At 67.5% G+C, this 222,568-nt stretch carries 220 protein-coding genes, 2 tRNA genes and 1 pseudogene (2 of these 223 cut by a window edge); 103 read left to right on the top strand and 120 right to left on the bottom strand.

From position 1 onward, the window contains the following. A protein-coding gene (locus BLO63_RS00720; RefSeq protein WP_091435905.1) for a sugar ABC transporter permease crosses the window boundary here: on the bottom strand, positions 1–510 show its start. Its footprint begins 837 nt before the window's first position; 510 of the gene's 1,347 nt are visible here — the first part of the coding sequence; the start codon lies at positions 508–510; its stop codon lies off the left edge, out of view. Positions 511–614: 104 nt separating this feature from the next. Next, on the bottom strand, positions 615–1,655 hold the full coding sequence (gene xylF / locus BLO63_RS00725) for a D-xylose ABC transporter substrate-binding protein (RefSeq protein WP_091435907.1): 1,041 nt from the start codon (positions 1,653–1,655) through the stop codon (positions 615–617). A gap of 290 nt (positions 1,656–1,945) precedes the next feature. Here xylF and BLO63_RS00730 point away from each other — a divergent pair, with 290 nt between their 5' ends. From BLO63_RS00730 to BLO63_RS00750, 5 genes are all read left to right on the top strand, one after another. Further along, complete coding sequence (locus BLO63_RS00730) at positions 1,946–2,983, top strand: LacI family DNA-binding transcriptional regulator (protein WP_205409235.1); 1,038 nt, start codon at positions 1,946–1,948, stop codon at positions 2,981–2,983. 35 nt (positions 2,984–3,018) lie between these two features. Continuing rightward, positions 3,019–4,476, top strand: coding sequence for a xylulokinase (gene xylB, locus BLO63_RS00735; protein WP_091435909.1), 1,458 nt, complete (start codon positions 3,019–3,021; stop codon positions 4,474–4,476). Then, positions 4,473–5,792: a xylose isomerase gene (xylA, locus tag BLO63_RS00740; RefSeq protein ID WP_091435911.1), complete on the top strand. Its 1,320-nt coding sequence runs from the start codon at positions 4,473–4,475 to the stop codon at positions 5,790–5,792. The genes xylB and xylA overlap by 4 nt, the downstream gene beginning before the upstream one ends. 169 nt (positions 5,793–5,961) lie before the next feature. Continuing rightward, positions 5,962–6,594 (top strand): L,D-transpeptidase, encoded by a 633-nt coding sequence (locus BLO63_RS00745; protein ID WP_091435913.1) that lies wholly within the window; start codon positions 5,962–5,964, stop codon positions 6,592–6,594. 47 nt (positions 6,595–6,641) lie between these two features. Further along, on the top strand, positions 6,642–7,655 hold the full coding sequence (locus BLO63_RS00750; RefSeq protein ID WP_091435915.1) for an amino acid ABC transporter substrate-binding protein: 1,014 nt from the start codon (positions 6,642–6,644) through the stop codon (positions 7,653–7,655). A 113-nt stretch (positions 7,656–7,768) separates the two neighbouring features. Here the strand turns inward: BLO63_RS00750 and BLO63_RS00755 are convergent, their stop codons facing one another. From BLO63_RS00755 to BLO63_RS00770, 4 genes are all read right to left on the bottom strand, one after another. After that, positions 7,769–8,575 carry an enoyl-CoA hydratase gene (locus BLO63_RS00755; protein WP_091435917.1) on the bottom strand — a complete coding sequence of 269 codons (807 nt, stop codon included), beginning with the start codon at positions 8,573–8,575 and terminating at the stop codon, positions 7,769–7,771. Then, positions 8,572–9,828, bottom strand: a complete 1,257-nt coding sequence (locus BLO63_RS00760) for a CaiB/BaiF CoA transferase family protein (protein WP_091435918.1) — start codon at positions 9,826–9,828, stop codon at positions 8,572–8,574. The genes BLO63_RS00755 and BLO63_RS00760 overlap by 4 nt, the downstream gene beginning before the upstream one ends. 86 nt (positions 9,829–9,914) lie before the next feature. Continuing rightward, positions 9,915–10,670 carry a GntR family transcriptional regulator gene (locus tag BLO63_RS00765; protein WP_091435920.1) on the bottom strand — a complete coding sequence of 252 codons (756 nt, stop codon included), beginning with the start codon at positions 10,668–10,670 and terminating at the stop codon, positions 9,915–9,917. Between the two features lie 180 nt (positions 10,671–10,850). Beyond that, positions 10,851–11,261 (bottom strand): winged helix-turn-helix transcriptional regulator, encoded by a 411-nt coding sequence (locus BLO63_RS00770; protein ID WP_091435922.1) that lies wholly within the window; start codon positions 11,259–11,261, stop codon positions 10,851–10,853. 105 nt (positions 11,262–11,366) lie between these two features. Here BLO63_RS00770 and BLO63_RS00775 point away from each other — a divergent pair, with 105 nt between their 5' ends. Further along, positions 11,367–11,966 (top strand): FMN-dependent NADH-azoreductase, encoded by a 600-nt coding sequence (locus BLO63_RS00775; RefSeq protein ID WP_091435923.1) that lies wholly within the window; start codon positions 11,367–11,369, stop codon positions 11,964–11,966. 134 nt (positions 11,967–12,100) lie between these two features. On the opposite strand, the gene BLO63_RS00780 is transcribed toward BLO63_RS00775, so the two are convergent. Beyond that, a complete protein-coding gene (locus BLO63_RS00780; protein ID WP_091435925.1) occupies positions 12,101–12,784 on the bottom strand; it encodes a GntR family transcriptional regulator in 684 nt (227 codons plus the stop codon). 125 nt (positions 12,785–12,909) lie between these two features. Next, positions 12,910–14,115, bottom strand: a complete 1,206-nt coding sequence (locus tag BLO63_RS00785) for a pyridoxal-phosphate-dependent aminotransferase family protein (RefSeq protein WP_091435927.1) — start codon at positions 14,113–14,115, stop codon at positions 12,910–12,912. A gap of 178 nt (positions 14,116–14,293) precedes the next feature. Here BLO63_RS00785 and BLO63_RS00790 point away from each other — a divergent pair, with 178 nt between their 5' ends. Then, positions 14,294–17,269, top strand: coding sequence for an FAD-binding and (Fe-S)-binding domain-containing protein (locus BLO63_RS00790; RefSeq protein ID WP_091435928.1), 2,976 nt, complete (start codon positions 14,294–14,296; stop codon positions 17,267–17,269). Between the two features lie 152 nt (positions 17,270–17,421). Here the strand turns inward: BLO63_RS00790 and BLO63_RS00795 are convergent, their stop codons facing one another. From BLO63_RS00795 to BLO63_RS00805, 3 genes are all read right to left on the bottom strand, one after another. Then, positions 17,422–18,741: a TRAP transporter large permease gene (locus BLO63_RS00795; protein ID WP_244517542.1), complete on the bottom strand. Its 1,320-nt coding sequence runs from the start codon at positions 18,739–18,741 to the stop codon at positions 17,422–17,424. Beyond that, positions 18,738–19,286 (bottom strand): TRAP transporter small permease, encoded by a 549-nt coding sequence (locus tag BLO63_RS00800; protein ID WP_091435931.1) that lies wholly within the window; start codon positions 19,284–19,286, stop codon positions 18,738–18,740. Before BLO63_RS00800 ends, BLO63_RS00795 begins: the two co-directional genes overlap by 4 nt. A 110-nt stretch (positions 19,287–19,396) precedes the next feature. After that, positions 19,397–20,380, bottom strand: a complete 984-nt coding sequence (locus tag BLO63_RS00805; protein WP_091435933.1) for a TRAP transporter substrate-binding protein — start codon at positions 20,378–20,380, stop codon at positions 19,397–19,399. Positions 20,381–20,601: 221 nt separating this feature from the next. On the opposite strand from BLO63_RS00805, the gene BLO63_RS00810 reads away from it, so the two are divergent. Further along, a complete protein-coding gene (locus BLO63_RS00810; RefSeq protein ID WP_091435935.1) occupies positions 20,602–21,039 on the top strand; it encodes a GlcG/HbpS family heme-binding protein in 438 nt (145 codons plus the stop codon). Between the two features lie 208 nt (positions 21,040–21,247). Further along, positions 21,248–21,760, top strand: a complete 513-nt coding sequence (locus BLO63_RS00815; RefSeq protein WP_205409236.1) for a BA14K family protein — start codon at positions 21,248–21,250, stop codon at positions 21,758–21,760. Between the two features lie 86 nt (positions 21,761–21,846). Here BLO63_RS00815 and BLO63_RS00820 read toward each other — a convergent pair. Beyond that, positions 21,847–21,923 (bottom strand) — tRNA-Met (locus BLO63_RS00820). A 122-nt stretch (positions 21,924–22,045) separates the two neighbouring features. Then, entirely contained in the window at positions 22,046–22,510 is a 465-nt protein-coding gene (locus BLO63_RS00825) for an NUDIX domain-containing protein (protein WP_091435938.1), read from the bottom strand. An 87-nt stretch (positions 22,511–22,597) separates the two neighbouring features. Between BLO63_RS00825 and BLO63_RS00830 the strand changes: the two genes are divergently transcribed. Continuing rightward, positions 22,598–23,527, top strand: a complete 930-nt coding sequence (locus BLO63_RS00830; protein ID WP_091435940.1) for a metallophosphoesterase family protein — start codon at positions 22,598–22,600, stop codon at positions 23,525–23,527. Here BLO63_RS00830 and BLO63_RS00835 read toward each other — a convergent pair. Beyond that, positions 23,502–24,113 carry a hypothetical protein gene (locus tag BLO63_RS00835; protein ID WP_091435941.1) on the bottom strand — a complete coding sequence of 204 codons (612 nt, stop codon included), beginning with the start codon at positions 24,111–24,113 and terminating at the stop codon, positions 23,502–23,504. The two genes, BLO63_RS00830 and BLO63_RS00835, sit on opposite strands and share 26 nt — an antisense overlap. A 148-nt stretch (positions 24,114–24,261) precedes the next feature. Between BLO63_RS00835 and BLO63_RS00840 the strand changes: the two genes are divergently transcribed. Beyond that, entirely contained in the window at positions 24,262–25,374 is a 1,113-nt protein-coding gene (locus BLO63_RS00840) for an alpha-hydroxy acid oxidase (protein WP_091435943.1), read from the top strand. Here BLO63_RS00840 and BLO63_RS00845 read toward each other — a convergent pair. Both BLO63_RS00845 and phnF read right to left on the bottom strand, forming a co-directional pair. Continuing rightward, positions 25,368–25,976, bottom strand: coding sequence for a pyridoxamine 5'-phosphate oxidase family protein (locus BLO63_RS00845; RefSeq protein WP_091435945.1), 609 nt, complete (start codon positions 25,974–25,976; stop codon positions 25,368–25,370). The genes BLO63_RS00840 and BLO63_RS00845 overlap by 7 nt on opposite strands. A gap of 11 nt (positions 25,977–25,987) precedes the next feature. Next, positions 25,988–26,758, bottom strand: coding sequence for a phosphonate metabolism transcriptional regulator PhnF (phnF, locus tag BLO63_RS00850; protein ID WP_091435947.1), 771 nt, complete (start codon positions 26,756–26,758; stop codon positions 25,988–25,990). A gap of 105 nt (positions 26,759–26,863) precedes the next feature. Between phnF and phnG the strand changes: the two genes are divergently transcribed. The 8 genes from phnG (at position 26,864) to phnN (ending at position 33,642) form a co-directional block, all read left to right on the top strand. Next, the gene (phnG, locus tag BLO63_RS00855; RefSeq protein ID WP_091437214.1) at positions 26,864–27,340 is read left to right on the top strand and encodes a phosphonate C-P lyase system protein PhnG; all 477 of its coding nucleotides are present in this window, start codon (positions 26,864–26,866) and stop codon (positions 27,338–27,340) included. A gap of 1 nt (position 27,341) precedes the next feature. Next, complete coding sequence (gene phnH / locus BLO63_RS00860) at positions 27,342–27,959, top strand: phosphonate C-P lyase system protein PhnH (protein ID WP_091435949.1); 618 nt, start codon at positions 27,342–27,344, stop codon at positions 27,957–27,959. A 3-nt stretch (positions 27,960–27,962) separates the two neighbouring features. Next, positions 27,963–29,090 carry a carbon-phosphorus lyase complex subunit gene (locus tag BLO63_RS00865; RefSeq protein WP_091435951.1) on the top strand — a complete coding sequence of 376 codons (1,128 nt, stop codon included), beginning with the start codon at positions 27,963–27,965 and terminating at the stop codon, positions 29,088–29,090. Next, entirely contained in the window at positions 29,087–30,169 is a 1,083-nt protein-coding gene (locus BLO63_RS00870) for an alpha-D-ribose 1-methylphosphonate 5-phosphate C-P-lyase PhnJ (protein ID WP_425284310.1), read from the top strand. Before BLO63_RS00865 ends, BLO63_RS00870 begins: the two co-directional genes overlap by 4 nt. Then, positions 30,166–30,942 carry a phosphonate C-P lyase system protein PhnK gene (phnK, locus tag BLO63_RS00875; protein WP_091435952.1) on the top strand — a complete coding sequence of 259 codons (777 nt, stop codon included), beginning with the start codon at positions 30,166–30,168 and terminating at the stop codon, positions 30,940–30,942. Before BLO63_RS00870 ends, phnK begins: the two co-directional genes overlap by 4 nt. Positions 30,943–31,197: 255 nt before the next feature. After that, on the top strand, positions 31,198–31,902 hold the full coding sequence (gene phnL, locus BLO63_RS00880) for a phosphonate C-P lyase system protein PhnL (RefSeq protein ID WP_091437216.1): 705 nt from the start codon (positions 31,198–31,200) through the stop codon (positions 31,900–31,902). 22 nt (positions 31,903–31,924) lie between these two features. Next, positions 31,925–33,064 (top strand): alpha-D-ribose 1-methylphosphonate 5-triphosphate diphosphatase, encoded by a 1,140-nt coding sequence (locus BLO63_RS00885; RefSeq protein ID WP_091437218.1) that lies wholly within the window; start codon positions 31,925–31,927, stop codon positions 33,062–33,064. After that, positions 33,061–33,642, top strand: coding sequence for a phosphonate metabolism protein/1,5-bisphosphokinase (PRPP-forming) PhnN (phnN, locus tag BLO63_RS00890; RefSeq protein WP_091435954.1), 582 nt, complete (start codon positions 33,061–33,063; stop codon positions 33,640–33,642). The genes BLO63_RS00885 and phnN overlap by 4 nt, the downstream gene beginning before the upstream one ends. A gap of 26 nt (positions 33,643–33,668) precedes the next feature. Here the strand turns inward: phnN and BLO63_RS00895 are convergent, their stop codons facing one another. Beyond that, entirely contained in the window at positions 33,669–34,313 is a 645-nt protein-coding gene (locus BLO63_RS00895) for a TrmH family RNA methyltransferase (RefSeq protein ID WP_091435956.1), read from the bottom strand. A gap of 215 nt (positions 34,314–34,528) precedes the next feature. Then, positions 34,529–34,804 (bottom strand): CtrA inhibitor SciP, encoded by a 276-nt coding sequence (sciP, locus tag BLO63_RS00900; RefSeq protein WP_018963919.1) that lies wholly within the window; start codon positions 34,802–34,804, stop codon positions 34,529–34,531. A gap of 311 nt (positions 34,805–35,115) precedes the next feature. Here sciP and mnmA point away from each other — a divergent pair, with 311 nt between their 5' ends. From mnmA to BLO63_RS00915, 3 genes are all read left to right on the top strand, one after another. Beyond that, positions 35,116–36,303, top strand: a complete 1,188-nt coding sequence (gene mnmA, locus BLO63_RS00905; protein WP_091435957.1) for a tRNA 2-thiouridine(34) synthase MnmA — start codon at positions 35,116–35,118, stop codon at positions 36,301–36,303. Between the two features lie 147 nt (positions 36,304–36,450). Beyond that, entirely contained in the window at positions 36,451–37,134 is a 684-nt protein-coding gene (locus tag BLO63_RS00910) for a class I SAM-dependent methyltransferase (RefSeq protein WP_091435959.1), read from the top strand. Positions 37,135–37,207: 73 nt separating this feature from the next. After that, the gene (locus BLO63_RS00915) at positions 37,208–38,425 is read left to right on the top strand and encodes an alpha/beta hydrolase family protein (RefSeq protein WP_091435961.1); all 1,218 of its coding nucleotides are present in this window, start codon (positions 37,208–37,210) and stop codon (positions 38,423–38,425) included. A gap of 11 nt (positions 38,426–38,436) precedes the next feature. On the opposite strand, the gene BLO63_RS00920 is transcribed toward BLO63_RS00915, so the two are convergent. Beyond that, positions 38,437–39,405, bottom strand: coding sequence for a glutathione S-transferase family protein (locus BLO63_RS00920; RefSeq protein WP_091435962.1), 969 nt, complete (start codon positions 39,403–39,405; stop codon positions 38,437–38,439). Positions 39,406–39,503: 98 nt separating this feature from the next. Beyond that, complete coding sequence (locus BLO63_RS00925; protein ID WP_091435964.1) at positions 39,504–40,022, bottom strand: GNAT family N-acetyltransferase; 519 nt, start codon at positions 40,020–40,022, stop codon at positions 39,504–39,506. Between the two features lie 244 nt (positions 40,023–40,266). Here BLO63_RS00925 and BLO63_RS00930 point away from each other — a divergent pair, with 244 nt between their 5' ends. Continuing rightward, positions 40,267–40,809, top strand: a complete 543-nt coding sequence (locus tag BLO63_RS00930; RefSeq protein ID WP_091435965.1) for a GNAT family N-acetyltransferase — start codon at positions 40,267–40,269, stop codon at positions 40,807–40,809. Here the strand turns inward: BLO63_RS00930 and BLO63_RS00935 are convergent. From BLO63_RS00935 to BLO63_RS00955, 5 genes are all read right to left on the bottom strand, one after another. Beyond that, complete coding sequence (locus BLO63_RS00935) at positions 40,794–41,324, bottom strand: dihydrofolate reductase family protein (protein ID WP_091435967.1); 531 nt, start codon at positions 41,322–41,324, stop codon at positions 40,794–40,796. The genes BLO63_RS00930 and BLO63_RS00935 overlap by 16 nt on opposite strands. Before the next feature lie 99 nt (positions 41,325–41,423). Continuing rightward, complete coding sequence (locus BLO63_RS00940) at positions 41,424–43,496, bottom strand: hypothetical protein (protein ID WP_091435968.1); 2,073 nt, start codon at positions 43,494–43,496, stop codon at positions 41,424–41,426. 79 nt (positions 43,497–43,575) lie between these two features. Continuing rightward, positions 43,576–46,482, bottom strand: a complete 2,907-nt coding sequence (locus BLO63_RS00945; protein ID WP_205409237.1) for a DUF4159 domain-containing protein — start codon at positions 46,480–46,482, stop codon at positions 43,576–43,578. After that, positions 46,479–47,426, bottom strand: a complete 948-nt coding sequence (locus tag BLO63_RS00950) for a DUF58 domain-containing protein (RefSeq protein ID WP_091435970.1) — start codon at positions 47,424–47,426, stop codon at positions 46,479–46,481. The genes BLO63_RS00945 and BLO63_RS00950 overlap by 4 nt, the downstream gene beginning before the upstream one ends. Before the next feature lie 78 nt (positions 47,427–47,504). Further along, the gene (locus tag BLO63_RS00955; RefSeq protein ID WP_091435972.1) at positions 47,505–48,515 is read right to left on the bottom strand and encodes an AAA family ATPase; all 1,011 of its coding nucleotides are present in this window, start codon (positions 48,513–48,515) and stop codon (positions 47,505–47,507) included. 259 nt (positions 48,516–48,774) lie between these two features. On the opposite strand from BLO63_RS00955, the gene BLO63_RS00960 reads away from it, so the two are divergent. The 4 genes from BLO63_RS00960 to BLO63_RS00975 are packed head-to-tail and all read left to right on the top strand — an operon-like array spanning position 48,775 to position 51,513. Beyond that, entirely contained in the window at positions 48,775–49,362 is a 588-nt protein-coding gene (locus tag BLO63_RS00960) for a DUF1285 domain-containing protein (protein WP_091435974.1), read from the top strand. Then, complete coding sequence (locus BLO63_RS00965) at positions 49,359–50,033, top strand: CoA pyrophosphatase (protein ID WP_091435976.1); 675 nt, start codon at positions 49,359–49,361, stop codon at positions 50,031–50,033. The genes BLO63_RS00960 and BLO63_RS00965 overlap by 4 nt, the downstream gene beginning before the upstream one ends. Next, positions 50,033–50,293 (top strand): DUF6111 family protein, encoded by a 261-nt coding sequence (locus BLO63_RS00970; RefSeq protein WP_091435978.1) that lies wholly within the window; start codon positions 50,033–50,035, stop codon positions 50,291–50,293. The genes BLO63_RS00965 and BLO63_RS00970 overlap by 1 nt, the downstream gene beginning before the upstream one ends. After that, positions 50,290–51,513: a CCA tRNA nucleotidyltransferase gene (locus BLO63_RS00975; protein WP_091435979.1), complete on the top strand. Its 1,224-nt coding sequence runs from the start codon at positions 50,290–50,292 to the stop codon at positions 51,511–51,513. Before BLO63_RS00970 ends, BLO63_RS00975 begins: the two co-directional genes overlap by 4 nt. A gap of 230 nt (positions 51,514–51,743) precedes the next feature. Here BLO63_RS00975 and hemF read toward each other — a convergent pair whose 3' ends face one another. Together hemF and BLO63_RS00985 are read right to left on the bottom strand one after the other, a co-directional pair. After that, positions 51,744–52,637: an oxygen-dependent coproporphyrinogen oxidase gene (gene hemF / locus BLO63_RS00980; protein ID WP_091435981.1), complete on the bottom strand. Its 894-nt coding sequence runs from the start codon at positions 52,635–52,637 to the stop codon at positions 51,744–51,746. A 68-nt stretch (positions 52,638–52,705) separates the two neighbouring features. Beyond that, entirely contained in the window at positions 52,706–53,401 is a 696-nt protein-coding gene (locus BLO63_RS00985; protein ID WP_091435983.1) for a VIT1/CCC1 transporter family protein, read from the bottom strand. A 143-nt stretch (positions 53,402–53,544) separates the two neighbouring features. Between BLO63_RS00985 and BLO63_RS00990 the strand changes: the two genes are divergently transcribed. Further along, positions 53,545–55,407, top strand: a complete 1,863-nt coding sequence (locus tag BLO63_RS00990; RefSeq protein ID WP_091435985.1) for an ABC transporter ATP-binding protein — start codon at positions 53,545–53,547, stop codon at positions 55,405–55,407. 10 nt (positions 55,408–55,417) lie between these two features. Here the strand turns inward: BLO63_RS00990 and greA (BLO63_RS00995) are convergent, their stop codons facing one another. The 4 genes from greA (BLO63_RS00995) to BLO63_RS01010 form a co-directional block, all read right to left on the bottom strand. Then, a complete protein-coding gene (gene greA / locus BLO63_RS00995) occupies positions 55,418–55,921 on the bottom strand; it encodes a transcription elongation factor GreA (RefSeq protein WP_091435986.1) in 504 nt (167 codons plus the stop codon). A gap of 153 nt (positions 55,922–56,074) precedes the next feature. Beyond that, a complete protein-coding gene (locus BLO63_RS01000) occupies positions 56,075–56,368 on the bottom strand; it encodes a HigA family addiction module antitoxin (protein ID WP_091435988.1) in 294 nt (97 codons plus the stop codon). Positions 56,369–56,378: 10 nt separating this feature from the next. Next, entirely contained in the window at positions 56,379–56,660 is a 282-nt protein-coding gene (locus BLO63_RS01005) for a type II toxin-antitoxin system RelE/ParE family toxin (RefSeq protein WP_091435990.1), read from the bottom strand. A gap of 71 nt (positions 56,661–56,731) precedes the next feature. Further along, complete coding sequence (locus BLO63_RS01010) at positions 56,732–57,196, bottom strand: tRNA (cytidine(34)-2'-O)-methyltransferase (protein WP_091435991.1); 465 nt, start codon at positions 57,194–57,196, stop codon at positions 56,732–56,734. Between the two features lie 290 nt (positions 57,197–57,486). On the opposite strand from BLO63_RS01010, the gene petA reads away from it, so the two are divergent. The 3 genes from petA to BLO63_RS21475 are packed head-to-tail and all read left to right on the top strand — an operon-like array spanning position 57,487 to position 60,208. After that, positions 57,487–58,047, top strand: a complete 561-nt coding sequence (petA, locus tag BLO63_RS01015) for a ubiquinol-cytochrome c reductase iron-sulfur subunit (protein WP_091435993.1) — start codon at positions 57,487–57,489, stop codon at positions 58,045–58,047. Between the two features lie 24 nt (positions 58,048–58,071). Beyond that, entirely contained in the window at positions 58,072–59,346 is a 1,275-nt protein-coding gene (locus BLO63_RS21470) for a cytochrome b (protein WP_091435994.1), read from the top strand. A gap of 10 nt (positions 59,347–59,356) precedes the next feature. Further along, the gene (locus BLO63_RS21475) at positions 59,357–60,208 is read left to right on the top strand and encodes a cytochrome c1 (RefSeq protein WP_091435996.1); all 852 of its coding nucleotides are present in this window, start codon (positions 59,357–59,359) and stop codon (positions 60,206–60,208) included. A gap of 326 nt (positions 60,209–60,534) precedes the next feature. On the opposite strand, the gene BLO63_RS01030 is transcribed toward BLO63_RS21475, so the two are convergent. The 13 genes from BLO63_RS01030 to lgt form a co-directional block, all read right to left on the bottom strand. Further along, positions 60,535–61,011 (bottom strand): MaoC family dehydratase, encoded by a 477-nt coding sequence (locus BLO63_RS01030; protein WP_091435997.1) that lies wholly within the window; start codon positions 61,009–61,011, stop codon positions 60,535–60,537. A 7-nt stretch (positions 61,012–61,018) separates the two neighbouring features. Continuing rightward, a complete protein-coding gene (locus tag BLO63_RS01035) occupies positions 61,019–61,477 on the bottom strand; it encodes a MaoC family dehydratase (protein ID WP_091435999.1) in 459 nt (152 codons plus the stop codon). A 138-nt stretch (positions 61,478–61,615) separates the two neighbouring features. Continuing rightward, positions 61,616–62,089: a GNAT family N-acetyltransferase gene (locus tag BLO63_RS01040; RefSeq protein WP_091436000.1), complete on the bottom strand. Its 474-nt coding sequence runs from the start codon at positions 62,087–62,089 to the stop codon at positions 61,616–61,618. 22 nt (positions 62,090–62,111) lie between these two features. Next, positions 62,112–63,209 (bottom strand): redox-regulated ATPase YchF, encoded by a 1,098-nt coding sequence (ychF, locus tag BLO63_RS01045; RefSeq protein ID WP_091436002.1) that lies wholly within the window; start codon positions 63,207–63,209, stop codon positions 62,112–62,114. Between the two features lie 87 nt (positions 63,210–63,296). Beyond that, positions 63,297–63,908, bottom strand: coding sequence for an aminoacyl-tRNA hydrolase (pth, locus tag BLO63_RS01050; RefSeq protein ID WP_091436003.1), 612 nt, complete (start codon positions 63,906–63,908; stop codon positions 63,297–63,299). A gap of 115 nt (positions 63,909–64,023) precedes the next feature. Then, on the bottom strand, positions 64,024–64,647 hold the full coding sequence (locus tag BLO63_RS01055; RefSeq protein ID WP_091436005.1) for a 50S ribosomal protein L25/general stress protein Ctc: 624 nt from the start codon (positions 64,645–64,647) through the stop codon (positions 64,024–64,026). Between the two features lie 168 nt (positions 64,648–64,815). After that, positions 64,816–65,712, bottom strand: coding sequence for a hypothetical protein (locus tag BLO63_RS01060; RefSeq protein WP_091436007.1), 897 nt, complete (start codon positions 65,710–65,712; stop codon positions 64,816–64,818). 135 nt (positions 65,713–65,847) lie between these two features. Continuing rightward, positions 65,848–66,801: a ribose-phosphate pyrophosphokinase gene (locus BLO63_RS01065; RefSeq protein ID WP_018387143.1), complete on the bottom strand. Its 954-nt coding sequence runs from the start codon at positions 66,799–66,801 to the stop codon at positions 65,848–65,850. Positions 66,802–66,949: 148 nt separating this feature from the next. Further along, positions 66,950–67,624 carry a hypothetical protein gene (locus tag BLO63_RS01070; RefSeq protein WP_091436009.1) on the bottom strand — a complete coding sequence of 225 codons (675 nt, stop codon included), beginning with the start codon at positions 67,622–67,624 and terminating at the stop codon, positions 66,950–66,952. Positions 67,625–67,709: 85 nt separating this feature from the next. Beyond that, the gene (locus BLO63_RS01075; protein ID WP_091436011.1) at positions 67,710–68,861 is read right to left on the bottom strand and encodes a M24 family metallopeptidase; all 1,152 of its coding nucleotides are present in this window, start codon (positions 68,859–68,861) and stop codon (positions 67,710–67,712) included. Positions 68,862–68,868: 7 nt separating this feature from the next. Further along, entirely contained in the window at positions 68,869–69,630 is a 762-nt protein-coding gene (pgeF, locus tag BLO63_RS01080) for a peptidoglycan editing factor PgeF (protein ID WP_091436013.1), read from the bottom strand. After that, positions 69,627–70,736: a class I SAM-dependent methyltransferase gene (locus BLO63_RS01085; RefSeq protein ID WP_091436015.1), complete on the bottom strand. Its 1,110-nt coding sequence runs from the start codon at positions 70,734–70,736 to the stop codon at positions 69,627–69,629. The genes pgeF and BLO63_RS01085 overlap by 4 nt, the downstream gene beginning before the upstream one ends. Then, the gene (gene lgt, locus BLO63_RS01090; RefSeq protein WP_091436017.1) at positions 70,733–71,581 is read right to left on the bottom strand and encodes a prolipoprotein diacylglyceryl transferase; all 849 of its coding nucleotides are present in this window, start codon (positions 71,579–71,581) and stop codon (positions 70,733–70,735) included. The genes BLO63_RS01085 and lgt overlap by 4 nt, the downstream gene beginning before the upstream one ends. Positions 71,582–71,788: 207 nt before the next feature. On the opposite strand from lgt, the gene BLO63_RS01095 reads away from it, so the two are divergent. From BLO63_RS01095 to BLO63_RS01115, 5 genes are all read left to right on the top strand, one after another. Next, entirely contained in the window at positions 71,789–72,055 is a 267-nt protein-coding gene (locus BLO63_RS01095) for an accessory factor UbiK family protein (RefSeq protein ID WP_091436018.1), read from the top strand. Positions 72,056–72,327: 272 nt separating this feature from the next. Next, complete coding sequence (locus BLO63_RS01100; protein ID WP_091436020.1) at positions 72,328–72,828, top strand: type III secretion system chaperone family protein; 501 nt, start codon at positions 72,328–72,330, stop codon at positions 72,826–72,828. Positions 72,829–72,936: 108 nt separating this feature from the next. Beyond that, the gene (gene proC, locus BLO63_RS01105; RefSeq protein WP_091436021.1) at positions 72,937–73,761 is read left to right on the top strand and encodes a pyrroline-5-carboxylate reductase; all 825 of its coding nucleotides are present in this window, start codon (positions 72,937–72,939) and stop codon (positions 73,759–73,761) included. Positions 73,762–73,872: 111 nt separating this feature from the next. After that, positions 73,873–74,571, top strand: coding sequence for a TetR family transcriptional regulator (locus BLO63_RS01110; protein ID WP_091436023.1), 699 nt, complete (start codon positions 73,873–73,875; stop codon positions 74,569–74,571). A 96-nt stretch (positions 74,572–74,667) separates the two neighbouring features. Continuing rightward, positions 74,668–75,021 carry a tRNA-binding protein gene (locus BLO63_RS01115; RefSeq protein ID WP_244517543.1) on the top strand — a complete coding sequence of 118 codons (354 nt, stop codon included), beginning with the start codon at positions 74,668–74,670 and terminating at the stop codon, positions 75,019–75,021. An 11-nt stretch (positions 75,022–75,032) separates the two neighbouring features. On the opposite strand, the gene BLO63_RS01120 is transcribed toward BLO63_RS01115, so the two are convergent. The 3 genes from BLO63_RS01120 to BLO63_RS01130 are packed head-to-tail and all read right to left on the bottom strand — an operon-like array spanning position 75,033 to position 77,770. Next, a complete protein-coding gene (locus BLO63_RS01120; RefSeq protein ID WP_091436027.1) occupies positions 75,033–76,436 on the bottom strand; it encodes an ATP-binding protein in 1,404 nt (467 codons plus the stop codon). Further along, positions 76,433–77,173, bottom strand: coding sequence for a response regulator (locus tag BLO63_RS01125; protein ID WP_091436028.1), 741 nt, complete (start codon positions 77,171–77,173; stop codon positions 76,433–76,435). Before BLO63_RS01125 ends, BLO63_RS01120 begins: the two co-directional genes overlap by 4 nt. A gap of 12 nt (positions 77,174–77,185) precedes the next feature. Continuing rightward, the gene (locus BLO63_RS01130) at positions 77,186–77,770 is read right to left on the bottom strand and encodes a MarR family winged helix-turn-helix transcriptional regulator (RefSeq protein WP_091436030.1); all 585 of its coding nucleotides are present in this window, start codon (positions 77,768–77,770) and stop codon (positions 77,186–77,188) included. 250 nt (positions 77,771–78,020) lie between these two features. Here BLO63_RS01130 and BLO63_RS01135 point away from each other — a divergent pair, with 250 nt between their 5' ends. Then, positions 78,021–78,908: a branched-chain amino acid aminotransferase gene (locus BLO63_RS01135; RefSeq protein ID WP_091436032.1), complete on the top strand. Its 888-nt coding sequence runs from the start codon at positions 78,021–78,023 to the stop codon at positions 78,906–78,908. A gap of 488 nt (positions 78,909–79,396) precedes the next feature. Here BLO63_RS01135 and BLO63_RS01140 read toward each other — a convergent pair whose 3' ends face one another. From BLO63_RS01140 to uvrC, 4 genes are all read right to left on the bottom strand, one after another. Then, positions 79,397–79,855, bottom strand: coding sequence for a molybdenum cofactor biosynthesis protein MoaE (locus BLO63_RS01140; protein WP_091436034.1), 459 nt, complete (start codon positions 79,853–79,855; stop codon positions 79,397–79,399). Between the two features lie 15 nt (positions 79,856–79,870). Further along, positions 79,871–80,122 carry a molybdopterin converting factor subunit 1 gene (gene moaD / locus BLO63_RS01145; protein ID WP_091436035.1) on the bottom strand — a complete coding sequence of 84 codons (252 nt, stop codon included), beginning with the start codon at positions 80,120–80,122 and terminating at the stop codon, positions 79,871–79,873. Next, complete coding sequence (gene pgsA, locus BLO63_RS01150; RefSeq protein WP_425284311.1) at positions 80,119–80,760, bottom strand: CDP-diacylglycerol--glycerol-3-phosphate 3-phosphatidyltransferase; 642 nt, start codon at positions 80,758–80,760, stop codon at positions 80,119–80,121. Before pgsA ends, moaD begins: the two co-directional genes overlap by 4 nt. Before the next feature lie 143 nt (positions 80,761–80,903). After that, on the bottom strand, positions 80,904–82,949 hold the full coding sequence (uvrC, locus tag BLO63_RS01155; protein WP_091437221.1) for an excinuclease ABC subunit UvrC: 2,046 nt from the start codon (positions 82,947–82,949) through the stop codon (positions 80,904–80,906). A gap of 163 nt (positions 82,950–83,112) precedes the next feature. Here uvrC and BLO63_RS01160 point away from each other — a divergent pair, with 163 nt between their 5' ends. After that, entirely contained in the window at positions 83,113–84,048 is a 936-nt protein-coding gene (locus tag BLO63_RS01160; protein WP_091436038.1) for a DMT family transporter, read from the top strand. Between the two features lie 16 nt (positions 84,049–84,064). On the opposite strand, the gene BLO63_RS01165 is transcribed toward BLO63_RS01160, so the two are convergent. Continuing rightward, positions 84,065–84,856, bottom strand: coding sequence for an SDR family oxidoreductase (locus BLO63_RS01165; protein ID WP_091436040.1), 792 nt, complete (start codon positions 84,854–84,856; stop codon positions 84,065–84,067). Between the two features lie 381 nt (positions 84,857–85,237). Here BLO63_RS01165 and BLO63_RS01170 point away from each other — a divergent pair, with 381 nt between their 5' ends. Together BLO63_RS01170 and BLO63_RS01175 are read left to right on the top strand one after the other, a co-directional pair. After that, complete coding sequence (locus tag BLO63_RS01170) at positions 85,238–85,849, top strand: outer membrane protein (protein ID WP_244517544.1); 612 nt, start codon at positions 85,238–85,240, stop codon at positions 85,847–85,849. A 373-nt stretch (positions 85,850–86,222) separates the two neighbouring features. After that, the gene (locus BLO63_RS01175) at positions 86,223–86,873 is read left to right on the top strand and encodes an outer membrane protein (RefSeq protein ID WP_091436042.1); all 651 of its coding nucleotides are present in this window, start codon (positions 86,223–86,225) and stop codon (positions 86,871–86,873) included. 84 nt (positions 86,874–86,957) lie between these two features. Here the strand turns inward: BLO63_RS01175 and BLO63_RS01180 are convergent, their stop codons facing one another. The 8 genes from BLO63_RS01180 to BLO63_RS01215 form a co-directional block, all read right to left on the bottom strand. Next, positions 86,958–87,566, bottom strand: coding sequence for a glutathione S-transferase family protein (locus BLO63_RS01180; RefSeq protein WP_091436044.1), 609 nt, complete (start codon positions 87,564–87,566; stop codon positions 86,958–86,960). A 101-nt stretch (positions 87,567–87,667) separates the two neighbouring features. Beyond that, the gene (locus tag BLO63_RS01185; protein WP_091436046.1) at positions 87,668–87,883 is read right to left on the bottom strand and encodes a cold-shock protein; all 216 of its coding nucleotides are present in this window, start codon (positions 87,881–87,883) and stop codon (positions 87,668–87,670) included. 115 nt (positions 87,884–87,998) lie between these two features. Beyond that, positions 87,999–88,874, bottom strand: a complete 876-nt coding sequence (locus BLO63_RS01190; RefSeq protein WP_091436048.1) for a 23S rRNA (adenine(2030)-N(6))-methyltransferase RlmJ — start codon at positions 88,872–88,874, stop codon at positions 87,999–88,001. 8 nt (positions 88,875–88,882) lie between these two features. After that, positions 88,883–89,560 carry a ribonuclease T2 family protein gene (locus BLO63_RS01195; protein ID WP_091437225.1) on the bottom strand — a complete coding sequence of 226 codons (678 nt, stop codon included), beginning with the start codon at positions 89,558–89,560 and terminating at the stop codon, positions 88,883–88,885. Further along, positions 89,557–90,177 carry a hypothetical protein gene (locus tag BLO63_RS01200; RefSeq protein ID WP_091436049.1) on the bottom strand — a complete coding sequence of 207 codons (621 nt, stop codon included), beginning with the start codon at positions 90,175–90,177 and terminating at the stop codon, positions 89,557–89,559. Before BLO63_RS01200 ends, BLO63_RS01195 begins: the two co-directional genes overlap by 4 nt. A gap of 96 nt (positions 90,178–90,273) precedes the next feature. After that, complete coding sequence (locus BLO63_RS01205) at positions 90,274–90,627, bottom strand: cupin domain-containing protein (RefSeq protein ID WP_091436051.1); 354 nt, start codon at positions 90,625–90,627, stop codon at positions 90,274–90,276. Between the two features lie 135 nt (positions 90,628–90,762). Next, complete coding sequence (locus tag BLO63_RS01210; RefSeq protein WP_091436052.1) at positions 90,763–92,379, bottom strand: regulator; 1,617 nt, start codon at positions 92,377–92,379, stop codon at positions 90,763–90,765. Positions 92,380–92,454: 75 nt separating this feature from the next. Next, positions 92,455–93,174: a cysteine hydrolase family protein gene (locus BLO63_RS01215; protein WP_091436054.1), complete on the bottom strand. Its 720-nt coding sequence runs from the start codon at positions 93,172–93,174 to the stop codon at positions 92,455–92,457. A 285-nt stretch (positions 93,175–93,459) separates the two neighbouring features. On the opposite strand from BLO63_RS01215, the gene uvrB reads away from it, so the two are divergent. Next, positions 93,460–96,066, top strand: coding sequence for an excinuclease ABC subunit UvrB (uvrB, locus tag BLO63_RS01220; RefSeq protein ID WP_091436056.1), 2,607 nt, complete (start codon positions 93,460–93,462; stop codon positions 96,064–96,066). A gap of 10 nt (positions 96,067–96,076) precedes the next feature. Here uvrB and BLO63_RS01225 read toward each other — a convergent pair whose 3' ends face one another. After that, positions 96,077–96,490 (bottom strand): GNAT family N-acetyltransferase, encoded by a 414-nt coding sequence (locus BLO63_RS01225; RefSeq protein ID WP_091436058.1) that lies wholly within the window; start codon positions 96,488–96,490, stop codon positions 96,077–96,079. A gap of 106 nt (positions 96,491–96,596) precedes the next feature. Between BLO63_RS01225 and BLO63_RS01230 the strand changes: the two genes are divergently transcribed. After that, a complete protein-coding gene (locus BLO63_RS01230; protein WP_091436060.1) occupies positions 96,597–96,986 on the top strand; it encodes a DUF805 domain-containing protein in 390 nt (129 codons plus the stop codon). 59 nt (positions 96,987–97,045) lie between these two features. Here BLO63_RS01230 and BLO63_RS01235 read toward each other — a convergent pair whose 3' ends face one another. Continuing rightward, positions 97,046–98,053 (bottom strand): Tim44 domain-containing protein, encoded by a 1,008-nt coding sequence (locus BLO63_RS01235; protein ID WP_091436062.1) that lies wholly within the window; start codon positions 98,051–98,053, stop codon positions 97,046–97,048. 282 nt (positions 98,054–98,335) lie between these two features. Beyond that, complete coding sequence (locus BLO63_RS21035; RefSeq protein ID WP_162841744.1) at positions 98,336–98,509, bottom strand: hypothetical protein; 174 nt, start codon at positions 98,507–98,509, stop codon at positions 98,336–98,338. A gap of 414 nt (positions 98,510–98,923) precedes the next feature. Here BLO63_RS21035 and ppc point away from each other — a divergent pair, with 414 nt between their 5' ends. The 3 genes from ppc to BLO63_RS01250 all read left to right on the top strand — a co-directional run bounded on the left by ppc (position 98,924) and on the right by BLO63_RS01250 (position 102,741). Beyond that, entirely contained in the window at positions 98,924–101,716 is a 2,793-nt protein-coding gene (ppc, locus tag BLO63_RS01240; protein WP_091436064.1) for a phosphoenolpyruvate carboxylase, read from the top strand. 6 nt (positions 101,717–101,722) lie between these two features. Next, the gene (locus BLO63_RS01245) at positions 101,723–102,016 is read left to right on the top strand and encodes a cupin domain-containing protein (protein WP_091436066.1); all 294 of its coding nucleotides are present in this window, start codon (positions 101,723–101,725) and stop codon (positions 102,014–102,016) included. Between the two features lie 92 nt (positions 102,017–102,108). Next, on the top strand, positions 102,109–102,741 hold the full coding sequence (locus BLO63_RS01250) for an FMN-binding negative transcriptional regulator (RefSeq protein ID WP_091436067.1): 633 nt from the start codon (positions 102,109–102,111) through the stop codon (positions 102,739–102,741). 19 nt (positions 102,742–102,760) lie between these two features. On the opposite strand, the gene BLO63_RS01255 is transcribed toward BLO63_RS01250, so the two are convergent. Together BLO63_RS01255 and BLO63_RS01260 are read right to left on the bottom strand one after the other, a co-directional pair. Next, positions 102,761–103,522, bottom strand: coding sequence for a 3-keto-5-aminohexanoate cleavage protein (locus tag BLO63_RS01255; protein ID WP_091436069.1), 762 nt, complete (start codon positions 103,520–103,522; stop codon positions 102,761–102,763). A gap of 26 nt (positions 103,523–103,548) precedes the next feature. Continuing rightward, on the bottom strand, positions 103,549–104,022 hold the full coding sequence (locus BLO63_RS01260) for a YaiI/YqxD family protein (protein WP_091436070.1): 474 nt from the start codon (positions 104,020–104,022) through the stop codon (positions 103,549–103,551). A 353-nt stretch (positions 104,023–104,375) separates the two neighbouring features. On the opposite strand from BLO63_RS01260, the gene ggt reads away from it, so the two are divergent. After that, positions 104,376–106,139 (top strand): gamma-glutamyltransferase, encoded by a 1,764-nt coding sequence (gene ggt / locus BLO63_RS01265; protein WP_091436072.1) that lies wholly within the window; start codon positions 104,376–104,378, stop codon positions 106,137–106,139. 207 nt (positions 106,140–106,346) lie between these two features. Here ggt and BLO63_RS01270 read toward each other — a convergent pair whose 3' ends face one another. The 7 genes from BLO63_RS01270 to urtA form a co-directional block, all read right to left on the bottom strand. After that, the gene (locus BLO63_RS01270) at positions 106,347–106,703 is read right to left on the bottom strand and encodes an FmdB family zinc ribbon protein (RefSeq protein WP_162841745.1); all 357 of its coding nucleotides are present in this window, start codon (positions 106,701–106,703) and stop codon (positions 106,347–106,349) included. 168 nt (positions 106,704–106,871) lie between these two features. After that, entirely contained in the window at positions 106,872–108,101 is a 1,230-nt protein-coding gene (gene fmdA, locus BLO63_RS01275) for a formamidase (RefSeq protein ID WP_091436076.1), read from the bottom strand. 65 nt (positions 108,102–108,166) lie between these two features. Continuing rightward, positions 108,167–108,856 carry an urea ABC transporter ATP-binding subunit UrtE gene (gene urtE / locus BLO63_RS01280; RefSeq protein ID WP_091436077.1) on the bottom strand — a complete coding sequence of 230 codons (690 nt, stop codon included), beginning with the start codon at positions 108,854–108,856 and terminating at the stop codon, positions 108,167–108,169. A gap of 10 nt (positions 108,857–108,866) precedes the next feature. Next, complete coding sequence (gene urtD, locus BLO63_RS01285; protein WP_091436079.1) at positions 108,867–109,634, bottom strand: urea ABC transporter ATP-binding protein UrtD; 768 nt, start codon at positions 109,632–109,634, stop codon at positions 108,867–108,869. 11 nt (positions 109,635–109,645) lie between these two features. Next, a complete protein-coding gene (gene urtC, locus BLO63_RS01290) occupies positions 109,646–110,818 on the bottom strand; it encodes an urea ABC transporter permease subunit UrtC (RefSeq protein ID WP_091436081.1) in 1,173 nt (390 codons plus the stop codon). A 10-nt stretch (positions 110,819–110,828) separates the two neighbouring features. After that, entirely contained in the window at positions 110,829–111,755 is a 927-nt protein-coding gene (urtB, locus tag BLO63_RS01295) for an urea ABC transporter permease subunit UrtB (protein WP_091436083.1), read from the bottom strand. Between the two features lie 101 nt (positions 111,756–111,856). Next, positions 111,857–113,140: an urea ABC transporter substrate-binding protein gene (gene urtA / locus BLO63_RS01300; RefSeq protein ID WP_091436084.1), complete on the bottom strand. Its 1,284-nt coding sequence runs from the start codon at positions 113,138–113,140 to the stop codon at positions 111,857–111,859. Positions 113,141–113,632: 492 nt separating this feature from the next. Here urtA and BLO63_RS01305 point away from each other — a divergent pair, with 492 nt between their 5' ends. Together BLO63_RS01305 and BLO63_RS01310 are read left to right on the top strand one after the other, a co-directional pair. Beyond that, positions 113,633–117,022 carry a hybrid sensor histidine kinase/response regulator gene (locus tag BLO63_RS01305; RefSeq protein WP_091436086.1) on the top strand — a complete coding sequence of 1,130 codons (3,390 nt, stop codon included), beginning with the start codon at positions 113,633–113,635 and terminating at the stop codon, positions 117,020–117,022. Then, positions 117,012–117,944: a response regulator transcription factor gene (locus BLO63_RS01310; protein ID WP_091436088.1), complete on the top strand. Its 933-nt coding sequence runs from the start codon at positions 117,012–117,014 to the stop codon at positions 117,942–117,944. The genes BLO63_RS01305 and BLO63_RS01310 overlap by 11 nt, the downstream gene beginning before the upstream one ends. 18 nt (positions 117,945–117,962) lie before the next feature. Here BLO63_RS01310 and BLO63_RS01315 read toward each other — a convergent pair whose 3' ends face one another. Together BLO63_RS01315 and adh are read right to left on the bottom strand one after the other, a co-directional pair. Beyond that, entirely contained in the window at positions 117,963–118,382 is a 420-nt protein-coding gene (locus BLO63_RS01315; RefSeq protein WP_091436090.1) for a DUF779 domain-containing protein, read from the bottom strand. A 133-nt stretch (positions 118,383–118,515) separates the two neighbouring features. Beyond that, positions 118,516–120,033: an aldehyde dehydrogenase gene (gene adh / locus BLO63_RS01320; RefSeq protein WP_091436091.1), complete on the bottom strand. Its 1,518-nt coding sequence runs from the start codon at positions 120,031–120,033 to the stop codon at positions 118,516–118,518. 238 nt (positions 120,034–120,271) lie between these two features. On the opposite strand from adh, the gene BLO63_RS01325 reads away from it, so the two are divergent. Then, positions 120,272–122,113 (top strand): sigma-54-dependent Fis family transcriptional regulator, encoded by a 1,842-nt coding sequence (locus BLO63_RS01325; RefSeq protein WP_091436093.1) that lies wholly within the window; start codon positions 120,272–120,274, stop codon positions 122,111–122,113. A 67-nt stretch (positions 122,114–122,180) separates the two neighbouring features. After that, positions 122,181–122,438 carry a hypothetical protein gene (locus tag BLO63_RS01330; RefSeq protein WP_091436095.1) on the top strand — a complete coding sequence of 86 codons (258 nt, stop codon included), beginning with the start codon at positions 122,181–122,183 and terminating at the stop codon, positions 122,436–122,438. A 17-nt stretch (positions 122,439–122,455) separates the two neighbouring features. On the opposite strand, the gene mnhG is transcribed toward BLO63_RS01330, so the two are convergent. From mnhG to BLO63_RS01360, 6 genes are read right to left on the bottom strand one after another with little or no spacing between them, the layout of a single operon-like run. After that, positions 122,456–122,815: a monovalent cation/H(+) antiporter subunit G gene (mnhG, locus tag BLO63_RS01335; RefSeq protein ID WP_091436096.1), complete on the bottom strand. Its 360-nt coding sequence runs from the start codon at positions 122,813–122,815 to the stop codon at positions 122,456–122,458. Further along, a complete protein-coding gene (locus tag BLO63_RS01340; protein ID WP_018387084.1) occupies positions 122,812–123,093 on the bottom strand; it encodes a K+/H+ antiporter subunit F in 282 nt (93 codons plus the stop codon). Before BLO63_RS01340 ends, mnhG begins: the two co-directional genes overlap by 4 nt. Beyond that, positions 123,090–123,587 (bottom strand): Na+/H+ antiporter subunit E, encoded by a 498-nt coding sequence (locus tag BLO63_RS01345; RefSeq protein ID WP_091436098.1) that lies wholly within the window; start codon positions 123,585–123,587, stop codon positions 123,090–123,092. The genes BLO63_RS01340 and BLO63_RS01345 overlap by 4 nt, the downstream gene beginning before the upstream one ends. Further along, complete coding sequence (locus tag BLO63_RS01350; protein ID WP_091436099.1) at positions 123,584–125,245, bottom strand: monovalent cation/H+ antiporter subunit D; 1,662 nt, start codon at positions 125,243–125,245, stop codon at positions 123,584–123,586. Before BLO63_RS01350 ends, BLO63_RS01345 begins: the two co-directional genes overlap by 4 nt. Continuing rightward, the gene (locus tag BLO63_RS01355; RefSeq protein WP_091436101.1) at positions 125,242–125,592 is read right to left on the bottom strand and encodes a Na+/H+ antiporter subunit C; all 351 of its coding nucleotides are present in this window, start codon (positions 125,590–125,592) and stop codon (positions 125,242–125,244) included. Before BLO63_RS01355 ends, BLO63_RS01350 begins: the two co-directional genes overlap by 4 nt. Continuing rightward, positions 125,592–128,501 (bottom strand): monovalent cation/H+ antiporter subunit A, encoded by a 2,910-nt coding sequence (locus BLO63_RS01360; protein WP_091436103.1) that lies wholly within the window; start codon positions 128,499–128,501, stop codon positions 125,592–125,594. The genes BLO63_RS01355 and BLO63_RS01360 overlap by 1 nt, the downstream gene beginning before the upstream one ends. 98 nt (positions 128,502–128,599) lie before the next feature. On the opposite strand from BLO63_RS01360, the gene BLO63_RS01365 reads away from it, so the two are divergent. Next, a complete protein-coding gene (locus BLO63_RS01365) occupies positions 128,600–128,827 on the top strand; it encodes a helix-turn-helix domain-containing protein (RefSeq protein ID WP_091436104.1) in 228 nt (75 codons plus the stop codon). Positions 128,828–129,009: 182 nt separating this feature from the next. Here BLO63_RS01365 and BLO63_RS01370 read toward each other — a convergent pair whose 3' ends face one another. The 6 genes from BLO63_RS01370 to BLO63_RS01395 form a co-directional block, all read right to left on the bottom strand. Then, positions 129,010–131,082 (bottom strand): ATP-dependent helicase, encoded by a 2,073-nt coding sequence (locus BLO63_RS01370; RefSeq protein ID WP_091436106.1) that lies wholly within the window; start codon positions 131,080–131,082, stop codon positions 129,010–129,012. Positions 131,083–131,262: 180 nt separating this feature from the next. Continuing rightward, the gene (locus BLO63_RS01375; protein ID WP_091436108.1) at positions 131,263–131,604 is read right to left on the bottom strand and encodes a hypothetical protein; all 342 of its coding nucleotides are present in this window, start codon (positions 131,602–131,604) and stop codon (positions 131,263–131,265) included. Positions 131,605–131,918: 314 nt separating this feature from the next. After that, a complete protein-coding gene (locus BLO63_RS01380) occupies positions 131,919–132,218 on the bottom strand; it encodes an HdeA/HdeB family chaperone (protein WP_091436109.1) in 300 nt (99 codons plus the stop codon). Between the two features lie 80 nt (positions 132,219–132,298). Next, on the bottom strand, positions 132,299–132,604 hold the full coding sequence (locus BLO63_RS01385) for an alkylphosphonate utilization protein (RefSeq protein ID WP_205409238.1): 306 nt from the start codon (positions 132,602–132,604) through the stop codon (positions 132,299–132,301). Between the two features lie 119 nt (positions 132,605–132,723). Next, positions 132,724–134,556 (bottom strand): dihydroxy-acid dehydratase, encoded by a 1,833-nt coding sequence (ilvD, locus tag BLO63_RS01390; RefSeq protein ID WP_091436114.1) that lies wholly within the window; start codon positions 134,554–134,556, stop codon positions 132,724–132,726. 86 nt (positions 134,557–134,642) lie between these two features. After that, on the bottom strand, positions 134,643–135,014 hold the full coding sequence (locus tag BLO63_RS01395) for a hypothetical protein (RefSeq protein WP_244517545.1): 372 nt from the start codon (positions 135,012–135,014) through the stop codon (positions 134,643–134,645). A 453-nt stretch (positions 135,015–135,467) separates the two neighbouring features. On the opposite strand from BLO63_RS01395, the gene BLO63_RS01400 reads away from it, so the two are divergent. The 12 genes from BLO63_RS01400 (at position 135,468) to BLO63_RS01455 (ending at position 145,980) form a co-directional block, all read left to right on the top strand. Beyond that, entirely contained in the window at positions 135,468–136,238 is a 771-nt protein-coding gene (locus BLO63_RS01400) for a hypothetical protein (RefSeq protein ID WP_091436116.1), read from the top strand. 55 nt (positions 136,239–136,293) lie between these two features. Beyond that, positions 136,294–136,623, top strand: a complete 330-nt coding sequence (locus BLO63_RS01405; RefSeq protein WP_091436118.1) for a hypothetical protein — start codon at positions 136,294–136,296, stop codon at positions 136,621–136,623. Positions 136,624–136,782: 159 nt separating this feature from the next. Then, on the top strand, positions 136,783–137,922 hold the full coding sequence (locus BLO63_RS01410) for a phage portal protein (protein WP_091436120.1): 1,140 nt from the start codon (positions 136,783–136,785) through the stop codon (positions 137,920–137,922). Continuing rightward, positions 137,922–138,425 (top strand): HK97 family phage prohead protease, encoded by a 504-nt coding sequence (locus tag BLO63_RS01415; RefSeq protein ID WP_091436122.1) that lies wholly within the window; start codon positions 137,922–137,924, stop codon positions 138,423–138,425. The genes BLO63_RS01410 and BLO63_RS01415 overlap by 1 nt, the downstream gene beginning before the upstream one ends. 2 nt (positions 138,426–138,427) lie before the next feature. Then, positions 138,428–139,630, top strand: coding sequence for a phage major capsid protein (locus BLO63_RS01420; protein WP_091436123.1), 1,203 nt, complete (start codon positions 138,428–138,430; stop codon positions 139,628–139,630). Positions 139,631–139,671: 41 nt separating this feature from the next. After that, on the top strand, positions 139,672–140,103 hold the full coding sequence (locus tag BLO63_RS01425) for a hypothetical protein (RefSeq protein WP_091436125.1): 432 nt from the start codon (positions 139,672–139,674) through the stop codon (positions 140,101–140,103). A 207-nt stretch (positions 140,104–140,310) separates the two neighbouring features. Then, positions 140,311–140,916 carry a head-tail connector protein gene (locus BLO63_RS01430; protein WP_091436126.1) on the top strand — a complete coding sequence of 202 codons (606 nt, stop codon included), beginning with the start codon at positions 140,311–140,313 and terminating at the stop codon, positions 140,914–140,916. A gap of 7 nt (positions 140,917–140,923) precedes the next feature. Continuing rightward, on the top strand, positions 140,924–141,304 hold the full coding sequence (locus tag BLO63_RS01435; RefSeq protein ID WP_091436128.1) for an HNH endonuclease signature motif containing protein: 381 nt from the start codon (positions 140,924–140,926) through the stop codon (positions 141,302–141,304). Between the two features lie 5 nt (positions 141,305–141,309). After that, a complete protein-coding gene (locus BLO63_RS01440) occupies positions 141,310–141,723 on the top strand; it encodes a phage terminase small subunit P27 family (RefSeq protein WP_244517546.1) in 414 nt (137 codons plus the stop codon). Positions 141,724–141,725: 2 nt separating this feature from the next. After that, on the top strand, positions 141,726–143,327 hold the full coding sequence (locus BLO63_RS01445; protein ID WP_091436131.1) for a terminase large subunit: 1,602 nt from the start codon (positions 141,726–141,728) through the stop codon (positions 143,325–143,327). 185 nt (positions 143,328–143,512) lie between these two features. Next, the gene (locus BLO63_RS01450) at positions 143,513–144,847 is read left to right on the top strand and encodes a protein kinase domain-containing protein (protein WP_091436132.1); all 1,335 of its coding nucleotides are present in this window, start codon (positions 143,513–143,515) and stop codon (positions 144,845–144,847) included. Further along, the gene (locus BLO63_RS01455) at positions 144,844–145,980 is read left to right on the top strand and encodes an AAA family ATPase (protein WP_162841746.1); all 1,137 of its coding nucleotides are present in this window, start codon (positions 144,844–144,846) and stop codon (positions 145,978–145,980) included. Before BLO63_RS01450 ends, BLO63_RS01455 begins: the two co-directional genes overlap by 4 nt. A 1,540-nt stretch (positions 145,981–147,520) precedes the next feature. On the opposite strand, the gene BLO63_RS01460 is transcribed toward BLO63_RS01455, so the two are convergent. Then, the gene (locus BLO63_RS01460; RefSeq protein WP_091436136.1) at positions 147,521–148,117 is read right to left on the bottom strand and encodes a hypothetical protein; all 597 of its coding nucleotides are present in this window, start codon (positions 148,115–148,117) and stop codon (positions 147,521–147,523) included. A 692-nt stretch (positions 148,118–148,809) separates the two neighbouring features. Here BLO63_RS01460 and BLO63_RS01470 point away from each other — a divergent pair. From BLO63_RS01470 to BLO63_RS21510, 6 genes and pseudogenes are all read left to right on the top strand, one after another. Next, entirely contained in the window at positions 148,810–149,079 is a 270-nt protein-coding gene (locus BLO63_RS01470) for a hypothetical protein (protein WP_091436139.1), read from the top strand. Further along, the gene (locus BLO63_RS01475) at positions 149,076–149,498 is read left to right on the top strand and encodes a hypothetical protein (protein WP_091436140.1); all 423 of its coding nucleotides are present in this window, start codon (positions 149,076–149,078) and stop codon (positions 149,496–149,498) included. Before BLO63_RS01470 ends, BLO63_RS01475 begins: the two co-directional genes overlap by 4 nt. A gap of 78 nt (positions 149,499–149,576) precedes the next feature. Further along, positions 149,577–150,290: a hypothetical protein gene (locus BLO63_RS01480; RefSeq protein WP_143007041.1), complete on the top strand. Its 714-nt coding sequence runs from the start codon at positions 149,577–149,579 to the stop codon at positions 150,288–150,290. Then, positions 150,287–150,490 (top strand): hypothetical protein, encoded by a 204-nt coding sequence (locus BLO63_RS01485; protein ID WP_091436143.1) that lies wholly within the window; start codon positions 150,287–150,289, stop codon positions 150,488–150,490. Before BLO63_RS01480 ends, BLO63_RS01485 begins: the two co-directional genes overlap by 4 nt. 35 nt (positions 150,491–150,525) lie before the next feature. Next, positions 150,526–150,738 (top strand): XRE family transcriptional regulator, encoded by a 213-nt coding sequence (locus BLO63_RS01490; protein ID WP_205409239.1) that lies wholly within the window; start codon positions 150,526–150,528, stop codon positions 150,736–150,738. Positions 150,739–150,878: 140 nt separating this feature from the next. Then, positions 150,879–151,733: pseudogene (locus BLO63_RS21510) on the top strand (site-specific integrase); the annotation flags it as partial. A 152-nt stretch (positions 151,734–151,885) separates the two neighbouring features. On the opposite strand, the gene BLO63_RS01500 reads toward BLO63_RS21510, so the two are convergent. Next, positions 151,886–151,961: transfer RNA gene (locus BLO63_RS01500), tRNA-Ile, on the bottom strand. Positions 151,962–152,351: 390 nt separating this feature from the next. Here BLO63_RS01500 and BLO63_RS01505 point away from each other — a divergent pair. After that, positions 152,352–153,086 carry an SIMPL domain-containing protein gene (locus BLO63_RS01505; RefSeq protein ID WP_091436145.1) on the top strand — a complete coding sequence of 245 codons (735 nt, stop codon included), beginning with the start codon at positions 152,352–152,354 and terminating at the stop codon, positions 153,084–153,086. 39 nt (positions 153,087–153,125) lie between these two features. Here BLO63_RS01505 and BLO63_RS01510 read toward each other — a convergent pair whose 3' ends face one another. The 3 genes from BLO63_RS01510 to BLO63_RS01520 form a co-directional block, all read right to left on the bottom strand. Then, entirely contained in the window at positions 153,126–154,091 is a 966-nt protein-coding gene (locus BLO63_RS01510; RefSeq protein ID WP_091436147.1) for a diacylglycerol/lipid kinase family protein, read from the bottom strand. 173 nt (positions 154,092–154,264) lie between these two features. Beyond that, positions 154,265–155,455: a hypothetical protein gene (locus BLO63_RS21230; RefSeq protein ID WP_162841747.1), complete on the bottom strand. Its 1,191-nt coding sequence runs from the start codon at positions 155,453–155,455 to the stop codon at positions 154,265–154,267. Positions 155,456–155,647: 192 nt separating this feature from the next. After that, complete coding sequence (locus BLO63_RS01520) at positions 155,648–156,649, bottom strand: tetratricopeptide repeat protein (RefSeq protein ID WP_244517547.1); 1,002 nt, start codon at positions 156,647–156,649, stop codon at positions 155,648–155,650. Between the two features lie 285 nt (positions 156,650–156,934). On the opposite strand from BLO63_RS01520, the gene BLO63_RS01525 reads away from it, so the two are divergent. The 4 genes from BLO63_RS01525 (at position 156,935) to BLO63_RS01540 (ending at position 160,798) form a co-directional block, all read left to right on the top strand. Beyond that, entirely contained in the window at positions 156,935–159,271 is a 2,337-nt protein-coding gene (locus tag BLO63_RS01525) for a TonB-dependent receptor (protein WP_244517548.1), read from the top strand. Positions 159,272–159,354: 83 nt separating this feature from the next. Next, entirely contained in the window at positions 159,355–160,038 is a 684-nt protein-coding gene (locus tag BLO63_RS01530) for a Fe2+-dependent dioxygenase (RefSeq protein WP_091436150.1), read from the top strand. Between the two features lie 49 nt (positions 160,039–160,087). Further along, positions 160,088–160,399 carry a SemiSWEET family sugar transporter gene (locus BLO63_RS01535; RefSeq protein WP_425284312.1) on the top strand — a complete coding sequence of 104 codons (312 nt, stop codon included), beginning with the start codon at positions 160,088–160,090 and terminating at the stop codon, positions 160,397–160,399. 42 nt (positions 160,400–160,441) lie between these two features. Continuing rightward, positions 160,442–160,798 (top strand): DMT family protein, encoded by a 357-nt coding sequence (locus BLO63_RS01540; protein ID WP_091436151.1) that lies wholly within the window; start codon positions 160,442–160,444, stop codon positions 160,796–160,798. 3 nt (positions 160,799–160,801) lie between these two features. On the opposite strand, the gene BLO63_RS01545 is transcribed toward BLO63_RS01540, so the two are convergent. From BLO63_RS01545 to BLO63_RS01555, 3 genes are all read right to left on the bottom strand, one after another. Next, positions 160,802–161,947, bottom strand: a complete 1,146-nt coding sequence (locus BLO63_RS01545; protein WP_091437233.1) for a PQQ-dependent sugar dehydrogenase — start codon at positions 161,945–161,947, stop codon at positions 160,802–160,804. Between the two features lie 195 nt (positions 161,948–162,142). Next, entirely contained in the window at positions 162,143–162,502 is a 360-nt protein-coding gene (locus BLO63_RS01550; RefSeq protein WP_091436153.1) for a hypothetical protein, read from the bottom strand. Between the two features lie 173 nt (positions 162,503–162,675). Beyond that, the gene (locus tag BLO63_RS01555) at positions 162,676–163,317 is read right to left on the bottom strand and encodes a glutathione S-transferase family protein (protein WP_091436155.1); all 642 of its coding nucleotides are present in this window, start codon (positions 163,315–163,317) and stop codon (positions 162,676–162,678) included. A 144-nt stretch (positions 163,318–163,461) separates the two neighbouring features. Here BLO63_RS01555 and BLO63_RS01560 point away from each other — a divergent pair, with 144 nt between their 5' ends. The 4 genes from BLO63_RS01560 (at position 163,462) to BLO63_RS01575 (ending at position 167,288) form a co-directional block, all read left to right on the top strand. Then, on the top strand, positions 163,462–164,664 hold the full coding sequence (locus BLO63_RS01560) for a pyridoxal phosphate-dependent aminotransferase (protein ID WP_091436157.1): 1,203 nt from the start codon (positions 163,462–163,464) through the stop codon (positions 164,662–164,664). 108 nt (positions 164,665–164,772) lie between these two features. After that, complete coding sequence (locus BLO63_RS01565; RefSeq protein WP_091436159.1) at positions 164,773–165,264, top strand: DUF992 domain-containing protein; 492 nt, start codon at positions 164,773–164,775, stop codon at positions 165,262–165,264. Between the two features lie 163 nt (positions 165,265–165,427). Next, positions 165,428–166,426 carry a protein-methionine-sulfoxide reductase catalytic subunit MsrP gene (msrP, locus tag BLO63_RS01570; RefSeq protein WP_091436161.1) on the top strand — a complete coding sequence of 333 codons (999 nt, stop codon included), beginning with the start codon at positions 165,428–165,430 and terminating at the stop codon, positions 166,424–166,426. A gap of 343 nt (positions 166,427–166,769) precedes the next feature. Then, positions 166,770–167,288 (top strand): DUF2380 domain-containing protein, encoded by a 519-nt coding sequence (locus BLO63_RS01575; RefSeq protein ID WP_244517550.1) that lies wholly within the window; start codon positions 166,770–166,772, stop codon positions 167,286–167,288. A 7-nt stretch (positions 167,289–167,295) separates the two neighbouring features. On the opposite strand, the gene BLO63_RS01580 is transcribed toward BLO63_RS01575, so the two are convergent. Then, entirely contained in the window at positions 167,296–168,195 is a 900-nt protein-coding gene (locus tag BLO63_RS01580; protein WP_162841762.1) for a LysR family transcriptional regulator, read from the bottom strand. Between the two features lie 47 nt (positions 168,196–168,242). Then, positions 168,243–169,223, bottom strand: coding sequence for a thioredoxin-disulfide reductase (gene trxB / locus BLO63_RS01585; RefSeq protein WP_091436165.1), 981 nt, complete (start codon positions 169,221–169,223; stop codon positions 168,243–168,245). A 295-nt stretch (positions 169,224–169,518) separates the two neighbouring features. On the opposite strand from trxB, the gene BLO63_RS01590 reads away from it, so the two are divergent. Genes BLO63_RS01590 through BLO63_RS01605 form a run of 4 tightly spaced genes read left to right on the top strand, consistent with a single transcriptional unit; the run spans position 169,519 to position 172,572 of the window. Then, positions 169,519–169,995, top strand: coding sequence for an Lrp/AsnC family transcriptional regulator (locus BLO63_RS01590; protein ID WP_091436166.1), 477 nt, complete (start codon positions 169,519–169,521; stop codon positions 169,993–169,995). Then, positions 169,992–170,888 (top strand): glycosyltransferase family 8 protein, encoded by an 897-nt coding sequence (locus tag BLO63_RS01595; protein ID WP_091436168.1) that lies wholly within the window; start codon positions 169,992–169,994, stop codon positions 170,886–170,888. The genes BLO63_RS01590 and BLO63_RS01595 overlap by 4 nt, the downstream gene beginning before the upstream one ends. A 2-nt stretch (positions 170,889–170,890) precedes the next feature. Next, positions 170,891–171,529, top strand: coding sequence for a methyltransferase domain-containing protein (locus BLO63_RS01600; RefSeq protein ID WP_091436170.1), 639 nt, complete (start codon positions 170,891–170,893; stop codon positions 171,527–171,529). Continuing rightward, positions 171,526–172,572, top strand: a complete 1,047-nt coding sequence (locus BLO63_RS01605) for an ELM1/GtrOC1 family putative glycosyltransferase (protein ID WP_091436171.1) — start codon at positions 171,526–171,528, stop codon at positions 172,570–172,572. The genes BLO63_RS01600 and BLO63_RS01605 overlap by 4 nt, the downstream gene beginning before the upstream one ends. Here BLO63_RS01605 and BLO63_RS01610 read toward each other — a convergent pair. From BLO63_RS01610 to carA, 6 genes are all read right to left on the bottom strand, one after another. Further along, positions 172,569–173,645 (bottom strand): glycosyltransferase family 4 protein, encoded by a 1,077-nt coding sequence (locus BLO63_RS01610; protein WP_091436173.1) that lies wholly within the window; start codon positions 173,643–173,645, stop codon positions 172,569–172,571. The two genes, BLO63_RS01605 and BLO63_RS01610, sit on opposite strands and share 4 nt — an antisense overlap. 19 nt (positions 173,646–173,664) lie before the next feature. Continuing rightward, the gene (gene greA, locus BLO63_RS01615; RefSeq protein WP_018387047.1) at positions 173,665–174,138 is read right to left on the bottom strand and encodes a transcription elongation factor GreA; all 474 of its coding nucleotides are present in this window, start codon (positions 174,136–174,138) and stop codon (positions 173,665–173,667) included. Between the two features lie 141 nt (positions 174,139–174,279). After that, positions 174,280–177,600 carry a carbamoyl-phosphate synthase large subunit gene (carB, locus tag BLO63_RS01620; protein ID WP_091436174.1) on the bottom strand — a complete coding sequence of 1,107 codons (3,321 nt, stop codon included), beginning with the start codon at positions 177,598–177,600 and terminating at the stop codon, positions 174,280–174,282. A 228-nt stretch (positions 177,601–177,828) separates the two neighbouring features. Beyond that, a complete protein-coding gene (locus BLO63_RS01625; protein WP_091436176.1) occupies positions 177,829–179,313 on the bottom strand; it encodes a UdgX family uracil-DNA binding protein in 1,485 nt (494 codons plus the stop codon). After that, positions 179,310–180,524: a putative DNA modification/repair radical SAM protein gene (locus BLO63_RS01630; RefSeq protein ID WP_091436178.1), complete on the bottom strand. Its 1,215-nt coding sequence runs from the start codon at positions 180,522–180,524 to the stop codon at positions 179,310–179,312. Before BLO63_RS01630 ends, BLO63_RS01625 begins: the two co-directional genes overlap by 4 nt. 97 nt (positions 180,525–180,621) lie before the next feature. Then, on the bottom strand, positions 180,622–181,824 hold the full coding sequence (gene carA, locus BLO63_RS01635) for a glutamine-hydrolyzing carbamoyl-phosphate synthase small subunit (RefSeq protein WP_091436179.1): 1,203 nt from the start codon (positions 181,822–181,824) through the stop codon (positions 180,622–180,624). 243 nt (positions 181,825–182,067) lie between these two features. Here carA and BLO63_RS01640 point away from each other — a divergent pair, with 243 nt between their 5' ends. Genes BLO63_RS01640 through BLO63_RS01650 form a run of 3 tightly spaced genes read left to right on the top strand, consistent with a single transcriptional unit; the run spans position 182,068 to position 183,600 of the window. Next, entirely contained in the window at positions 182,068–182,523 is a 456-nt protein-coding gene (locus BLO63_RS01640; RefSeq protein WP_091436181.1) for a GatB/YqeY domain-containing protein, read from the top strand. 46 nt (positions 182,524–182,569) lie between these two features. Further along, positions 182,570–183,295 (top strand): AzlC family ABC transporter permease, encoded by a 726-nt coding sequence (locus tag BLO63_RS01645; RefSeq protein WP_091436182.1) that lies wholly within the window; start codon positions 182,570–182,572, stop codon positions 183,293–183,295. Beyond that, a complete protein-coding gene (locus tag BLO63_RS01650) occupies positions 183,292–183,600 on the top strand; it encodes an AzlD family protein (RefSeq protein WP_091436184.1) in 309 nt (102 codons plus the stop codon). The genes BLO63_RS01645 and BLO63_RS01650 overlap by 4 nt, the downstream gene beginning before the upstream one ends. Positions 183,601–183,660: 60 nt before the next feature. Here the strand turns inward: BLO63_RS01650 and BLO63_RS01655 are convergent, their stop codons facing one another. Together BLO63_RS01655 and BLO63_RS01660 are read right to left on the bottom strand one after the other, a co-directional pair. After that, positions 183,661–184,209 carry an SRPBCC family protein gene (locus BLO63_RS01655; protein ID WP_091436186.1) on the bottom strand — a complete coding sequence of 183 codons (549 nt, stop codon included), beginning with the start codon at positions 184,207–184,209 and terminating at the stop codon, positions 183,661–183,663. Further along, a complete protein-coding gene (locus BLO63_RS01660) occupies positions 184,206–184,586 on the bottom strand; it encodes an ArsR/SmtB family transcription factor (protein WP_091436187.1) in 381 nt (126 codons plus the stop codon). The genes BLO63_RS01655 and BLO63_RS01660 overlap by 4 nt, the downstream gene beginning before the upstream one ends. Positions 184,587–184,774: 188 nt before the next feature. Here BLO63_RS01660 and dnaG point away from each other — a divergent pair, with 188 nt between their 5' ends. The 3 genes from dnaG to BLO63_RS01675 all read left to right on the top strand — a co-directional run bounded on the left by dnaG (position 184,775) and on the right by BLO63_RS01675 (position 190,934). After that, positions 184,775–186,715, top strand: coding sequence for a DNA primase (dnaG, locus tag BLO63_RS01665; RefSeq protein ID WP_091436189.1), 1,941 nt, complete (start codon positions 184,775–184,777; stop codon positions 186,713–186,715). 175 nt (positions 186,716–186,890) lie between these two features. Then, a complete protein-coding gene (gene rpoD / locus BLO63_RS01670) occupies positions 186,891–188,894 on the top strand; it encodes an RNA polymerase sigma factor RpoD (protein WP_018387037.1) in 2,004 nt (667 codons plus the stop codon). Between the two features lie 165 nt (positions 188,895–189,059). Further along, positions 189,060–190,934, top strand: a complete 1,875-nt coding sequence (locus BLO63_RS01675; protein ID WP_162841748.1) for a peroxidase family protein — start codon at positions 189,060–189,062, stop codon at positions 190,932–190,934. A 106-nt stretch (positions 190,935–191,040) separates the two neighbouring features. Here BLO63_RS01675 and BLO63_RS21420 read toward each other — a convergent pair whose 3' ends face one another. The 3 genes from BLO63_RS21420 to BLO63_RS01685 all read right to left on the bottom strand — a co-directional run bounded on the left by BLO63_RS21420 (position 191,041) and on the right by BLO63_RS01685 (position 192,905). Continuing rightward, positions 191,041–191,172 (bottom strand): hypothetical protein, encoded by a 132-nt coding sequence (locus BLO63_RS21420; protein ID WP_280138024.1) that lies wholly within the window; start codon positions 191,170–191,172, stop codon positions 191,041–191,043. Positions 191,173–191,278: 106 nt separating this feature from the next. Next, complete coding sequence (locus BLO63_RS01680; protein WP_091436193.1) at positions 191,279–191,452, bottom strand: DUF1328 family protein; 174 nt, start codon at positions 191,450–191,452, stop codon at positions 191,279–191,281. A 70-nt stretch (positions 191,453–191,522) separates the two neighbouring features. Beyond that, the gene (locus BLO63_RS01685) at positions 191,523–192,905 is read right to left on the bottom strand and encodes an MFS transporter (RefSeq protein ID WP_091436195.1); all 1,383 of its coding nucleotides are present in this window, start codon (positions 192,903–192,905) and stop codon (positions 191,523–191,525) included. 98 nt (positions 192,906–193,003) lie between these two features. On the opposite strand from BLO63_RS01685, the gene BLO63_RS01690 reads away from it, so the two are divergent. From BLO63_RS01690 to BLO63_RS21235, 3 genes are read left to right on the top strand one after another with little or no spacing between them, the layout of a single operon-like run. Continuing rightward, positions 193,004–193,918 (top strand): aldose 1-epimerase family protein, encoded by a 915-nt coding sequence (locus BLO63_RS01690; protein ID WP_091436197.1) that lies wholly within the window; start codon positions 193,004–193,006, stop codon positions 193,916–193,918. A gap of 2 nt (positions 193,919–193,920) precedes the next feature. Further along, positions 193,921–194,406 (top strand): hypothetical protein, encoded by a 486-nt coding sequence (locus BLO63_RS20870; RefSeq protein WP_143007043.1) that lies wholly within the window; start codon positions 193,921–193,923, stop codon positions 194,404–194,406. 40 nt (positions 194,407–194,446) lie between these two features. Beyond that, positions 194,447–194,659: a hypothetical protein gene (locus tag BLO63_RS21235; RefSeq protein ID WP_091436199.1), complete on the top strand. Its 213-nt coding sequence runs from the start codon at positions 194,447–194,449 to the stop codon at positions 194,657–194,659. Between the two features lie 167 nt (positions 194,660–194,826). Here the strand turns inward: BLO63_RS21235 and otsA are convergent, their stop codons facing one another. From otsA to otsB, 3 genes are read right to left on the bottom strand one after another with little or no spacing between them, the layout of a single operon-like run. Then, the gene (gene otsA, locus BLO63_RS01700; RefSeq protein WP_091436201.1) at positions 194,827–196,248 is read right to left on the bottom strand and encodes an alpha,alpha-trehalose-phosphate synthase (UDP-forming); all 1,422 of its coding nucleotides are present in this window, start codon (positions 196,246–196,248) and stop codon (positions 194,827–194,829) included. Then, entirely contained in the window at positions 196,233–198,029 is a 1,797-nt protein-coding gene (locus tag BLO63_RS01705) for a glycoside hydrolase family 15 protein (protein ID WP_091436202.1), read from the bottom strand. Before BLO63_RS01705 ends, otsA begins: the two co-directional genes overlap by 16 nt. Beyond that, positions 198,026–198,796 (bottom strand): trehalose-phosphatase, encoded by a 771-nt coding sequence (gene otsB, locus BLO63_RS01710; RefSeq protein ID WP_091436204.1) that lies wholly within the window; start codon positions 198,794–198,796, stop codon positions 198,026–198,028. The genes BLO63_RS01705 and otsB overlap by 4 nt, the downstream gene beginning before the upstream one ends. 314 nt (positions 198,797–199,110) lie before the next feature. Between otsB and ettA the strand changes: the two genes are divergently transcribed. Next, positions 199,111–200,766, top strand: a complete 1,656-nt coding sequence (ettA, locus tag BLO63_RS01715) for an energy-dependent translational throttle protein EttA (protein WP_091436206.1) — start codon at positions 199,111–199,113, stop codon at positions 200,764–200,766. Positions 200,767–200,940: 174 nt separating this feature from the next. Beyond that, positions 200,941–201,708 carry a trans-aconitate 2-methyltransferase gene (gene tam, locus BLO63_RS01720; RefSeq protein ID WP_091436207.1) on the top strand — a complete coding sequence of 256 codons (768 nt, stop codon included), beginning with the start codon at positions 200,941–200,943 and terminating at the stop codon, positions 201,706–201,708. A 106-nt stretch (positions 201,709–201,814) separates the two neighbouring features. Here the strand turns inward: tam and BLO63_RS01725 are convergent, their stop codons facing one another. After that, positions 201,815–202,687 (bottom strand): patatin-like phospholipase family protein, encoded by an 873-nt coding sequence (locus tag BLO63_RS01725; protein WP_205409240.1) that lies wholly within the window; start codon positions 202,685–202,687, stop codon positions 201,815–201,817. A 404-nt stretch (positions 202,688–203,091) separates the two neighbouring features. Between BLO63_RS01725 and BLO63_RS01730 the strand changes: the two genes are divergently transcribed. Further along, positions 203,092–204,324, top strand: a complete 1,233-nt coding sequence (locus tag BLO63_RS01730; RefSeq protein ID WP_091436211.1) for a lytic murein transglycosylase — start codon at positions 203,092–203,094, stop codon at positions 204,322–204,324. A 57-nt stretch (positions 204,325–204,381) separates the two neighbouring features. Here BLO63_RS01730 and prmB read toward each other — a convergent pair whose 3' ends face one another. After that, positions 204,382–205,323, bottom strand: coding sequence for a 50S ribosomal protein L3 N(5)-glutamine methyltransferase (gene prmB, locus BLO63_RS01735; protein ID WP_091436212.1), 942 nt, complete (start codon positions 205,321–205,323; stop codon positions 204,382–204,384). A gap of 200 nt (positions 205,324–205,523) precedes the next feature. On the opposite strand from prmB, the gene BLO63_RS01740 reads away from it, so the two are divergent. Further along, a complete protein-coding gene (locus BLO63_RS01740; protein ID WP_091436214.1) occupies positions 205,524–205,808 on the top strand; it encodes a hypothetical protein in 285 nt (94 codons plus the stop codon). Positions 205,809–205,842: 34 nt separating this feature from the next. Here the strand turns inward: BLO63_RS01740 and BLO63_RS01745 are convergent, their stop codons facing one another. Genes BLO63_RS01745 through BLO63_RS01760 form a run of 4 tightly spaced genes read right to left on the bottom strand, consistent with a single transcriptional unit; the run spans position 205,843 to position 209,280 of the window. Continuing rightward, a complete protein-coding gene (locus BLO63_RS01745) occupies positions 205,843–206,706 on the bottom strand; it encodes an SGNH/GDSL hydrolase family protein (protein ID WP_091436216.1) in 864 nt (287 codons plus the stop codon). After that, entirely contained in the window at positions 206,707–207,444 is a 738-nt protein-coding gene (locus BLO63_RS01750) for an SGNH/GDSL hydrolase family protein (RefSeq protein ID WP_091436217.1), read from the bottom strand. 56 nt (positions 207,445–207,500) lie between these two features. After that, complete coding sequence (locus BLO63_RS01755) at positions 207,501–208,655, bottom strand: OpgC family protein (protein WP_091436219.1); 1,155 nt, start codon at positions 208,653–208,655, stop codon at positions 207,501–207,503. A 46-nt stretch (positions 208,656–208,701) separates the two neighbouring features. Next, positions 208,702–209,280 (bottom strand): HdeD family acid-resistance protein, encoded by a 579-nt coding sequence (locus BLO63_RS01760; RefSeq protein WP_091436221.1) that lies wholly within the window; start codon positions 209,278–209,280, stop codon positions 208,702–208,704. A gap of 164 nt (positions 209,281–209,444) precedes the next feature. Between BLO63_RS01760 and BLO63_RS01765 the strand changes: the two genes are divergently transcribed. After that, entirely contained in the window at positions 209,445–210,077 is a 633-nt protein-coding gene (locus BLO63_RS01765; RefSeq protein WP_091436222.1) for an MOSC domain-containing protein, read from the top strand. Positions 210,078–210,149: 72 nt separating this feature from the next. Here BLO63_RS01765 and BLO63_RS01770 read toward each other — a convergent pair whose 3' ends face one another. Together BLO63_RS01770 and tsaA are read right to left on the bottom strand one after the other, a co-directional pair. Next, a complete protein-coding gene (locus BLO63_RS01770; protein WP_091436224.1) occupies positions 210,150–211,301 on the bottom strand; it encodes a L,D-transpeptidase family protein in 1,152 nt (383 codons plus the stop codon). A gap of 162 nt (positions 211,302–211,463) precedes the next feature. Further along, entirely contained in the window at positions 211,464–212,051 is a 588-nt protein-coding gene (tsaA, locus tag BLO63_RS01775; RefSeq protein ID WP_091436226.1) for a tRNA (N6-threonylcarbamoyladenosine(37)-N6)-methyltransferase TrmO, read from the bottom strand. A 72-nt stretch (positions 212,052–212,123) separates the two neighbouring features. Between tsaA and BLO63_RS01780 the strand changes: the two genes are divergently transcribed. The 5 genes from BLO63_RS01780 (at position 212,124) to BLO63_RS01800 (ending at position 219,035) form a co-directional block, all read left to right on the top strand. After that, the gene (locus BLO63_RS01780) at positions 212,124–213,137 is read left to right on the top strand and encodes an ArsR/SmtB family transcription factor (protein ID WP_091436227.1); all 1,014 of its coding nucleotides are present in this window, start codon (positions 212,124–212,126) and stop codon (positions 213,135–213,137) included. Next, complete coding sequence (gene metF / locus BLO63_RS01785; RefSeq protein WP_091436229.1) at positions 213,137–214,069, top strand: methylenetetrahydrofolate reductase [NAD(P)H]; 933 nt, start codon at positions 213,137–213,139, stop codon at positions 214,067–214,069. Before BLO63_RS01780 ends, metF begins: the two co-directional genes overlap by 1 nt. Before the next feature lie 51 nt (positions 214,070–214,120). Then, positions 214,121–214,372 (top strand): hypothetical protein, encoded by a 252-nt coding sequence (locus BLO63_RS01790; protein WP_091436231.1) that lies wholly within the window; start codon positions 214,121–214,123, stop codon positions 214,370–214,372. Between the two features lie 104 nt (positions 214,373–214,476). Beyond that, positions 214,477–218,220: a methionine synthase gene (gene metH / locus BLO63_RS01795; RefSeq protein WP_091436232.1), complete on the top strand. Its 3,744-nt coding sequence runs from the start codon at positions 214,477–214,479 to the stop codon at positions 218,218–218,220. Positions 218,221–218,225: 5 nt separating this feature from the next. Further along, the gene (locus BLO63_RS01800; protein WP_091437237.1) at positions 218,226–219,035 is read left to right on the top strand and encodes an LssY C-terminal domain-containing protein; all 810 of its coding nucleotides are present in this window, start codon (positions 218,226–218,228) and stop codon (positions 219,033–219,035) included. 76 nt (positions 219,036–219,111) lie between these two features. Here the strand turns inward: BLO63_RS01800 and BLO63_RS01805 are convergent, their stop codons facing one another. After that, a complete protein-coding gene (locus BLO63_RS01805) occupies positions 219,112–219,876 on the bottom strand; it encodes an outer membrane protein (RefSeq protein WP_091436234.1) in 765 nt (254 codons plus the stop codon). A 151-nt stretch (positions 219,877–220,027) separates the two neighbouring features. Then, on the bottom strand, positions 220,028–221,296 hold the full coding sequence (locus tag BLO63_RS01810; RefSeq protein WP_091436236.1) for an amidase: 1,269 nt from the start codon (positions 221,294–221,296) through the stop codon (positions 220,028–220,030). A gap of 157 nt (positions 221,297–221,453) precedes the next feature. On the opposite strand from BLO63_RS01810, the gene pdxY reads away from it, so the two are divergent. After that, positions 221,454–222,302, top strand: coding sequence for a pyridoxal kinase PdxY (gene pdxY / locus BLO63_RS01815; RefSeq protein WP_091436238.1), 849 nt, complete (start codon positions 221,454–221,456; stop codon positions 222,300–222,302). A 4-nt stretch (positions 222,303–222,306) separates the two neighbouring features. Next, positions 222,307–222,568: the beginning of a PhzF family phenazine biosynthesis protein gene (locus BLO63_RS01820; protein ID WP_091436240.1), read on the top strand. It continues 635 nt past the right edge of the window; only the first 262 of its 897 coding nucleotides appear in the window; its start codon is at positions 222,307–222,309; its stop codon lies off the right edge, out of view.

Below are 222,568 nucleotides of genomic sequence, written 5' to 3' on the forward strand. Positions count from 1 at the left end.
GCCACCCAGCGTGACGATGAAGGCGGGCACCCCGAGATAGGCGATGACGAAGCCGTGCAGCGCGCCGATGGCGGCCCCGGCGCAGATGCCGGCGGCGAGGGTGAGGACGATCACCGCCGGGTGGTTGAAGCCGAAGGTCGGCAACAGGGTGCCGACCTGGAACACCGCCATGATCATGCCGGTGACGCCGAGGATGGAGCCGACCGACAGGTCGATGTGGCGCATCACGATCACCAGCACCATGCCGGTGGACATGACGGCGATGGACGAACTCTGGACCGACAGGTTCCAGAGGTTGCGGGCGGTGAGGAAGGTGCCGCCGGCGAGGATGTCGAACACCACCCAGATGACGGCGAGCGCGCCGAGCATGCCGAGGAAGCGGACATCGATCTCAAGCGCACCGATGAAGCTGGTGGGCGCCGAGGCGGGGGCGGAGCCGGGCCGGGAAGCCGGGCTGCCGGGCGGCGGCGCTGCCGGGATCGGCGTGCTGGTGGTGGTGGTGTCGGTCATGAGCGTCCTCTCCCCGCCGCGCGCGTGACTGGGCGCGGTGTCGCGTGGGCAGGCGGCGGGGTTTCCCCCGCCGCGCAATGGCTACCGCGTCTGTCGCAGGCCGATCAATCGCAGGCCTTCACCGTGCCGGGCTTCACGCCCTGGCAGACGGTGGCCTTCGGCACCCAGCCGGCCTCGATGATCACGTCGAGATTGTCCTTGGTGATCGGCACCGGGGTGAGGAAGGTCGAGTTCATCGGCACCTTCTTCGGGCCGTCGGTGAAGGTGGTCGTGCCCTTGACGGCCTTGGGCTCGGTGCCCTTGGCGAGTTCGAGGGCGATCTCGGCGGCGCGCTTGCCGAGCTCGCGCGAATCCTTCCACACCGACACGGTCTGGGTGCCGAGCGCGATGCGGTTCAGCGCCGCGAAGTCGGCATCCTGGCCAGAAACCGGCACCGAGCCGGCAAGGCCCTGGGCGGAGAGGGCGGCGATGGCGCCGCCGGCGGTGCCGTCATTGGAGGCGACGACGGCGTCGACCTTATTGTTGTTGGCGGTCAGGAACTGCTCGGCGTTGCGCTGGGCGTTGGCCGGCAGCCAGCCATCGGAATAGGCCTCGCCGACATTCTTGATGTCGCCCTTGTCCATGGCGGCCTTGAGCGCTTCCATCTGACCGGAGAACAGGAAGTCGGCATTGGGATCGGCGGCCGAGCCCTTGATGAAGATGTAGTTGCCTTTCGGCTTCACCTTCATCACCTCGGCGGCCTGGATGCGGCCGACCTCCTTGTTGTCGAAGGTGATGTAGTAGGCATAGGGGTTCTCGATCAGCCGGTCATAGCCGACCACCGGGATGCCCTCGTTCTGCGCCTTGGTGATGGCCGGGGCGATGGCGTCGGAATCCTGCGCCAGGATGATGAGCGAGGTGGCGCCCTGGGCGATCAGCGCCTCGACGTCGGAGAGCTGCTTGGAGGCCGAGGACTGGGCGTCGGCGGAGATGTACTTGGCGCCGGCGGCTTCGAGCGCCCTCTTGATCGCGGCCTCGTCGGTCTTCCAGCGCTCTTCCTGGAAGTTCGACCAGCTCACGCCGACCACCGGCTGCTGGGCGTGGGCGGCGCCCACAGCCATCATCGTGCCGAGGGCCACGGCGGAAATCGTCAGTTTAAGCGTCATGCTTTCCTCCCAAAGGGGTGCAACAGGTGGGTGCCGGAGGTTGGGCGCGCACTCCCGAAGGGGCGCGCAGGCCTCGGCTCTTTTTCTGACGTCCGGACCTCAATCGAGGCCCGAGCGTCGTCATATTGGCCGGCCTTGGACGGGCCGGCGGTAGGAATTAACCTCGCCCCAGCGGAGCGGCGGAGGTCAAGGTAACAAATCGTGAGCGCGCCCGCTCCTCGCTCTTTGGTCTAAAGCGGCGCTCCACAGCCTGAGTTGCGTACCTCAGATTTTGAGGGCAACATGGCGTCATGTCCAGAGGTGTTTCGCGCATAACCCTGCAAGACGTCGCCCGCGAGGCCGGCGTTTCGCTGGCCACCGCCGACCGCGTGCTCAACGGCCGTGCCGGCGTACGGGGCGTGACGGCCGAGCGGGTGAAGCAGGCGGTGTCCCGCCTCGGCTACCGCCCGAATCTGGCCGCCGCCCGGCTGGCGCGCGGGGAAACCTACCGTTTCTGCTTCGTGCTGCCGGCTGGCGCCAATGTGTTCATGCGGATGCTCGGCGAGCAGGTGGCGAACACGGCGAGCTGGCTTGCCGCCAATAACGCCTATATCGACACGCTGCGCGTCGACGTATTCGCCCCCGAGACCCTGGCCACGGCGCTTGAGGGGCTGATGGGCCATTATGACGGTGTGGCCGTCGTGGCGCTCGACCATCCGCGCGTGCGGGCGGCGATCGACGATCTCGCCGCCTCGGGCGTGGCGGTGGTGACGCTGGTGTCGGACGTGCCGTCCTCGCACCGGCTGCATTATGTCGGCATCGACAACATCGCTGCCGGCCGCACCGCCGCGACCCTGCTCGGGCGCTTCGCCGGCGGACGGCGCGGCTCGATCGGCCTCATCGTCGGCACACCGGCACTGCGCGACCATGCCGAGCGGCAATTCGGCTTCACCCAGGTGATGGCCGGCGAATATGCGGCGCTGAAGGTGCTGCCGGTGCGCGAGAGCCTCGACGAGGACGAGCGCAACGAGGCCATCGTCTCGCAGATGCTGCGCGACGTGCCGGACCTCGTCGGCCTCTACAATGTCGGCGCCGGCAATCGCGGCATCGCCGCGGCGGTCTCGGCCGCCAACCGCGCCGGCGACCTCATCTTCATCGGCCACGACCTCACCGACGACACGCGCCGCTTCCTGCTGCGCGGGGTGATGGACGCGGTGATCAACCAGGATGCCGGGCACCAGTCGCGCTCGGCCGCCCGGGTGCTGCTGGCCCATTGCGCCGGCGAGCCGCTGATGAACGAACAGGAACGTATCCGCATCGACATCTTCCTGCGGGACAACCTGCCGTGACGTTTTCTCTCCGTTATGCCGAAAGGGTGTGAGGCATGTATCTCGGCCTCGATATTGGAACCTCCGCGATCAAGGCGGTGCTGGTCGACGACGCGCAGAGCGTCATCGCGACGGCGGAGACCCCGCTGGCGATCTCCCGCCCGCAGCCCGGCTTCAGCGAGCAGAGCCCCGAGGACTGGTGGCAGGCGACGCTCGCCAGCATCGACACGCTGAAGGCCGAGCAGCCCAAGGCGCTCGCCGCCGTGCGCGGCATCGGCCTTTCCGGCCAGATGCACGGCGCGGTGCTGCTCGACGCCTTCGGCAAGGTGCTGCGCCCGGCGATTCTGTGGAATGACGGGCGCTCCTCCGCCGAATGCCGCGAGCTGGAGGAGCGTTTTCCGGCGCTGCACCAGGTCGCCGGCAACCTCGCCTTTCCCGGCTTCACCGCCCCCAAGCTGATGTGGGTGCGCAAGCACGAGCCGGACCTGTTCGCCCGCATGGCCAAGGTGCTGCTGCCCAAGGCCTATGTCGGCTTCCGCCTCACCGGCGAGATGGTCGAGGAGATGTCGGACGCCTCAGGCACGCTCTGGCTCGATGTCGGCCGGCGCGACTGGTCAGACGAGGCGCTGGCGGCGACCGGCATGTCGCGCGAGCACATGCCGCGCCTGGTCGAGGGCAGCGCGGCGGCCGGGCGGATCAAGCCGGAACTGGCGGCGCGCTGGGGCATGGAGAACCCGCCCGTGCTGGCCGGCGGGGCGGGCGACAATGCCGCCGGCGCCATCGGGCTCGGGGCGATCGGGGCCAATGACGCCTTCGTCTCGCTCGGCACCTCGGGCGTCCTCTGGGCGACGACGGACCGCTATGCGCCCAACCCGCAATCGAGCGTGCACGCTTTCTGCCACGCCATTCCCGCCACCTGGCACCAGATGGGGGTGATCCTGTCGGCCGCCTCGGCGCTGGGATGGTGGGCGAATGTGGCGAAGGAGGCGCCGGGCGACCTGCTGGCGCCGCTGGGCGATGCGCCCAAGGCGCCCTCGCGCGCCACCTTCCTGCCCTATCTCTCCGGCGAGCGCACGCCGCACAACGACACCGCGATCCGCGCCGCCTTTGTCGGCATGGACCATGACACCGGCCGGGACGAGCTGACCCAGGCGGTGCTGGAAGGCGTGTCCTTCGCCTTCAAGGATTGCCTCGACGCACTCTCCGCCGCCGGCACACGGCTGACCCAGGCGGACGTGATCGGCGGCGGCTCGCGCTCGCGCTTCTGGATCGCGGTGCTGGCCAGCGTGCTGGGCATTCCACTCAACCGCGTCGAGGATGGCGAGCGGGGCGGGGCCTTCGGCGCCGCGCGGCTCGCCCGCATGGCGGCCACCGGCGAAAGCCCGGCCGAGATCTGCCTGCCGCCGCGCCGCCTGGAGACCATCGAACCCGACCCCGTTCTTCAACAGGCCTATGCGGAACGCCACGCGCTCTACAAGGCGCTGTACCCCGCGCTCAAGGGAGTGACCTCATGACCGCCCGCTTCTTTCCCTCGATCGAGAAGCTGACTTACGCCGGCCCCGAGAGCCGCAATCCGCTGGCCTTCCACTGGTACGACAAGGACCGGGTGGTGCTGGGCAAGCGGATGGAGGACCATCTGCGCTTCGCCGTCGCCTATTGGCACAGCTTCACCTGGCCGGGCGGCGACCCCTTCGGCGGCGAAACCTTCCTGCGCCCGTGGATGCACGGCACGGACGAGCTGGCGCTCGCGCGCGCCAAGGCGGATGTGGCGTTCGAGCTGTTCGACATTCTCGACGTGCCGTTCTTCGCTTTCCATGACCGCGACATCGCCCCCGAGGGCAAGACGCTGGCGGAATCCAATGCCAATGTCCGCGCCATCGCCGACATCTTCGCCAAGAAGATGGAGACCTCGAAGACCAAGCTGCTCTGGGGCACGGCCAACCTGTTCTCCAACCGGCGCTTCATGTCGGGCGCGGCGACCAATCCGGACCCGGATGTGTTCGCCTACTCCGCCGCGCAGGTGAAGAACGTGCTGGAAGTGACGCACGAGCTGGGCGGCGAGAACTATGTGCTGTGGGGCGGCCGCGAGGGCTATGAGACGCTGCTCAATACCGACCTGAAGCGCGAACTCGACCAGATGGGCCGTTTCCTCAATCTCGTGGTCGAGCACAAGCACAAGATCGGCTTCAAGGGCACGATCCTGATCGAGCCGAAGCCGCAGGAGCCGACCAAGCACCAGTATGATTTCGACGTCTCCACCGTCTACGGCCTGCTGTGCCGCGCCGGGCTGGAGAAGGAGGTGAAGGTCAATATCGAGGCCAACCACGCCACGCTGGCCGGCCACAGCTTCGAGCACGAGATTGCCATGGCGGCGGCGCTCGGCATTTTCGGTTCCATCGACATGAACAAGGGCGACGCCCAGTCCGGCTGGGACACCGACCAGTTCCCGACCAATGTCGAGGACACGGCGCTGGCGATGTACGAAATCCTCCGCGCCGGCGGCTACACCACCGGCGGCACCAATTTCGACGCCAAGGTGCGGCGCCAGTCGATCGAGCCGGAAGACCTCGTCATCGCTCACGCGGCCGCCATGGATGTGTGCGCCCGCGCCCTGCTGATCGCCGCCGACATGATCGAGGATGGCGCGCTGCAGAAGGCGGTCGATGAGCGCTATGCCGGCTGGGAGGCGCCTGCGAACAAGGCGATGCTCGCGGCCGACAGCTCGCTGGAGGCTATCGCCGCCCGCGTGGAGGCGGAAGGCCTCGACCCGCAGCCGCGCTCGGGCCGGCAGGAGCGGCTGGAGGCACTGGTGGGAAGCTACCTGCGCTGAGTGCCTCGGGCGCATGCAACGCGATCTGCGCCGGTGACGGCCGGCGCAGATTTCATCACACTGTGATTGACTTGAGGTCATTTCCCCCGTTCGATCCCCGTTCAGGGAGCGACCCGTGACTCGGCGGCCCGCCTTGCGCGCGCCACGCCTTCAGAGGGGAAACGACACGATGCCTTTCGGTACGATGAAAGCAGGCTTGCTCGGCGCAGCGCTGGCGATGGCGCTCGCGCTGCCGCTGGCCGGCGCCCAGGCCCAGATGCGCCCGGCGGCGGGCATGGGCAACCAGATCGTCGATGTGCCGGAGAAGCCCGGCTATGTGCCGTCGGCGGACGAGGAACAGCTGGACCCGGCCTTCCGCCGGCAGCCGGTCTATTTCCGCACCAACGAGCCGCCGGGTACCATCATCGTCCACACCAATGAGCGCTTCCTCTACCTCGTGCTCGGCGACAATCGGGCGCTGCGCTACGGCATCGGGGTCGGGCGCGACGGCTTCCAGTGGGCCGGGCTGCAGAAGGTCAGCCGCAAGGCGGAATGGCCGGACTGGACGCCGCCGCCGGAAATGATCCAGCGCCAGCCCTATCTGCCGCGCTTCATGGCCGGCGGGCCGGGCAACCCGATGGGCGCCGCCGCGCTCTATCTCGGCTCCACCGTCTACCGCATCCACGGCACCAACATGCCGAACACGATCGGTATGGCGATCTCGTCCGGCTGCTTCCGCCTGGTCAATTCCGACGTGCAGGATCTCTATAATCGTGTCCCGGTGGGGACGAAGGTGGTCATCCGGCAGGCGCCGGAACTGTGAGCGCCGCACGTCTGGCCGCTCGCCTTTTGATCGGATCTGGGGGAAAGATGAACAGGATCGCAACCGCGCTGGCCGCCGCCGGTGTACTTCTGACGGCCGGCGTCGCACAGGCGAACACGCTTGCCGACGTGAAGGCGCGCGGCACGCTGAAATGCGGCGTTAGCCAGGGCCTCGCCGGCTTCTCGGCCAAGGACGACAAGGGGCAGTGGGCCGGATTCGACGTCGATTTCTGCAAGGCGGTGGCGGCGGCGATCTTCGACGATGCGTCGAAGGTCGAGTATGTGCCGCTCTCGGCCGAGGCCCGCTTCCCGGCGCTGCAGAAGGGCGAGGTGGACCTGCTCTCGCGCAACTCGACCTGGACCATGCAGCGCGAGGCCGATCTCGGCCTGCTGTTCGCCGCCGTCTCCTATTATGACGGCCAGGGCTTCATGGTGCCCGCGGCCAAGAACGTGATGGGCGCGCTGGAACTGGGCGGCTCCAAGGTCTGCACCCAGGCCGGCACGACGAGCATCGATAACGTTCAGGACTACTTCAAGCAGAACAAGATGGAGCTGGAACTGATCCAGCTGCCGACCGTCGACGATGTCGTCAAGGCCTATGCCGACGGCACGTGCGACGTGCTGACCACCGACGTGTCGCAGCTCTATGCCCTGCGGCTCAAGCTCGCCAAGCCGGCGGACTATGTCGTGCTGCCCGACGTGATCTCCAAGGAGCCGCTCGGCCCGGTGGTGCGGCAGGGCGACGACAACTGGCTCAACATCGTCAAGTGGAGCTTCTACGCGCTGCTGAATGCCGAGGAACTCGGCATCAGCACCGCGACGCTCGACGAGGCGGCAAAGTCGGAAAAGCCTGATGTGAAGCGCTTCGCCGGGTCGGACGGCGCCTATGGCGAGAAGCTGGGCCTGACCCCGGACTGGGCAATGCGCATCGTCGGAAGCGTCGGCAATTACGGCGAGGTGTTCGAGCGCAATATCGGCGCGCAGTCGCCGCTCGGCATTCCGCGCGGCATCAACCAGCTGTGGAGCGCCGGCGGCATCCAGTACGCGCCGCCGATCCGCTGAGGCCGGCACGTTCCAGACGCCATCCCGGAGCGGCCGTCACGCCGTATCCGGGATTGCGGACTGATCGGACAGCGATCCCGGCGCTTCGGCCGGGATGACGACCTTTGACCCAGCTACTCCCCCCGCCACTGCGCCGGGCGCTTGGCGAGGAAGGACTCGACGCCTTCGCGGAAATCGGCGCTGCCATAGATCTCGCGCACCAGATCGGCATCGGGGGCCTGCGGGTCATGGGCGAGGCGCGACAGCATCTGCTTGGTGACGCGCAAAGTGAGCGGCGCATTGCCGGCGATCCGCCCGCACAAATCCTCCAGCGCCGCGTCGATCGCGTCCGGCGCATGGATCGCGACATAATCCCGGGGCATTTCCTCAGCGGTCGGCATCTCGGCGGCGAGCAGCATGCGGCGCACCAGGCTGATCCCGAGGGTGGCAACGAGGCGCTGCAGGTTCGAGGCGGAGAGGCAATTGCCCAGCGTGCGGGCGATCGGCACGCCGAAGCGCGCGCCCGGTGTGGCAAGCCGGAAGTCGCAGGCATTGGCGATCGCCATGCCGCCACCCGCCGCCCAGCCCTCGACCACGGCGATGGTCGGCACCGGCACCTGCTCCAGCAGGCTCACATACTGGTCGACCTTTTCCTCATAGGCGATGCCGTCCGCGCCGGAGGCAAAGGCGCGGAACTGCTCGATATCGGTGCCGGCGACAAAGGCCCGGTCGCCGGCGCCGCGCAGCACGGCGACGCGGATGGTCGGGTCGGCGGCGATGGCCGCGCAGGCCTGCGCCATCTCCTCATACATCCGCCAGGTCATGGCGTTGCGGGCAATGGGGCGATCGAAGACGAGGCGCGCCACCGCGCCCTCGCGCGTGAAGTGGACGCGGCCTTCACTCGGCGCGGCGGTGGTTTCGACAGGGGCGGCGAGGCTCATGGCGCAAAGGCTCCGCGGGCGGCCAGCGCCGCCACGGCGGCAGCGTCGAGGCCGATCTCGCTCAGTACCTCGTCCGTATGCTGGCCGAGCAGGGGAGGATGGCGGGTCACCTGTTGCGGCGTGCCGGTGAGCTTCACCGCAAAGCCGATATTGGACACCTTGCCTTCATGCGGATGGTCGATCTCCATCCGCATCTGCCGGTGCCGCCCATGCTCGCTCTCGAAGGCTTCGGGGTAGGTGTACATGGTGCCGGCGGGAATGCCGACGGCGAGCAGGGTTTCCACCCACTCGTCGGAGGTGCGGGTGACGAAGGTCCTTTCCAGCTCGGCGATCAGTTCCACGCGATTGTCCAACCGGTCGGGGATGGTGGCGAAGCGCGGATCGGCGGCCAGATCCGGCCGCTCCAGCGTCTCGCACAACTGCAGCCATAGCTTCTGGCTGGTGGCGCCCATGACGAAATAGCCGTCCTGCGATTTCACCGCCTGATAGGGCGCGGTCATGCGGTTGGCGGTGCCGAGCGGGATCGGCTCGGTGCCACGACCCCAATACTCCGAGATGTCCCACACCGAGAAGGCGAGCGCCGCCTCGAACAACGAGGCGTCGATATACTGGCCCTCGCCGGTGTTCTTGGCGCCGATATAGGCGCCGAGCACGGCATAGGTGGCGAACAGGCCGCAACCGATATCGGCCACGGGCACGCCGGCCTTGACGGGTGGGCCGCCGGGATGGCCGGTGACACTCATGACGCCGGACATGGCCTGCGCCATCAGGTCGAACCCCGGCCGGCCGGCCCAGGGCCCGGTCTGACCGAAGCCGGAGATGGAGGCGTAGACGAGGCGGGGATTGTACTTGGCCACCGTCTCATAATCGCATTTCAGCTTCTTCATCACGCCCGGCCGGTAGTTCTCGACCAGGATATCGGCGGTCTTCACAAGCTCGTAAAAGGCTTCGCGGCCGGCCTCGCTCTTCAGGTTGAGGACGACGGAGCGCTTGTTACGGTTCATGTTGAGGAAGCCCATCGAGTCGGGCCCCTTCATCTTGAAGCCCATGGCGCCACGCGTCTGGTCGCCGGTCCCGGGCGGCTCGATCTTGATCACGTCGGCGCCGAGATCGCCGAGCAGCATGCAGCTATAGGGGCCGGCCATCACCTGGCTGACATCGAGCACCCGCACGCCGGCGAGCGGCAGCGGGCGGACGCGGGGGGCTTGCGTCGCGGTTGAGGTGTCGCCGATCGGCTCTCGAATGTCGCTCATCGGTTTTCCTTTCTGCGAGCCACGCCCGCATTAGCAATCAATAATTACAGATCTGCCGCCTGGCGGGCGCGTCGGAAGGCGAGCGATCAGGAATCGCGGAGAGCGGCCAGGCGTCCGGCGCGCGGAGAGGGGGGCTTGTCGGCGTCGGCGCGCTCTTCCGCTTCACGGCGCTTGGCCGCCTGGCTGCGCTCGATGAAGGCGCGGGCAATGCCGGCGGTGGTGCCGGTGACATGCCGCTCCATCAGCGCGCCGAGTCGCGGGGCGTCGCGCGCCTCCAGCGCCTCGATCATCGCCTTGTGCTCCTCCACCGCCGCCGCCCAGTGGTAGCGGCTCTTGCGCACGACGAAGCGGCAGGCATGGATGCGGGTGAGGATCTGCTGGTAATAGGCCGACAGCGTCGCATTGCCGGCGATGGCGAAGAAGGCCTCGTGGATCAGCCGGTTATGGCGTAGATACTCCACCTCCTCATCTTTCTCGAAATGCCCCATCATCGCGTCGTGCAGGGTCCGCACGCGGGCGATGTCGGCATCGGAGGCGCGGGCGCAGGCGAGCATGCCGGCAAGGCGCTCCAGCGACGCCATGATCGGGAAAAGCTCGTCGATCTGCTCCTCGGTGATGCGGGCGACGATGGCGCCGCGATGCGGCAGGATCTGCAGCACGCCCTCGGCCGCCAGCACCTTCAGCGCCTCGCGGATCGGCGTGCGCGACACGCCGAAGCGCTCGCAGAGCTGTTCTTCCGGCACCTTGTCGCCCGGCTGCAACTCGCCCTGCAGGATCATCTCGCGCAGCGGCGCCACCAGCGATTCATGCAGGGAATGGCGGACGATCGTGGAGGCGGGCATGCGATGGTCCTCAGGCGGGTCGGTGCCCCCACCCGTGTTCTCGACGTTGAGAGCCGGGCGCGCGGGCCCGGTATGGGGCTCCGAGCCCGAACGAGCCGTGGATGCCGTTTTCTACCGCATTCCGACGATTTCATCAATAATTACGGATGCAGCGCGTCGCCGCCATGGCGGGAAGCGGGCTCAGCGCGGCCGCTGCGCCGGTGCTGGTGCCGCCTCCGGGGCGCCGCCGCGCCGGTCGAACGCAGCCTGGGCCTCAGCGATGTAGGCGAGATTGGCCTGCGCCCACTGCCCGAGCGCCATGACCGGCTCGCGCAGCGAATGACCCAGCGGCGTCAGCTCGTAATCCACGCGGGGCGGGATGCTGGGATAGACCGTGCGCGAGACCAGCCCGTCGCGCTCCAGCCCGCGCAAGGTGAGGGTGAGCATGCGCTGGGAAATGCCGTCCACCATCCGCTTCATCTCGTTGAAGCGGCGCGGACCGCCAGCCAGCAGCATAACGATGAGCACGCTCCATTTGTCGCCGATGCGCGCCAGCACGCGGCTGACGGCGAGGCAACCTTCGGTGTGGAAAGGGGGATGTTCCTCAGTCACGTGCCTGTGCCTCAGGTTCAGCGATGTGCGTTCTTGCGCAGGATACGAACAGGCACGTAATTAGTCCAGGTTACAAAACGTAACCTGAAACTGACGGTCGCCCTCATGTCCAGCACGACGCTTCTGCACCTCGATTCCTCCATCCTCGGCGATCATTCGGTGAGCCGGCAGGTCAGCGCCGCCATCGTGGCGCGGCTGACGGCGACCGATCCCACGCTGCGTGTGGTCTATCGCGATCTCGCCGCCGACCCGCTGCCGCACGCCACGCCCGCTTCCATGCCGGCCGACCACCCGCTGTCCGGTGGCAAGGGCGATGCGGCGAGCCAGCAGGCGCTCGACGATTTCCTCGCCGCCGATATCGTAGTGGTGGGCGCGCCGATGTATAATTTCTCGGTTCCCACCCAGTTGCGCGCCTGGATCGACCGCATTCTGGTCCCCGGCAAGACTTTCGCCTATGGCGCCGGCGGCGCGGTCGAGGGGCTGGCCAAGGGCAAGCGGGTGATCGTGGCGCTGGCGCGCGGCGGCAGCTATGCCGATCCGTCTTTCGCCGCCGTGGCCGAACACGCCGAGACCTATCTGCGCTGGGTGTTCGGCTTCATCGGGGTCGAGCCCGAATTCATCATCGCCGAGGGCATCGCCGCCGGCCGGCGCGAGGCGGCGCTCGAAGGCGCGCTGAAGAGCGCGGCCGAACTGAAAGCGGCGTGAGGGGGCACTGAGCGTCGCTCGTTCAGGCGTCATCCCGGCCGAAGGCGCAGCCGCAGGGCCGGGAAGCGCACCCACATGAAAACGATCCCGGATCGGCCTCCGGCCGTCCGGGATGACGCGGTGCGGCGACAGGTCTATTCGGCCGCGCGGGCGAGGTCTTCGAGCGATTCATGCACCATCGCCGCCTTGTGGCGGAGATGAAGCTTGAGGATGGCGCCGAGGCGGGCGCCGTCGCGGGCGCGGAGCGCGGCCATCATCTCCTCATGGTCCTCCACCGCCTCGCGCCAGCGGTCGCTGGACTTCTGGGCGACGAAGCGCACCGCGTGGATGCGGACCATCAGCGTCTGGTAGAGCTGGGTCAGGGCGGTGTTGCCGGCCATGTCGAAGAAGGCTTCGTGGATGCGCCGGTTGAGCCTGAGATAGGCGGCGGGGTCGCTGGCGCGGTAGTGCACCAGCATCTGGTCATGCAGTGCCTGCACGGCGGCGATATCGGATTCGGAGGCGCGGGCGCAGGCGGCCTCGCCGGCCAGCGCTTCCATCGCCCCCATGATCGGGAAAAGCTCGTCCACCTCGTCCGGCGAGACCCGGGCGACGCTGGCGCCGCGATTGGGCGAGAGAATCACCAGCCCCTCATTGGCCAGCACCTTCAGCGCCTCGCGCAGCGGCGTGCGGGAGACACCGAAGCGCTGGCACAGCGCCTGCTCGGAAATCTTGTCACCGGCCTTCAGGTCGCCGCGCATCAGCATGTCGCGCAGCTGGGCCGCCAGCTCGTCATGCAGGCTGCGCCGGGGAATGATGGCCGTATCCGACGTCGCCATAAGGCGCATCTCCAGGTCGCCGCGCGTGGCGGCGCGGCAGGCGGTATCTCCACCCCCCTTAAATCGCTCCAGCCGGCGGATTTCGCAAGTCGACGAACTTCGCATGCCGGCTGGAGCGTGTTGCCTTACGCGGCGGCGCTCAGCGTGTCGCGGGCGCAGTCGGCGAGGTAGTCCATCGCCGCCTGTGCGCCACCCTTCTTGTGCGGCACGCCGGCGACCGACAGGCCCATCTCGACGCCCGAGAGCGCACCGAGCATGGTCAGGTCGTTGGTGTCGCCGAGATGGCCGATGCGGAACACCCGGCCGGACAGCTTGGTGAGGCCGGTGCCGAGCGACATGTCGAAATGGTTCAGCGTCTTCTCGCGGAAGGAGTCGGCGTCGTGGCCCTCGGGCATCAGCACGGCGGTCAGCGAGGACGAATAGTATTTCGGGTCGCGGCAGAGCACTTCCAGCCCCCAGGCGCGCACGGCGCGGCGGGTGGCTTCGGCATGGCGGTCATGGCGGGCGAAGACGTTGTCCAGCCCTTCCTCATGCAGCATGTCGATGGCCTCGGCGAGGCCGTAGAGCAGGTTGGTGCCGGGGGTGTAGGGGAAATAGCCCTTGGCGTTGTGCGGCAGCTGCTCCTCCCACGACCAGAACAGCTTGGGCATCGAGGACTTGCGCGCCGCCGCCAGCGCCTTGTCGGAAATGGCGTTGAAGGAGAGGCCCGGCGGCAGCATCAGGCCCTTCTGCGAGCCTGATACGGTGACATCGACGCCCCATTCGTCATGGCGGAAGTCGATCGAGGCCAGCGAGGAGATGGTATCGACCAGCAGCAGCGCCGGATGGCCGGCATTGTCGATCGCCTTGCGAACCTCGGGGATGAGCGAGATGCAGCCGGTCGAGGTCTCGTTGTGAACGACGCAGACCGCCTTGATCTCGTGGGCCTTGTCCTCGCGCAGCCGCGCCTCGATGGCGTCGGCATCGGCGCCGATGCGCCAGTCGGAGGCGATGAACTCCGGGTGCAGGCCGAGCTTGATCGCCATGTTCTTCCATAGCGTGGCGAAATGGCCGGTCTCGAACATCAGCACCTTGTCGCCGGGCGAGAGCACGTTGGCGAGGGCGGCTTCCCAGGCGCCGGTGCCGGAGGCGGGGTAGATGATGACCGGGTTGTCGGTCTTGAAGATGGTCTTCATGCCGTCCAGCACGCGCTTGCCGAGCTTCTGGAACTCGGGTCCGCGATGGTCGATGGTCGGCATGTCCATCGCGCGCAGGATGCGGTCGGGCACCGGGGTCGGCCCCGGAATCTGCAGGAAATGACGACCCGCGACCCGGGCGGCATTGCTGGACATTGGTCTTCTCCCTTGGTCGGCGCTGTTGGCGGCGCCTCTTCACGGATGCGAGCGGGTAGCAGGCGATGGCCCGCTTCGGCGTCCCATCTTGCATAAATGAATTATGAATGCAAAATGCGTTTAAGTCCATCGCGGCGCGACGGCGCTGGAGAGACGGGCGTGAGGGAGTGAGCACATCATGGCGGCACGGCTGACGCCCGGACTGGAGCGACGTCTGAAGGCGGAAGTTTCGGGAGACGTGTGGTTCGACCGTTTCAATCGCGGGCGCTATGCCACCGACGCCTCATTTTACCAGATCATGCCGCTGGGTGTCGTGGTGCCGCGCACGACGGAGGAGGCCGAGCGCGCCATTGCGCTCGCCCGCGCCGAGGGCATCCCCGTCACCCCGCGCGGCGGCGGCACCTCGCAATGCGGCCAGACGATCAATGATTCGCTCGTCATCGACGGGTCCAAGCACCTCAACCGCATTCTCGAACTCGATGTGGCGAACCGGCGCTGCGTGGTCGAGCCGGGCATTGTGCTCGACGACCTCAATCGGGCGCTGAAGAAGCACGGGCTGTGGTTTCCGGTTGATGTCTCCACCGCCTCGCGCGCCACCATCGGCGGCATGGCCGGCAACAATAGCTGCGGCGGCCGCTCGCTGCGCTACGGCACCATGCGCGACAATGTGCTCTCGATCGACGCCATGCTGGCGGACGGCGCCAAGGCGCATTTCGGTGCCATCGACCATAATCTCTCGACCCTGCCGCCGGATTCGCCGCTGGCCCCGCTGGCCCGCGACCTGTTCGATCTCGGCGCCCGCGAGGCGGACGAGGTGGCGGCGCGCTTCCCCGCCGTGCAGCGGCGCGTCGGCGGCTATAATCTCGACGCGCTGGTTCCGAATGCGCGGGGCAGCAACCTCGCTCATATCCTGGTCGGCTCCGAGGGCACGCTCGCCTATTCCACCCGGATCGAGCTGAAGCTCTGGCCGCTGATCGGAAAGAAGGTGATCGGCGCCTGCCATTTCGGCAGCTTCTACCAGGCGATGGACGCTGCCCAGCATCTGGTGAAGCTCAAGCCGATCGCGGTCGAGCTGGTGGATTCCACCCTGCTGGCACTGGCCGGCGAGATCCCGATGTTCCAGGCGACGTTGAAGCAGTTCGTGCGCGGCACGCCCGACGCCATCCTTCTGGTCGAGTTTGCCGAGGACGAGGCGGAGAATGAGCGCCGGCTGAAGCTGCTGGAAGACACGATGGGCGCTCTCGGCTTCGGCTGGGACCGCGAGGGCGCCCGCTGGGGCGGCGTGGTGAGCGTGCGCGAGGCCGGGCTGCAGGCGGCCATCGCCGATGTGCGCACCTCCGGCCTCAACATCATGATGTCGATGAAACAGGCGGGAAAGCCGGTCTCCTTCGTCGAGGACTGCGCCGTGCCGCTGCCGCATCTCGCCGACTACACGGCGCGGCTGACGGAGGTTTTCGAGCGCAACGGCACCAAGGGCACCTGGTACGCCCACGCCTCCGAGGGCTGCCTGCATGTGCGCCCGGTGCTGAACCTGCGGCTGGAGAAGGACGTGAAGGCGATGCGCGCCATCGCCGAGGAAGCCTTCGCCATGGTGCGCGAGTACAAGGGCTCGCATTCCGGCGAGCATGGCGACGGCATCGTGCGCTCGGAATTCCACGAAACCATGTTCGGTAGCCGGCTGGTCCACGCCTTCGAGGAGGTGAAGGACCGCTTCGACCCGAACGGGCTCTACAACCCCGGCAAGATCGTCCGGGCGCCGAAATTCGACGATCGGAGCCTGTTCCGCTACGCCCCGGACTACAAGGTGGCGCCGATCACGGCGGCGCTCGACTGGTCCGGCTATTCCGGCGAGGGCGGCGGCCTGCAGGGCGCCATCGAGATGTGCAACAACAATGGCGCCTGCCGCAAGGCGGTGGGCGGTGTGATGTGCCCGAGCTACCGCGTCACCCGCAATGAGCGCGATGTGACGCGCGGGCGCGCCAACACGCTGCGCCTCGCCCTTTCCGGCCGGCTCGGCCCCGACGCGCTCGCCTCCGACGAGATGATGGAGACGCTGAAGCTCTGCGTCTCCTGCAAGGGCTGCCGGCGCGAATGCCCGACCGGCGTCGACATGGCCAAGATGAAGATCGAGGCGCTGGCGGCGCGGGCGAAGGCGAAGGGCATCACCCTGCACCAGCGCCTGGTCGCCTATCTCCCCCATTATGCCGGCCTCGCCTCGCGCGTGCCGTGGCTGCTGAACCTGCGCGACAGGCTGCCGGGCGCGGCGAAGTTCTCGGAAGTTCTCGCCCAGTTCAGTGCCCGCCGCTCGCTGCCGCGCTGGCGGGCGGACGCGTTCCGCGAGGACGCGGTGGCGTTCGGGCCGGAGGGCGGTCGCGAGGTGGTGCTGTTCGCCGACACCTTCAACCGCTGGTTCGAAAAAGAGAACATCGTCGCCGCGCTGGAGGTGCTGACCGCTGCCGGCTACCGCGTGCACATCCCGCGCCCGGTGGACGGCAAGAAGCGTGCGCTATGTTGCGGGCGCACGTTCCTCTCCGCCGGGCTGGTCGACGAGGCCAAGGCCGAGGCGCGGCGGGTGCTGGAGACTTACGCTCCGTTCGTGGCGCGCGGCGTGCCGGTGGTGGGGCTGGAGCCGAGCTGCCTGCTGGCTTTCCGCGACGAGTTGCCCTCGCTGCTGCCGGGGGAGGGAGCGCAGACGCTTTCCGCCCATGCGCTGCTGATCGAGGAATTCATCGCCCGCGAGATCGACGCCGGCCGGTTCGACCTGCCGCTGGCCCCGCTGGCCGAGAAGGCGCTGCTGCACGGCCATTGCCACCAGAAGAGCTTCGGCGCCATGGGCGCGGTGGAGAAGGCGCTGCGGCTGGTGCCGGGGCTGCAGGTGGAGACGGTGGAGTCGAGCTGCTGCGGCATGGCGGGTGCCTTCGGCTATCACAGCGAGACCATCGATACCTCGCTCGCCATGGCCGAGCTGTCGCTGCTGCCGGCAGTGCGCACGGCGGAGGCGGGAACGCTCATCGTCGCCGACGGCACCTCCTGCCGCCACCAGATCCATGACGGCGCCGCGCGCGAGGCCGTGCATGTGGTCGCCGTGCTGGCGCAAAGCCTTGCGGCGGCACGGGCGGGAGCGCCAGCGCGCCAGCTGCAGGCGGCAGAGTAGAGCCACACGCCAGACTGCCTGTTTTGCCAAGGCCCCCGCACTCGTCGTGCGGGGGGCCTTTTGCGTTGCGGCTGGCTTCCGCCGCCCGGCAGGCAAAGAAAAACCTCCCCGGTGGGTACCGGGGAGGCTTGGGTATCCGGCGTAATCGGCCGTCAGTTGGTCGGCATGGCGCCGATCGTGGGGTCGCCATAGAACCACTGCGTCGGCGCCAGGGCGAACCAGGGCACATAGGTGCAGATCATCAGCACCACGAGCAGCACGAACAGGAAGCCGAGATTGGCCTTGGTGGTCTGCCAGATGTCCGATTTGGCGATCGAGCAGGCGGCGATGAGCACCGAGGCGACCGGCGGCGTCTGCTGGCCAATGGCGAGGTTCAGCGTCAGCACAAGGCCGAAATGCACCGGGTCGATGCCGACCTGCTGGATCAGCGGCAGGACGATGGGGACGGTGAGGATGATCGCCGCCGCCGAGTGCAGGAACATGCCGAGGATGAGGAACAGGACGTTCAGCAGCAGCAGCACGAGGTAGGGGTTGGTGGTGAAGTCGGCGATCGAGCTCGCCAGCGCCTGCGGCACCCGGCTCTCGGTGAGGAACACGCCGACCAGCGCCGAGGAGGCGACCAGCAGCATCACCACCGCCGTCTGCAGCGCACCGTCGACGAGAGCGCGGTACAGCGCCGCGAGGCTCAGCTCGCGATAGACCACGATGGCGATGAACAGCGCGGCGCACACCGCGACCGCCGCGCCCTCGGTGGCGGTGACGAAGCCACCGAAGATGCCGCCGAGGATGATGACCGGCAGCATCAGTGCCCACAGGGCTTCGCGGAACGCCGTCACCAGCCGGCTCCAGGCGAAGCGCTGCTCGACGGGGAAGTCGTTCTTCACCGCGTAGTACCAGCTCGCCAGCGCGAGGCCGGCGCCGCCGAGCAGGCCGGGCAGCAGGCCGGAGATGAACATCTTCACCACCGACACCTGCGCCATGACCGCGTAGAGGATCATCGGGATGGAGGGCGGCAGGATGATCGCCAGACTGGCCGACGAGGACGAGATGGCGGCGGCGAACTCCTTGCTGTAGCCCCGGCTCTTCATCGCCGGGATCAGCAGCGAGCCGAGCGCGGCCACGCCGGCCACGGCCGAGCCGGAAATCTCGGCGAAGAACATCGACGAGCCGATCGTCACCATGGCGAGGCCGCCACGGATGAAGCCCAGCATCGCCGAGGCGAGGTTGATCAGCCGCCGCGAGATCGACGACGAGTTCATGATGCCGCCCGCCAGGATGAACAGCGGGATGGCGAGAAGCGGGAAGTTGGTGGCGCCCTCGAACATGACCAGCGCCACATTTGGCAGCATGTCGCCGCCCTGCGTCGCCCAGATGGCGATGACCGCCACCATGCCGAGCGCCACGGCGATCGGCACGTTCAGCAAGACCATGCCGAACAGGCCGAGGAACATCAGACCCATTGTGCTGCTCATCGGGACGTGCCTCCGCCTGCCGGGGTCTCTTGAATGGTTTCGAGCGCTTCCTTCAGCTCGTGATCCTCGAAGCCGGAACCGCGCGCGGCGGCCAGTACCTCGGGAAAGCGCATCAATTCGGCGATGATGAACAGCACCGCGGTGATCGGGATCACCGACTGGGTGACGACCAGCGACACGTTCGGTAGCGAGACCAGCGTGCTGCCCTGGAGGATGTCGAGCACCTCAAGGCCGGTGACGGTGAGGATGACGAAGAAGACCAGCACGATGATCTCCGCCAGGATGGTGCTGGCGACCCGCAGCGACGGCGGAAAGGCGTTGACGATGCCAGGAAAGCCGATATGGGCGCCGCGCAGGGCGGCCAGGGCGCTCCCGTAATAGGTGAGCCAGCACAGGCCGATCGAGGCGACCTCGTCGTACCAGACCAGCGACAGGCCGGCGGCCCGGAACACGAAGCCGAGCACGATGATGACGGTGAGGGCCGCCATCAGCACTGCGGCGATAATTTCCAAGATCCGGTCGTAGGATCTTCTGAGTGCGAGCATGTGCCTGTTCCACGGGCGCGGGGGCTCGGCCGCGCGTTCTGTAAGGAGCGGGGGGAGGGTCGTGCGGCGTTCCGGCCGGCGCGCCATCTGGCCGCCGGCCGGACGTGGGCTCAGGAGCCCTTGCCGAGGGCGAGGGAGTCGTCGACCAGCTTCTGGCCGCCCGGCACTTCCTTCGCGAACTCCTCATAGACGGGCTTGGACGCTTCGATGAAGGCGGCCTTGTCGACCTCGTTCACCTGCATGCCGGCTTCCTTGAGCTTGCCGAGAAGCTCGTCGTCGAGCTTGCCCGCGATTTCAAGCGCGACCGGCTGCATCTCGACAGCGGTCTCGGCGAGCGTCTTCTGCACGTCCGGCGGCAGCTTGGACCAGCTGCGCCCGGCGGTGACATAGGCCGGCGTGTAGACGTGGCCGGTCATCGAGAGGTACTTCTGCACTTCCTGGAAGCGCGAGGGGTAGATCTGGGCCAGCGGGTTCTCCTGGCCGTCCATCACCCCGGTCTGCAGCGCGACGAACACTTCCGACAGCGCCATCGGGCTCGGCGTGGCGCCATAGGCCTGGAACATCCGCACCCGCCACACGCCCTGCGGCACGCGCAGCTTGATGCCCTTGAGGTCCTCGGGCTTATTCACCGGTCGGGTGTTGTTGGTGACGTGGCGGATGCCGTTCTCCCACACGCCGATGATCTCGTAGCCCTTTTCCTTGGCGATCGGGACCAGCACGGGGGTGATGACGGCATCGCGGATCTTGGCCGCGTGGTCGCGGTCCTTCACCAGATAGGGCATCTCGAACACGCCGAATTCCGGCGCGACCGTCGTCATCACGGTCGAGGGGAGGGCGAGGTCGACGGTGCCGAGCTTCAGCTTCTTCAGCAGTTCGGTGTCGCCACCGAGCTGGCTGGAGCCATAGACGGTGACATGGGCCTTGTCGCCAAGCTTGGCATTGGCGCGCTTGGCGAATTCCTGCGAGGTCTGGTCGAACAGCGAACCAGGCTCGCCCACATGGCCCAGCTTGATCTCGATAGGCGCGGCCGCCGCGCTGGCGGCAAGCAAGAGTGTGCCGGCAATCGCCGACACGATTCGCGTGATGCGGATCATGGCATGCTCCTTTGGGTTTCCTCGTGCCCGGTTTTCCGGTGCTTTTCTCTCGCGCGGCCTGACCGGGGACCGACGCCGGACGGGCGTCGGTGGTCCTCGGCAAAACCGAACTATGAATTATGAATGCAAAAATTGGCCGCGATGGCAAGGCGAGACTTGACGCTTCCGCCGCGAAAGGCACAGTCGGGGCCCGAAAAACACGCCCAATGCAGGGGAAACGCATGCCCGATCTCAGCCTCATTGCCGCCCAGACCATCCTGTCCACCGCGCTCGGCCATTGCCGGGCCGGCAATTTCAAGCCGATGGCGGTGGTCGTGCTCGATGCGAGGGGCGCGGTGAAGGTGTCGGCGGCAGAGGACGGCACCAGCCTGAAGCGCTTTGAGGTCGCCCATGGCAAGGCCTATGGCGCGCTCTCGCTCGGCATGGGTTCGCGCTCCATTTTCAAGCGGGCGAAGGAGCAGGCCTTCTTCGTCGCCGCCGTCAGCCATCTCGCCGGCGGGGCGCTGGTGCCGGTGCCGGGCGGCGTGCTGATCCGCGATGGAGCGGGCGAGGTGATCGGCGCGGTCGGCATTTCAGGCGATACGTCGGAGAACGACGAGGCGGCGGCAAGCGCCGGCATCGCGGCGGCGGGCTTTGTCGCCGATCCCGGCGCCGACTGACACGTCGACGGGACGTCCATACCGGCCGGGGAAGGCGCGCGGGAACTCCGCGCGCCTTCGTGCGTTAGGAGGGTCGAGGGCCTTTGCCGCGGCCATTCTGAACGCTTGTTCAGAAATCTGTCTGATTTCAGCAGGTTTCGTTCAGCGAGCATTCATCGGCAGACCGTTATTACATCAGCAACGGTCAATATAACGGAGGAATGCTACGATGAAAAAGCTCTCTATTGCCATTGCTGCCGCTGCGATGGTGTTCACATCTACCGTCGCGCCGGTGATGGCGTTGCCAATCGTGCCGCAGGCCGTGGCGCCGCTCGCCGCATCCAACGCGGTCGCCGAGGTGGAAAACGTCCAGTACCGCCCGAGCAACCGCCGCGCCTACCGGCAGGGCTATCGCCAGGGGAACCGCCAAGGCTATCGTCAGGGCGCGCGCCGTGGCTATTGGCGCCACGGCGGCAACCATTACTACAATGGCTACCGCGGCTATAATTATTACCGCCCGGGCTACCGCCAGTATAATGGCTGGTACTTCCCCGCCGGTGCTTTTGCCGCGGGTGCGATCATCGGCGGCGCTCTTGGTGCCATCGCCAATCAGCCCTCGCAGTCCTATTCCGGCGGCAGCAGTCACGTGCAATGGTGCGCCAACCGCTATCGGTCCTACCGGGCCTCGGACAACACGTTCCAGCCCTATAACGGCCCGCGTCAGCAGTGCGTCTCGCCGTGAGCCAACCGCGCAAACGGTAAAGGAAAGCCCGGCTCGCGCCGGGCTTTTTCTTTGCGTCAAACTTTTTCGGTAATTCGAGATTGTTGTGGTAGCGGGAGAGGGACTTGAACCCCCGACCCCAGGATTATGATTCCCGTGCTCTAACCAGCTGAGCTACCCCGCCACAACAAACCGACCCACCCATCGGGTGACGGCCGACCTGCGAAGTGGCGCGATATAAGGAAGCGGCCCGGACGGTGTCAAGGCGGGAAAGCGCGTTGCCCCCGACGGCTTCATCCAGAACCTTCACCAATGGGCCGGCGCGGGCCGGCCTTCCAGCACTTCGCCAAGGCGACGGCGTGTGGCCGGGGTGGTGTCCGGCGGCAGGGCGGAGGGGGCAAAGAAGCCGATTTCGGCGATCTCGCGATTCGGCACCCGGACCTCACCCCGCGCGAAATGGGTGACGACATAGACCGCGACATGGTCGCGCGCCCCCAGATTGCGGTTCAGCAGCAGGCCATGGAAGCGCGGCGGTGCCGTCGGGGTGACGGCGGTTTCCTCCGCCAGCTCGCGCAGAAGGGCGGCCTCGGCCGTCTCGCCGGCATCGACCGCGCCGCCCGGCAGGTGCCAGCCCGGCACATAGGTGTGGCGCAGCAGCAGCACGGCACCGTCAGCGTCGATCACCACGGCGCGCACGCCAAGCGTGACGCTGCGCGTCCAGCGACCCCACAGGTGGACGAGGCGCACCAGAAACCGCCGCGAGGCCGGCATGGGTGCGGGCGGCGGACCCGGAGGACTGGCGAAAGTGTGACCGCCAGCGCTTTCCTTTCCCCTCTCCTGACTGATAAGGAAACCCCCGTGTTTGTCCTTGCCCATGTCACCGACGCTCATCTGGGACCGCTGCCGCGCGCTCGCTTCGCCGAGCTGGCCGGAAAGCGGGCGCTTGGCGTGCTCAACTGGCGGCGCGGCCGCCAGCACCGCTTTTCCATTGCCACGATCGACCTGCTGGTCGACGACATCAAGGCGATGGCGCCCGATCATATCGCGGTGACGGGTGACCTGGTGAATGTCGGCCTCGCGGCGGAATTCGCCACCGGGCTGAATTTCCTCAAATCGCTCGGCGAGGGGCCGGATGTGACGGTAGTGCCGGGCAATCACGATGCCTATGTGCGCTCCACCGCCCATCATTCGCTGCTCAACTGGGGCGACTATATGCGCGGCGACGGCGTCAATGGCGACGTGACCGATGAGAGCGCCTTTCCCTTCGTGCGACGGCGCGGCGATGTGGCGCTGATCGGTGTTTCCAGCGCCATTCCCACCCATCCCTTCATGGCCACCGGCAAGGTCGGGCGGGCGCAGCGCGAGCGGCTGGGCGCGGTGCTGGACGGGCTTGGCGAGGAAGGACTGTTTCGCGTGGTGATGATCCATCATCCCCCGGCGGGCCTGCGCGCCGGCCACAAGCGGCTGATCGACGAGGTGGCGGTGCGCGACGTTCTCGCCCGCCATGGCGCCGAGTTGGTCATCTGCGGCCATGACCATGTGCCGATGGTCGAGATGATTCCCGGGCCGAATTCCGGGCTGATCCCCGTCGTCGAGGCGCCGTCCTTCGCCGCCGGGCCGGAAGACCGGCATTGGCCGGGCGGCTACCACCTCTACCGCATCGAGCGGGTTGGCGAGGCGGGTTTCCCCTGGCGCTGCACCATGGAAGCGCGCGGCTTCCAGCGCGGCGAGACCTTGGTGGCGGCGCGCAGCACGCGCGTGCTCACCGAAGCCATAAGCGGTCGGTGACTTCAGGGTAGAAAATCGCGAGCGCCGCCATGGCGAGCGCCCCGAGGACCAGCCCGAGCAGGAAAGGCAGGGTGCCGCCACGCCGGGCTTCTGCCGCAGCGGGCGCTGCGGCGGCGGGGTGATGGGGCGCGGGATGCGGCACGGCGGCTTCGATCTCCGGCGGCGCGCCGACGCTCACCATCGCCTGTTCGCGGGCGATCAGCCGGCGGGCGATGTAACGCGTCACCGCATCGACAATGTCGTTCGGGTTGGTGCTCTCGGCCAGCACATGGCGGCCGGAGCGGGTGTCCTGCAGGAAGCGATAGGTGCGCCGGTCGCGGGCCAGCGTCACATGCGCCACCATGTCGATGAACAGGCGCGGAATTTCCCCGGGCATCAGGCCGCGGTCGAAAAGATCGACATGCTCCAGCGGCACCTGGGCGAACACCGGGTCGAGCAGTTCGTTCAGCATGGACAGGCGGGCGAGGGTAGCGTCGCGCAGTTCGACGATGACGCCGGAGCGCTCCGCCGCTTCCATGCGGGCGGCGCGGATCGCCTCGCGCAGCGACAGGCCGGGCGTCTCGCCACGCAGGCGCTCGTCGTCCATCGCCCAAAATCCTCGTTTGCTGTCGAGCCATCATGGCGCCATCGGGTTAATGGGCCGTTGGCGACGGCACGGGCTGCGCGATCGCCCACAAGTGATTATGAAGCGCAGGGGGCGCGCCCAACAGCGGCACCGGGGCATCGGGGACGGCATGTCGAGCGATTACGCGATACCGGCGGGCGTGGTGGCGCTGGAGGACTACGAAGCACTGGCACAGGCACGGCTGAGCCCGCAGGCCTTCGCCTATTTTTCCGGCGGGGCAGGGGATGAGGCGACGCTGGGCTGGAACCGCGCGGCGTTCGAGAAGGTCCGGCTCGTCCCGCGCGTGCTGGGGGATTTCGCGGGCGGCGGCACCGGGTTGACCCTGTTCGGCCACTCCTTCGCCCATCCCATCCTTGTCGCGCCCACCGCCCATCACGGCCTTGCCGTACCGGAAGCGGAGATCGCCACCGTGGTCGGGGCGGGCGGGGCGAAGGCCGGCATGGTGGCGAGCACCGAATCGGACGTGACGCTGGAGGAGATCGCCCGCGCGGCGCGCACGCCGCTGTGGTTCCAGCTCTATATCCAGCATGATCGTGGCTTCACCGCCGATCTGGTGCGCCGGGTCGAGGAGGCCGGCTATGGCGCGCTGGTGGTGACGGTGGACGCCCCCGTGCACAGCCTGCGCAACCGCGAGCAGCGCGCGGGATATGTCGGGCCGAAGCTCTCCGAGCACGCCAATCTGCGTGGCCTGTACACGCGCCATGTTGCCGAGGCGGCTTTGGGCGAAAGCCTTATGTTCCGTGGCTTTCTTGATGTCGCTGCGCGCTGGGAGGACATTGCCTGGCTGCGGGCGCGTACCCGGCTGCCGATCCTGCTCAAGGGCATTATGACGGGCGAGGATGCGGAGATCGCGCTGGCGCACGGCGTCGACGGGCTGATCGTCTCCAACCATGGCGGGCGTGTGCTCGATACCGTGCCGGCCAGCCTTGACGCCTTGCCCGGCGTCGTGCGGCAGGTGGCCGGGCGGGTGCCGGTGCTGATGGATGGCGGGGTCCGGCGCGGCACCGACGTGCTGAAGGCGCTGGCCTTTGGGGCGAGTGCCGTTCTGGTCGGGCGGCCCTGTCTTTATGGGCTCGCGGTGGCCGGCCCGGCCGGCGTCGCCCATGTGCTGCACCTTCTCCGGTGCGAGTTCGAGGTGGCGATGGTGCTCACCGGCTGCCGGACCCTTGCCGATATCGGCCCGCAGGTGATCTGGCCGACCGATCGGCCGGGCGGTCAGTAGAGCGTGGCGCGGTAGCGCTCCAGCATCTCCGCCTGCGTCTCGGCGCTGGCCATGCCGAGCTGGTCGCGCATCATCTCGCCCATGCTGGGCAGGCGGTCGCGGGGCAGGAAGCTGTCCGGATTCCAGGCGCCGGAACGCATGAACGCCTTGGCGCAGTGCAGATAGACCTCCTCCACCGCGATACGCAGCACCGTCGTCGGCGCCTTGCCATTGACGATGAAACGCGCCAGCAGGTCCGCATCGTCGCGGATCTCGGCGCGGCCATTCACCCGCAGCGTCTCGTCGACGCCGGGAATGAGAAAGAGCAGCCCCACTGCCGGGTTGGCGATCAGATTGGTGAGCGTGTCCAGCCGGTTATTGCCCGGCCGGTCCGGCAGCAGCAGGGTGGACGGGTCCTCGACGAGGACGAAGCCTGGCGCGTCGCCGCGCGGGGTGACGTCGGCGCGCCCGTCCGCGCCCATCGAGGACAGCATGACCAGGGGCGAGAAGCCGATGAAGGCATGCGCATGCGGGTCGATGGCCGGCAGCACCTTGCGGCGGCTGCGCTCGCGCGTCTCGCCATAGAGTGCGCGCAGATCCTCCAGGGTGGTGAGAGCGGCCATGGTCTGTCCTTTCAGTTCTTCACCACAAGCTGCACCCGGTCGGCGCAGAAGCGGGCGCGCGAATACTGGATCGGGCGCCGCTGCGGGTCGCCATTGATGGCATCCAGTACCATGACCGTGCGCCCGGCGGGGAGGGCGAGCAGGCGGCGATCCTCCTCATCGGCGGGGCGGGCGGTGATGCGGGTTTCCAGCCGGCGATAGTCGCCGAGGCCCAGCGTTTCCAGCGCCCGCGTCACCGATCCGGTGGCGGCGACCAGCAAATCGAGGTCACGGCAGCGACCGGCCTCATACCAGTGCGAGGCGACGGTGATTGGCACGCCGTCGGCCTCGCGGATCATGTCGATCCGCAGCACCTCGGCGCCGGGCGGCAGGCCCAGCGCCTGGGCGATCTCGGTGGAAGCGGGCTCGGTGCACGAGCCGAGCAGCCGCCCGCTCGGCGCGCGGCCTTCGCGCGTGACGATCTCGGAGAAGCGCGTGCGCGGGCCGATGGGATAGCGGATCGGCGGTTCCTTGACGAAGGTGCCGCGTCCCGGCGTCGCCTCGATCAGGCGGCGCTCGGTGAGGGAGGCCAGCGCCCGGCGCAACGTGTGGCGGTTGACGCCGAAGCGTTCGGCCAGCTCGTTTTCCGTCGGCAGGCGCGCGCCGGGGACCAGCCGGCCCTCGGTGATGTCGGCCTCGATCCGCTCGGCGATCTGTTTCCACAGCGAGACGCCGGTGCCGCGCGCCACATCCTCGGCCGGGGAGGGGGGCGATGTCACGGCGCTGTCGTTGGTCGGGTTCATCTTCTCACCGCGGTGCAAAAACTGCGCTTGCCTATTTGTATAGATGAATATACAAATCCGCCGAAATGTAAACGGCCTATGTGGCCCGTGAGCGCGGATTTCCAGATGCAGTCTTCCCCAGCAGAGTCCAGCGATGCCAACGCCTGGCGCGCCGCACGGCAGGGCGTGATGGCGGTGATGGCGCGGGCGGAATCGACCGAGCTCGACGCCATCCTGGCGCGTCTCGGCCCGCTACCCGCCGCCTCGAACCTCAAGCCGCCGGAAGTCGGGCTGGTGATGCTGCGTGGGCGGACCGGCGGGGATGGCGCCCCGTTCAATCTCGGCGAGGCGACGGTTGCCCGAGCGGCGGTGCGGCTGGAGGGCGGTGCGGCCGGCTTCGCCTACCGTCTCGGCCGCGATCTGAAAGCGGCGCGAGCCGCCGCCATCCTCGACGCTCTGTGGCAGGACGAGGCCCGGCGCGCGGCGGTGGAGGAGGCGCTGGCGGCGGTGCGGGCGCGGCTGGCCGATGAGGCCGCGACGGTTCGTGCCGAGACGGCGGCGACCAAGGTCGACTTCTTCACCCTCGTGCGCGGGGAGGACTGAGATGTCCGTCACGACTGCTGACACCAGCCTAACCTCTTGCCTTGCCAACGGTTTCACTGATCCCGTGATGGATGGGCAGGCCAGTTTCCGCGCCGCCATGTGGGCGCTCTCCCGCCCCGGCCGGGTCGAGCCGATCGTGGCCAATCTCACCCCGCCGGCACCGCTCAACCCGGAGGCGGCGGCGCTGGTTCTGGCGCTGTGCGACTATGAGACCCCGCTCTGGCTGGACCCGGCGCTGGCGCGGGTGCCGGAGGTCGCGGCCTTCCTGCGCTTCCATACCGGGGCGCCGATTGTCGAGAACGCCGCCGAGGCACGCTTCGCGCTGATCGCCGAACCCTTTGATATGCCAGACTTTTCCGACTTCGCGCAGGGTTCGCCCGAGTTCCCGGACGCCTCCGCCACGCTGATCCTGCAGGTGGAATCCTTCACCGGCGGGCTGGTGCTGGAGGGGCCGGGCGTCAAGGGGCGCGCGGCTTTCGGTGCCGCGCCGCTGCCGGCGGATTTCATCGCCCGCATGGCGGCAAATCACGCGCTGTTCCCGCTCGGGGTCGACCTGCTGCTGGCCGGGCCGGGCGGGGTCGCCGGCCTGCCGCGTTCCGTCACCGTGAAGGAGGGTTGAGCGATGTATGTGGCGGCAAAAGGCGGCGAAAAGGCCATCCGCAACGCCCACGCGCTTCTCGCCAAGCGTCGGAGGGGAAAGAAGAATTTGCCCGCGATCAGCCTCGCCCAGATCGCCCAGCAATTGACGCTGGCGGTCGATCGGGTGATGGCGGAGGGGTCGCTTTATGACGTGGAACTGGCGGCGCTGGCGGTGAAGCAGGCGCGCGGCGACCTGATCGAGGCGATTTTCCTCATCCGCGCCTTCCGCACCACCCTGCCGCGCTTCGGTTACGCGCAAGCCCTTGATACATCTGAGATGCTGGTGCGCCGGCGGGTCTCCGCGACCTATAAGGACCTGCCGGGCGGCCAGCTGCTGGGGCCGACCTTCGACTATACCCACCGGCTTCTGGATACCTCTCTCGGGCTGGCCGATGAGGCCGATGAGGTGGACGATCAGGCCGGTGAGGCCAAACAGGCCGATGACGCCGCCGCCCCCGTTTCCATGCCGCGCGTCACCGACCTGCTCGGGCAGGAGGGGCTGATCGAAGGCGCCCCCACTGATGATGGCAGCGAGCCGTTCGACATCACCCGCGCGCCGGTCTCCTTTCCGGTCGACCGCTCGACCCGGCTGCAGACGCTGGCGCGGGGCGATGAGGGCTATCTGCTGGCGCTCGGCTATTCCACCCAGCGCGGCTATGGCCGCTCGCACCCCTTTGTCGGCGAGATCCGCTTCGGCGATGTCGAGGTGATCTTCGAGGCGCCGGAACTCGGCTTCGAGGTCTCGCTCGGCACGGTGCAGGTGACGGAGTGCCAGAGCGTCAACCAGTTCAAGGGCTCGGCGACCACAGCGCCGCAATTCACCCGCGGCTATGGCCTCGTCTTCGGCCAGTGCGAGCGCAAGGCGCTCTCCATGGCGCTGGTCGAGCGGGCGCTGCGCTGGGAGGAACTGGGCGAGGAGCCTGGGGCCCCGGCGCAGGACGAGGAATTCGTGCTCTCCCATTGCGACAATGTGCAGGCGACCGGCTTCGTCGAGCACCTGAAGCTGCCGCACTACGTGGATTTCCAGGCCGAGCTCGATCTCGTGCGCCGCATGCGGGCCGAGCATGAGGAAAGCCGCCGCGCGGCTGACATGAAGGAGGCGGCGGAATGAACGCCCACGCTGTCGGGGGCATGCCCGAGATCACGTATAATTTCGCCTATCTCGACGAGCAGACCAAGCGGATGATCCGCCGGGCGATCCTCAAGGCGATCGCCGTGCCGGGCTATCAGGTGCCCTTCGCCGCCCGCGAAATGCCGATGCCCTATGGCTGGGGCACGGGCGGCGTGCAGGTGACGGCCGCCGTGCTCGGCCCGAAGGATGTGCTGAAGGTCATCGACCAGGGCGCCGACGACACCACCAATGCGGTGGCCATTCGCGGCTTCTTCGAGAAGACCGCCCGCGTCGCCACCACCACCTCGGCGGTCGAGGCCACCGTCATCCAGACCCGCCACCGCATTCCCGAGACGCCGCTCGCCGAGCACCAGATCCTCGTCTACCAGGTGCCGATCCCCGAGCCGCTGCGCTTCCTGGAGCCGCGCGAGACCGAGACGCGGCAGCTGCACGCGCTGGCGGAATACGGGCTCATGCATGTGAAGCTGTATGAGGACATCGCCCGCCACGGCCATATCGCCACCACCTATGCCTACCCGGTTGAGGTGGCGGGGCGCTATGTGATGGACCCCTCGCCGATTCCGAAATTCGACAACCCCAAGCTCGATGATTGCCCGGCGCTGCAGCTGTTCGGCGCCGGGCGCGAAAAGCGCATCTACGCCATTCCGCCCTATACAAAGGTGCGCTCGCTCGATTTCGAGGACCACCCGTTCAAGGTGCAGCGCTTCGCCAAGCCCTGCGCGCTGTGCGCGGCGACCGGTGTCTATCTCGACGAGGTGATCCTCGACGACAAGGGCGGGCGGATGTTCGTGTGCTCGGACACCGACTATTGCAACGGGCGGCAGGAAGCCGGCCATCGCGGCGAGATGTCCGGCGCGTCCCCCTCACCCCAACCCTCTCCCCCGCGGGGAGAGGGAGCAGACGGCGCGCTTAACCTCTCCCCGCCGGGGAGAGGTCGGCCCGAAGGGCCGGGTGAGGGGACTTCGGGCGTGCCCACCACGCCCTCGTCAGCGGGCGATCCCGGATCGGCGGGTGCCGCGCCGTCCGGGATGACGGGCCAGGGGAGCCACCAGCCATGACCGAACAGCCGCTCCTCATCGCCGAGGGTCTTTCCAAGAATTACGGCACCCGGCTCGGCTGCCGCGACGTGTCGCTGGAGGTCTATCCCGGCGAGGTGCTCGCCGTGGTCGGGGAATCCGGCTCGGGCAAGTCGACTTTGCTCGGCCTGCTCTCCACCGAGCTGGAGCCGAGCGCCGGCCGCGTCTCCTACCGCCTGCGCGACGGGCGCGTGGCCGACCTCGCCAGCCTCGGCGCGGCGGAAAAGCGGCTCTTGATGCGCACCGATTGGGGCTTCGTGCGGCAGAACCCGGCCGACGGGCTGCGCATGGCGGTTTCGGCCGGCGGCAATGTCGGCGAGCGGCTGATGGCGGTGGGCTGGCGCCACTATGGCAATATTCGCGGCGAGGCGCTGGACTGGCTGGCCAAGGTGGAAATCGCCGGCGACCGGATCGACGACGACCCGCGCGCCTTTTCCGGCGGCATGCGCCAGCGGCTGCAGATCGCCCGCAACCTCGTGACCCGGCCGCGCCTCGTCTTCATGGACGAGCCGACCGGCGGGCTCGATGTCTCGGTGCAGGCGCGCCTGCTCGACCTCATTCGCGGGCTGGTGGCCGAGCTGGGGCTGGCGGTGATCATCGTCACCCATGACCTCGCGGTGGCCCGGCTGCTGTCGCACCGCATGGTGGTGATGCGGCACGGGCGGGTGATCGAGACCGGCATCACCGACCAGGTGCTGGACGACCCGCGCGAGCCCTACACGCAGCTGCTCGTCTCCTCGGTTCTGGCGGCGTGAGGGAGAGGACATGAGCACACCTCCCGTTCCCCGGCCAAGCGAAGCGCCGGCAAAGCCGGTGCGCAGCGCGAGCCGGGGCCCAGCCTCCCGTGCCGTCGCGCGGCGCTGGGTGATGCCGCCGAGGCAGCCTTCGCCTGCTGCGCAGGCGTTTATCGCTGGGTCCCGGCGCGGCGCTCCGGCTGCGCCGTCGCTGGGCCGGGACACGGCCGCGCATTCAACCCCGTTGTCGCTTCCGATTTGCTGGAAGAGCTGCTCATGAACACCCCCATCCTTTCCGTCTCTGGCGTGTCCAAGACCTTCATCCTGCACCTGCGCGAAGGGGCGCGGCTGCCTGTGGTGAACGGCGCCGGCTTCGACCTCTACGCCGGCGAATGCGTGGCGCTCGGCGGGCCCTCGGGCGCGGGCAAAAGCTCGCTGTTGAAGATGGTCTACGGCAATTACCGCGTCGACGAAGGCACGATCCGGGTGCGGGACGGCGAGGAGATGGTCGACGTCGCCTCCACCTCGCCGCGCCGGCTGATCAAGCTGCGCGACACCGCCATGGGCTATGTCAGCCAGTTCCTGCGGGTGATCCCCCGCGTCGGCGCCCGCGACGTGGTAGCCGAGCCGCTGATCCATGACGGCGTGCCGCCAGAGGAAGCGGTGGCGCGGGCCGGCGCCCTGCTCGCCCGGCTGAACCTGCCGGAGCGGCTGTGGAACCTGCCGCCCGCCACCTTCTCGGGCGGCGAGCAGCAGCGGGTGAACATCGCGCGTGGGCTGATCGCCCATCGCCCGCTGCTGTTGATGGACGAGCCGACCGCCTCGCTCGACGCCGCCAACCGCAACGTGGTGGTGGAGCTGATCGCCGAGAAGAAGCGGGCCGGCGTCGCCATTCTCGGCATCTTCCACGATGCCGAGGTGCGCGAGGCCGCCTGCGACCGGGTGATCGATGTGACCGAGTTCGGCAGGGTCGCGGCGTGAGCTGCGGCAGAGTGAGGGAATGATGAGCGAGACCGTCTACGCCAATGCGCGGCTGGTGCTGGAGGAGGTGGTGATCGAGGGCCACCTCGTCGTGCGCGACGGCCTGATCGCGGAGATCGGCACCGGGGCGGCGCCGCGCGCGGCGCTCGACATGGGCGGCGACTATGTGCTGCCGGGCTTTGTCGAGCTGCACACCGACCATGTCGAGGGCCATCTCTATCCGCGCCCGCGCGTCACCTGGAACGCCTTCGCCGCCGTGACCGCCTATGACGCGCAGATCGCCGCCTCCGGCATCACCACCGTGTTCGATTCGCTGCGGGTCTGGCCCGACAAGCGGGCGGTGGGCATGGATGGCGACGCGCCGCTGCTCGCCGCCACGGTGCGCGAGGCGGGGGCGGCCGGCGTGCTGCGGGCGGAACATTTCGTGCATCTGCGCTGCGAAGTGACGGCCGATGGCGTGGTGGAGGAAGCGGCCGCGCTGATGGAGAGCGAAGGGGTGCGGCTGATCTCGCTGATGGACCACACGCCCGGGCAGCGCCAGTTCATGACCGAGGCGCAGTTCCGCAGCTACTATAAGAAGAAGAGCGGCATGAGCGATGCCGATCTCGACATCATCGTCGCCGACCGGCAGGACGCGCATGCCCGCTTCGCCCGGCCCAACCGCGCCCGGCTGGTGGAAATGGCGCGCGGGCAGGGCATCGTGCTGGCGAGCCATGACGACGCCACCGACGAACATGTGGCGGAGGCGATCGGGGATGGCGTCGCCATCGCCGAGTTCCCCACCACCGACGGCGCGGCCGACGGCTCGCACAAAGCCGGCATCCGCGTGCTGATGGGGGCGCCGAACATCGTGCGCGGCGGCTCGCACACCGGCAATGTCGCCGCCGAGAGCCTGGCGCGGCGCGGCGTGCTCGATATCCTCTCCTCCGACTATGTGCCGGGCAGCCTGCTGCTGGCCGCCTTCGACCTGCCGAACCGTGTGCCGGCCATCACCCTGCCGCAGGCGGTGGCGATGGTCAGCGCCAATCCGGCGGCGGCGGCGGGGCTCACCGATCGCGGCCGGCTGGCGCCGGGGCTGCGCGCCGATTTCATCCGCGTCTCGGCGGCCGGGGCCGGCCCGGCGGCGCGGGCGGTGTGGCGGCAGGGGGAGCGGATCTCGTGAGCGAGCAAGCGATAGCGGCGGCGGGCGTGGACGGAAAGCTCGGCCCCGGCCTGCTGGTGCTGGTGGTCGGCCCCTCCGGCGCCGGCAAGGACACGCTGCTCGCCTATGCCCGCGACAAGCTGGCCGGGCGCGCCGACATACGCTTCGCCCGCCGCCGCATCACCCGGCCCACCGACGCCACCGAGGACCATGTGAGCGTGGACGCCGCCGCCTTTACCGAGGCGCTGGCGCAGGGCCGCTTTCCGCTGCACTGGCAGGCCAATGGGCTGAGCTACGCTTTGGGCGAGGAAGTGGCGCAGGATATTTCGGCCGGCCGCATCGTCGTCGCCAATGGCTCGCGCGCGGCGGTGGCGGAAGCGCGGGCGCGCTTTGCCCGGGTGAAGCTGGTGCATGTCACCGCCCCGACCGAGCTGCTGGCGGCCCGCATCGCCGCCCGCGGCCGCGAGAGCGCCGGGGACGTGCTGGCCCGGCTGAAGCGCGAGCCGCCGCTCGACGCCCCGCCGGACCTCACCGTGCTGAATGTCGGCGCGGTGGAGACCGCCGGTGAAACGCTGGCGGGGTTTTTGGGCGGGCTGTAGCGCGCAGGCCGGGGGCGCTCACGGGTCTAGACGTCGGGGGTGAGCACCGTCGGCAGCGGATTTGCGCGCTTGCCCTTGCGGTGGCGGCGCTTGAACTTGCTCTGATATTCGCGCCGCTGTTTCGTGACCTCGTACAGGACGATGCCGGAACTCGTTCCCAGGTTCAGGCTCTCGATCATGCCGAACATCGGAACGGAGACGCACATCTCGCTGCGCTCGACGGCCAGATCGCTGATGCCGGTCGCTTCACTGCCGAACCAGACGGCGAGTTTCGTGTGCGCCGTGTAGTCGCCCTCGTGGAGGAAAAGGCTCGTCTTTCCCTTCACGTGCGGCGAGGTCACGATCGAGACGAAGCCCTTCTTTTCCAGATGGTCGAAGCACTCCTCCGTGCTGTCGAAGCGCTTGACGAAGGTCCACTTCACCGCCGAGACAGACGTGCTGGATATCGAGCGACGTTCCCGCAGTTCCTGCCAATCGTCCGGCAGCGACCGGCGCGGGTCGACGACATAGACCTTCTCGACGCCCAGCGCGTTCACGTTCCGGATGACGGTTCCGATGTTCTTTACATCGGATGGATTCTCCAGAACGGCGATCAGATTCTTGCAACGAAACGGCTTGATGTCCTCGGCGCGCTTGCGGACCGATTTCCTCGACGAGGCTTTCTCTTCCATGGCGACCCTGACGGCTTGGTGACCAGCTCCCATCTCGCTCCCCCATACACCAGGAGACGCGAGCCGATAGGAGGGGCCATCGTTCCACCTGCAGGAAGGAACCGCAAACGCGATTGAAGCCTTGGCGTCGTTTGGGTGGTCGGCGCGCCACTCCAAGCATGCCGTAAGAGGTGTGGGAGCGGCGGCTTCGGGTGAAATCCCGTGCCGTCGCCCCGCTACTGCCGGTATTGCTGGATGCGCGTGGTGCGCAGGCCGGCGAGGCCGTGGCGTTCAATCGACGCCTGCCAGGAAAGAAATTCCTCTGTCGTCAATGTATAACGGCTGCAGGCTTCCTCAAGGCTGAGGAGCCCGCCACGAACGGCGGCAACCACTTCCGCCTTGCGGCGAATGACCCAGCGCCGGGTGTTCGGCGGGGGCAGATCTGCAATGGTCAGCGGACTTCCGTCCGGCCCGATTACATACTTCACCCTCGGGCGATAGGGTTCTGTCATGTTTCACTCACTCAATACACACGACCAATGCCGTAAGCATAGCGCTGGAGATTTAAATATTCTCCTAAGCGAATCACGTGTCGGTGAGAGCTAAGTGTTTGCTGCTTCGTTAATATTTGCGAAGGACTTTGTTTACGTTTAATGCCGCAACGGCAATGGTGCCGGGGCACGCGCGGGAGGAAAGTGTTACCACGCGCGGCGGGCCCTGCCGGGCAGGGTTCATGAAATCGCCGCGGTGGCCTATATAGGGAAGACATCGCGTCGTTTTTTTGCGCCGCGCCCGTCCTCACGCCGTTTCGCAAGCCCCGCCCATGATCCGTCTCGACGACACTGACCCCCCCCCCAGCCAGACGCGCGTCGTGGTCGCGATGTCGGGCGGCGTGGATTCCTCGGTCGTCGCCGCGCTCTACGCGCAGGCCGGCTATGATGTGGTGGGCGTGACGCTGCAACTCTACGACCATGGCGAGGCGATGCACCACCGCCCCGGCGCCTGCTGCGCCGGCCAGGACATTTATGACGCCCGCACCGTGGCCGAGAAGCTCGGCATTCCCCATTACGTGCTCGATTATGAAAGCCGCTTCCGCCACGCGGTGATCGAGCGCTTCGCCGACGCCTATGCCGCCGGCGAGACGCCCATTCCCTGCGTCGACTGCAACCGCACAGTGAAGTTCCGCGACCTCCTGGAGACCGCCCGCGACCTCGGCGCCGATATTCTCGCCACCGGCCATTATGTCGCCAGCCGCGCGATGGAGAGCGGCCGGCGCGGGCTGTTCCGCCCGCTCGACGAGAGCCGGGACCAGAGCTATTTCCTCTACGCCACCACCCAGGCGCAGATCGACATGCTGCGCTTTCCGCTGGGCGAGACCACCAAGCCGGAGGTGCGGGCGCTGGCCGAGAGCTTCGGGCTGAAGGTGGCGGACAAGCCGGACAGCCAGGACATCTGCTTCGTGCCCAATGGCCACTACACCGCCATTGTCGAGAAGCTGCGCCCCGAGGCGGCCGAGCCGGGCGAGATCGTGCATCTCGACGGGCGGGTGCTGGGCCGCCATGCCGGGGTGATGCGTTTCACCATCGGCCAGCGCAAGGGGCTGGGCATCGCCGCCGCCGAACCGCTCTATGTCGTCGGCATCAATGCGGCGCAGCGGCGGGTGGTGGTTGGCCCCCGCTCGGCGCTCGGCGTCTCCGCCATCCGCATCGACGAGGTGAACTGGCTCGGCGAGGAATCTTTGGAGGATGCCGCCGCCCGCGAGCGCGAGCTCTATGTGAAGGTGCGCTCGGCCCGCGCCCCGGTGCCGGGCCATCTCGCCCCGGCCGAGGGCGGCGGGGTCGAGGTGCGGCTGCACGGCATCGAGGAAGGCGTGGCGCCGGGGCAGGCCTGCGTGTTCTACGCCGATGGCGAAGCGGGCACGCGCATGCTCGGCGGTGGGGTGATCCGCCGTTCGGCGGCGCCGTTCACCGCTTTGACACCTAACGTGGAGATGATGGCACGTTCGGCGTGAGTCGGCGTTACGCAAGAGCCCTTTCCGATCCGGTGACATCACCGGATCGATAAGAAAGTGCGCGAAGATCAGTCAGCTGGAGCCTTTCGCATGGCGAAAAGGCTCGTGGGAACGGGCGCCGGCCCGGCATTGTGCAAGGGGAGCTGCATGAAGACCGATCTCGATCACGCCACGGTTCAAGAGGCTTACGCCGGCTGGGCCCCGATCTACGACATCGTGTTCGGCGCCGTGTTCGAGCCCGGCCGCAAGGCGGCACTGCAGGCGGCGGAGCGGATCGGCGGGCGCATCCTCGATTTCGGCGTCGGCACCGGCTTCGCGCTGCCGGCCTATCGGCGCACCAATCGCCTGGTCGGGGTCGACATTTCCGAGCCGATGCTGCGCAAGGCGCATGAGAAGGTGGCAAAGGAAAACCTCACCCATGTCGAGGGCCTGTGCCTGATGGACGGTGCCCATATGGGCTTCGCCGACAATTCCTTCGACGTGGTGATGGCGCAGTTCGTCATCACCGTGGTGCCGCACCCGGAAGAAACGCTGGACGAAATGGCCCGCGTGCTGAAACCCGGCGGCGAGATCATCCTGGTCAACCATCTCGGCGCCGAGGACGGCCCGCGCGCGGTGTTCGAGCGCTGGTTCGCCCGCCGCGCCCGCAAGCTGGGCTGGCGCCCGGAATTCCAGTTCGCCCGGCTGCACAATTGGGCGGTGCGCAATGGCACGGTGGATTTGCCGGTCAAGCGCGACGTGGCGCTCGGCATGTACACCATGGTGCGCTTCCGCAAGCGCAGCGAGGCGGAGATCGCCGCCGCCAGCGAAAGCGTCGCGCTGGCCGGCTGAGGTGGTATTGCGCGGGGGGGGGCGTTATCGCCGAGGCTGGCCGCGCCCCGTCACCCCGAGCTTTCCGCAGATCATGGCTTTCCTGTCCCGCCTTGTCACCCGCGCCAGCCTTTCCCTCCTCCTGCTCGCGCCCGCCCTGCCGGCGCGGGCGCAGCAAGGCGGCGCCGTCGCCGTGACGGGCGGGGTCAGCTACGAATATCTTGAGACCTGGGATGTCGACCGGCTCAACGCCGTGCTGACCACGCAGATCCCGGACTTCGCCAAGATCACCGTCGCCTATACGCCGGCGCGCAACGGTGCGAGGCTCTACCGCGTCACCTATCCCAGCGTCATTCCCGAGCGCGGCAACCGGCCGACCGTGACCACCGGCCTGCTGGCGGTGCCCGACCTGCCCGGCACATCGTTCCCGATGGTCTCCTATCAGCACGGCACGGTGTACGGGAAACAGGAGGTGCCCTCCTTCATCGCCCAGTCGCCGGAGACGGCGCTGATGGTGGCCCAGTTCGCCGGGCAGGGCTATATCGTCGTCGGCGCTGATTATTTCGGGCTTGGCCTGTCCACCGAGCCGGAAGGCTACATGGTGAAGGCCAGCCAGCAGCAGGCCACCGCCGACCTGCTGGCGGCGAGCCGCAGCGTGCTGGAGGCGATGAAGCTCTCCAGCCCGAAACTGTTCCTCGCCGGCTGGTCGCAGGGCGGCTTCGTCACCATGGCGCTGCTGGAGAAGCTGGAGGCGGACGGCATCGCGGTGAATGCCGCCGCCACCGCCAGCGCGCCGGTCGATGTCTATGTGGCGCTGAGCGGCTTTCTCGACTTTCCCCGCCCGCTGGACGCGACCTGGGTGATGTCGCTGTTCATCCTCTCGGCGTTTTCCTACGAGAACTACTACGGCCTGCCCGGGCTGGCGCGGGCGCTGATCGCCGACGAGTATTACGAGGTGACGCGCAAGGCCTATGCGCGGGAGGAGTTCAATGTCGCCGACATTCCGACCGACATCACCAAGCTGATCCGCCCCGCCTATTTCGACCCGCAATACTTCGCCAATTCGGCCTATGGCCGGATCGCGCTGGCCACCAATGCCTATCGCTGGGTGATCAAGACGCCGGTGCGCAACTATTATGGCGAGACCGACGAGGTGATCAGCACCGGCCTCGGCCAGCTGGCGCAGACCTATCAGCGGGCGATGGGCGCCGGCAACATGCAGGTGGAGGCGATCTCCACCGGCAAGACCACCCATCGCGGCACCTTCGCCACCGCCGTGCCGCAGTGGAAGGCGTGGTTCGACGGCAAGTGAGGGGGGCTCCCTCACTCCCACCACACTTCCGGCCCCACCGGGACGATGCCGGTCGGGTTGATGGTGGTGTGGCTCTCGTAATAGTGCCGCTTGATGTGGGTGAGGTTGACCGTCGCCTTCACCCCCGGCAAAGCGTAGAACGCCTTCACATAGCGCGACAGGTTCGGGTAGTCGAAGATCCGGCGGATGTTGCACTTGAAGTGGCCGACATAGACCGGGTCGAAGCGGATCAGTGTGGTGAACAGGCGGATATCGGCCTCGGTCAGCGCCTCGCCCAGCAGCCAGTCGCGGCCCTCCAGCCGGGCCTCCAGCGCGTCCAGCTCGGTGAACAGGGCGGTGACCGCCTCCTCATAGGCGTCCTGCGCGGTGGCAAAGCCGGCCTTGTAGACGCCGTTGTTCACCGCGTCATAGACGCGGGCGTTCAACGCATCGATCTCGCCGGCGAGGGCGGGCGGGTAGTAGTCGTGCCGGTCCTCGGTGAAGGCGGCGAAGGCGGAATTGAGCATGCGGATGATTTCCGCCGACTCGTTGCTGACAATGGTGCCGCGCGTCTTGTCCCACAGCACCGGCACGGTGACGCGGCCGGAAAAAGCGGGGTCGGCGGCGAGATAGACCTCATAGAGCCGCTGCTTGCCGAGCACGGAATCGGTGGTGGCGCCCTCGCTGCGGTGCGCGGCATGGTCGGCGAAGACCCAGCCTTCCCCGCCCATGAACGGGTCGACCACCGAGACGGAGATCACCTCTTCCAGACCTTTGAGCGCCCGCATGATCAGGGTGCGGTGGGCCCAGGGGCAGGCGAGCGAGACATAGAGGTGATAGCGCCCCGCTTCCGCCGGAAAGCCGCCCTCGCCGGAAGGGCCGGGGGCGCCGTCAGCGGTGATCCAGTTGCGGAAGCGCGTCACGGTGCGCTCGAAGCGCCCGCCCGTGCTCTTGGTGTCGTACCATTTGTCGACCCATTTTCCCTCGACCAGCAGTCCCATGCGCGCTCTCCCTGTGTTTCCCTGACAATAGGGCGCGGGGCTGATGAGGCCAGTTTTCCCGTTTGCACGCCGGGCAGGGCGCTCTTGCGCAGATGCCGTCAGCCGATCCGCTTGACATAGAGCAGGGTCGCGGTGAGGCCGCCATGCGGCTTCAGCGCGTAGTCGGGCAGGCGGCCGGCGGGCAGGAAACCGTGCTTTTCATAAAGGCCGGCGGCGCCGTCCTCTTCCGCCGTGTCGAGCACCAAGAGGGTGCGCCCTCGCGCCACCGCCTGCCGCTCCACTTCCAAGAGCAGCGCGCGGGCAAGGCCCCGGCCGCGAAAGGCGGGGCGGGTCATCATCTTGGCGATCTCGGCCCGGTGCGGCTGGTTCTCCGGCAAGGCGAGCTGAAGCGTCACCGTGCTGGCGAGCACGCCGTCGACAAAGGCGCCGAGCACGAGCCGCTCGCCCCGTGCCGCCGCGTCCAGGCTGGCGTGGGCGAAAGCGCGGGCCTTGTCAGGCGCCACCGGGTGCATGAAGCCGACCGAGCCGCCGCCGGCCACCGTCTCGATCAGCAGGCTGGCGAGGGCGTCGATGCTGGCGGGATCGGGGGCGAGGGGGCGGATTTCGGGCGCGGGCATGATGGCGGTGAGGCTAATCCATCCGGCGCCGGCCCGGCAACGCTCGACCTCGCGCGCCGTCCGTGCTATCGGGCGCGTCCGATCGAGGAAAGCCCGATGTTCCGGTTGCCGGCCCAGCGACGACGAGACGAGCGAGCCCGCCGCGCCAGCATGCGCGCGTGCCTGCCCGTTGCTGCCCGCTGAGAGCCGTGATGCGCGGTGGCTCGGTGCGGCGGTGTGCCGACCCTGAGCGCCGAGAGCCCCGATGACCGAACTGTCCATTTCCCTGCTGCCCGAGACGCCCGCCGACGATGCCGCCATCGAGCGGCTGATCGCCCGCACCTTCGGCCCCGGCCGCTATGCCCGCAGCGCCTTCCGGCTGCGCGAGAACAACCCGCACCGGCACGACCTGTCCTTCACCGCCTCTATCGGCACCATGCTGGTCGGCTCGGTGCGGCTGACACCGATCGTTATCGGCGACTTGCCGGCGCTGCTGCTCGGCCCGCTCACCGTCGAGCCGCCCTTCCGCTCGCACGGCATCGGCCGGCGGCTGGTGGAGCGGGCGCTGGAGGCGGCGAGGGCGGGGCTGGCGGAAGCGGGCGCGGCCCGGCTGGTGCTGCTGGTGGGCGACGAACCCTATTATGGCCGCATGGGCTTCCAGCGCGTGCCGCGCGGGCAGGTAAGCCTGCCCGGCCCGGTGGACCCCGCCCGCGTGCTGGTGTGCCCGCTCGATGCCACGCCGATGGACGAGGTGCGCGGGCCGGTGCGGAAGGCGTTCGCCCCGGTCGCGGTTCAGGAAAGCGCGTAGCGCAGCCGCACCATGCCGTTGGTGTAGCGCTCGGTGTCTTCAAGCTGCAGCCGCCGGGCCGGCGTTGCGCCCGGCGGGAATAGCGGAATGCCGCCGCCGAGCAGCACGGGAATCACGAACAGGTCCAGCCGGTCGAAGGCGCCAGCGGCGATGAAGGTCGCCTGCAGCCCGCCGCCGCCCACCACCCAGGCCGCGCCCTCGCTGTCGCTGCCGCCACGCACATGGTCGATGAGCGCCGGCACGCCTGCCGTCCAGGCGGCGACGCCGGCGGGGGCGTCGTCGAGCGGGCGCGAGGTGACGATCAGGCCGCGCCGTCCGGCATAGGGCCAGCCGCCCGGCATGGCGGCGACGGCCTCATAGGTCGCGCGGCCCATCACCACCGTGCCGATCTCGGCAATGAAGGCGCCATAGCCGGAATCGACATCATCGAACGGGGTGAGCCAGTCGAGGCCGCCGTCGCTGTCGGCGATGTAGCCGTCGAGGCTGGCGGCGATGAAGCCATAGATGCGGGTCATGGGGCGCTCCGAGTCGTTGGCGCACGAACATGACCGGTCGCGGGCGCGGGGGCCAGCCCCGGGGCGCCGTTGATCGAGAGGGGGCGCTTGGTGCGGGGCTTACCGCCCCTCGCGGGCCCAGGCGGCGGCGACGCCGGCGAGCAGGATCAGCAGGCCGGAGAGGCCGGCGAAGAGCGGGAACAGGCCGAGCCCGCGCACGACAGACACCTCGCGCATGGCCAGGCCCATCCAGTCCTCGCCGGCGAAGCGCTCGCCCGAGCGCACGGCGACGACGCGCGGCACAAGGCCGGCGAGGTCCGCCATGCGCCAGACGCCGCCGCCGGTCGCCTCAAGCGTGGGGCGCAGCGCCTGCGTCGTTGAGGTCACCTCGGCGAATTCGCGCGGGTTGAGCGGGCCGACATTGACCAGCGCGGTGTGGGTGCCGTCGGTGGCGCGCCACAGGCCGAGCATGTCGGCCGGGAAGGTGACGCGGAACAGGCCCGGTGCGGCGGGTTCCAGCGTGACGCGGCGCGTGGCGCCTGTCGGGGTGGTGATGGTGACCAGCGGGGCGCTGTCGCCCATGGTCTGGCGCTCGACCATGAGATCGCCGCCCTGGGCGACCATGCGCAGGCGCTCCTCCTCCAGGTCCGGTTCCTTCATCAGCCAGTGCGAGAGACGGCGCAGCAAATCGATATGCGGGCCGCCGCCCTCATAGCCGCGCGCCCACAGCCAGAAATGATCGGACAGCAGCAAGGCGACGCGGCCTTCGCCGACGCGATCGAGCAGCACCACGGGCTTGCCGTTCGGGCCGTCCATCACGCTGGTGCCGCGCGCGCCATCGGTATCGACCAGGCGGAAGAAGCGCGACCAGGCCGGCGGGTCGCTCTCCGAGCCCGGCAGGGCGCGGGTGACGGGGTGGCGCTGGCCGGCTTGCGTGAGCTGGGGGCGGTAGGGCGTCTGCGTCATCTGCCCGGTCGGCCCGGCCGGCAGGATGGAATCGAGCGGGGTGTAATAGACCGAGCCGTCGGAGACATAGTCGGTGCCGGCGGAAACCAGCAGCGCGCCGCCCTCTTCGACATAGCGGACGATGTTGTCGAAATAGATCATCGGCAGCACGCCCTGCTGGGCGTAGCGGTCGAAGATGATGAGGTCGAAATCCTTGATCTTCTGCTGGAACAGCTCGCGCGTCGGGAAGGCGATCAGCGACAGCTCATTGATCGGCGTGCCGTCCTGCTTTTCCGGCGGGCGCAGGATGGTGAAGTGGACGAGATCGACATTAGCATCTGATTTCAACAGGTTGCGCCAGGTGCGCTCGCCCACATGCGGCTCGCCCGACACCAGCAGCACCCGCAGCTTGTCTCGCACCCCGTCAATGGAGACGGCGGCGCGGTTGTTGACGGCGGTCAGCTCGCCCTCAAGCCCGGCGGCCTCGATCTCGATGATGTTGGCCCCCGCATGGGTGATCTCGACATCCACCTCGGCCGGCTGGCCCGATGTGACGATGGGCCGGGCCACCACTTCGCCGTCGCGGCGCACCGTGACGGACACGCGCGCGCCCGATGGGGCGCCCTCGTCCTCGACCCGGTAGCCGATGGTCTGGTTCTGGCCGACAATGCCGAAGCGCGGCGTGGAGGTGAGCGCCACGCGGCGGTCGCGCTCGCCTTCATGGCCGGAGATGATGGCGTGCACCGGGGCGCGGAAGCCGAGCGCGGCGATGGTCGCGGGAATGTCGTGCACCCGGCCGTCGGTGAGGAAGATGGCGCCGGCCACCCGCTCGGGCGGCACATCGGCGAGGCCGGCGGAGAGGGCGGTGAACAGGCGGGTGCCGTCCACCTCGCCGGCGCCGCCGCCGGCGTCGATGAAGCGGATCTCGGCGCCCTGCTCCTTCAGCCGGGCGAGGCGGGTGTCGAGCTCGGCGCGGGCGGCCTGGGTCATCTGGGTGCGCTCGCCGAATTCCTGGCTGGCGCTCTGGTCGACGACGACGGCGACCACCGTGGAGAGCGGCTCGCGCTCCTCGCGGGTCAGCGAGGGGTTGGCGAGCGCCAGCACGGCCAGCGCGATCGCCAGCGCCCGCAGCAGCGAGCCACGGGTGCGCGAGACGATCACCAAAAGCGCCACCGCGCCGGCCAGCACGGCGGCGGCGATCAGCCATGGCAGCGGGATCAGCGGATCGAAGGCGAGGCCGAGATTCATGCGGGGCGTCCCTCGGCGCGGGTGTTACCCCCTCTCCCCGCAGGGGAGAGGGAGGCGGGACGGGTGACCTGAGAACAACTCATTGCCCCAGCCTTTCCAGCAGCGCCGGCACATGCACCTGGTCGGCCTTGTAGTTGCCGGTGAGCACATACATGACGAGGTTGGCGCCGGCGCGGAAGGCGAGTTCGCGCTGGCGCGGGCCGCCATCGGAGACGGGGAGCATGGGCTGGCCGAAATCGTCCAGCGCCCAGGCGCCGGCAAGGTCGTTCGAGGTGATGACCACGGGCGACACCCCGTCGCCGGCGCGGGCGGGGCGTTCCTCCGCCTCGTCGGCGGCCGGCAGCGCCTCCACCCAGGTGGTGCCGCCGGTGAAGCGGCCGGGGAAGTCGCGCAGCAGGAAGAACGCCTTGGTCAGCACATGGTCGCGCGGCACCGGCTCCAGCTCGGGAATGTCGAGGCCGGAGAGGATGGCGCGCAGCGTGTCATTGGCCGGCGAGCCGGCGCCATTGGAGCCGGGCAGGGTGGTTTCGGCGTCGCGCGTGTCGAAGATGACGGTGCCGCCCTGCTTCATGAAGGCGTCGACCCGCGCCAGCGTCTGCGGGCTCGGGCGCTCCGTGCCGGGCACGATCGGCCAGTAGAGCAGCGGGAAGAAGGACAGTTCGTCGGTGGCGAGGTCGACCCCCATCGGCTCGCCCGCCTCCAGCGCCGTGCGCTCGCCGAGAAAATCGGTCAGCCCCTTCAGCCCGGCGCGGCTGATGGCGTCGGTCTCGGCGTCGCCGGTCACGACATAGGCGAGGCGGGTGGAATTGGTCGCCTGCAGCGCGAAGTCGATCTCGCTTTGCGTCATCGGCTTTTCAGGCGCGGCCGCGGCCGGTGCCTGGGCCTTCTGGGCGAGAGGTTGAGTCAGCCGCTGCGGCTGCGCCTGCGCCCCCGGCGGCAGCAGGCTGGCAAGCCCGAGCGCCAGCACCAGGGCAGCCGCCCCGCCCGTGGCGCCCTTTGCCGCCCGGCGGGCGGTGAGGCGGGAGACGCCGCCGGCGAGCAGGAACACGATCATGGCGTCGACCAGAAGCAGGGCCAGCAGCGCCACCAGCAGCGGCGCGCGCAGATCGCGCGGCGTCGCGTCGCGATAGGGCTCCAGCCGGCCAAGCGATGTGAGGTCGAGCGCTACCAGCCGGTCGCGCGGCAGCAGGGCGTTGACCGCCACCAGCCCGTCCGGCGGGCCGTAGAAGCCGGGCGGATGGTCGGCAACGGCGCGGCCGCGATAGCCGACGGGGATCGCCTTGGCGGTCGGCATGGTCGGGCGGAAGGCGCCGAAGCCGTCGAGCAGGCGGGTCGGAGCCAGCGTCTCGCCGTTCAGCACCGGCCCGCCAGTGGCGTCCACCGCCGCCTCGCTGGCGGTGGAGCCGCCGAGCGCCACCACCCGGCGCAGCATCTCGACGAAGGCGCCCGAGATCGGCAGGTTCGACCAGGAGGTGTCGGCGGTGACATGGAACAGCGCCAGCGTGCCGGCGCCGCGCCGCTCGCCGGTGACGAGCGGCGTGCCGTCGGACAAGGTGGCCCAGGTGCGGGCGGCGAGCAGGCCGTCCGGCTCGGCCAGCACCTGCCGGTTCACCGTGATGTCATCGGGCACCGGCACGTCGCGGAACGGGCCGTCGGCGGAGAAGCCGCCGAGCGACTGCGGCTGTTCCCAGGACAGCGAGCCGCCGAGCACCCGGCCGCCGCGCCGCAGCGTGACCGGCACCAGCTCGTCCGAGCCATTGGCGAGGCGCGGGCCGGCAAAGCGGATGAGCACGCCGCCGCCCTCGACCCAGCGGGCAAGGCGGGCCTGCGTCTCCGGCGGCAGCGTGCCGACATCGGAGAGGATGATGACCGGCAGCTTCTGCTCGATGAAGCGGTCCACCGCCTCGGCGGTGGAAGCGCCTTCGGCGGCGCGGATATCGGCGAAGGGGGCGAGCGCCCGGGTGAGATAATAGGACGGCGCGAGCAAAGGCTGGCGCTGGTCGGCGGCGACGCCGGAGACGACGCCCACCGCGCGGCGGCGCCAGCGCTTGTCGAGCAGCTGTACCGCGCCAGCGGAGGCCTCGTCGGCAATGTCGAGCCGGGCGACCTCATTGCGGATTTCCACCGGCAGGTCGAAGCGGGCCGCGCTTTCCTTGGCGCCGGGCTCGAAGGCGAAGGGGGCTTCTCCCAGCGGCAGGCCGCGCATGTCGAAGGCGCGCACCACGCCGGCGCGCGGCACGCTCTGGCGGTCGGCGCGCAGCACCGTGACGGTGAGCGCATCCACCGCATTGTCGGCGCCGGCCAGCGCCAGCGGCTCATTCACCCCGTCGACCAGCGTGGTGAGCGGGCGATCGCCTGTTATGGCCAGCAGGTCGGCGGGGGCGGCGCCGGGGCCATCCAGCGCCACGCCGTCGGAGAGATAGATCACGCTCGCCTGCGGGGCGCCGGCCAGCGCCTTGGCGAGGCTGGCGAAGGCGGGGGTGCGGTCCGGCACGAATGGCACGGGATTGAGGGTGCGCAGGCGCTCGCGCGCCTCGTTCGGCGCCATCACGCGCGGCTCCAGCGGCGGCTCGCCGGTGGGAATGAGGATGATTCCGCGCCCTTCGAGATCGGCATCGGCGACCACGCCCTCGGCGCTGGCGCGGCGGGCGGCCCAGCCGGCGGCGGCCGGCCAGCCGGAATCGATCAGCAGCGCCACCGGGCCTGACGAGGCCGGGCCGGCGACGGGCGGATTCCAGATCGGCCCGGCGGCGGCGACGATGATGATGGCCGCCAGCAGCAGCCGCAGCACGGTGAGCCACCACGGCGTGCGGGCCGGGGTCTCCTCCTTCGGCGGAATGTCCAGCAGGAGCCGCATCGGCGCGAAGGCGATCTTGCGCGGGCGCGGCGGCACCAGCCGCAGCAGGAACCACAGCAGCGGCAGGGCGGCGAGCGCGGTCAGCAGCAGCGGGGTGGCGAAAGCGAGGGGCAGCCCGAACAGGTTCATGCCGCGTGTCCCGTCTGGTCGGCGCCGTCGCCGGCCGTGCCCTCGCGCGGCGGCACGGCGCCATGGCCCCCGCTCATGCGCGCATGCAGCGCCAGCAGCACTTCGCTGGCCGGGCGGTCGGTGCGGTGGACGAGGAAGCTCCAGGTGCGGCGCTCGGCCTCGCGGCGGATGGCCTCGCGATGGGTGGCGACGCGGGCGACATAGTCGGCCCGCACCGTCTCGGCCCGGCCGATGGTGAGCGTAGCGCCGCTTTCCGGCTCGCGGAACTCGACCCGGCCGGAATAGGGGAAGGTCTCTTCCGCCGGATCGCAGACCTGCACCACATGGCCATGGGCGCCCGACGAGGCGAGGCCGGCGAGGCTCGCCACCACCTCGCGCGTCGGGCTCCACAGATCGCCCAGCAGCACCACCTCGGCCAGCGGCGAGGGGGCGAAGGCGGGCGGCAGGCTCTGCGGCAGGCTCGCGGCGTGGATCAGCGATTCCGCCATCTTCTCGACGATGCGGCGCGAGGCGGACGGGTTCATGACGCCGGGAATGCCGACCCGCTCGCCGCCGCGCACCAGCAGCTCGGCCAAGGCGAAGGCGAGCACCAGCGCCCGGTCGCGCTTGGTTTCCCACACCAGAGGCGAGGCGAAGACCATGGAGGCGGAGAGGTCCGGCCAGATCCACACCGTGTGGGCGGCCTCCCATTCGCGTTCGCGCACATACAGATGATCGTCGCGGGCGGAGCGGCGCCAGTCGACGCGGCTTGAGGGCTCGCCATCATTGAAGCGGCGGTACTGCCAGAAGTTTTCGCCGGTGCCGGCGCGGCGGCGCCCGTGCAGGCCGTGATAGACGCTGGCCGCGATGCGGCGCGCCTCCAGCACCAGCCGGGGCATGGCGGCGATGAGGCCGGCGGCATCCTGCGCGGCGCTTCGCACGGCGGTATCGGCCTCGAACTCCACCCGGTCAGGTCTCCGTCACGCGGTAAGCGGCGTATGCCGCGGGCAATGGTCTGCGGCTCGCGCCGCGGTTAAACAGGTTCAGCCGATCCGCTTGGCCAGCTTGGCGATCACACCAGGCACCGTCTCGCCATCGGCGCGGGCGGCGAAGGTGAGCGCCATGCGGTGCTTGAGGACCGGCTCGGCCAGCGCCACCACATCGTCGATCGAGGGGGCGTAGCGCCCGTCCAGCAGCGCCCGGGCGCGCACCGCCAGCATCAGCGATTGCGAGGCGCGCGGGCCGGGGCCCCAGGAGATGAACTTGGAGAGGTCGCCCGCCTCCGACCCCGGACGGGCCGAGCGGACGAGGGTGAGGATGGCCTCGACCACGGATTCGCCCACGGGCAGGCGGCGCACCAGCCGCTGGGCGGCGGCGAGCTCTTCCGCCGTCATCACCGCGCGCGGCTTGGTCTCTTCCGCGCTGGTGGTGTCGAACAGGATTTTCCGTTCCGAATCGCGGTCGGGATAATCGACGTCGATCTCCATCAGGAAACGGTCGAGCTGGGCTTCGGGCAGCGGATAGGTGCCCTCCTGCTCCAGCGGGTTCTGCGTCGCCAGCACATGGAACGGCTTGGGCAGATCATGGCGCACGCCGGCCACGGTGACATGGCCTTCCTGCATGGATTGCAGCAGTGCCGACTGGGTGCGGGGCGAGGCGCGGTTGATCTCGTCCGCCATCAAGAGCTGGGCGAAGACCGGGCCGGGAATGAAGCGGAAGGAGCGGCGCCCGCCGGCACTTTCCTCCAGCACCTCGGCGCCGAGAATGTCCGAGGGCATGAGGTCCGGGGTGAACTGCACGCGGCGGGCGTCGAGCCCCAGCACCACGCCGAGCGTTTCCACCAGCTTGGTCTTGGCGAGGCCCGGCACGCCGACGAGAAGCCCGTGGCCGCCGGAGAGCAGGGTGATGAGCGTGCGCTCCACCACCGCCTCCTGGCCGAAGATGACGGCGCCGATGCCGGCCCGGGCGGCGCGGACATTGGCGGCGGTGGATTCCGCCGTGCGGATGATCATGTCATCGAGGGATTCGAAATTCTCGCCGGTGGCGGACGTCATGCCGTTCTCCTGCAATCCCAAATCCCGCGCTCCACACCGCCCTGCCGGGCGTGCCGCGAGACGTTCTGTCTTTCTCGCCCACCGGCATTGTGCGTTGCAACAATACGATTGCAATGCACCATCCGCAAATCCGCTGGTCGGGACTCGCGTGCCGGCATGGGCTTCCGAAGGACTGAGCTTACGCTATCTTGCAACCGCGTCGACTATCGGGCGGGGGATCACGACTGCGCGATTGCGCCTGTGTGACACGGATTGATTCATGAATTCAGCGGCTTCCGGCCGATTTGACGAATTGGTGCGAGCGGTGGAAGGCGGGCCGCAGAAGGCCCTGCCGCCGCTGGAGCGGTGGAATCCGCCCGATTGTGGCGACATCGACATCGTGATCGACCGCGAAGGGGTGTGGCACCATGAGGGCCGGCCGATCCTCCGGCCGGCGCTGGTGCGCCTGTTCGCCTCCGTCTTGAGGCGCGAGGGGAGCCGCCATGTGCTGGTGACGCCGGTGGAAAAGCTCGGCATCACGGTGGAGGACGCGCCCTTTCTCGCCGTCGAGATGGCGGCGGAGCCGGGTGATGGCGAGCCGCGCCTCGTTTTCCGCACCAATCTGGACGATCTCGTGCCCTGCGACCGCGACCATAAGCTGCGGGTCGACCTACGGGCGGATGGCGAGCCGCGACCCTATCTGTATGTGCGTCGCGGCCTGTGGGCGCGGCTGACCCGCGCCGTCTTTCTCGATCTCGCCGAGCGGGCCGAGGAACGCGTGGTCGACGGGCGGCCGGTGTTCGGGGTCGCCTCGGGCGGGGCGTTCTTCGCGCTGGGACCGGCCGAGGCGGTAGAGGAGGATGGATGAACGCTGTGCCTGCCAACATGCTGACGTTGCCGGAGGCCACGGACGCGGCGCCGCTCGATCTCGGTGATTTCCTCGCCCGTGCCCGCAGCCGTCTTCTCGCTGTGCCGGATCTCGATGGCGACCCGGTGCGCGGCGACCATGAGCTGACGCCGGAATTTCGCGCCCTGGTCGAGGCCCGGCCGGTGCGCGGGGCGGCGGTGCTGGTGCCGATCATCGCCCGCGAGCGGCCGACCGTGCTGCTGACGATGCGCTCGGCGCATCTGTCCAGCCATGCGGCGCAGATCGCCTTTCCCGGCGGCAAGATCGACCCCCAGGATGACGGCCCGCTGGGGGCGGCGCTGCGCGAGGCGCGCGAGGAGGTGGGGCTGGCGCCCGGCCTTGTCGCCCCGCTCGGCTATCTCGACGCCTATCTCGCCCGCACCGGCTACCGCATCGTTCCGGTGGTCGGGCTGGTGCAGCCCGATTTCGGCCTGACGCTCAATCCGGACGAGGTGGACGAGGCCTTTGAGGTGCCGCTCGATTTCCTGATGAATGACGGCAACCACCAGCGCGAGAGCCGCGAATGGCTCGGCATGGTGCGGACCTTCCACGCCATGACCTATGAGAAGCGCCGCATCTGGGGCATCACCGCCGGTATTTTGCGTAGCCTCTATGAGAGGATCTACGTCTGATGGCCCGCATCCTCGCCCAGCTGGCGCTGTTCATCCTGCCCTTCCTCGCCTTCGCGCTCTATCTGCGCTACGGCCGCAAGGTCGATTCCTGGCTGTCCGGCTGGTCGCTGCGGGCGATGATCGTCTGCTCGCTCATCGCCGTGCTGCTGGTGGCGGGCAGCCTCATCGCCCTCGAATTCTCCTCGCGCGGGCCGACCACCGGCCGCTATGTGCCGCCGACCTGGAAGGACGGGGTGATGGTGCCGGGGCATATCGAATGAACCCGCAAACGAACCCGCTGGTGGAGGGCCGCCCCGGCCTTGCCCGCGTGCTGGCCGCGCTTGACGGGGAGGGCGAGGAGGCGCGCATCGTCGGCGGCGCGGTGCGCGACTGGCTGACCGGGCGCGGGCTGCGTTCCGATATCGACATCGCCACCACAGCCTTGCCGGATGAGGTGGAGCGCCGGTCGCGAATGGCCGGGCTGAAGACCGTACCCACCGGCATCGAGCACGGCACGGTGACGGTGATCGCCGACGGCGAGCCCTATGAAGTCACCACGCTGCGCGAGGATGTGGAAACCGACGGGCGCCGCGCCCGCGTCGTGTTCGGCCGCAGCTGGGCGCATGACGCGCGTCGGCGCGACTTCACCATGAACGCGCTCTACCTCACCCGGTCCGGCGAGCTGGTCGACCTCGTCGACGGCGCGGCGGACGCGAAGGCGGGGTGCGTGCGCTTCATCGGCGATGCCGATACCCGCATCCGCGAGGATTACTTACGCATCCTGCGGCTGTTCCGGTTTCACGCCGCCTTCGGGCGGGGCCCGCTCGACCCGCCGGCACTGGCCGCCGCCATCCGCAACCGCGACGGGCTGGACCGGCTCTCGCGCGAGCGGGTGCGGGCCGAATTGATGAAGCTGCTCATGGCCCCACGCGCTGGCGAGACGCTGGCGCAGATGCAGGATGCCGGGCTGCTGACGCCGGTGCTCGGACGGGAAGGGGAGGTCGCCCCCTGCGCCCGCCTCGCCGAGGTGGAAGCCGCGCTGGGCCTTCCCCCGGACGCGGTGCGCCGGCTCGGCGCCCTCGCCGTGCGCGCGCCGGCCGATGCCGAGGCGTTGCGCGTGGGGCTGCGGCTTTCCAATGCCGAGGGAGCGCGGCTCATCGCGCTCGCCGGTCCGGCGCCGACGCCGGCTATGTGCGAGAAGGGGCAGAAGGCGTTCCTCTACCGCATGGGCCGCGAGCCGTTCCAGGACCGGGCGCTGATCGCCTTCGCCCGCGGCGGCGCGCCGCTCGACGATGAAGGCTGGCGGGCGCTGGCCCTGCTGGCGGCGGAGTGGCCGATCCCGGTGTTTCCGCTGAAGGCGAGCGACTTTCTCGCACGCGGCCTCACCCCCGGCCCGGCGCTCGGCGCGGCGCTGAAGCGGGCAGAGGAAGCGTGGATCGAGGCCGGCTTCCCGCTGGAGGCGGCGGCGCTGGCGGGGATTGTGGACGGGGCGGTGGGGTGAACGCCGTTCGCGTTAGAATCTGGGTCCCCGGGTCAAGCCCGGGGATGAGGGGGGTGGGGGGTGAGGATAACCCTGCCTCCCTCATCCCCGGGCTTGACCCGGGCACCCAGAGACGGCTCCGCCGGTTGCTACCTCAACTCGATACGCTGACGAAAAGGCTGGGTCCCCGGGTCAAGCCCGGGGATGAGGGGGTGTCTGTGTGGGAAGGGCGTCCGGGATGAGGGCACCCCTCACGGCCACTTCACCATCGGCGGCATGGAGGAGAGGATCGAATCCACATTGCCGCCGGTCTTCAGGCCGAACAGCGTGCCGCGGTCATAGAGCAGGTTGAACTCGACATAGCGGCCGCGGCGGATGAGCTGTTCCTCGCGCTCGGCCTCGTTCCACGGCGTCGCCATATTGGAGCGCACGAGGCGGGGATAGACGTCGAGAAAGGCGAGGCCGACCGCCTTGGTGAAGTGGAAATCGGCGTTCCAGTCGCCGGACTCCAGCCAGTCGTAGAAGATGCCGCCAATGCCGCGCATCTCCTTGCGGTGCGGCAGGTAGAAATACTCGTCGCACCACTGCTTGTAGCGGGGATAGTCGATATGCGGCCGGCCCTCGCAGGCGCCGCGCATCGCCGCGTGGAAGGCCACCGAATCCGGGTCCTCCTGCGTGCGGCGGGCGTCGAGCACCGGGGTCAAATCCGCCCCGCCGCCGAACCACGCCTTGGTGGTGACGACGAAGCGGGTGTTCATGTGCACCGCCGGCACATGCGGGTTCGCCATATGGGCGATGAGCGAGATGCCGGTGGCGAGGAAGCGCGGGTCTTCCTCGGCACCGGGAATCTGCTTGCGGAATTCCGGGGCGAATTCGCCATGGACGGTCGAGCAGTGCACGCCGACCTTCTCGAACAGCCGGCCGCGCATGATCGACATGACACCGCCGCCGCCCGGCGCGCCGGAATGGTCGGTGCGCTGCCACGGCGTGCGTTCGAACCGGCCGGGGGCGCCGGGATAGAGCGAATCGGGCGCCTCGTCTTCCAGCTTCTCGAAGGCAGCGCAGATGCGGTCGCGCAGCTCCTCGAACCAGGCGCGGGCGGCGGCCTTGCGGGCCTCGATATCGGCGGCGGTCTCGGCGGTCATGACGGCTCTTCCTGCGGATGGGCGCAGGCCCGCTTCTAGCCTCTCGCGCCGCGCCCCGGAAGGGCGGGCTACACCATCGTGCCCGACACGGCGCCGATGGCGGCGGTCGCGGCCATGGCGAGCGCGCCCCAGAAGGTGACGCGCAGCGCCGCCTTGACCGGATCGGCGCCGCCGGCCTTCGCCCCCGCCACGCCGAGAAGGGCGAGGAAGGCCAGCGCGGCGCCCGACACCGTCAGCGGCAGGCCGGACAGCGGCACGAGCAGCGCCGTGGCCAGCGGCAGCGCCGCGCCGGCGGCAAAGCTGGCGGCGGAGGCGAGCGCGGCCTGCACCGGGCGGGCGGCGGTGATCTCGTTCATGCCCAGCTCGTCGCGGGCATGGGCCTCCAGCGCGTCCTTCGCCATCAGTTGGTGCGCCACCTGGCGGGCGAGCGCCGGATCGAGCCCGCGCCCGACATAGATCTGCGCCAGTTCCTCCTCCTCGCCGGCGGGGTCGGCGGCGAGCTCGGCGGTCTCGCGGGCGAGGTCGGCGCGCTCGGTGTCGGATTGCGAGGAGACCGAGACATATTCGCCCGCCGCCATCGACATGGCGCCGGCCACCAGCCCGGCAATGCCGGCGAGCAGCACGGCGTCGCGCTCGGCATTGGCGGCGGCGACGCCAACGATGAGGCTGGCGGTGGACAGGATGCCGTCATTGGCGCCGAGCACGGCGGCGCGCAGCCAGCCGGCGCGGTCGACATAATGGTTTTCGTCATGGCGTGAGCGCATGGTGGTCTCCCCGGTCAAGGCGCGGGACACTGCGCTGGAACCGTTACAATCTAATGATACCGCCGCGCGGCGTGCGGGCCACAGCGTAGTTCCACGCAGCAGGCGACACAAAGGTGCCGTATCGGCGGCGCAGAAGGCAGGGCATGTTCGCGCGCATCTTTGCCTTCTTCGAGAAATTCGTCGATCCGTTCCATCCGGCGCCCATCGGGCAGCCGCCGGAGGGGCTGATCGCGTTCTACTGGCACTTCGTGCGCCAGACCGGCTGGGTCTATGTCGCGGCGCTGGCGGCCGCCTTCCTTGTCGCCGTCATCGAGGTCTCGCTGTTCCGCTATATCGGCCAGATCGTCGATCTGGTGCAGGCCTCCCGCCCGGAGACGATCTTCCAGGACCATGGCGGGCTGCTGCTGTGGATGGCCTTCGTGGTGGTGGTGGCGCGGCCCTGCGCCAACCTGCTGCACGATCTGCTGGTGCGCCAGTCGATCACCGCCAAGGTCGGGCCGATGATCCGCTGGCAGTCCTATCGCTGGGTGATCCGCCAGAGCGTCGGCTTCTTCAACAATGACTTCGCCGGGCGCATCGCCACCCGCGTTTTGCAGGCCGGTCCCGCCGTGCGCGGCTCGGTGGTCGAGGTGATCGACGCGCTCTGGTATGCCGGCATCTATGCGGTGAGCGCGGTGCTGCTCTTCGCCGAGGCCGACTGGCGGCTCGCCATGCCGATGGTGGGGTGGATCGCCTTCTATGTGCTCGCGCTTGTGGTGTTCGTGCCGAAGATCCGCCACCTCTCCAAGCGCACCGCCGAGAGCAATTCGGCGCTGACCGGCCGCGTGGTGGACAGTTACACCAACATCCTCACCGTGAAGCTGTTCGCCCATTCCGACCGCGAGGACCGCTATGTCCGCGCGGCGCTGGCGCGCAACATCGACGACAACAGCCGCCAGCAGCGGCACATTTCGCGCATGGCCTTCACGGTGAGCGTGCTGAACAGCCTGATGCTCGGCGGCATTGGCGGGCTCGGCATCTGGCTGTGGTCGGTCGGGGCGATCAATCTCGGCGCCATCGCGCTCTCCACCGGCCTGTCGATCCGCATCGTCAACATGTCCGGCTGGATCATGTGGGTGGTTACCGGCGTGTTCGAGAATGTCGGCACGGTGCAGGAGGCCATCACCACCCTGTCGCGCCCGCGCGAGGTGGCGGACGCGCCCGCCGCCCCGGCGCTGGACGTGCGCGCCGGCGAGATCCGCTTCGAGCGCGTGTCATTCCACTATGGCAAGGGCGGGGGCGTGATCGACGACCTCTCGCTCACCATCCGCCCGGGCGAGCGGGTGGGGCTGGTCGGCCCCTCCGGCGCCGGCAAGTCGACGCTGATGAGCCTCCTGCTGCGCTTCTACGACCCGGAATCCGGGCGTGTGCTGATCGACGGGCAGGATGTGCGCGGTGTGACGCAGGATTCGCTGCACGCGCAGATCGGCGTGGTGACGCAGGACACCTCGCTCATGCACCGCTCCGTGCGCGACAACATCGCCTATGGCCGGCCGGACGCCAGCGAGGAGGACATCCGCATGGCGGCCCGGCGCGCCCATACCGACGGCTTCATCGACACGCTGTCCGACCCGCAGGGGCGGGTGGGGCTCGACGCCCATGTCGGCGAGCGCGGGGTGAAGCTCTCCGGCGGCCAGCGCCAGCGCATCGCCATCGCCCGGGTGCTGTTGAAGGACGCGCCGATCCTCATTCTTGATGAAGCGACCTCGGCGCTCGATTCGGAGGTGGAGGCGGCGATCCAGGCCAATCTCGACGAGCTGATGACCGGCAAGACGGTGATCGCCATCGCCCACCGCCTCTCCACCATCGCCCGCATGGACCGGCTGGTAGTGATGGAGCACGGGCGCATCGTCGAGACCGGCACCCATGCCGAGCTGGTGGCCAAGGGCGGCCTCTATGCCCGGCTCTGGCACCGCCAGTCCGGCGGCTTCATCGACGCGGACGAGGTCGACGCGGCGGCGGAGTGAGGCGGGCGCTCTACTCGCCGGCCTCGTCCGGCGCGGCGATGGACAGGATTTCGAGACTGCGGGGTCCGAGCTGCACCACGTCGCCGACGGCTTTGCCCATCAGGGCGATGGCGACGGGGGAGCCATGCGACAGCGTCGCCTGCGAGGGGTCGGCCTCGTCCTCGCCGACAATGCGGTAGGTCTGGACGCGGCCATCGTCACGCTCGAACCGGACGATGTGGCCGAACGCGACGACGTCGTGTGACGAGGGCGGCGGCGACACCCGCGCCGTCTCGACGCGCTGGGAGTAGTAGCGCAGGTCGCGGAGCGGCACCGCCGACTGCCGCCGCCTTTCATTGACATCCTCCAGCGCATTCGCGACCGCCAGCGCCTGTTGGGCAGCGGCCAGTTCCCGCTGCAGCCTCTCCAGGCCGGCCTCGGTCACAAGATTGAGCCGGCCGGAAATCGGACGTGCCGGCAGAATCGTTTCCGACGCGGCCTCGGCACTTTCTTCCTTCGCAAACGCTACGCTCACTTCTCCGAAGCTCCTGTCAGGCCGGTCCACATATCTGGCTCACAGCTACCACTGCGAAGTGTCGGCGGGCTACAGCCGGCGCGCGGCGGAAGGATGTGCCCTAGGGCAAGCCCAAGGGTGACGGGAGGGAGAGGTCTCCCGCCGGCGTGAGAATCAGGCCGCTTCTCGCGGCACGATGTCCGCGAGGTCCGGCCGTTCCGCCAGCGTCGTGGCGAGGTCGCACGCCGTCTGCAGGTTCATCCAGAATTCCGGGCCGGTGCCGAAATAGCGCCCGAGCCGCAGGGCGGTGTCGGCCGTTACCGGCACCTCCTCGCGCACAAGCCGCTCGATCCGGGTGCGCGGCACATGCAGCGCCTTGGCCAGGCTGTAGGGCTTGAGCCCCAGCGGCACGAGAAATTCCTCGCGCAGGATTTCCCCGGGATGGATGGGCGGAGTGGGACCGATCATCGCGCGCTCCTCAATGATAGTCGGTGATCTCGACATCGGCTGCATTGCCCTCCCGCCACAGGAAGCAGATGCGGAACTGGTCATTGATGCGGATGGAGTACTGCCCGGCGCGATCGCCCTTCAGCACTTCGAGCCGATTTGCCGGCGGCATGCGTAGCGCCTCCAGCGTCACGGCGGCGTTGATCATGGCGAGCCTTCGTTGCGCCGCCCGCACAAGGTCGGCCGGAAAACCCTTGCCGATACGACCGCTCCACACCGCTTCCGTCCTCTTGTCCTTGAAGCTGACGATCATGGCGCGGACGACGATGTGAATTTACCGCGTAACGTATCTCATCATGATACGTCGCGCAAGCCTTGGCGGCGTCAGCCCCCCAATCCCCCCGTCTGCCGCAGCGCCTCGCCGAGAATCATCGCCCCGGCCAGCGCCACGTTGAGCGAGCGGGCGCCTGCCACCAGCGGGATGGCGATTCGCGCCCCGGCGGCGGCGTGGACCGGCTCCGGCACCCCGGCGCTCTCGCGGCCAAGCAGCAGCACATCGTCGGGTGCGAAGGCGAAATCGGTGTAGGCGACCGCGCCGCGCGTGGTGCACAGCACCAGCTGCCGGCGCTCGGCCGCGCGCCACGCCTCGAAGGCGTCGAAGCTGGCGTGGCGGGTGATCGCGGCGCGGTCGAGATAGTCCATTCCCGCCCGCCGGAAGCCGGCATCGCCCACCGGAAAGCCCGCCGGCTCGATGATGTGCAGCGACAGACCGAAGCAGGCGCTGGTGCGCGCCAGCGTACCGGCATTCTGGGCGATGTCGGGCTGGTAGAGCGCCAGAGCCAGCGTCATGCGGTGTCCTTCCTCGATCGGCGGCGCGCGGCGCGCGGCCGCTTCCCTAGCGCAATCCCGCGTCTCGGGGGAATGGTGCGGCCCGCAGAGACGCCGCCCGTTGGGGGCAGGACGGGTTGCCGCACTGCCTTCATCTGGACAAGGGACGGCCCGGATGCAATTAGAGGCAATCGAAGGTAGGGTCGACCGCGTGCCACGCGGACGCCTGCCCGTTTCGCGCGAGCGCTCGACGCCCCCGGAACGGTCTGGCTCTGGCAGCGGTGACGGGTTCGAGGGGAAAGGAAACCATCGTGGCAGCAACTGAGACGGCGGGTACCACGCGCCGCGACTTTCTCTACATCGCCACCGGCGCCATGGGCGCGGTCGGCGCCGCCGCACTCGTGTGGCCCTTCGTCTCCCAGCTCCAGCCGGACGCCTCGGTTCTCGCGCTGTCCACCACCGAGGTCGACCTGACGTCGATCGCCGAGGGCCAGATGGTCACGGTGAAGTGGCGCGGCAAGCCGGTCTTCGTGTGGAACCGCACGGAGAAGGACATTGCCGAGGCGAAGGAAGTGCAGCTTTCCGCGCTGCTCGACCCGATCGCCCGCAACGCCAACCTGGCGGCGGACGCCCCGGCGACCGACGAGAACCGGGCCGGCGAAGGACATGAGAAGTGGCTGGTCGTCATCGGCATCTGCACCCATCTAGGCTGCGTGCCGATCGGCCATTCGGGCGAATATGATGGCTGGTTCTGCCCCTGCCATGGTTCGGAATACGACACCGCCGGGCGGGTCCGTCGCGGGCCGGCGCCGACCAACCTCGACATTCCGCCCTATCAGTTCGTGTCCGACACGAAGATCTCCATCGGCTGAGCCGGCGTTCAGGGATATTCACAGATGAGCGGACATTCCACGTTCGAGCCGAAGCACCCGGCGCTCAAGTGGTTCGAGAGCCGGCTGCCGCTGGTCGGCCTGATCCATTCCTCCTTCGTCGCCTATCCGACGCCGCGCAACCTGAACTACTGGTGGACCTTCGGCGGCATCCTGTCGCTGATGCTGGTCTGCCAGATCGTTTCGGGCGTGGTGCTGGTGATGCACTACACGCCGCACATCACGCTGGCGTTCGATTCGGTCGAGCACATCATGCGCGATGTCAGCTATGGCTGGCTGATCCGCTACATCCACTCGAACGGCGCCTCGATGTTCTTCATCGCGGTGTACATCCACATGTTCCGCGGCCTCTATTACGGGTCCTACAAGGCCCCGCGCGAGGTGCTGTGGATCCTGGGCTGCATCATCTACCTGCTGATGATGGCCACCGCCTTCATGGGCTACGTGCTGCCGTGGGGCCAGATGAGCTTCTGGGGCGCCACCGTCATCACCAACCTGTTCTCGGCCTTCCCGGTCGTCGGCCCGACCATCGTGGAATGGCTGTGGGGCGGCTTCTCGGTCGATAACGCGACGCTCAACCGCTTCTTCTCGCTGCACTATCTGCTGCCCTTCATGATCGCGGGCGTCGTCGTCCTGCATGTCTGGGCGCTGCATGTGGTCGGCCAGAACAACCCGACCGGCGTCGAGCCGAAGAGCCCGAAGGACACCGTTCCGTTCACGCCCTACGCGACCATCAAGGACGGGTTCGGCATGGTGTGCTTCCTGATCTTCTTCGCGTGGTTCCTGTTCTACATCCCGAACTATCTCGGCCACGCCGACAACTACATCCCGGCCAACCCGCTGGTGACGCCGGCGCACATCGTGCCCGAATGGTACTACCTGCCGTTCTACGCCATGCTGCGCGCGGTGCCGGACAAGCTGGGCGGCGTGCTGACCATGTTCGGCGCCATCATCGTGCTGTTCTTCGTGCCGTGGCTGGATACGTCGAAGGTGCGCTCGGGCGTCTACCGTCCGCTGTTCAAGCAGTTCTTCTGGATCTGGGTGGCGGTGTGCATCGGTCTCGGCTGGCTCGGCGCCAAGCCGGCGGAAGGCGGCTATGTCATCGCCGGCCGCATTCTGACGATCTACTACTTCGCCCATTTCCTGATCATCCTTCCGCTGCTCGGCCTGTTCGAGAAGCCGAAGGCGGTCCCGGCCTCGATCACCGAGGCGGTGCTGGGCAAGAACAGGGGCGCGGCACCGGCCTCGGCGGGCGTCTCGGCGCCACAGACCAAGGGTTGAGCGGATCATCATGAGCACCACCATGTCCTTCCGTTCCAGCCTTCTCCGTCCGCTCGCCGTCGCCGCGCTGGCGTTCGGCCTTGCCGCCCCGGCGCTCGCCGCCGAGGGCGCGCCGAAGCCCCCCCGCGAGGAGTGGAGCTTCGCCGGCCCGTTCGGCACGTTCGACCAGGCGCAGGTTCAGCGCGGCTTCCAGGTGTTCAAGGAAGTGTGCGCCTCCTGCCACGCCGCCCACCTGTTCTCGTTCCGCAACCTCGCCCAGCCCGGCGGCCCCTCCTTCAGCGAGGCGCAGGCCAAGGCGGTGGCGGAGGGCTACCAGGTGCAGGACGGGCCGAACGATGCGGGCGACATGTTCGACCGCCCCGGCCGGCTGTCCGACCGCTGGCCCTCGCCGTTCCCGAACGAGCAGGCGGCGCGCGCCTCCAATGGCGGCGCCTATCCGCCCGACTTCTCGACGCTCGCCAAGGCGCGCACCTATGAGGTCGGCTTCCCCGGCTTCCTGATCGACATCTTCACCCAGTACCAGGAGAATGGCGTGGACTATATCCACGCCCTGCTGGTGGGCTATGAGGAGCCGCCGGAAGGCTTCGCCCTGCCGGAAGGCGCGCACTACAACAAGTACTTCCCCGGCCACGCCATCAAGATGCCGCAGCCGCTCTCGGACGGGCAGGTGACGTACACGGACGGCACGCCCGAGACGCTCGACCAGTACTCGCGCGACGTGACCGCGTTCATGATGTGGATGGCCGAGCCGCATCTCGAAGCGCGCAAGCGCCTCGGCTTCCAGGTGATGATCTTCCTCATCATCTTTGCCGGCCTGCTCTACTTCACCAAGAAGAAGGTGTGGAAGAGCGTCGGCCACTGAGCCGCCGCTTCTCCCTCCGGCATGAATAAGCGAAGGGCCCCTGACGGGGCCCTTTTGCGTTTGGGGCGGCCGTCGGGGCAGCGCGCCCTCATCCCCGGGCTTGACCCGGGGACCCAGGGGTTGCGCCGTCACCGCCATTCATCGCCGGAGGCGCACCCTGCGGCGGCGGAGGACAGGCTGGGTGCCCGGGTCGCCCCCGGGCATGAGGGAGGCGTGTTGGGGGGCAGCGCAAGCGCGGGCATGAGGGAAGGGCATCGTTCGCACCGCGATCCCGGCCTTTCGACTTCGCTTCCGGCCGGAATGACGGCTGGGTCAATGCCGCTCGCTCACGCCTCCAGCCTCTCGACAAAGACGCAGTTGGTGAACTCCAGTACCAGTTCCCCGGCGGGGTCGGTGGCGGTCTCGCGGGTGAAGACGAGGCCCCATTCCGGCCGGCTGGCGCTCGGCTTCTTCGCCGTGACCTCGCTGATGAAGGCCAGCGTGTCGCCGGGGCGGACCGGGCGCAGCCATTTAAGGTTCTTGAAGCCGGGCGAGGGGCCGAGGCGCGGGACTTTCCGCCCCTCCCGGCGCAACGCCTCGTGCTGGCGGGCGCAGGCCTGCGCCCGCAGCCGGGCCGAAATCACCACCGCCTGCCAGCCTGAGGCGACCAGCCCGCCGAAATGGGTGCGCGCGCCCGCCGCCGCGTCGAGATGAAAGGGCTGCGGGTCGAAGGCGCGGGCGAAGGCGATGATCTCGCCTTCGGTGAAGCTGTACGAGCCGAGCCGCGTGCGCGTGCCGATTTCGATATCCTCGAAGAACAGCATGATTCCCTCACGCCGGCCGGAAGCCGGGATTGCGCCGGCCGAACAGGATGGTGCCGACAAGGTCGGCCATGACCTCGCCGGCGGCGTTGAGCAACTCGAAGCGGAACGTGACCAGCCCCATCTCCGGCCGGCTTTTCGAGGAGCGGGTCTCCAGCACCTGTCGCCGCAGGCTCAGCACCGTGCCGGGATGAACCGGCTTGAGGAACCGCACCTCCTCAAGGCCGGGCGAGCCGAGGCAATCGCTACGGACGAGGAAGCCATCGGCGGCGAGGCGCATGAAGATGCAGCACAGATGCCAGCCGGAGGCGGAAAGCCCGCCCAGCCGCGTCGCCTCGGCGGCGGAATCGTCGAGATGGATCGGCAGGGGATCATAGTCGCGGGCGAAGGCGACGATTTCCTCGCGCCCCACCACGTAGCTGCCGCAGGTCGCCACCTGGCCTTCGTGGAAGTCTTCCCAAAACAGCATCACACCCCCGTCAGGCGCGCGCTCCCGCTGCGCGCCTCTTCCGGGTCCGATCACAGGCGACGATGCCCGCGAGGTCAAGGGCGGCGTTTGACGGGCGAAAACGGCGGGGGTCGCGCACGATGGGGCGGCAGCTGCCGCTCACAGCTCCATCAGCACGACCGCGATCGGGTCGCCGCCAATGCCGTGAGAGAAATTGCCGGTGCCGACCCTGCGGAAGCCGTGGCGGCGGTAGAATCCCTCGGCATTGACCGTGGCCTCAACCTTGATCGGGCCGGCGTGCCCCCGGCGGGCCCTGTCGATGCCGATCTCCAGCAGCCGCGCGCCCAGGCCCGCGCCGGCGGCCTCCGGCACGAGGAACAGCCGCGTCACCTCGCCGGGCTCGGCGTCGACGAAGCCGACGATGAGGCCCTCGCATTCGGCGACGGTCACACCGCCCTTGGCGATCAGCCCCTCATAGGTGGCGGGGGTGCGGGCACCCATCCAGCCCTCGATCTGCGCCGGGGAATAGGCGCCCTTGGCGAGGCCGGCGACCGAGAGCCGCGTGACCTCGAACAGCTGGGCGCCCTCACCAGCGCGGGCGGGCCGCAGCACGAAACCATCGGCGCCGCTCACGTCAGGCTCCGTCCGGTTTGGCTCAGGTGTTGAAGCGGAAATGCAGGACGTCGCCATCGGCGACGACATATTCCTTGCCTTCCAGCCGCAGCCGGCCGGCATCGCGGGCGCCGGCCTCGCCATTGCCCTTGACGTAATCGTCGAAGGCGATGGTCTCGGAGCGGATGAAGCCCTTCTCGAAGTCCGAATGAATGACGCCGGCCGCGCCGGGGGCCTTGGTGCCCGCGGTGATGGTCCAGGCGCGGGCTTCCTTCGGGCCGACGGTGAAATAGGTGACGAGCTTCAACAGCTCGTAGCCGGTGCGGATGATGCGGTTGAGGCCGGGCTCCTCAAGGTCGATCGCTTCGAGATAGTCCTTCTGCTCGTCGGCCGGCAGCACGGCGATCTCGCTCTCGATCTTGGCGGAGACGACCACCGCCTTGGCGCCTTCCTTCTTCGCCAGCGCGAACACCTCGGCGGAGAGGGCATTGCCGTTCTTTGCCGAGGCTTCCTCGACATTGCAGACATAGAGCACCGGCTTGGAGGAGAGCAGGCCGAGCATGCGGAAGGCCTTTTCCTCCTCCGGCTTCACCTCGACCAGGCGCGCCGGCTTGCCCTCGCGCAGCAGCACCAGGGCGCGGTTCATCAGGTCGAGCAGTTCCTTGGCGTCCTTGTCGCCACCCTTGGCCTTCTTCTCCAGCGCGCCGGCGCGCTTCTCCAGGCTTTCGAGATCGGCCAGCATCAGCTCGGTCTCGATGGTCTCGATGTCGGAGATCGGCGCCAGCTTGCCCTCGACATGGGTGACGTCGGAATCCTCGAAGCAGCGCACCACATGGGCGATGGCGTCGCATTCGCGGATATTGGCGAGGAACTGGTTGCCGAGCCCCTCGCCCTTGGAGGCGCCGCGCACCAGGCCGGCAATGTCGACGAAGGTGAGGCGGGTGGGGATGATCTGCTGCGAGCCGGCGATCTTCGCCAGCGTCTCCAGCCGCGGATCAGGCACCGCCACATCGCCGACATTCGGCTCGATGGTGCAGAACGGGTAGTTCGCCGCCTGCGCCGCCGCCGTCTGCGTCAGCGCGTTGAAGAGGGTCGACTTGCCGACGTTGGGCAGGCCGACAATGCCGCATTTGAAGCCCATGATGCGATGCTCGGTCGAGAGGAACGGTTGCCGCCGTGGTTAGGCAGAATGGCGGGCGAGTGCAAGTGATGGCGCGCTGTCCGCGGGTCAGCCCGGCTTCTTGCCGGGCTTGTCAGGCGGCCCGAAGCCGCGCGCTTCGAGAAACAGGTGCATCCGGTTCTGGAACTCGTCCAGCCGGTGGGTGGCGAGCAAGCCGGCGAGATCGGCGCAGCCTTCGCACACCGCCTCCACCCAGTCGCGCTCGGCCTTGGCGAAGTCGCTCAGCACATAATGATGCACCAGCGCCTTGTCGCCGGGATGGCCGATGCCGAGGCGGATGCGGGCATAGTCATTGCCGCAATGGGCGGTGATGGAGCGCAGGCCATTATGCCCGGCATTGCCGCCGCCGACCTTGTAGCGGATCTTGGCCGGGGGCAGGTCGAGCTCGTCATGGAAGGCGAACACGTCGCGCAGCTCGATCTTGTAGAAACGCTGGGCTTCCGCCACCGCGCGGCCGCTCTCGTTCATGAAGGTCTCGGGCAGCAGCGCGAGCACCTTCTGGCCCTCGATCTCGCCCTCGCACGCCGCGCCCTGGAAGCGCCGGCGCCACGGCGTGAAACGGTGCCGGCGGGCGATGGCATCCACCGCCATGAAGCCGATATTGTGCCGGTTGCCGGCATATTTCGAGCCGGGATTGCCGAGCCCGGTGAACAGCAGCACCGCGTGCCTCCATTGCGCCGAAAGCGCGCCGACGCCGGCGCTGAAACGGCGAGAGCCGGAAGCGGGCTTCCGGCTCTCGATTCACGGATCGTCCGGGCGAGAGGCCCGATCGCTATCAGGCCTTGGCGGCGTCGGCAGCGGCGGCCGCAGCCTCGTCTTCCTCGGCTTCCTTGAGGCCCGACGGGGCCGCAATGGTGGCGAGCGTGTCGTCGCCATGGCCGGCCCAGGTCACGCCTTCCGGCAGCTTGATCGCCGAGAGGTGGATGGAATCGCCGAAGGCGTAGTCGGCGATGTCGACCTCGATAGCGGTCGGGATGGCGTCGGCCGGAACGTTCAGCGCCACGGTGTGGCTGACGATGTTGAGCGTGCCGCCTTCCTTGATCGCCGGCGCGGTGTCGGCGTTGAGGAAGTGCACCGGCACGTCGACGGCGAGGGTGGCGCCAACGGCCACGCGCAGGAAGTCGATGTGCAGCGGGAAGTCCTTGACCACGTCGAGCTGGTAGTCGCGCGGGATCACCCGGTGCTTCTGGCCGTCAACCTCGACGTTGAACAGCGTGGTCAGGAAGTGACCGGCATAGATGATCTTGTTGATCTCGACATGGTCGAGGGTGATGCCGACGGGGGCCTTGCCGTCGCCGTAGATCACGGCGGGTACGCGACCGGCGCGGCGTTCAGCACGAGCGGCCCCCTTGCCGACCTTCGTGCGGGCCTGCGCCTTCAGTTCCTTGATGGCGGTCATGGTTGTCCTCAATGGTTGCAAACGGACAAGGCCGCTCGCGCGGCCCGTTCCTTCAGGCGTGGTAGGTTTGAGTCCACGGCGCGCCTCCAGGGGTGCGGAAAGGCCGGGACCGGGCGCGCTCATAGCAGCAAAAGCCTTGGCGGGCAATGTTTGCCCGCTCGTCCGGGCTCAGAACTTGCCGAGCACGCCCGCCTTGACGATGCCGCTGGCCTCGGAGCCCGGGCTCTGCGAGCGCTGCACCGAGATGAATCGCTCGGCGCTGCCGACCGGAGCGCGCAGCTCGACCCCGGTGGTCACGCTCTGGCTCTTGTCGACCTCGACGCTGGCGCCAAGCTTCTCCGGCCCGAGGCCGAGCGGGGCGAGCGGCACCGAATAGGTGCTGCCGACCGCCATGCTGTCATAGACCGTGGCCGAGCCGGGGCTGGCGGAGGCACCGACCGCGCCCGCGCTGTAGACGGTGAGGTGGTCCTGCTCCAGCCCGACGCGCCCCTTGATCTCGCCCGAGCCGCTGGTGGCGGTGGTGGACAGCGCGCCGGAGGCCGGGGCGGTGGCGCTGGCGCTGGAGGAGATGGACACCATCGCCGCGCCTTGGCGCAGCTCCATCCGGGTCGGCAGGGTAGCGCGTGCCCGCTCGACCGGCGCCGTGCGCGGCTGGATCTGCTGATAGGGCTTGGGCGGCTCCGGCGCGGGCTCTTCCGGCGCGCCGCCGAGGCCAAGCTCGATCGTTTCCCACAGCGAGGGCATGGTCGCCGTTGCCTTTTCAGGATCGAACGGCTCCAGCGGCGCGTCCGTCGCCATCGATGCCTCGGCGGGGGCGGGCGCCGCCCCCTCGGCCTCGCCCGCCTCCGCCGCCCGCTGAGCGGCCTCGTAGGGCGAGTCCTCGTCGAGGGGGGTGATGAGGATGACGCCGTGCCACGGGTCCGGCAGGCCCGGCTTCGTCACCGTGCCGATGGACTGCGCCTGCACCGGTGCGACCGGCGCCGCGCCGGCGATCAGCACGGCAACGCCGGCGAGCGGCGCGGCGAAGCGACTGCGCAAGGGGCGCGGCAAAGGAGAGCGCAGCATGACGACGTCCGGATCGTTGAGCGAGCGGACAGGCTGGAGCCAAACTGTGGAACGATGATGGCGCAGCGCACAATTTCGCCGTCGCGCCTTTGTTTGCAACGCTTTCCGCAGCGAATTGCCGCCGCGTGCCGACGCTCAGTCGAACAGGCTGGAGACGCTTTCCTCATGCGCCGTGCGGCCGATGGCCTCGGCGAGCAGGCTGGCGATGGAGACCACGCGGATGTTGCGCGCCACCCGCACCGCCTCGGTCGGCTGGATCGAATCGGTGATCACCAGTTCCTTGAGGTTCGAGGCGGTGACGCGCGAAACCGCGCCGCCCGAGAGCACGCCATGGGTGATATAGGCGTGAACCTCCGTCGCGCCGCGCGCCAGCAGCGCGTCGGCGGCGTTCACCAGCGTGCCGCCGGAATCGATGATGTCGTCGACCAGGATGCAGCGCTTGCCCTCGACATCGCCGATGACGTTCATCACCTCGCTCTCGCCGGGGCGCTCGCGGCGCTTGTCGACGATGGCGAGCTGGGCGTCGATGCGCTTGGCCAGCGCGCGGGCGCGGACCACGCCGCCGACATCCGGCGAAACGACGGTGATGTCGGAAAGATCAAAACGCGACTTGATGTCCGCCACCATGACCGGGGCCGAGAACAGATTGTCGGTCGGGATGTCGAAGAAGCCCTGGATCTGGCCGGCATGCAGGTCGACGGTGAGCACGCGGTCGGCGCCGGCATGGGTGATGAGATTGGCGACCAGCTTGGCGGAGATCGGCGTGCGGCCGGAGGAGCGGCGGTCCTGTCGGGCATAGCCGAAATAGGGCAGAACGGCGGTGATGCGGCGGGCGGAGGAGCGGCGCAGCGCATCGGTGATGATGAGCAGCTCCATCAGATGGTCATTGGTCGGGAAGGAGGTGGACTGGAGGACGAAGACGTCCTTGCCGCGCACATTCTCCTGGATCTCGACAAAGATTTCCATGTCGGCGAAGCGCCGCACAACGGCCTTGGTCAGGGGCGTGCGAAGATAGGCCCCGATCGCCTCTGCCAGCGGACGGTTTGCGTTGCCGGCGACGATTTTGATCGAACCGTTATTGTCGGACATTCCGGCGCGCTCCCAGCCGTCACTCTTCCGCCGGCCGTCTTACGGCCGTCGCGCAGCCCTGATAGGCGGGCCGGCCCGGCCTGTAAAGCTTCCAAAGGCCCGCAGGGCCGGCTTGTCCCTATGCACGGCTGCATAGGTGCGATGCCGGTCAGGGATGGGCGGCGAAGGTGAGGGCGCGCGAGGGCTCGTCGGCCTGCGCCGCTACCGTAACGGCATCCGCCGGTATGTCGTCCGGCATCGCCTCGGCGACGGCGGGGCCATCGCCGGGCACCACGGGCGGCGCGTCCGCCGGGTCGAGCTCCGGGGTCGTCGCGGTGGCCGCGCCGGAAGACGGGGTGCCGCCGGACAGGCGGGTGGAAATCTCATCGAGGCTCTGGGTGGCGATGCGCTGCACCGTGGCGTCGTCGAGCTTTTCCCAGACATCCTTGCCGGGGCCGAGCTTCTCGCGGCCGGCGACGCGCAGCACGCGGTCGCTGTCGGCGTCGAACACGTCCCACACCCAGTCGACCTCGCCCTTGCCGTTGGCGACGCTGGCGGCGAGATAGCCGCGCACGCGATAGGCGGCCGGCGATTCGCGCGAGACGATGGGAATCTGCTTGGCCTTCGCCTGTTCGGAAAGGTCCGCCACCAGCCGGTCGAACACCGGCGCGGGCGCGCCGTCGATCGATTCAAACGCGATCGTCTTGCTGCCGGAAGAGATCGCATTCGCCGCTACCGGCTTGTTGCCGCCACCATTGGTCTGGCAGGCGCCGAGGGCGAGGGCGGCAAGCAGAACCGCGGTCGTCGTAAGGCGTCGGCCCAGAGGGCGAAGGCGATCGATCATGAACCATCCCCGAGAGCCGGTCGCGCCGCGTATCCCTGCCGAAGCAGGTTCGCGGCTGTCGCCAGCGGACGGGGAATGGTTAAGACTAATTAACGATCAGGTCCAGAGGGGCGGGCGTTAAGCCCTCGTTACCGTTAACGCCAACAAGATAGGTGCGGCCCAGGCACATCGCCGTGCCGGTGTCGCTGTCCATCAGGATCATGTGCGCGAAAAGCACCATGCCGGCCTCCAGCACCCATGGATTTTCCGCGTAGAACATCGGCGGGTCCATCCAGGAGGGGGTGAATTTGGCGCCGAGCGAATAGCCGCAGGCCGCCAACCGGTGCTTTTCCAGCCCGTGGCCGTCCATCACATGAGCATGGGCGGCGAACACATCGCCGGCGGTCTTGCCCGGCACCATGGCGTGCACGCAGGCTTCCAGCGCCTGCTTCGCCGCCGCGAACAGCTCCAGGTGCCGGTCGCGCGGCGGCCCGATGACGACGGTCTCCATCATCGCCGCATGGTAGTGCCGGTAGGCGCCGGCCCATTCCAGCGTGAGCTGGTCTTCCTCATCCAGCACCCGCCGCCCGCTCTTGTAGCGGCAGAGCAGCGCATCGGCGCCCGAGCCGATGATGAACTCATTGGCGGGATAGTCGCCGCCGCCCTTGAAGATGGCGCCCTGCATGGCGCCGAGCACCTCGCCCTCGTCGACGCCGGGCGCGATGGTTGCGAGCGCCGCCTCGCGCGCCGCCAACGCCAGCTTGCCGGCCTGGCGGACATACAGAATTTCCGCCGCCGACTTCACCGCCCGCAGCCGGTCCACCAGCCGCGAGGCGTCGATAAGCGTGGCATGCCCCTCAAAGGCGGCGTCGAGCTTTTTGCCATTGGCGGCGGTGAGGCCGTAGCTCTCATATTCGACGCCGATGCGCCCGCCCGTGCCGCCGAGTTCCGCCACCATGTCGCGCAGCTGCTGCTGCGGCGTGGCGTCGGCGCGGTCGGTCCAGACGCGGATGTCCTCGATCAGCGAGGTGTGCTGCGCCTGCCGCAGATCCGCCGAGCGGGTGAGCAGAGCGAGCCGCCCATCGGCGCCGAGCCACAGCGCCTGGAAGAAGCAGAAGCCGAACGTGTCATAGCCCGTGAGCCAGTACATGGACTCCTGCTGGAACATCAGCAGCCCGTCGAGCCGCTGCTCCGCCATCACGTCCAGCAGGCGCTGGCGGCGGCGCTCGAATTCCGGTCCGGTGAAGTGCAGGGTCATGGCAGGCTCACACCAGGGTGATGGCGGCGATCAGCCGGCCGTAATCGGGCTCATTGCGATGGGTGGCGCGGCGATAGGAAAAGAAGCGCGCCTCGTCGGCATAGGTGTCGAGGCCGAGATCGTCGATGGTGCCGACGCCAAGCGCCGTGAGCCGGGCGGCGATGTAGCCGGGCAGGTCGAACAGCGCATGGCCCGGCCGGGCCGAGGGAATGAGGAAGCGCGCATTCGCGTCATCGAGGCCGGTGAGCGTCTCGATGAAATCCGGCCCGACCTCATAGCTCGGCTGCCGGATCAGCGGGCCGATGGCGGCGACGATGTTCTCCCGCCGGGCGCCAAGCTCTTCCATGCGGGCGAGCGTGGCGTCGAGCACGCCGCCGACCGCACCCTTCCAGCCGGCATGGGCGGCACCGACGACGCGGGCGATCGGGTCGGCGAACAGCACCGGGCCGCAATCGGCGATGGTGACGGCGGCGGCGATGCCTGCCGTGGCGGTGGCCACCGCATCCGCCTTCGGCCGTTCGTCCCACGGCCGGTCGACGATGACGCAATCGGGCGAATGCACCTGCCAGGCGGTGAGCAGATGCCCGGACGGCACGGCGAGCGCCGCCTCCATGCGGGCGCGGTTTTCCGCGACATGGGCGGGCTCGTCGCGCGAGCCGGTGCCGCCATTCAGCCCGGCATAGAGCCCCTGCGACACCCCGCCCTCGCGGGTGAAGAAGGCGTGGCGGATGCCCGGCAGGGCGCTCAAGGCGGCGGATTCGACCTTCATGCGGGGATGTCCTTGAATGCCTCGCCGGGGGCGAATCCGGCCACCATATCGAGCGCGGGATGCACCAGCGCCAGCGCCTTGAAGAGCGTGCCCATCTGGCCTTCGTCCGACCCGGCGAGGCGCAGACGCGCCGCCTCCACCATCTCCCGGTCGGCCTCGCTGGCGGCGCGCTTCAGCCGGAAGGCGCGATCATCCAGACCAAGCCGCTGCAGCAGCTCGCCCTGGCCGACGGGTCCGAAGACACGCGCGCCGGCCGTCGATGCGGCGCGGGCGAGGGCGTCAAAATCGACATGGGCGGTGAGATCGGCGTGCCCGGGATGGGCCAGCACATCGTCAAAGGCGTGCCGGTAGAGCGCCTGCAGCGTGTCGCCGAAACCGCCGGCATGGCCGTAATCGACCAGCAAGGCCGCGCCGCCGGTGGTGGCGAGCCGGGCGCCGAGTTTGGCGGCGACGGACAGGCCGAGCGGGCAGATTTCCAGCACCGCGCCGAGCGGGGCGGCGGCGAGGCGGGCCTCGCCACGGGGATCGAGCCGGGCGCCGGGGCGCAGGCCGAAAGCGAGCTTGCCCTCCGGGTCGAGGCCGACCATGCGCTCGGCGAGGCCGTCCGGCGTGCGGACGAACTGGCGGATCGGCAGCGCGTCGATGAATTCGTTGGCAAGCAGGACCAGAGGGCCGGGCGGGAGCTCGTCAAGGCTGCCGACCCATTCGACGGGGTGGCTGCCAAGGGTCTGCGCCTGGATCTGCCGCAGGCGCGGCGAGGCTTCCACCAGCACCACGCGGGCCGCTTCGAGGAAGCCGGGCACGCGGGCGGTGGCGCGCAGCATGTCGGCCATCATCGTGCCGCGCCCGGGGCCGAGCTCGGCAAGGACGAAGGGCGCGGGCGAGCCGAGCCGCAGCCAGGTTTCCGCCGCCCACAGGCCGAGCAGTTCGCCGAACATCTGGCTGATTTCCGGCGCGGTGATGAAGTCGCCTGATGTGCCGAAGGGCTCGCGCGTGGTGTAGTAGCCGAGCGTGGGGTGGAACAGGCACTGCTCCATATAGTCGGCGACGGTGATCGGCCCGGTGAGGGCGATCTGCCGGCTGAGATGTTCCGCCAGCGGGGTCATGGGGCGCTCGCGCTCAGCGCCGGGCGGCGGCGGGCGCGCCAGACCAGCCAGCTTCCCAGCGCCAGCATCGGCAGCGAGAGCAGCATGCCCATGGTCAGCCAGCCGCCGAGGAGATAGCCGATCTGCGGGTCCGGCTCGCGGAAGAACTCGACGAAGATGCGGGCGCAGCCATAGAGGAACACGAACATCCCCGCGACCGTGCCCGGCCGGGCCAGCGCCCCGGCCCGGATGGCGATCTGCAGTAGGATGAAGATCGCCAGCCCTTCCAGCCCGGCCTCATAGAGCTGGCTGGGATGGCGCGGCTCCGGCCCGCCATGGGGGAAGACGAAGGCCCACGCCACGTCCGTCGGGCGGCCCCACAATTCGCCGTTCACGAAATTGGCCAGCCGGCCGAGGAACAGGCCGACCGGCACCACGCTGGCGGCGATGTCGAGCATCGAGACGAAGGGTAGGCTTCGCCGCCGGCAGAACAGGTACATGGCGAGGATGGAGCCGAGGAAGCCGCCATGGAAGGCCATGCCGCCATGCCAGAGGGTGAAGGCCTCCCACGGGTTCGCGGCATAGAAGGGCAGGTTGTAGAACAGCACATAGCCGATGCGCCCGCCGAGGATGACGCCGACCGCGATCCACACCACCGCGTCGTCGAACTCCTCCGGCTTGATCGGGGCGTGGCCGCCCCACAGCGCCGGGCTCGAACAGAGCCGCTTGGCCATCCACCAGCCGAACAGCAGCCCGCCGATATAGGCGAGCGCGTACCAGCGTATGGCGAAGGGGCCGAGCTCGATCAGCACCGGGTCGATGTTCGGGAAGGGCAGGGCGAAGAGCGGCGGGGCGAGCATGAGCATCCAATATCTCGGCGGAAGGCGGGCGGACGCGGGTGCGGTGCAGGCGACGAGCGACCGTTCCGCTTTGCCCCCGTTGCGTGACGGGATCAAGGCGCCTTATGCCGGCGGCGGGGACGTCCGGGCCGGTTGCCCTTGCGATCACCGCCCCCGCGCCCCATTGTTTCTGCAAAGGCACGGCATAGTACCGGCCTCACCCGGGAGATGACCATGACCCAGACCACCGGCCGAATCTTCGACGATTTTGCCAAGCTGATGAACGACGCGGCCGGCGTCGCCACCGGCGTGCGCCGCGAGGCGGAAGGCGTGATGCGCGCCCAGGCCGAGCGCATTCTTCGCGAACTCGACGTCGTCACCCGCGAGGAATTCGAGACGGTGAAGGAACTTGCCGCCGCCGCCCGCGAGGAAAACGAGCGCCTTAGCGCCCGTCTCGCCGCGCTTGAGGCGACGATCGATCCGCCCGATTCGCTCGGCTGAGTCTTTTTCGCACAAGCTTTCGCGCGCAACGCTTGTGGACGTTTCGCCTTGGTGCTTGCCGCGCCGGGGCGAATCCCCCGACAAGTCAATTGTGCCAATTTTCGCCATGGTCCGTTTTTCTACGGACCATGGTACAACGGTCGTAGCGAGGTACGGATTCAGCGCGATATAGTTGGGACGACGGCGATTCGTTTTATTCTTGAACGGCTTGTCGGGAACCGTCGCGTTGCGTGCGTTCGACCCCCTCCGCGTCCACCCTCGCGAGGTCGAGCATGACCTATACTAGTGACTTCGAGACCGACACCAGTCTGAACCCACTCGACCTGGTCGAGCGCATGGCCGCGCTCAACGAATGGGCGTTCGAGCGCTCGGCCGAGGACGAGATCACCATCTCTCTGGAAGGGCGCTGGACGGACTGCCATGTCTCGTTCCAGTGGATGGACGAGGTCGAGGCGCTGCACATCGCCTGCGCCTTCGACCTGAAGGTGCCGGAGAAGCGCAAGACCGAAGTGCTGCGCCTGCTCTCGCTCATCAATGAACAGATGTGGGTGGGCCATTTCGACCTGTGGTCGAAGGAGGGCGTCATCATGTTCCGCCACGCGCTCCTGCTGGCCGGGGCGGAAGCCACCGACCGCCAGTGCGAGGTGCTGATGGAGTGCGCCATCGAGGCGGTGGAGCGCTATTTCCCCGCCTTCCAGTTCGTCGTCTGGGCCGGCAAGACCGCCCGCGAGGCGATGGACGCCACCCTGTTCGAGACCGTCGGCGAGGCCTGAGCGCGTCGCCGGCGTACGCTTCTCGCCGTGCCATTGCCAAAGACGCGTGCGAGCGGCACTAAGGCCCTGTGACGGCGCGCGGTGTCGCGCGGGCAGGGGAGTTCGATCATGGCCACACTTTCCGACATTCCCGGCCGGGTGCTGCTTGTCGGCGCCGGCAAGATGGGCGGCGCCATGCTGGAAGGCTGGCTCGATCTCGGGCTCGATCCGGCGCTGGCGGCGGTGATCGATCCCGGCCCGCCGCCGGAAATCGCCGCCCTCATCGAGGCGCGCGGCGTGGCGCTGAACCCGCTCAATGGCGGCCCGCCCGCGGTGATGCTGCTGGCGGTGAAGCCGCAGGTCGCCCCGGACGTTCTTGCCCGGGTGGCGCCGCTGGCCGATGCCGGCACGTTGATCGTCTCGGTCATGGCGGGGCGCACGCTCGGCTTCCTCGAATCGTTCTTTCCGGCGGGCGCCGCCGTGGTGCGCTCCATTCCCAACACGCCGGCGGCGATCGGCCGCGGCGTGACGGTGGCGGTGCCGAATGGGGCCGTCACGCCGGACCAGATGAACATTGCCGACGCGCTGCTGCGCGCCACAGGCGGGGTCGAATGGGTGGCGGACGAGGCGCTGATCGACGTCGCCACCGCCGTTTCCGGCTCCGGGCCGGCCTATGTGTTCCTGCTGGCCGAGGCGCTGGCGGCGGCGGGCGTCGAGGCCGGGCTGCCGGCGGACATGGCCGACCGGCTGGCGCGGGCGACCGTGGCGGGGGCGGGCGAACTGATGGTGCGTACCGGCATCGACCCGGCGCAGCTGCGGCGCAACGTCACCTCGCCCAACGGCACCACGGCGGCGGCGCTTGCCGTGCTGATGGACCAGGAGAAGGGCTTCGGCCCGCTGCTGGCGGAGGCGGTGGCGGCGGCGGCACGGCGTTCGCGCGAACTCGCTGGCTGACGTTCCCGCTTTCGTGCGGCAACAGTGCGTGTGAGGGCGCGCCGGGGTCTTCTCCTTGGCCAGGGCACGCCTTACATAGAGGTGAGGCAACGTTCAGGACAGGAGGTCTTCATGGCACGCTCCCCGGGAACGAAAGCGACCGCCGACAAACCGAGCGAGACGCGCGCCCTCGCCCTCGACAGCTTCATGCGGCTGCTGGCGCGGATGCCGTTCGAGCGCATCAGCCTCGGCGCGGTGGCGGACGAGGCGAAGATTCCCCTCGCCGAACTGCGCGCCTGCTTCGGCTCCACCTTCGACATGCTGGCCGGCTTCATGCGCGAGGTCGATGCCAAGGTGCTCGCCCCCGCCAGCGACGACATGGCGGACGAGCCGGCCCGCGACCGGGTGTTCGACGTGCTGATGCGCCGGCTCGACGTGCTGGCGCCGCATAAGGCGGCGCTGCGCTCGCTGATGGATTCGGCCCGCCGCAACCCGTTCTTCGGGCTGGCGCTGAACAAGCTCTCCGTTCGCTCGCAGCAATGGATGCTGGCGGCGGCGAGGATCGACACTGCCGGCCTCAAGGGCGCGGTGCGGGCGCAGGGGCTGGCGCTGGTGTTCGCCCGGGTGATGCAGACCTTCCTCACCGATGACGACCCGGCGCTGGCCCGCACCATGGCGGCGCTGGACCGCGAGCTGGCGCGCGGCGAGCGGGCGCTCGGCCTGATCGAGGGCGCGGTGTGCCTGGCCACCGGACGACGCGGGCGTGGCGGCAAGCCGCCCGTTACCGAACCGGAAGCGGGACCGGCGCCGGAGGCCCCGGCGGCCGCTTGACACAGGCCGGGCCTCGCCTTCAGTAGCCCGGTCCGAGGACGGGCTATGCACCCTCCGTCATGTCCAGCCCCGAGGAGCCACCATGAGGAGTTCGCCGTGAGTCTTGCCCCGCTCGAACAGATCACCTTCGCCGATTTCCTGAAGGTGGACATCCGCGTCGGCACCATCATCCAGGCCGAGCCCTTCCCCGAGGCGCGCAAGCCGGCGCTCAAGCTGGTGATCGATTTCGGCCCGCATATCGGCTGCAAGAAATCCTCGGCGCAGATCACCGTGCATTACGCCGCCGAGGACCTGATCGGCCGGCAGGTGGCGGCGGTGGTGAACTTTCCGCCGCGCCAGATCGGTCCGATCATGTCCGAGGTGCTGACGCTCGGCTTCCCCGACGAGGATGGCGCCGTGGTGCTGTTCAAGCCCGACCGGGAAGTCCCGAACGGCGCGCGGCTGTTCTAGGTCCGCATCGTTCAGACCGGAATCCGGATCGCCGCGCGCAGGCCGCCCAGCGCGCTTTCGCCGAGGATGACGTCGCCGCCATGGGCACGGGCGGCGTCGCGGGCGATGGTGAGGCCGAGGCCGGAGCCGCCGGCATCCTGGTTGCGCGCCTCGTCCAGCCGGAAAAACGGGCGAAAGACATCCTCGCGCAGCTCGGGCGCGATGCCGGGCCCGTCATCATCGACCGCGATGGTGAGCCAGCGCTCGTCGCGCGTGCCCGATATCTCGATGCGGGAGGCGTGCCGGCCGGCATTGCCGACCAGATTGGCGAGGCAGCGGCGAAAGGCATCGACCCGCACCATCACCATCGGGTCGCCGCTGTAGCTGGCGCTGACCTTGGCGCCCTGGCGCTCGGCATTGACCCGCGCCTCCTCGATCAGCCGCGCCATGTCGGCCATCGCCGGCGCCTCGGCGACATCCTCGCGGGCGAAGGCGAGATAGGCTTCCAGCATGCTCTGGAGATCGTCGACATCCTTGCGCAGCGCCTCGGTGTCGGCACTGTCGCCCAGCAGCGCCAGTTCCAGCTTGAAGCGGGTGAGGATGGTCCGCATGTCGTGGCTGACGCCGGCGAGCATGGTGGTGCGCTGCTCGATCTGCCGCTCGATGCGCCGCTTCATCTCCAGGAAGGCCAGCGCCGCGCCGCGCACCTCGCGCGCGCCGCGCGGACGGAAGCCGGCGACGTCGCGCCCCTTGCCGAAGGCGATGGCGGCATCGGCCAGCGCCTCGATCGGCTTGATCTGGTTGCGCAGGAACAGGATGGCGACCGCCATCAGCACCAGCGCGGTGCCCACCATCCAAAGAAGGAAGATGTGCGAGTTGGAGAGATAGGCCTGGCTGCGGCGGGCGAACACCCGCAGCACCATGTCGTCCATCTGCACCCGCACCTCGATCAGGTTCGAATTGCCCACCGTGTCGGTCCAGAACGGCCGGTGCAGCCGCTTGGCCAGTTCGCCGGTGAAGGCGGAATCGAGGGTGGAGAAGAACGGCTTGGGGCCGGGCGGGGGCAGGCGCTCGCCGGGCAGGAAATCCACCGTCAGGCCCATGGTGATCTGGGCGATGCGCTTGATCCGCTCCTGGTCCTCCACGGTGGGAAAGGCGACGGCGAGCTGGGTGACGGCGGTGATGTCCTGCGACACCGCGGCCGAGAGCCGGCGCGTCACCGTGTTGTAGTGGCGCTCCATGAAGACGAAGGCGAGCACCGATTGCAGGATCACCACCGGAGTGACGATGATGATCAGCGACCGGGCGAACAGCCCCTTCGGCATGATGCGGTTGAACCACGCGCCGAAGCGGGCATTGTTCTCGCGCATGCGGCGCTGGGTCAGGCGAAGGCGGGCGCGGGCGGCGCCGACGACGCTGGTGTCGAGCGCGCTCAAGGAGCGACGACCAGCCGGTAGCCGACGCCGCGCACCGTCTGCACATAGGCGGGATTGGCCGGGTCGCGCTCGATCTTGCGGCGCAACCGGTTCACCTGCACGTCCACCGCGCGGTCGCCGGCGGCGACGCCGGGGGCGACGAGGTCCTGGCGCGGCACGGTCTGGCCCGGCGCCTCGCCCAGCACCCGCAGCATGTCGCGCTCGCGGTCGGTGAGACGCACCATCTCGCCCTCGCGGGTGAGTTCGCCGCGCGCCAGATGGAAGCTGAACGGGCCGAAGCGCACCGTCTCGATCGCCTGCGCCGGCGGGGTGGCCGAGCGCTTGATGATGTTGCCGATCCGCAGCAGCAATTCGCGCGGCTCGAACGGCTTGGCGAGGTAGTCGTCGGCGCCGATCTCCAGCCCCTCGATGCGGTCGCCCGGCTCGGAGCGGGCGGTGAGCATGAGGATCGGCACGGAAGAGGTTTCCCGCACACCCCGAGCGAGGTCGAAGCCGGTTTCGCCCGGCATCATCACGTCGAGGATCAGCAGGTCGAAGGTCAGGCCGGCGAGGCGGGCGCGGGCATCGGCGCCCGATTCCGCCGTGGTGACGCGGTAGCCGTGCTCGCTGAGAAAGCGCGAGAGCAGGTCGCGGATGCGCCGGTCATCGTCGACGATGAGCAGGTGGAAGGCGTCGTCGGCAGGCATGGTGCGGGCTTCCCTTGCCGCCGCGACCGGGCTGTGGCGGGCGTCGAGCATGGAGGTCCTCCGTCAGCCGGCCGGCCGGCTGCGGGTGGCGCTGCGCGCCTCCACGGCCTGGTCGGCGCGGGCGATCAGCTTCTCGGTCGCGCTGCGATCTTCCGGGTCGATCATGGCGACAAGAAAGCGGCGCACGAGATCGCGCGACTCGCCGCCGCTCTCCTCCAGCGCGCGGCGCAGGCGGCGCGACTGGATGGCGACGAATTCCTGGGTCAGCGCCTCGCCCTTCGGGGTGAGGTAGAGCAGGCGCTGGCGGCGGTCGGAGGCGCCGGCGCGGCTGTCGATGAAGCCCTGGTCCACCAGTTCCCGCAGCACCCGGCCCAGGCTCTGCTTGGTGATGCGCAGAATGTCCAACAGGTCGGTGACGCGCATGCCGGGATGGCGATTGACGAAATGCAGCACCCGGTGATGCGCCCGGCCGAAGCCGAAGCCGTGCAGGATCTCGTCGGGATCGCTGACGAAATTGCGATAGGCGAAGAACAGAAGCTCGATCAGGTCGAGCATCGGTTCGCCTTCGGGGGCGGGGGACAGGCGCGGGGAGGCCCCCGGCTCGCTCTTGCCGGTGCGCGCTGTCAGCGAGACATTTATGTCAGCCATGTTGACTTTTTTCGTTATGATCGTTACCCAGATGTCCCGTTCAACGAAAGGATCGTTCGGCTAGCCGCCCGATCCGGCTCGGAACAGGATAGAGTCGCGCTCGCTCTACCGAGCCGCGACGATAACGGGACTTCGGCCGCGAGGCAAAGCGTTGCGCTCTCGCCTGACAGGCCGTAGCCACCATGCCGAAGGAACAGAAGGGCTCCGGCGCCTCCCATGGCGCGCTGGCGCCCCGGTTGGGAGACTTACCATGGCGAGCGAACCTTTCGACAAACGCAGCGGCTGGATCTGGTATGACGGCGCCTTCGTGCCCTGGCAGGACGCGCAGGTCCATGTACTGACCCACGGGCTGCACTATGGCAGCTGCGTCTTCGAGGGCGAGCGCGCCTATGGCGGCGAGATCTTCAAGCTGGACGAGCACACCGCGCGGCTGAAGCACAGCGCCGAACTGCTCGACTTCGAGATCCCCTATGGCACGGACGAGATCAACGCCGCCTGCCGCGAGCTGCTGGTGCGGCAGAAGCTGAACGACGCCTATCTGCGTCCCGTCGCCTGGCGCGGCTCGGACATGATGGGCGTCTCGGCCCAGCACAACCAGATCCACCTCGCGATCGCGGCGTGGGAATGGCCGAGCTATTTCGATCCCGCCCAGCGGCTGAAGGGCATCCGCATCGGCATGGCGAAGTACCGCCGTCCCGACCCGATGACCGCGCCCTCGACCTCGAAGGCGGCCGGGCTCTACATGATCTGCACCATCTCCAAGCACGCCGCCGAGCGCGAGGGCTTCGCCGACGCGCTGATGCTGGACTGGCGCGGCCGTGTCGCCGAATGCACCGGCGCCAATGTGTTCTTCGCCAAGGACGGCGTGATCCACACGCCTGAAGCCGACGCCTTCCTCAATGGCATCACCCGCCAGACGGTGATCGCGCTCGCCAAGCGGCGCGGCATCGAGGTGATGGAGCGGGCGATCATGCCGGAGGAACTGCCGAGCTTCGACGAGTGCTTCATCACCGGCACCGCCGCCGAGGTGACGCCGGTCGCCGAGATCGCCGGCCAGCACTTCCAGCCCGGCCCGGTCACCAAGACGCTGCTGGAGGACTACATGTCCGAAGTGCAGCCGAAGAAGGCGGCGGCGTAAGGTTCCAAATTTAAAATCTAAAGGGCCGCTTTAGGGCGGCCTTTTTTGTTGAGATGCTATATCCCGTCGCTAATAATATATCGAACACAGTCATTCTGATGATCTAAGCTCACGAGGCTATAGTGACCAAGATCAATCATGAGAGTGAGCTTTTACGCCTGCGGGACAGTCGAATGCGATCTGGTCAGGCCAGGATCGATCCCGTTGTCAAAACGGATTTGCCGTCGCTGTCATTCGCCGATACCCCTAAGCGCCGGAGATCGTATGAGGCTTACGTTGTGCGCTATGGGACGGCAGTTCGTGACGGACATGAATATCCATGGCCGCCGAGTTGGCTTCTCGATATTATCGCTCCTGATGGTCTGATATCAGAAAAGCGTGTTCTAGCTTGGATATCGGGCCGACCTGAGTTTCAGAACGCAGTTCGACGATTTGCGAAGAAAAGCCGCTGATTGTTGATCTTCGGTGGGCTTGGGAAATAGACTTATTCAGTTCCAGCGTTCCGCCGCGTCGTCGTCTTCGTCCTTGGCGGCGACCCAGGACGAGCCCTCGTCGCGCTCCTCCATCTTCCAGAACGGCGCGCTGGTCTTCAGCCAGTCCATAAGGAATTCGGCCGCCTCGAAGGCGGCGGCGCGGTGGGCGGAGGCGGTGACGACGAGCACGATGTTGTCGCCCGGCACCATGCGGCCATAGCGGTGGATGACCGTGGCACCGATGAGCGGCCAGCGGGCGCGGGCCTGCTCGATCAGCCGGCCGATCTCCTCTTCCGCCATGCCGGGATAATGCTCCAGCGTCAGGGCGATGAGCGGCGCGCCGCCGGGGGCGTCCTGGGCGCGGCACAGGCCGGCGAAGGTGACGAGCGCGCCGATATCGGTGCGCCCGCGCGCCAGGGCGGCGGCCTCGGCGGCGGCGTCGAAATCCTGCGCCTGTATGCGGACGGTGAACATCTCCGCCCTCCCGGTTCAGCCGCCCGTCATGGGCGGGAAGAAGGCAATCTCGCGCGCGCCGCCGAGCGGCGTGTCCGGCTTGGCGTGCCGCCGGTCGAGCGCCGCCCGCACGATACGCGGATTCTCGAAGGCATGGGCATAGCCCTCGCCGCGCGCGCCGAGAAAGGCGGCAAGCTCGGCGACGGTGGCGACGCCCTGCGGCAGGTCGATCTCCTCCGCCTCAAGGCCAATGCGCTCGCGCACCCAGGCGAAATACAGCACCTTCACGCGTCATCCCCGATCAGATGGCGGGCGCCGGCGCGGAAATAGTCCCAGCCGGTATAGAGCGTCAGCAGCGCCGCGATCCACAACAGGCCGATGCCGAACAGCGTGATGCCGGGCACCAGAAGATCCGCCGCCGGCCCGGCCAGGAGCACGCCGACGGCGACCAGCTGGGCAGTGGTCTTCCATTTGGCGAGACGGGTGACGGGGACGCTGACCCGCAATTCGGCGAGAAACTCGCGCAGGCCGGAGACGAGAATCTCGCGGCACAGGATCACCACCGCCGCCCAGAGCGACCAGCCGCGAATGGTGCCATCCGATGCCAGCATCAGCAGCGAGGCGGAAACCAGCAGCTTGTCGGCGATGGGGTCCAGCATGCGGCCGATGGCCGATTGCTGCTGCCAGGCTCGGGCGAGGTAGCCGTCGAAGAAATCGGTGACGGCGGCGACGACATAGATGACCACCGCCACCCAGCGCAGCCAGACGCCGCCTTCCAATATGTCGGACCAGAACAGGCACGCCGCCACCAGTGGCACCGCCACGCAGCGGCCATAGGTGAGGAGATTGGGCAAAGAAAAGGCGTGACCGCGTTTCACCTTGGCCGGCTCCCGTACCGTCTGCGGGTTTGATGCAACATCGACCATAGTGCGCCGGCTCCCTCACAGGCAGGTAAACACGCGAGCCGGCTACGTCAATTGCGTCGCGGCCATTGCTTCGCCTGCCGTGGCGCTTTCACGATGCGGCAGGGCTGTGGCCATCGCATGACGGCGATGGCCGGACGGACTGTTCATGTCGCTTTCGCGTGAAAGAAGTCATAAACCGCCCGCGCCATCGCCGCGTTCACCCCCGGCACGCCTTCAAGATCGGCGAGCGAGGCGCGTTCGATCGCCTTCAGAGTCCCAAAATGGTGCAGCAGCGCCCGTTTACGAGTGGGGCCGATGCCGGGAATTTCCTGCAGGCCGGCCTGGGTGATGTCCTTCTTGCGGCGGGCACGGTGCGAGCCGATGGCGAAGCGGTGCGCCTCGTCACGCAGGCGCTGCACGAAATACAGCACCGGGTCGCGCGGCTCCAGCCGGAACGGCTCGCGGCCATCGGCATAGAAGGTCTCGCGGCCGGCGTCGCGGTCCGGGCCCTTGGCGACGCCGACCATCGGCACATCGGTGACGCCGAGCCCGGCCAGGGTTTCGCGCGCCGCCTTCAGCTGGCCGGGGCCGCCATCGATCAGCAGCAGGTCCGGCCAGGCCGACGAGGCGGCGGAGGCTTCCTCGACCTCTCCCGGTGGGGGCGGGGGCACCTCTTCTCCCTCGGGGAGAGGCGACGCGCCCGCCCGCGGATTCTCCTTCAGCAGGCGGGCGAAGCGGCGGGTCAGCACCTCGCGCATCATGCCGTAATCGTCGCCGGGGGTGAGTTCGGTCGAGCGGATGTTGAACTTGCGGTACTGGCTCTTGGCGAAGCCCTCCGGCCCGGCGACGATCATGCCGCCCACCGCATTGCTGCCCATGATGTGGCTGTTGTCATAGACCTCGATGCGCCGGGGCGGCGCCTTGAGGGCGAAGGCGCGGGCGAGTTCCTCCAGCAGCCGGGCCTGGCTGGCGCTCTCGGCCAGCTTGCGGCCCAGCGCCTCGCGGGCGTTCTGCAGCGCGTGCTCGACCAGCTCGCGCTTCTCGCCGCGCTTGGGGGCCGCGACCTCGACCCGATGGCCGGCGCGGGTGGACAGCGCTTCCTCCAGCAGCTCGCGCTCGGCGATGTCGTGGCTGAGCAGCACGAGGCGCGGGCAGGGCTTGTCCTCGTAGAACTGGGCCAAGAACGATTCCAGCACCTCGCCGATCTCCAGCGTCCGGTCGGCGCGGGGATAGAGCGCATGGTTGCCCCAGTTCTGGCCGGTGCGGAAGAAGAAGACCTGCACGCAGGTCGCCCCGCCCTCCTGGTGGATGGCGAAGACGTCCGCCTCCTCGACCGAGCGCGGGTTGATGCCCTGGGTGCCCTGCACGGCGGACAGCGCGGCGAGGCGGTCGCGCAGGGCGGCCGCGCGCTCGAATTCCAGCTCGTGCGAGGCGATTTCCATCTCGCGCGCCAGCTGTTCCTTCACCGCCTTGCTGCGGCCGGAGAGGAAGTCGCGCGCCTCCATCACATACTCGGCGTAGTCGGTGTGGCTGACCTCGCCGGTGCAGGGGCCGGCGCAGCGCTTGATCTGGAACAGCAGGCAGGGGCGGGTGCGGGCCTCGTAGAAGCTGTCGGAGCAGGAGCGCACCAGGAACGCCTTCTGCAGCGCGTTGATGGTGCGGTTCACCGCCCAGACCGAGGCGAAGGGGCCGTAATAATCGCCCGGCCGGTTGCGGGCGCCGCGATGCTTGGTGATCTGCGGCGACACATGATCCTTGGTGATGAGGATATAGGGAAACGACTTGTCGTCGCGCAGCAGCACGTTGAAGCGCGGGCGCAGCTGCTTGATGAAGTTGGCCTCCAGCAGCAGCGCCTCGGTCTCGGTGCCGGTGGAGACGAATTCCATCTCCATGGTGGCCGCCACCATCCGCATGATGCGGGCGGTCAGCCCTGTGGGGCGGGTATAGGCGACGATGCGGCGCTTGATGCTCTTGGCCTTGCCGACATAGAGCACCGCGCCGTCCGCACCGATCATGCGGTAGACGCCCGGCCCGTTCGGCGCGTGCTTGAGGGCGCGCGCAATCGCGGCGCGGCCCATGGCGACGGAACCCGGCGCGGGCTCGGCCTCCTCGGCAAGGTCGGCAATGAGGGCCTCGTCCTGGTCCAGCTCGGCGATGTCGGCATCGTCGGCGTCGAGGTCGGGCATGTCGCGGGTCGGTCGGGCGGTCATGCCCCCTAGATACGTATTTGCGGCCATCGCGAACAGGGGGCGGCGCATCTTCCCCGCGCCTGTTCCCGCCATGGCACAGGGCTACGAAAATGCATCGGGCCGCTGGCGGCCATGCGCGGGCGGCCGGTGTCAGCGGCGGGAAAAGGGTCTAAGGGAGCGGACCATGTCCCGTTCCGGCGATGCCATCTCCCATCCGCCCTTTCCCGTGGCCGGCTACGCCTTCGGCGCCGCCGGGGCGACGCTGTTCGCGTCCAAGGGCATCATCATCAAGCTCGCCTATGCCGAGGGCATCGACGCCGAAACGCTGCTGGCGCTGCGCATGGCGTTCTCGCTGCCGTTCTATCTCGCGGTCGGCGCCTTCGCGCTGTTCCGGCTGCGCGGCATGGGCGAGCCTTTGCCCACCGGCAAGCTGGTGGTGCAGTCCATGCTGGTGGGGGCGCTCGGCTACTGGCTGGCCAGCTATCTCGATTTCGCCGGGCTGCAATACACCTCCGCCTCGTTCAGCCGGCTGATCCTCTTCACCTATCCGATCTATGTCGCGTTGTTCGGCGCGCTGCTGTTCGCCCAGCCGATCCGGCCGAGGGCGATGCTGGCCTTCGCGGTCGCCTATGGCGGGCTGGCGCTGATTTTCCTGCAGAATGTCAGCGTCATGGGTTCGGACGTGGTGAAGGGTTCGGTGCTGGTGACGCTGGCAGCGATTTCCTTCGCGCTCTACCAGCTGTGCGCCCGCTCGCTGCTGCAGCGGGTCGGTTCGGCGCTGTTCACCTGCATCGCCATGATCTCGGCCTCGATCATGGCGATCGGCCAGTTCGCGGTGATGCGGCCGGTCGAGGCGCTGATGGTGTCGCCGCATGGGCTGATGCTGGCGGTCAGCGTGGCGATCGGCGCCACCGTGCTGCCGACCTTTCTGATGAACGCGGCGCTCAAGCGCATTTCGGCGCAGGCCAATTCGATGATCAGCACGGTGAGCCCGGTCGCTACCATGGTGCTGGCCGTGCTGTTTCTCGGCGAGAGCGCCACCCCGGCCGAGCTTGCCGGCGCGGTACTTGTGATGACCAGCATCGGCTGGTTCACCCTGAGCGACGCCCGCAAGCACTGAGCGCCGGCCCTGTTGATCAGTCGTCTTCCACGTCCGGCGTGCGCCAGGCGAGGTGCTGGCCGCCATCGACCGCGATAATCTGCCCGGTGACGCTGGAGGCGCGGGCGAGATAGGCAACAGCGTCGGCGATCTCCTCCGGGCTCGGGCCGCGCCCGAGCAGAACCGAGGCGGACTGGCGGGCGAAGGCGTCGCCATCCTGCCGTCCATTGGCCAGCGTCGGGCCCGGGCCGACGCCATTGACCCGCACCCGCGGCGCCAGCGCCTGCGCCAGCATCCGTGTGGCCGACCACAGCGCTTCCTTGCTCACGCTGTAGGAGAAATAGGCCGGGGTCGGCTTCAGCACGCGCTGGTCGATGAGGTTGACGATCGCCCCCGGCGCGCCATCGGGCAGCTGGGCGGCGAAGGCGCGGGCGAGTTGCACCGGCGCCCGCAGATTGACCGCCATGTGCCGCTCCCACAGGCCGAGGTCGAGCGCCTCGACGCTGTCGGGATGGAATTCCGAGGCGTTGTTGACCAGCAGGGTGAGCGGCCCCAGCGCCGCCGCCGCGGCAGGAACGACGCCGTCCACCGCCCCGGCCTCGGCGAGCTCGGCGACGATGATCGCCGCGCGTCCTCCCGCGCCCCGGATCGCCGCGGCGGTCTCCTCCGCCGCAGGGCCGGGCCGGCGCACATGCAGGGCGATGTCGTAGCCCTCACGGGCAAGGCGCAGGCTGATGGCGCGGCCGATCCGCACCGCGCCGCCGGTGACGAGGGCGACGGGGCGGGCGTGGAACGTGGCGGGGGTGGGCGACGAGGGGGGAAGGGTCATCAGGTTTCAGGCGCTGCGTTGGAGGGCGGCGGGCAAGGGACGGCTCGCCGCCCCCAGAAGACAATACGCCGTGCGACGGTGCGCGGATGACGATGACCGGCCTTGATCGGGTAATTTCGTGTGGGTAGGTACGGTCGCCTCTTACCGACCTATGGGCAGCCAGGCAATTGCGCGTGCTGCGCCGCCTGCGTTCGGCTGGCAGTTCCGGATCTACAATCGGTATTCAAGTATACATGAAGTATACGTTTCATTAAGTATGATATAGCCTTTTGGTTGGCGTCACTATTTCGGCCGCACCTTTGTGGAATCGTCGGACTTATCTCAGCGGCGGCGAGGATTGTTCGCCGGCTGGCAGGCTGAACCAAGATCCAGGAGACGATCATGAACAACAGCATCCGCGCCGGTCTCGGGCTTATGGCCCTAATGGCCGTTCCCGCCGCTGCGGCGGATATGTCCTACCCGGCGCCGGCGGGGGTCGCCTATGATCCGGCGCCGGTCTTCACCTGGAACGGCTTCTATCTTGGCGCCAATGCCGGCTATGGCTGGGGCACGGCGGACGCCTCGCCGGATATTGACGGTTTCCTCGGCGGCCTGCAGGCCGGCTATAACTGGCAGGGCAGCGGCCCGCTGGTGCTCGGCGTCGAAACAGACATCCAGTATGCCGATTTGTCGAGTTCGGTCTTCACCCTCGACTATTTCGGCACGGTGCGGGCGCGCATCGGCTACGCCTTCGACCAGTTCCTGGTCTATGGCACCGGCGGTTTCGCCTATGGCGGCGGCAGCTATGAGCTGCTGGGCCTATCCAATGACCGCAACCATTTCGGCTGGACGATCGGCGCCGGCGCCGAATACGCGATTGGCGGCAATTGGAGCGTCAAGGGCGAGTATCTCTATGTCGACCTCGGCGAGGAGACCTATGCGAGCTATTTCGGCCCGCGCGATGTCGGCATGAGCGCCAATGTGCTGCGCGCGGGCGTGAACTACCGATTCTGATCGGTGTGCGGGGTGGCGTTGCGCCAAAACAGGCGCGCCACCCCCTGCCTGCGGGCGATCCGCTCCTCGGATTTGTGACATCGAAAACACACCCGCCGATCATCCGACGGCGATAATGGCGAAATTGTTGCGCCGCTCGCGGTTCTGTGAATGAGCCTTTAGCTGTCAGAGCCCTTGCGGCAGAACGATTTGCGGGTTGTTGACGCCTGCCGGGCGCTCTAAGTGGGCGGCAAATGCGGCGGGGCTGCCCCAATCCAGCCCTTGGCCTGCCCATCTGGGCTTCTAATTCACACTCCGAGACGCAGCCTCAACGGTTTCGCAAGCCTTTCCTGGCGCCACGCCCCCCGGCTCCAGGTTGTTTCGGAGAGTACCTATGAAGAACATCCTCTGCTCGGGCGTCGCCGCGGTCGCCCTTCTCGCCGCTGCCCCCGCCTTCGCGGCCGACCTGCCGCAGCAGCAGTCCTACCCGACCAAGGCCGCGCCGATGTATGTCGAGCCGGTGTTCACCTGGACCGGCTTCTATATCGGCGCCAATGCCGGCTATGCCTGGGGCCAGGGCGAGGGCGGCGCGGGCGTTGTCAATCTCGACCCGTCGGGCTTCCTCGGCGGCGGCCAGATCGGCGTCAACTACCAGTTCGACAACAACATCGTGCTGGGCGCCGAAGCCGACTTCCAGGGCTCGGACATCAAGGACACCTATGCCGGTTATGAGTCCAAGATGGACTATTTCGGCACGGTCCGCGCCCGCCTCGGCTATGCCTTCGGCAATGTGCTGCCCTACGTGACCGGCGGTCTCGCCTGGGGCCACACCGAGGTCAACGACAACGTGTTCGGTCTGTCCTCGGACAAGACCCAGGTGGGCTGGACGGTCGGCGGCGGCGTGGAATACGCCCTCACCAACAACTGGACCATCAAGGGCGAGTATCTCTACATGGATCTCGGCGAGGACTATTACGACAGCATCGGCTACAAGACCGGCCTGACGGCCAACATTGTCCGCGCTGGCGTGAACTACAAGTTCTGACGCGGGCCTGACAGTCCCTCGACGACAAAGGCCCCGGATCGACGATCCGGGGCCTTTTTGCGTTAGTGGAGAACCTGACGCGGGTCAGACCTGCGGGGTGGTTGCCTCGAAAGCAGGCACACGCTCGCAAAAGGCATCAAGCCAGGCGACCAGCGCCGGGTGGCCGGGGCGCCAGGCGCCGGCAAAGCGCAAATCGAGATAGCCGAGCGCGCAGGCCACCGCGATCTCGCCGACATGGGCGGCGCCGCTGACCGGCAGCGGCTGCGGCGGCGCGGCTTCCAAGGCCGCCAGCCCGCGTGCCACCTTGCCCGCCTGATGGTCGAGCCAGCGGTCGCTGTGGGTCTCGGGATCGCGGAAGCGGCTCTCATACATCTGCAGCAGCGCGGCGTCGGCAATGCCGTCGCCGAGCGCGAGCATCGTCAGGGCCGCGATGCGGTCCTCGCCGCCGGTCGGGATCAGCACGCCGCCACCGGCCGTCATGTCGAGATACTCGATGATGACGCGGGAATCATAGATCGCCGGCCCATCCTCGCGCAGCAGCACGGGAATCTTGCCGAGGGGGTTCTGCTCCCGCAGCGAATCGGTGGGGTCGGTAGTGTCGGCCGGCAGGACATCGAGATGGATGTCGCACAGAATGGCGCCGATCTTGACCTTACGCCCGAAGGGGGACAGCGGGGAGGAACGAAGCTTCATCGGGGTTCGACACCTGTTGGGGGCCAGCCGCCCCCGTGCCGGATGCCCGGCGGCGCCTGCGCCCGGCCGCGGCGGAGCCGCAGCTTCGGCCGGCAGGCTTATCAGTCGGCCGGCTGCAGGTCGATCGCCTTCGGGCCCTTGCCGCGCTTGTCCGGCTCGATCTCGAAGCTCACGCGCTGCCCCTCCATCAGCGTGCCCAGCCCGGACCGGGTGACGGCCGAGACATGCACGAACACATCGCGTCCGCCATCGTCCGGCCGGATGAAGCCATAGCCCTTGTCCGTGTTGAAGAATTTGACGGTGCCCATCGTCGCCATGCGCCTGCTCCTGACCTCGGATGGCCGCATCCATCCGCCGCTCAACTCTGCCCGCGCAGGGTGAAGCAAGACCGATGCCGATTGATGACGGCAGGGGAGGCAGTGTGCGGCGCGATCAGCGTTCCGGCGTCAGCCAGCCGAGGCGCACGCGCCCGGTGCCATCGGTGGCGAGCACCGGGGCGAGGGCGCCGAGCACGGTGCGCAGTTCTTCGGCGAGGGTGAAGGGCGGGTTGACCACGATCAGGCCGCAGCCGGTCATCGTGTCCGCCTGCCGCACGCTGCGCAGGTCGAACTGGATGTTCAGCGTCTTCGGGATTCCCGCCCGCTCGATCTCGCGCCGGAAGGCATCGACCGCGCGCACATCCTTGATCGGGTACCAGAGCAGATAGATCCCCCCCGACCAGCGCCGATGTGCCTCGGCGAGGCCTTGGGCGAGGCGGTGGAACTCGCCCGGTTCCTCGAAGGGCGGGTCCACCAGCACCACGCCGCGCCGCTCCTTGGGCGGCACATAGGCGTTGAGCGCCTGCCAGCCATCGGTCGCCAGCACCTTGGCGCGGACATCGCGGCCGATCGACTCTTCCAGCGCCGCCCGCACGCCGGGCTCGGTCTCGCACAGCAACAGGCGGTCCTGGGCGCGGATGAGCGCCTGGGCGATAAGCGGCGAGCCGGGATAGCGGGCGAGTTCCGCCGCCAGCGTCGCATCGTCCGCCCCTGGCGGGTTCACCGCCCGCACGGCGTCGAGCCAGGGGGCGAGCAGGTCCGCCACTGCAGGGGTGAAGCGGGCGCGCAGCACGGCGCCGATGCCGCCCTCCCACTCGCCGGTGCGGCGGGCCTCGTCGCCCGTGAGGTCATAAAGCCCGGCGCCGGCATGGGTGTCGATGACGCGATAGGCGGCATCCTTGCGTCCGAGATAGGCAAGGATGCGCGCCAGCACGACATGCTTGACGACATCGGCGAAATTGCCGGCATGGAAGGCGTGGCGGTAGTTCATCGGGTCCTCTAATTCGCGCCTGCGCCCGCGCTCTCGCGCAGCGGCGGCATTACCACGCGGCTTGCCCGGCAGGCGCGGCGGTTCACTTCCTCGCAGGGGGTGAAGTCGAGCGCGCGACTGAGGCAGATGCGGATTTCGGTGAGCCGGCGGCCATCGCAGGCGACGGCGATTCCATCAGGCGCCAGCCCCGGATTGGCGGCGAGGAAGGCGGCTTCGACCTCGTCGGGCGACACCATGCGATAATCATCGAGCCGGCGAAACGCCTTCGGGATCGTCACCCGCTCAAAGGCGCGGCGCACGGTGGCGAAATAGGCGGCGGAATCGGCGCCGTCGCAGGTGCCGTGCTTGCGCCACTGGTGCAGCACCAGCCGGCGGCTCGGCATGATGTCGAGCATGGAGCGCAGCACTGGCTCGGGGACGAAGGGGGCGGGAGCGACGCAGTTTTCCGGCCAGCCGCGCTGATATTGCGGCCACAGCCCGTGCACGACGAAGGCGAAGGGGCGGGCGCCCGCGCACTGCGCCGGCTCGGCCCGTTTACCCATCGCCTCGCAATAGGAGGGCGACCAGGAAAGAGCGAGCACATAATGGTCGAAACGCCCCGGCTCGCCCTTCTGCTGGGCGAGCGCCAGTGCCGGCCAGAGCAGCAGCGCGGCAAGGGCCAGCCCCGCCGCCCGCGCCAAAGTCACGGACGGGCCATGCGGCAATTCGGGGCGTAGGTCCAGGAACGGTCGAAGCCCTCGACGCAGAAATCGACGCCCCAGGAGGCGCCGAGGAAGCCGCCATCCTCGATGATCGAATACCAGACGGTGTGGTAGCGCGGGATGCCGGGCGCCTTGCCGACCGCCTTGCCCACCGGCGCGCCGGTCATGTGGCCGCCATAAGGGCTGCTGTCATAGGCGCCGCTGCCATAGGCGCCCTCGGTCTGGAAGCTGGGCGTGCCCTCGATGCCGGAGACGATGACCTCGGCGCGGCAATAGCGGCGCGGAATGTTTTCCTCGCCCCAGGGCCGGAAGGCGACCTCGCGGACATGGTCGATGCGGTCGATGGTGAGCTTCGAGTTCCAGAAGCGTGATTCGGTGGTGGCGAAATCCCGCTGGATCTTCGACAGGGCACCGGGCGTGTCGCAGGCCGGCACGTTGCCGCTGTAATTGGGCCCCGACAGCCAGAAGTTCTTCTCGAAGAAATTGGCCGCCTGCGCGCTGCCGAGCGAGCCGGCCAGCATGCCGATGGCGGCGAGGCCGGTGGCGGCCCGCGCCATGGCCCGCTTCGCCCGCCCTGTCGCGCCCTTCATTTCGGCCAGCATCGCACGTCTCCTACATTATCTGCGGCGAAGATGCGTCGCGTCCGCCGCGCGGTCAATGACGGCAAGGCCACACCCGGCCGGATTCCGGCACCGTTGTCAGATGAGGCGGATGACATAGTGCTTGCGGGTGGTCTCGACGACTTCCCACACGCCCTTGAAGCCCGGCCGCAGGGCGAAGGTGTCGCCCGCCTTCACCGTCACCGGCGCCTCGCCGTCCTCGTGCAGGATCGAGACGCCTTCGAGGATGGAGCAGAACTCCCACTCCTCATAATCCACCCGCCAGGCGCCGGGGGAGGATTCCCAGATGCCGGCGAACAGAGCGCCGTCGGGCAGCGTCTCGGCGTTCCAGGTGAGATGGCGGGGATTGCCGGCGACGAGGCGCTCGGCGAGGGGCGCGGTTCCCTCCGGTTCGCCAAGCGTGGCCGGGTCGAAGGAAAGCAGGAACGACATGTGAAACCTCGCGGGCGGCATTAAGGGTGGGAGCCGCCCGGCTGAGGGCCGGAAACAAGAGCGGCGCGGCCATCCTGAGGGATGTGCCGCGCCGTCTCAAGCTGCTTCGATACCCCCCAGCATCGAAGCAAAAGGTCATTCCGCCGGTGCCGGCTGCGGCCCGTCCGCGCGCGCCGCGGCGGGCGATTCCTCCAGCGCGGCGTATTTCGCGCAGGCAAAGAGGAAGCCGGCCACCAGAAGGTAAGCAAATGCTACCGTCGGTGTCACGCCAAATCCGACGCTTTCCCCGTGCATGAAGCCGAAAAAGGTGAGCACGGCGCCGGCGAGGGCGAAGGCGGCGGCGTTGACGAATTGCCGTTCGACCACGAACACGCCGATGGCGCCGAGCACCAGCCCGACCAGAATCGCGCCGCCGCCCATCACTTCGAGCCCGTGATAGAGCACGCCGACCGTGCCCAGCTTCTCCAGCCCCAGCGCGGCGGCGGAGGTGCCGGCGACACCGAGCGAATTGTCGATCAGCAGCTTGGCCCAGGCGGCAAGGTGCGGGGTGAGCGCCAGCACCACGGCCGGGGCATGCTTGGAGGGCGTGGTCTGGAACGCCTGCGCCCCGATCAGCATGCCGATATAGAGCAGGATCGGCGAGATGGCGACGACCGGGATCAGCGCCAGCAGCAGCGCGATGATGCCGAACCAGGACAGGATGATGACCATGAGCCCGGTGGCGGCGGAATAGCCGATGCGCCCGCCCATCGATTTCCAGCCGGGGTGGCCGATATAGACGGCGTTGATGAAGGGGTTGCCCATCAGGCAGCCGATCAGGCTGACCACACCATCGGCGGTGAGGACCCGGGTGGTGGGGTAATGGTCGCCCGCCGCCTCGGCGCTCTCCACATTGTCCATCGCCTCGACCAGATCGTAGATGCCGAAGGGAATGGCGGTGACGAGGATGATGCCGAGATAATCGAAGCCATGGAACACATGGTCGAAGGCCGGCAGCGGCACCGAGAAGCCGAAATTGGCGAAGGCGGCGCCGACATTGTCGAGGCTCATGCCGCCATAGTTCAGCCCGAACAGGTTCGAGCCCCAGGCGATGGCCATGCCGACCGCGATGGCGATGAGGCCGGCGGGGATGCCGCGCGGGTATTTCACCCCGCCGAACCAGCTCACCATGATGATGGCGAAGCAGGTGAGGCCGATGACCGGGGTGGCGAAGATCTCGAAGGCCGGGCGCATGGCGATGAAGGCGATGGACACGCCCGCCAGCGTGCCGAGCAGCGCCGCCCGGGGGGTGATCCTGCGGATGTAAGGCGCGACGAAGCCGCCGATCATCAGGATGAAGCTCTGGAAGAACACCCAGACCAGCCCCGCTTCCCAGCCCTGGATCGGGTCGCCGGTGGCGGCGCCGATCGGCAGCATGATGACGAAGGTGACGACGAACATGTGCGGCACCGAGATGCCCGAGGGCAGGGCGCAGACATCGTCGCGGCCCGTCTTCTTCGCCAGCTGGTAGCCGAGCCAGGCGTAATAGACGGTGGAGAGGAACATCATCAGCCCCACCGCCGGCAGGATGCGGCCGAAGACGATGTCGGGCGGCGTTTTCAGCACGAATTGCAGCAGGCCGGTCAGCACCAGCATGTTGACCAGGATATTGGTGCCGAAGCCGAACAGGGCGTTCCAGTCGCCACGCGTCCACAGGGTCGGGCGCATGCCGGTGCGGGCGGGTGAGATCGGGGTCATTTCAGTCGCGGACATGCTCGGTATCCCTCGAAGGACGAATGACGGGACGCGGTGAAAGACGGCGCCGGGCGCCGGACGCGGCAGGCGGGTTCAGGCGGCGCTGGCGGAGGCTGAGCCGGTGATGCTCGTGTCGCCGAGCGCGGAGAGAAGGGCGGCGGAATCGGACACCCAGCCGAAAATCCCGCCCTGCGCCTTGATCATCTCCAGGCCGACGCGATGGAATTCGGGGATGTAGGAGGCGCAGCAATCGGCCAGCGCCACGCAGCGATAGCCGCGATCATTGCCCTCGCGGATGGTGGTGTGGACGCAGACCTCGGTGGTGACGCCGGCGACCAGCAGCGTGTCGATGCCCCGGTTCTTCAGCATCAGTTCGAGGTCGGTCTGGTAGAAGGCGCCCTTGCCGGGCTTGTCGAGCACCGGCTCGCCGGGGGCGGGGGCGAGTTCGGCGATGATGTCGTGCCCCGGCTCGCCGCGAATAAGGATGCGGCCCATCGGGCCGGCGCAGCCGATGCGCGCCGTCGGGGAACCGCGCTCGACCTTGGCCGGCGGTGCGTCCATCATGTCCGGGCGGTGGCCCTCGCGGGTGTGGATGACCATGAGGCCGGCGGCGCGGGCGGCGGCCAGCACGGCCTTGCACGGCCCGACCGCCGCCTGGAGACGCGAAACGTCATTGCCCAGCGTCTCGCCGAAGCCGCCCGGCTCAAGGAAATCGCGCTGCATGTCGATAATGACGAGCGCGGCGCGGGCCGGGTGGAAGGCGAGGGGCGCGGGCTCGGCGGCGAGCAGGGGGGCGGGCAGCGTAGCGGGCATGGGCATCCACCATCTGGAGCGGGTCGCGTGGCCGGACCCGGCTGATATGCATACAATGGTGTATGCATCAGCTGTGCCAATGCCCTAAATTTAAGCATAATTGAGCTAACGCGCTGATCTGGAGGGATAAACGGCGCAGGGCGTGTCCGCGCCGTTGCGGCGTGCCTGCCTATCCGATCGTCAGCTGATGCCCTTACTGGCACCGTCCCGGCGCGCACGGCCGCCGGCGGCACAAGCGGCGCGGACGGCCTTTGCGCCGACCGAATCTGACCCCATATTGCCGCCATGGCCAAAGCAGCACGTCCCGGCGGGTTCTCCGAGCGCTCCCAGCGCGCTTTCGAGCCCGCGCAATCCGCCACGCTCGATCCCGCCCTCGCCGAGAAGCTCGGCGTGGCGCCGACCTCGGGCGCCTCCGCCACCGTCGCCGCGCTGTCGGCGCTGATCGAGGGCGGCCGCCCGGAAGTCGACGGCCAGCTCTGGGCGCCGCATCGGCCGGCGCGGCCGGAAAAGTCGGAAGGCGGCGTCCGCTTCGTGCTGAAGTCGGACTACACGCCCAATGGCGACCAGCCCGAGGCGATCAAGGAACTGGTGGCGGCGGCCAATGAGGGCGAGCGCGACCAGGTGCTGCTCGGCGTCACCGGCTCGGGCAAGACCTTCACCATGGCCAATGTCATCGAGCGGGTGCAGCGCCCGGCGCTGATCCTGGCGCCGAACAAGACGCTGGCGGCGCAGCTCTATGGCGAGTTCAAGAGCTTCTTCCCCGACAATGCGGTGGAGTATTTCGTCTCCTATTACGACTACTACCAGCCCGAGGCCTATGTGCCGCGCACCGACACCTTCATCGAGAAGGAATCGTCGATCAACGAGCAGATCGACCGCATGCGCCACTCGGCCACGCGCTCGCTGCTGGAGCGCGACGACGTCATCATCGTCGCCTCGGTGTCCTGCATCTACGGTATCGGCTCGGTCGAGACCTATGCCTCGATGACCTTCAAGATCGAGGTGGGCGAGCGCATCGACCAGCGGCAGATGCTCGCCGACCTCGTGGCGCTGCAGTACAAGCGCACCCAGGGCGATTTCGGCCGCGGCACCTTCCGGGTGCGCGGCGACGTTATCGAGATCTTCCCGGCGCATTACGAGGACCGGGCCTGGCGCGTCTCGCTGTTCGGCGACGAGGTGGAGAGCATCCAGGAATTCGACCCGCTGACCGGGCAGAAGTCGCAGGACCTGAAATTCGTCAAGCTCTACGCCAATTCGCACTATGTGACGCCGCGCCCGACGCTGATCCAGGCGATCCAGGGCATCAAAGCCGAGCTGAAGCACCGTCTCGACGAACTGCACGCCATGGGCCGCCTGCTGGAGGCGCAGCGGCTGGAACAGCGCTGCACCTTCGATATCGAGATGATGGAGGCGACGGGAAGCTGCGCCGGCATCGAGAATTATTCGCGCTGGCTTACCGGGCGGCTCCCCGGCGAGCCGCCGCCGACGCTGTTTGAATACATCCCCGACAATGCGCTGATCTTCTGCGACGAGAGCCATGTCACCGTGCCGCAGATCGGCGCGATGTATCGCGGCGACTTCCGCCGCAAGGCGACGCTGGCGGAATATGGCTTCCGCCTGCCGAGCTGCATGGACAACCGGCCGCTGCGCTTCGAGGAATGGGAGGCGATGCGCCCGCAGACGGTGCATGTCTCCGCCACACCCGGCAAATGGGAGATGGAGCGCACCGGCGGCGTGTTCGTGGAACAGGTGATCCGCCCCACCGGCCTCGTCGACCCCGAGGTGGAGGTGCGTCCGGCCCGCACCCAGGTCGACGATCTGCTCGGCGAGGTGCGCGCCACCGCGGCCAAGGGCTATCGCACCCTTGTGACGGTGCTGACCAAGCGCATGGCCGAGGACCTGACGGAATATCTGCACGAGAACGGCATCCGCGTGCGCTACATGCATTCGGACATCGACACGATCGAGCGCATCGAAATCCTGCGCGACCTGCGCCTCGGCGCCTTCGACGTGCTGATCGGCATCAACCTGCTGCGCGAGGGGCTCGATATCCCGGAATGCGGGCTGGTGGCGATTCTCGATGCCGACAAGGAAGGCTTCCTGCGCTCGGAGACCTCGCTGATCCAGACCATCGGCCGCGCCGCGCGCAATGTCGACGGGCGGGTGGTGCTCTACGCCGACACCATCACCGGCTCGATGGAGCGGGCGATGGCCGAGACCGAGCGCCGCCGCACCAAGCAGGTGGCGTGGAATGTCGAGCACGGCATCACCCCGGAGAGCGTGAAAAAGGCGATCGGCGACATTCTCAACAGCGTCTATGAGCGCGACCATGTGACGGTGGATGCCGGGCTGGCCGAGGGCGCGAGCACCTATGGCAACAACCTCGCCACCGTGATCGCCGACCTCGAAAAGCGCATGCGCAAGGCGGCGGCCGATCTCGACTTCGAGCAGGCGGCAAGGCTGCGCGACGAGATCAAGCGGCTACAGGCAACCGAGCTGATGCTGTCGGACGATCCGCTGGCGCGGCAGGACAGCGTCGACGACCGCACCGGCGGCTATCGTGGCGAGCGCAAATATGGCCGCTCCGCCAACATGCCGGAGAAGAAGCAGAAGGGTGGCGGCCGGGCCGGCACCGGGCGCTCGTCTCCGGGCCATGTTTCTTCCGGCGCGGAAGCGCGGGCGGACGAGGCGCAGGCGAGCTATGAGCCGGGCGAGCCGTCCATGTTCGCGCCGCACGCGGCCTCCCGCATCGTCAAGCCCTCGCTCGACGATATGGGCCCCGGCACCGACCGGGTGGAACCGCTGCGGGTGGAAGACTGGGTGCGCCCGGAGCGGCCGGACCCGATGACCAAGGGCCATCGCAAGGGCGGAAGGCGGTCGCCGAAGCGCTGAGGGCGAACACTCAGAACCGCTTCTTCAGCCAGATGCAGGAATGCCCGGGCGGGTAATCCTCGATCTGGCCGAAGCGCTGGTAGCCGTGCCTCTCGTAGAAGTCCGGCGCCTGGAAGCTGTAGGTTTCGAGATGGGCACCGATGCAGCCGCGTGCGCGGGCTTCTGCCTCGGCGGCGCTCAGCAAGGCGCTGCCGACGCCGCTGCCTCGGGCTTCGGGCGACACCCATAGCCAGTCTATGTGCAGCCAGCCGAAATAGGTGCGTGCCTTCAGCCCCGCTTTCGCCGCGCCTTCGTCGTCGCGGGCGATGACCCACAGTTCCGAGGCCTGCAGCGGGCCGGCCTTCGCCTCGTTGAAGATGTCGAGGCCCTGGTCGATCAGGTCGCGCACCTGCGCGCCCGGGTCGCTTTCAATGGTGATCTTCAAAGTCGCTCCTCACGGACGCGGGCCGGGTTGCACCTGATGCAGGGGATGGTCTTCCCCGCCTTTCGTGCCAAGAATACCCCGCACCGCCAATGGGCAGGGGGACCACATGACCTTCACGCAGGCGATTTCCAGCGTTCTCGGCAAATACGCCACCTTTTCCGGCCGCGCGCCGCGCTCGGAATATTGGTGGTTCGTCGTGTTCTCGATCTTGGCGAGCATCGCGGCCGGCGTCATCGACACCGCCCTTTTCGGCGCGTTCTCGCTGCTCACCTTCGGCGAAATCGATGCCTTCACGCCGATCAGCACGCTGGTCGGCCTGGGGCTGCTGATCCCCTCGATCGCCGTCGGGGTGCGGCGCTTCCACGACATGGATTATGCCGGCTGGTGGCTGCTGCTGATTATCACCGGCATCGGCGCCCTCGTCGTGTTCTTCTGGTTCATGGTGCGGGGCACGCACGGGCCGAACCGCTTCGGCCCCGACCCGCTGGACGTCTGACGCGCACGAAAAAGGGCGGCCCGAGGCCGCCCTTTGATTGTTGGAAGAGGGAGTCGCGCTCAGCCCTGCTGGATGGCGCTTAGCTTCCACGCGCCGCGCGGCGGGCGGACGAAGGTCCAGAACTCCACCGCCTGCTCCAGCCGGTCCGGGTCGCCCTGAACGACGCGGCCGGTGGCCTTGTCGAGGGTGACGTCCTTCAGCTCGTAGCGCATGGCGACGGTGGCGTATTCGGTGTCGCCTTCCGACCAGGCTTCCGACAGGTCGCCCTGCAGCAGCTTCACATCGGTGATGCGGTTCTCCAGCCCGTCGCGGGCCATCTCATCCAGTTCCTCGGCCATATAGCCGGACATCTCAGGGGTGAGCAGGGCGGCGAGGGCGGGCTTGTCGCCGCGGCCATAGGCGGACTGCACCTCGGTCAGCGTGCGCTCGAAAGTGTCGAAGTCCGAACCCTCCAGCTTGATCGGCTTGCCGCGCGGGGCGGTGCCGAAGCCGGCGCGGGGGGCCGCTGCACCGGCAGCGGTGCCCATGGAGCCGCCACCCTGGGGAGCGGAACCCGCACCGTTCAGCGCGTCACGGTTGAGTGAGTCGGGACGGGCGCCGCCGGCATAGGAAGGCTGATTGCGCGAGCGCATCCAGCCCATGACCAGCCGCACGACGATGAAGATGAGGCCGATCTGCAGCAGCAGGCCGAGAATGCCGGAGAGGCTGCCGAGGCCGGAGAAGAAGCCCGAACCCATCAACAGGCCGAAGATGCCGGCGCCGAGCAGGCCGCCCATCAGCCCACCCATGAAGCCGCCGCGCATGAAGCCACCGGGCTGCGCGCCGGCCGCGCGGGCCGGGGAGGCGGCCTGGGTCTGCGGGGCAGCCGAGCGCTGCAGCGGCTGGGCGGTGGGGGCGGTCGGCGTGGGGGCAGGGGTCGACCAGCTGCGCGTGCCGCGGCTGCCGAAGCTGCCGCTGCGGCCGGCACGGGCCTCGGCGAAGTCGACGGCCACCAGAACGCCGGCGGCAACGAACAGGGCGCCAATCACGAGACGCAGGGCGACGGGACGTAGACGCAGAGAACGCAAAGGCTTGGCCTCTCTAGGACGGTTTTCGGGCGACAGGTGCCGCAACGTCATCCATATGGGAAGAGCGAGCCCGGAATCCAGCCCCTTGCGCGTCAGCCAGGGCGTGAGGGCGTGCCGACCGGGGGGCGGGCCGGCACGAAACGGCGCTTTGCGCGCGGCACACAATCCCGTGAGGCCGGGCATGCAGCCGTGACGGATTCACCGCGTGCGCTGCTGCATCGGCAGGTTGCGGAACGGCGCGCACGCTGGCGCGGCGTCGCTCCGGCTGCAGACGCTTCGGCGTCAGAAGCCGAGCTGCGATTCGATGGCGGCGATGGAGCCGACCGGGGCGTTTACAGGCTTCTTCTCGCGCGCGTCGGCGGGACGCAGCGGCGAGAGGGCGCCAGTATAGGCGGTCTTGGGCTGGGAGCCGGCGAGGGGGGCCTGAACCTCATTGCGGTTCATGACGGGGGGCATCTCAAATTCCTTCCTGATACGCGTACGCTGACTTTGACCAACGGCCTTGCGGCCACCTTGTTCATTCACACGGCCTTCCGGCCGGCTTTTCGAAAAGGCACCGCCCGAGAGCGACGCCGTTCATGCTCACTTTTCTACAGTCTCAACCCTGAAGCTTTCCTGAGCATGGTGTTCATGCTGGCGGTGGATTCGTTCACAATCGCGGCGGCTCTGCGGCAATTCATGAGAAACTCGGCCGCTGTGGCGCGGCGGCCTCACCTTTTCCGCGCCGGGGCGGCGGGCGGTATGTCAATGCCCTGAAAGGCTTCGCGGCGTGCCCTCATACCTTCGTCGGCCGGGGATAAGAGCGCCCGCATGGGTGTCATCGACGGCATGCTAATTGCTAAGTTGGTCTACGCCTTAAGGAGTATCGCCATGTCCGTTGCCCTCACCATCGCCCTCTCCGATGCCGAACCCGAAGCCGATGGCGAACTCGACCTGTCGCTGCGCGAGGACATCCGCATGCTCGGCCGGGTGCTGGGCGACACGCTGCGCGACCAGGAGGGCGAGGCGATCTACGAGCTGGTGGAGCATATCCGCCGCGTCTCCACCCGCTTCCACCGCGAGGAGGACGAGGGCGCCCGGCACGAGCTGGAGGCGATCCTGAGCGAACTCGGGCCGGACCAGACCATCTCCATCGTCCGCGCCTTCTCCTATTTCTCGCATCTCGCCAACATCGCCGAGGACCAGAACGTCATTCGCCGCATGCGCGCGGCCGCCTCGAATGGTCGCTCGGCCGGCCCGGCGACGGTGGCGCGGGCGCTGGAGCGAGCCAGCGAGGCGGGCATTTCCACCGCCGATCTGCGCGCCTTCTTCACCACGGCTCTGGCGAGCCCGGTGCTGACCGCGCACCCCACCGAGGTGCGCCGCCGCTCCACCCTGACCCATGAAATGAAGGTGGCGGAACTGCTCGCCGACCGCGCCCGCCGCGATCCCACCCCCGAGGAACAGGAACTGGCGACCGCCGAGCTGCGCCGCCGGGTGCTGATGCTGTGGCAGACCAACCTGCTGCGTCGCACCAAACTGACCGTGCTGGACGAGGTGGCGAACGGCCTCGCCTATTACGACTACACCTTCCTACGCCAGCTGCCCTCGCTCTACGCAGCGCTGGAGGACCGGCTGGCCGCGATGGAGGGGCTGGAAGGCGAGGCGCCGGAAGTCGCCTCCTTCGTGCGCATGGGCAGCTGGATCGGCGGCGACCGCGACGGCAATCCCTTCGTCACCGCCGAGGTGACGCGCGAGACGATGCGCATGCAGAGCGCGCAGGCGGTGCGCTTCTATCTGGAAGAGCTGGACAGCCTCGGCGCCGAGCTGTCGATCAGCACCATCCGGGTGAGCGTGTCGAGCGACCTGCTGGCGCTGGTGGACGCCTCGCCCGACCTCTCGCCGCACCGGCGGGGCGAGCCCTACCGCCTCGCCGTCACTTGCATCGCGGCGCGCCTGCGCGCCACCGCCTTCCGGCTGGAGATTGCCGACCTGCTGGGCATCACCCAGGTGCCGCCCGCTCGCCCCTATGCGTCCGCCGCCGAGCTGCGCGCCGATCTCGATATCATCGACGCCTCGCTCAAGGCGCATAAGTCAGGCGTCATCGCCGGCGGCAAGCTGCGGGCGCTGCGGCGGGCGGTGGATGCGTTCGGCTTCCACCTCGCCGTGCTCGACTCGCGGCAGAATTCCGACGTGCATGAGCGCTGCGTGGCCGAACTGTTCGAGATCGCCGCGCCCGGCACCAACTACAAGGCCCTCCCGGAGGGCACCCGCGTCGCGCTGCTGCTGCGCGAGCTGACCACGGCGCGCCCGCTCACCTCGCCCTTCGCCGCCTATTCCGACGAGACGGTGGGCGAACTCGCCATGCTGCGCACCTGCGCCCGCATCCACCAGATCTACGGCCCCGAGGCGATCCAGACCTGCATCATCTCCAAGGCCGAGAGCGTCTCCGACATGCTGGAGCTGGCGCTGCTGCTGAAGGAGGTGGGGCTGGTCGACCCCGCCGGCGCGGCGGCGGTGAACATCGTGCCGCTGTTCGAAACCATCGGCGACCTGCGCAACGCCGCCAAGGTGATGGAGCAGATGTTCCGCCTGCCGGAATACCGCAAGCTGGTCGACAGCCGCGGCGGCGTGCAGGAGGTGATGCTCGGCTATTCCGACAGCAACAAGGATGGCGGCTTCCTCACCTCCGGGTGGGAACTCTACAAGGCCGAGATCGAGCTGATTGAGGTGTTCAAGCGCCATGGCGTGCGGCTGCGGCTGTTCCACGGGCGCGGCGGCTCGGTCGGGCGCGGCGGCGGGCCGAGCTATGACGCCATTCTCGCCCAGCCGGGCGGGGCGGTGCAGGGGCAGATCCGCATCACCGAGCAGGGCGAGATCATCTCGTCGAAGTACTCCAACCCGGCGGTGGGGCGCGGCAATCTGGAAATCCTCGCCGCCGCGACGCTGGAGGCGACGCTGCTCTCCGGCGACGCCATGGCGCCGCGCGAGGAATATCTTACCGTGATGGAGGCGCTGTCCGATGCGGCCTTCGCCGCCTATCGGGCGCTGGTCTACGAGACCCCGCGCTTCGAGGACTATTTCTGGGAATCCACCGTCATCAACGAGATCGCGACGCTGAACATCGGCTCGCGCCCGGCCTCGCGCAAGAAGACGCGGCGGATCGAGGATCTGCGCGCCATTCCCTGGGTGTTCTCCTGGGCGCAGTGCCGGCTGATGCTGCCGGGCTGGTATGGCTTCGGCACGGCGGTGCGGGCCTGGCTCGACACCCATCCCGACGGCCTGAAGCTGCTGCAGGAAATGTACCGGGAATGGCCGTTCTTCCGCACCCAGCTCTCCAACATGGACATGGTGCTCTCCAAGAGCTCCATCGCCATCGCCTCGCGCTACGCCGCGCTGGTGGAGGATGCGGAACTGCGCGAGAGCATTTTCGGCCGCATCCGCGCCGAGCACCATGATTCGATCGAGGCGCTGCTGGCGATTTCCGAGCAGCCCACCCTGCTCGGCAGCAACCCGCTGCTCGACCGCTCGATCCGCGCCCGCTTCCCCTATATCGACCCGCTGAACCATGTTCAGGTGGGGCTGCTGCGGAAGTACCGTGCCAGCGACACCGACGAGAAGGTGCTGCAGGGCATCCAGCTCACCATTAACGGCATTTCCGCCGGCCTGCGGAACTCGGGGTAAGTCATCATGGCGTTCGCCTGCACCATACCGGCCGTTGCCACCCAGCTGGCCGATGACGCGCGCGTGCGCATCACCCGCTGGGATTTCGCGCCGGGCGCCACCACCGGCTGGCACGAGCACGCGATGGACTATGCCATCGTCTTCGTCACCGATGGGGTGATGGAGATCGAGGTCGACGGCACGGTGACGCAAATCGCGATGGCGGCCGGCGCGGCCTATTCGCGCCCCGCCGGCATCCGCCACGATGTGCGCAATGCCGGCGCCGCGCCGATGAGCTTCGTCGAGGTGGAGATGAAGTAGGGGCGGCGCGGCCGGGGAGCGGCGGCGGGGTTTATGGCGGCCCGCCTTCGTCTATGCTGGCGAAACGGCTCCCACCCTCACTCCGATACGCCATGTACACGCCCCCCGCCTTCCGTGAAGACGACCCCGCCACCCTGCGCCAGATCATCCGCGCGGCTCGGCTGGCGACGCTCGTGACCGCCACCGCCGAGGGGCTGATGGCGACGCCGCTGCCGCTGTTCCTGGAGGAGGGCGAGGGCGACCACGGGGTGCTCTATGGTCATGTCGCCAAGGCTAATGGCCAGTGGAGGACGGCGCCGATTGGCGAGGCGCTGGTGCTGTTCGCCGGCGCCGATGCCTATATCACGCCGAGCTGGTACGCGGCCAAGGCCGAGCACGGCAAGGTGGTGCCGACCTGGAACTATGAGGCGGTGCACGCCTATGGCACGGCCGAGTTCTTCGACGACCCCGCCCGCCTGCTCGACGCGGTGACGCGGCTCACCGGGCTCTATGAAGCGCCGCGCGCCGCGCCCTGGGCGGTGAGCGATGCGCCCGAGGCGTTTGTCGCGGCGCAGCTGCGGGGCATTGTCGGCGTCCGGCTGCCGATTTCCCGCATCGAGGGCAAGCGCAAGATGAGCCAGAACCGCTCGGAAGCCGACCGCGCCGGCGTGGCGGCCGGGCTGGCGGAAAGCGGGCGCGCGAGCGACCGGCAGGTCGCCGCGATGATCCCTACCCGGCGGGAGTGAACCCGGTGCCGTCGGCGGGTCAGTTCCCCGCGATCGGCGGCACGGCGTCGGGCGGCAGGTTCGGCGGCACGCGGGCGAGGCGGAAGGCGGCCTTGATGAGGGCGGCATTATCAGGCGCCTCGCTGCCATCGGGCAGATGCTTGCCGTCCTCCAGCCCGATGCGCCCGTCCAGCCCGCGCATCAGCGCGTCCTGGTAGAGCGGCCAGACGCCGGCATCTAGCCCGTGTTGCAGCACCGGGACATCGAGGCTGGCGCGGGCGAGCACCTTGCGGATGGCGGCGGCGATCTGGAGCCCTTCCTCGACATCCTGCTCGTTGATCTCGATCAGGATGCGCAGGCACTGCTTGGCCTCGGGCAGGGTGACGAAGCGCTCGGCATCCGCCACCGACCACAGGCCCGCCTCGACGCCGATACCACGCGACAAAGCGAGGGCGATCACCTCTGGCGCGTCGTCCTCGATCAAATTGACCGAGACATAGTCCGGCAGCACCTGCCACGCCTTCATCGCGGTGAGGCGCCCCGGACCGCCGGGGGCGATGCCGGCATGGGTCGACAGGCCGATGGGCACGTCGGGCAGCTTGGCCCGGATGGCCTCGATCGCGGCGGCGACATGGGCGGCCTCCAGCGTCTCGGCGCCGGAGGGATCGCGCGGGTGCAGATGCAGTTCGCTCGCCCCGGCGGCGATGACCGCCGCCGCATCCGCCGCCAGACGCGCGGGCGTGAGAGGGGTGTAGGCATGGAAGGCGCTGTCGCGCGATCCGTTGAGGCAGGCTTGCAGCATTGCGGTCTCCCTTTTCCTTGCCCCCTTCAACCCGCCAGAAAGCCCTTTCGTTTCAGGCGTTGTACGGAGCGCTCCAGCGCCTGCAGGAATTCCGAGCGATCGCGGGGCGAAAACGGGCGGGGGCCACGGGTGATCTCGCCAGCTTCGCGCAGATCCGCCATCAAATTGCGGGTCGCCAGCTGCATGCCGATGGAGGCGGCAGTGAAGGGCTTTCCGGTGGGGCCAATGGCCTCCGCCCCCTTAGCCACCACTCGCGCAGCCAGCGGCACGTCGGCGGTGATGACGAGATCGCCCTCTTCCACCCGCTCGACGATCCAGTCATCGGCGACATCCGGTCCGGCGGCGACCACGACGCGCTCGACCTCGGCCTCGCGTGGCACCGCGATCCAGGAATTGGCGACGAGAAACACCTTGAGCCGATGGCGGGCGGCGACGCGATAGGTCTCGTCCTTCACCGGGCAGGCATCGGCGTCGATATAGATGAGGATCGGCTTCGGCAAAGTAATCCTGGAGGTAATGGGCTGGTGCACAAGAAAGAAGGGCTGCCCGTGAGGACAGCCCTTCCCATGTCAGACCGCGGTCCGGTCCGGTAACTGCCTAGGAGGGCAGTGCGATGGTTCGCATCACGCGGAACGGGCCTCGCAAGAGGCAAGCGTCCAGGTCACGGATACCGACGACCGCGGATCAAGACGATCAGACACTGGATCACCTCCTTTCGATTGTTGAAGACAACTGAAGCTTAGACCGATTCGTCGAAAGGTCACGCGCTTGTTGCGGTGCAATGGCGAAATCCGCTGTTCACTTGGCGTTACGGCGCGCAATCTTGAGTGCGCGTGCACAGGAAAGGGACGAGATGAGGCGAGGCGGCTGGTGGTTCGCGCTGGTGCTGGCGGCAACGCCGCTGCAGGCCCAGCAAGTCTCCGACAGCCACGCGCCGGAAGCGGCGAGCGCGGCGTCGAACACCTTGGCGCAAGGCCAGAAGTCCGCCACCGGTCGGGACTGGATGGTGACGGCGGCCAATCCCCTGGCGGCGGAAGCGGGCGCGGCGATGCTGCGCGCGGGCGGCAACGCCGTCGACGCTCTGGTCACGGTGCAACTCGTGCTCGGGCTGGTGGAGCCGCAATCCTCCGGCCTCGGCGGTGGGGCGTTCCTGGTCTATTGGGACGCCGCCGCTGGCGCGCTCACCACCTTTGACGGGCGCGAGACGGCGCCGCGCGCGGCGACGCCGACCCTGTTCCTGAACGGGGAGGGCGAGCCGCTCTCCTTCATGGACGCGGTGATCGGCGGGCGCTCGGTAGGCACGCCCGGCACGCCGGCGCTGCTGGAAACGGTGCACACGCGCTATGGAAGGCTGGGCTGGGACGCGCTGTTCGCCCCGGCGCTGGAGCTGGCGGAGAACGGCTTTGCCGTCTCGCCCCGGCTGGCCGGGCTGATCGCCGGCGACGTGGCCACGCTGGCACGCGACCCGGCGGCGCGGGCCTATTTTCTCGATGCCGGCGGCGCGCCGCTGGCGGAAGGCGCCGTGCTGAAGAACCCGGCCTATGCCGCTACGCTAAAGGCACTGCGCGCGGACGGCGCGGCGGCGTTCTATGAGGGGGCGCTGGCGCGGGCGATGGTCGATTCGGTGCGCGGTTCGGCCAATCCGGGCGGGCTCTCGCTGGAGGATCTGCGCGACTACCAGGTGAAGGAACGGGCGCCGGTCTGCGGTGCCTATCGCGGCCTCACTGTCTGCGGCATGGGGCCGCCCAGTTCCGGGGCGCTCACTCTGGGGCAGATTCTCGGCCTGCTGGAGCCCTATGACCTGAAAGCGCTCGGCCCCACCTCGCCGGAGGCGTGGCGACTGATCGCCGATGCCTCGCGCCTCGCCTTCGCCGACCGCGAGCGCTACATCGCCGATACCGATTTCGTGCCTGCGCCGACAAAGGGGCTGCTGGCGCCCGACTATCTCGCGGCGCGGGCGAAGCTGCTGGCGGGCGACGATGCGCTGCCCGAGGTGGCGGCGGGTACACCCAAATGGGATCACGCGGGCTTGGCGCCCACGCGGGCGGATGGCGCGGCGCTGGAGCTGCCCTCCACCACCCAGATCACCATTGTCGATGCGCAAGGCAATGTGGTTTCCATGACCTCCACCATCGAGGCCGGCTTCGGGTCGCGGCTGATGGTGGGCGGCTTCCTGCTCAATAACGAGCTGACCGATTTCTCCTTCCGCTCGCACCGCGACGGTGTGCCGGTGGCCAATCGGGTGGAGCCGGGCAAGCGCCCGCGCTCCTCGATGGCGCCGACCATCGTGCTGAAGCAGGGCCGCCCGGTGCTGGCGCTCGGCTCGCCCGGGGGCAGCCAGATCATCGGCTATGTCGCCAAGACGCTGATCGCCCATCTTGACTGGGGAATGAGCCTGTCCGACGCCATCGCCGCGCCGAATGTGCTGGCGCGCTTCAATGCGGTGGAGATCGAGGCGGGAACGTCGGCGGAAGCGCTGGCGCCGGGGCTGAGCAAACTCGGCTTCACCGTGAAGACCGGGTCGATGACCTCGGGCGTGCAGGCGGTGGCGATCACGCCGGGCGGTCTCATCGGCGCCGCCGATCCGCGCCGCGAGGGCGTGGCGATCGGGAAGTGAGGGCGCGCCCGGACGACATCCTTCGAGGCTCGCTCCGCTCGCACCTCAGGATGACGGCGTGTGGGGCGAAGGCAGCAGGAGACTTGCCGCTTCGCATGACTTTCCACCCTCATGGCCGGGCTTGACCCGGCCACCCAGCTGGGACATCGCACGCGGACGAAAGACTGGGTCCCCCGGTCAAGCCCGGGGATGAGGGCGCGCACGGCCTCAGTGGCTGATCATCCACGGCCGGGCGGAGGGGAAGCTCTTGGCGCCGCTGGCGGCGGTGGCGGTCTTGGATTTCTTGGTCCGGCTCTTCATGCCGCCGGCGCAGCAGGAGCAGCTCGACGGGTGCTTCTTCGCCGCATATTCGCCCGTGGTCATCGGCGCGTGGCTGGCGCGCTCATTGGTGGCGTGGGCCTGGAGGCTGTCGCGCGACATGCCGGAAAAATGCGGCGCGGTGAGCATCACGCGCGGGGCCATGGCGCCGCAATCGGGGCAGGGCTGGGGCGCCTGGTACTCGCTCATCGGCCGTATGGCGGTGAAATCGCCGCAGCTTTCGCATTCATATTCATAGACGGGCATGAGCGTGTCCTTCACTCGGCGTGGCGTGCGGGCGGGCCTTTGCTGCGGCCTTGTGTGCCCCTTGGGCGTTTCCTCGAAGGCAAGGGCGATGCCAGGCATTGCCCCGGAATTCTGGGAAGGGCGGGGCGACGCATTGCGTCGCCCCGCATGCACCGGACTAAGAGGGGGTCAAAGGTCCGGTGAAAGCGGCATGTCGATCGAGCCGTCGATGAACTTGGTCGGCCCGGCGGCGGTCGGGTTGATGTCGAAGTCGAAGATCTCGGTCGGCAGCCACAGCGTGGCGCAGGCGTTCGGGATATCGACCACGCCCGAGATATGGCCCTGCACCGGCGCGGTGCCGAGGATCGAATAGGCCTGGGCGCCGGAATAGCCGAACTTCTTCAGGTACTCGATGGCGTTGAGGCAGGCCTGGCGATAGGCGATGTGCACGTCGAGATAGTGCTGGCCGCCATGCTCATCGACCGAGATGCCCTCGAAGATCAGGTAGTCCTTGTAGTTCGGCGTCACCGGCGAGGGCTTGAAGATCGGGTTCCTGATCCCGTACTTGGCCATGCCGCCCTTCAGCACCTCGACCTTGAGGTGCACCCAGCCGGCCATTTCGATGGCGCCGCAGAAGGTGATCTCGCCGTCGCCCTGCGAGAAGTGCAGGTCGCCCATGGAGAGGCCGCCGCCTTCGACATAGACCGGGAAATAGATCTTGGAGCCGCGCGACAGGTCCTTGATGTCGCAATTGCCGCCATGCTCGCGCGGGGGAACGGTGCGCGCGCCGGTGGCGGCCGCCGCGTCCCGCGCGTCGCCGGTCAGCCGGCCCATATGGGCGGTGGCGGCGAAGGGCGGCACGGCGAGGGCGGGCACGCGGGTCGGGTTGGTGTCGATCAGCGCCTGCTCGCGGGTGTTCCAGGTCTCCAGCAGCTTCGGGTCGGGCAGGCAGCCGATCAGGCCGGGATGGATCAGCCCGGCGAAGTTCACGCCCGGAACGTGGCGCGAGGAGGTGTACATGCCCTTGAAGTCCCAGATCGACTTCTGGGCCAGCGGGAAATGGTCGGTCAGGAAGCCGCCGCCATTCTTCTTCGAGAAGAAGCCGTTGAAGCCCCACTGGCTGTCGGGCATGGCGCCGATGTCGAGCAGGTCGACGACCAGCAGGTCGCCGGGCTCGGCGCCCTTGACGCCGATGGGGCCGGACAGGAAGTGCACGATCGACAGGTCGATGTCGCGCACATCGTCGGCGGAATCATTGTTCTTGATGAAGCCGCCGGTCCAGTCATAGGTCTCGACGATGAAGTCGTCGCCCGGCTTCACCCACGCCACCATCGGAATGTCCGGGTGCCAGCGGTTGTGAACCATGTCGTTGTCATAGGCCGACTGGTTCAGGTCGACTTTGATAAGCGTCTCGGTCATGCGTCTCTCTCCCCGGGTACTAGCTGGAAACTTGGACAGGCTGGGCACGGCGGTCTGGCGGGGGCTCAGACCGAAAGGAATTTGGCGACCTTGGCCTCGTCGATGTCGGCGCGCTTGTCCTCGTGGACGATCTCGCCGTTCTCGATGACCAGCACCCGGTCGGCGATGTCGAGGGCGAAGGACAGCACCTGCTCGGACACCACGATCGACAGGCCGCGCTCGTCGCGGATGCGCTTCAGCGTCCGCGCCATCTCGCGAATGATGGAGGGCTGGATGCCCTCGGTCGGCTCGTCGAGCAGCAGCACCTTCGGTGCGGTGGCGAGCGCGCGGGCGATGGCGAGCTGCTGCTGCTGGCCGCCGGAAAGGTTGCCGCCCCGCCGGCCCTTCATCTCCAGAAGGACGGGGAACAGCTCGTAGATGTCGGGCGGCACCTTGCTCTCGCCGCGCGGGATGAGGCCGGTCTCGATGTTCTCCTGCACCGTCATGGTGGAGAAGATCATCCGGCCCTGCGGCACATAGGCGACGCCGTTCTTGACCCGCTCATAGCTCTTGAACTTGGTGATGTCGGTGGCGCCGACGCTCACCGTGCCGCTCTTGGTCGGCACGATGCCCATGAGCGACTTCATGAGCGTGGTCTTGCCCATGCCGTTGCGGCCCATGATGGCGATGATCTCGTTCGGCGCCACCTTGAAGTCGAGGCCGTGCAGAACCTCGCTCTCGCCATAGGAGACGTGCAGCCTGGATACGTTCAGCATGATCCGCCCCTCAATGGCCGAGATAGACTTCGATGACCTTCGGGTCCGCCTGGACCTTGGCCATCGAACCTTCCGAGAGAATCTTGCCCTGGTGCAGCACCGTCACCTTGTGGGCGATGTCCTCGACGAACTTCATGTCGTGCTCGATCACGATCACCGAGCGGTTCTTGATGATGGTGTTGAGCAGTTCGGCGGTCTTCTTGCGCTCGGAGACGCTCATCCCCGCCACCGGCTCGTCGAGCATCAGCAGTTCCGGGTCCTGGATCAGCAGCATGCCGATCTCCAGCCACTGCTTCTGGCCGTGCGAGAGATATTCGGCGCGCTGGTCGAGCTGGTCGGCGAGAAAGATGGTCTCTGCGATCTCCTGCACCCGCTCCTTCACCGCCCGGTCGCGCCGGAAGGTCAGCGCTCCGGGCACCGAGCGGCCCTTGGGGTAGGAGATTTCCAGGTTCTCGAAGACGGTCAGGTCCTCGTAGATCGAAGGGTTCTGGAACTTGCGCCCCACCCCGGCGCGCACGATCTCGTGCTCCTTCATCTTGGTGAGCTCGCGGTCCTTGAACCGGATCGAGCCGGTGGTCGCCCGGGTGCGGCCGCAGATGAGGTCGAGCACCGTGGTCTTGCCGGCGCCGTTGGGGCCGATGATGACCCGGATCTCGTTCTCGTCGACATAGAAGGACAGGTCGTTGACCGCCTTGAAGCCGTCGAAGGAGACGGTGAGGCCTTCCACCGCAAGGACGAAATCCTTGTTCATGGTGTCGGTGATGACAGCGGTGTTCATGGCGCGCGCTCCTATTCGGCGGCGGCGGGGGCGGCCGTCCCGGAGGGCGGCGCGGCGGGCGGAGTCGCGGGAGGGCTGGCCCGGCGCTTGGCCGCGCCGCCGAAGAGCGGGCCCAGATGCGGGGCGATGTAGCTCTGCCAGAGGCCGGCAATGCCGTTCGGGAAGATCAGCACTACGGCGATGAACAGGCCGCCGAGGCCGAACAGCCACAGTTCCGGGAAGCTCTCGGAGAAAGAGGTCTTGGCCCAGTTCACCAGCAGCGTGCCGTAGATGGCGCCGAGAATGGACAGGCGCCCGCCGACGGCGGCGTAGATCACCATCTCGATCGAGGGCACGATGCCGACGAAGGAGGGCGACATGAAGCCCACCTGCAGGGTGAACATCGCCCCGCCAATGGCCGAGAGCGAGGCGGCGAGGCAGAACACGAACACCTTGAAATTGGCGACGTCATAGCCGGAGAAGCGGACCCGGTCCTCCTTGTCGCGCATGGCGACGAGGATGCGGCCGAGCTTCGAGGACTTCACGAAATAGGCGATCAGGATGCAGGCGATGAGCAGGCCGACGCAGACGAAATAGAGGATGGTCTTGGCGCTGTCGGTGCGGATGTCCCAGCCGTTCAGCGTGCGCAGGTCGGTGATGCCGTTGATGCCGCCGGTATAGCCCTGCTGGCCGATGATCAGGATGGTCATGATCGCGGCGAGCGCCTGGGTGATGATGGCGAAGTACACGCCGCCCACCCGCCGCTTGAACATGGCGAAGCCGACGATGAAGGCGAACAGCGCCGGCACCATGATCACCGCGATGAGGGTGAGGGTGAGGCTGTTGAAAGGCTGCCACATATAGGGCAGCGCGGTGATCTGGTTCCAGTCCATGAAGTCCGGGATGCCCGGCGTGGTCTGGATCTTGGTGGCCTCGACGCTGGAGGCTTCCAGCTTGAGGAACATCGCCATGCAGTAGCCGCCGAGGCCGAAGAACACGCCCTGGCCGAGGGAGAGAATGCCGGCATAGCCCCAGCACAGCACCAGGCCGAGTGCCACGAAGGCATAGGTGAGGTACTTGCCGACGAACTGCAGGCGGAAATTGTCCAGCGTCAGCGGCAGGACGACGATCAGCAGGAAGGCAAGGACGGCGATCCCGATCATGTCCTGCGGGCGCAGGAAGAAGGTGCGGTCGGACTTAAGCATGTGCGCCTCCTCAGCGACGGACCTTGATGACGAACAGGCCCTGCGGCCGCAGCATCAGGATGATGACCACGCCGAGCAGCGTGAGGACCTTGGCCATCGAGCCGGAGAGGAAGAACTCCATGGTCGACTGGGCCTGCGAGATGGTGAAGGCGGAGGCGATGGTGCCGAGCAGGCTCTGCGCGCCGCCGAAGACGACGACCAGGAAGGTGTCGACGATGTAGAGCTGGCCGGAGGTGGGGCCGGTCGAGCCGATCATGGTGAAGGCGGAGCCGGCGATGCCGGCAATGCCGCAGCCGAGGCCGAAGGTGTAGCGGTCGACCTTCTCGGTATCGATGCCGACCGCGCCGGCCATGACGCGGTTCTGCACGACGGCACGCACCTGCTTGCCCCAGGCCGACTTGTACATCAGCAGGGCGACGGCCACGGTGATGGCGATGGTCAGGGCCATGACGAACAGGCCGTTGATCTGCACTTCCACCATGTCGGTGACGGGAAGCGAGCCCATCATCCAGTTCGGCAGCTCGACGCCGACCTCGCGGGGGCCGAAGACCGAGCGATAGACCTGCTGGAGGATGAGGCTGAGGCCCCAGGTGGCGAGCAGCGTGTCGAGCGGGCGTTTGTAGAGCCGGCGGATCATCAGCCATTCCACCGCCATGCCGAGCGCCCCGGCGGCGAAGAAGGCCAGTATCATCGCCAGAAAGAAATAGGCGCCGAACAGGCTGGGAAGGTAGTTCAGGAAGAACTGCGAAGTGAAATAGGTGACATAGGCGCCGAGGATCATGAACTCGCCATGCGCCATGTTGATGACGCCCATCTGGCCGAAGATGATGGCGAGGCCGAGGGCCATGAGGACGAAAACCGAGAACAGGATGAGGCCTGCGAAGCCCTGCATTACGAAAATCGAGCCAAGCTCGGCCAGCGAATAGTCAGCGAACATTCAAGGTTCCCCCGGCGTGCGCGCAGGTGCGCGGTCTCGCGTCAACGGCAAAGAGCCCCGGAGAGGGCGCGTGGCCCTCTCCGGGTGGGAGTGTCAGGCGATCACTGGTAGCCCTTCGGGAACGGATCGGGCTCGATCAGGTCCGGGGTCTCGTAGACCACCTTGAACTGGCCATCGGGCAGAGCGAGGCCGATGCGGGCCTTCGACCACAAATGGTGGTTCTCGTGGATCTTGACGTAGCCTTCCGGCGCCTTGTTGAACTCGATGCCGGCCGAGGCGGCGGCAATCTTGTCGATGTCGAAGGAACCGGCCTTCTCGACGGTCATTTTCCACAGCCACGGGCCGAGATAGGCGGCCTGGGTGACGTCGCCGATCACGGTCTTCTCGCCCCACATCTTCTTGAAGGCGGCGACGAATTCCTTGTTGTTCGGGTTGTCGAGCGACTGGAAGTACTTCATCGAGCTGTAGGCGCCGGCGATGTTCTCGCCGCCGATGCCGTCGATCTCGTCCTCGGTGACGGAGATGGTCAGCAGGGTCTGCTTGTTGAGGTCGATGCCGGCCGCCTTGAGCTGCTTGTAGAAGGCGACGTTGGAACCGCCGACGACAGCGGCATAGATCACGTCGGGCTTCTTCAGCTTGATCTTGTTGATGACGGAGTTGAACTGGGTGTGGCCGAGCGGGAAATATTCCTCGCCGACGACCGACGAATCCTTCAGGTGCCCTTCAATGTGCTTGCGGGCGATCTTCATCGAGGTGCGCGGCCAGATATAGTCCGAGCCGATGAGGTAGAAGGTCTTGCCGTTCTTGGTCTTGGCGACCCAGTCGAGGCCGGCGAGGATCTGCTGGGTGGCTTCCTGGCCGGTGTAGATGACGTTCTTGGACTGCTCCAGGCCTTCATAGAAGGTGGGGTAGTAGAGCATGCCGTTATACTGCTCGACCACCGGCAGCACCGCCTTGCGGGAAGCCGAGGTCCAGCAGCCCATGATCGCCGCGACCTTGTCGTTGACCAGCAGCTTCTTGGCCTTCTCGGCGAAGGTCGGCCAGTCGGAGGCGCCGTCTTCCTGGATGAACTTGATCTTGCGGCCGAGCACGCCGCCCATGGCATTGATCTGCTCGATCGCCAGCTTCTCGGCCTGCACCGAGCCGGTCTCGGAAATGGCCATGGTGCCGGTGACGGAGTGCAGGATGCCGACGGTGACTTCCGTGTCGGTAACGGCGAGACCGGTGGTGTTCACCGCCGACGTGGCGGGCGCCTGGGCCATGGCGGGCGTCGAAAAAAGGCCGCTGGACGCAAGAAGAGGCACCGCCGGGAGCGCCGCAATTCCCATCAAGAGCTTGCGCCGCGTCGTTGAAAACTTGTTCGATTGATCGTTTTGCGAAGACATACGATTCCCCTCCACGGGTTTGACGTGGCCTCAACAAGCTTCTCATGTGCTTGCATTGGCTGGATCGTGGCGGCCGATGTCGCGATGCAGCAATACGTCGATTGACGTATAGGGGAACCGTCTCCGTTCCCGCACAGTGGGGCTGAAGATGGGAAAGCGTGCCCCGTGCCGAAGGTTTTCGTGCGCGGTGCGGTCTATTTTTCGCGCGCGTGCGAGAACAAAGTGTCAGGCGATAAGAATAATAGTTCGATATCGAGCCTTATTATTGAGCACCCGAAGGGTATTTTTTCATCTTGTGGTATCCTGGTCCATTTTGGTGCGCGGAAAGACCTTGCTGTTGCGGGTCTAGCGGGAGTGGAATGATTTGTGCTTTGTCGCTCCGGGGCGGTGTTCGTAGGCGGCCGGGACGGATGTGGTGCAAGAAACACGACATGCCCTGGGGAGGGTGAGCGCGGAAGAATGTCTGGCGTTGGCACGGCGAGGCAAAACCCCATGGCGGCGGAGCAGAAGATCGTTCGCGTTCGGCGCCGCTATAATCAGTGGGTCGTCAACGAGACGCTTGAGGATTATGCGCTCCGCTTCACCGCCAAGAGCGCGCGCCGCTGGTCGGCGCTGCGGGTCGCCAACACCGCGCTCGGCGCCGTGTCGTTCCTCGCGCTGGAAGCGATCGGCGGGGCGATCACGCTTGCCTATGGCTTCCCCAATGCGGTGGCGGCGATCCTGGTGGTCTGCGTCGTCATCTTCGCCGCCGGCCTGCCGATCAGCTATTACGCTGCGAAGTTCGGCGTCGATATCGACCTGCTGACGCGCGGCGCCGGCTTCGGCTATATCGGCTCGACACTCACCTCGCTGATCTACGCCTCCTTCACCTATCTGTTCTTCGCCATCGAGGCGGCGATCATGGCGCTGGCGCTGGAGATGTGCTTCGGCGTGCCGCTGATGGTGGGCTATTTCATCAGCGCGCTGGTGGTGATCCCGCTGGTCACGCACGGCATCACCTTCATCAGCCGATTCCAGCTCTGGACCCAGCCGGTCTGGCTGGTGCTGAACATCATTCCCTTCATCTTCATCTTCACGCTCTACGACGCGCCGCTGGCCGGCTGGACCTCCTACACCGGCCGTTTCGGCGCCCCGGATGGCTCGTTCGACCTGGTGCTGTTCGGCACCGCGACCACGGTGGTGTTCGCGCTGATCGCGCAGATCGGCGAGCAGGTGGACTTTCTCCGCTTCCTGCCGCGCCGGGCGCCCGGCCGCACCGAGACCCGGCGCAACGTGCTGTGGTGGGTGGCGCTGCTGAGCGCGGGGCCGGGCTGGATCATCCCCGGCGGCATCAAGATGCTGGCCGGCTCGTTCCTCGCCTATTTCGCCCTCACCCAGGGCATCCCCTTCCTGCACGCCGCCGAGCCGACCCAGATGTACCTGGTGGCGTTCAGGACGGTGTTCTCGCCGGAGATGGCGCTGGCCTTCACGGGGCTCTTCGTCATTCTGGCGCAGCTCAAGATCAATGTGACCAACGCCTATGCCGGCTCGATCGCCTGGTCGAACTTCTTCTCCCGCCTGACCCACAGCCATCCCGGCCGGGTGGTGTGGCTGGTGTTCAACGTCACCATCGCGCTGATGCTGATGGCGCTCGGCATCTACAAGGTGCTGGAGCAGATCCTCGGCCTCTATTCCATCGTCGCGGTGGCCTGGGTGGCGGCGCTGGTGGCCGATCTCGTGGTCAACAAGCCGATGGGCTGGAGCCCGCCGGGCATCGAGTTCAAGCGGGCGCATCTCTATGACATCAATCCTGTCGGCGTTGGCGCGCTGCTGGCCGGCACGCTGATCGGCGTCATCGCCTTTGCCGGCTTCTTCGGCTCGACGCTGAAGGTGTTCGCGCCGTTCCTGGCGCTGGTGGTCTCCTTCCTCGCGGCGGCCGGCATCGCCTATGCCACCGGCGGGCGCTACTACATCGCGCGGCGCACGGCGAAGAACTGGGAAGCGCGCCATACGCTCAAATGCTGCATTTGCGAGCACAAGTTCGAGCCGGAGGACATGGCGCACTGCCCGGTCTATGCCGGGCCGATCTGCTCGCTGTGCTGCTCGCTGGATGCGCGCTGCAATGACCGCTGCAAGGAGGATGCGCGCTTTCCCGAGCAAATTCTGGGCGCGCTGCGTGCCACCCTGCCGGGCTGGATGGTTGCGCAGCTCAATTCCCGGCTCGGCCATTATATCGGCGTCATGGCGCTGCTGGCGATCGTCATTGGCGGCATATTGGGCGTCATCTATTTCCAGTCGACCTTCGCTCCGCCCGACCAGACCGAGACGGTCGGCAATGTGCTGTTCACGCTCTATTTCATCCTGCTGATCATCGCCGGCGTCGCCGCCTGGCTGTTCGTGCTGGCACAGGAGAGCCGGCGCGTGGCGCAGGAGGAGAGCAACCGCCAGACCGCGCTACTGATGCGCGAGATCGAGGCGCATAAGCGCACCGACGCCAAGCTGCAGAAGGCCAAGGAAGCCGCCGAGGCCGCCAACCTCGCCAAGAGCCGCTATGTCGTCGGCATCAGCCACGAACTGCGCACCCCGCTCAACGCGATCCTCGGCTATGCCCAGCTGCTGGAGCGCGATGTCGCCATTCCCCCGCACCGGCGCGACGCCATCCGCGTGGTGCGCCGCTCGGCCGAGCATCTGTCCGGCCTGATCGACGGGCTGCTCGACATTTCGAAGATCGAGGCCGGCCGGCTCTATCTCACCCGCGACGAGGTGCGGATCGGCGAGTTCCTCGACCAGCTGGTCGATATGTTCCGGCTGCAGGCCACCGCCAAGGGGATCGATTTCGTCTATGTCCGGCCCGATCGGCTGCCCGGAACCGTGTTCACCGACGAGAAGCGGTTGCGGCAGATCCTCATCAACCTGCTGTCCAACGCCATCAAGTTCACCGAGCGCGGCCGGGTGGCGCTACGCGTTTCCTATCGCAACCAGGTGGCGGAGTTCGAGATCGAGGACAGCGGCATCGGCATTCCCGCCGCCGACCACAAGCGCATCTTCGAGCCGTTCGAGCGCGGGGAGCGGGCCGGCACCTATTCCACCGCCGGCATCGGCCTCGGCCTGACCATCACCAAGCTGCTCACCGAGATCATGGGCGGGGAAATCTCGCTGAAATCGGTGCCAGGGGAGGGCAGCGTCTTCCGCGTCAAGATGATGCTGTCGGAAGTGACCAATCCCTCGCGCCTCGGCCCGATCCAGCACCGGCACATCGCCGGCTATACCGGCCCGCGCCGCACCGTGCTGGTGGCCGATGACGATGTCGCCCATCGCGACCTGATGCACGAATTGCTGGTGCCGCTCGGCTTCACCGTGCTCGCCGCCGCGGACGGCGTGCAGGCGCTCGACATGGTGCGCGAATGGGAGCCGGACATGCTGCTGCTCGACATCGCCATGCCCGGCCTCAATGGCTGGGAGGTGGTGCGCCAGCTTCGCGACGAGGGCTTCGGGCGGCTGCGCATCATCATGATCTCCGCCAATGCCGGGGAGATTCTCGGCGACGGCCTCGCCCAGAATGACGACCATCTGGTCAAGCCGGTGCATCTGCGCACGCTGCTGGAGAAGATGGCGGCGCTGCTCGACCTCGAATGGGTGGGCGACGGCGAACTCGCCGCCCTTGCCGCCGGCGAGGCGAGCAAGCCCGGCGACTTGCGGGCGCCGGCCGGCGTGCATCTCGACGACCTGATGAAGCTGGGGGAGATCGGCTATGTGCGCGGCATCCAGGCCAAGCTTAAGGAAATCGAAGGCGCCTCGCCCGACAACCGTGCCTTCGTCGCCCATATGCGCGACCTGATGGATACGTTCGACCTCAAACAATACATGGCCGTGCTGGAGGCGTTGCGCAGCAATGATGCATAGCGTGGAACGCCGAGACATCGTCCTGGTGGTGGACGATTCGCCGGAGACGCTCAGTCTCCTCACCGACGCGCTGGAAGCGGCCGGCGCCACCGTGCTGGTGGCGACCGAGGGCGCCAACGCGCTGGCGCTGGTCGAGCGCATCACCCCCGACGTCGTGCTGATGGACGCGGTGATGCCGGGGATGGACGGCTTCGAGACTTGCCGCCGGCTCAAGCGCAACAAATCGGTGGCGCATGTGCCCGTCATCTTCATGACCGGGCTGTCCGAGACCGAGCAGATCGTGAAGGGGCTGGAGGCGGGCGGGGTCGACTATGTGACCAAGCCGATCTCGCCGGACGAGCTGATCGCCCGCATCCGCGTCCATCTGGCCAATGCCCGCCAGACCCACAGTGCCCGCGCCGCGCTGGACGCCGCCGGGCGCTATCTGCTCTCGGCCAACCGGGCGGGCCGGGTGCTGTGGAGTACGCCGCAGGCCACCGCCTTGCTGACCGCCATCAGCATCTCGCCGGCCGGCGACAGCTTCACACTGCCGGAGACCGTGCGGCGCTGGCTGGAGGGCCGCAAGGCCGAGGGCGCCGCCGTCGAGCCGGAGGCGATCGAGGTGGTGATCGAGGGCTCGGCGCGTCGGCTGAAGCTGTCCTATGTCGGGCAGATCGGCCCGGAGGAGCTGCTGCTGCGCATCGTCGAGGATTCCGGCATTCCGCCCGAGCAGGTGCTGAAGACCAAGCTGGGCCTCACCTTGCGCGAATCCGAGGTGCTGGTCTGGCTGGCGCGCGGCAAGGCCAATCGCGACATTGGCGAGATTCTCGGGCTGTCGCCGCGCACGGTGAACAAGCACCTGGAGCAGATCTACGCCAAGATCGGGGTCGAGAACCGGGCGGCGGCCACAGCTCTCGCCGTCACCGCGCTGACGCCGCGCTAAATCGCCCGCCGCGACATCTCAGTCGGCCGCACCGAAGGCGAGGGGGGCAAGGCGCTCCAGTTCGTCGTCGGTGAACAGCCGCGAGCGGGTGAGGAAGCGCTGGTCGCGTCCATTCTCCAGGCTGAACATGCCGCCGCGCCCGGGCACCACATCGATGATGAGCTGGGTATGCTGCCAGTACTCGAACTGCGACGGGCTCATATAGAACGGCGCGCCGCCGATCTCGCCCATGCGCACGTCGCGATCGCCGACAATGTAGTCGCCCTGTGCGTAGCACATGGGGGACGACCCATCGCAGCAGCCGCCGGACTGGTGGAACAGCAGCTTGCCGTGTTCGGCCGTGAGCGTGGCGATAAGGGTCAGCGCCGCCTCGGTGGCGAGGACGCGAGGGATGGATTCGGTCGCCGGCGGTGCCGGTGCGGCTGTCAGCGTGTCCATGGAAACTCCCGTGAAAGCTCCCTCTCCCCATCGGGGAGAGGGCTGGGGTGAGGGGCGTTTGGGCTACCCCTCACCGACCCGCTTCGCGGGCCACCCCTCCCCGATGGGGAGAGGAAAGCTCATGCCGGCTCGCTCAGAAGAAGCCGAGCTTCTTCGGGCTGTAGCTGACCAGCATGTTCTTGGTCTGCTGGTAGTGGTCGAGCATCATCTTGTGGTTCTCGCGACCGATGCCGGACTGCTTGTAGCCGCCGAACGCCGCGTGGGCGGGATAGGCGTGGTAGCAGTTCGTCCACACCCGGCCGGCCTGGATGGCGCGGCCGAAGCGGTAGGCGCGGTTGCCGTCGCGGGTCCACACGCCGGCGCCGAGGCCGTAGAGCGTGTCGTTGGCGATGTGGAGCGCTTCCGCATCGTCGGTGAAGGTGGTCACGGAGACGACAGGGCCGAAGATCTCCTCCTGGAAGATCCGCATCTTGTTGTGGCCCTTGAACACGGTCGGCTTGACGTAATAGCCGCCCGCGAGGTCGCCGCCGAGATCGTTGCGCTCGCCGCCGATCAGAACCTCGGCGCCTTCCTGCTTGCCGATGTCGATATAGGACAGGATCTTTTCCAGCTGCTCGGACGAGGCCTGGGCGCCGATCATGGTCGCCGGGTCGAGCGGCGAGCCCTGGACGATGGCCGCCACCCGCTTCAGCGCCTTCTCCATGAAGCGGTCATAGATGCTTTCCTGGATCAGCGCGCGGCTCGGGCAGGTGCAGACCTCGCCCTGGTTGAGCGCGAACATGACGAAGCCCTCGACCGCCTTGTCGAAGAAATCGTCGTCCTCGGCCACCACGTCGGCGAAGAAGATGTTCGGCGACTTACCGCCCAGCTCCAGCGTGACCGGGATGAGGTTCTGGCTGGCATACTGCATGATCAGCCGGCCTGTCGTCGTCTCGCCGGTGAAGGCGATCTTGGCGATGCGGCTGGAGCTGGCGAGCGGCTTGCCGGCCTCAAGGCCGAAGCCGTTGACGATGTTCAGCACGCCCGGAGGCAGCAGGTCGGCGATCAGTTCGGCTAGCACCAGGATGGAGGCCGGGGTCTGTTCGGCCGGCTTCAGCACCACGCAGTTGCCTGCCGCCAGCGCGGGGGCCAGCTTCCACACCGCCATCAGGATCGGGAAGTTCCACGGGATGATCTGCCCGACGACGCCGAGCGGCTCGTGGAAATGATAGGCGATGGTGTCGTGGTCGATCTCGCTGATGCCGCCTTCCTGGGCGCGGACGGCGCCAGCGAAATAGCGGAAATGGTCAATGGCCAGCGGCATGTCGGCCGCGGTGGTCTCGCGGATCGGCTTGCCGTTGTCCCACGTCTCGGCGAGCGCGAGGAGGTCGAGATTTTCCTCCATGCGGTCGGCGATCTTGTTGAGGATGATCGCGCGCTCGGCGGCCGAGGTCTTGCCCCAGGCATCCTTGGCGGCATGGGCGGCGTCGAGTGCCGTCTCGATATCGTCCGCGTCGGAGCGGGCGATCTCGCAGATCTTGCCGCCGGTGACGGGCGAGGTGTTGTCGAAATAACGGCCGGCGACCGGCTCGACGAACTTACCGCCGATGAAGTTGCCGTAGCGGGCCTTGAAGGGCGACTGCTTGGTGATGGCGATTTCTGGCTTGTTCATTGGATCCTCCCAGACTGGGACACTCAATATTGCAGCGGCCGTGCCAGACGCGTTCCGCAGTGCAAAAAATCGTTGTTGCGGCACGGCAAAGGATTGGAATTGCTCGGATCGGCGATGTACTCGCGTAGGGTTGAGGATGATACCGATGGACGCGGGCTGAAAACTTGGTGCAGACTGTCGGAAAGAACAACAAGACCTGCGACATGTGTGGCATTTTGCAACGCTCCGGGAGGATCGCATGCGCCAAGAGGCCTCGCCGCGCGCCGTTCTGGCCGCGCGCAAGCAGTTCTTCCAGCTCGGCCTCCAGGACCGGCCGCTGGCGGCGCTGGTTCCCGAGCCAATCCTGCGCTCATGGAAGCGCTGCGCCGAGCGCGGGCTCGACAGCGCCGCCCTGCCGCGTCTCGAACCGCTGACCGCCCATGAGCTCAGCGCCATTGCCGAGCGCCACGAGCGCCTGCGCCGGCTGTGCCGGCCGGAAATCGAAAGCCTGTATGCCGACGCGATGCAGACCGGCTGCGTGGTCATCCTCACCGATGCCGAGGGGCTGATCCTCGACGCGCTGGGCCATGCCGATTTCGCCGCGCGGGCGGCGCAGGTGGCGCTGCGGCCCGGCGTGCTGTGGGGCGAGGCCTCCACCGGCACCAATGCGGTAGGAACGGCGCTGGTCGAGGGCCGGCCGATCTGCGTCCATGGCGGCGAGCACTATTATGACCCGCATGGCATTTTGAGCTGCTCGGCGGCGCCGATCCTCGACCCCTATGGCCAGACGGTGGGTGCGCTCGACATGTCGGGCCCGGCGGCGGTGGACCATCGCCATGCGCTCGGGCTGGTGCGGCTGGCGGTGGAGCAGATCGAGCACCGCTTCTTCGACGAGGGTTTTGCCGGCCGCCGGGTGTTGCGGCTGCAGGCCGACCGGGCGCTGCTCGGCACCTCGCGCGAGGGCGTGCTGGTGTTCGAGGACGAGCGGCTGGTGGCGGCCAACCGGGCCGGGCTCGGGCTGGTCGGCGCCGACTGGTCGGCGCTCGGGGACAAGCGGGCCGGCGATCTGCTGGAGCGGCTGCCCGGCGGCACGGATGGCGAGACGCAGGCGCTGCGCGGGCGCGGCGGCGGGCCGCTTTATGGCCGCTTCGAGGGCTCGGGCGCGCGGCCTCACGCCACGCCGAAGCCGCGCCCGGCACGTCGCGAGGAAGGCCCGCTGCTCGGCGCCGAGGAGCGGGCGGCGCTGGCACGGGCGGTGCGGATGGTCGGCGCCGATGTGCCGGTGCTGATCCGCGGCGAGACCGGCACCGGCAAGGAACTGGCGGCGCGCGAGATCCACCGGCTGAGCGCGCGCGGCGGCGGGGCCTTCGTGGCGGTGAACTGCGCCGCCATCCCCGAGACGCTGATCGAATCCGAGCTGTTCGGCTATGAGGACGGCGCCTTCACTGGCGCCCGCCGGCAGGGGCGGCGCGGCCTGCTGCGCGAGGCCGATGGCGGCGTGCTGTTTCTCGACGAGATCGGCGACATGCCGCTGGCGCTGCAGTCGCGGCTGCTGCGGGTGCTGCAGGAGCGCGAGGTCGCCCCGCTCGGCGGCGGCCGGCCGGTGAAGGTGGATTTCGCCCTGCTCTGCGCCACCCATCGCGATTTGCGCCTGCTGGTGGAGGCCGGCAGCTTCCGGCAGGACCTGTATTTCCGCATCGCCCATTACACGGTCGAGCTGCCGCCGCTGCGCCGCCTGCCGGACCGTGCGGAGATCGTGCGGGCGCTGTGGGCACGCCTAGTCGAGGATGAGCGGCTGACGCTCTCGGACGCCTGCGAGTCGCGGCTTGCCGCCTATGACTGGCCGGGCAATTTCCGCCAGCTGGCCGGCACGCTGCGCGCCCTGGCGGCGCTGGCCGACCCGTTCCGTCCCGTGGGTGAGGACATGCTGCCGCCGGAGATTCTGGCGGCGCCGGCGCCGGCCCCGGTGGGCACGCTCGACGCGCTCACTGTCGAGGCGATGCGGCAGGCGGTGGAGGCCTGCGGCGGCAATGTCTCGCAGGCGGCCCGGCGGCTCGGCGTCAACCGCTCGACGCTTTATCGGCGGCTGTTCCACGCCTGAGCCGATACCAAGGGAACTCGCAACGATCCGGCCCGTTACCTCCTGACATATCCATGGAGGCCGCCCGATGGTTCTTGATCCCCGCAAGCTCGACCAGAACCCCGTCGTCGTCGATCCCGCCAATGTCGACGCCGTGCTCGAAGACCGGACCACGGCGGTGTCCGACCCGATGAAGCCGCCGCTGGGCGAGGTCGACAACGACAATCACCCGACCGATGGCGAGCCCGCTGCCCGCGACGGCGGACGCTTCGCACCTGACACCGTGAAGACGGTCGACGGTTCGCTCGACGGCACGCCGAAGAAGCCGGACGACCCGCGCCGCTGACGCGGGTGGGCCAGCGCTCACAGCTCGGTCGGCGGCGGGTCCTTCTTGGGCGCGGCGTCGTTGCCTTCCACCCGGTCGCGATAGAGCGAGGCGCTGGCCAGCAGCATCAGCGTGACCGGGGTGGTGATGGTGACGAACAGGCCGATCAGCACCTCATGCACCAGCGGCCGGCCCTGCAGCACCGAGAAGCAGATCATCGAGGCAACGAGAATAAGTCCGGTGCCCAGCGTGGCGCCGAGTGAGGGGGCGTGCAGCCGGGCATAGAAATCCGGCAGCCGCCACAGGCCGATCGAGCCGAGCAGAGTCACCAGCGCGCCGGCCACCAGGAAGAACGAAACGAGGATGGCCGCCCAGAGCGGCAGGTCGGGGGCGCTCATTCGATCACCTCGCCGCGCATCAGGAACTTCGCCAGCGCCACCGTGCCGACGAAGCCGAGCAGGCCGATGACCAGCGCCGCCTCGAAATAGAGCGTGGCGCCGCTGCGTATGCCCAGCGTGACGAGCAGCAGCATGGCGTTCACATAGAAGGTGTCGAGGCCGATGATGCGGTCCTGCGCGCGGGGACCGCGCATGAAGCGCAGCACCGCGCAGGCCATGGCGAGCGTGAGCAGCACCTGCGCCAGGGTGATCGACCAGCCGAGGATGGCGACGCTCATTCAAAGATCTCCATCAGCAGGCTCTCATAGCGCTCCTTGATGGTCCGCACCCAGTACCTGTCGTCCACGAGGTCGAGCACATGCAGCATCAGCACGCGCCGCGAGGGGTCGTAGCGCACCCATTGCGTGCCGGGCGTGCAGGTGAGGATGATGGCCAGAACGGCGAGCCCATAGGGGCTGGTGAGGTCGAGCCGCAGGCTCATGAAGCCGGAATGGGTGCGCCGGTCCTCACTGCCAAGGATGATGCTGCCGACCGCGAGGTTGGAGCGGAACACGTCGACGAAGACCCGCCCGGCCAGGCGCGCCACCGCGCCGGGACGGCGCAGCCGGGCCGCCGGCGGGTCCAGCGCCACCATCGCCCAGCAGCCGCCGAAAGCGACGACCGACCCGAGCAGGATCTGCCCCGCCGACAGGCTCTGGGTCATCAGCAGCCACATGCCGAGAAGCGCCAGGAACAGCAGCGGGTAGGGCAGAACGCGCCTGAGCCGGCTCATGGCGGACCTCCCGCAGGGCCGTGCCCGCTGGCGCGCGGATCGCTCGCGACATGGCCGGCAGGCCGGTCGCCGAGCACATCGCGGGCATATTCGCTCGGCCAGTAGAGGATCTGGGCGGTCGCCTCCATGTAGCGCATGACCGGACCGCCCGCGAAGGTCATCGCCGCGCACAGGAACAGCAGCGCCCCGACCGGGATCGCCTCAATGGCGCGCACCCGCGGAATATCCGTCTCCGCCGGCACCCAGAGGGTACGGATGCCGTTGCGGGTCATGGCGATGAGGGTGGCAAGGCCCGACAGCATCAGCAGCGCGACGAAGGACCAGTGGGCGAGGGGGATGTCGCCGGCCTCGTTCAGCAGCGCCGACAGCATGGCGAATTTGGCGATGAAGCCGGAGAGCGGCGGCAGGCCGGCGAGCAGCGCCGTGGAGGCCAGGAAGGCGCCGCCGAGCACGGCAATAGTGGCGGGAATGGCGACGCCCACCTCCTCGTCCTCGTCCTCGATGTCCTCCTCCGGGTCGCCGAAGATTTCCAGCGTGACGGCGAGCACGTCGGCGCCGGCCGCCTGGCCGCGCTCGATCAGTTCGACCAGCAGGAAATAGGCGCTGATCGCCAGGGTGGAGGTGACAAGATAATAGAGCGCGCCTGATATCACCGCGCTGTTGCCGGTGCCGATGGCGGCGAGCAGTGTGCCGGAGGAGATCAGCACCGAATAGCCGCCCAGACGCTGCATCGATTGCGAGGCCAGCACGCCGAGCCCGCCGAACAGGATGGTGGCCATGCCGCCATAATACAGCCAGAGCGCGCCGAACTCCTCCGAGGCGCCCGCCTCGTCGCCGAAGCACAGCAGGAACAGCCGCAGGATCACATAGATGCCGACCTTGGTCATGATTGCGAACATGGCCGCGATCGGCGCGCAGGCGGCGGCATAGGTGGTCGGCAGCCAGAAGCTGAGCGGCCACATGCCGGCCTTCACCAGGAAGGCGATGCCGAGCACCGCCGCGCCCGCCTCCATCAGCGTGCGCGACTCCGGCGCCAGGGTCGGCACGATCCGGCTGAGATCGGCCATGTTGAGCGTGCCGGTGACGCCATAGATCACCGCCACGCCGATGAGGAACAGCGAGGAGGCAACGAGGTTGATCGGGATGTAGTGCAGCCCGGCCCGCACCCGCGCGGTGCCCGAGCCGTGCAGCACCAGCCCGTAGGAGGCGGCGAGCAGGATCTCGAAGAACACGAACAGGTTGAACAGGTCGCCGGTGAGGAAGGCGCCGTTGAGGCCGGTCAGCAGCAGCAGGAACAGCGTGTAGAAGCGCGGTCCCGCCTTGTGCCAGCGCGCCATGGCGAAGAGCAGCGTGGCGCAGCCCAGCACGGAGGTGAGCAGCAGCATCAGCGCCGCCAGCCGGTCCACCACCAGCACGATGCCGAAGGGCGGCGGCCAGTTGCCCAAGGGGTAGACGATCATGGTCGACCAGCGGTCGCCATTGGGTAGGCCGACCAGCACCACCAGCGTCACCGCGATGGCCAGCAGCGCGAAGACGGTGGCCAGGCTGAGCGACATCTTCAGCAGGCGGCGGCGCTCGTCGAACAGCAGCATGAAAGCGCCGACGGCCAGCGGCAGCAGGACCGGCAGAATGGCGAGATGGTCGAGAACCGGGGTCATCGGTCCGGCTCCCGTCCGTCGACATGGTCGGTGCCGGTGCGCCCGCGTGCCGCCAGCAGCACCACCAGGAACAGTGCCGTCATGGCGAAGCCGATGACGATGGCGGTCAGCACCAGCGCCTGCGGGATCGGGTCGGCGATGGCCGTGGAATCGCCGACGCCGCCGGGCGCCAGGATGGGCGGCGCATCGACGCGCAAGCCGCCGCCGGCCATGGCGAAGATGAACAGGTTCACCGCGTAGGAGAGCAAGGCGAGGCCGATGATGACCTGGTAGGTGCGCGGGCGCAGCAGCAGCCACACGCCCGAGGCGGTGAACAGGCCGATGCCGATGGAGAGGACGATTTCCATCAGTCGCTCCCCTCATTGGCCTGCGCGGCGCGCGAGCTGCGCAGCGACTGGTGGGCGAGGGCGATCAGGATCAGCACCGTGGCGCCGACCACCAGCGCGAACACGCCGAGATCGAACAGCAGCGCCGAGGCCGCCGGCATCTTGCCGATGAGCGGAAGCTCCACATACTGGAAATGCGAGGTGAGGAAGGGATAGCCGAACCACCAGGAGCCGACGCCGGTGGCGCAGGAGGTGAGCAGGCCCAGCCCCATCCAGCGCAGCGGCAGCACCCGCAGATGGTCTTCCACCCAGCGCGCCCCGCTCGCCATGTACTGCACCACGAAGGCGATGGAGAGGGTGATGCCGGCGGCGAAGCCCCCGCCGGGCAGATCATGGCCGCGCATGAACAGATAGACCGCCATGACCGCGATCACCGGGAACAGCCAGTGCATGATGAGGCGCGGGATCAGCATGTAGTCGGCCACCGTGTCGCCGGGGGAGCGGTCGGGCGAGGCCTCGTCATAGGCGTTCTGGATGCGCTGCTGCTCCGGGGTGCGGATGCTCTCCGGCGCGGGACGGAAGCGGCGCAGCAGGGCGAAGACGGTGAGCGCGGCCAGGCACAGCACGACGATCTCGCCCATCGTGTCGAAGCCGCGGAAATCGACCAGGATGACGTTGATGATATTAGTGCCGCCGCCTTCCGAATAGGCGCGCTCGACGAAGAAGCGCGAGACGCTTGAAGTCAGCGGGCGGGTCATCAGGCAATAGGCCAGGAACGCCATCACCCCGCCGAGCGCGCAGGCGATGGTGATATCGACATAGCGGCGCAGCAGCACCTTCAGCGGCGGGCGCGTGGGATAGACGTCCTCGATGCGCTTGGGCAGCCAGCGCAGGCCGAGCAGCAGCAGCACCGTGGTCACGATCTCCACCAGCAGCTGGGTGACGGCGAGGTCCGGGGCCGAGAGCCAGACGAAGGTGAGGCAGGTGACGAGCCCCGCCCCGCCCACCAGCACGAGGGCGGCGAAACGGTGATATTTGGCCTGGTAGGCGGCGCCGAGCGCGCAGGCCCCGCCGATCAGCCACAGCAGGGCGAAGGCGGGCGGCAGCGGCGTGCCGGGCATGTCGCCCGTGCCGACGGCGCCATTGGCGAGGAAGGGCGCCAGCGCCGCCACCACGGCGAGGCAGATGACGATCCGCATCTGCGGCTGCAGGCGCCGCGTGCCGAGCGCCGATTCGGCGGCCCGCGCCCATTGCCAGGACAGGGTGGCCAGCACCTTCTCGAAAATGCGCTGGCCCTTGAAGTCACGCAGGATCGGCGGGCCCTCGATGCCGCTTTCGAGGTAGCGCCGCAGGCCGAGATACAGCACCACGCCGCCGGCCATGGCGATCAGGCTCATCATCAGCGGCAGGTTGAAGCCGTGCCAGAGCGCCAAGCTGTAATAAGGCGGGGTGGCATCCAGCAGGCCCTTGACGGCGGTAGCGAGCGCCGGGCCGACCGTCAGGCTCGGCACGATGCCGATGAGCAGGCAGATCAGCACCAGCAGCTCGATCGGAAAGCGCATCCAGTGCGCCGGCTCGTGCGGGCGGTGCGGCAGGTCGACGGGCGGGGGGCCGAAGAATACGCCGAGGATGAAGCGCAGCGAATAGGTGACGCTGAACACGCCGGCGAGCGTCGCCCAATAGGGCAGGCTGTCGTCGAGCAGCGAGCCGGTATGGTCGGCCACCGCCTCGGCGAAGAACATCTCCTTGGAAATGAAGCCGTTGAGCAGCGGCACCCCGGCCATGGCGGCGGCGGCGACCATGGCGAGCGTGGCGGTGAACGGCATGTAGCGGTAGAGCCCGCTCAGCTTGCGCAGGTCGCGGGTGCCGGTCTCATGGTCGATGATGCCGGCCGCCATGAACAGCGACGCCTTGAAGATGGCGTGGTTCAGCGTGTGGAAGATCGCCGCCACCGCCGCCAGCGGGCTGCCGAGGCCGAGAAGGAGGGTGATCAGGCCGAGATGACTGATGGTGGAATAGGCGAGCAGCCCTTTCAGGTCCTGCTGGAAGATGGCGATGAAGGCGCCGAGCAGCAGCGTCACCAGCCCGGCCGGCACCACCATGTAGAACCAGGCATCGGTGCCGGACATGACCGGCCACAGCCGCATCAGCAGGAAGATGCCCGCTTTCACCATGGTGGCGGAGTGGAGATAGGCCGACACCGGGGTCGGCGCCGCCATGGCGTGCGGCAGCCAGAAATGGAACGGGAACTGCGCGCTCTTGGTGAAGGCGCCGAGCAGGATCAGCACCAGCGCCGGCACGTAGAGATCGCTCTGGACGATAAGGTCGCGCGATTCCAGCACCTGGTCGATGTCGTAGCTGCCGACGATGCGCCCGACCAGCAGCACCCCGACCAGCAGGCACAGCCCGCCGGTGCCGGTGACGGTGAGCGCCATGCGGGCGCCGTCACGCGCGCTGGCGCTGTGGTGCCAGTAGCCGATCAGCAGGAAGGAGAACAGGCTGGTTAGCTCCCAGAAGAACACCAGCTGGATCAGGTTGCCCGACAGCACGATGCCGATCATCGAGCCCATGAAGGCGAGCAGGAAGGAGAAGAAGCGCGGCACCGGGTCTTCGCGCGACATGTAGTAGCGGGCATAGAGCACGACGAGCGCGCCGATGCCGAAGATCATCATCGCGAAAAGCCAGGCGAGGCCGTCGAGCCGCAGGCTGAAATCGAGCCCCAGCATGGGCAGCCAGGACAGCCAGAACTGCACCGGCGCCCCTTCCGCCACCGTGGCGTAGAGCCCGATGGTGATCGCCATCCCCGCCACCGCCACGCTGCCCGCCAGAACCGCCGCCGCATTGCGCGCATGGGTCGGCAGGAACCCCGCAGCGAGGCTGCCCAGGAACGGCAGGGCCAGCGCGACGAGGAGGAGCGTGTCATGCGGCATAGGTAGCGGGAGCCTCCCTGCGGGCGGTTAATCCTCAGCGTCTTGCGAGATGTCGCCCATTATGGTTGATTTGGTCGTCTTCACGCAAGGCAGAAACGATGGAACTGGCGCCCGAACAATGCCGCGCGGCACGTGGGCTTCTCGACTGGACGCAGGAGCATCTGGCCGAGCGCGCCGGCGTTTCCCGTAGCACCGTGCGCGATTTCGAGCGGCACCGCCATGTGCTTCATCGCGGCACCGAAACCCTGCTGGTCAACACGCTGCAGGAAGCCGGGGTGATGCTGCTGCCGCCCGGCGAGCACGGGCCGGGGGTGCGGATTCGTTGAGGGGCTGGCCAGACCCCGCGTCGTCCAGCATGAAGCCTCGCTCCTCCTTGCCCGCGCAGTCTTCCCTCAGGACCGGGCTTGACCCGGCCAGCCAGGCTTTCGCACGCCGCGCCGGCAGCTCGGCTGGGTCCCCGGGTCAAGCCCGGGGATGAGGGAGGGGGCGGGGGCGCGGGAAAGCAGCCCTACTTCCACATCGCCCGCATGCGCGCGCCGATATCGACCGCCGCGCGCGGTTCGCTTGGCCGGCCGGCCGCGTCCGCCGTCGCCGGCGGCCAGCTGGCCATGGCGAAGCGGCCGAGGATGGTGGGCGGGATGAAGCGGGTGCGGGCGGCATAGACATGGCGGTCGCCGCGCGCGGCCTGGCCATGGGTGAAGAAGCGCTGCGGCAGCATCAGATGCAGGCTGTCCTTCGCCCGGGTCATGGCGACATAGAGCAGGCGCCGCTCCTCCTCGATCTCCTCGCGCGTGCCGGTGCCGAGATCGCTTGGGATACAGCCATCCACCGCGTTGAGCACGAACACCGATTTCCATTCCTGCCCCTTGGCCGAATGGATGGTGGAGAGGATGAGATAATCCTCGTCGCGGTGCGGCGGCCCGGCCTCGGCGCTGGTGGCGTCCGGCGGGTCGAGCGTCAGCTCGGTGAGGAAGCGGGCGCGGGAGGGGTAGCTCGCGGCGATCTGGGCGAGTTGCACCAGATCGGCCTGCCGGCTGCCGGCATCCTCGTGCAGGCGCTCCAGCAGCGGCTCGTACCAGGCGCGCACGAGGTCGAGCTCGCCCGGCCAGCCCGCGCTGTTCGCCTTCAGCTCGCGCGCCATGGCGAGGAAGGCGGGCCATTCCTGCTCGGCGCGGGCCGGGGGCGTCACCGCCTCCAGCGCCGGCAGCAGCGTGCCGGCGGCATCGACCGAGTCGAGAATGCGCCCGGCGGTGGCCGGGCCGAGGCCCGAGAGCAGGCGCAGCACGCGGAAGCCGGCGACGCGGTCGCGCGGGTTCTCGACGAAGCGCAGCACGCCCAGCACGTCCTTCACATGGGCGGAATCGAGAAATTTAAGCCCGCCGAACTTCACGAACGGAATGTTGCGGCGGGTGAGCTCCACCTCCAGCGGGCCGCTGTGATGGGCGGCGCGGAACAGCACCGCCTGCTGCTTGAGGGCGATGCCGTCCTCACGGTTTTCCAGCACGCGGGTGGCGATGAAATTCGCCTGGTCGATCTCGTCGCGCACGCTCACCAGCACCGGCCGCTCGCCTGTGGCGCGCTCGGACCAGAGATTCTTGGCGTAGCGCTCGCTGGCGAAATCGATCACCGCATTGGCGGCGGCGAGGATGGGCTGGGTCGAGCGGTAATTCTGCTCCAGCATGATGGTGTCGGCGCGGGGCGTGAAGTGGCCGGGGAAGTCGAGAATGTTGCGCACCGTGGCGGCGCGGAAGGAATAGATCGACTGCGCGTCGTCGCCGACCACGGTGAGGCCGCGCCCGTCCGGCTTCAGCCCCAGCAGGATCGAGGACTGGAGCCTGTTGGTGTCCTGATACTCGTCGATCAGCACATGGTCGAAGCGGCCTGACACCTCGCCGGCCAAAGCGGGCTCGCCCATCATCTGCGCCCAATAGAGCAGCAGATCGTCGTAATCGAGCACGTTCTGGCGCTGCTTGGCCTCGACATAGGCGGAGAAGATCGCCTTCAGCTCTCCGCTCCACCCGGCGCACCAGGGGAAGGCGCGGCCGATCACCTCTTCCAGCTTCTGCTCGGCATTCACCGCGCGGGAATAGATGGCGAGCAGGGTGCCCTTGGTGGGGAAGCGCTTCTCCGTCTTTGAGAAGCCCAGCTCATGGCGGATGAGATTGATGAGGTCGGCGCTGTCCTCGCGGTCATGGATGGTGAAGGTCGGGTCGAGGCCGATCTCAAGCGCATGGTCGCGCAGCAGGCGGGCGCCGATGCCGTGAAAGGTGCCGGCCCAGGTGAGCCCTTCGGTCAGCGCCCGTGCGTCAGGCCCCAGCACCTTGGCGGCGATGCGCTCGACCCGGCGCGCCATCTCCGCCGCCGCCCGGCGCGAGAAGGTGAGCAGCAGGATGCGGCGCGGATCGGCGCGGTTGACGATGAGATGGGCGACGCGGTGGGCGAGGGTGTCGGTCTTGCCCGAGCCCGCGCCGGCAATGACCAGGAGCGGCCCGCCGACCACCTCGCCAGTGCCGGTGATGCCATGTTCAACCGCCCGCCGCTGCTGCGGGTTGAGCCGGTCGAGATAGGCGGCGGGAAGCATGGGCGCACGAATCTCCGGGGAGGGAATCTCCCGCCCAGAGAGCACGTTTCGCGTTTTGTTCGCAATCGCGCCTCTTATCGCCGCGCGGTTGGCCGGCGCCTCGCAGCCGCTTATCCGCGAACGAAAAGGGCCGCCCCGGGGAGAGGGCGGCCTTTCCAGTAAAGCGAGGTTGGCGTGCGATCAGCAGGGGGTCTGCTTGCTGGTGCAGTCGCGGTTCGACTTGGTGTCGTCCGGCTGGTCAGCATTGGCCGGCGCGGTGCCGCCCGCAGTCGTGCCCATGGTGCCGGTGGTGGTGTTGCGACCCTCAGAGGAGTCCATCCCCGAGCCCGCAGCGGGGTTCATCTCGCCGGCCGGGGTGGAGCGGCTGTCGGTGGTGCCGGAATTGCCGGTGGCGGAGCCGCCCGTATTGGCGCCCGCGCTCGACGACGTGCCGTCCGAGCCGGAGCTCTGGGCGAAAGCCGGGGCGCTGAGAGCAAGCATCGCCGCGAGAACGGCCGCAGAAGTCGTCTTAACGTTGATCATAGGATATCCTCCGGTTTGTGTGAGGAATAATCCTGAAGATTACGTATGGTTCCAAATATTTGAAGCTTTGTTGCGGCCCTAATTTGCTACCTCTTGGCTGCAATATGGTAGTTTCTGCCCATTCTACTGGCCGGATGTTACCGAAGTTGCATGAATATATTACCGCGAGAGGCGCCATGCGCGCGCCTCTCGCGTCGCAGGCAGGATGTTTCCATGCCTGAAGCCCACGCCGGGCAGCCTCCCGCGTCGGCGGATCGGGCCAGGCGTGTTCGCTCATTGCGCTGGAGCGTGCCCCGAAGGCGCGCCGGCCGCTGTCAGTTGTCGAACATCTCGTCGGCGGCGGTAATGAGGCCGATGCTGGGATTTGCGGCGCAGTATTCGCCGAGCTTGCCGGCATTCTCGACGAATTTGTCGGTGTCGATAACAGGCGGCGCGTCGACATCCTTGTAATAGGCGTCGAGCCAGGCCAGCGTCAGCATGATCTCGGTCTTGTCGCTCTCCAGGAACTGCGCGCAGGTCGTGGTGGAGAGGTCAATCTTGTCCGCCAAAGCGGCGTGGGGCAGGCAAGCGGCGGCAGCGCCGGCAAGGGCGAAGGCGAGAACGAGCTTTCTCATGGATCAACCTGCGGGGGTGAGCGGTGGCACGGCCAAAGCTACCATGCCACCACGCGGCGCGCCACGTGGCCGCCGCCGTCTCAGCCGCGCTTGCGCACGAATTCGGTGCGCAGGACCAGGCCCTTGATGCCCTCGAAACGGCAGTCGATCTCGTCCGGGTTGTCGGTGAGGCGGATGGTCTTGATCACCGTGCCCTGCTTCAGCGTCTGGCCGGCGCCCTTCACCTTCAGGTCCTTGATCAGCACGACGGAATCGCCGTCGGCCAGCACGGTGCCGGAAGCATCGCGCACCTCCACCGCGGCGGTGGTGGCCGCCTTTATTTCCGAGGCCGGGCGCCATTCGCCGGTGGCTTCATCATAGACATAGGCGTCGTCTTCGTCGGCCATCAGGGCCTCCATGGGTCGTCTTGAGGATCGAAGCGAAGAAGGCGGAGCCTGCGGCCCCGCCTCCCATTCGCTTGTGGCGGATGGCCGGCGCCTGGCGCGGCCATCGGGTCGTTGCCCGCTCAGGGGATCTGCCGCACCGCACCCTTGGCGGCGCTGGTGGCCAGCGCGGCATAGGCCTTGAGCGCGGTGGTGACGTTGCGCTTGCGCGGTTCGGCCGGCACCCAGCCCTTGGCCTGCTGCTCCTCGCGGCGAGCGGCGAGTTCGGCCTCGTCCACCGCGAGGTGGATGCGCCGGTTGGGGATGTCGATCTCGATCACATCGCCCTCGCGCACCAGCCCGATCGTGCCGCCTTCCGCCGCTTCCGGCGAGACATGGCCGATCGACAGGCCCGAGGAACCACCGGAGAAGCGGCCATCGGTGATGAGCGCGCACTCCTTGCCGAGGCCCTTCGACTTCAGATAGCTGGTCGGGTAGAGCATTTCCTGCATGCCCGGCCCGCCGCGCGGGCCCTCATAACGGATGAGCACGATCTGGCCCGGCTTCACCCGGTTGCCGAGAATGCCGGAGACCGCGTCGTCCTGGCTCTCGAACACCCGGGCGGTGCCGGTGAATTTCAGGATGCTCTCGTCGACGCCGGCGGTCTTCACGATGCAGCCATCCTCGGCGAGGTTGCCGTAGAGCACGGCGAGGCCGCCATCGCGGGAGAAGGCGTGCGCGGAATCGCGGATGACGCCGCTCTCGCGGTCGAGATCGACCTCGTCATAGCGGGCGGCCTGGCTGAAGGCGACCTGGGTCGGCACCCCGCCCGGCGCGGCGCGGAAGAATTCGTGCACCGCTTCGCTGGCATTGCGCTTCACGTCCCAGTGCTCCAGCGCGGCGCCGAGCGAGGTGGCGTGGATGGAGCCGACGGAGGTGTCGAGCAGGCCGGCGCGGTCGAGTTCGCCGAGAATGCCCATGATGCCGCCGGCGCGGTGGACGTCTTCCACATGCACATCAGGTACCGCCGGGGCGACCTTGCACAGCACCGGCACGCGGCGCGAGAGCCGGTCGATATCGGCCATGGTGAAGGGCACCTCGCCCTCATGGGCGGCGGCGAGCAGGTGCAGCACGGTGTTGGTGGAACCGCCCATGGCGATGTCGAGCGTCATCGCGTTCTCGAAGGCGGCGAAGCTCGCCACCGAGCGCGGCAGGATGCTGGCATCGTCCTGCTCGTAATAGCGGCGGGCGAGATCGACGATGGTGTGGCCCGCCTCGACGAACAGCCGCTTGCGGTCGGCGTGCGTCGCCAGCGTCGAGCCGTTGCCCGGGAGGGCGAGGCCGAGCGCCTCGGTGAGGCAGTTCATCGAATTGGCGGTGAACATGCCCGAGCAGGAGCCGCAGGTCGGGCAGGCCGAGCGCTCGATCACCGCCACGTCTTCTTCCGAGACGCGGTCGTCGGCGGCGGCGACCATCGCATCGACCAAGTCGAGCGCCTTGGTCTTGCCATTCAGCACCACCTTGCCGGCCTCCATCGGGCCGCCGGAAACGAAGACGGTGGGGATGTTGAGGCGCAGCGACGCCATCAGCATGCCAGGGGTGATCTTGTCGCAATTGGAGATGCAGACCATGGCGTCGGCGCAATGGGCGTTGACCATGTACTCCACGCTGTCGGCGATCAATTCGCGCGAGGGCAGCGAATAGAGCATGCCGTCATGGCCCATGGCGATGCCGTCATCGACGGCGATGGTGTTGAATTCCTTGGCGACGCCGCCCGCCGCCTCGATCTCGCGCGCCACCAGCTGGCCGAGGTCCTTCAGATGGACATGGCCGGGCACGAACTGGGTGAAGGAATTGACCACGGCGATGATCGGCTTGCCGAAATCGCCGTCCTTCATGCCGGTGGCGCGCCACAGGCCGCGCGCGCCGGCCATGTTGCGCCCATGGGTGGTGGTGCGGGAACGATAGGCGGGCATGGAATTCCTCCAAACTCTTTGCCGCGCTTATGCCCCCCGTCGGCGTATCGCGCAACCGTTTAGGCGGCGCCGGAGCGGAGCGGGTCTCAGCGCCAGCGGAAGCGCCGCTCGCGGCAAAGCTGGCCGACAAGGCATTGGGGCGTGTCGCGGGTGGCGATCCAGGCCGGCTTGGAACGCTTGGAGGTGCAATAGCCGGCATCAGTGACGAAGCGGTCATAGAGGTTGGGCCCGGTACCGATGACCACCGCCCCCTCGCGCTGCACGAGCGCCTGCGCCTGCGCGCAGCTCATGCCGAGCGAGTTCGGCCGCGCCTGCGCGGAGGCGGGCAGGGACAGGCCGAAAAAGGCGGCAAGAGCCGCCGCCAGCCAGGCGGAGGTGCAGGCGGCGGGATTCGCGGCAGGAAACGCAGCAGGAAGCGCTGGCAGAAAGCCGGAGGTGAAGGAGGGGGCATGCATCATCGGGCCTCGTCGTTTCTGTCTCCATCGGCGGAGCGTCGCCCTCGAAATGACGTCGGGGTGCCCAACGTCAAGGGCGGGCGTAGCCGGAGCCGATCACACCAGCGCGCGTTGCCGCTGCCTCAAGGCCCATGCGACCGAGCGGCGTCCGGCGGTTCCGGATGAGAGTTTGAAAAGACTGGTGGGCCCGGTAGGCCGACCCGTCGCAAGAAGTGACAATGGCTTAGGTTCGGTCGGGACAAAAGAAGAACATAGGGTTTCCGGTAGCGATACAACCTGCCGCGTCCCACTTTCGCGAGCTCCGACACGGCCCTGCGGCACGGTTTATGACGGGCGGGAACGGCTGGGCTCTCTCGAGAGCGTCGCCTGCAGCTTCCGTGCCCTGGACGCCGAGGGTGAGGCGCTCGGCACCTTCCCCTCATTGAGAGCTGCCATGACCGCCGTGGGGCGGGGCCGATGAGCGCAGTTGCGGTCGTCGAGACCTTCCGCGTCGCCATTAGTCAGGCGAGCGGGGGCGCCGAGCTGGATCGCCTGACAGCGGCGATCTGGCGGCAGAATCTGGCGGGCGCCTTGTCGGATGACGATGCCAACGGGCTAGCCATGCTCGCCAGCGCCAAGCGCAAGCCAGTTGACGAACCGCGCCGGGCGTCAGTCCCCGTCGATCTGAGCCGGTTCAAGCCGCGCCGGCGCCAGACCTCGCCAGACCGGGAGGCGTCCAAGAGGCGGCGCCGTGGTCTCGCCCGATCCGCGCCCATGCCGGCGGCGCTGGCAAGCCTGTTCACCGAAAGCGAGAGCGCGGCGCTCGCCATCGTCGCCGGCGAGGTGAAGCACCATGGCGCGTGTGAGCTGCCGATCGACAAGCTCGCGGCGCTCGCCGGGGTGTGCCGGACTTCGGCACAGAATGCGCTGCACGAGGCCCGCCGGCTCGGGATCATCAAGATCACCCATCGACCGCAACGCGGCCGCAAGCATCTGCCGAACCGCGTCGAGATCGTCTCGCCGGAGTGGCGGACGTGGCTGAAGCGTGGGCCGACGGCTCACCGGCCGATAGGGTCCAAAACGATCTCACAAGGCAAAAATCTGAACCCCACGAAGAGCACAGAGAAGACTGAAAGAGCTCTCTTCAGTTTTGGAGCACAAGCGGCGCTGTCGCCAGATACCTTGTCTCGCCATAAGTGTGTCGATGTCGCTGACCTGCGAGGTGATGACATCAGCGGCGTGAGATAAACTGATAGAAGTAGGTGTCTGTTCGATCGAGCACGCTGAGCGCATAGAATCATCTATGCGATATCAGACCCTCATCAGCGCCTCGGCTCGCCCGACCGCTTCGCCGCATGCCCAGCTGGCGAACTGCGCCGTGTTCGGCCTGCCGGACGAGGCATGGGTGTTTGTCGAGGCCGATACGCTGGCTTGGAAGCAATGGCGCCGCTTCTGCCTCCGGGAGATCGGCCGCGCGCCGGCCGCCGCCTTTGTCTTTGCTTCTCCTCCTGGTCGGACGCCGGGCCGCTATCGCGGTCGTAGCCTGCCGATGCTTCGCCCTCCCGGCGAGAGCGCGCTGGATCGCATGCGGATCGCCAGCGGCGAGCGCGATGACGACGAGGTGGCGACGTGACCGGGGGGTGGTCGGCGACTTTGCCGTAGGGGCGCGGGACCGCCTGGGGTGGAACGCGCGTGATGCGGGCTAAATAGGGTTTTTCACTATTTATCAATTGGTTAGTAGAGGTCGGAAGTGCTTCAGCGGGTCGCGGGATGGTTCAGGGAACGCAAGAGCATGGCGGCTCCGGATTCGGAGCTTCAGGCGATGTTCGGCGCGCTGCCCTCCGGCCTGTCTGTTGGAGCGGCTCAGGCCTTGACCGTGCCGGCCGTACAGTCGGCGATCCGGCTGATCTCGGAAGCGGCGGCCTGCCTCGACCTGAAGGTCATGCGCCGCGTCGGCGATGCCGAGGTTGAGGCGCCGGATCATCCCGTTGCACGGCTGCTTGCCGATCGACCGAACGACTGGACCAGCGCTTTCGACATCGTCCGCGACATGATCGGCGCCGCACTCGTCAGCGACAAGGGGTCGCTTGCTCTGGCGAACAAGGTCGACGGGCGCGTGATCGAGCTGGTGCGCTATGAGCCGGCGCACTTCACGGTCGACTATTCCGGCGATGGCCGGCTGGAGCCGAGCTTCCGCATCAACAATGTGCCGGTGTCGGCGGACGACGTGGTGCACCTGCGCTCGCCCTTCGCGCGCTGTCCGCTGTCGCTGGCGGCCGATGCGATCGGCGTGGCCAAGGTGATGGAGCAACACGCCGGCCGGCTGTTCAAGGATGGGGCCCGGCCGTCCGGCGTGATCTCATTCAAGGGAAAGCTCACCCCGGAGGGTGCGCGGCGGGCCAAGGACGGCTGGAATGCGGCGCACGGCCCCGGCAAATCGGGCGGCACTGCCGTTCTGGATGACGACGCCAAATACACCCAGCTCACCCTCGCCAGCACGGATGCCCAGTTCCTCGAGCTGCGCAAATTCCAGATTATCGAGGTCGCCCGCGCCTTCCGCGTGCCGCCGAGCATGCTCTACGAATTGGACCGCGCCACTTGGTCCAACTCCGAGCAGATGGGCAAGGAGTTCCTGACCTACTCGCTGGAGCCCTGGTTGCGGGCGCTCGAGGGCGCATTGCGCCGGGCGCTGTTCACGCCGGAAGAGCGGCACGAGTACCGCATGGCCTTCGATCGTGACGACCTTACCCGCGCCAGCCTGACCGAGCGCGCCACGGCCATTTCCTCGCTGATCTCGGCGCGGGTTCTCAACTCCAATGAGGGCCGCGACTGGCTCGACCTGCCGCCACGCGCCGGCGGCGAGGAATACGCCAATCCCAACGTCACCGTGACCACCCGCACCACCGGGCCGGCGCGCCGCGAGGAAGACTGATGGAACGCGCCTTCATCGAGACCAAGGTGCTCGCCGACGATAGCGGCCTGATCTCCGGCCTGGCGTGGAAGTTCGGCGCACCCGATCGCATCGGCGACTGGATCGAGCCGGGCGCCTTCAAGGGGCTGAAGCTGCCGCTGCCGATGCTGTTCGGTCACGACCTCAATGATCCCGTCGGCGCCTGGGACCGCATCGAGGAGAAGGCGGACGGGCTGCACGTCTCCGGCCGGCTGCTGGTCGATGAGGTGGCCCGCGCCCGCGAGGTCCGCGCGCTGGTGAAGGCCGGCGCCGTGCGCGGCCTGTCCATCGGCTTCGTCACCAAGAAGGCCACGGCCCGCACCGGCGGCGGGCGCACCATCAAGGCGCTTGAGCTGTTCGAGGTGTCGCTGGTGAGCGCGCCCATGCACCCCGGCGCGAAGGTCACTTCGGCCAAGTCCGCAGCGGGCGCTCTCGCCCTCGCCGACATCATCCGCCGCGCTGATGCGGCCATTCGAGGAAGCTGACGATGAAGCATACCTATCTGCATGCGCTGGCGCCCGGCGCGGTCGTCCTGAAGGGTGAGAACGACGATCCGAATGAGATCGTCACCAAGGCGATCGGCGATCTCACCAAGACCGTCACCGATGGCCAGAAGTCGCTCGGCGACCGCATCACGGCGCTGGAGGGCAAGGGCGCCAAGCCGGACAACAAGAAGGACGATCCGGCGGCGAAGCTCAATGAGCGGCTCGACAAGATCGAGGCGAAGATGAACCGGCCGGGCGGCACCGAGACCAAGGGCGAGCCGAGCGTCGAGCAGAAGGCCTTCGGCGCCTATATGCGCCATGGCGATCGCGCCCCCGATGCCGAGCTGAAGGTGCTCACCGTCTCCAGCGACACGCAGGGCGGCTATCTCGCGCCGACCGAGATGTCGGCGGAGTTCATCCGCGACCTGGTGGAGTTCTCGCCGATCCGCACCCTCGCCACCGTCCGCACGACGGTTGCACCGGCGGTCAGCTATCCCAAACGCACCGGCATCACCAACGCCAAGTGGAAGGGCGAGACGCAGGCGCAGGAGGGCAGCGAACCGGCCTTCGGTCAGGTTGAGATCCCGATCCGCGAGGTGAACACCTATGTCGACGTGAGCAACCAGCTGCTCGCCGACAGCGGCGGCGTCGCTGAGGCGGAGGTGCGGCTCGCCCTCGCGGAAGACTTCGGCCAGAAGGAAGGCCTCGCCTTCGTCTCCGGCAATGGCGTGCTCCAGCCGGAAGGGCTGCTGACAGCCGCCGGCATTCCCGAGATTCTCAACGGGCACGCGACGCTCCTTTCCGCCGACCAGCTCATCGCCCTCATGCACGCTGTGCCGCAGGCCTACCGCGTTCGCGGTTCCTGGCTGATGAACGGCGGCACCCTCGCCAAGCTGCGCACCATGAAGGACGGTCAGGGCAATTATCTCTGGCAGCCGAGCTATCAGGAGGGTCAACCGGAGCGGCTCCTCGGCCGGCCGGTGGTGGAAGCGGTCGACATGCCTGATGTGGCGGCGAACGCCTATCCCGTCCTGTTCGGCGACTTCGCGACGGCTTACCGGATCGTCGACCGCCTGGCGCTCTCGATCCTCGTCAATCCGTACCTCCGCGCCACCGAAGGCATCACCCGCATTCACGCCACCCGCCGCACCGGCGCCGGCGTCGTGCAGGCCCGCGCGCTCCGCAAGCTCAAGATGGCGGCCTGACGGTCGCCATTCCCCTTCACGCGCTCACCGGAGGGCTTTCCATGCGCGACATCATCAGCAACATCGCCGTCGTCGAGGCCGTCCCGCCGGCCGCCTATGGAGCGGACAACACTCCATCGGCGATCGACATCAAGGGCTTCGACGCCGCCATGCTGGCGATCCACGTCGGTATCGGCGGCATCAGCTTCAACGGCACGAACAAGATCGAGTTCAAGCTGACGCACTCGGATGACGATGCGACCTATACCGCCGTCACGATCGACGACGTGCAGGGGCTCGCCAGCGTCGGCGCCGGCGGCATCGTCAAGGCACTGGTCGCCGCCCACGCCGCGCCCTCGATCACCCGCGTCGGCTATGTCGGAAACAAGCGGTTCCTGAAGCTGCTGGCGGACTTCTCCGGCACGCACGGCACCGCCACGCCGCTCTCGGCCACCGTCATCAAGGGCCACGCGCGCGAGCGTCCCGTGGCCTGACCCGTTCGGGCGCCTCCCTCTGAGGGCATGTAGCGGCCTGCCCAACAACGGAAACCCCGCCTCTCCGGCGCCCCCCTGCCAAACGGGGTTGATGGGAGGCAAGGCGGGGAAGGTCGCGAGCACCAGCCTGCACCCCATAGCAGGCCAAGGGCTCACCGGCGGGCGCAGCGTGAGGCTGCGCCCGCCTTTCATTCGCGAGGAAATGCCATGCTGACCGTCACCGCGCCTGCGACGACCCGCGATCTCGCCACCCTTGCAGCGGTGAAAGCCGAGCTCGAGATGGCGCTCGACAGCCAGCATGACGGCTATCTCAATGGCCTCATCACCCAGATGAGCCGCGCGATCGAGAGCTGGTGCGGGCGCAGCCTAGTGCGCGAGGGCGTCCGCGAGACGATCCACCTGACGGCGCCCGCCGAGGCGCTGGTCCTGACGCGCTTCCCCGTCTCGGAAATCGTCTCCGTCACCACGGAGGCGAACACCCTGGCGCCCTCGCTTTATGAGGCCGATGCCGGCCCCGGCACGCTCTACCGCCTCACCACCTCCGGCGCCCGGTCCATCTGGTCGCCGGGCCGCGTCTTGGTGGACTACACCGCCGGCTTCCTCCCGGCGGGTGAGGCGCGCGATCTTCCGCCCGATATCGAGCGCGCGGCCATTCTCGCGGTGCGGAATGCCTTCCTGACGCGCGGCCGCGACCAGACGGTGCGCAGCGACGACGTCGAGGGCATCGGCTCCTTCTCCTATGGCATGACCTCGGCGCTTCCCGCTGATGTCACCGAGCTCCTGGCGCCGTATCGGCTGCCGGGCTTCGCGTGAGGGCGCCATGCCGATCCGGGCACCACGCATCTGCGGCTGCGGCCATCGCATCGCCTCGGGCGAGCACTGCCCCTGCCAACGCAAGCGCAAGGCTGAACAGGACCAGCGTCGACCGCCGGCGCGGGAGCGCGGCTATGACAGCAAGTGGGACCGCGAGCGCGCGGCCTTCCTGAAGCTGCATCCGCGTTGCGCCCGGCCGGGCTGCGGCGCGCCGGCCTGCGTCGTCGACCACATCATCCCGCACAAGGGCGATCAGCGCCTGTTCTGGTCGCGCTCCAACTGGCAGCCGCTCTGCACCTCCTGCCATAGCCGGTGGAAGCAGGCACAGGAGAAGCGCGCCCAGAATCGGGGTGAGCAACGGACGGCGCCCCCGTCATGGGAGAGGTGATCGCCATGCGTGGCGCCAAGCCCCAACATATCGTTCCGGCTTCCTCGCCGGTGCGCGGCCCGCTGGATCCGCCGGACTGGCTGTCCGAGGATGCCCGCGCGGAGTGGGAGCGCGTGGCGCCGATCCTGATCGAGGAACGCCGAACCCTCACCATGACCGACGTCGCCACCCTGGCGAATTATTGCGTCGCGGTCGGCCGGGCGGCGGAAGCTGAGCGGGTGATCTCCAGCGAGGGCATGATCTACCACAGCAAGACCGGGCCGAAGAAACACCCGGCCGTGGCGATCTCCTCCGATGCCCAGACGCAGGCGCGCCTGCTCGCCGGCGAGCTCGGTCTTACCCCTGTCAGCCGATCTCGGCCGGCCGCCCGTGGCGCGGCAGATGACGGACAGGATGACCTCTTTGGAATGGGTGATTGACCATGGCACGCTCGACCTATCCCGAATGGATCTTCGACGGCAGCGAGATTGCCGACCCCATGGGGCGAGGCGAGCGCGCGGTGCGCTGGCTCCGGATGCTGAAGCACCCCAAGAGCAGCTTGCCCGGCCGGCCGTTCCAGCTCGATCCCTGGCAGGAACGGATCGTGCGCCGCATCTATGGCCCTCGCCATGAAGACGGCACGCGCATCGTCAAGACCGTGGTGCTGCTGCTCCCGAGAGGAAACCGGAAAACCGCGCTCGCCGCCGCTCTCGCCCTGCTGCACACGATCGGGCCGGAGCGGGTACCGGGCGGCGAGGTGATCTCGGCGGCTGCTGACCGCAAGCAGGCGAGGCTCGCCTTTGCGGAGGCGCTCGGTATCGTCCGCACCGTGCCGGCGGCGGCTTCAAACACCCGCGTCGTCGACTATCGCAACCGCCTGACCTTCCCGCGTGACGGATCGTTCTATGAGGCGATCTCGGCAGATGCCGGCACCCAGCACGGGCGCACGCCGGCCTTTGTGCTCGCCGACGAGCTGCACGCCTGGCCCAAGCGCGAGCTATGGGACGTGCTGCGCTCCGGCTTGGTGAAGCAGAAGGGTTCTCTTCTCGTCGTCGCCACCACGGCCGGCCGGGGGCAGGAAAACGTTGCGTGGGACATTGTGGATGATGCCCGCCGCGTCGCGCGGGGCGAGGTCGACGATCCCTCGATCCTGCCGATCCTGTTCGAGGCGGACCGCGATTGCGATTGGACGGACGAAGCCGTGTGGCACCGTGTGAACCCCGGCCTCGCCTATGGCTATCCCGACCTTGAAGGCCTTCGCCAACTCGCCCGCGAGGGACAGCGCCGGATCGGCGACCGCGAGGCCTTCCGCCAGCTCAACCTCAATATCTGGCTCGATCACTCCGCCGATCCGTTCGTCGACATGGACGTCTATGACGAGGGCGCGGGTTCGGTCTTCCTCGAGGCCCTCGAGCTGGCGCCTTGCTGGCTTGGCGTCGATCTCTCCAGCAATCACGACCTCACGGCTGTCATCGCCGCGTGGCGCGACGAGGCCGGCGGCTACATCGTCCACCCGTGGTTCTTCTGTCCCGAGGAGAACCTGCGCGCCCGTGCCGAACGTGACGGCGTGCCTTACCCAACCTGGGCGGAGCAGGGCTTCATCATCCCGACACCCGGCAACGTGGTCGACTTCCGCACTGTCGAAGACACGATCCGCGATCTTTGCTCGCGCTACGCCGTGCAGGAGATCGCCTTCGATCCGCACCTCGCCCGCAACACCCTCAACAACCTGCTCGAGGATGGCCTGCCGGCCGTCGAGATGCGGCAGGGCTGGGTGACGATGGCCCCGGCGGTGAAGGAGCTGGAGCGCGCCATTGTCGGGCGCCAGCTCACCCATGGCGGGCACCCCGTCCTGCGCTGGTGCTTCGACAACATCGCCGTCCACACCGACAGCGCCGGCAACCGCATGTTCCACAAGGGCAAGAGCCGGGACCGGATCGACGGCGCCGTCGCCTGCGCCATGGCAGTCGCCCGCGCGAGCGCCGAGGGCGGGGCGAGCATCTACGAGAGCGACGAGTGGTCGCCGGAGATGATGGTTCTTTGATACCGGCACACGAACGTAGTCTCGCCCGTATCACTGTATTGACTTATTCCGGCCGATCCCGTCGTAATCGCCCTGCCTTTGATTTCTACAGTAGAGCGCAGATTACCTGCCTCGGCATAAAAATGACACTCGCAGTGAGCGCGCCGTGGCAGCAAGTTTGAATTCGAGCATCCAGCGGAACCGGCATGAGTGACGTAGCGGGGGACAACGCAAAGGAACAAGCAGGTCGCCTTTGCGAAGAAAAAGGTTGGTCTCTCGGTGAATTGCTTGGTCAAGGCGGCAGCGCTGCGGTTTTCAAGGTAGATATGGCGGAGGGTGAAGCCGCTCTCAAAGTGTTTTTCCCCCGTTTCATTCAAGGCGGGCAGGGTGTGGTCACGCGTAAGCGCCTAGAAATTGTGAAGGAGCGGCTGACCCACCACTCTTGTCCTACTCTCGTCAAAATTTATGCCGTTGACGAGTTTGAGGGCGCTCCATTTATGTTGATGGAACAAGTAGCCGGATCCATGTTAACCGATGTTCTTCGTTTGGTGCCAGCGCCATCTGTCGCGGAGATAGTCCGACAGGTCGCTGAGGCTGCAAAATATCTAGAAGATATTGGCTTAACTCACCGTGATATAAAATCAGACAATATTATCATAGATAAGCAATTTACGAAGGCTACTCTAGTTGACGTCGGTGTAGCGAGGATAATCGATGACCCTGTCGGATCAGGCACTGATGACGACGGTAAGTTGCCGTTCGTAGCTACAGCTAGATATAGCTCGCCGGAGTACATGTTTCGACTTATACCGGCTGGTCCAGAGCTATGGAGAGCATTAAATTTCTATCAGCTTGGAGGACTCATCCACGACCTGATTTCTGGAGAGCCGCTTTTCGAAGATGTTGTCCGTCAGGCCACAAACAACCGTTATCTTATAGCATATGCGGTGGCGACTAGTATGCCTCATGTCGGTGCGCGGGTGGGTGTTCCAGACTACATTGTTAATTTGGCGCAGCGGTGTCTCCAAAAAGATCCGACGCAGCGGTTGGCCAGTGTTAGTTGGGAAGATTTCTTAGGTCGGGACCGCCAGCGAGAAAACGAGGCATTTCTAGGCATCTGCGGAGATAAGAGTTACAGTGTCGCTGTTCGAAAATTAGACGTGGCGGAGCTCGGTCGCGCGATTGAGTCGAGTATAGACAATAAATTGATCGGAAAGATGCTGAGTTGTAGGCATTCATGTACCGTGATGCACAGCTCGCATGCACATATAAAGATATGGTGGAGTCCGCCAGCAGCACCTTGCGGCAGTGAAATCGAGGTCTTAATTGATTTGAGCGAAGTTGATGGAGGTATTCGGATCGAGGTAAGTTCTAAAATTGAACGTTTAGAAAAATGTTTGTCCGTTCCGGCCGTAATCATCGCGTCTGACTCACCTGATATTGCAATTGGCGCTGCTAATCAGTCTTACGATCTATTCTTGGAATCATCCGCGAAAATAATTCGTCCTACGGGCAACAGCACAACGGGAGATGGAAATTGAGTCTCCTATGGCGTCGTAGGCGTGATCTTCATCAAGACCAAATTAATGCGATTGAAGGCCTGCCCTCATCCGGAAAATATTTACTCCTGGGCCCTCCAGGCTCAGGAAAGACGAGCATACTCCTTCATCGTGGGCAGTTTCTCCGGCTGCCGCCCCACCAGCTCGCCAACGTAATTTTGGTGACTTTCTCGCGAACTCTGCGTGAATTCATCTCATTAAGTGGCGATGATCGCTTCCCATCAGAACTAATACATACACAAAGATCGCTCGTTGACATGCTTTTCCAATCGTATGGCGAGCATCCACCGACCGTTGATGGAGATCTCTTGGAGCAAAATCGCGCGCGAGCTGAAGCCGCAAACGAATTGCTTGCATTGAGAGGTCGAAAAATAATGTACGACGCAGTGCTGATCGACGAAATTCAAGATTTATGCGAAGCGGAGCTGAAGCTACTAACCTCCATCTCAGACCGGGTTATGCTCGTTGGAGATATTCGACAGCAGGTTTACCGCTCATCTGATGTCATGGCTGCAGCAGCTGGACTTTGCGATAGAACAATTGAACTAAGGCATCATTTTAGGATCAGCCAGGATATTTGTTTAGTGGCTGATCGGATAATTAGAAATAGTGATTTCTCATTGGCTGAATATGCGCACTATGTTGGACCGACGCCGACGAGACCTAGTGTAATTGGACCCCTGTCTCCAGAGGCGCAAGTTTCCGCTGTGGCCGAAGCGTTAGATTTGCAGCTCGACACCTACAATGATCCGTCCGATCTGCTGGGTGTGGTCGTTGGACGGACAGAAGAATGTGACGACATTCTTGAGAGATTTCGGGCTATACCGAAGCTCCGAAACCGCTGTGGCGTATTCCATTCCGGCGTCGTCAATCGCCAGTTCGGCCAAGATTGCAGAATCTGCATAACTACAGTTCAGTCCTGTAAGGGACTGGAATTTCGAGCGCTTCACTGGCCGTTCGCGGACGCGACCCCATATCTCACACGCCAGAAAGCGTATACGGTCGTGACGCGCGCGAAGAGTTCACTGACACTCTATAGGCACGGCGCTTTGCCAGCAATTTTATCTGGGGCCATTCCACCAACCCCTCAGAGGCTCTTCGAGGACGATGACTGAACTGAATTTCGCGCTGGTTGAACGAGACACTTTAGCGGACGCGCTCCGTGGAGACCGGTCGGCCGTAGGTAGCGCGTGGCATTCGCTCCAGATGCTGCCGCGGCTTGGTAATCGGCAGATGGTAGTAATCTGGTTGGACCAGTCCATTCAGCCGAGTGCGATCGTTATAGAAGACAGCGCCAGAGAGGAGCTCTTCTCTTGGCTTGCGACTTTTCACGGCGACCTGACGCCCATATCCAGCTGGTGTCAGGTTCTGTCGCCCGATGAGATTGTACGCCCGTCACCCGAAGGAGGGCTCGTTCCCAACCTTTTTGGCTTTGAGGCCGCCTGGGCCAGCGCAACGTTGGCTGAAGCTATGAGCCTGTCTGGTCGCTCATACGACAGCCTATCTTTGAATGTTCTGCTAGCGACCGAAACGTTCGCAATAGGCCGCGCCGCGGGTCTCTACGGCGCTAGGTCGGTTTCTATCGTGGGTGAAAGGCTAGACCGAGTACGTCGCCAACTGCGGCCAACTTCTGAAGGCCGAGATCCTGCGGGTGGCCTTGTCCGCGAGGTGCTTCTGGGATTAATGCCCGATGCACCTAGAGTGACCTCTGCCAACGCGCGGATGCTGCGCGATATCTGCGGGCGGTTTTTGGGAGATCGGCTTCCAGAGGAAGGCAGGTTCCTGACGTCCGATGATCTGGGTGAGTTGCTCTCTATGGTGCCGGTGCTCCACCCGCTTACCGACCTAGAGGCGATGTCCGCTGAGGAAAGGGTTCGGTTTTTGCGGTACCTTCGAAGCCGCATTCCGCCGCTGACGACACCCGAGTGGCCATTGTTCGCATTTGGCGCGGGATACGTCATTAGTAGGATCGGAAGTGCCGAGCGTGATCTCCGTCTGGCCGACGCCTTTGATGCTGGTAGGTCGTCCGTTCTGTCTTGGGCAATGGTCGCGGGTAGTCTCGGGGCTAGGACCTTCTGGACAGATGCTTTCGGCGGGCTCGGTCGATTCGTTGCTCGTGAGCTCATTCGCCCCCATTATCTCTTAGACCCGCCCACATGTGACATTAGCTATGACGAGGTGCGACTTTTCGATGAGAAAAGTTCGCGCATGAGGCTTCGTTCGGCGAACCGCAACGCTCTCGCGGTGTCTATGCTGCCCGGCGTCACAATGCATTTCGGAGTGGGAGATCTTGACCGGTCAATGTCCCGCTCGCCCGATATAGCTCAGGACGCGCACCAGGGTTTGTCGGGTGTACCCTATGTGCCTGACGAGCAACTTGAAGCCCTAGCGGCGCGGCTCGCACCTCATCTGAGACACCTCTTTGAGGTCAACCAGAAGACTACGTCAAAAAACCGAAAGGCTGGCAGCTCACTTCGATTGCCGTTTCAAGACAAGTGACGGAGTGATCTTGAAAGGCAATATACTCCGATACCGAGCGGCAGGTCCATAGCATCTGCTAAGAGTGAATTAAGAGGCGTGAATTGGGCGAGCTTCTCGCAACAACCTGCATGTGTACTTAGATTGCAATGACGGCGCATGCTTGGCCTAGTGCATTCATGTGAATTCGGAGCGAATCGATATGCGTAGTCCGGACGTCAACTTATCTTGATCGTCTTGCCGGAATTCTTCAGCCATATCACTTACCGCATCGACGGCTTTTACGAGACCCATGTTGCCCAACGCCCAGATGGCCAAGCCTCGTCGATTCCCATCTTCTTTGGCTGCGCGGCGTACGAGTTGAATAGCGTCGCCCGGTTCGATGTCCCGCCCGAGTAGGGCACAAAGGTAGAGGTAGCTCGCCGGATGCGTGGATCTCAGGTGGTCCCATTCGGCGGCTTCCAATCGGCCAAGTCTTGTCGCCGCACGGCTGACGATCCAGCCTTGGTCGGTCCCACGCACTAATTCAGGCATGATCTCGGCCAGCAGCTCCGTTCCCGCCTTGTAGGCAAGCGCCTTCGCCGCGCGCCAATCCCTGTTTTCTCGCCAGTATGACAAGATGGCGCGAGCGTCGAACATCATCTCGTCATCCGACATAGCTTTGAGCCACCGCGCCGCCGCGGATGCGGTGCCTATGTCGATCCAGCGGTCGAGCGCCGCACGCCGATCATCGGGGAGGAATGTGGCATAGAGAGCCGAGAGCAGCGTATCCAAGCTCGTTCGCGATAACCGATCTAGCGGTTTAAGCGCTAGCAGCCGAGACGCAAGAAATGCCAGTTGGTCCGGCGCGGCAGTGGTTCGCGCTAGGCGTACAAGACGGTTACGCAGCGCGCCGCGAAGTACGGCTGGCCCGGCTAGAAACGTGGCTGAGGCTTCAACAAGATCATTGAAACGCAGGCAAGCAACGTAAGCATGGAGAACGGCCCTGGAGACGTCCTCTGGGCCTTCCTGCCGATTGGACGCGGCCAAAAGTCGAGCATTCATCTCATCCGTCGAGTACCCGACAGCAGCGGCCATTCAGCCCTCATCCTTCATTCGGGACGTTGAGTTCGGCGACCACGGTTCCGTCGTCGAAGGACGCGTCTTTCTCAACCGCACCCCGGGCCCTTCGCCATTCTCGGCTACGAAGATGACGCCGGCCTCCTCCAAAACGCGCCTCACCGCAGCTGCGTTCGGTGCGGTCATTGAGGTCGTTCCGTCTTCGGCCTCGGCCCGACGAACGGTGGCTACGCCAACACCCGAGGCCTTCGCCACATCTTCGGCGCGCCAGCGAATAAGTGCCCTAGCGGCACGTATCTGTGCACCCGTGATCGCGGACATATCGTTTGATATCCTATTGATCGATCCTTGATCTAGTGATAGTTCTCATATCACAAGATCACTGAGCAACCAACAGGAGCACGCGCATGGGCACCCATGTTCGCGAACGAGAGAGCCTTGTCCCTGAATATGTGTGGATCGAGCGCCGGCGGCTTCGCCAACGCGCCGAGCGCACGATCGAGGAGCTTATTGAACTGCTCGACGAACTCGACGGGGAATCGGACCTAGAGGACAACGGCGACGACGGTCCGATCGACGATGACGAGGGCGAGGAGGATCCGGCCGAAATCGGGATCGGCGATCTTGACGGCTTGCTCGAGCAATACCCCGGCGGCTGGAATGGGGGCGCGATATGATCGAACGTCGCTCGATTCTCCTCGCTGCCGCCAAGGCGCTGGTGTTTGGCCCGGCCGCTGCTGCGACGGTGCCCGTGGCTATTGAGGCAACCAGCGCTCTCGGCAGCTCAAAACACACCCCGCCGGACGCTGTCGACGCTTTAGTGTCCGCGTTCATGCGCTGCGCGGAAACCAACGGCGTTACGATTCGGCTGGATTATGGGCGGGCGAGGTTGGGGCGAGTCGGCGTCGGTTTGATCGAGCCGGACGATGATCCTCGTGGCACCAAGTTCGAGCGCGTATGCGCTGCCTGGTCGATGTTGCGATCTGTTCCGGGAGGGCGTGAGGGCTTAATCGCGGCGTGCGAAGCCAAAATTAGCGGTGACCCAATTCGTCAGAAGGGTGCCGTGCTTGAGGGGCATAGTCTGTGGATGGTGTAAAATCGCTCTATGTGCGTTTTTTGCACAATGTTGCCCGGTGGCGGTTTCTGTGATTTAGTCGCAATCACGGAGGACGACATGGCAAAGCTGCCGGCCTTGGTTGACGCTCTCGCAAAACACGATCCGCGCGGTCTCTCAACCGTGAAGAACTATGCCCGCATCGTCCGCGAAGCTGGGCTACTTCCCACGACTAAACGCGGGAACGGGGCTTCCGATATGGGCGAGGGTGAGGTTGCCAAGCTGCTCCTCGGCTTGGCGGAAGTCGCGAATGTACGCAAGGCGCCGCGCGCTATCGAAGTGCTGTCTGGCGCTCTTGTCGTTGCCCCGATGTCCGGCGCTGTCGATCCTGCCAATCATCTGGAGGGCTTCGACCTGGCTGATCGAATGGAGAGTCTCGGCGAATTTCTACAGTGCCTGGTCGGGGGCGTCAGGGATCACGGAATTGTCCTTCCATCCAAGGATGGTAGCCGCAATCATGTCCTATCCGGCATGCGGCTGAAGGCGCCTGACGATTGGGGTGGGGACGCTTACATCACTTTCAATCGGACCTTAGCCGGGGAGTTCACCCTGCATTTTCACGGACCGACGCCAGAAGCCTACGAGTTCTTTCGAACCAGGCCCGCTGCCGACCTTGGAGAGCGCTGCCGGGAGCGTGCCGATGGGGCGCCGGTGCCGGGCATTTCGTTTGAAGTCGAGATCGGCGTCAGCGCAATCGCAAGCCTCGCGGGCTGTCTGGCCACCAAACGGCGCATTGCTCCTCGGCGCCCCAAGCTGCTCGAGGAAAAGCAATGACCGCCGGCATTCAAAGCGAGTGGATTCGGGGCAGCAAGGCCATTGCGCACGAACTCGGCGTGTCGCTGGCGACATTCTTTCGCATGAGGAAGTCAAGGAAAGACCTGCCGCTGCGCAAAGGGTGCGCCGGCGGCAAGACTTCCCCGCTGGAAATCACCCGCGAGGATCTCGAAGCTTTTGTGCGCGGATGGAAAGGGTAGGGGGCATGACAACGCGCTCACTCAGGGAACAGACCTTGCCCCGCTTCGCGCTTCGGCGCGAGGAAGCGGCGGCGAGCCTGAGTGTGTCGGCTTCCACCTTCGACAAGTGGGTGGGCGACGGGCGCATGCCGAAGGGCCGCAAGGTCGACGGCCTGATGCTGTGGGATACCGAGCAGGTTCGCGAGCACTGGCTTGCGCTGCGGGACGGGGTGATGACGCACAATCCGCTCGACGAAATGGTGCTGTGATGGCGCCGGTGAAGCTCCGCTACTTGGTGCAGGACATCGACAAGCGGAGCAATGTGCGCTGGTACGTACGCGTGCCCGGCCGCAAGAAGGTGCGGCTTCGGGCGAAGCTGAACGAAGACGGCACCCTGTCGGATGCATTCATGGCGGCTTACTCCCGTGCCGTTCGCGGCGTCGAGGAGGAGCAGGGCCGCCCCAAGCTGCAGCGGGTGGCCGAGGGCAGCTTTCGGCACGCCCTTACCCGGTATTATGCCTCGCCGCTGTTCAAGGGGCATGAGGCGGCGACGCAGCGCGACAAGCGCAGCGTGCTCGACCGCTATGCCGTGAAAGCCGGCCCGCTGCCGCTGGCTGCATTCCGGCGCGAGGACATTGAAAAGAGCCGAGACAAGCGCAGCGAACGCCCGGGCGCGGCGGACAAGCTGGTGAAGTATCTTAAGGCCTTCTTCGCCTGGTGCGAGCGCGAAAGGTTGATTGCGGCGAACCCGGCGACGGGTGTGAAGAAGATAAACACATCGTCCGAGGGCTTCCATGCCTGGACGCCTGACGAGGTGCGCCAGTTCGAAAAGGCGCATCCGATCGGCTCTCAGGCCCGCCTGGCACTGGCGCTGCTCCTGCACACGGGCGGCCGGCGCGGCGATATCTACGCGCTCGGCCCGCAGCACATCGTCGGCGGCTATTTCTCGTTCGTGCAGGAGAAGAACCGCCGTCGCCGCGCGGTGCGGATCGATATCCCGGTGCGGGCGGAGCTTCAAGCGGTCATCGCGGCAACGCCGACAGGCGACCGGTCCTTCATCGTCTCGGCGCACGGCCGGCCCTACACCAAGGAGAGCTTCGGCAACCGCTTTCGCGACTGGTGCAATGAGGCCGGCCTGCCGCATTGCTCGGCACACGGCGTGCGGAAAGCGGCAGCGACGATTCTCGCCGAGAGCGGCGCGACGGCTTCCGAGCTGTGCGCCGTGTTCGGCTGGTCGAAGCTCGAAACCGCCGAAATCTATGTGCGGAAGGCACAACGCAAGCTGATGGCGAGCAACGCTTTCGCCCGGCTGGACGCGCAGACGGCCCGAAAGAGTGTCCCACTTTCGGCTGCCAAAATCATTGATGGGACAAAGCGGACGAAAAGCAATGAAAAATCAAAGCCAGTCGGCGGATTTGGTGGGCCCGGTAGGACTCGAACCTACAACCAGACCGTTATGAGCGGTCGGCTCTAACCATTGAGCTACAGGCCCGGCCGGTGGCGCTGTGCGGCGCGGCGGGCGGGGGAAACTAGCAAAGGGATGCGCTCGCGCCAACCGTATCGCGGCGGCCGTCCACCTTGGCGTGCGGGGAGGACCGATCCGGCGAGCCGGCCGGGTGCCCGGGTCGGGCGACCTCGGGGCGATGGCAGCCGCGCAGTGCCCTGCGCGGTTGCCCCGCGCAGGGCACTGCGCGGCTGCCGCGACGCGGCCAATGTGGGACGGTCCTGTATGATTGTCGTCGCGCGGCGGGGCCCGGTCGCCGTTGCCGCCGCAATCCCGCCGCCTTCGCGCGGTGCTCTGGCGTGCCGCACCGTCAGTGCGTCCGCAGGGACATGCCGGCCGACCGACGCCTGTCCCCGCCGTTTCAGGGAAGTGAAAGACATGAAGCTCATCCGCGCCACCGCCTGCGCCGCTTTTCTCGGTGCCGCCGGGCTGTTTGCCAGCCTGTCGCCGCTCGCCGCGCAGGATCTCGCCCCCACCGCCCGGCGGGCGACGCTTTCCGTCTCCGGTGAAGGCCTGGCCAGCGCGGTGCCCGACATGGCGACGCTGACCTCCGGCGTGGTGAGCGAGGGCAAGACGGCGCGCGAGGCGCTCGACGCCAATTCCGCCGCGGTGGCGACGATGATCGCGGCGATCAAGGCGGCCGGGGTGGAGGGGCGCGATGTCTCCACCTCAGGCTTCTCGGTGCAGCCGCAATATGCGCCGCAGAAGAAGGAGGGCGACCCGCTGCGCATCGCCTCCTATCAGGTGACGAATGCCGTCACCGTGCGGCTGCGCGATCTCGGTAAGCTGGGCGATCTGCTCGATCAGCTCGTCACCAATGGCGCCAACCAGATCAGCGGCATCGCCTTCGACATCGCCGATCCCGCCAAGCTGGAAGACGCTGCCCGGGCCGAGGCGGTGAAGGAAGCGCGCCACCAGGCCGAGGTGATCGCCCAGGCCGCCGGGGTGCGGCTGGTGCGGGTGGTGTCGATCGCCAGCGACGGCGGCCCGCAGCCGATGCCGCGCCTGATGATGGCGGCCCGCGCCGAGAAGATGGATTCGGTGCCGGTGGAAGCCGGCGAGACGCAGGTCCGCGCCGGTGTCACCGTGGTCTACGAGATCGAGCCGCTCTGAGGCGGAAGGCGGGCTCGCGGGCGCCGGGCGGGCCGGGGCTCAGGGCCGGGCCGTCTCGGGCGTGGCGCCGGCGGTCTCGGCCGTTGCCTCCGTCCGGGTCGCCGGCCCGCCGTCGGCGGTGGGCGGGATCAGCAGCTTGAGCCCGCGCGGCACGATTTCATAGGTGAGCGGCATGTCCTCGCGGCCGAGCTCGCCATCGGTCGAAACCCAGGCGCGGGCGCGGTTGGCCCGGCGCAGCACGATGTCCCGGCCGGTCAGGCTGATGATGCCGGGATTGTCGCGCCAATTGTCCGTCACCATGTCGGCCCCGGCCCTCAGCAAAGCCAGCCCGCCGCGATCCTCGGCGACGGTGAGTTCGAGCACGCCCTCGTCGAGCCGGCTGCGGCGCCAGCCCGGGCCGGTGAAGCGGTTGACCGACAGCAGGGCGGCGAAGGCCTGGAAATGGTGCGGCGTGCCGTCCACCGTCACGTCGAGGTCGAAGCGGCCGCTGCGGCGCAGCGCATAGACGGCGGCGATCGCCACGGCGAGAAAGCGCCAGAGCTTCCAGCGCCGCGCGGTTTCGCGGGCGCGCGCCATCTGGCTGAAGAAGCCCATGCCGGAAATGGTGTGGAAGCGCCGCCCGTTCAGCGTCGCCACGTCGATCTCCGCCACTTTCGCCGCGCTGAGGGCGAGCAGCGCCGCGTCGAGCTCGCGCGGCATGCCGATATCGGTGGCCAGCAGATTGAGCGTGCCGAGCGGCAGGATGCCGAGCGTCTTGTCCGAGCCCTCGAGGCTCTGCACCGCCAGGCTCACGCTGCCGTCGCCGCCGCCGACGATGACGGTGTCATGCTCGCCGGTGCCGGAGGCGCGGATGGCCTGCACCAGCGCCTTGCCGCGCAGCAGGCGCACCTCGACGGTTCGCCCGCCGCCGTCCAGCCTGTCGGCGATGTGCCGGCGCACCTCCTCGGCGTCACGGTCCAGCAGCGTGCCGGCATTAGCGTTCAGGAGGACAAGGAGCTGGGCCATGGGGGAACCGGATTGGGAAAGGCAGAAGATACTCCCCTGCAATCGCGGCGGTGCAAAGACGTTCCGTTAACGGAAGCACGAAGTTTGCGCATCTGCGCAGGTCAGTCCCGCCTCGCGCGCCGAAAGGCCGCCCCGCTTGGCGCCGGGACGGCCTCGCGCATGGTTATGTCGGCTCAGCCGCCGACGAGATCGCGGCAGAGAGCGACGATGCCGGCATCATAGGCGCGCGGCTCGGACAGAACGCCGGTGCAGCGGGTTTTCTTGGCCGCCATGTCGGAACTGCCGGCGCCCGACCCCGCGCCCGTGCCGCCGGCCGAGGGATCCCCGGGACCACCAGGACCACCAGGACCACCAGGACCACCAGGACCCCCAGGACCACCGGGTCCGCCGGGATTTCCGCCGCCACCGCCGCCAATGCCGATGCCGATGCCGACGGCCGCAGCGTTCTCGCCGCCGACATCGACATCGGCCGCGGCGCGCACGCCACGCGGACCGCCCAGCGTGGTGCGGCTCTCCACATCCACCGCCTGAGCCCCGCCGATGGTGCCGCTGGTGTTGCTGTTCAGGCCGCGCGGGCCAAGCGCGCTTACCCGCGCATCGACGCCGACCGGGCGGGTGCGGGAGGAGCCGACCGCGACATCGGCATGGACGCCGCGCCGGCCGAGAACGCTGGCGTCTACATCGGCGATGTTGCCGCTGTTGCTGCGGCCAAAGCCGAGGGGACGCTGGCCAGGCTTCAGCAGTTCGATCTGCAGGCCGACGACATTGGCGGCCACCGGCGCCCGCCCGGTCGCGGAGGTGGTCGCGTCGCCACGGGTGGGCCGGCCGGCGACCTCGCCGACGCCGCCGAGCCCGCCACCGACGGCCGAGCCGAGCCCGTCCGTGGCGCGGGAAACGCCGCTCCCCACCCCCGACACCGCCCCGCCGACGCCGCTCACCGTGCCGCCAACCGCGCCACCTAATCCGCTTCCGCCGGCACTGGCGCTGGCGGCGTCGCCCGCCCGGCTGACGCCCGCCCCGACACCGGACAAGGCGCCGCCGGCGGCGCGTCCCGCGCCGGAAACGGCGCCGCCGACCGAGCGGCCAAGCCCGGAGGCGGCCCGGCCGACCGAGCCGCCGAGGCCGCCGCTTTTCCCACTGCTCCGGCTCGCGCTTGCACCGCTGGAGCCGCTGCTCTTGCCGCTGCTCTTGCCGCTTCCGGACGAGGACCCGCCATCGCCGCCCCGGTTGCCACCGCCAAGACCGCCCAGCCGGGCGTCGGCGGGGGCCGTCGCCATCACCAGGCAGGCGGCGAGAAAGCCGGTGCTGATGAGGGCCAGTCCATGTCTCGTGGCGTCGCTTCTTGCCGTATCGTTTCGCCTCATGACGCTCTCCCTGTTGAGGACAGTGGCGTCATGGCTTTCCGCCCGGCGCCGACAGAACAAGGCGCGACTTCCGGCGATGGTTGCAGGCGGAGCCGTGGTCTAAGCTTGTAATGTATGAAGAATAATTGGAATGACCGTCGTAGCGGTAGCGAAATGCCTTTGCGCGGTTGCGGGGTAAGTTTGGCCGCGCGCCTATAACTTAACTGTGATCTGCCCGCGACGTGACGCTGGGCGACCTAAAAGCCGCCTGAGGCGGGAGATCACGGCGTGCGCTCCCTTCCGCGCGGGCGAGAAGCCGGTGGGGAAGGGGGCGCTCGCGACGCCACCATAAGCCGCCGGTCTCGCCTCCGCCTCGCGGGCGCGCCGGAAGGCGTGGGCCGCGCCCTCCGGGTCCGGCGTGCCGCCGAGCCCTTCCGCCCGCGCGCCGCCGAGCGCGCGCAGATCGGCGGGCGCCCCGCTCTGCGCGGCGCGCTCCAACGCCCGTAGAGCGAGGCGGCGCAGGGCCGGATCGAGGGCTTCCCGCAGGGCGGCCGCGACATGGCGGCAGAAGGCGGGCACGCCGCTCTCGATGCAGCGGGCGAACCAGGGTTCGGCAAGGTCGAGCCGGCCGCTGCGCTCCAGAAGGAGGCGGGCATAGTCGAACTGGCCGCGATAATCCCCGCCCTCGGCGCCCCGGCGATACCAGCGCAGCGCCGCTGCCGGTCGGGCCGGGCGTTCCCAGCCGAGTTCGAGCGAGCGGCCGATCATGGTGGCCGATTTCGCGGCGGCGTCCGTTTCGCCGCCACGGGCGGCGCGGACATACCAGTGCAGCGCCTGCATCCGGTCGGCGGCGAGGCCCCTTCCGTCGAGCAGCAGCGTGGCGAGATTGAACTGCGCCCAGCCATGGCCGCGCTCGGCGGCCTGCCGGTACAGCGCGGCGGCGCGGGCGGGGTCGACGGGCACGCCCCAGCCGAGCTCATGGCAGCGCCCGACCATGTTGATCCCGTCAGCGCTGCCGGCGGCGGCGGCGAGCTGGAACCAGCGCAGCCCGGCTGCCGGGTCCCGCGCAACGCCGTGGCCGTCCACCAGCATCTGCCCCCAGGCGATCTGGGCGTTGACGATCCCGGCCAGCGCCGCCGCTTCCACCCAGCGGGCGGCGGCGGCGGGGTTCTCACTGATGCGCGCGCGCAACAGTTCGGGGCCGATTTGTGTCAACTCTGTGAAGGAAATCCAGCCGTGCCCCATCCCGCCCTGCCGCTTTGCGCGCCGCCGCGGTGTCGCGTCCGGGCGCCGTCAGCGCTTAATATCCTTATGGCGCCTAATCTCAAGGCCAATCATCGGCAGGTTTCGGCTATCTCTTTCAGTTTTTAATAATTAAAAACAATAGTTTTGAATCACTATACTCTCTCTATGTTGGAATACGTAAAAAACATAGCGTTTGAAGACGTTAAGATTCGTGGATATTAGGCAAAACGAAGACACATTAGGGGCTGCCATTTAATGAAGACGTTGAGATCGCTGCGCGATACTTCTCACAATACCGCCTGGACGGCTGGCCTTGCGGTGACGCTGTCGACGCTGCCGCTGTTCTCCGCGCAGGCGCAGCAAGCCGCCGCCCCCGCCCCGGAGGAGGAGCTGCCGACCGTCACCGTCGAGGGCGAGAACTCGCCGGACAACACGCTTGAGGGCACGACCGGCATTTCGCGCCTGCCCGGCCGGATCCAGGACATTCCCCAGGTCGTGCAGGTGATCAACCAGCAGACCATGCAGCAGCAGGGTGTCACCACGCTGGAGCAGGCGCTGCGCAACGTGCCCGGCGTCACCGTCGGCATCGGCGAGGGCGGCGGTGGCATGAATGGCGACCAGTTCCGCATCCGCGGCTTCCAGTCCAAGGGCGATGTCTACATTAACGGCCTGCGCGACTTCGGCGTCTATGTCCGCGACAGCTTCGCCTATGAGAGCGTCGAGGTGCTCAAGGGCCCGTCTTCCGAGAGCTTCGGTGCCGGCACCACGGGCGGCGTCATCAACTCGACGCTGAAGCAGGCCCACATCGGCGACAAGTATGATTTCGAGGGCCAGTTCGGCACCGGGCCGCTCTATCGCGGCGTGTTCGACATCAACAAGCAGCTCAGCGACACGTCCGCCTTCCGCATCGTCGGCATGGTGAACGAGCAGGACGTGGCCGACCGCGACCATGTCGAATCCAACCGCTACGGGCTGATGGCCGATCTCGGCTTCGGCCTGGGCACCGACCAGACCCTGCACCTCAACTATCTCTACCAGAACGGCTCGCGCACCCCCGATTACGGCGTGCCGATCGTGACGCCGGGCTACAGCGACGTCGCCCGCTTCGGAAGTATCGGCAAGCCGGTGACGGAATGGGGCGTGCCGCGCACCAATTTCTACGGCAAGGTGACGGACCACGACGACACCGAAGCCAACATGTTCACCGCCAACTACAAGCGCGAGGTGAATGACTGGCTGACCATCACCAATGATTCCCGCGTCGGCTACTACACCCGCGACTTCGCCACCTCGGTGCCGGGCTGCAGCGCGACCACGTCAGGCATGAGCGGCGAGGCGGGCTATGAGGCCAGCTGCACCGGCCAGTTCTTCGACGGCGGCAATCCGGCGATCAGCTTCGGTGGCGGCAATCCCGGCTTCGACCAGACCAGCTGGTCGGGCCAGAACGTCACCACCGCCATCGCCACGTTCAACACCGGCTTCCTGCGCCACGAAGTGGTGGCCGGCCTCGACATGTACTTCGTCAATGACGAGCGCACGCTGATCTCGGTGAACGGGTCGAAGGGCACCTCGACGATCTGGAATCCGGTCTACGCCAACACGACCGGCTATTTCCTCTACCCGAACCCGCTCGGCAACAATGGCCAGCGTGAATCGACGGTGACCGATTTCGGCGCGTTCGTCAGCGACCGCATCTGGCTCACCGACCAGCTCTCGATCCTGGGCGGCATCCGCTACGACAGCTATTCGGCCGATTACAGCGTCTGGTGCGTCGATCCCAACGGCACCAGCACGACCTGCAAGAACAGCAAAGGCGAATGGGTGAACGCCCAGAGCACCACCCAGTTCTCCAGCCCCAAGGCCAGCATCATCTGGGAGCCGAGCGCCAACCAGACCTACTACGCCTCCTGGGCACGCTCCTACTCGCCGCAGGGCATGTTCCCGACCAACGACATCACCGTGGTCAACCCGACGCAGAACAACCTTCAGCCGGAAGAGAACGAGACCTACGAGATCGGCTTCAAGGTCTCGACCCCCGACGGGCGCCTCGGCTTCACCGGCTCGCTGTTCCGGGTCGACAAGAGCAACGCCTACTATGTCGATCCCATCACCCTGGACACGGTGGAGACCGGCGAGAACCAGCGAGTGCAGGGCGTCGAGCTGAGCGTCACCGGCAATATCACCCGCGCCTGGGTGATCCAGGCCGGCTATGCCTATTATAACAGCGAGATCCAGACCTCGACCACTGCCGACTATGTCGGCAACGAGGTGCCGTTCGTCTCGGAGAACAACTTCACCCTGTGGACCACCTATGAGCTGACCAAGGATGTGCTGACCCAGATCCCGGGCAAGCTTCTGGTCGGCGGCGGCATCACCTATGCCAGCGAGTACTACACCAACAGCGCCAACACCGCGATCATCCCGCAGACCTTCTCGCTCGATGCGCTGGTGTCCTATGAATACGAGAATTACCGGATCGCGCTGAACGCCTACAACCTGACCGACGAGCTGAACTACGCCGCCGGCTGGGGCAACCGCGCCGTGCCGTCGGCCGGGCGGACCTTCACCCTGACCGTCGGGGCGACCTTCTGACCCCGCGCTCCTGACCTGACCGTCTCACCTCGGGGGGAAGCCGCGCGCCGGCTTCCCCCTCTTTTCGTTGAACGGACCAATCGATGCTGATCCAGATCCCCGACATCCTCACCCCGGACGAAGTCGCCCATTGCCGGCGCGTGCTGGAGGCCTCGCCATGGGTCGACGGGCGCGTCACCGCCGGCCAGCAGGCGGCGCTGGGCAAGCTCAACCTGCAGATCCCGGTGGAGTCGAAAGAGGCGCAGGAACTGGGCGACATCGTGCTCAGGGCGCTGGGGCGCAACCCGATGTTCAATTCCGCTGTCATGCCGCTGCGCGTGCTGCCGCCCATGTTCAACCGCTACGATGTGGGCATGAAGTTCGGCGCCCATGTCGATGGCTCGATCCGCGCCATTCCCGGCACCGGCATGCGGATGCGGGCGGATGTCTCCACCACGATCTTCCTCACCGAGCCGGACGAATATGATGGCGGCGAGCTGGTCATCGAGGACACCTATGGCACCCATGAGGTGAAGCTGCCGGCGGGCCATGCGGTGGTCTATCCCGCCTCCAGCCTGCACAGCGTCAACGAGATCACCCGCGGCCGCCGCTGGGGCTCGTTCTTCTGGTCGCAGTCGATGATCAAGGACCAGGAGCGGCGCACCATGCTCTATGACCTCGACCGCGCCATCATGGGCACGCGGACCCGGCTGCCGGACGACGACCCCTCGGTGCTGTCGCTGGCCAATGTCTATCACAATTTGCTGCGCCACTGGGCCGAACTCTAGGCGCGCGGCGACACCCCCGGCGCCAGTCGATTGACAGGAACCGGCCGGCGTGAGAACCGCGCCCGGCGGCATGGCGCCGCGCGAGGCGGATGCGATGGTCGGTTCCTCCCTTTCCACCGAACTGATCGGCGGCGTCGCGGCGCTGCTCACCACGCTGTGCTGGCTGCCGCAGGCGCTGAAGATCCTGCGCACGCGCGAGACCCGCGACCTCTCGCTCCTCGCCTATCTGGCCTTCGCGGCCGGTGTCGCGCTCTGGCTGGTTTATGGCGTGCTGATCGGCTCGATTCCGGTCATCATGGCCAATGCCGTGACCCTCGTCCTGCTGGCCGGCATCCTGTCGCTCAAGCTACGCTATGGCTGAGCGGGGGAGGGGCGTTCTTCACCTCAATCGACGGAACCGCGCATGTTCGGCTTCATCCCCCCGGCGTTGACGCCGATCCTGCTTCTCGTTGCCTCCAACATCTTCATGACCTTCGCCTGGTACGGGCACCTCAAACACAAATCGAGCCCGCTCCTTCTCGCCATTGTGGTGAGCTGGGGCATCGCCTTCTTCGAGTACTGCCTCGCCGTGCCGGCCAACCGCTATGGCTCCGCCACCTATTCGACGGTGGAGCTGAAGACCATACAGGAGGTCATCACCCTGGTGGTGTTCGCCGGCTTCTCGGTGCTCTGGCTGAAGGAGCCGTTCCACTGGAACCACCTGATCGGCTTCGCCTTCATCGCGCTCGGCGCGTTCTTCATCTTCCAGAAGTGGTCATGACCCTTAATCGGCCGGCGCGAGGCGCAGCAGGCGGCCATTCGAGGGGTCGTCGGTCAGCAGCCACAGCGCGCCGTCCGGGCCCTGGCGCACATCGCGGATGCGCTCACCGAGATCGGCGAGGAGGATTTCCTCCTCGGCGACGACCGTGCGCGCGGGGTCCAGCTTCAGGCGCACCAGCCGGGTGCCGGCGAGGCCGCCGGTGAACAGGTCGCCCTTCCATTGCGGCATCAGCGTGCCGGTGTAGAACGCCAGGCCCGACGGTGCGAAGGAGGGGTCCCAGTACTTCACCGGCTGTTCCATACCGGCCTTTTCCGTGCCTTCGCCGATCTTGGCGCCGGAATAGTCGCGGCCATAGGTGATGACCGGCCAGCCATAATTCTTGCCCGCTTCCGGCCGGTTCAGCTCGTCGCCGCCGCGCGCGCCATGCTCGATGGTCCACAAACGCCCGGTGGCCGGATCGAGCGTCGCGCCCTGCACATTGCGGTGGCCAATGCTCCAGATTTCCGGCCGGGCGCCGTTGCGGTCGCGGAAGGGATTATCGGCCGGCACGCTGCCATCGGGAGCGATGCGGATCACCTTGCCGATATGATTGGTGAGGTTCTGCGCCTGGTCGCGCAGCGAGGCGCGGTCGCCCAGCGTGACGAACAATGTGCCGTCGCGGGCGAAGACGAGCCGCGAGCCGAAATGATTGCCGCCGCTGGCTGCCGGCGACTGGCGGAAGATCACCTCGACATTGTCCAGCCGGGCATCGCCGTTCTGCTCCACCAGCCGGCCCCGCGCCACCGAGGTGCCGGCGGCGCCTTCGCGCGGCTCGGCATAGGTAAGAAAGATGAGCCGGCTATCGGCAAAGTCAGGCGCCAGCGCCACATCGAGCAGCCCGCCCTGTCCGCGCGCCAGCACGGGGGGAACGCCGGCCACCGGCGCCGAAACGGTGCCGCTCCGGCTGACGATCCGCAACTGGCCGGGCCGCTCGGTCACGAGCATCCGGCCATCGGGCAGGAAGGCGAGGCCCCAGGGGCTGCGCAGTCCTGTGGCGACGGTCTCGACGCTCAGCGGGCCGATGGAGGAGGGCGTCTCGACCGGCTCGCCGGGCGCCGACTGCGCGGCGGCGGGGGCGGCCGGGAGACCTGCCGCGAGCAGGAGGGCCATCAGCCAGGCCGCAGGGCGGGCGAGCGGACGGGGCGGGGCGGGCAGATGGCGGCTCACGGCGGCGCTCCGAGATTCGGTTGCGAGCCGTATGGTTAGACGACCCGGTCCGGCACGCCAACCGCCGCCGCTTGCACGATGCCGTTAGGGAAGAGGGCGCTGCGGAAAAGCGCTGCGGCGCCGGCAGATTCGCGGCGCTCAGTCGCGGCGCTGGCGGCTGCCGCGCGGCTCGCTGGCGCTCAGCGCGCCTGACGTCTGCAGGGTGCTGCGCAGCATGAAGGTAGTGAGTCCGCACAGGCCGACAAAGGCCGCCAGCAGAACGGCGCCGATGGCGAGGCGTTCTTCAGAGGCCGCACCGTGGACAACCTCAAAGGCCGAGGCCCGCTGCAGGCCGAACAGGCACAGCACGGCGACGATGGCGACGGTCAGCGACAGCACGACGCCCGCTTCCATCGCGGCGCGGCGCAGCCGCCGGCCGGCGGTGTGGCGGGTTGCAAGAACATCGCCAGCGCGGGGCGCGGCGACAAATGTCCGGTTCGGCATGGTCTTGTCCGGCATGGCGAAACCCCTTCGGTCCGTCCGGGATGGTGCCCCTTTGGATGACGGTAACTTGGGAGGGGAAGGCGGCTCCGCGTGGACGCCACTTTGCGCAACCCGGTGCCATTTCGAGGCCATTTCGCGGCAACGGGTTAAGGCGCGTTAACCAAGGTTAAGGCGCGGCAGCCCTGGGCTCAGGCGCTGTCGGCTCGAGGCGCGGCGTCCTCGGGGCGCCAGTCCATGCCGACATGGCCGGGCTGCGCCGCCACCCGCTCCAGCCAGGCCCGCACGGCCGGGAAGGTGGCGAGATCGAAATCACCCTCCTGCGCCACATGGGTGTGGGCGTAGAGGGCGAGGTCGGCGATGCTCAGCGTGCCGTCGACCACGAAGGGCCGGCGCGCCAGATGCCGCTCCATCACGCCGAGCGCGGCATAGCCTTCCTCCATCCAGCGATCGATGTCGTGGGTGCGCAGATCGCGCCCGCCGCGCACCAGCTTGAGCCAGAAACGCGCCAGGCCGATGGAGGAATCGACGCTGTGCTGCTCGAAGAACATCCAGCGCAGCGTCTCCGCCCGGCCCAGCGGATCGTTGGGCAGCAGGGGGGTGCCGTCGGCGAGATAGAACAGGATGGCGTTGGATTCGGGCAGATAGCGCCCGCCCGGCAGTTCCAGCAGCGGCACCCGGCCTTCCGGGTTCTTCATCAGGAAATCCGGGGTGCGGTTCTCCCCGCGCAGCAGGTCGACATCGAGAAGCTGGAAGGGAAGGCCGAGCCGGGCGAGCAGCAGCCGCACCTTGTAGGAGTTGCCGGAGCTTTGCATGGCATAGATCTTGAGCATGCAACAAACTCCGGCAGAACGGTCTGGATCGCGGCCGCGTCAGGAAAACGCGGCCTCGTGCCGCCCGCAGGTAGGGAATCGCTTGCCGGGGCGCAAGGGCTCGACTAGTTGTCGCGCGCAAAACCCTCAAGGGAGAAACCGGCCATGAGCCTGATATCCGCCGCCCTGAAGCGCATCAATCCCTCCCAGACCATCGCCATTTCCAACAAGGCGCGGGAGCTGAAAGCGGCGGGGCGTGACGTGATCGCGCTCGCGGCCGGTGAGCCCGACTTCGAGACGCCGGACAACATCAAGGAAGCCGCGATCAAGGCGATCCGCGACGGCCAGACCCGCTACACTGCGGTAGACGGCATTCCCGAGCTGAAGGCGGCCATCGTTGCCAAGTTCAAGCGCGAGAACGGCCTCACCTACAAGCCGAGCCAGGTCACGGTCGGCACCGGCGGCAAGCAGGTGCTGTTCAACGCACTGGTCGCCACCGTCGATGCCGGCGACGAGGTCATCATCCCGGCGCCGTATTGGGTCAGCTATCCCGATATCGTGCAGTTCTGCGGCGGCACGCCGGTGCCGGTGGAGACGAAGCTTGAGGACAATTTCAAGCTGAAGCCGGAGATGCTGGAAGCGGCGATCACGCCCAAGACCAAGTGGCTGATCTTCAACTCGCCGTCCAACCCGACCGGCTCGGCCTATTCGCGCGACGAGATGAAGGCGCTCACCGACGTGCTGGTGAAGCACCCTCATGTCTGGATTCTGACCGACGACATGTATGAGCACCTGGTCTATGACGACTTCGAGTTCGTCACCCCGGCGCAGGTCGAGCCCGCGCTCTATGACCGCACGCTGACCATGAACGGCGTCTCCAAGGCCTATTGCATGACCGGCTGGCGCATCGGCTACGCCGCCGGGCCGGAGGCGCTGATCAAGGCCATCGGCACGCTGCAGTCGCAGTCGACCTCCAACCCCAACTCCATCGCCCAGTGGGCGGCGGTCGAGGCGTTGAACGGGCCGCAGGACTTCATCGTCGCCAACAACAAGGTGTTCAAGGAGCGCCGCGACCTCGTGGTCTCGATGCTCAACCAGGCTTCGGGCCTCACCTGCCCGAAGCCGGAAGGCGCGTTCTATGTGTACCCGTCCTGCGCCGGACTGATCGGCAAGACGACGCCGGCCGGCAAGGTTATCGACAATGACGAGACCTTCGCCTCTGAGCTTCTCGAGGCCGAGGGTGTCGCGGTGGTGCATGGCTCGGCCTTCGGCCTCGGCCCGGCCTTCCGCATCTCCTACGCCACCTCGACCAAGGACCTGGAAGAGGCGTGCCTGCGAATCCAGCGCTTCTGCGGCTCGCTCCGCTGAGGTAGAATGATATTGACCGGCCGGGAGACGCGCCCCGGCCGGCAAGCGCCACAAGGCGGGGGCGCCGGTTCCCGTGAGCCGGCCGCGCGTCGTCATCAGGAGATTTGAATGTTCCGTTCCGTTCTGTCGCGCGGGCTGCTCGCCTCCGCGCTTGTCGCCGGCGCCGCCACGCTCGCCGTGGCACCCGCCTCGGCCCAGACCAAGCGGGTTGAAGTCGGCTCGCTCGCCTGCGCCGGCTCCAAGTCGGTGAGCTTCATCATCGGCTCCAAGCGCACGCTCGACTGCACCTTCACCACCGCCCGCGGCAAGAAGTTCGCCTATGAGGGCTCGATCCGTCGCTGGGGTCTCGATCTCGGCGTCACCGGCCGCAACGTCCTGCTGTGGACCGTGCTGGCCCCCTCCAAGGGCGTGCGCTCGAGCGATCTCGACGGCACCTATGTCGGCGTGTCCGGCAGCGTCGCGCTTGGCGTCGGCGTGGCTGGCAACGTGCTGGTCGGCGGTTCCAACAAGACCATCGCCCTGCAGCCGCTCAGCGTCGAAGGCCAGACGGGCGTGAATGTCGCCCTCGGCGTCGGCGATCTGCGCCTCGTCTCCAAGTGAGCTGACGGGCGTGAGCTGACGGCGTCCGCGCGCCCATGCGTGTAGCGAAAGCCCGGCGGCACCCCGCCGGGCTTTTTTGCTTTTGCACGAGAAGTTGAAACGGCGGGTGAAATAAACGGCCCCGTCCGGGCGTACTCTCCTTGCCATCCATGAGGAGCCTGCCATGCCGATACGCCGTCGCCGGTCCTGGGAACTGCCCGAGAGCGCGGTCACACCCGAAGCCACCTATCTCTCCCGCCGCAATCTGCTCGGCGCCGGTGTGGGCCTGCTGGGCGTCGCCGGCTTGTCCGCCGCGCTCTCCCCCTTCGCCGATGCCGCACCCGCGGTGGGCGACCCGGCCAATGACCCGACCAAGGATCTCTATCCCGCGAAGAAGAACCCCGCCTTCACGGCGGGCGACCGGCCGATCACGCCGGAGGAGATTTCCGGCAACTACAATAATTTCTACGAGTTCGGCTCCGAGCGCTCCGCCTACCAGATCGCCGATGTGGCGGCGCGCATGCCGCGCCGTCCGTGGACGGTGAAGATCGACGGGCTGGTCGAGCAGCCGCGCGAGGTCGGCATCGACGACCTCATCCGCGCCATGTCGCTGGAAGAGCGCATCTACCGTCACCGCTGCGTCGAGGCGTGGTCGATGACGGTGCCGTGGACCGGCTTCCCGGTGAAGGACCTTGTCGCCTATGCCAAGCCGCTCTCGGGCGCCAAATATGTACGCTTCGAGACCTTCATGAATCCGGAGGTTGCCCTCGGCCAGCGGCGCTTCATCTACCCCTGGCCCTATATCGATGGGCTCAGCATGGCCGAGGCGAACAACGACCTCGCCTTCCTCGTGACCGGCATCTACGGCAAGCCGGCGCCCAACCAGTTCGGCGCGCCGCTGCGCCTGGCCGTGCCGTGGAAGTACGGCTTCAAGTCGGTGAAGTCGATCGTCCGCATTTCCTTCGTGGCGGAGCGGCCGGTGGGGCTGTGGGAGCAGGTGCAGGGCCGGGAATACGGCTTCTGGGCCAATGTGAACCCTGAGGTGCCGCATGCCCGCTGGAGCCAGGCGACCGAGCGCGACATCGGCACCGGCGAGCGGCGACCGACGCTGATCTATAACGGCTATGGCGAGGAGGTGGCCGGTCTCTACAAGGGCCTCGCGGGCGAGAAGCTGTTCATGTAAGGCGTGCGGCGCGCCGTCCACGGCACGGAAAAAAGGCCGGGTCCCAAAAGGGCCCGGCCTTAAGTTTTCGCTGCCGAGGCAGCGAACCTTCCAGAGGGGAACAGCCGAAACGCGAGGCGCCTCGGTGTCTGATGTCCATATGCTCACATCGCGGGCACTCTGCAATAATGTATGCCTGCATAGCAGGCATGCGTAATTGCATCGGGCGTTTCGCATGCTTGTCATGCCTGCGAATTGGGCGCTTAGATTACCTCCGCGTCGTCGCGCGTGCATGGTGAAGTCGAGGGAAACGCGCGTCATCGCTGCGATGCTGCGCCAGCGCAGCCCCAATGGAGGACACGTCATGCCCGCCCTTAGCGCCGCCACCCGCCGCCGTGTCCCTGTTCTGCTCGCGGTCCTGATCGCGCTGGCGCCCGCCGGAGCGGCGCGTGCGGCCGAGCCGGCCCGGGTCGCCGTGGCCGATATCGGCTTCACCGATTCGTCCGGCGAGGCGCGCGACCAGCGCAGCCAGCATGAGGCGCGGCGGCTGGCGCTCTCCAGCGAGGTGCGGACGGATATTGGCCGCGAGGGGGCGTTGCAGAGCCTTGCTCTGTCCTGCGACGGCGCCTGCCGGCTGGATGCGGAAGGGGTCGAGGCGCTGCGCCAGCGGGCGCAGGCGGAAGACGCGGGCTTCCTGCTGGTGGGCAGCGTGCACAAGATGAGCACGCTGGTGCTGTCGATGCGGGTGGCGGTGCTCGATGCCGCGACCGGCAAGCTGGTGTTCGAGCGGCTCCTCAGCTTTCGCGGCGACAATGACGAGGGCTGGCGCCATGCCGGCGCCTATGTCGCCCGCGAGGTGGCCGAGCAGCTGCCGCCTCGCTGAGCCCCGCTCAGAAGCTCCAGCGCTGGGCCTTGGCGACGAGGAAGTCGCGGAACACCTGGATGCGCGCCACGGAGCGCATTTCCTGCGGGTAGACGAAATAGGCTTCCAGCGTCGGCGTGGTGCGCTCGGGGAAAAGCTGCACCAGCGTGGCGGAATCCTCCAGCAGATAGTCGGGCACGATGCCGATGCCGACGCCGCGCTCCACCGCGCGCTTGAGGCCGAGCACATTGTTGACCGACAGCGAGGGCACCCGGCCTTCCTGGTCGTCCTCCAGCCCGGCGCGCTCCAGCCAGTTCAGCCCCTGGAAATAGGAGGGGATCGGCCCGCCGAGCAGAATGATGCGGTGCTTGTCCTTGTCGAGCTCGTCGAGCGAGCGCGGATGGCCGTTGCGCTTGAGATATTCGGCCGAGGCGAAGGCGTGGAAATGCACCGTGAACAGCTTGCGCTGGATCAGGTCCGGCTGCACCGGCTGGCGCAGGCGGATGGCGACATCCGCCTCGCGCATGGCGAGGTCGAGCTCGTCATCGGTGAGGATGAGGGTGATGCGGATGTCGGGATAGAGTTCGAGGAACTCGCCGATCCGCGCGGTCAGCCAATGCGTGCCGAGGCCCATGGTGGTGGTGACGCGCAACTCGCCATTCGGCTTCTCGCGCGAATCCGTCAGCTTGGCCCGCGCCGCTTCCAGCTTCATGAACACTTCATGCGCGGTGCGGTAGAGTAGGTCGCCCTGCTCGGTCAGGATCAGCCCGCGCGCATGGCGGTGGAACAGCGGGATGTTGAGTTCCTGCTCCAGCGCCGACACCTGCCGGCTGACCGCCGATTGCGACAGTCCGAGCGCCTCGCCCGCATGGGTGAAGGATCCCGCCTCCGCCGCGACGTGGAACACTTTCAGCTTGTCCCAGTCCATGTCGCGGGCGCGATTGGCCTTGTTATCCATTCGGCGAGGGCCCTCGTTCATTCGGCGGCTTGCGCGAGCGGCTCGCGCACCGCGAGAAAGCGCTCGACTTCGAGCGCCGCCATGCAACCCATGCCGGCGGCCGTGACCGCCTGGCGGAAAATATCGTCGGCGACATCACCGGCGGCGAACACGCCTTCCACCGAGGTCTGGGTGGAATGCGGCGCCGTCCAGACATAGCCGCTGGGCTTGAGCTTGAGCTGGCCCTGGACCAGATCGGTCGCCGGGGCGTGGCCGATGGCGATGAACACGCCATCCGCCGGGCGCTCGGAAAGCGCGCCGGTGACGACGTCCTTCAGCACCACGCCCGTCACCTTGGGCGGCTCATGCTGGCCCTTCACCTCGTCGAGCGCGGCGTTCCACACCACCTCCACCTTGGGATGGGCGAACAGGCGCTCCTGTAGGATTTTCTCGGCGCGGAAGCTGTCGCGCCGGTGCACGACCGTGACCTTGGAGGCGAAATTGGTGAGGAACAGCGCCTCCTCGACCGCGGTGTTGCCGCCGCCGATCACCATGACCTCCTTGCCGCGGTAGAAGAAGCCGTCGCAGGTGGCGCAGGCGGAAACGCCGTGGCCGCGATAGGCCTGCTCGGAGTCGAGGTCGAGCCAGCGCGCCTGGGCGCCGGTGGCGAGGATGATGGTCTCGGCGAGCCACACCGTGCCGGAATCGGTCTCGGCGCGGAACGGACGGGAGGAAAGGTCGAGCCGCGTCACCATGTCGTTGACGATGCGGGTGCCCATCTTTTCCGCCTGCGCCTGCATCTGCTCCATCAGCCACGGGCCCTGGATCGGATCGGCGAAGCCGGGATAGTTCTCGACATCGGTGGTGATGGTCAGCTGCCCGCCGGGCTGGATGCCTTGGATCAGCACCGGCTCCAGCATGGCCCGCGCGGCATAGACGGCGGCGGTATAGCCGGCCGGGCCCGAGCCGATGATGAGGACCTTGACGTGGTTGGCCGGGCTGGCGGAGGGGGCCGACATGGCAGGCTCACTGTGTTGTGGCGAACGATTCGCTGGACGGGTCGATCAGGTGGACGATCAGGCTTGGAGACTCTCCCGGGGCCGGCGCCTGCGCGCGCTGCAAAGGCCGCCCCTGCAGCCATGCGAAAATGTAGGGGCTGACCTGGGCAACCGCAAGGCAGGGGCCTTCTATCCATTAGTTTTCCAGAAGGAAGATTGCGCGAGGCTCGCGCGCAAGATAATTGCTCTCGCGGCCGCCGCACTCCTCGCGCCGCCGCAGGCGCGCCGCCCCGGCCGCCGGAAACGGAGACCCCGCTTGGTTCGCCGCATCGACGCGATCGACTGGAACATTCTGCGCGAGCTGCAGGGCGATGGCCGCATCACCAATGTGGAGCTGTCGCAGCGTGTCGGTATTTCCGCCCCGCCCTGCCTGCGCCGCGTGCGCGCGCTGGAAGAGGAAGGGATCATCAAGGGCTACCGGGCGCTTCTCGACGAGAAGAAGCTCGGCTTCGACCTAATGGCCTTCGCCATGGTGCACCTGATCAGCCAGGCCGAGGGCGACCTTTCCGCCTTCGCCGCGCAGGTGGAGCGCTGGCCGCTGGTGCGCGCCTGCTGGATGCTCTCGGGCGAGACCGACTTCATCCTGCTCTGCGTCGCCCCGGACCTGCGGACCTTCCAGAACTTCGTGCTGGAACTGACCGGCGCGCCCAATGTGCGCAATGTGAAGACCGCGCTGACCCTCCAGCAGTCCAAGGATGCGGCGGTGGTGCCGATGGAAGGGGAAACCCGGTGATCGTCGCCACCGCGACCGACACCGCCTATGTCGAGCTGACCGGGGTGATGCTCGCCTCGCTCGCCGACAAGGCCGGCGGCAGCTTCGACCAGGTCTGCGTGTTCTGCGACCGGGTCTCGGAAGAGGACAAGGCGCGGCTCGCCGCCGCCTATGGCCTCGGCAATATCGACTTTGTCGACATGAGCGACGACATGGTCCGCCACTTCGCCGCGCGGCCGGTCAACCACCACCTCTCGCGCACGGCCTATGCCCGCATCCTCATGCCGCTGAGCCTGTCGCAGGCAACGGGGCGGCTGCTCTACATCGATTGCGACACGCTGGTGAATGCCTCGCTGGCCCCGCTGGCCACCCTGCCGATGCAGGGCTTCGCGCTGGCGGCGGTGGACGACATCGCCCATCAGGTGCCCGAGCGCCATGCCAAGCGCAACCGCGACATCGGCCTGCCGGATGCCATGCGCTATTTCAACAGCGGCGTGCTGCTGATCGACCTGGAGACCTGGCGCGCGCAGCGGCTGACCGAGCGGACGCTCGATTTCATCGCCTCGCGGCCGAGCCTGCCGATGATGGACCAGGACGCGCTCAACGGCGCCCTGCAAGGCGAGTGGCTGCCGCTCGACGAGAGCTGGAACCTGCACCGCCGGCTGGAGAAGGGCGTCTACACCGACGATCCCGCGATCTGGCAGCAGGCCCGCATCATCCACTTCATCGGCCAGGTGAAGCCCAACTACACCGACTGCAACCACCCCGCGCGCGACCTTTTCCTTGCCTATCGCGCGCGCACGCCCTTCGCCAATGTGCCGCTGAAGACGCGGCTCGGCCGCAAGGTGGAGAAGCGGGCGCGCAAGCTGCGGCGGTTCTTCGGCAAGCTCAAGCGACGCCTTTTCGGAGCCTAGGAATGGCACACAGCCTTGTCGACGAATATGCGAAGCTGCATGCGCGGCACCGCTACGGCGCCACGGCGCGCCACGCGCTGGCCGACATGCTGCCGCACATCCTGGCGCTGAAGCCGGCCTCGCTGATCGATTTCGGCTGCGGCCAGAGCAATCTCGCCTTCCTCATCGCCGCCAAGGCCGGGATCCCCGAGATCCACCGCTACGATCCGGCCATCCCCGCCATTTCCACCCTGCCGAACAAGCGGGTGGAACTGGCGGTGAATGTCGACGTGATGGAGCACATTCCGGACGAGGAGATCGACGCGGTGCTGGCCTCCATCGCCGCCGCAGCCGCGCAGGCGCTGTTCGTCATCGACATCGGCCCGGCGAAGATGCTGCTCTCCGACGGGCGCAACGCCCATGTCTCGCAGCATGGCGCGGACTGGTGGCTGGCGCGGCTGAAGCCGCATTTCCCCACCATCCGCGAAATGCCGATCCACCGCCGCGCCCGCGTCGCCTTCAAGACCTGGGATGGCGAGGTGAGGGGGCTCACCGGTCTTGCGGTGCGGGCGCGCGAGCGCATCATCTACCGCACCCAGAAGCTGACCCGCTCGGCGCATCGCAAGCTGTTCGGGGCGACGCCGCGCGGAGCCGCCCGGTGAAACTGCTGGTCCTGCGCGACAAGAAGCCGGGCCATTTCAACCAGGCGGAGGGCGTCGCGCTGGCGGTAGGCCGTCTCGCCGCCACCGAGGTGGCGCGGCTCGATATCCGCCCGACCTGGTTCGCCCATGACGATGTGCGCAAGATTGTCATGCGCCGCTATGGCCGCGACGCGCGCTATTGGCTGAAGGCGATGTACGCCATCGCGGCGGAGAGCCTCGACACGCCTGATGTCATCATCGGCTCGGGGCGGCCGACCATCGCGGCGGGCATCCTGCTCAGCCGGTTCTTCGGCGGCGTGCCCTTTCTCTATTCCGGCGGCATCGGCGGCTATGACACGCGCGAGGTGAGCCTGATGATCGTCGCCTCGCCGCGCGCGGCCGGCAATCCGCGCTCGGCCTGGGCACCGATCCCCTCCATCGTCGATCCCGCTGACTACCCGGCGCCGCGCCGCCTCTCGACGCCTGCCGATCTGCGCGGGGCCGAGATCGCGCTGCTGGTCGGCGGCACCGCCTATCGCAAGGAATGGCCGGCGAACGAATGGGACGCGCTGGTCGCGCTCATTCGCGCGGTGGCGAAGGAGCATGGCGTGCGCTGGCGGGTGACGACCTCGCGCCGCACGCCGGACGCGGTCGGAGCGCGCCTCGCGCAGCTGGCGGGCGAGGGGGTGCTGGCCGAGTTCATCGACTACCGCAATGCCGGGCCGGGCTCGGTGCGGGCGCTGTTCGGCGCCGATGCGGTGGTGGTGACGGAAGATTCGATGAGCATGCTGGTCGAGGGGCTGACGGCCAAGCGTCCCGTCATCGGCCTGCGCTCGGCCAAGGTGCATGATGGCTATGCCAGCGAGGCGATCTCCGCCTGGGCGGCGAAGAGCTGGGCCGCGCCCTCCTTCGCGCCGAGCCTCGCCATCCTGCCGCTGGGCACGGTGACGGCGGCGCAGTTTTCGCGCACGCTGGTCACGCTGGAGCCGCCGACGCTGGATGTGCGCGGCGAGATCGCCCGCCTCGTCGCCCCGGTGCTGGGGCTTGAAGCGCCAGCGATCTAGGCCGCCGCCCAGACCTGCTCGTACACCGCGTTGATCTTCTCGGCCTCGGTCGCGATCGAATGGCTGTCGACGGCATGGCGCCGCGCCGCGTCGGCCATGCTTGCGCGGGCGGCCTCGTCCCGCTGCACGAAGGCCGTCACCGCCGCCGCCATCGCCGCGACGTCGCCGGGCGGGATGATGGCGCCGGTGGTCCCCTCCACCACCAGTTCCTCGAAGGCGCCGACCTTCGTCGCCACCACCGGCACGGCGCAGGCCATCGCTTCCAGCGGGGTGACGCCGAAGCCTTCCCAGCGCTGGGGAGCGACATAGAGGTCGAGCGCGCGGTACCACAGCGCGATGTCGGAGGTCGCGACCTCGCCGGGGAAGAGGATGCGGTCGGCAAGGCCGGCCTTCTCCACCTTGGCGCGCTGGTCGGCGAAGAAGGCGGTGTGCGCGCCGGTGGCCCGCCCCAGCACCACGGCGCCCCAGCCAGGATGGTCGGGAAGCACGCGGATCAGCGCATCCACGAACACGTCGGTGCCCTTCTGGGCGCGGATGCGGCCGAAGCAGCCGATCATATGCAGGTCGTCCGGCAGGCCCACCGCGCGCCGCGCCGCCGCCTTGTCGGGCGCCGGGGCGAAGCTGTCCATGTCGATGCCGTGATGGATGACGGTGGAGGGGCGCTGCAGATAGCCCGCGGTCTTCTCCGACGTCGCGATCACCGCGTCCATGCGGGAGATGAGGAAGCGGCTCCAGCGGGTGTGCCAGCGCTGCGAGGCAGAAGTGAAGACGAGGCTGAGCTTCATCCGCAGCACATCGCGCAGCACCACGCCGGCGAGCATCTCGACATTGCGGCGGGCATGCCAGATGCGGGTGGGGCGGCGGGCCGGCCGGCGCCAGAAATGTCGAAGCTGCGCCACGCTGATGCGCGGCACGCTGTCCGCCAGGCCGGGCCCGAAGGCGGCGATACCGAGGGTGCGCGCCTGAAAGGGCAGGACGCGCTCCAGCGTCGAGGTGACACCGGAGAGGCGGCGCTTGAAATTCGGCGCCACGACTTCGAGCCGTGCCGGATCGATCGCCGCCTTCTCCGTCATGTCGGGTCTGCGTCCGTCGTCAGGCGAAGCGGACGGCGGCGATCTCGTAGGAGCGGGCGCCCTTGGGCGTCACCACTTCCACCGACGTGCCGAGCTTCTTGCCGATCAGCGCGCGCGCCATGGGCGAGGAGATCGAGATCCGCCCCGCCTTGGCGTCGGCTTCCATGTCGCCGACGATCTGCCAGACGCGCTCTTCCTCAGTGTCCTCGTCGATCAGCTTGACCGTGGCGCCGAACATCACGGTGTCGCCGGTCAGCTTGGCGACGTCGATGATCTCGGCGCGGGACAATTTGTCCTCAAGCTCGGCGATGCGGCCCTCGTTCAGCGCCTGCTGTTCCTTGGCGGCGTGGTACTCGGCATTCTCCGACAGGTCGCCATGGGCGCGCGCTTCCGAGATCGCCTCGATGATGCGCGGACGCTCGACCTGCTGGCGGCGCTTGAGTTCTTCTTCCAGCGCGGCGTGGCCGCCGGCGGTCATCGGAATCTTTTCCATTGGTCTGTTCTTGACCTCCCAAAAGCAAACGAAGCCCCCGCGGGCGGTCGATCAGGCCCATGAGCCACGATCGAACCACCCGCGCGGGCTTAGACGTTGTCCGGCACCTAACGCCGCGAGGCGCCGTCAGGTTCGGCCGGTCTAGAAATAGTCCTGCAGGGCCCGCACTTCCAGGTCGCCGCCGATATAGGCCTTGATCCCGCGCGCCGCTGCAATCGCTCCAGACAGCGTGGTGTAGTACGGCACTTTATGCAAGAGGGCGGAGCGGCGCAGCGAACGCGAGTCCGCGAGCGCCTGGGCGCCCTCGGTGGTGTTGAAGACGAGCTGGACCTCGCCATTCTTGATCGCGTCGACAATGTGCGGGCGGCCTTCCAGCACCTTGTTGATCTTGGCGCTGGGCACGCCGTTCTCCACCAGGAAGCGCTGGGTGCCCGAGGTGGCGATCACCTTGAAGCCGAGCGAGACAAGAAGCCGCGCCGCGTCGAGGATGCGGGACTTGTCGCCGTCGCGCACCGAGATGAACACCGTGCCCGAGGTCGGCACCTTGGTGCCGCCGCCGAGCTGGCTCTTGGCGAAGGCGACGGCGAAGGACTTGTCGAGACCCATCACCTCGCCGGTGGAGCGCATCTCCGGGCCGAGCACCGTGTCGACGCCGGGGAAGCGGGCGAAGGGGAACACCGCCTCCTTCACCGCCACATGGTCGCCGGCAAAGGGCTTCAGGTTGAACGAGGCCAGCGCCTCGCCGGCCATGATGCGGGCGGCGATCTTGGCGATCGGCTGGCCCACCACCTTGGCGACGAAGGGCACGGTGCGGGAGGCGCGCGGATTGACCTCCAGCACGAAGATCTTGCCGTCCTTGATCGCGTACTGGACGTTCATCAGACCGCCGACGCCGAGCGCCAGCGCCATCTTGCGGGTCTGCGCCTCCAGCTCGGCGATCATTTCCGGCGACAGCGAGTAGGGCGGCAGCGAGCAGGCCGAGTCGCCGGAATGGATGCCGGCTTCCTCGATATGCTCCATGATGCCGCAGACGAAGGTGTCGGTGCCGTCGGCGAGGCAGTCGACGTCGACCTCGATGGCGTCCGAGAGATAGCGGTCGAACAGCAGCGGGTTCTTGCCCAGCAGCGTGTTGATCTGCCCGGTCTTGTCGTTGGGGTAGCGGGCCTTGATGTCGTTCGGCACCAGCCCCGGCAGCGTCTCCAGCAGGTAGTCGCCGAGCTGGCTCTCCTCATGGATGATCTGCATCGCCCGCCCGCCCAGCACATAGGAGGGGCGCACGACGAGGGGGTAGCCGAGCTCGGCCGTCACCAGTCGGGCCTGCTCCACCGAATAGGCGATGCCGTTGGCCGGCTGGCGCAGCTTCAGTTTGTCGAGCAGGCTCTTGAAGCGGTCGCGGTCCTCGGCGAGGTCGATCGCGTCCGGCGAGGTGCCCAGAATTGGGATGTCCGCTTCTTCCAGCGCGCGGGCGAGCTTCAGCGGGGTCTGGCCGCCGAACTGCACGATGACACCGTGCAGCGTGCCATTGGAGCGCTCGCGCTCCAGAATCTCGATCACGTCCTCGGCGGTCAGCGGCTCGAAATAGAGCCGGTCGGAGGTGTCGTAGTCGGTCGACACGGTCTCCGGGTTGCAGTTGACCATGATGGTTTCATAACCGGCATCCTTCAGCGCGAAGGCGGCGTGGCAGCAGCAATAGTCGAACTCAATGCCCTGGCCGATGCGGTTGGGGCCGCCGCCGAGGATGACCACCTTCTTGGCGTCGGTCGGGCGCGATTCGTCGGCCGGGACGCCGGCGAAGGGCATCTCGTAGGACGAGTACATATAGGCGGTGGGGGCGGCGAACTCGGCGGCGCAGGTGTCGATGCGCTTGTAAACCGGGCGCACGTCCAGCGCGCGGCGGCGGGCGGACACTTCTGCCTCGGAGAGCCGGGCGAGGCCGGCGAGGCGCGAATCGGAGAAGCCCATCGCCTTCAGGCGCCGGAAGGCGCCCGCCGTCGTCGGCAGGCCATGGGCGCGCACCTTGGCCTCGGTGTCGACGATCTCGCGGATCTGTTCGAGGAACCACGGGTCGATCTTGCAGCCGGCATGGATGGCCTCGTCGTCGAGGCCGAGGCGCATCGCCTGCGCCACCTTGAGCAGCCGGTCCGGCGTCGGGGTGCCGAGCGCGGCGCGCACGGCGTTCTTGTCGTCGCCGAGGCCCAGCCCCTCGATCTCGATCTCGTCGAGGCCGGTAAGGCCGGTCTCCAGCGAGCGCAGCGCCTTCTGCAGCGATTCCTGGAAGGTGCGGCCAATGGCCATCGCCTCGCCGACCGACTTCATCGAAGTGGTCAGCGTCGGCTCGGCGCCGGGGAACTTCTCGAAGGCGAAGCGCGGAATCTTGGTGACGACATAGTCGATGGTCGGCTCGAACGAGGCCGGGGTGGCGCCGCCGGTAATGTCGTTGGCGATCTCGTCCAGCGTGTAGCCGACCGCCAAGCGCGCCGCGACCTTGGCGATGGGGAAGCCCGTCGCCTTGGAGGCCAGCGCCGAGGAGCGCGAGACGCGCGGGTTCATCTCGATGACGATCATCCGGCCCGTTTCCGGGTCGATCGCGAACTGGACGTTGGAACCGCCGGTCTCGACGCCGATCTCGCGCAGCACGGCGAGCGAGGCGTCGCGCATGCGCTGATATTCCTTGTCGGTCAGCGTCAGCGCCGGGGCGACGGTGATGGAATCGCCGGTATGGACGCCCATCGGGTCGATGTTCTCGATCGAGCAGACGATGATGCAGTTGTCCGCCTTGTCGCGGACGACCTCCATCTCATACTCCTTCCAGCCCAGCACGCTCTCTTCCACCAGCACTTCATTGGTGGGGGAGGCGTCGATGCCGCGCTCGATGATCTCGATATATTCAGACTTGTTGTAGGCGATGCCGCCGCCGAGCCCGCCCATGGTGAAGCTCGGGCGGATGATGGCCGGCAGGCCGACCTCTTCAAGCGCTTCCAGCGCCTGCGGCAGGGTCTTGATCTGGCGCGAGCGCGGCGTGTCGAGGCCGATCTTGGTCATCGCGTCGCGGAACAGCTCGCGGTCCTCAGCCTTGTCGATCGCCTCGGCGGTGGCGCCGATCATCTCGACGTCGAATTCGTCCAGCACGCCCATCTTGCGCAGCGACAGCGCGCAGTTGAGCGCGGTCTGGCCGCCCATGGTCGGCAGCAGGGCGAAGCCGCCGGGGATCGCGTGGCGTTCCTTGGCGATGATCTTGGCGACGATTTCCGGGGTGATCGGCTCGATATAGGTGGCGTCGGCCAGGTCCGGGTCGGTCATGATCGTCGCCGGATTGGAATTGACCAGCACGACCCGATAGCCCTCGGCCTTCAGCGTCTTGCACGCCTGGGTGCCGGAGTAATCGAACTCGCAGGCCTGCCCGATGACGATCGGGCCGGCGCCGATGATGAGGATGGTGGAGATATCTGTGCGTTTCGGCATCGGATCCCGTGCGGCTCGCGCATTGGTCCGGGCGCACAAAAAAGGACGCGCTGTGCGACGCGTCCTTGGGCGGACCCGGATTGAACTTTCTGGGCGAGGTCACGCCCCGCAATTGGGGGCTTCCCTTAACGCAGATTCCCTCGGCAGGGAAGGGCAGGCGCACCGCTAAGCCCTGCACAAGACGCGGGGCGCACATGAATTCCACAGGCGCGGCCGTCCCGTCTTCCGCTACCGCACCGCTCGGGCCGCCTGCGCCAGCGCTTTCGCTGCCGCCAGATCGGCCACCAGCGCGGCATAGGCCTCGCGCCGGGCGGTTTCGTCCGGCAGGCGCAGCAGGTAGGACGGGTGGAAGGTGACATAGCCGTCATGGGCCCCCAGCCGGCGGGGGCCGCGCGTGCGCGAGACCGCAAGCGCCTCGCCGGTGAGGGCCAGCGCCGCCGTGCCGCCGAGCGCGACGACGAGGCGGGGCCGGACGAAAGAGAGTTCCGTCTCCAGCCACCAGCGATAGTGCTTCACCTCGCCGCCGGTCGGCTTCTGGTGCAGCCGGCGCTTGCCGCGCTGGACGAATTTGAAGTGCTTCACCGCATTGGTGAGGTAGACCGCCTCGCGCGCCAACCCGGCCTCGGCCATCGCGGTCATCAGGAGCTGGCCGGCCGGCCCGACAAAGGGGCGGCCCTCGACATCCTCCTGGTCGCCCGGCTGCTCGCCCACCAGCGCAAGATCGGGCTCAAGCGGGCCCTCGCCGAGCACGGCACGGGTGCCGCCGGAAACGAAGGCGGGCGTGGCGGAGATCAGGGTGTTGAGCGCGGCCAGGCTGGCGGGGGCCTGATGCGCCATCGCCGCCACGGCGCGGGCCGGGTCGCGCTTGCGCGGCGCACGTGCCTCGCGGGCCAGCATGTCGGCGACCCGCGCCGGGGCGCTCTCCAGCAGCACCGGAATCAGCCGCGCCTCCGGCAGGTTCGGCCAGTATTTCCTGGGCATCTCGGTGCGCATCATCGTCGGATTGGCGCGGGCCGGGTTGAAGGCGCTGGCGTAATAGGTGAGCCAGCCCGCCTCGAATCCGTCGCCCTCCGGCAAGCGCGGGCGGCTGGCCGGCGGGCCGAAGGCGAGGTGTTCCCCGTTCCGCCCCACCGTGCCGACCGGGGTCAGGATCGCCCAGTCCATGGCCGGGAAGCGGGTGCGGAAGAACGGCGCCACCGCCTCCAGGATGAAGTGCTCGGGCTCGAACCAGGCGACGAAACGCTCGCGGCCGCTCGCCGCGCCCAGCGCCTTGAAGCGCACGAAGGCATGCATCTTGTGAATGTCGCGGCGCACCGCCTTCGCCATCAGGCCGAGCCGGTGCACCAGCGGGTCCGCCGGGTTGTCGGCCAATTGCCGCTCGCCCCGGAGAACCCGCCAGATCAGCGTGTAGAGAAGATCGAACCGCGCGGGATCGCGGTGGCAGAGCACGAGATCGACCAGCCCGGCGACCGCGCGCGGCAGGGACAGGGCAGGGGCCTGTGACGCCGCGGCGGGCGCGGCAGGGGTGTCGAACAGGCCGGCCGCCTCCAGTGCGCCTCCCGGCGCCCGCATGCGCCAGACGACGCGCTCGGGCGGGTCCTGCGCCGCCACGCTTTCGCGCACCGCGCGGCGAAAGCCGGCGTGGTCCGCGCCAAAGGCCAGCGCCACCAGGCGAGGCGCGCCCGCAGCCAGCTGCGCCGCCGGCGCGCTCACGCGAACAGCTCCAGCTGGCGGGCCGGCGGGGTGAGCCGCACGCGCAAATCGGCCCGGTCGGTCAGCTTGAGCGGGTGATGGTCGGCGGTGATGAGGAAGGCGCGGGCCCGCTTCACCCCGGTGCTGAGCCGGGCGATGTCGTCCAGCGTCAGCCGTGTTTGCCGCCGCGCCCGCAGCAGCCGATCGACCGCCCGCACACCAAGCCCCGGCACGCGCAGCAGCAGCTCGCGGTCGGCGACGTTCACATCCACCGGAAACTGCTCGCGGTGCTTGAGGGCCCAGGCAAGCTTGGGGTCGATGTCGAGGTCGAGCATGCCGCCCTCGCCGCCGGCGGTGATGTCCGACACCGAGAAGCCGTAGAAGCGCAGCAGCCAGTCGGCCTGGTAGAGCCGGTTTTCGCGGCGCAGCGGCGCGGGCTTGACGGGCAGCACCCGGCTTGCCTCCGGGATCGGGCTGAAGGCGGAGTAATAGACGCGCTTCAGCCCGTAGCCGCCATAGAGCGTGGCGCTGGCATCGAGCACCGCCGCGTCGGTCGTGCTGTCGGCGCCGACAATCATCTGCGTGCTCTGGCCGGCGGGGGCGAAGCGGCGCTTTTCCTCCCGCGCCTCGGCGATTCGCTCCTTAAGCTGGCCCATCGTCGCCTTGATGCCGGGGGCGTCCTTCTCGGGCGCGAGCTGCTGCAGGCTGATGTCGGAGGCGAGTTCGACATTGACCGAGAGCCGGTCTGCCCACAGCCCTGCCTGCTCGACCAGCCACGGGCTGGCCTCGGGAATGGCCTTAAGGTGGATATAGCCGGCGAAGCCGTGATCCTGCCGCAGCGCGCGGGCCACGCGCATCATTTGCTCCATCGTGTAGTCGGGCGAGCGGATGATGCCGGAGGAGAGGAACAGGCCCTCAATGTAGTTGCGCTTGTAGAAGCCGAGGGTGATCGCCACCACCTCGTCCACCGAGAGCCGCGCCCGTTGCACGTTCGAGGAGCGCCGGTTGATGCAGTAGGCGCAGTCGAACAGGCAGTAATTGGTCAGCAGTATTTTGAGCAGCGACACGCAGCGCCCGTCCGGCGTGTAGGAATGGCAGATGCCCATGCCTGTGGTCGAGCCGATGCCGTCCTTCTTCGCCGCGCGCCCGCCGGCGCCGGAAGAGGCGCAAGACGCATCATATTTGGCGGCGTCGGCCAGGATGCCGAGCTTGGTCTTCAGTGCATCATCCACGTCGGAAACCCTCCGACGTTCACGTTATGTTCCTTTATTGGCGGGATCAACCCGGCGGCGGTACCGCCTCGGGAATTTCCCGAGGCGGTATGAAGGCTCAGGCCGCCTTGTTCTTCGCGATCAACTCGACGAAGCGGTCGAACAGATAGTGGCTGTCCTGCGGGCCGGGGCTGGCCTCGGGGTGGTACTGCACCGAGAACACCGGCTTGTCGGTCAGGGCGATGCCGGCATTGGAGCCGTCGAACAGCGAGACATGGGTCTCGGTGGCGGTGGCCGGCAGGCTATCGCGGTCGACCGCGAAGCCGTGATTCATCGAGGTAATCTCGACCTTGCCTGTCGTGTTGTCCTTCACCGGATGGTTCGCGCCATGGTGGCCCTGGTGCATCTTCACCGTGCGCCCGCCGACCGCGAGGCCGATCATCTGGTGGCCGAGGCAGATGCCGAAGGTCGGCACGCCGCGGGCGATGATCTCGCGAATCACCGGCACGGCATATTCGCCCGTCGCCGCCGGGTCGCCGGGGCCGTTGGAGAGGAACACGCCGTCCGGCTGCAGCGCCATGATCTCTTCCGCCGAGGTGGTGGCGGGCACCACCGTCACCTGGCAGCCGGCGCGGGCCAGCAGGCGCAGAATGTTGCGCTTGATGCCGTAGTCGACGGCGACGACATGGTGGGCGGGGGCGGTCTGCCGGCCATAGCCGTCCGGCCAGCTCCAGGTGGTCTCGTCCCAGGTGAAGCGCTGGGCAGAGGTGACCATCGGCACCAGGTCCATGCCCTCAAGCCCGGGCCACGCGGCCGCTTCCGCCTTCAGCGCCGGCAGGTCGAACTGGCCGTTGGCGGCATGGGCGATCACCGCGTTCGGCATGCCGCCGTCGCGGATGAGGGCGGTCAGGGCGCGGGTGTCGATGCCGGAGATGGCGATGATGCCGCGCGCCTTCAGCCAGGCATCGAAATGCCGGGTGGCGCGGTAGTTCGAGGGGTCGGTGATGGCGGAATGCAGCACCACGCCGCGCACGCCGGAGGCGCCGGCCATCGAGATGGTCTCGACGTCTTCCTCATTGGTGCCGACATTGCCGATATGGGGGAAGGTGAAGGTGATGATCTGCCCGGCATAGGACGGATCGGTCAGCACTTCCTGATAGCCGGTCATGGCGGTGTTGAAGCACACTTCGCCGACCGCATGGCCGGTGGCGCCGAGGCCGAAGCCTTCAAGCACGGTGCCGTCGGCAAGAACGAGGATGGCGGTCGGGAGCGGCTCGGCCCACACGTCGTCGCCGGAGTGCTGTTCAGCGCTACCGTTCATTGATCTTGTTCCCTGTCATCTCGTGCCCTAATTAGTCCGTTGCCGCGCCGGATGCCAGCCTTGCCGCTGCGTATCTGGGCTTCGATTTGCGGATGGCTGCGCCAAAACTGGCGCCGGCCGGCCCGGGCGAGCGCGGCGACCCCCGGAAGCGCGGGGCGATATCCATTGGAGCGCGAGTGGCGTGCGTCCCGGCTTTTCGGGGATTTTGCGCGCCCTCTCGCGTATTGCAGGAAGGCTTGAGCCGTGTTGCGCGACGAGATCAATCAATCGCTGAAAGACGCCATGAAGGCGCAGGACAAGCTGCGCCTCGGCACGCTGCGGCTCGTCAATGCCGCGATCAAGGATCGCGACATCGAGGCGCGCGGCCATGGCAAGGACCCGCTCTCCGACGACGACCTGCTCGGGCTGCTGACCAAGATGATCAAGCAGCGCGAGGAATCGGCCAAGGTCTATGAGGAAGCCGGCCGCGCCGATCTCGCCACCCAGGAGCGGGAGGAAATCGTCGTCATCCAGTCCTTCCTGCCCGCCCAGATGAGCGAAGCCGAGGCGCAGGCCGCCATCGCCGCCGTCATCGCCGAGATCAATGCCCATGGCCTCAAGGATATGGGGCGCACCATGGCGGCGCTGAAGGAGCGGCACACCGGGGTGATGGATTTCGGCAAGGCCAGCGGCACGGTCAAGGCCCTGCTCACCGCCTGAGCGGCGACGCCGGCCGAACACCCCCCCTTAAGCGCGTAACCCCGCCATGTCGCCAGCTTCCGAACCGCACCCGCCCGGTGCCACGCTCACCTGGGCGGGCTGCTGGCGCGGGGCGCGGGCAATTCTCCCCGTCCTGCCGCCCGTCTTTATGTTCGGCATCGCCTTCGGCATCGCCGCGCGCGGCGTCGGGCTGGAAGGCTGGATCGCGGTGCTGATGAGCATGGCCGTCTTCGCTGGCGCGGCGCAGTTCGCCGTGCTGGACCTGTGGACGAGCCCGGTGCCGTGGCTGCCGCTGCTGGTGGCGACCTTCGCCATCAATGCACGGCATATCCTGCTGGGCGCCTCGCTGCGGGCGCTGTGCCGGGGGCTGGCGCCGTGGAAGGTCTATGGCGCGATGGCGCTGCTCAGCGATCTCAACTGGGCCGCCCTGATCGCCGCCGAGCGCAAGGGCGAGCGCGACCTCGGCTATCTCGTCGGTGGCGGCGCCCTGATGTGGACGACTTGGGTGTCGGCGACCATCATCGGCGCGGTGGCCGGCGGGCTCACCCTGGACGATGTGAAGACCTATGCGCTCGACCTCGTGCTCGTCACCTTCTTCGCCGTCACGCTGGTGGGGCTGCGGCGCGGGCGCGTCGACGACCTGCCCTGGCTGGTGGCTGGCGCTGCCGCGATGGGCGCGGTGTGGTTCCTGCCGCCGAACTGGCACGTCATGGTCGGCGGGCTCGCGGGCGGCCTCGCCGGCCTCATCCGCGACGAGCTGAAGCGCCCATGAGTACGACACAGGCCCTGCTCGTCGTTCTCGCCATGGCCCTCGTCACCTATGCGACGCGGGCGGGCGGCATTTTTCTGGTCGGCTTCGTGCCGATGTCGGCCCGCACCGAGAATTTCCTGCGCTATCTCGCCGGGGCGGTGCTGGTGGCGCTTGTCGTGCCGGCGACGGTGCGCGGCGGGCCGGAGGGCTATGTCGCGGTCGGCGTCGCCATCCTCGCCCGGCTGGTGCTGCGCAAGGCGCTGCCGGCCATCGCGCTCGGCATCCTCGCCGCCGCGCTGTGGCGCGCCTATATGGGAGCAAGCTGAGGCTGGGGCGCCTGAGCGGCGTCGGCCGGGAGTGGCCCCGGCCGTTTCCTGGCGCCCGCCTTATTCCGGCAGACGTTGTTCGTATTCGTCACGGTAGCGGGCGACGAGCGGCCAGAAGGCCGGGCGCTCGACCTGTTCCAGCTCGGCCTCCAGCAGGGCGAGATGGGAGTGCCAGCCGCCAGCGACGCCGAGCAGGGTGCTGCGGGTGGCAAGGCGTCGGTGGGTGACGGTCAGCAGCACCCGCTCGCCGCGCGGGGCGAGCTCGAACGTGACATCCGATTCGGACGGCGACCCGGCTTCCCAGCTGAAACGCAGCAGGCGGTTGCGCTCGCAGGCGATCATCACGCCCTTGTTGTGAATCTCGCCGGAATGGCAGGCGAAGCGCTCGGGCGGCGGCTCGTCGCCGCCCAGTTCGCCATTGCGGAAGATGAGATCGACCGTGCCACCGGGCGCCAGATGCATCGGTCCGTCGGCGAGCCACAGCCGGCGCTTCTCCGGCTCGGTGAGATAAGCCCAGACCCGCTCGATCGGGCCGGGAAGAAGGCGCTCGAAGCGCAGCGTGTCGGCAGCTTGACGGGTGGCATAGCCATTCGCGGCGTGCGTGTTCATGCGTCGTCTCCTTTGGGTTCGGATGGAGTCACAATGTCGGGTTCGGGCTGGCGCAGCAGGGCGTCGAGAGCATCGAGCCGCTCAGTCCAGAAGCGTTCGTAGAAGCTCAGCCATTCATGCGCCTCGGCAAGGCGCCCGGGCTGGAGTCGGCACAGATGCTGCCGGCCCCTGATGTCGCGCGCTACCAGCCCGGCGGCTTCCAGCGCCTTGATGTGCTTGGAGGCGCCGGCCAGCGACATGGCGAAGGGCTCGGCGAGTTCGCTCACCGTGCGTTCCCCGCAGGCAAGGCTTTGCAGCATGGCCCGCCGGGTCGGATCGGCGAGGGCGTGGAAGACGTGATCGAGCCGGCTGTCGGCGATGTGCAGATGTTCAACCATAAGGTTTAATATCTGCGCGTCGAGCCTGATTGTCAACCGAATGGTTTAGTGTTGTCGGACTTTTCCGCGGTGAATTGTGGGGATTGCGGGATCAGCGCCGCGCCGCCACCTCACAAGCAAGACGCTCGCGAACGGCCTGCCTCTTGCCTGCTAGAAGGTGCGTTTCGACCGAAGGACCGATTCCTCCCATGCGCTTTCCGCCCTCGTTCCTCGACGAGATACGCGCCCGCCTCCCGGTGTCGGAGGTGGTGAGCAAGCGCGTGCCGTTGAAGAAGCAGGGCCGGGAATGGCGCGGCCTGTCGCCGTTCAACCCGGAGAAGACCCCGTCCTTCTATGTCAACGACCAGAAGGGCTTCTATCACTGCTTCTCCTCCGGCAAGCATGGCGACCAGTTCGACTTCCTGATGGAAGTCGAGGGCCTGCCTTTTCCGGAGGCGGTGGAGCGGCTGGCCTCCATGGCCGGCCTCGCCATGCCGGTGCAGTCGCGCGAGGAAGAAAAGCGCGAGAGCCGGCGCAAGACGCTGCACGAGGTGATGGAACTCGCCGCGCAGTATTTCGAGGCGACGCTGCAGGGCCGCGCCGGCGCCAAGGGGCGCGGCTATCTCGCCGATCGCGGCCTCGGCCCCTCGGTGCAGGCCCGCTTCCGCCTCGGCTACGCCCCGCCGGACCGATTCGCGCTGAAGGAAGCGCTGGGCGGGCGCGGCGTGCCGATCGAGGACATGGTCGAGGCCGGGCTGCTGATTTCAGCCGAGGACATCGCCATTCCCTATGACCGCTTCCGCGACCGGGTGATCTTCCCGATCACCGATCTGCGCGGGCGGGTCGTCGCCTTTGGCGGGCGGGCGCTGGAAAAGGACGTGCCGGCGAAGTATCTCAACTCGCCGGAGACGCCGCTCTTCCACAAGGGCGCGCTGCTCTACAACGCCTTCAACGCCCGCACGGCGGCCCATAATGGCGCCGCCGTCATCGCGGCGGAGGGCTATGTCGACGTCATCGCCCTGGTCGAGGCCGGCTTTGCCGGGGCGGTCGCCCCGCTCGGCACGGCGCTGACCGAGGAGCAACTGGCGCTTCTGTGGAAGATGGCGCCCGAGCCGGTGCTGCTGTTCGACGGCGACAAGGCCGGCCGTCGCGCCGCCTGGCGGGCGATGGATCTCGCGCTGCCGCACCTCAAGCCCGGGGTGAGCCTGTCCTTCGGCCTGCTCCCCGAAGGGCAGGACCCGGACGATTTGGTGCGGGCCGGCGGCCGCGAGGCGGTGGACGCGGTGCTGGCGCAGGCCCGCCCGCTGGCGGATGTGCTGTGGGCCCGCGAAATCGAGACCGCGAGCGTCGACACGCCCGAGCGCCGGGCGGCGCTGGAGGCGCGGATCGGCGAGATCGTCAAGGTGATCGGCGACGAGACGGTGCGCAAGCACTACCGCGCCGAGCTGATGGACCGCTTCCGCCGCCTGTTCGCCCCCGCCTCCGGGCAGGGGGAGGGCTGGCGCCGCTCGGCCAATGACTATTCCGGCTATTCCGGGCGTGCCGGCGCAAAGGGCGGGCGGCGGCCCGGCACCGGGCGCCCGCTGGCGGGGCGCGGGGCGAGCGAGACCATGCGCCGCTCGTCGCTGGTGCGCGGCGCGGCGGCCGACATGCCGCGCAACGAGGCGCTGCTGCTGTTCGCCCTGATCAACCATCCCTGGTTGATCGACCAGTGCGCCGAGGAATTGTCTGACCTGCATTTGCAGCACCGCGAACTGGCCGATCTGCGCCGGGTACTGCTCGACGCCCATATGGAGGGCGAGACCGAGGCGCCGGAGACGCTGGCGGCGCGGCTGGAGGGGCAGGGGCTGGCGCCGCTGGTCGACCGGCTCAGCCGCCTGGCGGTGGCGCGGCACGACTGGCCGGCCTTCTCGGATGCCGGCCGGGTCGATGTCGAGCTGTGGTGGAACCAGCGTCTGGTCTTGCACCGGCGTGGGCACGCCCTATCTAAGGACCTGAAAGAAGCCGAGAAACGGCTGGCCGAAGAACCCACCGAGATGAACTGGGCGCGGTTTCTCGACGTACAAAGGCAGCTCGCGGCACTTGACGGAACCGAAGCTTTGGTAGAGGGGTTCGGCGCTGCGTCGGGTCGCCCGGCGCGGTCGATGTAAGGTCCCATCGGGCTGCACGCCCGCGCGTCTTCAGCCGCGTGGTGCGCGTGGCCCTGTTTGCGTCTCGCGCCGGGCACTGTGCGGGACGCCGGGTTGAACGATCGAAGGGTGGTTCCGCAAGGGCCGCCATCGCACGCCGGGACGCAGGTCGCTGGCGCTTGAGGAGCACACACGCATGGCGAAGCAGGCAGCGGAAGCGACGGAAGCCCCCGAGAAGGAAGGCGACACCCCGGACAGCCCGTTGCTGGACCTTTCGGACGCTGGCGTCCGGAAGATGATCAAGCTCGCCAAGAAGCGCGGTTACGTGACTTATGACGAGCTGAACGAGGTTCTCCCTTCCGAACAGAACACCTCGGACCAGATCGAGGACATCTACGCGATGCTCAACGAGATGGGCATCAATGTCGTCGAGGCCGAGGAGGCCGAGGCCGAGGCGGAGGGCGAGGAAGCCGCGCCCGAGGCGGCCGAGGAAGAGGAAGAGACCAGCGGCGAGCTGGCCGAGACCGGCTCGCGCACGGTCATCCGTTCCGAGACCAAGTCCGAGCCGGGCGAGCGCACCGACGACCCCGTCCGCATGTATCTGCGCGAGATGGGCTCGGTCGAACTGCTGTCGCGCGAGGGCGAAATCGCCATCGCCAAGCGGATCGAAGCCGGCCGCGAGGCGATGATCGCCGGCCTGTGCGAGAGCCCGCTGACCTTCCAGGCCATCATCATCTGGCGCGATGAGCTGGTGGAGGGCAAGGTGCTCCTCCGCGACATCATCGACCTTGAGGCCACCTATGCCGGCCCCGAGGCGAAGAATGGCCCGATCGTCGAGGGCGGCGGCACGCTCGCCCCCGAGGCCGAGGAAGAGCGCGAGCCGACCATTGGCGAGACCATTGCCGGCGACGATGACGACGACATGGAAAATTCCCTGTCGCTGGCGGCGATGGAAGCCGAGATCAAGCCGAAGGTGCTGGAAACCTTCGACCGCATCGCCGACGCCTACAAGAAGCTGCGCCGCCTGCAGGACCAGAACGTCGAGTCCAAGCTGAAGAACGAGAGCCTCTCGCCCTCGCAAGACCGCAAATACAAGAGCCTGAAGGACGCGCTGATCGTCGACGTGAAGTCGCTGTCGCTGAACCAGGCGCGCATCGACAACCTCGTCGAGCAGCTCTACGACATCAACAAGCGCCTCGTCTCGCTCGAAGGCCGGCTGATGCGCCTGGCCGAAAGCTTCGGCGTCTCGCGCGAGGACTTCCTGCGCCAGTACCAGGGCTCCGAGCTCGACCCGAAATGGGTTGCCCGGGTGAAGAACCTGACCTCGCGCGGCTGGAAGGGCTTTGTCGGGCAGGAGCTTGACGGCATCAAGGACCTGCGCTCGGAAATCCACGCTTTGGCCACCGAGACAGGGCTGGAGATCCAGGAATTCCGCAAGATCGTCCAGATGGTGCAGAAGGGCGAGAAGGAAGCCCGCCAAGCCAAGAAGGAAATGGTGGAGGCCAATCTGCGCCTCGTCATCTCCATCGCCAAGAAGTACACCAATCGCGGCCTGCAGTTCCTCGACCTCATTCAGGAAGGCAATATCGGCCTGATGAAGGCGGTCGACAAGTTCGAGTACCGCCGCGGCTACAAGTTCTCGACCTATGCCACCTGGTGGATCCGGCAGGCGATCACCCGTTCGATCGCCGACCAGGCCCGCACCATCCGCATTCCGGTGCACATGATCGAGACGATCAACAAGATCGTCCGCACCTCGCGCCAGATGCTGCACGAGATCGGCCGCGAGCCGACCCCGGAAGAGCTGGCGGAAAAGCTGGGCATGCCGCTGGAGAAGGTGCGCAAGGTCCTTAAGATCGCCAAGGAGCCGATCTCGCTGGAGACGCCGATCGGCGACGAGGAAGACAGCCATCTCGGCGACTTCATCGAGGACAAGAACGCCATCCTGCCGATCGACGCGGCGATCCAGAGCAATCTGCGCGAGACGACCACCCGCGTGCTGGCCTCGCTCACCCCGCGCGAGGAGCGCGTGCTGCGCATGCGCTTCGGCATTGGCATGAACACCGACCACACGCTGGAAGAGGTCGGCCAGCAGTTCTCGGTGACGCGCGAGCGTATCCGCCAGATCGAAGCCAAGGCGCTGCGCAAGCTCAAGCACCCCTCGCGCTCGCGCAAGCTGCGCAGCTTCCTCGACAATTGAGGCTAGCGGTCGGGGCTCTCCCCGCTGCGGAACGGCGCGCCTCGGCGCGCCGTTTTCATTTGGAGTCGAGCTGCAGCGACGCACCATCTAAGATGGTATGATTCTAATTGATACAACTATGGCATGTGTTACGCTTCCGGCGTTTTCTCACGCGGGGGCGCGCAAATGTCACATCATGGTTGGGTCGAGGTCACGCGGCCGGACACTCTGGCGCCGGAGGGACTCAAGTCTCCCTTTGGCCGCCTGTTTCCGGCCGAGGATCATCAGTACGACAGTCTCGCGGTTTCGCTGCTGGCTGGTCCCGGTGGCCCGTTGTCGGAGCGAGCGATGCCGGCAAGTCGGCAGCTCGTCCCGGGCGAGCAGGGCGCCTGCACCGACGACTTCGACAAACTGATCGAGGCCGTCGGTCATGCCGTGGAGGCGGTGTCCGAGGAGTGCCGCGCGCAGCTCCTGCCCGTCCGTATCGAGGTGCGGGAGGCCGTCACCGCCAAACCGTCCAATCCGGCCGGCTTCACCTTCCTCGGGCAGTTCATCGACCACGACCTGACGGAATTCCGGGTCATTGGCGAGGGCTATAAGATCATCCCGCAGAACCCGACCATCGGTCAGAGACAGCTCGTTCTCGAAGATGTCCGGCATCCCGAGCGCGACCTTCCCACCACCACCAATGGAAGGTCCGGGAAGCTCGATCTCGATTCCGTCTACGGTCTGCTCGGCACGCCGCAGCTCAACCTGTTCAGCGATGAAGGCCTCTTCCTGCACAACGTCCAGACGGATGCGGCAGGCAATGCCCTCCCGCCCGATCTGCAACGCGGCGACGCACATCGCAACAAGCGCTTGATCGCCGATCCGCGCAATGACGAGAACAAGCTGATCACCCAGGTGCATCTGCTCTTCGAGCGCCTGCACAACAAGATCCATGGCGATACGATCGCCGCGTTTCGGCAAAATCAGAACCAGGCGCGCCCGCAAGTGGAGCGGGACCAGGAGGTGCGGGAGAGCTTCGGTCCGACTTCCAGCAACTTCGAGGCGACGAAGAAGCGTGTGCAGTCGATATACCGGCGCATCGTCGCGTTCGATTATCTGCCCCGCATCGTCCAGCGCAGCCATCTCGACGAGGTGCTCGCGCAATTCGCCGATTCAAGGAAAAAGACCTTTTTCGAGGAGATGAACGCGCGCAATGACGATCTGCTCAAAAGGCGCAACCTGGGCGGGCTGACCGTCGAGGCGGTTGCCATTCCCGTCGAGTTCTCCCATGCCGTGTTCCGGCTCGGCCACAGCCAGCTCAGGAACCAGTATCTGCTTCATGCCGGCTTCGGTTCGCGGCTTTTCAACACCGCCACCGACTCGCACGATCTGCGGGGCGACAAGCCGCTCTATGTGCCGGCCACCGCGACGGCCCCGGAACTCGTGTTCCATGTCGACTGGACCCTGTTCTTCAAGGCTGGCGCCAATGACCCCCAGCATGGCGAACCGATCGACGGCCGCCTGCCGGAGGCGATCTTCCGCCTGCCGCCGCCGGCCATCGGCGAGCCGCCGCAGTCGCTCGCCGAGCGGAACATCCGCCGCGGCGTGGATTTCGGCCTGCCCTCCGGCCAGTCGGTCGCCAGCCAGCTCGCCGCGCGCTACAAAGGCGTCGCGCCCACGAGCGCCGAGGCGCTCTTTCCGACGGCCCTGTATGGGCGGTTCGTAGAGGTGCTCGAGCGCGAGCCGCGCCTGCGCTGGGACACGCCGCTGTGGTACTACATGCTGATGGAGGCGGCCGCCTATACCGATACGCCCCAACTCGGTCCGGTGGGTGGCTACGTCGTCGCCGAGACGATACTGGGCGCCCTTCTGGAGGGCGAGACAGCCGAAACCGACCTATCGCTACGCCCCGGCGCCATCGCCGCTGAGGCCCGCAGGCTCAGGGCGGATTGGCACGCGCTCAATGTCGATTGGGACGAGACGGCGTCCGACAAGCGGCGCTGGGACCAGCCGCTGGCAACGCCGGACGCGATCATCTCGATGGGCCAACTCATCGCGTTCGTCGGGGCCTGAAGCATTGTCGAGCGGGCAAGGTTCCAGCTTGCGTCAAGCAATTGCGTAAGACAGGGCCTGAAGCACTTCCGCTGAACGGGGTTCACCGGAAGTGCGCAGCCGGCGCTCACTCGCCGGGGATCGGGTGGTTCTTGCGGCGTACCATCTTGGTGGTCGCCTCGACATAGGCCAGCGTGGCGGCGAAGCCGCTGAAGGCGATCACGGTGGCGGCGACGAAGAAGAGGGTCTCGGTCGGCATGGCATCCTCCTGGTGATTTTCCAGGAGGCTAGCGACCGAGGGGGCGAGGTGCCTTGCGGTAAGTCAATGCGCCGCGCGCGGCAGAGAACGTCGGGGCGTGATCGCGCTACGACACCGCCTGGTCGACCAGCATGGCGAAGCCGATCAGCAGCAGGAAGCCAAGGAAGAACAGGCCGAACAGCACCAGTGAAATCTTGCGGGCCAGGCCCGACACGCGGGTCAGGCCGACGGCGCCGGCGATCATCGAGATCACCAGGAAGATCACGGCGAATTTGAGCATGCGGACATTCCCGTGATGGGGCAGGTGGCGGGTGCGGTATCAACGCACGGGCGCCGTGTCGGTTCCCAACTCACGCCCCGTCGGAGCGCCCATCCTGTGACGTCGGCACCTCGTCGTCGGGTGCCGGGCGTTCCGGCGCGGGTGCGGGCGTGGGTACGGGCTTGGCGGCGGCTGGGCGCGCCGGGGTGGGCGAGGCGGCGCGGCGCCAGCGCCGCAGCCGGCCGAGCGGCGCCTCCGGGCGCTCCTTTTCCGGCCGGGGCACGGTGCCGGTCGCGGCCGAGGCGATCGGCTCGCTCTTGCTGTCGACCTGCCGTCCCTTCTCCCGCAGCAGGATGCGCCAGAGCACGAACAGCAGCAGCAGCCCATAGGCGCCGGCGGTGAAGAAGAACAGCGCGCCCGGGCCATAGACCTGCATGCCGAACGCCGCCAGTGCCGGGCCGACCACCGAGCCAAGGCCGTAGAGCAGCAGCAGCCCTGCCGCCGTCTCCACCGCCTCGGAAGGGGCGGTGCGGTCATAGGCATGGGCGGCGGCCAGCGAATAGGCCGGCAGCGAGAGCGCGCCATAGACCATGCCCAGCAGGCTGAGGCCGAGGAGGCCGAAGGGCAGCGCGCCCAGCGCCAGTCCCGCCAGCAGCGCGCCCACCAGCAGCGCGGCGAGGATGCGGCGGCGGTCCATGCGGTCGGAGAGATAGCCGATCGGCCATTGGGCCAGCGCGCCCGCCACCACTACGGCGCTCATGAAGGTCGCAGCGCCGTCGGAGGTCATGCCGCGGCCGATGCCGAAGATCGGCCCCAGCGACCAGAGCGAGCCATTGGTGAGGCCGATGGCGAAGCAGCCGACCATCGCCACCGGCGCGGCCTTGAACAGGCGCGGCAGGCGGATGCGGGCGGTCTCGATCGGCGCCGGCTGGGTGCTGGAGCCGATCGCCACCGGCAGCACCGCCAGCGAGAACAGGATGGCGGCGATGGCGAAAAGGTCGAAAGCGCGCACGGGGTAGAGGGTGATCATCATCTGGCCGGCGGTGAGCGCGGCATAGTCGACGATGACATAGGCGCTCATGACGAAGCCGCGCGTCTGGTTGGTGGCGCGGTCGTTCAGCCAGCTCTCGATCACCAGATAGAGCCCGGCGAAGCAGAAGCCGGTGACGGTGCGCAGCGCAAACCAGGTGAAGGGCTCGATGAACAGAGGATGCGCCATCATCGCCGCCACCACGCCCGAGGTGAGGGCGGCGAAGGCGCGGATATGGCCGGTGCGGCGCACCAGATGCGGCACGGCGAGGCAGCCGACGACGAAGCCGAGATAATAGCTCGACCCCAATATGCCGAGATTGATGGCGCTGAAGCCCTCAAAGGCGCCGCGCAGAGGCAGCAGGGTGTTCTGCAGGCCGCTCCCCGTTACCAGAAAGAACACGCCGAGCAGGAGCGCGGCGACAGGGCCGAGAGTCTGGGCCATGATGGGAACCGGATGATGGGGGTGGCGGGTGCGCGGAATCGTTGATCCGCAAGGTCCCGTTAGACCTGATCTTTGGCGAAGTCGAGACGGGGATTGGTATGGTCGAGGGTTCGGTGCGGTTGAAATCGGAATTTCTGGAGGTCGAAATCTCGCCCCAGGGTGCGGAGATGGTGGCTTTGCGGGACCGGCACGGGCATGACCTGCTGTGGAACGGCGACCCGGCCTTCTGGACCGGACGGGCGCCGCTGCTCTTCCCCATTGTCGGGCGCCTGCCGAACGACCAGCTGCTGCATGAGGGGCAGGTCTATTGCATGGCGCAGCACGGCTTCGCCCGCCGCCGCGCCTTCACGCTGGAGGAGGCGAGCGAGCAGGTGGTGCGGCTGGCGCTTCACGATGATGAGGAGACGCGCAAGCAATACCCGTTCGCCTTCTCGCTCACCGTTACCTACAGGCTTGCCGAGGCGACGCTGACCATCGAGGCCGAGGTGGCCAATACTGGCGAGGGGGAACTGCCGGCGAGCTTCGGCTTCCACCCGGCCTTCCGCTGGCCGCTGCCCTATGGCGGCACGCGCGACGACCACCGGCTGGTGTTCGAGAAGGCGGAAGCGGAAGCCATCCACCGCCCGGTGGGCGGGCTGCTCTCCACCGCCACCGAGCCGAACCCGGCGGTGGACGCGATCCTCGAGCCGACCGACGCCTTGTTCGAGCGCGACGCGCTGATCTTCCTCGACCTGCGCTCGCACCATGTGCGCTTTGGCGTGCCGGGCGAACCGGGGCTGGAAGTGGCCTTCCCCGACATGCCGCATCTCGGCCTCTGGTCGAAGCCCGGCGCGCCGTTCCTGTGCATCGAGCCCTGGGCCGGCTATGCCTCGCCCGAGGACGGGCCGGCCGAATTCATCGACAAGCCGGGCCTGTCGCTGCTGGCGCCGGGGGCCACCAAGCGCTTCGCCATGGCGATCCGCTGGCTGCCCGATGTCGGCCGGCTGATCGGCCCGCATGAGGTGGAGGGGTAGCGATGCGCGGCGCGCCGATGCGGGGAGGAGCGGGCCGGAAGACCGTCTCGATGCTCGACCTGTTGCGGGGGGAGAACCTCCTTGGCATCAGCGTCGATGACAGCCGTGAGAAAGTATTAGCTGAACTTGGAGAGCCGAGTATGCAAGATATCTATCTCGCATCTGGCGGCATTTTTTATCGATACCATGATGTTGAAATGGCATTTTATGATGATAATGATAAGTTATGTTACGTTGTATTTTATGGAAAGGGGCAAAGAGGAAAGTTTCGCCTTCCATGGTTTATTAAGGATAAGGATAGAATTAGGAGGGATATAACCTATGAAAATATGACCCGTCTTCTTGAGAAAAACAATATCTGGTATGCGCTCAGAGCGAGCGTTGGTGGCTATAAGCACCTTGACGTCAAAAACGGAGAGATGTCATTCTACGATGCGTGCGATAATGGAAATTTTATTTTACATGCATTATATTTTAATCGAATATAACATGAGCTGAAATAGTTTAGATTTTTTCTGTCGATTTGGAATGCGTGGCTTTAGTGGCGTAAGCTACGAGTCGCTTTGGTGGCGGCGTCGTGAGGCACGCGAAACACTCAATTTCCGGATAGGCCCTGCCGAGTTCACGGAGAAGCCGGGCCTGTCGCTGCTGGCGCCGGGCGCCACCAAGCGCTTCGCCATGGCGATCCGCTGGCTGCCGGATGTCGGCCGGCTGATCGGCGCGCATGAGGCGCAGGGATAGGCGTGAAGGCGCGACAAGCCTGACGCCTGTCGGCGAACTTCCATCGGTGTCATCCCGGAAGGACCGCAGGTCCTCTCCGGGATCGCACGGAAACGGGCGGGCGATCCCGGCTCTCCGCCTCCGGCTGTGGCCGGGATGACGGCGTGCAAGGGAGACAAGACAGGCTCTCACTGCGGCCGGGCATTGCCCCAGGTGTCGCCGGCAGGCCCGAACTGGTCGGTGACATTGGTCAGCTCGTCGATGAAGCGCTGGCACCAGTGGTGGATGGTGTTGGTCTCCACATTGTCCATATTGGTGCGCCAGCGCTGCTGGCGCTCCTCTAGCGGCATGGTCAGCGCCCGGTCCATCGCCGCCGCCATGCCCTCGATATCGTAGGGGTTGACCAGCAGCGAGCCCTTCAGCTCGTCGGCCGCGCCGGCAAAGCGGGAGAGCACCAGCACGCCGGGGTCTTCCGGGTCCTGCGCCGCGACATATTCCTTGGCGACGAGGTTCATGCCGTCGCGCAGCGGCGTCACCACGCCGACCCGCGAGCGCCGGTAGATGGCGGCGAGCGTCGCGCGCTGGAACGGGCGGTTGAGGTAGCGCAGCGGCACCCAGTCGAATTCGGCGAACTCGCCATTGATCGCGCCCCCCAGCTCCTCCAGCTCGCGGCGCAGCGCCTGATACTCCGACACTTCGCTGCGGGAGAGCGGGGCGACCTGCATCATCGTCACCTTGGAGCGGTGCTCGGGGAAGCTGCGCAGCAATTCGCCGAAGGCGGCGAACTTGCCGGGCAGGCCCTTGGAATAGTCCAGCCGGTCCACGCCCACGGCGAGCGTGCGGCCGGCGAGGCTCTCATTGAGGCGCCGCTCCTCGTCCTTGCCGACGGATTTCTTCGCATCGCTGACGAAGGCCTCGGCATCGATGCCGATCGGGTAGGCGGCGACGCGGAAGCGCCGGTCCTTGAGGCCGACCGTGCCGCCCGGGGCGATCCAGCCGTGGATCTCGGAGGAGATGTAGGTCAGCAGCGCCCGCACGTCGTTTTCGGTCTGCAGGCCGACAAGGTCGTAATGCGAGAGGTCGTCCACCAGCGCCGCATGCGAGGGCAGGCTGAGATAGACCTCGGGGGTCGGCCAGGGAATGTGGTGAAAATAGCCGATCCGCCCCTCGAAGCCGAGCTTGCGCAGCTCCTTCGCCAGCGGCATGAAGTGGTAGTCATGCACCCAGACGATGTCGTCGGGCTTCAGCAGCGGCAGCAGCGCGCGGGCGAAATGCTCGTTCACCCGGCGGTAGCCTTCCCAGTCGGCGCGGCGGAAGGTCAGCAGGCCGAGCCGGTAATGGCACAGCGGCCACAGCGTGCCATTGGCGTAGCCGGCATAATGGGCGCGCTGGTCTTCCGGGTCGAGGTTAAGCAGGGCATAGGTGACGCGGCCGGAACGGAAGACCTTAGGCGCCTCCGGCGGGTTGACCTCGGTCTCGCCGCTCCAGCCGAACCAGAGCCCGCCGCGCTGGCTGAGAGCCTCGCGCAGGGCAACCGCCAGGCCGCCCGCCTTGGCGGCGCGCTCCTTCGGCGACGCCACCCGGTTCGAGACGATTACGAGCCGCGCCAAAAGGCTTCCTCCCATGTCTTCGACAGACGCATGGCCGTGTCGATCAGGCCGACCATGGAATAGGTCTGTGGAATGTTGCCCCACAGCTCCAGGGTCTGGTTGTCGATGTCTTCCGACAAAAGCCCGGCCGGGTTGCGCCGGGCGAGCAGGCTGGTGAACATCTCGCGCGCTTCGTCGCGGCGGCCGATCAGGTCGAGCGCACCAGCGTACCAGAACGAGCAGATGGTGAAAGACGTTTCGGGCAGGCCGAAATCGTCCTCGCCGGCATAGCGCATGAGATAGCCGTTGCGCTTGAGCTCGCGGCCAATGGTCTCCACCGTGGCGACATAGCGCGGATCGTCCGGCCGAACGAAGCCCAGTTCCGCCAGCAGCAGCAGGCTGGCGTCGAGCTGGCCGTCGTCCTCCGCGTCGACGAAGGAGCCGCGCGTCTCGTCCCAGGCGAAGGACAGGATGCGGGCGCGGATCTCGTTGGCGTGGTGCGTCCAGTACTCGGCACGCTCGGGCAGATCGAGCACCCGGGCGATGCGCGCCAGCCGGTCGCAGGCGGCCCAGCTCATGACAGCCGAGAAGGTGTGCACCCGGCGCTTGCCGCGCAGCTCCCACAGGCCGGCATCGGGCTCGAAGGCGAATTCCACCGCCCGCGCGCCGACCCCTTCCAGCAGTTCGAACAGCGCCTTGTCGCCGCGCTTGGGCAGGCGTTCGTCGAAGAACATCTGCGCCGCCGCCAGCACGACATGGCCATAGCCGTCATTCTGCACCTGCTCGCCGGCCTGGTTGCCGACCCGCACCGGCCCCATGCCCTGGAAGCCGGACAGCGCCGGGGCGAAGCGCTCCCCCAGCGGGGTGCCCGGCACGATCGAATAGACCGGCGCCAGCCGGCCCGAGGGCTCGGAGGCGATCACCGTGGTGAGGTAGCGGATATAGTCTTCCATGGTGCGGGTGGCGCCGAGCATGTTCAGCGCCCGCACGGTGAAATAGGAATCGCGCAGCCAGCAGTGGCGGTAGTCCCAGTTCCGGATCGAGTGCGGCGCTTCGGGAATCGAGGTGGTGAGCGCGGCGACGATGCCGCCGGTCTCCTCGAAGGCGCAGAGCTTGAGCGAGATCGCGGCGCGGATCACCGCGTCCTGCCATTCATAGGGAATGGAGAGGTAGCGCACCCATTCGTGCCAGTACTCGCGGGTCTTCTCCTCGAAGCCGCGCGTGGTGTCGGCGATGCTGGCGGGGAAGGGCTCGTCCGGCCCCAGCACCAGCGTCGCCGGCTTGCTGAGCACGAAGGGGCGCTCCTCCATCACATAGACGATGGGCAGGTCGGTGGTGGCCCGCAGGGTCACGTCGTCGCCGGAGAAGCGCATGTGGTTGGAGCCGCGCACCGGCGCCGGGCGCTGTTCGCCCCAGTTGAAATGCGGGCGCAGGCGCAGCGTCACCCGGCACATGCCGGTGATCGGCTCGATGCGGCGCACCAGCATGGCGGGGCGGTAGATACGGTCATAGAGCTTGAAGCGCGGGGCGAAGTCGATGATCCGCAGCTTGGCGCCCTGGTCGTTCTCCAGGATGGTCTCGATGATGGCGCTGTTGGTCTGGTAGCGGCGCGTCGCCTTGACCTGCCCCTCCAGGACCACATCGAAGAAGCCGGCTTCGGGCTCGGTGCCGCCGAGCAGCGAGGAGAATACCGGATCGCCGTCAATGCGGGGCCAGCAGCACCAGGCGATCCGCCCGTTGCGGTCGATCAGCGCGGCGATGGTGCCGTTGCCGATGGCGGCCAGGTCGAGATTGGTGCTCACGAATCCACGCGCTCCAGTGCCTTGGGAAGGTCGGTCAGCCAGCGGCGGACCTCGCTCGGCGAGGCCAGCCTGAAATCGGCCTGATCGGTCGGGCGGGGCCCGACGGCGAGGGCGAGGCCGCCGGCGGCGCGGACCGCGCGGAAGCCGTCCTCATCGGTCACGTCGTCGCCCAGAAACACCGGGCGGCGGCCAGTGAACAGCGCCGAGTTCATCAGCTCCGCCACCGCCGTGCCCTTGTTGCGGCCGGCCTGACGGACCTCGATCACATATTTGCCCTTGAGAAACTCGACCCCGCCGTCAATGCCCATGCCGAGCTGGATCACCCTGTCCATGATCGCCTCGCCGAACTGCGGGACGGCGCGGAAATGAACGGCCAGCGACAGCGGCTTGTGTTCGACATAGACCCCGGGCCAGGTCGACAGAACCTCGTCGAGCGCCTGTTCCAGCGGCTTGCGCCATCGTGGCAGCGGTATCGGCACCGAAGGCGCGTCAGGGGCGAGGCGCACCTCCGCCCCGTGCTGGCCGGAGGCGGCGAGTCGGGTGGGGGCGAAGCGGCGGTCCATCCAGTCGATCGTCCGGCCCGAGACCAGCGCCACCGCCCCGTCGAGCGCCAGCTGAAGCTGCGCCAGCAGGTCGGGCAGGTCGGTGGGAATGTCCACGCCCTCGGGATGGTCGGCGTGATCGATCAGGGTGCCGTCAATATCGAGGAAGAGGGCCCAATCAGGGCGGGGGAGCAGGGAGAGGGGTTCGGTTGGTGCTGTCGCCATGCTGTCGGTATACCCGCCCGGTTCCGGCTTCTTGAGGTAAGAAGATAGTGAATTGCAGTCGGCGTGTGTGCCGGCAGCTGTCAACGCCCCAGATCCGGAGGCGTTCCAATACCTCGCGAGAAAAAGCCGGTCGGAATGCCGCGGGCGGGGCGGACGGCGCCGTTCCGGCCCGCCGGAACCATAAGACATGCGGGTCTTCGCGCGACGGCCTTGCCGCTCAACGGTGCGCGGTTTACATAGCGCGCAACCCACCCCGTATGACGCCGCGGCAGCGCGGCCCCTTCTCGGCTCGCCCGCACGCGCAGGATTTGGACATGGCTTCGTATCAATACATCTACCACATGCACGGCATGACCAAGGCCTATCCGGGCGGCAAGAAGGTGCTCGACAATGTGCACCTCTCCTTCTACCCCGACGCCAAGATCGGCATTCTCGGCCCCAACGGCTCGGGTAAGTCCACCCTGCTGAAGATCATGGCCGGCATGGACAAGGACTATTCCGGCGAGGCCTGGGTCGCGGAAGGCGCGCGCGTCGGCTACCTGCCGCAGGAGCCGCTGCTCGACCCGACGCTGTCGGTGCGTGAGAACGTGATGCTCGGCGTTGCCAAGCAGAAGGGCATTCTCGACCGCTACAACGAGCTGGCGATGAACTACTCCGAGGAGACGGCGGACGAGATGACCGCCCTCCAGGACGAGATCGAAGGCCAGGGCCTGTGGGATCTCGACAGCAAGGTCGACCAGGCGATGGACGCGCTCGGCTGCCCCGAGGAGGGCGCCGATGTGGCCAAGCTCTCCGGCGGTGAGCGTCGCCGCGTCGCGCTGTGCCAGCTGCTGCTCTCGCAGCCCGAGCTGCTGCTGCTGGACGAACCGACCAACCATCTCGACGCCGAGACCACCAACTGGCTCGAAGGCCATCTGCGCTCCTATCCCGGCGCGATCCTGATCGTCACCCATGACCGCTACTTCCTCGACAATGTGACCGGCTGGATTCTCGAACTCGATCGCGGCCGCGGCATTCCCTATGAGGGCAACTATTCCTCGTGGCTGTCGCAGAAGGCCAAGCGCATGGCGCAGGAAAACCGCGAGGACGAGGCCCGCCAGCGCGCGATCGCGTCCGAGGCGGAGTGGATGGGGGCGTCCCCGAAGGCCCGTCAGGCCAAGAACAAGGCGCGTATCCAGCGCTATGAGGAACTGGTGCAGCGGGCCTCCGAGAAGGGCCCGACCACCGCGCAGATCGTCATTCCGGTGTCGGAGCGGCTCGGCAACAACGTCATCGAGTTCAACGGCCTCACCAAGTCGTTCGGCGACAAGCTGCTGATCGACGACCTCTCCTTCAAGCTGCCGCCGGGCGGCATTGTCGGCGTCATCGGCCCGAACGGCGCCGGCAAGACCACGCTGTTCCGGATGATCAACGGGCTGGAGACGCCCGATGCCGGCACCATCACCGTCGGCGACAGCGTGCAGCTCGGCTATGTCGACCAGAACCGCGACGCGCTGAACGACAAGAAGACCGTGTGGGAGGAAATCTCCGGCGGCAACGAGGTGCTCTATCTCGGCAAGCGCGAGATCAATTCGCGCGCCTATTGCGGCGCCTTCAACTTCAAGGGCGGCGACCAGCAGAAGAAGGTCGGCATGCTCTCGGGCGGTGAGCGCAACCGCGTGCATCTGGCCCGTATCCTCCAGCAGGGCGCCAACGTCCTGCTGCTGGACGAACCGACCAACGATCTCGACGTCGAGACGCTGCGCGCGCTGGAAGAGGCGCTGGAAGACTTCGCCGGCTGCGCGGTCATCATCTCGCATGACCGCTTCTTCCTCGACCGCATCGCCACCCACATGCTCGCCTTCGAGGGCGATGGCCATGTCGAGTGGTTCGAGGGCAACTTCCACGACTATGAGGAAGACAAGAAGCGCCGCCTCGGCGTCGAGGAGATTATCCCGCACCGGATGAAGCACAAGAAGCTGACGCGCTGAGCGGGATGACGGCTTCGGGGGAGGGGCCTGCCTTCCCTCATCCCCGGGCTTGCCCCGGGGACCCAGCCCGACCGCGTGGCGGCGGGCGCACGCATGGATCCCCGGGTCGAGCCCGGGGATGAGGTGGAGAGGTTCGCCTGCCGTGAGGGTGGGCGGTCAAAGGGGAGGCACGCGATGGCCGAAGACTGGAACCCCGCCCTCTATCTGAAGTTCGAGGATGAGCGCACCCGGCCGCCGCGCGATCTGCTGGCGCGGGTGCCGCTGGAGCGGCCGCGCCGCATCGTCGACCTCGGCTGCGGGCCGGGCAATTCGACCGAGCTGCTGGTCGAGCGCTGGCCGCAGGCGGACGTGATCGGCGTCGACAATTCCCCCGCTATGATCGAGCAGGCCCGCGCCCGCCTGCCGGGCGCGCGCTTCGAACTGGCGGACCTCGCGTCCTGGACACCGCCCGAGGGCACCGATCTCCTGTTCGCCAATGCGGTTTTCCAATGGGTGCCGGACCATCTCGACGTGCTGGCGCGGCTCGTCGCGGCGCTGCCGGCGGGCGGCGTGCTGGCGGTGCAGATGCCTGATAATGTGAACGAGCCCTCGCATCTTCTGATGGAAGAGGCCGCCGCCGCCGGCCCCTGGGCGGACCGCGTGGCCGGCGTGGCGCGTGACGTGCTTCCCGGCGTCGGCGCCTATTACGACCGGCTGGCGCCGCTCGCCCGCCATGTCGACATCTGGCACACGCTCTACAACCACCCGCTGGACGGGGCCGGCGCCATCGCCGAGTGGTTCCGCTCCACAGGCTTGCGCAGCTATCTCGCGCCGCTTGATGAGGCCGAGCGCGCCGCCTTCCTCACCGACTACACCGCGCGGCTGGAGCAGGCCTATCCGGCGCGGGTCGACGGCAAGGTTCTGCTGCGCTTTCCCCGGCTGTTCATAGTGGCGGCGCGCTGAGCCGGCACCGGGCCTGCTGTCGCGCCCGTGGGGCGCCGTCGAAGCCTTTCCGACGACCCCAGGTTCACCGAAAAAGCTCCAGCTCGTTGTCTCGTCGCGAGAGGCGCTAGCCCCAAAAGGCCTTCATCTCCGCCGCATCGGCCCGCCCGCGTTCCTCGCCATTGGCGATGCAGGGCGCAATCCACTTTGGGTTCATGATGCTGTCGACATGGGAGACGCCCGGCAGCAGCCCGACCACCTTCAGAACCACGTCGGTTCCCTGCGTCTTGAGGTCGGCAACCTCCTGCTGGAGCGTGTTGGGCAGGCCGGAGGTCCTCAGCCCGACCTTCGAGGCGTCGGAACTGCCGTCGGTCAGCGAGATCACCAGCGCCCTCTTTACGCCCGCCACCACGTCGCAATGCGTGCTGGTCTGGCAGATGCCGCCATCCATGCACAGGCGGTCCTGCAGCCAGGTCGGTCCCATGGAGCCCGGCAGCGAGGAACTCGCGGCACAGGCGTGGTTCACCTCGATTCCCGATGTGTGGGAAACAATGAGGCGCTCACCCGTGTAGCAGTCAATGGCCGTGGTGTAGAGCTTGGGCGAGGGCCACGTCTCTTGGCCTATCAGCTTCTTCACGGCGGTGTAATAGCTGTCCGGACCGGCGGCATTGCGTGCTGCCAGCGCCGCACGACCGATCGCCTGGATGGTGGCCGGATCGGCCTTTGAGGCGGCGGTGGCCATGTGCCGGGCGCGAAGCTGGCTGACATTGGGTTCCATGGTCGGGATCAACTCGGCAAAAAGATCCGGGTATTTTCCGAGAAACGCCATTTCGTCGCCGAACTGGTCCAGATGCCCCGCGGTCAGCACGGCGCCAAGGAGAGAGCCAGCCGAGGTTCCCACCACGATGTCGGCGGTGGCGAGATCGACCCCTCCCGCACGCAGCGCGCGGATATAGCCGGCCATCCAAGAGACGAGATAGGCACCACCGCCGCCGAGCACGAGGCCACGTTCCTTGCCGGTGCCAAGGCGTGGCGTATAGGGAATGGGATGGGCGAGTCCGTCATTCCACGCGTCCGTGTCCGGTTTGGCAGGTGTTGTGGTGTCGGGAGTTCCAATGTCGCCGGAAGATTTGGCCCGAGCACTGGTCATGGGATTGAAAAGAGCGCCAGTGGCGCTCGCGATCAGAAGATCACGACGCTTGAACATCAATGCAGTAGGCCCCCCACCTCGTTGCGATGCCTTCAACCGCGATGGTCTATTCCAAGTAGAACACTACCGTCGCGGGGTATCAACCCGCATGACCCGCTTTTTCCGTGCAATGTCCATCGTCGCCCGTCGGCAGACTCCGGCCCGGCATCCCGCCACGGTTCACAGCCGGGCGCGATCCGGGTTATCTCAGGAGCATGATGATCCGATCGCTCCGCCTGTCGCTTCTCGCCGCCGCCCTTTCACTTCTCCTCCCCGCCGGCCCGGCTTTCGCCGATGCCGGCTTTGACCGCTGGCTGGCGGCGCAATGGCCGGCGGCGCAGGCCATGGGCATCTCCCGCGCCACTTTCGAGCGCGAGACGGCCGGGCTGGAGCCCGACTTCTCGCTGCCGGACCTCGCTCTGTCCGGCAAGCCGAAGGCGCCGGACCGGCAGGCGGAATTCGTGCAGACCCCGGCCGCCTATGTCTCCGACAAGGCGATCGCCACCTATGCCGCGCGCGGGCGGAAGCTGGCGGCGCAGTACCGCACGCAGTTAGCCGCGCTTGAACGCCAGTTCGGCGTGCCGGGGCCGATCCTGCTGGCGATCTGGGCGCGCGAGACCTCCTATGGCGGCGCCAAGCTCAGCCATGACGCGCTGCGCGTGCTGGCGACGCAGGCCTATGTCGGCCGCCGCAAGGAGGAGTTCCGCGCCGAGTTTCTCGCCGCGCTGAAGATCCTCGACGAAGGCCATGTCACCCGCGCCGGGATGAAGAGCTCCTGGGCCGGGGCGATGGGGCTGACCCAGTTCCTGCCCACCGGCTATCTCGCCTATGGCGTCGATCTCGATGGCGACGGCACCGCCAATATCTGGAGCGATGTGCCCGAGGCGCTGGCCGCCACCGCCAGCCTCTTGAAGGAGAAGGGCTGGCAGAGCGGCAAGCGCTGGGCCTATGAGATCACCGTGCCGCAAGGCTTCGACTGCACGCTGGCGGAGCCGGAGGTGCAGCTGCCGATCGGCGAATGGCTGAAGCGCGGCGTGAAGATCGCCGACGGGCGCCGCGTGCCGCCCTCCGCCCTCAAGGACGAAGCCTCGATCATCATGCCGGCCGGGCCCTATGGGCCGACCTTCCTCACCCCGGCCAACTACTTCGTGCTCAAGAGCTATAATTTCGCCGATCTCTATGTGCTCTATGTCGGCCATCTCGCTGACCGCATCGAGGACGACCGGCCCTTCGCCCATGACTGGGAGCAGATCGCGCTGGTGAAGACGCGCGATCTTGAATTCATGCAGAAGGTGCTGACGCGCGAGGGCTTCTATGCCGACAAGGTCGACGGCAAGGCCGGCATGAAGACCCGCGCCGCGCTCGGCGCCTACCAGAAGGCCAACGGCCTCGCCGTGGATTGCTGGCCGGACGCCGCCGTGCTGGCCCATATGAAGAAGGGCGGCTGAGGCGCGGCGACCGATCCCGGATACGGCCGATGGCCGTTCCGGGATGACGACGCGGCTTCAGCGCGGCATGCGGTTGATGACGCGCAGATCGGCATTGACCGCGAGATCGACGGCGGAGAGCCAGAACACCTCGCCCTCGCTGTCCTCGGTGTCGAGCCAGAGGAAGGGCAGGTGGGCGTATTCGGCTTCCAGTATCTCCTTGCCGGTGCCGATCTCGCAGATCATGCCGCCGCCGGGCGACAGATGGTCCGGGGCGGCGGCGAGGATGCGGCGCACAATGTCGAGCCCGTCCGGCCCGCCGTCAAAGGCGAGGCTCGGCTCGTGGCGGTATTCCGCCGGCAGCGCCGCCATCGCCTCTTCATCGACATAGGGCGGGTTGGTGATGATGAGGTCATAGACCTCGCCCGCCAGCGGGCCGAACAGATCGCCCTGCAAAAGCCGCACGCGCCCGGCCAGCTCATGCTCGGCGACGTTCTCGGCCGCGAGGGCGAGGGCGTCGGGCGAAAGGTCGACGCCGTCCACCTGCGCATTGGGGAAGGTCATGGCGGCGAGGATGGCGAGGCAGCCCGAGCCCGTACACAGGTCCAGCACCCGCCCGACCATCTCCGGCTGCGGCACCAGCGAGAAATCGCCGCCGGTGAACAGCTCGCCCGCCATCAGTTCGCCGATGAAGGAGCGAGGCACGATCGCACGCGGGTCGGAGCGGAACGGCACGCCGCCAATATAGGTCTTGCCCAGCAGATAGGCGGCCGGCTGGCGGGTGGTGCAGCGCCGGTCGATCAGGTCGGCCAGACGCGCGCGCTCCTCGGCGGTCAGCCGGGCATCGAGCCAGGGCGAGAGGTCGTCCACCGGCAGGTGCAGCCCTTCCAGCACCATGAAGGCGGCCTCATCGAGCGCTTCGCTGGTGCCATGGCCGAAGGCGAGCCGGGCTTGGTTGAAGCGGCTGACGCCATAGCGCACGAAATCCCTGACCGTCTTCAGATCGTCCGTTGCCGCCATCGTGCCTCTCCTTGTTTGGCGCAAGGGTCAGCACGGCAGGGCGGGGAATGCAAGCCGGGCCTCCCCAACAGGACGCGCCCTCGCGGCGTGACAGGTCCCCTCCGGGGCTTGTCATCGCGGCGTGACAGGTTCCCCTGGGGACTTGTCATCGCCCTGTGACGGGACGATAGGAAGGGGACATTCTCGCACGGGGATATTTCATGGCCGAGGCGCCGGACGACGAAATCACGCTTGTCATCGACCGCTCGGTCGCCGTCGTGCTGTTCGAGTTCCTCTCGCGCACGGTGGACGATGCCGATGGCGAGGCGATGGCCGAGTTCATCGAGGACGAGGCGGAAATCCCCGCTCTGTGGGCGCTGCTCGCCGGGCTGGAAAGCGTGCTGACCGAGCCGATGGCGGAGGACTATGAGCGCCGCGTGCTCAAGGCCCGCGACGCGGTGATGAAGCGCTTCGGCGGGGCGTTTTCCGGCAAGGGCGACGACTGAGCCGGCCGCTGCGGGCGATGCCTGACCGCTTCGCTCAGGGCGCCGCGCTCGCCGGCACCGCCATCGCCGCAGGTCTGGCGGCGGGTGCCGCTACCGTGCTGGCGGCGACAGGCTTGGCCGGTCCGCCGACATCGGCGGCGCGCTGCTGCGATTCGATGTTGGCGACGAGGGCGCGGCCGAGATCGCGCGCGAAGCAGTTATAGCCCCAGTCATTCATGTGGAACTGGTCCTTCCAGAGGAAGGATTCGAAGCCCATCGACGCCCTTTCATGCCAGTCGCGCATCAGCGCGAAGCGCGGATAGACCGCGACGCCTTCCTCCGCCGCCACCTTGGCGATCAGGTTGACCATCGGCCCGCTATCGGCGTCGGCCAGCACGCGCGGGGCGTATTGCGGGTCGACCAGCACCAGGTCGGCGCCGATCGCCTTCACCCGGGCGATGGCCTCGTGCAGCAGCGCGTCGGCGGCGGCGAGGCCGCCCTCGCGGAACAGGGCGTTCACCCCGGACTGCCAGATCACCAGCGTCGGCTTCAGCGCCGCGACATCGGTGTCGAAGCGCGCCAGCATTTCCGGCGCGTCCTGGCCGTTGATGCCGCGATTGACGACGGTGATATCGGCGGCGGGAAAGCGCTCGCGCAGCATCGCCTGCAGCCGGCTGGGATAGGCGGCGTCGGGGACGCTGGCCCCCGCTCCGGCGGTGGAGGAGGAGCCGATGGCGACGATCACCACCTTCTCGCCGGCGCGCAGCTTTGCCGCGGTGCGGGCGAGCGGCGCGTTCAGTCTGGCGAGCGTCTTCGCGGTCGGGCAGCCGGCCGGGATCACCGTCTGCGCGGCCGCCGGCAGCGCGGGGGCGGCGAGGAGGGCGGATAAAGCGAGGGGGGCGAGAAGGCGCAGGTGCATCTAGCGGGAACCGAGCGTTCTGAGGTCAACGCCATCGACGATCATGCCGACCAGCAGGCGGCCGATGCAGCTGTGCACATCGTCGAACAGCGAGGGGGAGGGGCGGGCGGTGTCGAAGTCGAAAATGCCCTCGTCTTCCCAGAACCGCATGATCGCGTAGCGGTCGAAGAACGGCACTCCGCCGAGGCGGGCGGCCCAGCGCAGGGCGTTGGTATAGGCGCCGATATCGAAGGCGAAGGCGGTGCGCGGGCTGTATTGCGGGCTGACCAGAATGACATCGGCGCCGGCATCGTGGGCATAGCCGATGCCGGTATCGACCGAGTCGGAGAAAATGGAGGTCTCGGCGCCCAGAATGGCGTCGAAGGTGCCGGTCTGCCAGATCATCAGCGCCGGCTTCGTCTCCGCCAGCATCGCCGGCAGATCGTCGAGCAGCGCCTCGGCGGTGGCGCGCGGCTGGCTGCGGGTCGTCACCACGACGCCGCCCTCGGGGTAACGGGCGCGCAGCCTCTCCTCGATATAGCTGGGGAAGCTGCGCAGCGCGACCGTCTTGCCGCCCTCGGTGCCGGCCATGGCGGGCCGCTTGGGCGTGGTGGCGCTGTTCACCACCAGGATGGTGGTCGGCTCCTTCTTTTCCAGCGAACGCGCTAGCCGCGGCAGCGGAAAGCCCGCCCGGGTGAGGGCGGAGGGCGCCGCGCACACCTTGCCCGTCTCGGCCGCGACGCCGGAGGCGCCGCCCAAGGCAAGGACGCTTGCGAAGACACTACCCAAAATCCAGCGTTTCACGTTGAACCGCGCTAGCCAGCCCTCTTGCGCGCAGCCCTGTCGCGCTCGGCGCGAGCATACCACGACAGCAATGCCGAGAGACCTACCATTAAGGCGATGCCGGACACGCTCATCGTCAACTGCATGAGCACCGTGCCGGAGACCTCGTTCAGCACGAAATGTGCGGCAAAAGAAAGGAAGACGCCGAAACAGAACACTTCAAGTGAGTGCTGGCCGCACATGATGAGCGGTTTCAGTATCTCCCAGCGCAGAAAGGCGGCATGCACCGGTATCAGCCTGACGATCACCACCGCCAGCGCCAGAAAGTGCAGGAAGCGCAGCACGGAAAGGTCGGTCTTGCTGATGGGATAGATGATGTCGCCGATTGCCGGCGGTACGAAGCCTTCCATCGGCGGCCAGTACCAGCTCGTCACCACCGCCAGCGAGAGCGCGAGATAGAGCACGGACAGGGCCAGCACCACCCGCGAATGCACCAGCCCGGCCAGCCGGTCGCTGCCGCCCAGCCCGCACCAGCCGCCGAACACGAACATCAGCTGCCAGGCGAAGGGATTGAAGAACCACATCCGGTCGTCGGGATAGCCCGGCAGGTTGAAGCCGAGGAACTGCACCGCCAGCCACAGCAGGAAGGAGGCGCCGAGCGTCGCATCGGCCCAGCGCTTCAGCGCCCACAGGATCGGCGGAAAGGTCGCCAGCAGCACGATGTAGAGCGGCAGCACGTCCATATTGGCCGGGCGGAACTTCAGCAGCAGCGCCTGCACCAGCGCCACGTCGGGCTCGGCGAGGAACTGCAGCGCCCCCATCTCCTCGGCATAGAGCGGGTTCTCGAAGCTGCCGACGACATAGGAAATCTCGGCGAGATAGATAACGAACAGGAAGATGAAGGCGACATAGAGCTGCCAGGCCCGGCGCAGGATGCGGGCCGAGGTGACGAGCACGCCGCTGGAATCGAGCTGGCGGCCATAGACCATGGCGGCGGTGTAGCCGGAGATGAAGACGAAGATCTCGGTGGCGTCGGAAAAGCCGAAATTGCGGTTGGTGATCCAGTTGCCGACATTGTTGGGCACATGGTTCAGGAAGATGAACCACAGCGCCAACCCGCGGAACAGGTCGAGCCGCAGATCGCGCCCGGAGGCGGCGGGTGGGGCCGGCCTTTCGGCCGGCTCCACGGGAGTGTCCGCCGTCGCGGCGTGGGGCGCAGGCACCGGCAAGCGGCTATTTCTTCAGGCCGAAGCCGAGGAACAGCACGGCGATGCCGTTGAACACCAGGTCGATGCCGAGCAGCAGGCCGAGCACCCACAGGCCGCTGACCGGCCAGCCGGCGATGATCTCGATGCCGAGCAGGACGGCGATGGCGGCGGAGAAGGCGATCCAGCCCCAGCCATCGGCCGGGCGCAGCTGGAAGGCGGCAACCAGGCGAAAGACGCCGCCGATGATCAGCGACACGCCGAGGAACAGGGTGAGGAACTCGGCCGCCACCATCGGCACGAAGATGCAGACGAGGCCGGCGGCGAGAAACAGCACGCCGTCGAGCAGCCAGAAGGCGAAGGCGCCCCAGGTCTTGACCTGGAAGGCATGGATGATCTGGGCGCCGCCGGAGATGGCCATCATCACGCCGATATAGAGCACCGACACCACGGTGCTGAGCACGAGATTGCCGAGCGCGATGGCGCCGGCCATGACCATCAGCAGCCCGAGGGCGACGAACCACCCCCATTTGGCGCGCAGTTCGGAAAGATGACCGGCGACCATGCCGCCCGGTGTCGGCGAGAGGGAGCCCGTTTGCGAAGCCATGTGGTTGATCCTCATTCTTGCCCGCCACGCCGGCAGCGCGGTAACGACGTCCCGCCTCCGGAGTTCCAGCGACTCGTCCTGAACGAGCGCCCTATCGTATAGACAGGGGGCGCCGAGCTGTAGTCATGGAATAACCCGATGTCGAACCCCGACCGGACGCCGCGATGACGCGCGCGCCCCGCACTCGCCCCGATCACCCCCCGCTCGACCTGTTCGGCGCGCCGGCGGCGGTGCCGGGCCGTCGCCTGACCGGGTACTTGGCGCAGACGCTGCTCGCCGACGGGCCGGGCTTTGCCACCCACGCGGCGGAGCAACTCGTCGTCACGCTGGAAGGCATCCTGGGCGATCGCCATGCCGGGTTCAGCCGTGCCGCGGATTCGCGCGTGCCGTGGTACCCGCGCGGCACGCCGCTGCGCAACACGCGGCAGATTTCGCTCGTCGCCACGGACGAGCTGGCCGAGATCGCCCGCCGTCTTGGCCTGACGCAGATCGCGCCGGAGTGGATCGGCGCCAATCTTGTGATCGAGGGCGTGCCGCGCCTCACCGGCCTGCCGCCGGGCACAAGGCTGCATTTCGAGGGCGGGGCTGCGCTGGTGGTGGAAGGGGAGAACGCGCCCTGCCGCCATGCGGGGGCGGCGATCGCCGCGCAGACCGGGCAGGGCGGCGCCGAACTCGGCTTCGCCAAGGTAGCCAAAGGTCTGCGCGGGCTGGTCGCCTGGGTCGAGCGGGCCGGCACGCTCAGCAGCGGCAGCAAGGTCGAGCTGCGCGTGCCGGCGCAGCGCCTGTGGACCGCCTGAACGCGAAAGGCCGGATCGCGGGGCGATCCGGCCTTTCGGGTGTCTCACGCCGGGCACGGCCGGCGGGTCCGGTCAGCGGACGGCGAAGCCGGTATCGGCGGCCGGCATGGCGGCGGTGGGCGGCATGCCGTCGGCGCCAGCGGTGGCGGGCGGGTTGCCCGGCAGCACCACGACCTTGGTGCCGACCTTCACCTTGTCGAACAGGGATTCCACATCCTCGTTGAGCATGCGGATGCAGCCCGACGACATGAACTGGCCGATGGTGGAGGGCTGGTTGGTGCCATGGATGCGGTAGATGGTGCCGCCGAGATAGAGCGCGCGCGCGCCCATCGGGTTGCCCGGGCCGCCGGCCATGAAGCGCGGCAGGTAGGGCTGGCGCTCGATCATTTCCGCCGGCGGACGCCAATCCGGCCATTCCGCCTTGCGGCTGATCTTTTCCGAGCCGGCCCAGGTGAAGCCTTCGCGGCCGACGCCGATCCCGTAGCGCTCGGCCTTGCCGCCGGGCAGCACGTAATAGAGGTAGGTGTTCGGCGTATCGATGACGATGGTGCCCGGGGCTTCCTTCGTCACATAGTCGACCACCTGATGCTTGAGATGGGGCGGAAGCTCCTTGGGCGGGCCTTCCTCCGGCTGGTCCTCGGGCGGCAGCATCGCGACGCTGGAGCCGTTGGCGCCATAGGTGTTGGCGCCGCTGCCCTGCACGGGGGCGGGCGGCTGGCCATAGGCGGCGGGCTGGCCGTAGTTCGGCTGGGAAGAGCTGGGCTGCTGCGCCGGCTGCGGCGCGGCGGCCTGGCTGCCATAAGGCGAGGCCATGCCGGCGGGCGGCTGGCCGGAATAGGCGCCCGGGGGGTAGCCGGTGGGCTGACGCGAGGGGTCGGCATAGGGGGCGTTGGCGACCGCGGGCACGCCCGGGGCCGGCGCCGCATAGGGGTCGCGCACGCCGGGCGGGGGCGCGCCATAGGCGGCCTGCGGCTGGCCATAGGCACCCTGCGGCTGCTGGTAGGTCTGGGCCGGCGCGCCATTGGCCGGGGCCCCATAGGGGTCATAGGCCGCCGGCACCTCGACATTCTCGATCGCGCGGCTTCCCGCCGCGTCATAGGCCGAGCCGCCCTGCGCGGCCGGGTCCTGGCCCTCGACGGGATAATACTGGGCTGCGGCGGTGCCGACCGATGCCAGTACCGAGAAGGCGACAGCGGGAACGAAACCGAGGCGAACGAGCATCATCAAGCCTTAAAACGAATCTGGAAGGCGCGGGACTGCGCCAATTGTTTCTGCCGAGGGGAATGACGCAGGATCAAGGCAGGTTCAAGACCATAAGCCCTCACGAAATAGAGCGTTCCGGCCTGCCATGCGCAAGGCGCGGGGCTGATGCAGCCGGGCCACACCTCAATCGGCGGTGGACGGCGCTTCCTCCCGGTCGCGGTGCCAGCCGACGATGGCCTCGGGATGGCAGTCGGTGGAAGCGAAATAGGGCTTGATGTCGAGCAGCGGCGTGCCGTCGAGGCAGTCGACGCCGATCACCGTCAGCCGCCCGTCCTCGATGCCAAGAAGCCGCACCGCGCTCATGGCAATGGGGTTGGGCCGCGCCGGGCTGCGCAGCGCGAAAGTGCCGCGCCCCTTGCCGTAGCGGCGGGGTGTCTGCACCACGAGGTTTCGCGGCGCCTTGTCCATGAAATAAAGCAGCCAGAGATGGGTTGTGCCTTCAAGTCCCGCCAGCGCCGGCTGGAAGGCGGGGTCGATCTCGACCGTGCAGACCGCCTGCGCGGCGTGAGCCTCATGGGCGTTCTTCGGGCAGTCCGAGCGGTGAGTCCATGGCGTGCGGATGCGGCCGATGAAGTACAGCCCGGCATCGGGCGCCGCCGGCAAGTCGACCGTCACCTCGCCCGGCCGGACGCCGAAATCACCGCCCGCAGCGGTTTCCTCGCCTGCACCCGCAGCGGGCGCAGGACCGCCGTCCCCATCAACCCCGTGCATGGAACGCGGCAACCTCTTGCATCTGGGGAAAATAAGACATAAACATATCTTTATATCTCTCTCGGAGGTCTCGTGACCGTCTCCCCGCTCAGCTTTCCCCTGCTTCTCGACGGCCTCAAGGCGGCCGGGGAGGACACGCGCCTGCGCCTGCTGGCGCTGATCGGCGAGGGCGAGCTGACCGTGTCCGAGCTTACCGAGATTCTGGGCCAGTCGCAGCCGCGAATCTCGCGCCATCTCAAGCTGCTGGCGGAGGCCGGGCTGGTCGAGCGTTTTCGCGAGGCCAGCTGGGTGTTCTATCGCCGCGCCGTCGAGACCCCCGGCGGCGCGCTGACCGACGCGCTGCTGGCGCTGATGGCGCCCGACGACCCCATCCTGCTGCGGGACCGCGAGCGGCTGGAGGCGGTGCGCGCCGCCCGCGCCGCCCATGCCCAGGCCTATTTCCGCGCCCATGCCCATGAATGGGACGCCATCCGCCGGCTGCACGCGCCGGAGGAACAGGTGGAAGCGGCGATCCATGCCGCCTTGTCCGGCGGCCGCATCGGCAGCCTGCTCGATCTCGGCACTGGCACCGGCCGTATTCTGGAGCTGTTCGCCGGCGAGATGGAACGCGGCGTCGGCATCGACCTCTCCGCCGAGATGCTGGCGGTGGCGCGGGCCAATCTCGACCGCGCCGGGGTGCGCAATGCCACTGTGCGGCAGGGCGACATCTACAATCTCGCTTTGCCGCGCGATTCCTTCGACGTGGTCATCGTCCACCAGGTGCTGCACTTCCTGGAGGACGGCCCGCGCGCCATCAAGGAGGCGTCGCGGGTGCTGCGCCCCGGCGGGCGGATGCTGGTGGTCGATTTCGACCCGCATGACCTCGAATTCCTGCGCGAGCAGCACGCCCATCGCCGGCTCGGCTTCGCGCCCGAAATCATGGAAAGCTGGCTCGCCCAGGCCGGCCTCGTGCCACAGTCCCATCGCCTGCTCGCCCCCAAGGACCCGGGAAAGTCCGGGGAGGGCCGGCTCACCGTTTCGCTCTGGCTGGCCCGCGACCCGCGTGTCGCGCTGGCCGATGCCCCACAAAAGCAGGAGGTCGCCTGATGTCGTCGGATGTCGAGCGCCGCAGCCGCCGCGCTGGCGGGCGGCCCATTTCGGTTTCGTTCGAGTTCTTTCCGCCGAAGACGCCTGAGATGGAGGCCACGCTGTGGAACTCCATCACCCGTCTGGCGCCGCTGGCACCGAAATTCGTCTCGGTGACCTATGGCGCCGGCGGCTCCACCCGCGAGCGCACCCACACCACGGTGGAGCGCATCGTCAAGGAGACGCGGCTGGCGCCGGCGGCGCATCTCACCTGCGTTTCCGCCACCAAAGGCGAGGTCGACGAGGTGGTGCGCGGCTATTGGGACGCCGGGGTCCGGCACATCGTCGCCCTGCGCGGCGACCCGCCGGGCGGCGTCGGCCAGACCTATGAGCCGCATGGCGAGGGCTACCGCACCACGGCCGATCTGGTGGCGGGCATCCGCCGCAGCGCTAATTTCGAGGTGTCGGTCTCGGCCTATCCCGAGAAGCACCCGGAAAGCCCGAGCTTCGACACCGATCTCGACATTCTCGCCGCCAAGGTGGATGCCGGGGCGACGCGCGCCATCACCCAGTGTTTCTTCGACAACGACCTGTATTTCGCCTTTCTCGACAAGGCGCGGGCGCGCGGCATCGACGTGCCGATCGTGCCGGGCATCCTGCCGGTCTCGAACTTCAAGCAGGCGAAGAACTTCTCGGAGAAGACCGGCACCTATATGCCGGAGTGGCTGGCCGCCCGCTTCGAGGGCCTGGACAACGACCCCGAGACCCGCAAGCTGATCGCCGCCGCGGTGGCGGCCGAGCAGGTGTTCGACCTGGTGGATCGCGGCGTCACCGAGTTCCACTTCTACACGCTCAACCGCGCCGATCTCGTCTACGCCATCTGCCACCTGCTCGGCATACGCCCGCCGCAGGAGACGGGAGCGGGCGACGGCAAGGGACAGGCGGCGGCGTGAGAAATTCGCGGTGGGATGCCCTATAGTAGGGGCATCCCACGGAGACGGTCGATGAGCGAGCCGGACACCTTCATCCTGACGCTACTGCGCGAGATCCGCGCGGAGATTGCGAATACAAAAACGGAAGTCGCGGAAAGCCGCAAAGAGACCCGTGCGGGCTTCGAGACTGTCAATAAGAAGATCGAAAGCCTCAAGCAGGCCATGCATGGTGAATCCGTGCTCGGCCGTTATGCCTCCGCCGAGTTTGACGACCGCATCGAGGCCATCGAGAAGCGTCTCGACAAGCTCGAAAAAGGTCACTGACCTGTAACGCGACGGGGTGATGGCGCCGGACCGATGGGTTCGCGCTGCTGCCCCTCACCCCACCCCTCTCCCCGACGGGGAGAGGGAGTAGAAAGTGCTCTGTCATGGCCAACGCCCCGACCTTGCCCGCCGACACCCTCGACGCCCTGCATGAGGCAGCGCGCGAGCGCATCCTCGTGCTCGACGGCGCCATGGGCACGATGATCCAGCAGCTGAAGCTGGACGAGGCCGGCTATCGCGGCGAGCGGTTCACCGACTGGCCGCAGGACGTGAAGGGCAATAACGACCTGCTCAACCTCACCGCCCCCGAGGCGGTGCGCGACATTCACCTCGCCTATTTCATGGCCGGGGCGGATATCGTCGAGACCAACACCTTTTCCGGCACCACCATCGCCATGGCCGATTACGGCATGGAGAGTCTGGTGCATGAGATCAATTTCGAAGGCGCCCGCCTCGCCAAGGAGGCCGCGCGCCTGGCGCAGGAGCAGGACGGCCGCCGCCGCTTCGTCGCCGGCGCCATCGGGCCGACCAACCGCACCGCCTCGATCTCGCCGGATGTGAACGATCCCGGTTTCCGCGCCACCTCCTTCGACGAGCTGGCCACCGCCTATGGCGAACAGGCGGCGTCGCTGCTGGATGGCGGGGCGGACCTGCTGCTGATCGAGACCATTTTCGACACGCTGAACGCCAAGGCGGCGGTGTTCGCCATCGAGCGGCTGTTCCAGGAACGCGGCATCCGCGTGCCGGTTATGATCTCCGGCACCATCACTGACCTCTCCGGCCGCACCCTCTCCGGCCAGACCCCGGCGGCCTTCTGGAACTCGCTGCGCCATGCCCAGCCCTTCTCCATCGGGCTCAACTGCGCGCTCGGCGCCAAGGAGATGCGCGCCCATATCGACGAGCTGTCGCGCCTCGCCGATACGCTGGTCTGCGCTTATCCCAATGCCGGCCTGCCGAACGAGTTCGGCCTCTATGACGAGAGCCCGGCGGCGATGGCCAAGCTGGTCGGCGAGTTCGCCGCCTCGGGCCTCGTCAACATCGTCGGCGGCTGCTGCGGCACCACGCCGGACCATATCCGCGCCATTGCCGAGGCGGTGGCCCCGCACGCGCCGCGCGTCATCCCCGAGATCGAGCCGATGCTGCGGCTGTCGGGGCTGGAGCCGTTCGAGCTCACCCCGATCATTCCCTTCGTCAATGTCGGCGAGCGTACCAATGTCACCGGCTCGGCCCGCTTCCGCAAGCTGATCACCAATGGCGATTACACCGCCGCGCTGGCGGTGGCGCGCGACCAGGTGGAGAACGGCGCCCAGGTCATCGACATCAACATGGATGAGGGCCTGCTCGATTCCGAGAAGGCGATGGTGACGTTCCTCAACCTGCTCGCCGCCGAGCCGGACATCGCCCGCGTGCCGGTGATGGTCGACAGTTCCAAATGGAGCGTCATCGAGGCCGGTCTGAAGTGCATTCAGGGCAAGGGCATCGTCAATTCGATCTCGATGAAGGAAGGCGAGGAGGCGTTCCGCCACCATGCCCGCCTTGTGCGCGCCTATGGCGCCGCCGTGGTGGTGATGGCCTTCGACGAGCAGGGCCAGGCCGACACGTTTGAGCGCAAGGTGGAAATCTGCTCGCGCGCCTACCGCATCCTCGTCGACGAGGTCGGTTTTCCGCCCGAGGACATCATCTTCGACCCCAACATCTTCGCGGTGGCGACCGGCATCGAGGAACATGCCGGCTATGGCGTCGCCTTTATCGAGGCGGTCCGCGCCATCCGCCAGCAGCTGCCGCACGCCCATATTTCCGGCGGCGTGTCGAACCTCAGCTTCTCGTTCCGCGGCAATGAGCAGGTGCGCGAGGCGATGCACGCCGTGTTCCTGTACCACGCCATCTCGGCGGGCATGGACATGGGCATCGTCAATGCCGGCCAGCTCGCGCCCTATTCCGAGATCGAGCCGGAACTGCGCGACGCCTGCGAGGACGTGGTGCTCAACCGCCGCGACGACGCCACCGAGCGGCTGCTGGCGCTGGCCGAGCGCTTCAAGGGCGGCGGGCGCGAGAAGAAGGAAGCCGACCTCACCTGGCGCACCTGGCCGGTGGAGAAGCGCATCGCCCATGCGCTGATCAACGGTATCACCGAATTCGTCGAGGTGGACACGGAGGAGGCGCGCCTTGCCGTCGCCCGGCCGCTGCACGTCATCGAGGGGCCGCTGATGGCCGGCATGAACGTCGTCGGCGACCTGTTCGGTGCCGGCAAGATGTTCCTGCCGCAGGTGGTGAAGTCGGCCCGGGTGATGAAGCAGGCGGTCGCCTATCTCATGCCCTTCATGGAGCAGGAGAAGCTGGATACCGGCTCGACCGAGGATTCCTCCGCCGGCAAGGTGCTGATGGCGACCGTGAAGGGCGACGTGCACGACATCGGCAAGAACATCGTCGGCGTCGTGCTCCAGTGCAATAATTACGAGGTGATCGACCTCGGCGTCATGGTGCCGGCGGCGAAGATCCTGGAGGCGGCGCGCGAACACAAGGTCGACGTGATCGGCCTGTCCGGCCTCATCACCCCCTCGCTGGACGAGATGGTGCATGTCGCCGCCGAGATGGAGCGCGAAGGTTTCACCGTGCCGCTGCTGATCGGCGGGGCGACGACCTCGCGCGTCCATACGGCGGTGAAGATCGCCCCGCAATATGTGCGCGGGCAGGCGGTCTATGTCACCGATGCCAGCCGCGCGGTGGGTGTGGTTTCCAACCTGCTCAACGACACCACCAACGCCGACTATGTCGCCAGCCTGCGCGCCGAATACGCCAAGGTCGCCGACGCCCACGCCAAGTCCGACCGCAACAAGGTGCGGGTGAAGCTGGCGGATGCGCGCGCCAACCGGCTGGCGCTGGACTTCGCCAGCTATACCGCGCCGGTGCCGACCTTCCTCGGCACCCGCGTGTTCGACGAGTACGACCTTGGCGAACTGGTGCCCTATATCGACTGGACGCCGTTCTTCCAGTCCTGGGAACTCACCGGCCAGTACCCGGCGATCCTCGATGACGCGAAGGTCGGCATCGCCGCCCGCGCGCTCTATGACGACGCCCGCAAGATGCTGGACAAGATCGTCTCGGAAAAATGGCTGACCGCCCGCGCGGTGGTCGGCTTCTGGCCGGCCGGCGCGGTGGGCGACGACATCTTGCTGTTCGAGGATGACAGCCGGGCGCGCGAACTCGCCACGCTGCACACGCTGCGCCAGCAGATGGCCAAGCGCGAGGGGCGCACCAATCTGGCGCTGGCCGATTTCATCGCCCCGACCTCGACCGGCGTGCCCGATTACATCGGCGGCTTCTGCGTCTCCACCGGCTTTGGCGAGCCCGAGCGGGCGGAGGCGTTCAAGGCCGCGCATGACGACTATTCCGCGATTCTTCTCAAGGCCTTGGCCGACCGTCTTGCCGAAGCGTTCGCAGAACGCATGCACCAGCGCGTACGCAAGGAATTCTGGGCTTATGCGCCGGATGAAGAACTTCAGAATGAGAATCTGATTCAGGAAGCCTATCGTGGCATCCGCCCGGCGCCGGGCTATCCGGCGCAGCCAGACCACACGGAAAAGGCGATTCTTTTCAAGCTGCTCGACGCCACGGCTAAGATCGGAGTCGAGTTGACCGAGAGCTTCGCCATGTGGCCGGGCGCGGCGGTGTCGGGGCTGTATTTCGCCCATCCCGAGGCGTCCTATTTCGGCGTCGGCCGCATCGAGCGCGACCAGGTCGAGGACTATGCCGCGCGCAAGGGCATGAGCGTGGCCGAGGCCGAGCGCTGGCTCGCGCCGGTGCTCAACTACAACCCGGCGGGAGCCGCCGCGCTGGCGGCCGAGTGACGCTGATGAGCGCGATGGACGACGACACCCGCCGGGTGCTGCTGTGGGCGCTGGTCGCCTTCGCCATCTGGGTGGCGCTCGCTTATGTGATGCTGCCGCGGCTGTGGACGCATCACGAGCACCAGCCCGGCATCAAGCGCATGCCGATGGTGACGCAGACCAAGCAGGGCATTCCCGGCGACCCGATCAATGTCGGGCTGGTCGGCACCGAGCAGGACATCCTGCAGGCGATGAACGCCGCCGGTTGGGTGCCGGCCAATCCGGTCACGCTGAAGTCGAGCCTCGCCATCATCGGCTCGGTGCTGCTGCGCCGGCCCGACCCGCAGGCGCCGGTGAGCCCGCTCTATTATGACGGGCGGGTGGAAGACCTCGCCTTCGAGAAGGAGATCGGCCGCAGCGCCGACAAGCGCGACCATGTCCGCTTCTGGAAGGTGCTGGACAGCGGCAAGGATGGCGGGCCGGTCTGGCTCGGCTCGGCCACCTATGACCGGGGCGTCGGTCTCAGCCACTATACCGGCGCCGTCACCCATCACATCGGTCCCAATGTCGATGCGGTGCGCGACCTGCTGATCGACGATCTCAAGACCGCCGGCATGGTGCGGGCGGTGTATCAGGTGACGGGCCTCGGCCCCACCCTGTTCGGGCGCAATGGCGGCGGCGATCGCTACTACACCGATGGCGAGGTGGACTTCGCCAAGCTGGTGGCCAATGGCGTCAAGAACCCCGATCCGCCCACCATCATCGCGTCGCCGCCCGCCGTGGGGGTGAAGAACGCCGTCTGGAGCGCGGCCGCCTCGCTGCTCGGGGTGGAGTGAGGCAACGCCGCGTTCACGCGAAAAAGCCCCAGACGTTTCCGTCCGGGGCCTTCCGCGGCATTCAGAGGCGTGGCGATCAGAACTTGTAGTTCACGCCGGCCTTGAGGGTCTGCATCGACATGTCGATCTTGGTGTTGGCGGCGCCGTCCCAGTTGATGTCGCCGAGGTCGACATAGAGATATTCGGCCTTGACGCTCCAATTGTCGGTCACGGCGTATTCGAGACCGCCGCCCAGCGTCCAGCCCCACAGCGTCTCGCTGCGCGAGGCGCCGCCGAACCCGTCGAGGGTGCCGTCGGTGTAGGACGTCCAGCTCTCGCTGACCTTCACATTGCCCCAGGCCAGACCGCCGGTGACATATGGGAGGAAGCGGTCCATCGAGTAGCCGATGCGGGCGCGCACGGTGCCGAAGGACTCGATCTTGGTGTCGATCGTGCCGAGATCCTGGAACGTCGGGTCGCCGAGATCGACGGCCGTGTAGTTCAGGCGGTCTTCCATGGCGCCGAAGTTGAAGTCGGCTTCCGCGCCGAGAACGACGTTGTTCTCCAGCTGGTAGTTATAGCCGATCTGCGCGCCGCCGAACCAGCCGGTCGGGTCGGAACCGCCGGAAGCCGCCGCGGAATCATAGCCGCTGTAGTAATAGGCGAGGTAGTTGTTCCACGGCGCCGAGCCATCGCCCCAGGCATAGCCGACATTGCCGCCGATATAGACGCCGGTCCAGGAGAAGACCGGCACATAGGCGATCGGCGCCGCCTTGACTGGATAGGCCATGTCGGCCGCGAAGGCAGGAACCGCCAGGGCCGCAGCCGCGACGGTGCCGAGAAGAAGAGACTTGATACGCATGAGTACGCCCCCGAGGGAAAATGTGAGGAGGCCAACCTAGCCCGGCGTACTTAAGAAACCCTCTTCCTGCGTGCTTAACAAAGCGTTTTCCGCGACATGAGCGGCGTCAACTATTCGTCAGCGGCCAGAGGCTTCCTGCGCGGCGGGCGCGTCACGCGGCGCAGATCGCCCGCTCCAGGAACCGCCCGATCTGCATCAGTTCGCGGTCGCGGCCGAAGCGGCCGACGAGCTGCACGCCCAGGGGCAGTCCCGTTGCGCCGGTGAGGCCGGTGATGTTCAGGCAGGGGCTGCCGGTCAGCGTCCACAGGCGGTTGAACGCGGGCGAGCCGGTGCTGGAATGGCCTTCCGGTGCCTCGCCCGCCACCGAGAAGGTGAGCAGCGCGTCATAGTCGGTGTAGAGATCGGCGAGCGCGTGACGGCCGCGCCGGGCGGTGCGCCGCGCGGCGTCGTACCGTTCCGGGGTGAGGGCGGCGGCGCCTTCCAGATAGGTCGCCAGCGTCGTCGACAGGGCGGCGCGGTGGCGGTCCCATTCATCGGCGAAGGCGAGGCTCGCCTCATAGCCCTGCACCACGCCATGCGCCTCGTCGGCCGCCTCGACGGCCTCCGGCAGATCGAGCGTCGTGACGCTCGCCCCGGCCTTTTCGGCGGCGCGGGCGGCGGCATCGAGCGCGGCCTGGGCGTCCGTGGCGGCGAGGTGCGCCCGCGCCGTCTTCACCACCGCGATGCGCGGGGCGGGCATGTCGTCGGTGAGCGCAAAGTCGCGCCCGGTCAGCGCCCCGGCGGCGAAGGCGACGTCCGCCACATGGGCGCCGAACAGGCCGATCGTGTCGAGCGACCAGGAAAACGGCTTCAGCCCCAGCACGGGGAGCAGCTTGAACGAGGGCTTGTAGCCGGTGACGCCGCAGAAGGCGGCGGGGCGGATGATCGAGCCGCCGGTCTGGGTGCCGAGCGTGACCGGCAGCATGCCGGCCGCCACCGCCGCCGCCGAGCCGGCGGAGGAGCCGCCCGGCGTATGGGTGAGGCGGCGCGGGTTGCGGGTGACGCTTGGCTGCATGAAGGCGAATTCGGTCGTCACCAGCTTGCCGGCGATGATCCCGCCGGCGCGCGCCGCCATTCGCACGATGGCCGCGTCGGTGGTCGGGCGATAGCCGGCAAAAAGCTTCGAGCCGCGCTCGGTGGGGAAGTCCACCGTGTCGAGAATGTCCTTCACCCCGACCGGCAGGCCGGCGAGCGGCGTGGCGGCAAGGCCGGGCCGGGCCGCGTCCGCGAGCAGCCCCGGCAGATCGAGGCTGGCAAAGGCCCGCACCTCGTCCTCATGGGCGCGGATCGCCTCGGCGCAGCGTTCGGCGACATCGACCGGGGAGAGGCGTCCGGCATGGACGGCCTGGGCGAGGGCAGCGGCGGAAAGCATCTCTGTCATGGCCTAAAGCCTCTCGCATGAGCAAGGTTGCGGGACAAGGGGGCGGCGCGGCCGGCACGTATCGATTTCGCTTATGGCCGCCGCGCGGAATTTCGTTTGAGCGCTTGCGTTCGGGGCGCTAAGCGCGGATCGTCTGCAAACGTCGGGGCGCATACGCATGAATATTCTGTCGATCCAGTCCTGGGTGGCCTATGGGCATGTGGGGAACGCCTCCGCGATGTTCCCCATGCAGCGCTTGGGCCATGAGGTGTGGGGCCTGCACACGGTGCAGTTCTCCAACCACACCGGCTATGGCGCCTGGCGCGGCGAGGTGTTCGGCGCCGAGCTGATCCGCGAGCTGGTCGGGGGGCTGGAGGACCGCAATGTCCTGCCGCGCTGCGATGGCGTGCTGTCGGGCTATATGGGCGCGGCCGAGATCGGCGACGCCATTCTCGACACGGTCGGCCGGGTGAAGGCCGCCAATGCCGAGGCGCATTATTGCTGCGACCCGGTGATCGGCGATGTCGGGCGCGGCGTGTTCGTGCGGCCGGGCATTCCCGAATTCATGCGCGAGCGCGCCGTGCCGGCCGCCGATCTCATCACCCCCAACCAGTTCGAGCTGGACTATCTCTCCGGGCGCTCCTCCTCGACGCTGGCCGGGGCGGCGGCGGCCTGCGACGCGGTGCACGCCACCGGGCCGCGCGTCATCATGGTCACCAGCCTGCACACCGAGGACACGCCGGACGATTCGATCGATCTGATGGCCTCCGGGCCGGACGGGCGGTTCCGGCTGCGCACGCCCAAGCTCGACATTTCGGTGAACGGGGCGGGCGATGCCATCGCGGCGCTGTTCTTCGTGCACTGGAAAGCCACCCATTCCACCGCCGAGGCGCTCTCCAAGGCGGCGTCCTCCGCCTATGGCCTGCTGGCCCGGACGGCGGCGGCGGGATCGCGCGAGATCCTCACCGTCGCCGCGCAGGATGAATTCGTCACCCCGTCCCGCCTGTTCACGCCGGAGAAGATCTGACCCCATGGCCCGCCGCTTCGTTGTGCTCGACGTCTTCACCGACCGGACGCTCTCCGGCAACCCGCTGGCCGTCGTGCTCGATACGGAGGGGCTCGACGGCAACCACATGCAGGCGATAACCCGCGAGTTCAATCTCTCCGAGACGGTGTTCGTACTGCCGCCGCAGGAAGAGGAAAACCGCGCCCGGCTGCGCATCTTCACCACCAGCCACGAACTGCCCTTTGCCGGCCACCCGACGGTGGGCGCGGCGGTGCTGCTGGCGCTGC

This window comes from Ancylobacter rudongensis (assembly GCF_900100155.1).
In the GTDB taxonomy this organism is placed as follows: Bacteria; Pseudomonadota; Alphaproteobacteria; order Rhizobiales; family Xanthobacteraceae; genus Ancylobacter; species Ancylobacter rudongensis.

Excerpts from the sequence above, each read along its gene's own strand:
- xylF (WP_091435907.1), bottom strand. The coding sequence starts at position 1,655 with ATGACGCTTAAACTGACGATTTCCGCCGTGGCCCTCGGCACGATGATG.
- BLO63_RS00730 (WP_205409235.1), top strand. The coding sequence starts at position 1,946 with ATGTCCAGAGGTGTTTCGCGCATAACCCTGCAAGACGTCGCCCGCGAG.
- xylB (WP_091435909.1), top strand. The coding sequence starts at position 3,019 with ATGTATCTCGGCCTCGATATTGGAACCTCCGCGATCAAGGCGGTGCTG.
- xylA (WP_091435911.1), top strand. The coding sequence starts at position 4,473 with ATGACCGCCCGCTTCTTTCCCTCGATCGAGAAGCTGACTTACGCCGGC.
- BLO63_RS00745 (WP_091435913.1), top strand. The coding sequence starts at position 5,962 with ATGCCTTTCGGTACGATGAAAGCAGGCTTGCTCGGCGCAGCGCTGGCG.
- BLO63_RS00750 (WP_091435915.1), top strand. The coding sequence starts at position 6,642 with ATGAACAGGATCGCAACCGCGCTGGCCGCCGCCGGTGTACTTCTGACG.
- BLO63_RS00755 (WP_091435917.1), bottom strand. The coding sequence starts at position 8,575 with ATGAGCCTCGCCGCCCCTGTCGAAACCACCGCCGCGCCGAGTGAAGGC.
- BLO63_RS00760 (WP_091435918.1), bottom strand. The coding sequence starts at position 9,828 with ATGAGCGACATTCGAGAGCCGATCGGCGACACCTCAACCGCGACGCAA.
- BLO63_RS00765 (WP_091435920.1), bottom strand. The coding sequence starts at position 10,670 with ATGCCCGCCTCCACGATCGTCCGCCATTCCCTGCATGAATCGCTGGTG.
- BLO63_RS00775 (WP_091435923.1), top strand. The coding sequence starts at position 11,367 with ATGTCCAGCACGACGCTTCTGCACCTCGATTCCTCCATCCTCGGCGAT.
- BLO63_RS00780 (WP_091435925.1), bottom strand. The coding sequence starts at position 12,784 with ATGGCGACGTCGGATACGGCCATCATTCCCCGGCGCAGCCTGCATGAC.
- BLO63_RS00785 (WP_091435927.1), bottom strand. The coding sequence starts at position 14,115 with ATGTCCAGCAATGCCGCCCGGGTCGCGGGTCGTCATTTCCTGCAGATT.
- BLO63_RS00790 (WP_091435928.1), top strand. The coding sequence starts at position 14,294 with ATGGCGGCACGGCTGACGCCCGGACTGGAGCGACGTCTGAAGGCGGAA.
- BLO63_RS00795 (WP_244517542.1), bottom strand. The coding sequence starts at position 18,741 with ATGAGCAGCACAATGGGTCTGATGTTCCTCGGCCTGTTCGGCATGGTC.
- BLO63_RS00800 (WP_091435931.1), bottom strand. The coding sequence starts at position 19,286 with ATGCTCGCACTCAGAAGATCCTACGACCGGATCTTGGAAATTATCGCC.
- BLO63_RS00805 (WP_091435933.1), bottom strand. The coding sequence starts at position 20,380 with ATGATCCGCATCACGCGAATCGTGTCGGCGATTGCCGGCACACTCTTG.
- BLO63_RS00810 (WP_091435935.1), top strand. The coding sequence starts at position 20,602 with ATGCCCGATCTCAGCCTCATTGCCGCCCAGACCATCCTGTCCACCGCG.
- BLO63_RS00815 (WP_205409236.1), top strand. The coding sequence starts at position 21,248 with ATGAAAAAGCTCTCTATTGCCATTGCTGCCGCTGCGATGGTGTTCACA.
- BLO63_RS00825 (WP_091435938.1), bottom strand. The coding sequence starts at position 22,510 with ATGCCGGCCTCGCGGCGGTTTCTGGTGCGCCTCGTCCACCTGTGGGGT.
- BLO63_RS00835 (WP_091435941.1), bottom strand. The coding sequence starts at position 24,113 with ATGGACGACGAGCGCCTGCGTGGCGAGACGCCCGGCCTGTCGCTGCGC.
- BLO63_RS00840 (WP_091435943.1), top strand. The coding sequence starts at position 24,262 with ATGTCGAGCGATTACGCGATACCGGCGGGCGTGGTGGCGCTGGAGGAC.
- BLO63_RS00845 (WP_091435945.1), bottom strand. The coding sequence starts at position 25,976 with ATGGCCGCTCTCACCACCCTGGAGGATCTGCGCGCACTCTATGGCGAG.
- phnF (WP_091435947.1), bottom strand. The coding sequence starts at position 26,758 with ATGAACCCGACCAACGACAGCGCCGTGACATCGCCCCCCTCCCCGGCC.
- phnG (WP_091437214.1), top strand. The coding sequence starts at position 26,864 with ATGCAGTCTTCCCCAGCAGAGTCCAGCGATGCCAACGCCTGGCGCGCC.
- phnH (WP_091435949.1), top strand. The coding sequence starts at position 27,342 with ATGTCCGTCACGACTGCTGACACCAGCCTAACCTCTTGCCTTGCCAAC.
- BLO63_RS00865 (WP_091435951.1), top strand. The coding sequence starts at position 27,963 with ATGTATGTGGCGGCAAAAGGCGGCGAAAAGGCCATCCGCAACGCCCAC.
- BLO63_RS00870 (WP_425284310.1), top strand. The coding sequence starts at position 29,087 with ATGAACGCCCACGCTGTCGGGGGCATGCCCGAGATCACGTATAATTTC.
- phnK (WP_091435952.1), top strand. The coding sequence starts at position 30,166 with ATGACCGAACAGCCGCTCCTCATCGCCGAGGGTCTTTCCAAGAATTAC.
- phnL (WP_091437216.1), top strand. The coding sequence starts at position 31,198 with ATGAACACCCCCATCCTTTCCGTCTCTGGCGTGTCCAAGACCTTCATC.
- BLO63_RS00885 (WP_091437218.1), top strand. The coding sequence starts at position 31,925 with ATGAGCGAGACCGTCTACGCCAATGCGCGGCTGGTGCTGGAGGAGGTG.
- BLO63_RS00895 (WP_091435956.1), bottom strand. The coding sequence starts at position 34,313 with ATGGAAGAGAAAGCCTCGTCGAGGAAATCGGTCCGCAAGCGCGCCGAG.
- sciP (WP_018963919.1), bottom strand. The coding sequence starts at position 34,804 with ATGACAGAACCCTATCGCCCGAGGGTGAAGTATGTAATCGGGCCGGAC.
- mnmA (WP_091435957.1), top strand. The coding sequence starts at position 35,116 with ATGATCCGTCTCGACGACACTGACCCCCCCCCCAGCCAGACGCGCGTC.
- BLO63_RS00910 (WP_091435959.1), top strand. The coding sequence starts at position 36,451 with ATGAAGACCGATCTCGATCACGCCACGGTTCAAGAGGCTTACGCCGGC.
- BLO63_RS00915 (WP_091435961.1), top strand. The coding sequence starts at position 37,208 with ATGGCTTTCCTGTCCCGCCTTGTCACCCGCGCCAGCCTTTCCCTCCTC.
- BLO63_RS00920 (WP_091435962.1), bottom strand. The coding sequence starts at position 39,405 with ATGGGACTGCTGGTCGAGGGAAAATGGGTCGACAAATGGTACGACACC.
- BLO63_RS00925 (WP_091435964.1), bottom strand. The coding sequence starts at position 40,022 with ATGCCCGCGCCCGAAATCCGCCCCCTCGCCCCCGATCCCGCCAGCATC.
- BLO63_RS00930 (WP_091435965.1), top strand. The coding sequence starts at position 40,267 with ATGACCGAACTGTCCATTTCCCTGCTGCCCGAGACGCCCGCCGACGAT.
- BLO63_RS00935 (WP_091435967.1), bottom strand. The coding sequence starts at position 41,324 with ATGACCCGCATCTATGGCTTCATCGCCGCCAGCCTCGACGGCTACATC.
- BLO63_RS00940 (WP_091435968.1), bottom strand. The coding sequence starts at position 43,496 with ATGAATCTCGGCCTCGCCTTCGATCCGCTGATCCCGCTGCCATGGCTG.
- BLO63_RS00945 (WP_205409237.1), bottom strand. The coding sequence starts at position 46,482 with ATGAACCTGTTCGGGCTGCCCCTCGCTTTCGCCACCCCGCTGCTGCTG.
- BLO63_RS00955 (WP_091435972.1), bottom strand. The coding sequence starts at position 48,515 with ATGACGTCCGCCACCGGCGAGAATTTCGAATCCCTCGATGACATGATC.
- BLO63_RS00960 (WP_091435974.1), top strand. The coding sequence starts at position 48,775 with ATGAATTCAGCGGCTTCCGGCCGATTTGACGAATTGGTGCGAGCGGTG.
- BLO63_RS00965 (WP_091435976.1), top strand. The coding sequence starts at position 49,359 with ATGAACGCTGTGCCTGCCAACATGCTGACGTTGCCGGAGGCCACGGAC.
- BLO63_RS00970 (WP_091435978.1), top strand. The coding sequence starts at position 50,033 with ATGGCCCGCATCCTCGCCCAGCTGGCGCTGTTCATCCTGCCCTTCCTC.
- BLO63_RS00975 (WP_091435979.1), top strand. The coding sequence starts at position 50,290 with ATGAACCCGCAAACGAACCCGCTGGTGGAGGGCCGCCCCGGCCTTGCC.
- hemF (WP_091435981.1), bottom strand. The coding sequence starts at position 52,637 with ATGACCGCCGAGACCGCCGCCGATATCGAGGCCCGCAAGGCCGCCGCC.
- BLO63_RS00985 (WP_091435983.1), bottom strand. The coding sequence starts at position 53,401 with ATGCGCTCACGCCATGACGAAAACCATTATGTCGACCGCGCCGGCTGG.
- BLO63_RS00990 (WP_091435985.1), top strand. The coding sequence starts at position 53,545 with ATGTTCGCGCGCATCTTTGCCTTCTTCGAGAAATTCGTCGATCCGTTC.
- BLO63_RS01000 (WP_091435988.1), bottom strand. The coding sequence starts at position 56,368 with ATGATCGGTCCCACTCCGCCCATCCATCCCGGGGAAATCCTGCGCGAG.
- BLO63_RS01005 (WP_091435990.1), bottom strand. The coding sequence starts at position 56,660 with ATGATCGTCAGCTTCAAGGACAAGAGGACGGAAGCGGTGTGGAGCGGT.
- BLO63_RS01010 (WP_091435991.1), bottom strand. The coding sequence starts at position 57,196 with ATGACGCTGGCTCTGGCGCTCTACCAGCCCGACATCGCCCAGAATGCC.
- BLO63_RS21470 (WP_091435994.1), top strand. The coding sequence starts at position 58,072 with ATGAGCGGACATTCCACGTTCGAGCCGAAGCACCCGGCGCTCAAGTGG.
- BLO63_RS21475 (WP_091435996.1), top strand. The coding sequence starts at position 59,357 with ATGAGCACCACCATGTCCTTCCGTTCCAGCCTTCTCCGTCCGCTCGCC.
- BLO63_RS01030 (WP_091435997.1), bottom strand. The coding sequence starts at position 61,011 with ATGCTGTTCTTCGAGGATATCGAAATCGGCACGCGCACGCGGCTCGGC.
- BLO63_RS01035 (WP_091435999.1), bottom strand. The coding sequence starts at position 61,477 with ATGCTGTTTTGGGAAGACTTCCACGAAGGCCAGGTGGCGACCTGCGGC.
- ychF (WP_091436002.1), bottom strand. The coding sequence starts at position 63,209 with ATGGGCTTCAAATGCGGCATTGTCGGCCTGCCCAACGTCGGCAAGTCG.
- BLO63_RS01055 (WP_091436005.1), bottom strand. The coding sequence starts at position 64,647 with ATGACCGCCATCAAGGAACTGAAGGCGCAGGCCCGCACGAAGGTCGGC.
- BLO63_RS01060 (WP_091436007.1), bottom strand. The coding sequence starts at position 65,712 with ATGCTGCGCTCTCCTTTGCCGCGCCCCTTGCGCAGTCGCTTCGCCGCG.
- BLO63_RS01065 (WP_018387143.1), bottom strand. The coding sequence starts at position 66,801 with ATGTCCGACAATAACGGTTCGATCAAAATCGTCGCCGGCAACGCAAAC.
- BLO63_RS01070 (WP_091436009.1), bottom strand. The coding sequence starts at position 67,624 with ATGATCGATCGCCTTCGCCCTCTGGGCCGACGCCTTACGACGACCGCG.
- BLO63_RS01075 (WP_091436011.1), bottom strand. The coding sequence starts at position 68,861 with ATGACCCTGCACTTCACCGGACCGGAATTCGAGCGCCGCCGCCAGCGC.
- pgeF (WP_091436013.1), bottom strand. The coding sequence starts at position 69,630 with ATGAAGGTCGAATCCGCCGCCTTGAGCGCCCTGCCGGGCATCCGCCAC.
- BLO63_RS01085 (WP_091436015.1), bottom strand. The coding sequence starts at position 70,736 with ATGACCCCGCTGGCGGAACATCTCAGCCGGCAGATCGCCCTCACCGGG.
- lgt (WP_091436017.1), bottom strand. The coding sequence starts at position 71,581 with ATGCTCATGCTCGCCCCGCCGCTCTTCGCCCTGCCCTTCCCGAACATC.
- BLO63_RS01095 (WP_091436018.1), top strand. The coding sequence starts at position 71,789 with ATGACCCAGACCACCGGCCGAATCTTCGACGATTTTGCCAAGCTGATG.
- BLO63_RS01100 (WP_091436020.1), top strand. The coding sequence starts at position 72,328 with ATGACCTATACTAGTGACTTCGAGACCGACACCAGTCTGAACCCACTC.
- proC (WP_091436021.1), top strand. The coding sequence starts at position 72,937 with ATGGCCACACTTTCCGACATTCCCGGCCGGGTGCTGCTTGTCGGCGCC.
- BLO63_RS01110 (WP_091436023.1), top strand. The coding sequence starts at position 73,873 with ATGGCACGCTCCCCGGGAACGAAAGCGACCGCCGACAAACCGAGCGAG.
- BLO63_RS01125 (WP_091436028.1), bottom strand. The coding sequence starts at position 77,173 with ATGCTCGACGCCCGCCACAGCCCGGTCGCGGCGGCAAGGGAAGCCCGC.
- BLO63_RS01130 (WP_091436030.1), bottom strand. The coding sequence starts at position 77,770 with ATGGCTGACATAAATGTCTCGCTGACAGCGCGCACCGGCAAGAGCGAG.
- BLO63_RS01135 (WP_091436032.1), top strand. The coding sequence starts at position 78,021 with ATGGCGAGCGAACCTTTCGACAAACGCAGCGGCTGGATCTGGTATGAC.
- BLO63_RS01140 (WP_091436034.1), bottom strand. The coding sequence starts at position 79,855 with ATGTTCACCGTCCGCATACAGGCGCAGGATTTCGACGCCGCCGCCGAG.
- pgsA (WP_425284311.1), bottom strand. The coding sequence starts at position 80,760 with ATGGTCGATGTTGCATCAAACCCGCAGACGGTACGGGAGCCGGCCAAG.
- uvrC (WP_091437221.1), bottom strand. The coding sequence starts at position 82,949 with ATGACCGCCCGACCGACCCGCGACATGCCCGACCTCGACGCCGACGAT.
- BLO63_RS01160 (WP_091436038.1), top strand. The coding sequence starts at position 83,113 with ATGTCCCGTTCCGGCGATGCCATCTCCCATCCGCCCTTTCCCGTGGCC.
- BLO63_RS01165 (WP_091436040.1), bottom strand. The coding sequence starts at position 84,856 with ATGACCCTTCCCCCCTCGTCGCCCACCCCCGCCACGTTCCACGCCCGC.
- BLO63_RS01170 (WP_244517544.1), top strand. The coding sequence starts at position 85,238 with ATGAACAACAGCATCCGCGCCGGTCTCGGGCTTATGGCCCTAATGGCC.
- BLO63_RS01175 (WP_091436042.1), top strand. The coding sequence starts at position 86,223 with ATGAAGAACATCCTCTGCTCGGGCGTCGCCGCGGTCGCCCTTCTCGCC.
- BLO63_RS01180 (WP_091436044.1), bottom strand. The coding sequence starts at position 87,566 with ATGAAGCTTCGTTCCTCCCCGCTGTCCCCCTTCGGGCGTAAGGTCAAG.
- BLO63_RS01185 (WP_091436046.1), bottom strand. The coding sequence starts at position 87,883 with ATGGCGACGATGGGCACCGTCAAATTCTTCAACACGGACAAGGGCTAT.
- BLO63_RS01190 (WP_091436048.1), bottom strand. The coding sequence starts at position 88,874 with ATGAACTACCGCCACGCCTTCCATGCCGGCAATTTCGCCGATGTCGTC.
- BLO63_RS01200 (WP_091436049.1), bottom strand. The coding sequence starts at position 90,177 with ATGCTGGCCGAAATGAAGGGCGCGACAGGGCGGGCGAAGCGGGCCATG.
- BLO63_RS01205 (WP_091436051.1), bottom strand. The coding sequence starts at position 90,627 with ATGTCGTTCCTGCTTTCCTTCGACCCGGCCACGCTTGGCGAACCGGAG.
- BLO63_RS01210 (WP_091436052.1), bottom strand. The coding sequence starts at position 92,379 with ATGTCCGCGACTGAAATGACCCCGATCTCACCCGCCCGCACCGGCATG.
- BLO63_RS01215 (WP_091436054.1), bottom strand. The coding sequence starts at position 93,174 with ATGCCCGCTACGCTGCCCGCCCCCCTGCTCGCCGCCGAGCCCGCGCCC.
- uvrB (WP_091436056.1), top strand. The coding sequence starts at position 93,460 with ATGGCCAAAGCAGCACGTCCCGGCGGGTTCTCCGAGCGCTCCCAGCGC.
- BLO63_RS01230 (WP_091436060.1), top strand. The coding sequence starts at position 96,597 with ATGACCTTCACGCAGGCGATTTCCAGCGTTCTCGGCAAATACGCCACC.
- BLO63_RS21035 (WP_162841744.1), bottom strand. The coding sequence starts at position 98,509 with ATGCCCCCCGTCATGAACCGCAATGAGGTTCAGGCCCCCCTCGCCGGC.
- ppc (WP_091436064.1), top strand. The coding sequence starts at position 98,924 with ATGTCCGTTGCCCTCACCATCGCCCTCTCCGATGCCGAACCCGAAGCC.
- BLO63_RS01245 (WP_091436066.1), top strand. The coding sequence starts at position 101,723 with ATGGCGTTCGCCTGCACCATACCGGCCGTTGCCACCCAGCTGGCCGAT.
- BLO63_RS01250 (WP_091436067.1), top strand. The coding sequence starts at position 102,109 with ATGTACACGCCCCCCGCCTTCCGTGAAGACGACCCCGCCACCCTGCGC.
- BLO63_RS01255 (WP_091436069.1), bottom strand. The coding sequence starts at position 103,522 with ATGCTGCAAGCCTGCCTCAACGGATCGCGCGACAGCGCCTTCCATGCC.
- ggt (WP_091436072.1), top strand. The coding sequence starts at position 104,376 with ATGAGGCGAGGCGGCTGGTGGTTCGCGCTGGTGCTGGCGGCAACGCCG.
- BLO63_RS01270 (WP_162841745.1), bottom strand. The coding sequence starts at position 106,703 with ATGCCCGTCTATGAATATGAATGCGAAAGCTGCGGCGATTTCACCGCC.
- fmdA (WP_091436076.1), bottom strand. The coding sequence starts at position 108,101 with ATGACCGAGACGCTTATCAAAGTCGACCTGAACCAGTCGGCCTATGAC.
- urtE (WP_091436077.1), bottom strand. The coding sequence starts at position 108,856 with ATGCTGAACGTATCCAGGCTGCACGTCTCCTATGGCGAGAGCGAGGTT.
- urtD (WP_091436079.1), bottom strand. The coding sequence starts at position 109,634 with ATGAACACCGCTGTCATCACCGACACCATGAACAAGGATTTCGTCCTT.
- urtC (WP_091436081.1), bottom strand. The coding sequence starts at position 110,818 with ATGCTTAAGTCCGACCGCACCTTCTTCCTGCGCCCGCAGGACATGATC.
- urtB (WP_091436083.1), bottom strand. The coding sequence starts at position 111,755 with ATGTTCGCTGACTATTCGCTGGCCGAGCTTGGCTCGATTTTCGTAATG.
- urtA (WP_091436084.1), bottom strand. The coding sequence starts at position 113,140 with ATGTCTTCGCAAAACGATCAATCGAACAAGTTTTCAACGACGCGGCGC.
- BLO63_RS01305 (WP_091436086.1), top strand. The coding sequence starts at position 113,633 with ATGGCGGCGGAGCAGAAGATCGTTCGCGTTCGGCGCCGCTATAATCAG.
- BLO63_RS01310 (WP_091436088.1), top strand. The coding sequence starts at position 117,012 with ATGATGCATAGCGTGGAACGCCGAGACATCGTCCTGGTGGTGGACGAT.
- BLO63_RS01315 (WP_091436090.1), bottom strand. The coding sequence starts at position 118,382 with ATGGACACGCTGACAGCCGCACCGGCACCGCCGGCGACCGAATCCATC.
- adh (WP_091436091.1), bottom strand. The coding sequence starts at position 120,033 with ATGAACAAGCCAGAAATCGCCATCACCAAGCAGTCGCCCTTCAAGGCC.
- BLO63_RS01325 (WP_091436093.1), top strand. The coding sequence starts at position 120,272 with ATGCGCCAAGAGGCCTCGCCGCGCGCCGTTCTGGCCGCGCGCAAGCAG.
- BLO63_RS01330 (WP_091436095.1), top strand. The coding sequence starts at position 122,181 with ATGGTTCTTGATCCCCGCAAGCTCGACCAGAACCCCGTCGTCGTCGAT.
- mnhG (WP_091436096.1), bottom strand. The coding sequence starts at position 122,815 with ATGAGCGCCCCCGACCTGCCGCTCTGGGCGGCCATCCTCGTTTCGTTC.
- BLO63_RS01340 (WP_018387084.1), bottom strand. The coding sequence starts at position 123,093 with ATGAGCGTCGCCATCCTCGGCTGGTCGATCACCCTGGCGCAGGTGCTG.
- BLO63_RS01345 (WP_091436098.1), bottom strand. The coding sequence starts at position 123,587 with ATGAGCCGGCTCAGGCGCGTTCTGCCCTACCCGCTGCTGTTCCTGGCG.
- BLO63_RS01350 (WP_091436099.1), bottom strand. The coding sequence starts at position 125,245 with ATGACCCCGGTTCTCGACCATCTCGCCATTCTGCCGGTCCTGCTGCCG.
- BLO63_RS01355 (WP_091436101.1), bottom strand. The coding sequence starts at position 125,592 with ATGGAAATCGTCCTCTCCATCGGCATCGGCCTGTTCACCGCCTCGGGC.
- BLO63_RS01360 (WP_091436103.1), bottom strand. The coding sequence starts at position 128,501 with ATGCCGCATGACACGCTCCTCCTCGTCGCGCTGGCCCTGCCGTTCCTG.
- BLO63_RS01365 (WP_091436104.1), top strand. The coding sequence starts at position 128,600 with ATGGAACTGGCGCCCGAACAATGCCGCGCGGCACGTGGGCTTCTCGAC.
- BLO63_RS01370 (WP_091436106.1), bottom strand. The coding sequence starts at position 131,082 with ATGCTTCCCGCCGCCTATCTCGACCGGCTCAACCCGCAGCAGCGGCGG.
- BLO63_RS01375 (WP_091436108.1), bottom strand. The coding sequence starts at position 131,604 with ATGATCAACGTTAAGACGACTTCTGCGGCCGTTCTCGCGGCGATGCTT.
- BLO63_RS01380 (WP_091436109.1), bottom strand. The coding sequence starts at position 132,218 with ATGAGAAAGCTCGTTCTCGCCTTCGCCCTTGCCGGCGCTGCCGCCGCT.
- BLO63_RS01385 (WP_205409238.1), bottom strand. The coding sequence starts at position 132,604 with ATGGCCGACGAAGACGACGCCTATGTCTATGATGAAGCCACCGGCGAA.
- ilvD (WP_091436114.1), bottom strand. The coding sequence starts at position 134,556 with ATGCCCGCCTATCGTTCCCGCACCACCACCCATGGGCGCAACATGGCC.
- BLO63_RS01395 (WP_244517545.1), bottom strand. The coding sequence starts at position 135,014 with ATGATGCATGCCCCCTCCTTCACCTCCGGCTTTCTGCCAGCGCTTCCT.
- BLO63_RS01400 (WP_091436116.1), top strand. The coding sequence starts at position 135,468 with ATGAGCGCAGTTGCGGTCGTCGAGACCTTCCGCGTCGCCATTAGTCAG.
- BLO63_RS01405 (WP_091436118.1), top strand. The coding sequence starts at position 136,294 with ATGCGATATCAGACCCTCATCAGCGCCTCGGCTCGCCCGACCGCTTCG.
- BLO63_RS01410 (WP_091436120.1), top strand. The coding sequence starts at position 136,783 with ATGGCGGCTCCGGATTCGGAGCTTCAGGCGATGTTCGGCGCGCTGCCC.
- BLO63_RS01415 (WP_091436122.1), top strand. The coding sequence starts at position 137,922 with ATGGAACGCGCCTTCATCGAGACCAAGGTGCTCGCCGACGATAGCGGC.
- BLO63_RS01420 (WP_091436123.1), top strand. The coding sequence starts at position 138,428 with ATGAAGCATACCTATCTGCATGCGCTGGCGCCCGGCGCGGTCGTCCTG.
- BLO63_RS01425 (WP_091436125.1), top strand. The coding sequence starts at position 139,672 with ATGCGCGACATCATCAGCAACATCGCCGTCGTCGAGGCCGTCCCGCCG.
- BLO63_RS01430 (WP_091436126.1), top strand. The coding sequence starts at position 140,311 with ATGCTGACCGTCACCGCGCCTGCGACGACCCGCGATCTCGCCACCCTT.
- BLO63_RS01435 (WP_091436128.1), top strand. The coding sequence starts at position 140,924 with ATGCCGATCCGGGCACCACGCATCTGCGGCTGCGGCCATCGCATCGCC.
- BLO63_RS01440 (WP_244517546.1), top strand. The coding sequence starts at position 141,310 with ATGCGTGGCGCCAAGCCCCAACATATCGTTCCGGCTTCCTCGCCGGTG.
- BLO63_RS01445 (WP_091436131.1), top strand. The coding sequence starts at position 141,726 with ATGGCACGCTCGACCTATCCCGAATGGATCTTCGACGGCAGCGAGATT.
- BLO63_RS01450 (WP_091436132.1), top strand. The coding sequence starts at position 143,513 with ATGAGTGACGTAGCGGGGGACAACGCAAAGGAACAAGCAGGTCGCCTT.
- BLO63_RS01470 (WP_091436139.1), top strand. The coding sequence starts at position 148,810 with ATGGGCACCCATGTTCGCGAACGAGAGAGCCTTGTCCCTGAATATGTG.
- BLO63_RS01475 (WP_091436140.1), top strand. The coding sequence starts at position 149,076 with ATGATCGAACGTCGCTCGATTCTCCTCGCTGCCGCCAAGGCGCTGGTG.
- BLO63_RS01480 (WP_143007041.1), top strand. The coding sequence starts at position 149,577 with ATGGCAAAGCTGCCGGCCTTGGTTGACGCTCTCGCAAAACACGATCCG.
- BLO63_RS01485 (WP_091436143.1), top strand. The coding sequence starts at position 150,287 with ATGACCGCCGGCATTCAAAGCGAGTGGATTCGGGGCAGCAAGGCCATT.
- BLO63_RS01505 (WP_091436145.1), top strand. The coding sequence starts at position 152,352 with ATGAAGCTCATCCGCGCCACCGCCTGCGCCGCTTTTCTCGGTGCCGCC.
- BLO63_RS01510 (WP_091436147.1), bottom strand. The coding sequence starts at position 154,091 with ATGGCCCAGCTCCTTGTCCTCCTGAACGCTAATGCCGGCACGCTGCTG.
- BLO63_RS21230 (WP_162841747.1), bottom strand. The coding sequence starts at position 155,455 with ATGAGGCGAAACGATACGGCAAGAAGCGACGCCACGAGACATGGACTG.
- BLO63_RS01525 (WP_244517548.1), top strand. The coding sequence starts at position 156,935 with ATGAAGACGTTGAGATCGCTGCGCGATACTTCTCACAATACCGCCTGG.
- BLO63_RS01530 (WP_091436150.1), top strand. The coding sequence starts at position 159,355 with ATGCTGATCCAGATCCCCGACATCCTCACCCCGGACGAAGTCGCCCAT.
- BLO63_RS01540 (WP_091436151.1), top strand. The coding sequence starts at position 160,442 with ATGTTCGGCTTCATCCCCCCGGCGTTGACGCCGATCCTGCTTCTCGTT.
- BLO63_RS01545 (WP_091437233.1), bottom strand. The coding sequence starts at position 161,947 with ATGGCCCTCCTGCTCGCGGCAGGTCTCCCGGCCGCCCCCGCCGCCGCG.
- BLO63_RS01550 (WP_091436153.1), bottom strand. The coding sequence starts at position 162,502 with ATGCCGGACAAGACCATGCCGAACCGGACATTTGTCGCCGCGCCCCGC.
- BLO63_RS01555 (WP_091436155.1), bottom strand. The coding sequence starts at position 163,317 with ATGCTCAAGATCTATGCCATGCAAAGCTCCGGCAACTCCTACAAGGTG.
- BLO63_RS01560 (WP_091436157.1), top strand. The coding sequence starts at position 163,462 with ATGAGCCTGATATCCGCCGCCCTGAAGCGCATCAATCCCTCCCAGACC.
- BLO63_RS01565 (WP_091436159.1), top strand. The coding sequence starts at position 164,773 with ATGTTCCGTTCCGTTCTGTCGCGCGGGCTGCTCGCCTCCGCGCTTGTC.
- msrP (WP_091436161.1), top strand. The coding sequence starts at position 165,428 with ATGCCGATACGCCGTCGCCGGTCCTGGGAACTGCCCGAGAGCGCGGTC.
- BLO63_RS01575 (WP_244517550.1), top strand. The coding sequence starts at position 166,770 with ATGCCCGCCCTTAGCGCCGCCACCCGCCGCCGTGTCCCTGTTCTGCTC.
- BLO63_RS01580 (WP_162841762.1), bottom strand. The coding sequence starts at position 168,195 with ATGGACTGGGACAAGCTGAAAGTGTTCCACGTCGCGGCGGAGGCGGGA.
- trxB (WP_091436165.1), bottom strand. The coding sequence starts at position 169,223 with ATGTCGGCCCCCTCCGCCAGCCCGGCCAACCACGTCAAGGTCCTCATC.
- BLO63_RS01600 (WP_091436170.1), top strand. The coding sequence starts at position 170,891 with ATGGCACACAGCCTTGTCGACGAATATGCGAAGCTGCATGCGCGGCAC.
- BLO63_RS01610 (WP_091436173.1), bottom strand. The coding sequence starts at position 173,645 with ATGACGGAGAAGGCGGCGATCGATCCGGCACGGCTCGAAGTCGTGGCG.
- greA (WP_018387047.1), bottom strand. The coding sequence starts at position 174,138 with ATGGAAAAGATTCCGATGACCGCCGGCGGCCACGCCGCGCTGGAAGAA.
- carB (WP_091436174.1), bottom strand. The coding sequence starts at position 177,600 with ATGCCGAAACGCACAGATATCTCCACCATCCTCATCATCGGCGCCGGC.
- carA (WP_091436179.1), bottom strand. The coding sequence starts at position 181,824 with ATGAACGGTAGCGCTGAACAGCACTCCGGCGACGACGTGTGGGCCGAG.
- BLO63_RS01645 (WP_091436182.1), top strand. The coding sequence starts at position 182,570 with ATGTCGCCAGCTTCCGAACCGCACCCGCCCGGTGCCACGCTCACCTGG.
- BLO63_RS01650 (WP_091436184.1), top strand. The coding sequence starts at position 183,292 with ATGAGTACGACACAGGCCCTGCTCGTCGTTCTCGCCATGGCCCTCGTC.
- BLO63_RS01655 (WP_091436186.1), bottom strand. The coding sequence starts at position 184,209 with ATGAACACGCACGCCGCGAATGGCTATGCCACCCGTCAAGCTGCCGAC.
- BLO63_RS01660 (WP_091436187.1), bottom strand. The coding sequence starts at position 184,586 with ATGGTTGAACATCTGCACATCGCCGACAGCCGGCTCGATCACGTCTTC.
- dnaG (WP_091436189.1), top strand. The coding sequence starts at position 184,775 with ATGCGCTTTCCGCCCTCGTTCCTCGACGAGATACGCGCCCGCCTCCCG.
- rpoD (WP_018387037.1), top strand. The coding sequence starts at position 186,891 with ATGGCGAAGCAGGCAGCGGAAGCGACGGAAGCCCCCGAGAAGGAAGGC.
- BLO63_RS01675 (WP_162841748.1), top strand. The coding sequence starts at position 189,060 with ATGTCACATCATGGTTGGGTCGAGGTCACGCGGCCGGACACTCTGGCG.
- BLO63_RS21420 (WP_280138024.1), bottom strand. The coding sequence starts at position 191,172 with ATGCCGACCGAGACCCTCTTCTTCGTCGCCGCCACCGTGATCGCCTTC.
- BLO63_RS01680 (WP_091436193.1), bottom strand. The coding sequence starts at position 191,452 with ATGCTCAAATTCGCCGTGATCTTCCTGGTGATCTCGATGATCGCCGGC.
- BLO63_RS01685 (WP_091436195.1), bottom strand. The coding sequence starts at position 192,905 with ATGGCCCAGACTCTCGGCCCTGTCGCCGCGCTCCTGCTCGGCGTGTTC.
- BLO63_RS01690 (WP_091436197.1), top strand. The coding sequence starts at position 193,004 with ATGGTCGAGGGTTCGGTGCGGTTGAAATCGGAATTTCTGGAGGTCGAA.
- BLO63_RS20870 (WP_143007043.1), top strand. The coding sequence starts at position 193,921 with ATGCGCGGCGCGCCGATGCGGGGAGGAGCGGGCCGGAAGACCGTCTCG.
- BLO63_RS21235 (WP_091436199.1), top strand. The coding sequence starts at position 194,447 with ATGCGTGGCTTTAGTGGCGTAAGCTACGAGTCGCTTTGGTGGCGGCGT.
- otsB (WP_091436204.1), bottom strand. The coding sequence starts at position 198,796 with ATGGCGACAGCACCAACCGAACCCCTCTCCCTGCTCCCCCGCCCTGAT.
- ettA (WP_091436206.1), top strand. The coding sequence starts at position 199,111 with ATGGCTTCGTATCAATACATCTACCACATGCACGGCATGACCAAGGCC.
- tam (WP_091436207.1), top strand. The coding sequence starts at position 200,941 with ATGGCCGAAGACTGGAACCCCGCCCTCTATCTGAAGTTCGAGGATGAG.
- BLO63_RS01730 (WP_091436211.1), top strand. The coding sequence starts at position 203,092 with ATGATGATCCGATCGCTCCGCCTGTCGCTTCTCGCCGCCGCCCTTTCA.
- prmB (WP_091436212.1), bottom strand. The coding sequence starts at position 205,323 with ATGGCGGCAACGGACGATCTGAAGACGGTCAGGGATTTCGTGCGCTAT.
- BLO63_RS01740 (WP_091436214.1), top strand. The coding sequence starts at position 205,524 with ATGGCCGAGGCGCCGGACGACGAAATCACGCTTGTCATCGACCGCTCG.
- BLO63_RS01745 (WP_091436216.1), bottom strand. The coding sequence starts at position 206,706 with ATGCACCTGCGCCTTCTCGCCCCCCTCGCTTTATCCGCCCTCCTCGCC.
- BLO63_RS01760 (WP_091436221.1), bottom strand. The coding sequence starts at position 209,280 with ATGGCTTCGCAAACGGGCTCCCTCTCGCCGACACCGGGCGGCATGGTC.
- BLO63_RS01765 (WP_091436222.1), top strand. The coding sequence starts at position 209,445 with ATGACGCGCGCGCCCCGCACTCGCCCCGATCACCCCCCGCTCGACCTG.
- BLO63_RS01770 (WP_091436224.1), bottom strand. The coding sequence starts at position 211,301 with ATGATGCTCGTTCGCCTCGGTTTCGTTCCCGCTGTCGCCTTCTCGGTA.
- tsaA (WP_091436226.1), bottom strand. The coding sequence starts at position 212,051 with ATGCACGGGGTTGATGGGGACGGCGGTCCTGCGCCCGCTGCGGGTGCA.
- metF (WP_091436229.1), top strand. The coding sequence starts at position 213,137 with ATGTCGTCGGATGTCGAGCGCCGCAGCCGCCGCGCTGGCGGGCGGCCC.
- BLO63_RS01790 (WP_091436231.1), top strand. The coding sequence starts at position 214,121 with ATGAGCGAGCCGGACACCTTCATCCTGACGCTACTGCGCGAGATCCGC.
- metH (WP_091436232.1), top strand. The coding sequence starts at position 214,477 with ATGGCCAACGCCCCGACCTTGCCCGCCGACACCCTCGACGCCCTGCAT.
- BLO63_RS01800 (WP_091437237.1), top strand. The coding sequence starts at position 218,226 with ATGAGCGCGATGGACGACGACACCCGCCGGGTGCTGCTGTGGGCGCTG.
- BLO63_RS01805 (WP_091436234.1), bottom strand. The coding sequence starts at position 219,876 with ATGCGTATCAAGTCTCTTCTTCTCGGCACCGTCGCGGCTGCGGCCCTG.
- BLO63_RS01810 (WP_091436236.1), bottom strand. The coding sequence starts at position 221,296 with ATGACAGAGATGCTTTCCGCCGCTGCCCTCGCCCAGGCCGTCCATGCC.
- pdxY (WP_091436238.1), top strand. The coding sequence starts at position 221,454 with ATGAATATTCTGTCGATCCAGTCCTGGGTGGCCTATGGGCATGTGGGG.